This is a genomic window from Hyunsoonleella aestuarii, assembly GCF_006148925.1.
Classification (GTDB): domain Bacteria; phylum Bacteroidota; class Bacteroidia; order Flavobacteriales; family Flavobacteriaceae; genus Algibacter_D; species Algibacter_D aestuarii.
Genome location: NZ_VAWB01000003.1, coordinates 173,015 through 388,162 on the forward strand (window position 1 = coordinate 173,015; position 215,148 = coordinate 388,162).

The following is a 215,148-nucleotide window of genomic DNA, read 5'->3' on the forward strand; positions in this document are numbered from 1 at the left end:
TAATGTTGGGCAAGAAGTCAAAGAAAATGACGCACTTTTAATTCTTGAAGCCATGAAAATGGAGAACATTATTACATCGCCAAGGGATGGTATAATAAAATCTATAACAGCTAAAAAAGGAGATGCCGTTGAAAAAAATCAACTTCTAATTGAGTTTAACTAATATGAACAAAATATTGATAGCTAATCGAGGGGAAATTGCTCTGAGGGTTATGAAAACCGCTCAAAAAATGGGTATAAAAACGGTAGCTGTGTACTCAACAGCAGACAGAAATGCACCCCATGTTAAATTTGCAGATGAAGCAGTTTGTATTGGAGAACCTCCTTCCTCTGAATCTTATCTCAGAGGTGATAAAATTATTGAAGTAGCTAAAAACTTAAGTGTTGATGCCATTCATCCAGGATATGGTTTTCTGAGTGAGAATGCTGAATTTGCCGAATTGTGTGAAAATAATGATATTATTTTTATTGGTCCGCAATCAAAAGCTATTAAAATCATGGGTAGCAAATTAGCTGCTAAAGAAGCCGTTAAAGCATATAATATACCAATGGTGCCAGGAATTGACGAAGCCATTACAGATATTAATAAAGCAAAAGCTATTGCAATAAATATTGGCTTTCCAATTCTTATTAAAGCATCGGCTGGTGGTGGTGGAAAAGGAATGCGTGTAGTTGAAAAAGAAAGTGATTTAGAATCTCAAATGAATCGTGCTATTAGTGAAGCTGCTTCTGCTTTTGGAGATGGATCTGTATTTATCGAAAAATACGTTGGTTCTCCGCGCCATATAGAAATACAAGTTATGGCAGATAGCCATGGGAATGTATTGCACTTCTTCGAACGCGAATGCAGCATTCAGCGTCGTCATCAAAAAGTTGTTGAAGAAGCTCCTTCATGTATTTTAACACCCGAATTACGAGCCAAAATGGGAGAGGCTGCTATAAAAGTTGCTAAGTCTTGTGATTATCTTGGAGCCGGAACTGTTGAATTTTTAATGGATGCCGATCTTAATTTTTACTTCTTAGAAATGAATACAAGATTACAGGTGGAACATCCTGTTACTGAATTAATCTCTGGAGTAGATTTAGTTGAACTTCAAATTAAAGTAGCTCGTGGAGAAGCGCTTCAAATTAAACAAAACGATTTAAAAATTAAAGGACATGCTCTGGAATTACGAGTTTACGCCGAGGACCCCTTAAACGATTTCCTGCCTAGTGTTGGGCATTTAGATACTTACAAATTGCCAAAAGGAAATGGCGTTAGAGTTGATAATGGTTTTGAAGAAGGAATGGACATTCCAATTTATTATGATCCTATGCTGTCTAAACTAATCACCTATGGCCGGACAAGGGCAGAAGCTATTCAGTTAATGATTAATGCTATTGAAAATTATCATGTTGAAGGTGTTGAAACAACACTTCCATTTGGTAAATATGTTTGCGAGCACGATGCCTTTAGGTCTGGAAATTTTGATACACACTTTATAAAGAAATATTATTCACCAAAATCATTAATGAAAGAAACCGAAGATGAGGCTAGAATCGCAGCAATTATAGCCATCAAACAATATATTGAAGATCAAAAACTTTTACGGTTACCAATTTAGAAATAGCACTAAATCAATTTGACGTACATTTTTACAAAGTAAACTATGGATTCTAAAATAAATAAACTTAACGAGCTCAATACACTGGCCAACTTAGGAGGAGGGCAAGATCGCATTGATAGGCAACATGCCATTAAAAAATTAACCGCACGTGAACGTATTGAATATCTTATGGATGTTGGTTCTTTCGAGGAAATTGGGAAACTTGTTACACATCGTACAACCGATTTTGGTATGCAGAATCAAGTTTTTTTAGGTGATGGCGTAATAACTGGCTATGGTACTATTAACGATAGATTGGTCTATGTTTATGCCCAAGATTTTACTGTTTTTGGAGGTTCCTTATCTGAAACCCATGCCGAAAAAATTTGCAAAATAATGGATATGGCCGTCAAGGTAGGTGCTCCAATTGTAGGTCTAAATGATTCAGGAGGTGCTCGAATCCAAGAAGGTGTTCGTTCATTAGGCGGTTATGCAGATATCTTTTACAGAAATGTAAAGGCCTCTGGTGTTATCCCACAAATATCTGCTATTATGGGTCCTTGCGCTGGTGGTGCTGTTTATTCTCCAGCTATTACCGATTTTACTATTATGGTTGAAGATACTAGTTACATGTTTGTTACCGGACCAAATGTTGTTAAAACAGTTACAAACGAATCGGTTACCAGTGAAGAATTAGGAGGCGCAGAAACTCACGCTTCTAAATCTGGGGTTGCTCATAAAACTTCGGCAAATGATGTAGCATGTTTAGAAGATATTAAAAAGCTTTTGGATTATTTACCACAAAATAATAAAGAAAATACAAGATCTTTTGATTTTAATTTAAAAGATGAAATTAGAGAGCAGCTATCCAACATAATACCAGAAAACCCTAATAAACCGTATGACATGCATGATGTTATATCTGGAATAATTGATGTTGATTCTTTCTATGAAATCCATAAAGATTATGCAGAAAGTATTATTGTTGGGTTTGCTCGATTAGGTGGTAAAAGCATTGGTGTTATCGCTAATCAACCCATGGCTTTTGCGGGTGTTCTTGGAGTAGATAGCTCACGAAAAGCAGCGCGATTTACCCGGTTTTGCGATTGCTTCAATATTCCTTTATTGGTTCTTGTAGATGTTCCAGGCTTCCTACCTGGCACCGACCAAGAATGGAATGGAATTATAATACATGGCGCTAAATTATTATATGCATTAAGCGAAGCTACAGTACCAAGAATTACAGTTATCACTAGAAAGGCTTACGGAGGTGCTTATGATGTTATGAACTCGAAGCATATAGGAGCTGATTTCAATTATGCCTGGCCGGGGGCAGAAATTGCGGTTATGGGTGCTAAAGGCGCTAGCGAAATAATCTTTAAAAGAGAAATAGCAAATGCTGATAATTCTTCAGAAAAATTAGCTGAAAAAGAAAAAGAATACGCCGAAAAATTTGCAAATCCATACGAAGCTGCTAAGCGTGGTTTTATAGATGAAGTTATACTTCCCGAAAATACGAGAAGAAAACTGATAAAGGCGTTCGCTACACTTCAAAATAAACAAGTAGATACACCTAATCGCAAGCATGGAAATATTCCATTGTAAATATCATTGTAAATAGTTATATGAATTGGAGTAAACTAAAAAAAACCTTAGGACCAGGAATATTATTTGCGAGTACAGCTATTGGAGTTTCTCATTTGGTACAAAGTACTCGTGCTGGGGCTAATTATGGCTTTGCACTTTTAGGAATTATTATAATTACTAACATTCTAAAATTTCCATTCTTTGAATACGCCGTTCGATACGCTAATGCTACTGGAGAAACACTTATTGATGGATATAAAAAATTAGGCAAACCTGTTATTTGGATTTATTTTCTTGTAACCATAGCTTCTATGTTTTTTGTTACTGCGGCAGTTAGTATAGTAACTGCTGGATTTATGGATAATTTATTTGGGCTATCTTCAATTTATCCTTCGTTTAAGCTTTTTCCAGTGGTTATAGTTTTTATTGTTAGTACCGGAGCATTGCTTACTGGAAAGTTTAGTGTGTTAGATAGTTTGATAAAACTTATTGGAATTATTCTCTTTATTTCTACGTTAATTGTTTTCATTTTAACGCTTATCAATGGTCCAAGTGAACATGAATCTAGTTTTTCACCTTTAGATATTTTTGATGATGTTGGCATTCTATTTATAATTGCCTTAATGGGATGGATGCCTACAGCTTTGGATATGTCATGCTGGACTAGTCTCTGGGTTGTTGAAAAAATAAAATCCACTAATTACCATCCTACATTGAAAGAAAATTTATTTGATTTCAATCTTGGATATTGGATTGCTGCTTTTCTATCCATTTGTTTTGTTACTATGGGTGCCTTTTTGGTTTTTGGAACAGGAACAGTTCTTCCTAAAAGTAGTGCAGGATTTGCAAGTAGTGTAATAGAATTGTACACCTCCACAATAGGAAATTGGAGTTATTTAATAATCGCCATTGCGGCTTTTTCAATAATGCTAGGAACGAGCATTGGCGTTTTTGATGGTTACTCAAGAGTATTACAGCACTCTTCAAAAATCTTATTTTTTCCAGAAGAAAAAACAAACTCTAAAAGAATTTACATAATATCACTAATCATATTAGCTTTAGGGTCTTTTTCTATTACGGCTTTCTTTATGGGTGAATTTAAGAACCTCATAGATTTAGCTACAACTATTTCATTTCTAATAGCTCCTCTAGTGGCTATTGCAAATTTTAAGTTAGTTGGTAAGAAATACATAGGCGAAGTAGCTACACCAAAAGTACATATGAAACTTATTAGCTACTTAGGAATTTCTTTTTTAACTGGTTTTGCTTTGTTCTATATTTACATTAAATTTCTTAAATAAAAGCCACTATTCTTTAAATAAAGACTTATCAATTCCTGGCACAATCCTAAGTGCATTTTTATAATATACTTTTTTTAAAACCTCATCTGGTAAGTCTAGTCCATACATTGCCCAAAATGCATGATATTTTTTATGGTATGGAAAATATTCATCATCACTTTCAAGTACTCTAAAATAGGTTGGAAATTCCTCAGGCTTCCAACTGTCTTTACCAAAAAGAATACGATTCTGATATTTTATAAAGAATGCTTTGGCAAATCTAGGTTGCCTTCCTAATTCAGCTATTATAGCACCTATGCCTACATTCATATTTGGGATTTCATCTAGAAGCTTCCCTAGTTTTCCTAAGTTATTAGCATACCACCCCATGTGTGCGTTAATAAAAGTCGTGTTTGAGTGCTTTTTAAACATATTATGCTGCTCTGCTATTATTTGTTCCCATGGCGCTGGATTGTTTGGTCCGCGTTTTCTCCTTGGTCGTGTCTTAAGTTCTAACCAACGTTCGTTATCTCCATCAAATGGTTCCCAAAACGATTTTGGATCAGCAGCATGAATTAAAACTGGAACACCTAACTCTCCGCAAGTCTCCCAAATTGGTTCTAATCGTTTATCATCTATTGCCAATCGCCTACCATGTACATCTTTATTATACATACCAAGACTTTTATAAACTTTTAACCCTTTGGCACCATTTTTAACATCGGCTCTTAATTGTGCAACTGTTTTTTCAATCCAACCCTCTGCTCCTGCTCCATTGAAATCTACATTAGCAAAAACAACAAATCTATTAGGGTAATTGGTTTTAACATTTTTTACAGCCTGTTTTAAGTTATCTCCTGAACGTCCACTTAAATTTACCATCACTTTCATATTAAGTGTATCCATGGCAGCGACAACTGGCGCTAAATCTTGAGTTGCCATTCTATATTGATGACCGTGAACATCAATGAATGGAAATTTTGCTTTTTTTATGACCTCCCCAGGAACCACTAAAGTAGATTTTGGATTGTAATCTTCAAAACTCATTTCTTGAGATTGACTTTTTAAAACAAAATAAATTATAACTAACAAAGACAAAATAAATTTAGACGGCATGTTCTGTGATTTAAATATTAGCCATAAAAATAATCAACTATAGATATCAATTATTGGGTTTAAGAAGGGTTTAACATTATACCTAATAGATTTTCAACAATTCGCTAAATAAAAAAAGTGCTCAAAATTGAACACTTTTTAACTTACATAAAAATAACATCTTATTAGAATTCTAAATCTGACACTAAATCGAATTCATCATAAATAGCTTTATCTTTTAGGCCATCAAAAAAGCTTGTAGACCCATATTTAACATCATATTTGGATCTATCAATTTTTAGAGATGCTGTTGCTTTGCTTCCATAAATTGAGATACTAAAATCAATTGGATGTGTAATTCCTTTTATGCTGAGATCACCAGTAACATTATAACTGTTTTTGCCTGAAGACTCAACATTTGTAAATACTAAAGATGCAGTTGGATGATTAGCTACACCAAAGAAATCATCTGATTTTAAATGCCCCTCTAATTTCCCTTTATAATCGCCTTCTAAATCTGTAACGGTAATTGACGCCATGTCTATAACAAAATTTCCCCCTGTTAATTTATCTTCATCAAATAATAAATCACCTGATTTGATTGAAATAGTTCCCTCATGAGAACCTGTTACTTTGTAACCTTTCCAAACAACAGTACTTTTATCTGTTTTAATTTCTTTCTTCACCTCACGGATAGCAGTGAAAGAGAACGTAACCATTGCAACCAGCATTAAAATTGTAACATTTTTCATTTTACTCTTCATAATAATTGTTTTATTTATTAAAATTTATATTACAAATATCTTGAATAACAATTTAAGTGAAAATAAACTAGGTTATAAAAAAATGTTAAACTAGTTTAATATTTATGAGTTCAATGTTATTTGACTCTTAATTTTACTTAAAAATTCTTTGGTGATTCCAAGGTAAGAAGCAATCATATATTGTGGTATGCGTTGTTCAATTTCAGGATATTGATTTTTGAAAAATAAGTACCTTTCCCGAGCTGTTAAACTAAAGCTTCTAACAATTCGTTTTTGCGATGCTACTAATGCCCGCTCCACAATTTGCCTAAAAAAACGTTCAAGCTTGGGTATTTCCTCGTAAAGCTTCTCAATAATATCACGATGAAACATAATGAGTTCAGTATTTTCAACACATTGTACATTAAAGTCGGCTTCTGTTTGAGAAATAAAACTTCCCATGTCTGATGTCCACCAATCTTCAATTGCAAACATAATTATATGCTCCTGCCCTAAGTGATCCATATGAAACATTTTTGTGCACCCAGAAATGACGAAGCATTCATATTTACAAACATCACCTTGTTGAATAATGTATTGTCCCTTTAAATATTTTCTATAAGATATGTGTGACAGTAAACTTAATTCCTCTTCTGGAGTCAGAATAACGTACTTACCGATATAGTTTAACAGATTTTGAGCCTTTTTTTTATCTACCATTATAAATTGAGTAATCTTCTGTGATAATTTATTTGCCCCACATGATACGCTAAGTGAGATGCTAAATGAGACAAAAAATAAGCTGTGGTCATAGGTTCTTTAAAAACTAACAATGGATATGCTTTTATTAAGTCGCTTGATGTGAGCTTCTTTAATGTTTCTTCCACTACACCAATCGTTTCATCTATCTTAGTAAGAATTATGCTTCTAGGAATATTTTTCTGCGAAAATTCTAAATCTCTTTTTCTAATATATCCAGTATTTCCAAGAATAGCACCAATAAAATGGTTTAAATTACCAACTATATGCAATACTAAATTACCTGCTGAATTATTTATTCCTTTTGGAAGCAACCACAGACTTTCTTCACTTGTATATGTGTTAAGTTCATCTTTCAACTTATTTAAATCTCTTTCAAGTATTTTAATTAAAACTTCCGAATTCATGATTTAATGTGTGTCTATCAAATTTAACAATATTATTATTTCTTAATTAGATAAAGTATAACATTTTAATACTTTAATAAAATGTACTTTTGAAAAATGCAAAATCAGAATTCTTTCAAGCTAGAATTTATTGCCCTTATGGCATCATTAATGTCTATTGTTGCACTGTCCATTGATGCACTTCTTCCGGCGCTTCCTAATATTGGAGAATATGTATCGGTGGTGAACACTAGCGATAATCAATTGCTTATAACGATGATTTTTTTAGGCCTAGGATTTGGACAGCTTGTTTTTGGACCTCTTTCCGATAGTTTTGGTCGCAAACCAATTGTTTATATTGGATTTATAGTTTTTATAATTGCTAGCATAATTTGTGTTACTACAAAAAGTTTTGAAATTATGATTATTGGGCGTGTTTTACAGGGCATTGGATTATCTTCTCCTAGAAGCTTAACGTTGTCTATGATTAGAGACTCTTACAGTGGTGACTATATGGCTAAAATAGTATCCATTGTAGTCATGTTCTTTATTCTGGTTCCAGTTGTTGCACCAACTCTGGGTCAGTTTTTAATAAATTATTTCAGCTGGAAATCTATTTTTTATGTGAATTTGATTTTTGGTGTCCTAATAATGTTTTGGTTTTGGCTAAGACAACCTGAAACACTAGCCCCTAAAAACCGCATTAAATTTTCATCACATCTTTTTATAGATGGTACAAAAGAATTTTTTAAATATAAAGAAGCTGTTGCTTTTACTTTTGTTTCAGGTTTTATTACAGGATCATTTATGGTCTATTTAAGTACCTCTCAGCAAATTTTTCAGGAACAATATCAATTGGGGGAACTGTTTCCTTACATCTTTGCTAGTTTAGCTATTTCTGTTGGTTTAGCTACGTTCTTAAACAGCAAGTTTGTTGTTAAGTTTGGTATGTGGCGTATTGCATATAATGCATCTATAGCCTACACAATCATTTCCTTTCTATATGTATTTCTTTACTGGTCTGGAAACAACCCAAGTATTTATATTTTACTTAGCTTTTTTGGTTTGCAATTTTTTGCGGTTGGTTTTTTATTTGGAAATTTAAGAGCATTGGCTATGCAACCTCTAGGTCATATTGCTGGTATAGGCGCTGCTATAAACGGTTTTATTTCTACAGTTATGGCTGTTCCAATTGCCAACTACATAGGAGGCTTTATTAAAACCTCAGTATTACCCTTGTTTATAGGGTTTTCCATTTTTGGAATTTTATCGGTATTGGTTTTTTTAGTTTTAAAAACTAAAAGAAATGAAGTTATGATTCGTTAGATTCTGTCTCTTCAGGATCTAAATATTTTGGTATTCCGTTCTTTCCAATATCGTTGGTTGGATCGCCATCTCCATTTGAATCCTCATTAATGGTCAATACTCCATCTCCATCATCATCTGGATCAAAATAATTGGGAGCTCCATCGTTATCTGTATCATCCCCATCCAAAGTCTCTGCATCCGTATTTAGAGTGAATTCACCATCGCCATTTAAATCCTCCAAATAGGATGGGATGCCGTCGTTATCATGATCATTTTCAAAAGCTTGATACAACTCAAATTTAAATATTATTGGAGTATACACACCTATAATACCCTGTGCACTAGCAAAATAAGCCAACCCTGATGGCAAGAACATAATACCTAAACCATTATTAACAAAATCAACTGAGCCATCACCTAGTTCCATAAATGATTCAGAAGTATTAAACTGAGGAATCACCTTTCGCCATCCAGGGATTAACGACACTAAATCGAAATCAACAGGGGTAATTGCACTGTCAAAAACGCTTCCATCTAATAAAAAGCCTTCATAACTAAGGCGAACATTATCAGCAAAATTAGGAGATTCTGTGCCTCCTCCTTGATTCAAATTTAAAAGGTAATATTGATAGTCTGTCTCAGCAAAAACTAAAGAAATAGGATCACCAACGGCATCATTTAACATGGTGTGATTTGCTGGAGCATCAGTTTCTCCTTCAGCAAGTTCTGTAATAACAATATCTCCTAAATGTGGATTAAAATTACCAACAAAATCACCAGAATTATAATAATGAGTTGCTAAATACAGATTTAGAGAATCCATATCTTCTTGTTGTACTTCATCTCTATCTCTTAGTTCTATGACAGTAAAATTGTTATTGCCATCATCATTATTACAAGACCAAAAAATGAGTAGTACACATATTATAAACAAACAAACCTTTCCTATTCTCATTATTGTTATTTTTGGGGCGCAAGATACAATTTTAATATAGTTTTGCACAACAACATTAACGTAGTTTTTACAATAATTGTATGCGAATAGACAAGTATTTATGGTGTATAAGATATTTTAAAACAAGAACCCTTGCTACTACTGCATGTAAAAAAGGGCACGTTAGAGTTAATGGTGAAATTGTTAAGCCCAGTAGAGAGGTTTATCCTCAAGATAAAATTGAATTACGCAAAAATCAAATTCAATACAAATTGACTGTAAATGATATTCCAGAAAGTCGAGTTGGAGCTAAATTGGTGGATATTTACAGAATTGATACTACACCAAAAGAAGCTTTTGAAGCGCAAGAACTTCTAAAATACGCTAAGGATTATTATCGAAAAAAAGGTGTAGGTAGACCAACTAAAAAAGATAGAAGGGACATTGATGACTTTACAGATAAAAATGAGTAATTTTATACTTGAATTTAATAATAAGTTTACATGACAGTTAAAAATAGTGTGATTTTAAATCATAGCGAAATAACCAATAAAATAAGACGCATTGCTTTTCAAATATATGAGAACAACGTGAACGAAGATGAAATTATTTTAGCTGGCATTGATAGTAATGGTTATATACTAGCAAAGAAATTAAAAATAGCTTTGACAAAGATTTCTGATATCTCTCCTGTTCTTTGTAAAGTTAGTATTGACAAAAAGAATCCATTGGCAGAAATAAAAACATCAATTCCTTCCTCAGAATATGAAAACAAATCACTTGTTTTGGTTGATGATGTTTTAAATTCAGGGACAACGTTAATATATGGTGTTAAACATTTTTTGAATGTTCCTTTAAAACAGTTCAAAACAGCTGTACTTGTAAACAGAAATCATAAAAAATATCCCGTAAAAGCAGATTTTAAAGGCATCTCATTGTCAACATCCCTAAAAGAGCATATTAATGTATTTTTAGAAGGTAAAACTTTTGAAGCGGTTTTAGAATAATTCTAATACAATATCTTCTACAATCTCATCCTTTAATTTATGATCAATGGCAATTTTAATTTCAGCTTGGTTATAAAACGGTAGGCGTTCAAACAAATGCTTTCCAATAAATTCCGTCATATCTTTTTCGTTATCAATATGAGCGATTAGCGGTCGTGTCGCTTTTTTCTTCATGAGTTTTTTAACCAACGTCGAAATTGAAGCCTTTAAATAAATACTTTTTACGTTTTTTGCTTTTAAAATTCGATCCATATTACCACTATAACAGGGTGTACCACCTCCGACAGATAAAAGAAAATTTGAATCAAGATTTAGTAATTCATTAAGATATCTAGCTTCTTGCTTTCTAAAATAAATTTCTCCTTTTACTTTAAAAACTTCAGAAACAGATAATTGCTCCTTTTCTTCTATAAAATCATCTAAATCTACAAAATCATAATTCAATTTTCTAGCCAATTTTTTCCCTACACTGGTCTTACCAGAAGCCATATATCCAATTAAAACTAATATCATTTTGCGCTATAAATTGATTATTAAAAACATACGATAAAGTGCTGCAAAAAAACGAAAATTTCTTCAAAAAAAGTATTGTTTTATTAATTAAACATTTTATATTTGCACCCGCTAACGGGAATTTGTTAGTATTGAAATTATGACCTGGTAGCTCAGTTGGTAGAGCATCTCCCTTTTAAGGAGAGGGTCCTGGGTTCGAGCCCCAGCCCGGTCACTAGAATCTCTTCAAGATTATTCAAAAAGCCTGAAAACTCAATGTTTTTGGGCTTTTTCATTTTATTTACTTTCAATTGATATCAATTATTCGCATTAAATAGGTGCGTTATTCGGTGAGTAGTTTTGATTTTTTACAACTACTCACCGATTAAGGGTTAATTAGTTGATTTTTAATAATTTATAATTTGAATTTAACTGTAAAAATTGTAAATTATTAACATAAAAATCAAAATATGGACAATCGATTTTCAATTCTGTTCTATCCAAAAGGAAATAATAACCTAAACAAGAATGGAAAAGCTTCAATTTATCTCAGGATTACAGTTAATGGTAAAAGGTGTGAAATAAGTATAAACCGTAAAGTTGATCCCATGAAATGGAATTCTGTATCGGGAAAACTCAACGGAAATACCGAAGAAGCCTTTCAGCTTAATAAGTATATTAATTCAATTAAAGTCAAACTATACAATATTCAAGAAAAATTCATACTTGAGGATAAGCCCTATACGGCAATAATGATAAAAAACAAATTTCTTAATAAGGATGATGAAAGGAAAACTCTAATTCAAATTTTTAAGGAACACAATGACCAAATTGAAAAGCTAGTTGGTAAAAGTTATTCCTTTGGTTGCTACAAACGTTATGTAAGAACCTCAAATCATCTGAAAAACTATATCAAAAGCGAATATAAAACTGAAGATATTTTTGTGCGGGAGGTAGATTTAAAATTTATAAATGGCTTTGAATACTTTTTAAAAACAAAAGATATAGGTAATCAGAACACAATTACAAAATACTTAACCAATTTCAAGAAGATTATAAGAATTGCCTATGCCAATAACTGGATTGACAAAGATCCCTTTTTTCATTGGAAGGCTAAATGGAAGGCCGTGGAACGAGATTTTTTAAGTGAACTAGATATCAATAAACTTCATCATATTTTGGATGCTTTCTAAATATCCATGCCCCTCCTTCAACGTGTAAGGTTTCTAATTTTTTATTTTTAATTATGGATATTCCTTGATGTGACCCAACCAAAATTTGATTATCAAGCTCCTTAATAGTCCAAATTTGACCAACTTCTTCCTCAATGAGTTTGGGAATTGATCTTTGATTATAAAAATCTTTAACAAAAAGACCTTGATTGGTTCCTAAATACAATAAAGAATCTTTTAAAAAACTTGAATATACCGTTCCAAATTCACCTTCATTATCTATAAGGTAGCTTGTATAGCTATTTATTTGAGCATAACTTAACCCATTATTCATACTTAGCCATAAGTTATTATTTGCATCCACAAAAACCTTTCTAATAGAGTTATTAGAAATACCATTTCTTTTATCTATATGTAAAATAATTTTGCCTTCTGTGGAAACTATGTAAAGCCCCCCTCTTACTGTGCCAATAACAAGTTTATTCCCTTCAAATTCTTGTACATTATTTACTAAATGTTTTTCTAAAATATCATTTGCTTCCCAGTCATTCTTTCTTAACCTACCATTATCAATAGTCCAAGATCCTTTGTTTTTTGTTATAATTAAAAACTTATTAGGAGATTGAACAAATACATCAACAATATGTAATTGTTTAAAATTGGTCTCATCAATTAGCAATAATTGTTTATTCTTTATTTCAAATAAAGCTCCAGAGTCTTGAATCAAAGCCCGATTTTTAGATTCAAACAGCACCTTAAAGCCTCTAATAGCCCCCATGGATTCAATATCATTCGTCTCAGGGTTATAAATATGTATTTGCTGAAATGTTTGAAATAAAATCTTGTTATCAATTTCTTCTATTCTTGAAAAAACAGGGAGTAAAAAATCATCCTTTTCTGGTTGTTTAAAAAATAAACTTGTATACTCTAAAATACCTTTGCTATTTTCGGACCAATAGCCAAAACCGCCGTGTCCAGACGTATAGATGTGCCCATCATCTTTATACAAAATAGCTCGTAAATCAGACTCTAATCCAGAAGCATAATTTTTCCAACGTATTCCATCATATACCAACAACCCTTTTCGTGTAGCAAAATACATTTCTCCCTTACCTCCTTGCGAAATATCAAATATTTCTAAATCACTTATTGTTTCTGCCTCCGTGAAATTTTTAATAAATGGTATCCCTGAAGTATTTTGCAATTGAGCCAATAATGAATTATGAACAAATAGTAAGCCTAAACAAACTAATTCTACATATCTCATTTTGACTTTTAATCTATTTAAAACCATATAACAAAGTAAGGCCTCCTTGAAGTTTAAAGGATAATAAATTTAATCAAATATAATTATATCTATAAAACCATATATTATAAAACAGCATAACTTTTATATGGTGTTGCAAACTTGAGTATTTGCCTAAAAAACTTCATTAAATAAGTTTCATGTCTTTTAAAATGGTTTCTACTTTGGAATCTAAAGCTCCTTCAAGAGTTTTGAATTCTGAAACAGATTTTAAAGTATCATTTACACTTACATAGAATTTTATTTTAGGTTCAGTTCCACTTGGTCTTAATGCTACTTTACTACCATCTTCTGTGTAATAAATAAGCACATTAGATTTTGGAATATCCAGTGCACTTTCTTCTCCTGTAAGCATATTTTTTGAAGTTGATAATTGATAGTCTTCTATTTTAACAACTTTAGAACCGTTTACTATACTAAGTGGGTTTTCTCTGGCATCCACCATCATTTGTTTTATTTCTTCAGCACCTTCAATGCCTTTTTTGGTTAGTGATACTAACTTTTCTTTATAACAACCATGCTCTACATAGAGTTTAATAAGTTCTTGGTAAACAGAACTACCTTGGGATTTGGCTTGAGCAGCAATTTCTACAGCTAAAAGTGTTGAGGTAACGGAGTCTTTATCTCTTACAAAGTCGCCTACCATAAAACCAAAACTTTCTTCACCACCACCAATAAAGTCTAATTCCGGGTAGTCTTTAATAAGTTTAGCTATCCATTTAAAACCTGTTAAAACTATTTTACTATCCACACTATAAGCATTAGCCATTTTAGAAAGCATAGGTGTTGAAACTATGGTTGAGGCAATAAATTCTTTCCCTTGAATTTTTCCTTGTGCTTTCCATTGCTTTAAAAGAAAATCGGTCATCATAACCATGGTTTGATTTCCGTTTAAAAGCACTAATTCATTATTAAGGTCTCTAACGGCTACACCAAGTCTGTCACAATCCGGATCGGTACCAATAACAATATCAGCATCAACTTTATCAGCTAATTCTAAGGCCATTTTCAAGGCAGCTGGTTCTTCCGGGTTTGGAGATTCTACCGTAGGGAAATCACCATCTGGAGTTTCTTGTTCCTTTACTATGTGTACATTTTTATATCCGGCACGTTTTAACGTCTCAGGAACCGCAGTGATAGAAGTACCATGAAGCGACGTGAAAACAATATTAATAGTATCCTTTGCTTCTTGAGGTGTATTTAAACTACCATTTTTTACTGAAGCCTCAATAAAAACGTTATCAATATCAGCACTGATAAAATTGATTAAACCATCATTAGCTTCAAATTTAATGTCGGCATAGTCTAAATCATTAATAGTATTTATAACGGCTTCGTCATGTGGAGGCACCAATTGTCCACCATCTTGCCAATATACTTTATACCCGTTATATTCTGGTGGATTATGTGAGGCCGTTAACACGATACCGCAATGACAATTTAAATGTCTAACAGCAAATGATAATTCTGGTGTAGGGCGTAAATCTTCAAAAAGAAATACTTCAATACAGTTAGCCGAAAACACATCTGCTACAACTTTAGCTAATGTTTTACTGTTGTGTCTGCAATCATAGGCAATAACTGTTTTAAGTTTTTCGCCTGGGAAAGACGTTTTTAAATAATTACTTAAACCTTGAGTACTTTTACCTAAAGTATATTTATTTATTCTGTTGGTACCAACACCCATAACACCACGCATACCGCCTGTACCAAATTCTAAATCTTTGTAAAAGCTTTCTTGAATGTCTTTTGGATTGTTAGCAATACTATCTTTAATAAATTGCTGAGTGTCTTCATCAAAAGTTGGGGTTAACCATGTGTTTATACGGTCTAAAATTTTTTGATCCATTTGGAATATTTATTTTTTATATATTAATTACTATTTTATTTATGTAAATCAAGTACTGTTCTAAACCCTAAATGTTCCATAGAAGAATCCATACTAGTGGCCATACGAGCAGAAACCCTATAACTTGCACAATAGGAGTCACTGCATAAAAAAGAACCTCCTTTAATAACCTTTTCCATATTGTAGGGATTATTAGGATTATAATGTTCTGTTGCTCCCCCTGGGTTATCAGCTATAGTATTGCTATTAAAAAGCTTTTGGTAATAATTAAGATTGTACCAATCACTGGTCCATTCCCAAACATTTCCAGAAACGTCATATAATCCATACTTGTTTGGGCTATATGAACCTACAGGAGCTAATCTTTCATAGCCATCTAGCTTTAAGTTCTTTACGGGAAATTCACCTTCCCAAGTGTTTGCATTTTTATGAAGCATGTCCTTATTATTTCCCCAAAAGTAAATTGTATTATGTACACCGCCTCTAGCTGCATATTCCCATTCGGCCTCTGTAGGTAACCTTCTACCTGCCCATTGACAGTAAGCTTGGGTATCTTCAAATGAAACATGAACTACAGGGTAGTTATCTTTATTAGTTATAGTACTTCCTTTACCGCTAGGGTTTTTCCAATTTGCTCCTATTGTCCAATGCCACCACTGTGAAAAATCATAAAGGTTAGGAACAGTTGATTTTGTTTTTTTAAAGGTTAAAGAACCAGGTTGTAATATGGAGTCATGTGGTTTTGGTGTTCCCTCTGGAACTTGCAATTTCATATCTTCCCAATCTATGGCTCTTTCTGCTGTTGTAATATAACCGGTCTCTTCTACGAATTTTGCAAACTGTTTATTGGTAACCTCCATTACATCCATAAAAAACCCATCTACTTTAACTGTGTGCCTTGGTTTTTCATGATGCATTGTCATATTATCATTACTTGTTGCTCCCTGTTCAAATACTCCTCCAGGTATCCAAACCATACCATCTGGAGCTTTAGCATGTGAATTATCTTCATTTATTTTAGTCCTAGTATCTTTACAGCTTACTATGAAAAGAGTTAAAATACATATTAGGTTATACCTAGTAATCCATTTCATAATAGTTGAGTTTCAGTAAAGGTCTTTAATTTACTCCAAGTATCTAGTAATTCTGTTCCTCCCCAACCATGACCCGCATCAGGATAAAGTGTGTAATCATTATTTACATTTAGTGAATTTAATTTATCTCTTAAATTAGTTCCCTGACTAACTGGTATTAAAGGGTCTTGACCTCCATAAAAATGAATTGTTGGAGGTGAAGTTGTTTTAGCTTGATGAACAGGACTTACTTCCTCTAAAAAAGAGATTGTAGTATTTACACCATAAGAATCTAACAACTCTTGCAGTATAGGATTTGTATTATTCAAATACGCAGGATCCGTAAAATTTGTTGGTCCCACTATAGAAGCAACCATTTTTACATTATTATCAATATCGAAACTATAGCTCCATAGTAGTGACAAATGACCACCAGCACTAATCCCGAGAAACCCATATTCATTAGAAATCACATAGTCATCTTTCTTTGATTTTAAATCATCTACAATTGTTGTTATATCATTTATTTGCATTGGATAGGGTGGATTGTCCTCATCGGATAATCTATAATTAATATTTACAAGCGCTACCTCTGGAAAATCAACTTTATAAAGATTAATTAATGGCAACATGCTACTTTTGTCACCAGAATTCCAGCCACCTCCATGAACTAGTATTATCACTTTGGTGTCCTCATTTCTCCCTTCTGGAAGATAAATATCGTATGTTTGATTACTACTTTCACCATAAGATAAATTTAATAATTCCTTATAATCAAGCAACTCATTTTCGCTGATGCTATTTGTTAAATCACCTTCTTCAGTACAAGATGCAATAATTAATAATAATGTTAGTAATAAACTATGTTTTAAAATATTCATTTGCATTATTAAATAAATTTAAGGACTCACTTGGTTATATTCAAAGTACTATAATTAAGTATTGAAATGTTAAGAAAACCTTGAGTTTATAAGGTCTAAAATTTTTCTTTAAATTTTAACATACATAAATTTTTATATGCTTAATCTTTGTTGCAACTAAATGTTAATAAAAGAAAATTTAGCACCAATAATACTGATATTGTCCCTAGTATACTCATCATAATAGTTTTGCTATTTTTATTATCTCTTCAATGTGAAATGCCCCTTGTAAATCTTATTTTTACTTGGTCTATTAACCACAAACCAATATCCATCAGTGGGCATAATGGCTCCGTTAAATGTACCATCCCAACCTGTGGAGTTTTGGTCAAAAGCTTTTAATAGTTTACCGTACCTATCAAATATTTGGATTGAAATACTGGGCTCGGTTTCAGCAAAACGAATATTCCATAAGTCATGCACACCATCACCATTGGGGGTAAAAAATTTTGGGTAGTCCAATAGATATACTTCTTCCTCTAAAACGCCACAACCATTTGAATCCCTTATATAAATGATGTAGTCTCCCGAAGATAAATTGTCGAACCTATTGCTACTCTGATAGTTTTCATTATCCAATGAATACTCATATTGTCCTATCCCTTCCGCTTGAATAATTATTGAATTGTTGTTTCGGGTCCAATCTACAGTGTCTATTTGAATTGATTTAGGCATTCCCGATTCAATTACCCTAATATCTAATGATGATTCACAAAAAACAGAACTACCTGAATAGCTGTCAAAAACGGTAATTTTGTAACTCCCGGGTGTATCGATTGTAATTTCTGATTTTGTTTCACCAGTAGACCATAAATAAGCATCGTGAGTTGTGTTAAGGGATAATTTTATAGGCTGTGCATCACAAATAAAGTACTCTGTTTGCATTTCAATTTTTGGGTTATCAAAAATCTCTACTTGGGTGGTTAAATTATATGTATTGGCCATAGAAATTATGGTTGCATTAACGGTATAAACCCCGGAAAACTCATAGACATGTTCCGGGCTTTGTACATTAGAGGTAACGCCATCTCCAAAATCCCAATTAATTTCATCAATGGGTTCATCAGTATCTATTTTAAAGCTATTAACATTTCCGAGGCAAACATTATTGGCTTCTATTTTAGCAACAAAAAAGGATTGTATAAATGGTGGCAAGCCAAAAATAGTAATCCTTCTATTTAGGCTTAGACCTTGATTGTTATAATTGCATGCAAAACCTATCGTGTTTGGATATTCGATAACATCTAAATACGATGATACTGTGTTAGATATATACAGTTTTCTATCTATTGCAAGCTGTATTGCCGATAATATATCACTACCAGAATATATAATGGTACTAGAATCCAATATACTTTGCTTATCTGAATTGGATAAATCAAATTGATATAGCTTAGAGGATGAATTATTCAGATTTACATCTGAAACATAAAGTACTTTGCTATTTGGTGAAAACTCTATGCCGTAAGCACCTGTTTTCTGTTCTTTACCAAACACATTATCAATAGTAATTGGCTTAGTCAATATTCCTGTATTAGCGTCAAAATCAAATATTTCTACTACGCTATCAATATTCCATTTGGCCAAAGCCACTTTTTTACCATTGGGTGATGCCTTCATATAACCAATACTATTTCCTGCATCCCCATTATGTATACTGCCAACACTCGATATAACAGGACTAGTGGAGACACCAGATTCTGTTATCCTGTAAGACAGAAAATTAGCATTGTTCCATGCATGGGCAATTACCCAAAAGTCCAGACCATTTGCATGCTGTACTGCCGTAATTTTCTCTGTACTAGGTGTTGTCAATAAAACATTCTTGACATTAGTAATGGCTCCTTTTCCATTATCTAGATTCATATCTACTTCTGAATACCTAAGACCATCATTACCTGCAGTAGCAGCTACGGTAAATATGTAATATATTGAATTTGACTTAGGCTTGGGTACAATAATAGCCGATTGTGAACTCGAAGGATCTCCCAATAAACTTTGACCGTTAAGCATCACGTTATGATTTCTATTCCAAACCGTAATACCATCTGTATAAAATAAAAGTTCTCCTTTATTGTTTGAGATTGTGGCACATCCCTCATTAGTGTCAAGTCTACCATTTAACAATGCTTGAGGACCAGGTTCTGTAAAACTCACACCAGCTTTTTTACCAAAATACCAGTTAGCAGCTTCTTTTTGGCCATAGGCAATAGTAGCATACAACAATATGCAAATACAGATATTGAACCGAAACATTGACATTAAAAGTTTGAGAGTGTATTATATACCTTTTAATTAAAGAGAACCAATGATTAATCTTATAAGTTTTGCAATTGTTTGTAAGCAACTAATTTGCACAAAAAAGAGAGCCCATTAACCTATACTTAGTACAACTAAATATTAAATTTATAAGGTTAATGGGGCTATATCTCTAACAACTAAACTAAAACTACTTTACTATAAGACGCTTTGTTATTTTAAAATTATTCTCATCTAATATTGAAATTAAATGAACGCCTCTTGCTAAGTCTGACACATCAATTTCATCTTGATTATATACTACTTTTTCTAAAGCTCCAAGAACAGAATATACCCTAAGCTCTTTAATGCTATTTACACCATCAATCTTAACAAACTCTTGAGCAGGGTTTGGAAATAATTTAACAGAAACTCTATTAAATTCATCGATGCTTAATGATAAAGTACCTCCATTTTCATAGGCACCAGCATCATTTGTGCTTTCTCTTAAATACCCTCTTTGATCTATGGCTGGTATAGCAACTCCTGTAGCAGCAGTACAATAATCATCTGCTGTACTAGACTCTGCTATTGTAATAACCTGAGTTTTACCACCTTCATCAGATAAAGTGCCTGATAAACCTGCTTGGTTAGCTGTTCTGCCTTTTTGGTTATTTTTTGCTGCTTCATCGATGATGGCTAATGAACCTGCTGCTCCTTCTAGACCACCAAGAATACAGTTTACCATATTGGTTAAATTAGCATTGGCAAAATTTATAGCTTTTGTAGCTACATCGTCACCAAATGAAACTATAATAGAATTAAAAGCACTAAAATTAGTTGTAACTCCAGCTGGTCCTGTAAAACGGAATCCACTTTTAGTAAGATTAACGTGCGAGTTGTTATATACTGTAGCATGTACTAAATTCAAGTTAATATTCCCAAGTCCTGCTGTCGCTCCTACATATTGTGCTACTTTACACCAAACAGCTCCTCCACCGGCTCCACTACCTGCACTCGTGGCATTGTTATTGGATATGGTGCTATTTTCAATATTAACATCGATAGTATAATCATCTCCAAAATCTTTATTTCCGTTGATATAGATTGCGCCACCATTTCTACCTGTATTACTATCTACCAAAGACTGCTTTACATTTACAGTACAATTTATAGCCGCTCCATTATTAGGCGCTGCTATAATACCACCACCATCTAAAGTTGATGTATTATTCTTTACTGTACATTCAATAACATCTGCATTTGTACCTGCAAAACTTAAACCACCACCATTTTTTGCGGTGTAATTATCCTCAATTATTAAATTCTTTAATGTTATTAGACCTGTAACTTTGTCAACATTAATTCCACCACCATTATTGGCATCATTTCCATATCTAATTCCAAGGTTTTCTATAGTAATGGTAAGGGCACCTTCACCTACGCTTATAACTCTACTACCCGTTCCGTCTGAAGATGCAGAAGCTGCAGCTTGAATAATATCTGTTGTTGGGTCTGTTCCTCTAAGAGTAATACTTTTATCAAAAGAAATTGGCTCTGTATGTACTCCTGTAATTAATATAACATCTCCGTCATTTGATGCCGTTATAGCGTCTGTAATTGTTGCATAGGGATTCCCTGTATAAGGATCTCCTTGAATATTTACGGTTTGCGCTGTAAGTACTGCTGTAAATACAGCTAGTAATAAAAAAGTAATTGTTTGTTTCATCATATTTAGTTTTTAGTTAATTATTTTTTTTATGGGACTTCCATTTTTTTAAACTATCCATACCCAAATAGTCCTTTAATTGGTTATAAACTTTACTTCCCAATTTATTAAGCTTTTGCTTTTTAACTTCTGGTTGGTTAGCATATTCCTTTTTAATAGCCTCTCCTTCTTTGAAGCGTTCTAATTGAATTTTGTAAATAGCTTTAGATTCTTGTTTATCTAAGGATAAGACCTCGGTCATTTCATTAGCAATTTTCTTTGCCTTTTTTTCTGGTTTTACTTGTGCATTTACTCCAAGAGCAATAAAAAAAGTCATACATGCTAATAGCAATTTTAATTTCCTCATTATCAATATTTTTAATTTATAGATTATTGTTCCTGCAAGATATTTACAAGACAAAAAAAAGAGGTTTTAATGCTGTTCATAAAGGTTGAACATCTAACCATATAGGACGAAATGCTTATTGCCACGATATACTACCGGCTGTCTGTATATGTTTAGCCAGAGCTTTCTTTAATTTTTGTTTTATTTGAGGATTATCCAAGGGAATTGTCTCTTTTGGATCATGGACCAAATCAAATAGCTTATATTCTGAAAAAGGATTGTTTTGAAGTAATTTATACCTTCCATCTGAAATGGTATAATAAGCCCTACCTCCAAACTTATGACCTTCTCTTCGTACCCAAACCATATTTCTGGAATCTTCTGAGTTTGTTAGACCATGAAGTGGTACTATGCTTCTTGAAGGTAATTCTGAATTAATCTCTCCTTCTCCAGCAAACTTTAACAAGGTTGGATAAAAATCCATTAGCAGTAAAGGTGTATCAATAACCCTAGATATTGATTGGTTGGGTAGTTTAACAATACAAGGAATTCTAATACCTCCTTCTAACATATCGCCTTTCCCTCCAGAAAAAGGTTGGTTATTTGCTCCATAGTTTAAGGCTCCACCATTATCTGAAGTAAAAACCACAATAGTGTTTTTATCTAATTGAGTCCTTTTTAAATGCTCTAAAATCCTACCAATATTAAAATCCAGATGTTCAACAAAAGCAATCATTTTTTGTCTTTTAAGAGGTGTATTCTTTTCCCTTTTTTGAATACTATTTAACCACTCCATTGGGGGTTGCACGGGGTCATGAGGGGCATTGTATGTTAAAAAAAGAAAAAATGGTTTGTCGGATTTCTTTTGTTTTTGTAAATAATCTAAAGTCCAATTTGTAAACAAATCTGTGGCGTGCCCATTAGGGTTTATTTCTCTTGCATTTTCCCGCATCCAATTTACACCTGCTCTTTTGTGAGTGTAATAATCGTCCATCATATCCCCCACAAAGCCTTTAAAATAGTCAAACCCTCTGTTGTTGGGCAAATCGGGACTTTTATAACCTAAGTGCCATTTTCCTATAAGTGCCGTATTATAGTTTAATTTTTGTAAGGCTTCAGGGAGTGTAATTACATCGTCTTTTAAGTTTCCCCAGGTATTGTCAGGCATATCCCTAATTACTCCTGGAACACCAACCATATCTGGGTAATTTCCCGTAAGGATAGAGGCTCTACTGGGTGAACATACAGTACTGTTGGCATATGCTCTTGTAAACTTGACTCCATGTTGGGTCAGTTTATCTATTTGGGGTGTTTTAAGGTCCTTGGCTCCGTAGCAGCTTAGGTCTCCATAGCCTAAATCATCGGCCAGAATAAAAATAATATTTGGTTTTTCTTGCGAGTATAGATTCATGGATAAGAAAAAAAAACCGAGATAGAGAACGACCTTTAAACTTGCAATTAAATTTATTCTTCTCATATTATCCCGGTTTTTTAAAACTAATAAAACATTAAAGTTTGCTATTAATCAAATTTCAATATGTCAGATATAGGGAGCGTATAACTATAATTTTCAACTGCAACAGGTATATCATCTCCATAAAATTTTGATGTTTTAGAGAGTTTGGGTCTTGCAACCAACCAATAATAGCCTTTCTCTTTAGGTTCAAAACTATTTTCAGCAATATTGTCTAGAATTAAACGAGCCTCCTTTATATTGTCTGATGCGGAATAATATATCGCATAGATTTTAAAGGCATCCGATTTTTCCCATTTCATTTTTTTCTTTTTTAGGGAAACTTCAATAGGCGAATACTCTTGAAACTGCCATCCGGCCAATGTTTGAAAATACATGTCCTGATAAATTGTTTTGTAATTATCATCAAAAATTAGATTATTCAATTCATCTGGATCTGTCTTAATGTTATATAATTGATCTATAATGCCATGGGTGTAAACAAATTTATAATCGCCTTTTCGCATCATTCTAGACGGCACATTTCTAGCTCCTGGCAACAATTTGTAATCTCCTCCCCTAAATTCCGAATACACAACTCTGTCTTTTAACTCCTCTCCCTTAGTTAATACATCTAATAAAGAAACACCTTGCGCGGTTTCTGGAGTTTTACCATTAATTAATTCTGCCAATGTTGGCATTAAATCTATAAAACTAACAATGGAATTATTGATTGTATTCCCTTTAAATAATTTTGGATACGATACAATGAATGGCACATTTACAGCATCTTCATACATATTGTGTTTTCCTCTTAAACCATGTTCAAATAAATGCTCTCCATGATCTGTAGTGTAGATAATAATAGTGTTGTCATAAAGCCCTTTCTCCTTTAAGGCATTGACTACTCTTCCTACCATATCATCCATTTCTGTAATACAAGCATTGTAGGCAGCCATCACATTTTGAGCTTTTTCAAGGTTTTTAGGAATTCCTGAATGTACCCAATTTGGCACCCAAGGGTATTTACCTTTTTTATACCAGTCATCATAAGTTTCAGGTAATTGATATTCAGAGGGCGTATGCATATCCAAATACGTTTGGGTAGTTGTAAATGGGGCATGCGGTTTTTCAAAACCTACATGTAAGAAGAAGTTTTTGCCATCTTCTGCTCTTTTATTGATAAACTCCACAGATTTTCGTGCCACCACCATATCAAAGTTATCCTCATCATTCTTAACAAGAGTAGGCACATATTCCTCATTAAGATGCATAGAGCCTCCCTTATAGGTTTTCCCATACTTCTTAAATTGTCTGTAACGCATATAGGTATCTTCACCCACTTCATCTTCATAATGGCCGCCAGGGAAGTATGTATAATACCTTAGGCCAATTTCATCAAAGCCCATATCATTTCCTTCCTTATGGTCTTCGTCTACATCTTTTTGGAGTTCACCGTGCACATGCATTTTACCTGGTGAAGCCGACACATACCCTTGCTCTTTAAACACATCTGCTAAGGTAACAATGCCCTCATGATAACCAGTTTCCCTAAGGTACCCACTACCTAGATTTTTAACTTTCCCATTGGGCATAGTTACTGGAGCTTTATGATATATGGCACCATTGGCATAGGGATACATACCGGTAACCAATGATGCCCTTGCAGGTGCACAAACAGGAGCGGGTGTGTAAGCGTTATTAAACATTACCCCTGTTTTGGCTAGTTCATCAATATTTGGTGTAATTGACCTTTGGCTTCCGTATGCTCCGGTTTCTTCTAATTTATGCTGATCTGAAATTATAAAGACAACATTAGGTTTTTGACTATTACTTTGTGCATGAATGTTACATGCACAAAGCAGTAAGAACCCAAAAAATAATTTTCTCATAGGTGATTTATTAATCTATGTTTCCGTTTGCAGACGATTCAATTAACGGAATTGGCCAGGTATAATCTTCAGGCTGCCTTGCTCCAACCGTATTATTATAACTTGACCTACAGTATTCATCATAAACACCCATTCTGGTTAAATCAAAAAAGCGGTGGCCTTCTAATGATAATTCTTGAAATCTTTCATGCAAAATGGCATGCCTGAATTCTTCCATAGATAGCCCAGTCCCGTCAAAATTATCCATACTCACACGATTCCTCAATGTACTTAAATCAGCGTTGGCCATAGCTGGGTCTTGGTTAATCTCTGCCAAAGCTTCTGCACGCATCAAATAAACCTCTGCCAAGCGAATAATATGCCAATTTTGTTGGCTTGTATATTCTGTTGTAGCATTGGTATCGATATATTTTGATGTATATACTACGTTCAAGTTTCCATTTGCTGCCCCTGTTGCGGTTATGGTCCTGATATAACCCGTACTATTAGGATTCAAGACATATGTTTTGGTAGCGTCTTGAAAATTCTGAATAATGGAGTTTTGAAATCGAATATCGGTCTTGTCTATATTGTTATTTATAAAACCTCCTTGCATTTTATTGGTGCCACCCCAGCCACCTCCGCTAAGGCCAGCGTTTCTAGGACAAAATAAATTGGAAACTGCGGTACCTTGTTCCACAATTGAGGAACCTTGCACATCAAATAACAATTCTGGGTTATTTCCATTTGAAGCTGAAAAAATATTTTTCCAATCTTCTAAATTAGACACCAATTGATAACCGTTTTCGTTTAACGCCAAATCACATTGCTCTTTGGCCATTCGGTAATACGATTCTGGCGATTCTGAAATACCATTATAGCGTTCATTGCCTAATACCCCAGCCATAGCACTGCGCTTTGAAGAGGCTATTTGTAAATAGGTTTTAGCTAACATTGCATGTGCTGACGCCTTTGTTACCCTTCCAATATTATTGATATAACCATTTCTAGTTTCATTAAATCCCCAACAATTATCTGCCGCAAATTGAAAATCGTTAATAATTACCTCATAGATATCTTCAATAGGAGACACTGGTAACCCTTCTTCTCCTGGTTGTACTGGTGTCGTTCTAAGTGGTACTTCTCCAAAACACCTTACCAGGTTAAAGTAATTTAAACCTCTTAAAAATCTTGCCTCTCCAATTACTCTCCATTTTAGCTCTTCATCTATATTGCTTGTTTGAGCCACCCTAGCTATCACATTATTGGCATCTTTTATGCCAACATAAGCTTCTTTCCAAAAGTTAGGCAAATTTTGGTCTGTGTTAGCTATAGTACCTCTTCTAAAATTCCCATGTTTCCAACTAGAGGCTCCTTGATCCGAGGCCGCAAAAGCATTGGATAAAAATTGCTGTCTGTAATAACCAACACCACTTTTTAACTGGGCATAAACTGCTGTTACTGCAGCCAATGCATCCGTATCGTTTTGATAGAAAAAATCTGTTCCTATTTGCGTAAAAGGCTCTTCCTCTAATGCTTCATCACAACTAACAAAAATGAATGAAACAATTAGTAAATAACACAACTTAAATTTCATGTTTTTCAATTTAAATGCTTTCATAATCAATTTTTTAATAATTAAACTTTAATCCTAACGTATAGGTTCTCGTACCTGGATACCCTCCAAAGTCAACACCTCTTCTCTGAGGGTCTTTGTTATACGTTTGCACTTCTGGGTCATAACCTGGGTAATCTGTCCAAGTCACCAAATTTTGACCCGTAGCATATAACCTTAAACTTTTACTATTTTTAAAGTTAATGGTATAGCCAATATTTAGGTTTTTTAATCTTATGTATGACCCGTCAAAAACTTGCCTGTCTGAAACGATAGCTCTTTGCCCAGGGTCTGTAAGCGGTGCTGGGTTACCAACATTAGTCGTTTGTCCATCAGCTGGGTTATAGGTAACATTACCAGAAGCATCAACATTTAATGGTGCTTTCCATGAATCTTCAAAAGACGATAACAAGCCATTTCTACTGTTTTGGTTTCCGGTTAAGGCCCAAGAGTCTACCCAGAAAATATCACCTCCTTTTTGACCTGTGAATAATACACTCATATCCCAATTACCTAATCTGAAATTATTGGTAATCGCAGCAGTAAAATCAGGATTAGGATCACCGATTTGCACATAGTCCTCAAAATTAATCTCTTGTGTTGCCAATGGTTGACCACTACCATCAAGATCAACCGAATTATTAATGTACTTAATTTCTCCCGGAGCAGCACCATCAATACCACTAGCTATAGCTTCATCCCAGTCTTGATAAATTCCATTGGTTTGAGCTCCCCAAAAAATACCTAAAGGTTGCCCTTCCATAAACATAATTGGGTTTGCCTGACTAAATCCGACTGATGGCCCCAATTGAAATTCTAAATTAGAGTTTAGTTTCACTAATTTATTTCTATTCAATGAAAAATTACCTGATACATTCCATCCAAATTTATCAGTATCAAAAAGCGCTGCATTAATACCCAATTCAATACCCTTGTTTTCAACTTCTCCAAAATTGTCAACAATCGTTGCAAAACCATTTGATGCTGGCAATGTTACATTTTGAAGTAAATCATAAGTCAACTTATAATAGGTATCTATGGTTAAGCCAACCTTAGAATTAAAAAGTCCAATATCTAAACCGGCATTGAATTGGTCTGTAGTTTCCCAAGTTAAGTCATCATTAGCCAAGTTTGATTCATAAAAACCTGTTACCAACTGATTATTAAAGTTATATCTAATTGGTGTTAAAAGCGCTAGTGACTGATAAGGAGCTATAGGATTACTTCCCGTTTTACCATAAGATAGTCTTAGCTTTAGATTAGAAATTGAATTAGAATTCTTTAAAAAGTTTTCGTTAGAAATTGCCCAAGCTAACGCCACAGAAGGGAAAATAGCACTTTTATTATTTTCGGCAAATTTAGAAGACGCATCTATACGTGTATTTACATCTATATAATATTTACTCTTGTAATTATACCCAACTCTAGCAAGCCCAGACAATAAACCAAACTCTCTAAATTGTGCAATAGGTACTAATACATCTGTTGCCGACTCAAAAGTATAAAAGGTTGTTGCATCATTTCCAAAGCCAAATGCCTTGTTAAACATAGCGCGAATATTATTATTCTCATAAGTACCTACAAGAATAGCATCAACACGGTGACCTTTAAAATTGTTTCTATAACGTAAACTTGCTTCGGTATAAATTTTCTTGTTCTCTATAAAAGATTGTGTAGCCTCACCATTATTTCTTCTACCCCGTGTGGTATTCGTTGGATAATAACTATCTCTATTACTTTTTTGATAGTTAAAAGCGCCTTTAACAACTCCCGTTAGTTTTGGGGTTATTTTAGCGGATACTGAAACATTTTGAATAAAATTAACGGATTGCTTTCTATCAGTCACGAACTTAGCTAGTGTGTAAGGATTTGAAATAACATTTCCTTCATTTAAATCTGCATAAATATCATCATCTTGTCCAGGCTCCAAAATATCAAAAATGGGTTGAAACTGCAACGCTTGCGACACCACACTTCTTTGTTGGAAAATTTGACTGTTACCTACAGAAGCAGCATTACCTGTATTGTAAGCCATATTAGTTCTTGTAAAAATATCAATTTTATCATTGAAAGCTTTTCTTTTACCGTTCACATTAAAAGTCACTCTCTTATTACCTGTGTTAATAATAACACCTTCAATATCCTGAAAGCCTAAACTCACAGATAAATTTCTTTTTCTATCTCCGCCACGATATGATAGATTGTACGCATTTGAAAATGCCATTCGATATGTTAAATCTTGCCAATTATTGTTAACTCCTGTAGTAGTAGGATAAGGCAAATTAAAAGCTGCTAATTCTGGGTAATTATCTACGGTTAAAGGTTGAGAGCCATCAAAAGCACCACCTGCCCTCTGCGGGTCAGTAATATTTACATATAATTGGTTAATGACTCTTTGATTCATATAATCTTCAAACTGAGGGCCATCCATAACACCAATATTTTTTACAACGTCTGTAATAAAATTATCAACTGTTAGTGTTAATGCATCTTTGCCCCCATCTTTTCCGCCGCTTTTTGTGGTAATAATAATAACCCCATTGGCTCCTCTAGCTCCATAAACTGCTGTAGCCGCGGCATCTTTAAGCACTTCCATTTTTTCTATGTCATTTGGATTTAAAAAGCTAAGGGAGCTTTGTGATTGCCCCGAGCCTCCATTTCCTTCGGCATCTGTTAGTGGGTCAATTGGAATACCATCAATTACATATAAAGGTTGCGTTCCACCAAGCATAGAGTTTGTTCCTCTAACAGAAATGGCAATGCCTCCACCTGGTTCTGAACTTTCATTTACAACAACACCAGCTACTTGACCCTGTAGCATTTGTTCTATAGAGTTTGTTCTATTTTTCTCCAGTTGCTCTGTTGTAACCTGAGCAATTGAACCCGATAAATCTTTTTTAGTAACATCGAAGTAACCTACACTTACCACAACTTCATCAAGCTGTGAAATATCAGATTCTAAAAGAACTTGAACCGAAGGTGAAGAAACCTTTAATTCTGTAGTTTTATAACCTATATATGAAAATACAAGTACGGCTCCTTTCTCTGCATCAATTTGAAATTCCCCGTCAAAATCTGTGACGGCTCCCTTGGAGGTTCCTTTTACAAGAATAGCGGCACCAGGTAAAGGCTGTTTTGTTTCTTTGTCTAGTACTTTGCCTTTTATATTAATTTCCTGTGCCATGAGGCAGACAGGGAACAATAAAACAAATAAAATTAATTTTCTCATAAGTTAAATTTAGTTTGATTTTAGTTAATAATTAGTTTTTTTATTTCAATGGACTTATTTGTATCTTGAATACGTACTATATATGAACCAGCACTTAATCCAGAAACATCAATATTTTCATTTTGCTGGTAGGTAAACATTTTTAAGGCTCTGCCATGAATATCAAAAAATAAAATTCTAGCACCACTCTCTACCCCCTTTAAGTTAACCTCATTTATGGCAGGATTTGGATATATTGTTACATTGCTGATGCTTTCTGGAGACTCTGTTGATAGCGTTATAGCCCATTGTTCCATTAAAAAATTAGCGGCATGACCCCAAGAACCATCTGGTTCAATTAGCCATTTACCATCCATCCATTCATAAAGAAAATCATCTTCGTATTGCACGCCTTTTTCCCAGGTAAAACCATTTGGTGCTCCTTGTTGTCCAGAGCAATACAAATTCCATAAATAGAAATTCGGTATATTAAGCCCTAATGCCACCCCGATATACCTGCCATAACGGTTTTCTATGACCGATTGGGTGTTACTTCCATTATAAGGTGGATTTTCATTAATAGCAAACTCCCCTATTTGTACTGGAAAACTAAAAGGAAGATCTCTTGTTTCTGTTGTAAAATAGCGTGCTATTTCCAAGCCTTTCCACATAGCATGTCCGTGAGGATTAGCATTATTAGTCCAACCTCCATCGTAAGCAGACCAAGAGGTTAAATCTAATCTCGTTTTAGAGGCTACATCAGCTATAACACATGGAATATCACTTTCCATCATGGTTTTACGCGTACCGCTGTCATTCCACCATAGTTTATTAAACTCAATACCATGGTAAACTTTTACTGAATCATTAAAAACCTCATTTCTTGCTCGCTCCGTACCTCGTTGTCTAGCCCTAAACATACGAGCCATACCTTCAATATCCCATTCAACATCATCGGGTATAAGTGTTGGGTCTTGTTCCCACAGTACGCCTTGCCCTCGTAGCATCCAATCACCTTCCCAGTTTTGATATACAAAGGTTTTTCGCGTTGCTCCATAGGTCTCCAGCAGGTGTTTGGTTAAATCGTAAAATTGTTGTTCTTCATTTAAATAACTGCTATGGTCGAAGTCGGGGCCTTTTTTCCAATCGCCCTTATTTTTTGTAGTCGTCCAAAATGTATGTGTTTTTATATGCTTCCTTTTAAACAAGGAATCAATATATTGATGTTGGGCTACATCCTTTAATGTTGGAAAACTTGGCCATGTATGGTTAAAGGGGTAGGCACTAAACATCTTTCCGTTAATAGCTGTTAGTGTTGTTTTAATGGAAGTAGCTCCAAAATCTTTATAATAATCTAATCCTTCCAACAAATAAGGTCTATCGGTAAAATTATACCAACCAGCGATATGACTAGACCCAAAAATATTTTGAATTTGACTAACATCTACTCCAAGGTTTGGGTCATTTGCATCAATGGCAGACGTAATTTGTGCTTTAGTCGGTAACGTACTTGAATAATGTGCCCTTAACTCACCATTATTAGTAAAATTAAAATTAGGATTGCTTTGAAGCAGGTTATCAAAATCAACACCCTCTCCTAATCTAAAAAGACCGTCTGTACTTATATTTAGATTAAAACCAGCTGCTTCACTTATTACATTTAAATCGCCTTCATTGATTGACTGCACATATAAACTCCCCTTATCTGCTATTGTTAAAGAAGATGAATCTCCTGACGTTGTATTTTTTGTAAACAGACTTACATTATTGGCAATTACGACACCTTCGATTGTTAAGTCTGCTTTAGCCGTTGGTAAGCTCCATTGGTAAGTACTACCTGTAAGACCAAGGTTCTGCTTAATATTAATATAGGAATAATGTTTAATGGTTACATTAACCCTATTATTAGATTTAATAGCAAAACTATCATCTATAATTATATTGTATAGGTCTATAACCAAATTTCTTTCTCCAGAAGAACTTGAAATGTTTAAGGACTTGGGATTAAAAAAACCTGAGCCCGATACATATGTTGTTTCTTCATTTAGATTTAAGTATATACGACTGTTATAATCATATATCAGTCCATCTCCAGCACCCGAGGGCTGGTTTCTACCAGCAGAAAAAGTACCATTACATAAAATACTACCATTTATACGCAAGTCTTTTGCAAAATTGGGCGTGTTATGTCCCATTTGCAACACACCTCCCTGTTTTACTCTTAAATTGTTGCATAAATCCACAACCTGACCAGATGTCGTTCCTTGTACATCGATGTATATGGTATGATTCCCTTCAATACTAACATCATCTGTAGCTGTAGGCACAACCCCTGTACTCCATATTGAAGAGTCACTCCAATTACCATTGGATACGGTTGTTATAGCCTCGGAAAAATCTATATTTTGATCACTTATAAGTGATAATTGCCCATATGTAGTTGACAGCGTTAAGAAAAAGCTAAACACTAGAAGTATAAGCTTGTTATTAGTAATTTTTTTCATAGTTCTTTTTTTGCAATTTATTTTTGACTACAAGGCTTTTAAAACCTCCAAAGCCTTTTTTCTGAATACGTCTGACGGAGGGTATGCTTTATTTTCATTTTTATAGCCCTCTAAATAAGCATTCATTTTTTTGTAAAAATTCTGGTGTAAATAATACAGCGGTCTTTTTTCTCCTTGTTCATTTATAAGTGACATCTCTTTTGAACGTCCTGTATTTTTATCATATTCATTATTATACATCTGCCAGTGTAGTGCAAATGGGATATCCAGCTCCAGTGCAATTTGCATAATCTCTTTAGTCTCTTTGTCTTGCGTTTTTAGAGTTTCAGGCTTATTTTTATTAGCGTGATAGCCATACTCTCCCAAATAAACTCTTCTAGAAAATGGTAAATTCTTTTTAGGTTTTAGTTGCCCTTCCAGATAGTTGAAGATTCCTTTTAATGTATTCTTTTTCTCGTCATAGCTCTTGTTCTTAATCGCCTCATAGCTGGAATACGACACAAAATCTACATCAACCTTAGGAAGGATATCTTTTGAAATACAGGTTTTGCCCTGCATCCCTTTTAAAACCAAATTCACCTCCACGTAGTGATAGATTTCCACATTTTTGTGTTCGGTTTTTCTTTTGGCATCATCAATGGCTTTTTGCCTTATCTGAAACCACTTGGTCATATTATCTACATGATTCTTTGGAGGTGTCATGTTTCTGTTAAAACCTGAATGCAACAGCCAATCGCCTTCCCAATTACCAATCATAAAAGTTTTACCAGAATTGTTATATTCCTTTAAAAGGTATGTGGCAAACTCGAACATTTCGTCGTAAAGCGCTTGTTCTTCCTTTTTATTAATGCGGTTTTTCCATTTCACATCGGTAAGTGTGTGTACCCATGCAAATATGTATTTAAAGTCCATGTCAAAAACGCCCTTGAAATCCGGAATGGCCTTAAAAAGCTCTAAAGTTGTATTGGCGTCGACTTCTTTTAAGTTGTATGATTTTGTAGTATTTCGCCCCAAAGAAATTTTTAAAATATTAGACCCCATAGAACGGATGTGTTTGGCCTGTTCTACCAGCTTCGAATCATCGGTAAACTGGTATTTACCGCCTATACCTTGGGTACCCAATACAAAATTGTAATCCTCAAGCTCAAATATGGGGTCATAATCCACTTTTTGCCCAAACAATAATCCGTTTAACAAAAGCAAACAAAAAAGAAGGCATCTATTTAGGTTCATAAGACTTTATGGGTTTAAACTTTTAAACTTCAACGCATGTTTTCTAAAGACATCAAAACTGGGAAGCAAGTTGTTTTTATCTAAATAATCTTTAACAAAAGTCCTAGACTCTTTGTAAAAATTGTTGTGTGTATGCCAAATGGGTTGTTTTGTACCTTTATCATCAATCAGCCAATATCCTACTTGTTCTCCTGTCTCCTTTTTAATTTCATTGTTGTACATCTCCCAATACAAAATAAAAGGCGTACCCCATTCCAATGCCGTTTTTATGGTCCAGATAGAGCGTAAATTTTGCATTTCATCATTGTGATGAATGCTAGGGTTACCATATTCTCCAATCCATACGCGCTTTCCAGAAGGTAGCCCTTCTTTTGGTGACAACTGTGACTCCAAATAATCCAGTGATTTTTTAAGGTTTTCGTTTAACGCTGTTTCTTTTTTATATGGGTTAGTAGCATCATACGAAGAATACGATACGTAGTCTGGATTTACTACATTTACAATACTATTGGCAACCACTTTTGCCTCTGGTTCCATTAAAGCTTTTCTAACCAAATTAACCTCTATATAATGATACACCTCAACCTTACTGTGCTTTACATCCCTTTTAGCATCATCAATAGCTTTTTGTCTCGTTATTGCCCATTGCGTCATACCCTCTAAAGTTTTCAGATTCACGGGCTTCGTTCTATCATAATCTGACCTTAAATGCCAATCGCCTTCCCAGTTTCCTAAATAAAAAACTTTACCAGAACCACTATATGTTTTTAAAAGGTGTGATGTAAAATCATACACCTCTTTATACAAAGCCTCTTTGTGTTTCTCAGGGTATCCGTTTATGAATTTTATTTGAGCCGTATCGTCCTTCTTACCTACTGGTTCTGGCGTGTATTGAGAAAATCCATAAACCCAAATATGGTAATACTTAAAATCCATATCCAACACCTCTTTCATAGATGGCTCTAGAGTTGCCAATTTGGTAAGCGAGTTTATATTGTCGTTTTTTGGTAATCCATAATTTTCTGAACAATATCTAGGGTGCATAGAAAACTTAAGAAGATTAGAGCCCATGTTTTTAATCTCATTCGCCGTTTCTACCAACATAGTCTTCTCTGTAAACTTATATTTTGCCCCTACAGTTTGAGTTCCTATGGCAAAATTGTAAGATTCAATACTCTTTTCAGCTTTCTTAATTTGATTGGTTTCACTATTATTAAATGCACTTATTGAAAAGTAAATTAAACCTACTGCAACAAGCAATATGGGTAAGTAAAATGCTTTTGTTTTTTTCATTTGTATTCAGATAAATTATCGATACTGCAAAATCCAAAAAAAAGAAACAAAATAGGTAGAAAAGCAATTCAACTAGGTTTAAATAGTAGTCAAAACCTAATTTCACATCCTTTTGAAAAATAATTGCTCAGCTTACCCGAAAACAACACATGAATCTAAAAAACAACCATTTAAGCCATACTTTGTAGCTAACAACCATCATAAAATAAGGTTGAAAACTGTTTTTAAACTTAATTGAACAAAAACCTTTAACCTTTATTGGTTTTATATTTTTATATCTCTAAATGGTATACTATGAAATTTAAAACAATATTTACCTGTATTATTGCAATACAAATGGCTGCTTGCCAACAAAACGATGATGTTGAAGCAACGGTTCCTAATGATGCTACTACTACAGAAATAGAACAATTAGCACTCGTTAGTGACGATACTGATTTAGTAAACCTTCCAACAAGTGCTACTTATGTAAAGGAGCAAAGTTTAAAAGGCGAAAACACATCTCCTTATGGATATGTAGTTCGAAGACCTGAAGGGTTTGGTACTGACGGAAAACAATATCCCATTTTAGTTTTCCTCCATGGGTTTGGAAACCGAGGAAACAGTGCAAACAATCCTGATGATTTAAACAAGGTAGATCAAGGTGCAGCCATACGTGCTATAAAACTTGGTTTGTGGAGCCCTAAAGTAGCCCTTCCTGTTTTTGCTCCTCAAACGTCAGCGAATTGGGAGGGAGATGAATTGAAAAAATTTATTGAATATCTTATCGATACATATCCGAATGCAATCAATACAAATAGAATTTACCTTTCAGGTTTTAGTATGGGCGGCTATGGAACTTGGACATATCTCAATTCATTTAGTTACGATGCCAGCTTAATTGCTGCCGCGGTTTCTTTGGCGGGAACTGTGGATGTAAATGACACTAAAATTGAAGGGTTAAAGTTAATGCCTTTTTGGATGTTTCATGGACAACGGGATCCAACCTTACCCGTAAGCAGATCCACGAGCGTAGCGAATAAGTTTGAAGCACAGTATCCTGACCAAAATCATCAGAAGATTACTGTTTTTACCCAAGATGATTTTGATGGACAGTACCATCGTATAGACCATGGTGTTTATGATCAAACCTTTTGGGACAAAAACCAAACTGGGGAGGTGTTCGATGTAGACATTGTTAATTGGATGTTGCAATATAAACGCCCAGATTAATTATTCTATCGCTAATTCAATGGTAAGTAACATGGAAAATCTTAGAAGTAAAGATTAGTTGTTTTCCATAAACTCTTTTGGTGTTTTTCCGTAGTGTTTTTTAAACAGTGTGCTAAAATATTTTGGGTCTTGAAATCCAGATTCATAAGCAATGTCAGAAATTCTACTATGTGCTTTCTTTTTCATTAATTCCTCTGCATGCCCCAGTTTAATTTTTACAATTAAATCTGATGGAGACATATGTACTAATCCTTTTAATTTTCTAAATAGATTAGACCTACTGAGCCCCATGACCTCACACAAAGTATCAATAGAAAAATCTTTTTCTGTTAAATTCTCTTTGATCACATTTATAACATCAGACAAGAAACTCTCATCTGGTGTCATCTGTTTTTTTACTTCTTTATCGCCTAACAATCTATTCACATTTTCTCTAGATCTAATAAGATTATTGATCGTTGCGGTAAGAATAGATACATTAAATGGCTTCTCTACATAAGCATCTGCACCGGTTTCTAATCCTTGTATTTTATCGTCTATATCTGCAAGCGCAGTTAACATAACTACAGGGATATGACTTGTTTTAAAATTGGTTTTAAGCAAATTACACAGCTCTTTACCATCCATTTCTGGCATCATAACATCTGTGATAATTAAATCAGGGTTTTTTGAGAGCGCTAACAACAAGCCTTCTTTACCGTTAGAAGCTTCAATAACGTTGTAATTTTTTACTAACTCATTTTTAACGGCTCCTCGTAATTCTTCATTATCTTCTACTAAAAGAATGAGCTTATTCTTAGTGATCAGTTCGTCAACATTAGCTTTTGCTTCTTCTTGATTGCTTTCATCTACAATATGCTCGTCACTGTAGTGTTCTGTTCCACTAGGCAAAACAATAGTAAACTTAGAACCTATATTCTCTTTACTCTCCAACAGTATTTTACCACCATGTAATTCTACTATTTTTTTAGACAATAGTAACCCAATACCTGTACCCGGAATTCCTTTATTGGAAACGTTAGTTCCTCTAGTAAAACGTTTAAATATTAATTCTTGCTGCTTTTCTGGGATACCAACACCATTGTCTATAAACTCAATTTTAAAATTACTGTCATCTAAATATGCCTTCACCTTTATTTCTCCTCCCTCGTTACTATACTTAATGGCGTTTGAAATTAAATTGTAAAAAATTCGGTTCATTTTAGCTTTGTCAAACCATACAGGAATGTGTTTAACTTCTAAGGATATATCTAAAGACTTTTCTTGAAGAATAGGTGTAAAATCATTAATAATTTTGGCTAAACAATCTTTTAAATCTACTTTGCTAACGCTTAGTTTTAGTTGCTTTCTATCTATCTTTTGAAAATCTAACAGTTGGGTTACATACTCATTTAAGTTTTGTGAGTTTCTTTGAATAAGTTCTATTGACTTTTCTGTATTTTCCTGATTTGTGAGTTGTTTTACAAGTAGCTGAATAAGCGATACCGGAGTTCTAATATCATGCGCTACCTCAACAAAAAACTTAATCCTGTTTTCATCAAACCGCTTTTGAATATTGGCTCTAGAAATTCTAAAAATTAAATAGACAATTAAAAGAAAAAGTAGCATGTAAAAACCAAAAGCCCAAATGGATTTCCAGAAAGGTTTTTTGACAACAATTTCTAGGGTATAATCATTGTCTCCTTTTACTCCATCTGCATTAAAACCCTTTACATGTAATTGATAAGTTCCAGGATTCAAGTTTGAATAGTATATTTTTTCATTACCATAGCTTACATGATAATCTTTATCAAACCCTTTTAATTTAGACTGAAAAGCATTACTCTTAGAGCCGTGAAACTTGATGGTTTCATAATTAAAAGAGATGGTATTTTGATCATAATTTAACACCAGTTTTTTAGTATAATTGATATTTTTTGAAAGTGTTAAACTATCGGGTTCTTTACCGTTTATCTGAAAGTTTGAGATAAATATGTCTGAAAGAGGCCTGTCCTTAAACAAATCAATGGGGTTAAAAACAACTGCTCCTTTTGCACCACCAAAAGCTAATCTGCCATCTTTAAACTTGGCGGAAGCTCCAATACCAAATTCGTCAATTAACATTCCATCCTGCAGGCCATACTTTCTGAAGAATTTATTTTTAATGTCATACCTCCAAAGACCAGAAACTGATGCAAAATAGAGGTTTTGCATATTGTCTTTTTTAATAGAATAAACGGTTCCTATTCTTTTATTGGTGTTATCTGCTAAATTTTCTAATTGTTCTGTACTCAAGTTGTATTTGTACAAACCATTTTTGCTTCCAATCCAAATACAGTTGTTTACATAGTCTAAATTTAAATCATAGATTTCGTTAAAGGCGTTAAAAATGGATTCTTCAATTTTTCGTATACTCGCATTACGTGTATTAAGTTCAAAAAAACCTGTGTTAGTACCAACATAATTTATATTATCATATCCTTCTACCAAAGACCTTACCAATCCTACTGAATATGTATTTACAAACCTGCTGTTTTTAAAATGTGTTAACGGTGCATCACTACCTCCTATCCATAAATTATCATCATAAGCTCTTATTCTAAAAATAAATTTTGAAGGTTTTTTAGATTCCAACTTAAAATTAGAAACTTTACCATTGTCTTGATTTAAGACCAATAATCCTTCCCCATAGGTTCCTAACATCAAATTGTTTTGATATTCATTTACCGCTAAAACGGCTGTATTATACAATTTAGGATCTTTATTATAATTAGTCCAATTCTTATTCTCATCGTATTTACTCACACCGTTTTCTGTACCAAACCAGACAGCGCCAGAAGTCGATTCATAAATAGACCTTATGTTGTTGTTTTGAATGCTATTAGCCTTGTTTTGTACATGCTTAATATTGGTAAATACATTTTCTTTATCGTAAACAATGTTTATTCCGCCTTCCCTAACTCCCAACCAGTAGGCATTCGTATCATCAACATAGATTTCATATATACTATTTTGACTAATAGAATTTTGATTATCTTCATTATGGCTATAGGATTTAACAATCTCAAATTTGTCATCTAAAAGAAACAGTCCTAATCGATCTATAGCAATTAAAGCATTATTATTCTTATCAAAATCAATTTGACGAATGGCATATGTCTTATTAGAAATTTGACTAATGGGTATGTTCTTAATATCTTCTTTATTGATGATATACAAACCTCCTACTTCTGTACCTACCCAAATTCTTGTTTCAGAATCAAAAGCAAAATCTATAATGTCTTGGTCTGATAAATATTTTTGTTCTAAGGCAAGTTTTTTAGTGTCTTCTTTGTAACTAAAGACTAAAAGTCCTCTTGAAGAAGCGGCATACACCATATTATTATAGAACTCAACTTTCCTATTATTGATAAAGTTTTTGAATTGTACTTCTGTAGCCCGATGTGTTGATAAATCATAAACGATAAATCCTGCAGAAAGCCCTATGAGTATATTCGAATCGTTTAGATTTGTTAAAGATATAAACCTGTTCTTGGTCTCTGTATATAGTTCTTCAAAACGATCTTTCTCATAATGATATTTAATAAGAGAACCACCAGAGCTTATTGCATAAAGATTGCCCTTTACATTAAGGAGATCAGCAATTTCCTTCCCTTTTATTTTGTTGTTCTCATCTAGGTCGTAATTTTTAAACTCTACTCCAGAATATCTATTAAGACCTTGATCTGTCCCAATCCACATGTAGCCTAAGCTATCGCGCTCAAATGCATTGATTGTTCCGCTAATTAGACCATCTTTACTATCCAAATGGATTATTTGCTGACTATAAAGTGCCGTATTAAAGAACGCAAACAACAAACAAAAGAAAATCATTAGTTTTTTCATATACTAAAAATACTAATTTTTGAACTGTATAAAGCTCTATAATTTATAGCTGAGGGACTAAGATGAGCCTAACTAATTGTTCTTGTTTTTAAAAAAACAAAAATTAAATTTTAAAAGATTGTATTTTTGAAACAATTAGAGAACGAGTAGTTATCTAATTTCTATACCCTTACTATGATTTTTCTTTGGAATTTGGGTTCTCAACCACCAATCTCTATCGGTATTGTACTTATACTTCTTCTTTTGGTTTTCTAATTCTTCTCTTAATTCTTTCTCTACAGTATCGTAATTTGGATCATTAATTAAATTCTGCATTTCTCCTGGGTCGTTTTCTAAGTCATACAACTCATCAATATCATTTTCTAAAAAAGCATCTATCAACTTATATTTTTCTGAGCGGATAGCCAACATATCTGGTCCCGCATAGGGGTATTCATCATCAACATAATACTCAAACATAAATGATTTTCGCCACTGATCATTCTCTTTGTCTTCATCAAAAAGATTTAGCATAGACTCTCCTTGCATATATTCAGGAGCATTCACTCCTGCCAATTCTAGAATAGTTGGAGCCAAATCTATATTTAAAGCATTTTCATTAATTACCATACCTGCCTTAATTTTTTCTGGATATCTTATTAGCATAGGTATTTTCATAGAATTTTCATAAGCAATACGCTTATCCCAATAACCATGCTCCCCCATAAAATAACCATTATCACTACTGTAGATAATGACAGTATTCTCCAATTCATCCATCTCTTCAAGAGTTTGAATGACTTTACCAAGAGATTCATCTACAGCCAATAAAGTTTCTAATAGACTCTTAAACTTATATCCTTTAATTGGCCAAGGTTTTGGAGCTATGGTGTCTGAGCGAACATACTGCTTCCATTTAGAATCCCATGCTTTAATACGTTGCCATTCAGGTTTCCCTGCAAAGTTTTCTAGATGCGTACCATAAGGAGGTGTAGGCAGGCTGTCATTTTTAAAAATTTTATTATGTCTTGGTGCTGGAGAATGGTTTTCATGCACCGCTTTATGCCAAAGATTTAAACTAAAAGGTTTATTGGGATCTCTTTCTTTTTTTAGCCAATCAATTGCTTTGCCCGTTAAAATATCTGTCATATACCCTTTTTCCTGATACTCCTTACCATTATCATTTACCATAGGGTCAAAATATTCTCCTTGCCCAATAAAGCTGTACCAATAATCAAATCCAGGCCTGATATGTTTTTCTCCCTTAAAGTGTGCCATGTGAATTTTACCCACATGTGCTGTTTGGTAACCAGCACTTTGCAAATGTTGATTGTATGGTTGATAGGTTTCCCAATCTGGATCAACATGCTGATTATTTTGATTAACACCATGTATATGCGGATATGTTCCTGTTAAGAAACTCGCTCTAGATGGTGAACAAATGGATTGTGTAACATAATAGTTTTCAAAGATTGCTCCTTCATCTTGTAAACGCTGCATGTTTGGTGTTTTAAGAAATGGATATCTACCACTAGATTCTAATGCATCAAAAGGTTGATCATCTACCAAAATAAATAAAAAGTTAGGCTTTTTAGCTGTTTCTTGTTGAGCGCAAGAAAAGAGGGTACTTGCAACAACAAATAATAAAAGTATTGTTTTATAGTTGTTTAAAAATTTCATAATCTATTTTTTACCAGAATGCAATTAAAATGATGACACAAAAAACAATAAGTAAGTAAGACCAAAATCTATAGCTTTTATAAACTGCTTGTTGCTTTAAATTAATGGTTTCTCTTTTAAATTCTGCTAAAGAGAAGGTTAGGTTTTCAGTCTTCTCAAGTGGTGGTTTTTTAGTCGCTAAACTAACTACTACCATAACCAACATACTCCACACAAAATAATATGGCACTGTTAGTAAAAAGTGTATGTCACCAAAAATTGAATTTCCGTTGTTTACGGTAAAAATAATATTGGCTATTCCTAGTAAAATTCCTGCTATTAAACCAGAGAAAGCGCCAGTTGCATTGGTTCTTTTCCAAAAGATTCCTAAAATAAATGCAGCTACAATTGGCGGTGCCATAATTGATAACATTTCTTGATAGTACTTTAATAGCGTTCCAAATTGCTTTCCAATTTGTGGCGCCCACATTACAGCAATGATTAATACTGTAATAGAAGCCGTTTTTCCAACTCTTACTTTTTGTTTTGATGTACTTTCTGGCTTTATTTTATTATAAAAATCCATCGTAAAAAGTGTTGCAACTGAATTTAACAACCCACTTAACGAAGATGTTAATGCAGCTACCATAGCAGCCATCATAAACCCAATAAGCACATTGGGTAATAATTCCATAATTAGGTTTGGATAAACCATATCTGGCTTTGGTAATTCTGGGAATAATTTAATAGCCATTACTCCAGGAATAATGATTAGAAACAATGTTAGCATGGTTAAAAAACCAACCAATAAAACTCCTTTACGTCCTTCATCAATAGATTTTGCTGTAAGTACACGTTGCACCAATTGTTGATTGTTTCCCCAAAAGAATAGTCCTAAAATTGGAATCCCAACAATCATTCCCAGCCAAGGTACAGATGAATCATTATTTGGTCTTACAAGCTTCATTAAAACATCTCCTTCAGTCAGTAATTCTTTTACATATTCTGCACCGCCATTATAGGTTGCATAAAAAGTTAAAATCACGGAACCTACCAAAAGAAAAACACCTTGCATTAAGTCAACTCTAATAGCAGCAGATAGACCTCCTGGTATGGTGTAAGCAGCCACTACAATTGCAAATATGATTGACAAGGTTAATATTGAAGCCTCTGGAAACACCAATTTCATTACCATTGCAGCAGCATATAAAGAACCTGCTGCATCTAAGAAGATATTTACAATAATGGTGATTGCCGAAAAATAATACCTAGAAGCTACATTAAACCTTTTTTCAAGAAACTCAGGAATAGTAAATATTTTGGATTTAATGTAGAATGGTAAAATAAACCAAGCAAAAAATATCATAACCAAAACCGAAATCAGGTTGTAATTAAAAACGGCAATCCCTGTACTATAGGCATCACCAGCTTGTCCAATTAATGTTGAACTAGATATACTAGCGGCAAAAAGAGAAAAACCAATAACTGGCCAAGTCATCCCTCTACCAGCGAGAAAATACGATTTTTCATCCTTACTTTTACTGTATTTAACACCTAGGTAAACTATAAAAAGAAAATAAAGTATGATAATAACAATGTCTGCCCAAGAAAGACCATTTACCCAATTTGGGCCATTGGTAATAATATTATTTGCTAGCATATTTTATGAATTTTGTTCTTTACTAAGTGTAAAATCAATTAATTCATTTACATCACAAGTTGCCAAACCTATGTATTTATCTGCTCCTCCATAATACACATACAAAGTATCATCTACAATCATATTTCCAGTCGGAAAAACACAACCTTTATAATAGCCTTCAATTTCATAATCGAATTCTGGTTCCATAATATAGTCTTTAGTTCTACCAATTACTTTGGTTGGGTCTTCTAAGTCTAACATTACAGCACCAACTCTATAGTATCCTAAACCTCCATTTTCTACACCGTGATATAATACTAACCAACCTCTATCAGTCTTTAAAGGAGGTGTGCTTCCACCTACTTTTTCTTCCCATCCACCATCAATTCCACCTATAAGGATAGTACTAGGTTCTTTCCATACTAACATATCATCACTAAAGCGAATCCAAACTGCTGGCTTGCTTACACCATATTCTTCTCCAATCCATTCTTTTGGCCTGTGTAACATGGCATATTTTCCGTTGATTTTCTCTGGAAATAAAATGACATCTCTATCATCTAAGTTAGAATCTGTAATTCTTCCTAATTTTATCCATTCTTTAAAATCTTTAGTCATCGCTAAAGCAGAGTTTGCCATATTATTCTTTATAAAATGTGGTGCATGATCTCCATGATCTTCTGTTAAAACCTCATCATGAGCAAATTTCCAATATTGTCCAGGAGGAAAAGGCCTGTAGGCATAGGTTACATAATAATAATCATCAAACTTTACAATTCTAGCATCTTCAATACACCCCATATCTGGACCATCTTCACTTGGGCCTAAAACTGGTCTATCAGACACACGTTTAAAATTTTCTCCATCTTCACTTACTGCTAAACCAAATCTTATGACATGGTCTTCATCATCTCCTGCAGCTCTATAAAGCATATAGAATTTTCCATTATCATAATACACTCCAGGGTTACAAACTACAAGGTTCTCCCAATCGTTTTTTGGATTTGGAGTTAATATTGGATTTCCTGCAAATTTTTTAAGTTTCATCAGTTTAGAAATATTTATTAGTAAATTTTTATTTGCACAATATTAATTTGATATTAGAAAATAAAGGTTTTCAAATAGGTCAATAAGGATAAATAGATGGTCAAACTGATAACTAAAGGGGGATTCAACCTAAATCCTTGTAATATGGTACTAGGTATTGCAATATTCGCGTAGACACTCCAATGGGTTTTAATGACCAAAGGTCAGTTTAAAGATAACTTTGCCCAATAAACAAACCTAATAAAGCATCAAGCTAATTAAATTTGTTGCCTATAAGCCTATATTCTCAAATTGAATAGATATGAATAAATTCTTTCTCTTACTTTGCCTAATTCCCGTTTTTGGAAACTGCCAGAGTGATACTGGTCAATCACAAAAACCCAATATTGTTTTTATACTTTCTGACGACCATGCCACAAGTGCTATTTCAGCTTATAATGATAGATATAAAGGTATAGCACCTACCCCTAATATAGACAAGATAGCTGATGAAGGAGCCGTATTAATAAACGCATTTAGCACCAATGCCATTTGCGGCCCCAGTAGAGCATCTATTGTAACCGGAAAATACAATCATATAAATGGTTATTACAAAAACTATCAAGGTGGTTATTTTGATGGAACTCAATGGACCTACCCAAAAGCACTTCAAAATTCCGGCTACCAAACCGCCTTAGTTGGCAAATGGCATTTGGCTTCAGAACCACGAGGGTTTGATTATTACAAATATCATATTGACCATGGTGAACAAGGTGTGTACTGGAATCCAACCTACAGCGAAAATGGTATACCAGTAAACGAAAAAGGGTATGCAACAAATTTAACCACCGATTTTGCTCTAGAATGGCTAAAAAATAAAGAAAGTGATAAGCCATTTTGTTTACTACTTCAATATAAAGCACCCCATAGAGAATGGGCCCCGGACAAAAAATATGAAGAGTTATGGGAACATGAAGATTTACCGCTTCCGGACACTTTTTATGACGATTATAAAGGCAGGGAACTAACTGCAGGCGACACCCATATGACGATGGATTTCTTCAATAGAAGAGACATGAAATTAACACCTCCGGATTCACTTACCGAAAAAGAATTAAGAAAATGGCTGGATTTTGGGAATAATCCCAATGAAGTTGTTTTACCTAACGTTAGTTTAAAGGGAAAGGCTTTAAAGGAATGGAAATATCAAAAATACATTAAAGACTATCTAGCGACCATTAAATCAGTTGATGATAATATTGGTAAGGTTCTAAATTATTTAAAGGAGAACAATCTTGAGAAAAATACTATAGTTATTTACGCTTCGGACCAAGGGTTCTTTTTGGGGGAACATGGCTGGTTTGACAAACGATTCATGTATGAAGAATCGTTACGTATGCCTTTTATTATACGTTATCCTGAAAAGATTAAACCCAAAACTGTAATTGCTGATGTAATATCAAATATAGATTTGGCTCCTACTGTATTAGATATGGTTGGTGTAGACATCCCAAAAGAAGTACAAGGTAAAAGTTTTTTTAAACAATTAAGTGGTATCCCGAATACTGAATGGCGCCAATCTATGTACTATCACTACTACGAATACCCATTTTGGCACCATGTCCAGCCTCATTATGGTATAAGAACAGATAGATATAAACTCATTCATTTTTACTATGATGTGGATGTTTGGGAGTTCTATGATTTAGAGAATGACCCCAATGAATTAAACAATTTGATTGAAGACAAGTCCTATCAACTACTCATTTCAAATTTAAAGGACGAATTATATAGCTTAAAAAAGGAATATGGCAACAACCTTAGTTTAGATGAATTGCGAAAAATATCCGATACAAATTTTGGAGGTTTGGAGTCTCACAAAAAGAAATAAAAACTACTAATTTAAGACCCCTATAATGATAAGAAATATCTTTTTACTGATAGCTTTATTTAGTCTAGTATCATGCAAATCAGTTAATGGTCAAAACAAAGGAAATACGACCAATATTCTGCTTATAACGTTAGATGATATGAATTGGGATTCGGCAGGAATTTATGGCAATACAATTCCAGACCTAACACCTAACATAGATCGATTAGGAAACGAAGGTTTGGTTTTTGAAAATGGTTATGTGCAAGTCTCTAACTGTTCTCCTTCAAGAAGTGTTATTCAAACCAGTTTATACCCACATCAAAGTGGTATGAGAGGGTTTTACTATGTACAGCCAGAGCACAAAACCTTGCCCGAGATTTTAAAAGAACAAGGCTTCTACACCGGAGTAATTAACAAAGCTCCAGATTCAAGTTTAAGTCCGGATTTTGATTTATTTTGGAATACTACACTTGGATTTAAAGGTATAGAAAAGCGATCTGCGGAGGCGTATAGTAAACTAGTAACTAAGTTCTTTAGTAACGTAAAAAATTCTAATAAGCCATTTTATTGTGTGGTAAATGTAGCCGATCCACATAAACCTTTTTTTAATGATATGGCTTCCAGAAAGAAAGGGTTTGATAAGTTTAAGCCGTCTAAGATCTACACAAAAGACGATGTTGAAATACCGGGGTTTTTGCCTAAAAACCCAAGGATAAAGCAGGAAATGGTAAACTATTACAATTCTGTAAAAAGAGGGGATGATTGTGTTGGGGCTATATTAAAGACATTAGACAGCAGTAGTTTCTCAGGGAACACCATTGTTATTCTTTTATCGGATCACGGAATGCCATTACCGTATGCTAAATCTACAACTTATCAAAACGGCCTACGTGTTCCTTTTATAGTTCGCTGGCCCAATAGTATAAATCCTAATACTAGAAATACTAAAGATTTAGTTTCAGCAATAGATATAGCGCCAACTATTTTGGATATGTTAAATATAGATATTCCGTCACATTTTGAAGGAACGTCGTTCAATCCAAAAACAGTTAATAAATCAAATAAATATGTTTTCGGGCAATTTGATGAAAATGCAGGTGGTATTCCAAGACCCTCGCGAACTGTAATTACAAAAAAATACGGTTATGTTTTTAACCCATGGGCTACAGGAAAGTATGAGTTTAAGTCTGCTTCTGGGTCGCATACATCATACAAAGCCATGAAAAAACTGGCAGAAACGGATCCAGAAGTAAAAAAACGTTTTGACCATTGGGTATATAGGGAAATCGAAGAATTATATGATTATGAAAATGACCCGAATGCCCTTACCAATCTTATTCACGACCCAAAATACAAAGAGATTGTTGCAGAGCTTCGGACAGCTCTAGAAAAGCACATGAAAGCTACTGGAGATTATGTTTTAGCAGCGTATGGGAAAAAAGATAATACTCAATTTTTGAATAATTGGATGAAAAACCAAATTAAGGAGGCCAATCATAGAAATGAAACCATTAAATGGAAACGTCCTAGTAATCATAGTGGGCCCACAAAAGGAAACACAGAACTATTTCAAATAAAATAATAAACATCAACAAAAAAATGAATTTATATCCACTAAAATTTACACCAATTTCTAAATATAGACTTTGGGGCGGTAATAAACTAAATACTGTTTTAAACAAAGGATTTAAAGGCGATAACAACGGCGAATCTTGGGAAATATCTGATGTTAAAGGCGATGAAACCAAGGTAGCCAATGGCGAATTTTTTGGGAAAACTCTTAAAGAATTGTCAGAACAATTTAAAGGACAGTTATTAGGAAACAATGTCTATAAGACTTTTGGAACCGAGTTCCCCTTACTCATCAAGTTTATTGACGCTAAAACCCCATTATCTATCCAAGTACACCCGCACGACCATATAGCTAAAGAGTGTCACGATTCTTTTGGAAAGAATGAAATGTGGTATATCATGGATGCTGATGACAGCGCAGAGATTATTGTTGGTTTTAACAAACAGTTAGACAAGAACTCCTATTCCAAATATTTAGAAAACAATAAGGTTTTAGAAGTTTTAAACTCTGTAAAAACCAAAGCTGGCGATGCTTTTAATATCCCAACAGGTAGAGTACATGCTATTGGTTCTGGGGTACTGCTTGCAGAAATTCAACAAACGTCCGATATCACCTATCGTATTTACGATTATGATCGAGTAGACAAAACTACAGGAGAAAAAAGAGAACTACATAATGATTTAGCTTTAGATGTACTGGATTTTGAGGTGCAGGAGGCGTACACAACTGCCTATAAGACGGAAAGTAATGTTTCTAATAAGTTGATTCACACCCCCTATTTTAAAACCAACATCATTTATCTTACAAAAGAAATAAACAAAGATTATAGCAAAATAGATTCTTTCGTGATTTATATCTGTACAGAAGGTTGTTTAGAAATCACCGTTGATAATGCCAATTATTCTTTAGCCAAAGGAGAGAGTATTTTGATTCCGGCTATTATTAACCAATTAAAGCTAACACCTCAAAAAGAATCTAAAATTTTGGAGGTTTATTACTAGTCCCTTATGACAAACGAAGATTACATTATTGAAATATTGCTAAAAGCTGAAAAACTAGGGGTTCGGGAAGATGTTTTAAAAGAGGTTTCAAAAGTTTTAGAAGAGAACCCGACGCAAACACCATCTCAAGCATATGACCTTAGTTTTAAAAAAGTAAAATCACAAATAACCTGATTGTTTGAATGCAGCTTCTCATCTAATCAATAAAGATAATTTGAATAATCTATATATACTTCTAATGAGCAATGTTTAAGTTAAATAAATTTGGTGTTCAGAGTTACTGTTTTAGGAACTATAAGGATAATGCCGTTGTTGCAAAAAAGGTTAGGGAAATAGGATTGGATTCAATTGAAATATGCGAAGTCCATGCAGACTTTAATGATCTAGCAAATTGGAAAGAGGTAATAAAAATTTATGAATCCCATAATATTTCAATTGTATCAATTGGTGTTCAGACTTTTGTAGGCAATGACAAAGAAAGGTTATGGTTTGAGTGTGCAGCAACTGCAGGTGCAAAATACATAAGTGCCCATTTTGAAGTAGACTCTTTTCAAAAAGCAATTCCAAAAGTCAAAAATTGGTGCGATGAATTTGGCATAAAAGTGGGCTTACACTGTCATGGTGGATATAAATTTGCGGGCTCGAATGACGTTATTGATTATCTCTTAAAATTAGGAGGACCGCAGATTGGTTTGTGTCTTGATACTGGCTGGGCAATGCAAATTGGTCCAGAACATGGCAATCCATTAGATTGGGTAAAAAGATATGGGGACAAAATTTATGGGGTTCATTTTAAAGATTTTACTTTTGATAGCAATGCTCAGTGGCGTGATGTTGTAATTGGTAAAGGAAATTTACCTTTAAGGGAGTTTGTTCAAACATTAGACAAAATAAATTTTAATGGCGTGGCTGTAATTGAATACGAGGCTAACACGGATAATCCAGTTTCCTCCTTGCAAGAATGTGTAAAGAATATGAAAAATTGCTTAGTATAGTTGTCAAAAATTGGCATAAACCTAAAATCATCAAATTTATTAATAAAATATCATATTAATTTTACAATACGTGCAACAAAATGTATTCTACCCATACTTCCACAGAATTTCGCACAACAAATTTAAGACGTCAAAGTAAATATTGGGATAATGGGTGTAGAACACTCTATATTTAATTAGATAATCCATTATTATAATATACATTTTTAGAGTTTTTCATGGTAATACGACCATCATTAACTATATTTGATTTTGCATTCAAATAAATTCATTTAAGTTCATTATTTATTAAAAACACTTTTGGTGAGTTATTCGGTGAGTTTAGACACCAAAACTACCTTAACTTTTTGAATATCAATTGATTAAAATACAGGTTCGAGCCCCAGCCCGGTCACTAAAAAAGTTAAGCAATATAGCTTAACTTTTTTTATTTTAGCATACTTCAAAAAAAAAGCACACGTGGCGGAATTGGTAGACGCGCTGGCTTGAGGGGCCAGTATCCGTTTAGGATGTGGAAGTTCGAATCTTCTCGTGTGCACAGCTTGTAAATTTTCAAATAAAATAACGAAATCGCTAGATTTAATTGTCGTTAAAATAAAAATGCTTATTTTTGTTTAACGAAAATTAAAATTTAATGAACAATATTAAAGTAAGTTTTAGTATTAAAGATCTGGAGAACCTAACAGGAATAAAGGCTCACACGATTCGTATATGGGAAAAGCGCTATAATCTGTTGAGTCCTAACAGATCTGAAACAAACATAAGAAACTATAGTTTGAATAGTTTTCAGAAGCTTTTAAACATATCTTACTTAAATAACAATGGGATAAAAATCTCAAAAATCGCTAATCTTAAGGAAGAAGAGATTCCAGTAAAAGTAAGAGAGATTGCTTCTAGAGCTAAGGTTGAAGATCATGCTATTAACGCTTTTAAAATGGCCATGATTAATTTTGACCAAGTTTTATTTTACAATACCTACAACAACTTAATTGAGAACAAGACATTTAGTGAAATATTTTATACCGTATTTCTGCCTCTTCTTGAAGAAATTGGACTATTATGGCAAACAAATACCATTACTCCTGCTCATGAACATTTTTTAACCGTTCATATGAAACAAAAGATTCTTTTAAATATAGAAAGGCTTCAAAGTCTGGAACCAAAACCAATTACAAAAACGTTCATTTTATATTTACCAGAAAATGAAATTCATGACATTGGTTTACTTTTTATTAATTATCAATTAAGAAGTAAAGGCTACCATACCATATTTTTAGGTGAAAGTGTGCCAATGGATGGTCTTACAGATTTACTTGACTTTTTTGACGAAATAACTTTTGTATCCTATTTTACAGTATATCCTGAAGTCAATCAAATTTCTGAATATTTAGAAAATTTTAATGAAATATTATTATCTAGAGAAAATTCTCGGTTATTATTATTAGGAAGAAAATTGATTGATTTTGACACTTCATCGCTTCCTGAAAAGGTTACTATATACAGTTCTATAGAAAACTTAGTTAAAGAATTATAAATAATCATCTTTATTGTTTAACTTTTGTTTATATTTGTTAAACAATATGAAAAACACTGTCTCAATTATAGGTTCTGGTTTCTCTTCATTAGCCGCTTCATGCTACTTAGCGAAGGCAGGTTATGAAGTAACCATTTTTGAAAAAAACGCAACTATTGGAGGTCGTGCTCGGCAATTAATTAAAGATGGTTTCACTTTCGATATTGGTCCTACTTGGTATTGGATGCCAGATGTATTCGAACGCTTTTTCTCAGATTTTAATAAGAAACCCTCAGACTACTACATTTTAGAAAAGCTCAATCCAGCATATAGCGTATATTTTGGTAAAAACGATTACATTACCATAGAAGATACACTTGAGAAAATATATAATGCCTTTGAAGAAGAAGAAAAAGGAAGTTCGCAAAAGTTAAAGAAATTCATAAATATCGCTAAAAGCAACTACGATATTGCCATTAAAGACCTAGTTTATAATCCCGGAGTATCACCATTAGAACTTGTAACTCCAGCAACGATAAAGAAATTAAATCAGTTTTTTAGCACTATTAAGAAAGATGTTAGAAAGGAATTTAAGAATGAAAGATTGGTTAAAATTCTTGAATTTCCTGTGCTATTTTTAGGAGCAAAACCGAGTGACACACCATCTTTCTATAGCTTTATGAATTATGCCGATTTTGGTTTAGGCACATTTCATCCTAAAAAAGGTATGTATCAAGTTATTCTTGGTATTGAAAGTTTGGCTAAAGAATTAGGGGTAAACATTAAAACTAATGCTCCGATAGAAAATATAATAGTTGATAATGGTTCAGCAAAAGGAATAACCTCTAAGGGAAAAAATTATTATTCCGATATTGTAGTTAGTGGAGCAGACTACCATCATACAGAGACACTCTTAGAAAAGCCTCTAAGGCAATACTCAGAAAATTATTGGAATAAAAAAACATTTGCCCCTTCTTCATTATTATTTTATGTAGGGTTCGATAAAAAATTAAAAAATGTAAATCACCACACGCTATTTTTTGATGTGGACTTTGATGTGCATGCAGAAGCCATTTACGATAATCCAAAATGGCCTGAAAATCCATTATTTTATGCCAGTTTTCCTAGTATTACAGATAGTAATTCAGCTCCAGAAGGAAAGGAAGCAGGTATTTTTTTAATACCGCTTGCACCAGGTATTGAAGATACTCCGGAACTCAGAGAAACCTATTTCAACAAAATAATTAAACGTTTTGAAGTATTAACCTCTCAAAATGTCCAAAATCATGTTATATTTAAAGAATCATTCTGTTTAAATGATTTTATAAATGATTATAACTCTTATAAAGGTAATGCTTATGGTATGGCAAATACTTTATTGCAAACAGCCTTTTTAAGACCCAAATTAAAAAGTAAAAAAGTTAATAACCTTTATTTTACTGGTCAACTTACTGTCCCTGGACCTGGAGTACCACCTTCATTAATATCGGGAAAGTTAGTATCGGACTTGGTAATAAAACATCAAAGTTAATTTATGAAATCTTTATTCGACGACGTTTCAATTAGATGCAGTAAAATTGTTACAAATACTTATAGTACATCTTTTTCTTTGGCAACAAAGCTTTTGTATAAATCTATTAGAAGTCATATTTATAATATTTATGGCTTTGTAAGATTTGCTGATGAAATTGTAGATTCATTCCATGGCTATGACAAAGAATTCTTATTCAATAGATTTTCGGATGACCTAGAGCTAGCTCTCAAAAACAGAATTAGCTTGAACCCTATTTTAAATGCTTTCCAACATACTTTTCATAAGTTTAATATAGATAAAAGCCTTGTTGATGCGTTTATGACAAGTATGAGAATGGATTTACATAAGAAGGATTATTTAACTCAGGAAGATTTCAAAACATATATTTATGGCTCTGCAGATGTTGTTGGACTCATGTGTCTAAAAGTTTTTGTAAAAGGAGACATGAAAAAATATAATGAATTGAAGGAAACGGCGATGGCTCTAGGTTCTGCGTTCCAAAAGGTCAATTTCCTTAGAGATTTAAAAGCAGATTATGATGTTTTAGAAAGAAGTTACTTCCCTAGCATTGATCTGAAAAATCTTGATGAAAATTCGAAACAAGAAATTATTGACGACATTGAATCCGATTTTGCACTAGGATTAAGTGGCATTAAAAAACTACCAATTGAGGCTAAATTTGGGGTTTTTATGGCATATAGATACTACAGCCAACTTTTAAAAAAATTAAAAAAAACTCCAGCTTTAAAAATAAAGGAAACAAGAATTAGAGTTTCAAACCCAAAAAAAATTGAACTCTTAATGCGCAGTTATGTAAAATATCAATTAAAATTAATGTAATTTTATATCATGGATATATTGCTTTGGATACTTGTCTTTTTTTCAGCCTATTGTACGATGGAATTTATGGCATGGTTTACTCATAAATTTGTGATGCACGGTTTTTTATGGAGCTTACACAAGGATCATCATCACAAAAATCATGAAAGTTGGTTTGAGCGTAACGATGTATTTTTTATATTCTATGCTGTTGTTAGTATAACTTTTGTCTTGCTGTGGAAATACAATGATCTATGGGTAGGTCTTCCTATTGGTATTGGTATTTTTGCCTACGGATTATCTTATTTTATAGTGCATGATATTTTTATACACCAAAGATTTAAACTCTTTAGAAACGCTAATAATTGGTATGCAAAAGGTATTCGACGTGCACACAAAATCCATCATAAACATCTTGGAAAAAAAGATGGAGAATGCTTTGGAATGTTATTTGTGCCCTTTAAATACTTTAAGAGTAAGTAATGAGCTACTTATATCTTCTACTTAATTTAGGGTCTTTAAGTATTCCTTTTTTATTTAGTTTTCATCCCAAGCTTAAGTTTTATTCCCTCTGGAAATCACTCTTTATAGCTATTTTCATTACCATGCTTGTCTTTATTCCATGGGATGTTATTTTTACACTTAATGGCTATTGGGGTTTTAATGATACCTATTTTTTAGGCACAAAAATATTTGGACTTCCTCTGGAAGAGTGGTTGTTTTTTATTTGTATTCCGTATGCCTGCGTTTTTACCCATTATGCATTGCTCCACTACTTTCCTAACATAAAATTGAATACAAACATCACCAAAAGACTCAGCTATATTCTAATTTTAGTGTTCTTTTTTATCACAATTTTGAACTACGATAAATGGTATACTTTTATTAACTTTCTATTGGCTACAGTTCTAACAGCAATTGTTGTTTCCATAAATAAGGAATTGTTGAGTAAGTTCTATTTTACTTTTCTAGTCATGCTTATTCCTTTTTTTATTGTTAACGGTATTCTTACAGGAAGTTTTATAGAAAATGAAGTTGTTTGGTATAACAATAATGAAAATTTAAGTTTTCGATTATTCACAATTCCGATTGAAGACAGTATATATGCCTTTTCCCTTATTTTGATGAATCTATCTATTCTTGAATATTTAGAAAAGCAAAAAGCGTAACTACATGTTGTAATTACGCTTAAACCAAACAAATATTCCTCAAATTAATGCTTATCTGGTTACGGTTCCAAAAGGAAGAGACCCTAAGTTTTGTCCAAAATTATGAGTTGATGGTGCTGTTTCTTGACCAGCAGTTCCCACTAAAGGTTTTATAGCAAAAGGGGCTGGAGAATTATCTGGAACGGGTTCAACAGAAATCACAACCGTTCTTCCTCTTACATCTAAAGGAAATGTTTCACCACTTGGTGCATTTAAGAAAAAATCCTCGCCTGGAACTGGAGGGCCAGCTTGCAAAGTTTCACTAAAATCATTAAACCCATCTGCTGCGTTAAATGCTGTGAAAGTCCCAGTAGTTATAGGTCCAGCGTCGCCTACTACCCATCCTTCATATACCCATCCATCTGGTAAGGTTGGTAATACAAAATTAGGTATTGGAGGCATCCCAGGAGTACCAAACCAAACACCATAGTGGTCATTACCATTATTAGTTCCAGTCTCATCTGTAGGTGTTCTTAAAAAGAAAGCTCCTGAAGCTGAACTAAAATCTCCAACAATATTTGAATTGACACTTGCCTCATTTCCAGAAAAGTCTCCAACTAAAAGCTTAGTATCTGCTGGAGCAGGATCAGGATCATCAGTAGGTTCAATGGACAATACAAATCGACTTGCAGTACTAAGTTGTTGTGCATCAACAGTAAAAGTTTGCGGAAAAGAAACACTTGAAAACACTCCCGTTGATACTGGACTGCCATCGACTATAATCCATCCTTCATAAACAAAATCATCACCTAAAGGCTCTAATCCGCTTAAATCTAATGTTAAAGTTGATAATGCTGGGGCATTATCATCATCACTACAGGAAGTTGCTAAAACTCCTAAAGCCATTAAGGCCAAAAACATTTTTTTAATCATCATTTAATTTTTTATTATTAACAATTCAAAATTAGATGATGCATCCATCGTAAAATGTTAGCTAACTAACACTAGGCTGTTTTTTTATAAATTCTTATTTCTTTTCTACTAAACTCTATGATGTTATCTTCTTTAAGTTCATTTAGAAGAATGTTTAGTGTAGGTCGTGAAGTGCCTATAAGTGAAGCTATATCTTTTTGGGTATAAGGATGGTATATTACTTTATCCCCCGTTTTTTCACAATCATAACCATAATCGTTGCACAATTCGTGCAAAAACTCGAGCAATCTGGTTTTTGTGTCTTTAAAAAGCAATAACTGAAGTCGTCTTTCAAGCTTTTTAAATTTAAAACCAATAAACTTATACACCTTGAAACTAAAGGTTTGGTTATTACGCATTAAATCATGCATAGTATCGACACCAATTGGGCAAATAGATGTAGAATTATCTATTGATTGAGCAAACTCATCGCGTTTAGATTCACCTAAGATGGCTTTCTCACCAAATAATTCACCACGAGTTAAAATAGCCTTTACAACCTCTTCTCCATCTTCACTATAATACCCTATTTTAACTTTCCCTTTTTCTATAAGGTAAACCTTGTTAGCAGAATCTTCTTCAAAATAGATATAATCCTTTTTTTTATAAGCGTCAAAATCGTGATTCGATTTATAGGCTTTAAATTTATGAGGGCATAAAACCTTAAAAAGATTTACGTCGTCGAAAAACCAAATAGATTTCATAATAAGTAGTATAATTGTTATGAAAAACTGTCGGTATAAACATTTAAACCTTACCAATTAACAAAAAAACATCCGATAAAATCGGATGTTTTCTAAAAATATGTAGTCGGAATCTATTCTTCTTCGTCAGTAGCAACTTTCTCTTCATCTTCATCTTTAAGTAAATCTAGCATATTTTGTTGCTGTAACAAATTATACCATTGAATTACTTTTTTAATATCACTCGCATAAACGCGATCTTCGTCATAATCAGGTAAGATATCAAAAAAGTATTCTTCTAATTTATCTTTGCTATCCTTAGACTTTACACTTGTTTTCGCACCGCTTTCTTTCTTACTAATGTTTAAAAACACTTGTTTTAAAGGTATTTCTTCAGTTAGAGTATAAATAGCTATTTCACTTAATATACTTACGTTTTGACGAATGCTCACTGAAAGTCGTTTATTATCAATTAATGACTCAGCAACAAAACCACCTCGTGTTTGAGTGATTAGTTTATACAATCCTGGTTTACCTGAAATTGCTAGTATTTTGTCTAGGCTCATAAATTATTTTTAGAAAGAGGCAAATATATTTGTTTATGAATATTTTACAAATGTTATCGTTTCTTTTTTTGATTAGGGAAACGCATTTTATAGTCTACTCGAATTTTTCCTTTAGAAATATTGGCAAGTCTACCTTTAATGAGGCGTTTTTTTAATGAGGACAACTTATCTGTGAATAAAACACCTTCAATATGATCGTATTCATGCTGTATAACACGAGCAATTAATCCGTCGAATACTTTTGTATGCTTTTCAAATTGTTCATCTAAATATTCAATAGTAATTTTTGGTTGTCTAAAAACATCCTCTCTTACATCGGGAATACTTAAACAGCCTTCATTAAATGCCCAATCTTCACCTTCTTCATTAATAATTTTCGCATTTATAAAGGTTTGCTTAAAGTTTTTTAAAGTTTTTTGTTCTTCTTCAGATAATGATTCGTCATCAGCAAAAGGTTCCGTATCGACCAAAAATAAACGTATGGGTAAACCTATTTGTGGTGCTGCTAATCCAACTCCATAGGCATTATACATGGTCTCATACATGTTATCTAAAAGCGCATCTAAATTAGGATACTCATTAGTAATATCTTCTGCCTTTTTCTTTAACACTGGGTCACCATAGGCAACAATTGGTAATATCATACTATAAAACTATTATTACTTGCAAAAATACAATACTATAATATATTGTTAGTCTTTATTTAGAATATAAATAACTCTGAAGAATTAATGTAGCGCTTATCTCGTCAATAAGAGCTTTATTTTTTCTTTGATTTTTTTTCAAACCACTATCTATCATAGCTTGAAACGCCATTTTAGAGGTAAATCGTTCATCAACTCGTTTAACCGGAATATTGGGAAATTCCTTCTCTAATTTCAATAAAAATTTAATAATTAGTTCTTCACTTTCAGATGGCGTATTGTCCATTTGTTTTGGTTCTCCAACTAAAAAAAGTTCAACTGGTTCTTTAGTAGTATATTTTTTTAAATAAGTCAATAGGTCTTTAGTAAGCACAGTGGTTAATCCAGACGCTATAATTTGTAACTCATCAGTCACGGCTATTCCTGTTCTTTTACTACCATAATCTATTGCCAATATACGAGCCATTCTATTTATTTATATACCAAAAGTAATGTAATAAAAAAAGACCATCCATTTTTAGGACAGTCTTTTTAAATATTTAACCTCAAATATTTGTTGAATATGATTCTTATAATTATGCTTTTCTTGCTTTATTTATTTTAGGAAATACCAACTTAATATTTTCAACTTTTCTTTCACGGTTTAAAAAAGATCTAATATCGCTAGTTCTAGCAATTACTTCTTTTAATTCTAATGAATCAATAATAACAGCGTCATCGTTAATCTCAGTTTGAGAAACTATGGTCTTAACCTCTTCTTTAACAATAGGTGCTTCACTTTGCGCATTACCTAGAGTGAAAGAGAGTAATAAAACTATTAATATGTAAAATCTTGTTTTCATCAGATTTGGGTTTCTTTGATGATTCAAATATAGTTTCGTTATGAGGGGATAGAACAATAAATTAGTTGTATGTGTTTGAATTTTCGATTATTAGAGATTCCGTTTAATTCATCCGATAAACAGATAAGTAGTCTTCATTTATCGACGAAATACACTAAAAATGTTGTTCATCCATAAAAATTATTCGTTGAAAGAATATTTAGTGAAATAGCTTTGAAAAATTAATAGAAAATCAGAGTTATTTTTATCGATAATGAGATAGCCATATTTCTATTTTTTAAATGATAGCTAGTATATTTGCCCAAAATTAAATACCAATGACAGATTTACAACAAATTATAGAAAATGCTTGGGAAGACAGATCTCTATTAAATGAGACATCTACCCAAAAGGCTATTAGAGATGTTGTTAGCTTATTAGATAAAGGCGAACTGAGAGTAGCTGAACCTATTGAGGGCGGATGGCAAGTAAACGAATGGGTAAAAAAAGGTGTTGTACTTTACTTTCCAATCCAAAAAATGGAAACTATAGAATGTGGCCCATTAGAATTTCATGATAAAATACCATTAAAAACTGGATATGCCGCGAAAGGGATACGTGTTGTACCACACGCTGTAGCAAGGCATGGAGCTTATATTTCAGCAGGAACTATTTTAATGCCTAGTTATGTTAATATTGGTGCTTATGTAGATGAAGGTACCATGGTAGACACTTGGGCAACAGTTGGTAGTTGTGCTCAAATTGGTAAAAACGTACATTTATCTGGTGGTGTTGGTATTGGAGGTGTTTTAGAACCGTTGCAAGCCGCTCCTGTTATTATTGAGGATAATGCTTTTATTGGCTCAAGATGTATAGTAGTTGAAGGAGTTCGCGTTGAAACCGAAGCTGTTTTAGGTGCTGGTGTGGTTTTAACCATGAGTACAAAAATTATTGATGTAACTGGAGACGAACCAGTTGAATATAGAGGTATTGTGCCTGCAAGATCTGTTGTTATTCCTGGTAGTTATGCTAAAGAATTTGGTGCCGGAAGTTACAATGTGCCTTGTGCATTAATAATTGGAAAACGTAAAGAAAGTACCAATAAAAAAACCTCTTTAAATGATGCTTTAAGAGAGCACGATGTAGCGGTCTAGTTTACTTTATTTAAATAATAATCTAAATTCCAAATTTCCAATATCTATGTGTTGGAATTTGGAATTTTTTATTTGTACTTTGAAAACCATATGAAAATACTAGTTATCCAGCAAAAAATGATTGGCGATGTCCTTACAAGCAGTATATTGTTTAACGCATTACGCGAAAAATATGCTGATGCCCACCTAGATTATTTAATTAACGAACATACTTTTGCTGTAGTAGAGAACAATCCATTCATAGATAATTTTATTTTTTTTACTAAAAAGGAAGAAGACAGCATTAAAGCTCTTTTTAAATTAGCTAACTCTGTTAAAAATACTAATTATGATATTGTTATAGATGTTTATTCAAAATTCTCTAGTAATCTAATAAGCTGGTATTCGGGAGCAAAAATTAGAATTTCAAAGTACAAATGGTACACCTCATTAATTTACACCAACACAATCAAAGAAAGTAGTATTGCAAAAACCAATGCTGGACTTGCTATTGAAAACAGATTGCAAATGTTAGAGCCTATTTTAAAGGAAAACTCTAGAATTTTTAAACCAGCAATTCACTTAAAAAATGAGGAACTAATAAATGCAAAAGCATTTTTAGAAACACACAATATCAATTTAGAACATCCAATAATAATGATTAGTGTTTTAGGAAGCGGAGATAATAAAACATACCCACTCCCTTATATGGCCAAACTTATTGATGTAATTGTTGAAAAAACAAACGCCCAATTATTATTCAATTTTATACCAAAACAAGAGCCCGATGCTAAAGAGGTTTATAATTTATGTAAAGAGTCAACTAGAAAAAAAATATATTTTGATGCCTACGGTAAAAATTTAAGGGAGTTTTTATCAATAACACAACATTGTAATGCTCTAATTGGTAATGAAGGAGGCGCTGTTAATATGGCAAAAGCGTTAAGTATTCCAACGTTTACAATTTTCTCACCTTGGATTCAAAAGGATGCTTGGAATATGTTTGAAGATGGAGAAACAAATATTTCTATTCATTTAGAGGATGTAAAACCTGAACACTATTTAGGAAAGTCCTATAAGGAAATGAAGAAAATTAGTGAACAGTTGTACAACGAATTTAGTCCAGATCAGATAATACCTAAACTAAATAAGTTTTTAAAAAAATTTTAATTGTTTAATATTTTTCAATACCATAAGATGTTCTGGTAATTTTGTCCTTTTTGGTAACCGAGCGAATATTTTTATTTTTTTCAATCATTTCGGGTTGAACGTACCCTCTTGCATGATCTAAATGCAGACAAATTGCAGAATATCGTATTTGCTTAGCCTTAACACCCATATTAAATAAACGCTCACCTAACTCTCTATCTTCTCCTCCGTATTGCATACGTTCGTCATAGCCGTTAGTAGTTATTATGTCCTTTTTCCATCCAGAAGCATTATGTCCGTTCCATGTTGCGGTAGTTGGAGTAAATCTATTTAACAATTTGGTTTTAATTCCTTGAGAAGTAATTTTATTATTCTTGAAAGAGCTTTTTAAACCTTTTTGTTTAAGCCAATTTATATCAAAACAAATTTGATTTTCAATATCACTTTTTGTGATTATACTGCTAATATTCATTGGCAATTTGAAATAACCACCCGATAAGAAAAAGCCCTCTTCCCTAAAATTAATATGCGTTTGAAGAAAATCCTTTCTGGCAATGCAATCACCGTCTGAATAAACTAGATAATCTCCTTTACTAGCAACCGTAGCTTTATTTAAAATAATTGTTTTTTGAAAACCATTATCCTCATGCCAAATATGCTGAATTGGATATGAAACTTCTTTCTCTAAGCGCTGAATAAGTTGTTTTGTGTTGTCATCTGAACCATCATCCGCAATTACGACTTCAAATCTCTTATATGTTTGAATTTCATAACTCCAAAGTACTTTTTCTAACCACTCGGGGTTATTATAGGTGCTAATTATTACTGAGGTATCGACTGTGGTCATTGAAACAAAAATAACTATTTTTACTCAATAAAATCAGCGTTTTCTTGAATTCAAAAAACCTAAAAATATCTGTTCTGCTAATTACGCGAAATGAAGAAAAACATATCAAAGAAGTCATAGAAAATGTAGACTTTGGTGATGAAATAATTATAATTGACTCATTAAGCACCGATAAAACTACTAACATTATAAACACTTTTAAAAATGTTAAACTAATTTCTCGACCTTTTAAAAATTTCACAGATCAACGAAACTTCGCTATTAAGCAAGCCACAAATAATTGGATTCTCTTTATAGATGCCGACGAACGAATTCCTAAAAAGCTAAAAGATGAGATTTTAGAAACGGTAAAATTTAACAACAACATTAATGCCTATATGTTTAGGCGACGTTTTTTCTTCAACAAAAAATTAATTAAGTATAGTGGCCTACAATCTGACACTACTTATCGTTTGTTTAAAAAAGGATATGCCTTTTATGATGAAGACAAAATAGTTCATGAAAGATTGGTTGTAAAAGGAAAAAGCGCTATTCTGAAAAACCATATGAATCATTACTGTTTTACAACATATGAAAATTACAAACAAAAAATGATACTCTACGCAGGTTTAAAAGCACGTGAGTTATATAATAATGGTAAAAGAGCAAATTGGCTTCATTTTATAGTAAGGCCTGCCTATAAATTTTTAACCAACTACATTTTTAGGTTAGGATTTTTAGATGGAAAAGAAGGACTAGGTATTTGTTATTTAAGTGCCTATGGTGTATGGTATAGATATTCAGAACTCAAGCGATTAGGCACGCTTCCAAAACTTTAGCTTCTTTTTTAATCTGCGCTTACGATGATATTTCTCTTGAAATGCTAAGGTTTCTTTCCACATTAAATCAAAAACTTTATCATAACTCTCGCCTAAACATTTTGCATATTCATTACTCATAATTTCAACAATGGATTTATGAGTTGTTAATTTTGAGAAATTTTTAACCCTGGATTCAAAATCCAATTGTTTAAATTCCATTCTATTTAAATCAACCAAGTAAAATTTATAATCGTTTACTTCTTTTAATATCAAGGTGTTTCCAGGAGAATGATCTAAAAAATGAACCCCTTTTTCATGCAAATCAAAAGTAAACCTTGTAAAGGCTCTCAATATAGTTTCATAATCTGGATAATTGAGGTCAGTAGTTAATTCTCTATAAGTTAAATCACAATTAACCTGTTCACTTATATAAAAGCTTTTTTTGAATAATAAAGCAGTGGTAAATTCAAAGTAAGCAATAGGCTGTGGAGTACCAATGTCAAGCTGCTTGAGTTTGTTAGCATATTCAAAAGAACGTTCAGCTTTACTCTTTCTAAAAAAGCGATAGGCTATTTGGTTAAAAATATTAGGGACTCGAAATGACTTAACATTTAATGTTTTATTATTTAACTCGAAAAGCTTTAATGAATTTCTATCTTGATTGCCAAAAGGAGTTCCAATTTCATCAAAGTGTTCTATGAAATAATCCAACTGATCTTTATGACCATTATAGCTTTTATGAAACTCAGACTTCTTTATCATTTTTTTACGCTTGCTACAGTTGCATATTGCACATAACGCATATCTAATTGTGTAAATAGTGTTAATACATAAAATAAATAAGGCTTTAAGGATCTACTTTTATTTATACCTTCATGCTTATTTATAGAGTATCCAGATTCTTTAAACATGCGCCTAATACTTTTACTGGTAAAATAGCGTAGATGCGTCTTATCCATAACACCATGATCATCATATTTCCAATCTTTGCCAAAAATCAGTTTTCTAAAAGTACCATAAAAACGCATATTAGGGATAGAACTAATTATTACCCCTTTCGAAGATAATTTTGTTTTTATCCTCTTGAGGACATCATCTGGATAAGCTAAATGTTCCAATACATCATTAAAATAAATAACATCAAAATATTTATCTGGGAGTTCATCAATGAAATCTTCACACATTCCAACAAAAACTTTATCAAGTTTAGATTTAGCCTCAGTACCTTGCTCCTTCACATATTCTATGCCCCAAACTTCTGCATTATTTTTCTCTTTAATAATAAAAGCGAAAGCCCCATTTCCACACCCAACATCAAGTATTTTTTTTGCATTCGATGGAAGATAACCGAGCATTTCTGTTCTGACATTCTTATAGTAACCCTCTGGCTTGTTTTTATAATCCATGCTGCAAAACTAAAATAAATTAATTAGCATAGTCTTTTTAAGAGTGGTATTTTAAAAATAAAAAACATTATTTTGCAGCCTAATTAAGAAACATGTCGCCACTACCAAAATGTAGCCTTGTTACACCAACCTATAACTGGCCAGAAGCACTTGAGTTATTATTGATAAGTGTTAAAAATCAATCTGTTTTACCTAATGAAGTAATTATAGCAGATGATGGCTCTACTCAAGAAACCAAAAAACTTATTGAAAATTTTCAAAAAGATTTCCCCGTTCCTCTTTATCATATTTGGCATGAAGACAAAAAAAATAGGAAACCTGCAATAATGAATAAGGCTATTTCTAGTGCCAAATTTGACTATATCATTGAAATAGACGGTGACATTATAATGCACAAACACTTTATTTTGGATCACCTTTCTATGACCGAAAAAAATCAATTTTTATATGGTAGTAGGGTGAATATTGCGAAGTCACACTTACCCAATTTGTTCAGAAATAAACAGACCTCTTTCAATATATTTTCTAAAGGAATAAAAAAACGTGGACGAACCATACGTTTTCCCCTTTTAGCTAATTTAACCTCTCAAGAGGATACAAGATCCTCAAAATTAAGAGGTTGTAATATGTCTTTTTGGAAAGATGATTTCATTAAAATAAATGGCTTTAATGAAAATCTTGTTGGATGGGGTATTGATGATAGTGAAATGATTCAGCGGATGATTAATATTGGCGTGAAAGGTAGACGTTTAAAATTTAGAGGTTTAGTTTATCATATTTATCATAACGAACAAAATAAAAGTCATATTCATATTAATGAGTTGATTGAAAAACAAACAACAGAAGAAAACATTACATACATTGAAAAAGGTGTAGATCAATATCTTAATAATAATGATTGATGTATCAATAATTATGATAAACTATAATACAGCTTCATATACTATAGGCTGTATTGATTCTATTATAAAAAACACTTCCAGCACAACCACGAAAGAATTCATAATTGTAGATAATGCGTCTAAGTACGAAGATTACAGTCATCTAAAACAATATATTGATGAAAAGGCAGAAACCGAAAACACAAAATTAATCCGTAGTCGAATTAATACTGGTTTTGGTGGAGGAAATATGATTGGAGTCCAACATGCAAAAGCTAAGTATTTAGCCTTTATAAATAACGATATATTGTTTAAGAATGACTGTTTAACGATTCTTAAAAATTTTATGATTAACAATCCTAAAGCTGGTGTTTGCGGTCCACAAGCGTTTACCGAAAACCAAAAAATATTGCCAACCATAGATCATTTTGCCTCTTTAGGCCGAGAACTTTTTGGAAGAAAGTTTCTTGAACTCATTAATTCTAATAAATTCCCTAAACGTAAAAAACTATACATTGAGCCTCAACGAGGACAATTTGTAGCTGGAAGTTTTATGTTTTTTTCGGCTGAAGATTTTAACGCTATTGGAGGATTCGACACCAACATATTTTTATATTATGAAGAAACAGATGTCTGTAAACGGCTCTTAAAAATTAACAAATTGGCCTATTTAGTTCCTAAAGGTGAATTTATACATTTTCATGGAGCTAGCACTCCTAAATCAATTGGTTTAAAAGCTGAATTAAAAATTTCTCTCTTGTATGTTATTAGAAAACATTACGGCTATCTTTCGTACTTCATCTTGCTGAACTTTTTACGCATTAAATATTTCTTTAGCTCCTTGCTAAAGCCTAAAAACTGGTCTTTATTTTTTATTCTTCTAAAACAAGCTCCTCTTAGTTTGTCCTTAAAGCAAAACCAGAAAGTTTTGCAGAAGTAATTCTTGATTCTTTAGCCTGGAATTATATTAAAAAATCAATTAAATAAATAATCATTTCTATTTTAAAAGGTGTTCACTATATTGTAAATTTGCACAAGTTAAATAACCTCATTAATCAAAGTAATTATTAACTTTTTACACAAACAAATTACTCGTTTTTATTACAATTTGAGTTTTGAATTTTGTTTATGAATTACAAAGACGTATTACAATATCCTATATTTAAGGTAATAACAAAATCTGCAAAAGAATTGCAGTTAGATGCCTATGTAATTGGAGGGTTTGTGCGGGACCATATTTTAAATCGTGAATCTGCAAAAGACATTGATATTGTAGCTATAGGCAGTGGTATTGAATTAGCAAAACAAGTAGCAAACAATCTTGTAAGCAAGCCAAAAGTTCAGGTATTCAAAACATATGGAACTGCTATGCTAAAACATGGTGGTTTAGAGGTTGAATTCGTTGGTGCACGTAAAGAATCCTATTCTGAAGACAGTAGAAATCCGTCAATAAAAAATGGATCTCTTGAAGACGACCAAAATAGACGAGATTTTACCATTAATGCTTTGGCTTTAAATTTAAGTGAAGACAACTATGGTCAACTTTTGGATCCTTTCAATGGTATTAATGATTTAGAAAACAAAATAATTAAAACGCCTCTTGAACCTAATATTACCTTTAGTGATGATCCCTTAAGAATGATGCGGGCTATAAGGTTTGCAACTCAGTTAAAGTTCACAATTGAAGCTAAATCATTGGATGCCATCTCGAAAAACGCAGATAGGATAAAAATAATATCCAAAGAGCGTATAGTAACAGAATTGAACAAAATTCTTGAGAGTTCTAAACCATCTATTGGCTTTGTACTTTTAGAAAAAACGGGGTTGTTAGATGACATTTTACCTGAGCTTACTGCGTTAAAGGGTATAGATGAAATAGAAGGACAAAGACATAAAGATAATTTTTACCATACCCTAGAGGTTGTAGACAATATTGCTAAACAAACTGATAATTTATGGCTAAGATGGGCGGCTTTGTTGCACGATATTGGCAAAGCACCAACCAAAAAATTCAATAAAAAAGTTGGATGGACATTTCATGCGCATGAATTTGAAGGCTCTAAAATGGTCTATCAATTATTTAAAAGATTGAAAATGCCATTAAATGATAAAATGAAATTTGTTCAAAAAATGGTGTTTATGAGTTCGCGACCTATCGTACTGGCACAAGATATTGTAACCGATTCTGCTGTTCGTCGTTTAGTTTTTGATGCTGGAGATTACATAGACGACTTAATGACACTTTGCGAAGCCGATATAACGACAAAAAACCCTAAGAAATTCAGCAAATATCATAACAATTTTAAGATAGTTCGCCAAAAAATAGTTGAAGTAGAGGAGCGAGACCATATTAGAAATTTTCAACCACCAATTTCTGGTGAAGAAATAATGGCAACCTTTAATTTGAAGCCTTCGCGAGAAATTGGACTTATTAAAGAAAAAATAAAAGAAGCTATTCTTGAGGGATATATTACTAATGACTATGATGCTGCATACCAATTAATGCTGGAAGAAGGCAAACGCCTAGGACTTAAAGTAACCAACTAATATGATAAAATTAGTTAGAACAAATTCAGATAATATTGATTTTATTAATCTCGTTAAAAAACTTGACGCTTATTTAAAAATTATTGATGGCGAGGATCATGCGTTTTACAATCAGTATAATAATATTGATGTATTAAAGAATGTCGTGGTTGCTTATGATAAAAATATTCCTGTTGGTTGTGGTGCCTTTAAAGAGTATGATGAGTGCAAAGTTGAAATAAAGCGCATGTTTACGTTACCAAAGTCTAGAGGTCAAAAAGTTGCGAGTCAAATATTGAATGAATTAGAAATTTGGGCTAGTACATTGGGTTACAAAGCGGGTATATTAGAAACAGGAAAAAGACAAACGGTAGCTGTAAACTTTTACACAAGACAAGATTATGATATAATTCCAAATTTTGGTCCGTATAAAAACGTATCAAATAGTATTTGTTTCGAAAAAAAATTGCAATGAAAAAGGATAATAAGCGCGTTATTTATTGGTTATTCACTGGATGTCTACTCATATTCATTATGGTTGTTGTTGGTGGTATTACTAGGTTAACACATTCTGGACTATCAATTTCTAATTACAAACTTATTTCTGGAACCATTCCTCCAATGAATGAAACAGAATGGTTAGCTGCTTTTGAACTTTATAAGCAATATCCAGAGTATCAAAAATTAAATAATCATTTCTCATTACAAGATTTTAAAGACATCTATTTTTGGGAGTGGTTACATCGTGTTATTGGTCGTTTTATAGGCTTAGTGTTTTTAATTCCTTTCTTATACTTCCTTGTTAAAAAACAGCTAACGAAACCTACTATAAAGAAGTGTTTAATTTTACTTTTTTTAGGTTCAATTCAAGGGTTTTTAGGATGGTATATGGTTAAAAGTGGACTTGTCGATAATCCTGACGTTAGTCATTACAGACTGGCAGCACATTTAACCACAGCTTTTATAACTTTTGCCTATACATTTTGGGTAGCTTTAGATTTAATATTTCCAATCAAAAAACAAATTAGTAAGCAATTTAGAAACTTGATTAGGTTTGGACTTGCTGTTTTAATGCTTCAAATAATATATGGAGCATTTGTTGCTGGCTTAGACGCAGGTTTCATTCACAACCATTGGCCTATGATGAGTGAAGGTGAATTTATGCATGAAACCGTACTTATAGAACAAAATCCTATCTATAAAAACTTTTTTGAAGGTAAAAGTGGAGTTCAGTTTGTGCATAGAACTTTGGCTTATTTGGTCGCTATTTTAATTTTGATTATTTGGAAAAAGTCTAAAAATTTAAACTTAACAATCTTTCAGTTTAAAGGCATAAATACATTACTAATTATGGTAGGAATACAATTTGCACTTGGCGTCTTCACTATCTTATTACAAGTACCTGTTTGGCTAGGTGTAGCTCATCAAGTTGGTGCATTTTTCCTGTTAACAGCAATGACATTTACACTGCACCGCTTCAGTAAATAATTTAAAAAAAGCATACCTTTGCAACATATTTTTATCTAATGATATACAGATTTAGAGTTATACTTGACAATGACACCGAAGAAGATATTTTTCGTGATTTAGAAATTCGTGAAGATGATACTTTAGAAGATTTGCACAACATTATCACCCAATCTTTTGGGTTTGATGGAAGTGAAATGGCATCGTTTTATGTAAGTGACCATCAATGGAACCAAGGTGAAGAAATTTCATTATTTGATTTAAGTGAAGACGGTTCTGCTCGCTTAATGAACGAAACCGCCATTAACGATGTTGCACATGAGGTTTCGCCTAAATTAATTTATGTGTACGACTTTCTTAGCATGTGGACTTTCTATGTAGAATTAGCAGAAATTGTTGATGAGGCTGAAGGTTTTGATTATCCAAATCTTATGTTTGTTCAAGGGCAAGTTCCTGATACGGCTCCAGAAAAATTATTTGAAGCAGATGCAGATGATAATTTTGAGGAATTTGAAGATGATATTGATGTAGATGATTATAACAGTTTAGACTTTGACGAAAACTGGAATTAACTTATTTCAATTTATCAATACTTACATTTTCGTAATTACGGGTAAGAAACTCAAAAGTTCTTTTTAGTATTTCCCCCATATTTTTGCAGCGTTTAAACTTTACTTCTTTTGTGTAATCAAATATTGTTGCCTTTAATTGTGTAACGTTTTCATTAGTGGAAACACCTTCTTCCTCCATGGCGTCTAATAACCTATTGATACGCCTTTTAAAACTTTTTAAACGTCTTACCAAGATAGAACGTTCCTCGGTTTTATATTGGTCAATAGATAACTTCTGAATATTACTAGAAACCAGTTCAACCATTTTTATATTCTCTTTAAAAAACTGAGGTCTATAAATATTAAATTTCCCTTCATAACATTGCTGATCAAAATCTATAGCCCTAATTTTATAGACAACATGATCAAAATCATGGGTTGGTACAATAACATAGTTATAGCTTCGCATATCTCCAAGTAAACGTATCATGCAACGTTCATTAAACTTCACAAATTCTTTTGCTATTTGAGATTTTTCAGGTTTGCTACATTTATGCAACATTTCTTTTATAAATACATCACCAGGAATACCAGCAATATGCTCTTCAATAAGAGTGTTCTTGGAAACTAGGAAATTTAGATTGTACGGTGATAACATATGTTCAAGTTCCAATCCGTAAATACGAGATGCATCTGCAATTTTTATATAGAAATATGTGAAATTATCATTCAATATATTCCTTATCTTTATTCGAAAAGGTTTTGAATTTCCAAACGTGCAAAAATCAATAGCATCAACATTTAAAAATGGTAAAATATCTTCATTACCATCAGAATGTAAAATGGTGTATATCTTTTTTAAGCTTAAATCGATTTCCTCTCTTTCAAATTCATTATAATAAACACGGATCCACAAGGTATCTACATCATTATCATCATACACTATAATTGAACCTTGAAAGCGTAACAAGTCCTCATAGAAGATTGGGATTTTTATATCTCTATTATATCTTGACAAATAATTATGAAGCTTTTTAGTTACAGCGTAAGATGGCTTTCTTTTTGATATTTTTAAGTCTTTCATAAAATTACATTCGTTCAAATTTAAGTCTTTTTGTAACAAAACAGAAAGACTATCGTCATACTTTAAAACTAACCCATGCTGAAAATAATCGGCATTAACCATTATTCGTTTGGAACCAATTCTAACAATCAACAATCTCACCAAAAAATTTGGCTATTTAACGGCAGTTAAAGATTTATCGTTTACTATTAATAAAGGTAATGTATATGGCATTTTAGGCCCTAATGGAAGTGGAAAATCAACTACATTAGGTGTTGTTTTAAATGTAGTTAATAAAACAAATGGAAATTTCCACTGGTTTGATGGAAATACCTCGACACATGAAGCATTAAAAAAAGTAGGAGCCATAATTGAACGCCCTAACTTTTATCCTTATATGACAGCCAGTGAAAACTTGAAATTAGTGTGTAAGATAAAAGGTGTCGATTATTCTAAAATTGATGAAAAACTTGAAATTGTTGGTCTATTAGAGCGCAAAGATAGTAAATTTAAAACCTACTCGTTAGGTATGAAGCAACGATTAGCTATTGCCTCTGCCCTATTAAACGATCCAGAAATTTTAATACTTGATGAACCAACAAATGGATTAGATCCACAGGGCATACACCAAATAAGAGAGATTATTAAACAGATTGCAGCTAAAGGCACCACCATACTTTTAGCATCGCATTTGTTGGATGAAGTAGAAAAAGTATGCACTCATGTAGTAGTGCTTCGGAAAGGAAAAAAACTCTACTCTGGTCGCGTGGATGAAATGATTTCCAGTCATGGTTTTTTTGAATTGAAAACGAATAAAGAGCAGGAATTACTTTCATTCTTGGAACAAGATAAAAGTTTCGGAAACATTAAAGTCGAAGAAGGATTAATAACAGCTTTTCTAAATGAACCTATGAGTTCTGAAGACTTCAATAGAAAACTTTTTGACGAAGGTATTATTTTAACCCATTTAGTTCAACGAAAAGAGAGTTTAGAAGAGCAATTTTTACAACTTACCGATAACAACTAATCATACCAAAAACCGCAACATGTTACGACTTTTAAATTTAGAGTTACAAAAACTATTACTTAACCGAACCAGTAAAATTTTAATTTTTGTTTCGTTTATATTACCTTTTTTCGTGATTTTACTATCATCGTTAAAAATAAATGTATTTGGTTTTTTCACTTTAGAATTGGGGGAATTAGGTGTTTTCAATTTCCCTATTATTTGGCATTTAACAACCTTTTTCGCATCTCAATTTAAATTCTTCTTTGCCATAGTAGTAGTTAGTATGATAGGTAATGAATACAGTAATAAAACAATTAAACAGAATTTAATTGATGGTTTGAGTAAAAAGGAATTTATACTGTCTAAGTTTTACACTATTGTATTCTTTTCCTTAGTTTCCACAATATTAATTGGACTTATATCGATTTGCATAGGTTTATATTATTCGAGTTACAATGAGTTTGGAATTATTATTCAAGAAACTAATTTCTTATTAGCCTATTTTGTAAAACTAATCGGGTTTTTTAGTTTATGCTTGTTTTTCGGTATGCTGGTTAAACGATCAGCCTTTGCATTAGCGTTTCTTTTTATCTTATTTATACTGGAATGGATTGTCTTTGGCTTGATGGCATGGAAAATGGATACGGATTTATCCGAAAAAATTCAAAACTTTTTCCCACTAAAATCTATGTACAAACTCATCGACCAGCCCTTTCAACGAGTTGCCATGACAAAGTTTCCAGATAAGGGCGAATTGGTTTACGACTATGCCGTACATTGGCACGAAATTTTTATTGTTCTTGGATGGACTGCTCTATTTGTCTTTTTATCGTATAGATTATTAAAAAAGCGTGATTTGTAATATCTTTGCTAGCTTTTGCTATGAAAAGATGAAAAAAATTGCATTTTTAATAATTTTATTACTGTTTTGTACTGATTTATTCGCACAACTTGAAGCTTCTAATTGGTACTTTGGCTCCAATGCTGGAATTCGATTTAATGATAATGGTACAACTACAAACTTAACAGATGGCAGATTAAATACGGATGAGGGATGCACCACAATTTCTGATAGTGATGGTAATTTATTATTCTATACAGATGGTAAAACAGTCTGGAATAGATTGCACCAGCCAATGTCAAACGCCAGTGAGGCATTAGGAAACGAATTATTTGGAGATAGGTCTAGCACGCAGTCTGCAATAGTAGTTCCTAAGCCAGAAGACTCTAATATATACTACGTCTTTACTGTAGACACAGCTATAAGCAGGGATGATCCAGATAGAGGTTTTAGTTATTCCGTTGTTGACCTTAGATTAAATGGTGGACTTGGTGATGTGGTGCCTTGGGAAAAAAACATAAATCTTTTACAGGACAGTTCTGAAAAAATCAGTGCTGTTTTGAAAGATTGTATTTCTAAATCCATATGGGTAATCACTTTTGCTTCAGAGGATGGATCCCCAAATCAGTTATTTAATACTTTTCATGCTTATGAAGTTTCAACTACTGGCATAAATACAACTGCGGTTAAATCTACGTTTAATATAACTATAGATGACCAAAGAGGGTATTTGAAGCTATCCCCTGATGGGTCAAAACTTGCCTGTGCAAACTCAACCTCAGGGTTATATTTATATGACTTTAACACTGACACTGGCATCGTTAGTAATCAGAAAAGAATCAATATCAATCACAAACCAAACAGCAGAACTCTATCACCATATGGTGTAGAGTTTTCACAAAGTAGTAGCCTGTTATACGTGTCAGCTTATTTCCAAACTAATCGAGCTGAATTCAATAATCCTTTGAGTCAATATGGAGCACTACTTCAGTACAATTTAAATGCATCAAATATAAATAATTCGGAGATAATAATTGATGAGCGACAAATGTACAGGGGAGCCTTACAGCTAGCTCCTAATGGTAAAATATATAGGGCAATGAGTGAAACATATAATTTTGGTTTGCCATTTCTTTCAGTAATTAACAACCCAAATGAGATAGGACCAGCTTGTAATTACGAACACAATGCAGTATCCTTATCAAGGAATTCTAGGCAGGGGCTTCCTCCTTTTATAGCTTCTTTCTTTTCGGAAAATATAAATATTACCCAAAAAGAAACGAATGTGACCTACCTGCCACTATGCTTTGGTGAAACATATACGTTAGAAGGCGAAAATATACCGGATGCCTCTTATACTTGGTTCCTAGACGATGTAGAACTTGTAGATGATGATTTCGACTTAGAAGTGACATCTGAAGGAGAATACAAACTTATTATTCAAGAAAATACGGGAGATTGTGGAGGTATCTTTGAAGGATTTGCTACAGTTGAATTTTTCGACTCTCCAATTGCAACATCAATAAGTGATATACAATTATGTGATGATAATAACGATGGTTCTTACCAATTCCTTTTATCTAGTTTAAATGATGACATACTTCAAAATCAAAATCCATTAATATACAATGTGAAATATTTTAAATCACAAGAAGATGCCGATTTAAATCAAAATGAATTACTTAACTCATTTGAAGTTTTAAGAAACTCTCAAACGATTTATTCAAGGGTTGGGTTACTTGATAACACTACCTGTTTCGATACATCAGTTTCCTTTAATATTCAGCTTTTTGATACTCCAGTCGCCAATACTTTTGTTACACCCATTATTTGTGATGAGCGATCATTAATAGACCCTAATGTACAAAATGGAATTACAGAAATTAATTTAAGGCAATTTGACAATGAAATTCTTGGAAACCAGAATGCATTAGATTTCTCTATAACTTACCACAACTCTATCGATGATGCTGAAGCTAGAAATAAGATTAGTTTTGATTATACAAACACAACAGCTTTTAACGAGATTATTTACGCTAGAATTGAAAATAGATTCAATCCTAATTGCTATGCTATATCCCAACCAATTGATTTAGTAATTAGGCCTCTCCCACAGTTTTCAAACAGTCTACTATTGCAATGCGATGCAGACGATTTGATGGACGGTTTTACAATTTTTAACCTTACAGAAGCTGAGAGTGAACTTGTAAATAACCAAATGAATAGAACTGTAAAATTCTTTAGAACTTTCTCCGAAGCACAAAATAGTGATGATGAAATTTTGAATACTACCAGTTTCTCGAACACAAAGAACCCGGAGACGCTTTTTGCGCAGGTCATTGATGAAAATACTGGATGTTATGACGTGGCTGAACTTATTTTACAAGTTTCTACGACCAGTATTGGTGACTATGTCGCTCCTTCTGCCTGCGATGAACTAGGCTCTGAGGATGGACTCAATACTTTTGATTTAAATACGATAACAGCCTCTATCCAATCCATTAATAGCATCACCTTTCCTGTAGCGTACTTTGAAACATATGAGGATGCACTTTTGGAAAAAAATGAACTTAACAGTTCCTATAACAATACTACTCCTTATAATCAGACCATTTTTGCTAGAGTGGAAAATAATAATGCATGCTATGGTATATGTGAAGTGCTACTTACTGTTAACACGCTTCCAGAAATTGAAACTGAAGGTGAAACGTTTTATTGTCTAAATAAATTTCCGGAAACTATAACTTTAGACGCCGGTATACTGGCAGGAAACCCTGCAGACTACAATTATTCCTGGTCTAATGGAGAGTCTAGTTTTCAAACAGAAATAAATGAAGCAGGGATTTATACCGTTGAAGTAACCAATGCCAATAACTGCTCGAAAACAAGAACAATTGTCGTAAACTCATCTTTAGCGACCTTTAACTCACCTCCATACAGTGTTACCGATGGGGTTCCAAATAATTCTGTAATCGTTTTGGCTAATATTCAAGGTCCCTATGAATATGCACTATATGATGAAAACAATTTTTCAATTTACAGGGACTACCAAACGAGCAATGTTTTCGATAATATATTCCCTGGTATTTACACAATTAGAATAAAGGATGTCAACGATGAGTGTGGAACTATAATAAAATCTGTTTCGGTAATAGGATTTCCTAAATTCTTTACACCTAACAATGATGGTTTCCACGATACATGGCAGGTATATGGCGTCTCAGACATGTTTCAACAAGACTCCAAAATCATGATATTCGACCGATTAGGAAAACTTGTAAAACAATTGAACCCAAAAGGGAAAGGTTGGGATGGAACCTATAACGGTCAAATACTACCAACCGACGACTATTGGTTTTCTGTAGCATTACAAGATGGGCGTATTTTTAAAAGTCATTTTACCTTAAAAAGGTGAAATCCCGACATAAAAACCCAGCATAAGTGCATTTTATCTGATTTTCTTTGCGTTTTATCCGAAAAAAAGCTATTTTTCGCACTTAAATAAACCAAATCATTTAGTTGTTTTTACCCAAATAAAACAAAGTGAAAAAAAACCTACATGCTAGTTGCACTCTAGTTCTGCTATTTTTTGGAATTAACTTAATGATTTCCCAACAAATTACGGTAGATAATAGCATTCCCTTACAACAACTTATAGAAAATAATTTAGCTAACGGTTGTGTTGAAATTTCAAATGTCACGTCTTCGGTAAATGGTAATATTGATGGTATTACTAGTTATGGTGCTTTTCAACAAGGCGGATCTAATTTTCCATTAAATAATGGAATTGTTATATCTACCGGTAATGCTTCATCTGCTGGTAACTCCATTAACAACTCCGAGTTAAGTGATGGTACAAGTAATTGGGGAACCGATCCTGATATTGAGACTTTTATTGGACAAGGAAGTATGATTAATGCAACAGTAATCGAATTTGATTTTGTTTCGTTAACAGATATGGTTCAGTTTAACTATCTTATGGCCTCTGAAGAATATTTTGCCAACTTTCCCTGTAATGCTTATGATGGATTTGTTTTCTTAATAAGAGAAACAACATCTTCTGGACCTTATCAAAATATTGCTTTAGTACCTGGAAGTGCGAATCCACAAGTAACGGTCGGGAATATACATGATGCTATTCCAACGCAATGCCCAGCTTCTAACGATCAATATTTTGATGGCTATGGATTGGGAGATACTAATTACAATGGAAGAACCAATGTTTTAACTGCTGGCACTAGCGTAACTCCTAATGTTCAATATCATGTAAAATTAGTGGTTGCAGAATCTAACGATTCTTCTCAACCTTTAGCAGACACCTCGGTATTCATTGAAGCCAATACATTTACTGAATTAGAATTGGGTGATGATATTGATACATGTTCAGGTAGTGTTACTCTAGACGGTGAAATACAAAATCCATTAGCTTCTTATGCCTGGTTTAGAGATAACTCTGTAATCTCTGGAGAAAATAACCCTACGCTTACTACCACAACAAGTGGTCTTTATAGAGTTGAAATTAGTATTAGCGGAAACACCTGCGTTATTCAAGATGAAGTTAATGTAACTATTGACACTGAATTAGCTGCTGATCCTATATCAGCTTATCAACAATGTGATAATGATGGTAACGGCCAAGAATTTTTCGATCTTTCAACTAAAAATACGGATGTAGAAACTGCAATTCAAAATTTACCAGCGAACTATATTATTCGTTATTATCTTTCAGATAGTGATGCAAGAATGAACCCAAATAATAATATAACCACGTTAACATCAAACTCCAGGACTATCTATGTTCGTGTAGAAGATACTGTTAGTGGTTGCCTTATTTATGGAACTTTTGAATTAATTGTAAACCCTTTACCTGTTCCAATACAACCTACAAGTTTAGATGTATGTGATAACGATAGCTTACCAAATAGTAGTACAGCAATTGATTTAAACCAAAAAAACAACGAAATAACTGGTGGAGATCCAGATCTTTTTGTTACCTATCATTATACCCAACTAGAAGCCAACGCTGGAGCAAATCCAGTTCCACAGCCATACACCAATACAAATCCTACAGAAACATTATTTGTCAGGATTATAAATAATATAACAGGATGTGCTACATCTTCAGGAACCACGCTAACCCTAAATGTCACAAATGGCAATACTGGAATTGTTCGTGACACACAATTCATTGATGCTTGTGATATGGATCATGATGGCTCTGCAATGTTCGACTTGACTCAGGTGTTAAATGATATACTAAATGGTGAAACTGGTTTTTTACCACCAACATTTCATACCTCTATTTCAGATGCAGAAAATGGTAGCAATCCAATTCCTAATCCTCAAAATTATGTGAATTCGGATCCTGATGAACAAACTATTTATTTAAGATTAGAAGACAGTACTACGGGTTGTTATGCAGTAGTACCTATTGAAATTCATACCAATTTATTACTAACAGCAACGATTATTCCCATGACAGGTTTTGCATTTTGCGACCAAGATGGCGACGGCAATGTTGATGTTTATTTAAACACTATTGAAAACGTTATTGCAAATGGTTTACCAAACGTTACCATTACTTTTTACGATTCTGAATCTGATCGAGATGCGAACAATAACCCAATAAACCCAAGTAATCCCTACCCAATTTCTGAAACTGCTCCAGCCACCGTTTATTTAAGACTTGAAAACGGTTTATGCACAGAAGTTTCTGAAGTAATTTTAAGGGTTAACCCTGTTGTAACTTTCAATCAGGTTGATCCAATACCATATTGTGATAATAATGATGATGGATTTACAACAGTAGATTTTGATTCATTTGATGACACATTAACTGGAGGAACTCCAGATTTTAATGTTAGATACTACGATAATCCAGCTGACGCTGATACAGGTGTAAATTCATTACCACAATTTTATGACACAGGTTCTGGAACTTTTTATGCTAGAATTGAAAATAACATTACAGGTTGCTATACTGTAAATCCTTTTGACATTGAGGTCATTCCAGCACCAACAGTTTCTCAACCATTAGATATTATAATATGTAATAACGGCTCAAGCACTACTGCTAATATTAGACTAGAAGATAAAATATCTGAAATTGTTTCAAGTACCAGTGGTTTAATTATTGAGTTTTTTGAAGATTTAAGTCAAGCGGAAAATTTTGACTCATCAAGCCCAACTAATAATTTAAACCAACAAAGTTTTGATGCTGGAAATCAAACAATTTATGTACGCATTGAAGCTGCTGATTCTACGGCATGTTATAGCATAGTATCATTTAATGTTTTAGTAAACACCATTCCTATTATTCCTTCAATTGCACCTTACCAAGTTTGTGTTGATGTTGGTACATCAGATGCAGATTTTTATTTTCAAAATCAAGATGCAGAAATTTTGAATGGACAATCAGGAAAAGAAGTGTATTACTTTCAAGATGCTGCTTTTACTGTGCCTTTAGATAAAACAATACCCTATAATAGTTCTGGTTCAGAAACTATTTATGTTCGCGTTGAAAATGTAACAGATCCAGATTGTAATGCTACCTCGTCTTTCTTATTGGAAATAGGCACCAACCCTAATTACAATCAAAATTTTACAGATTTTCCTCCAGACTGCCAGAATGAAGCCTTAACTAGGACTTATGATATGGATGGAAAAAGACAAGAAATCACCTCTGGTAGTACAGATGTTTTGGATATTCAGTTTTATTTAGATGAAAGCGATGCCATAAACGCTAACAGTAATAGTTTACCAGATTCATACGACTCAGATGAACTTCAAGGACAATTTTATGTTAGAATTGAAAATACTTCGAATTCTTGTTTTGTTATTGAAGAGGTTCGCTTCATAACTTTCCCAAAACCATTGCTTTCATTAGCGTCAATAGATCCAGTTTGCGATACCGATTATGACGGTAACGTCTCATTCGACTTAACAACAGCGATGTTTCAAGTTGACAATGTAAGATTTGGTGGAATAACCTATAGATATTTTGAAGATGCTAGTTTAAACGCTGAAATCTCGTCTTCACAACTTACTAATTATGCAGTTACCGGTACATCAACTATTTATGTAGAAGTTGAAACTGATACTGGATGCACAGATTCTTCAGCGTTGGAATTACAAGTGAACTTGCCTCCTACACTTCTTAATATAGCTACTATGGAAGATTGCGAAAATATTAGCAGAGCTTATGACTTAAGCCAAGTAGATTCGTTTGTTGTACACACTAGTAGTAATGTTACCATAAGCTATCATAATTCGTTCCCAAATGCACAAAATAATACTGGCATTTATAACGGTAAAATATTTACTTATAACACTACAGGAAATTATACCATTTATGTAAGGGTTGAAGATGAGATAACTGGTTGTCCCGCGTTTACTTCTTTTCAATTAGAAATAAGCTCAAATCCTATCGCAAATACCCCACCAAATTTGATTGGTTGTGATGATGATTTTGATGGTATGCTCGAGTTTGATCTATCATTAAACGAAGCAAATATTCTTGGAGGTCAGAGTACTTCCAATTTTTCTGTTTATTATTATAACAATGATATTGCTAATGCCGAAAACGACACAAATCGTTTAGATAATTTACATGTAGCAGTTGATGGTGAAATAATTTATACACGTGTAGAAAACAATAATACTGGATGTTATAACGTAACACAATTCCGAACTGTTATAAACCCATTACCAATTATACCTTTAAATGATATTGAATCTGTTTGTATCAATGACTTGCCTAAAACCCTTAGTGCAGAAACAGGTGTTTTTGGTGACACTTACTTATGGTGGACTGGAGAAACCACTCCAGAAATTGATGTTGATTTGAGTGATTTAGGTCCAGACCGATGGGTTGAAGTTACTACAGCTACACCACAAAGTTGTCCTTTAAGAAAATATTTTGAACTAATTCAATCCGTCGAAGCTACTATTGAAGCAACGGCAACAGCAGATTTTACAGATCCAAATACTATAACCGTTATCGTTAGTGGTATTGGCGACTATCGCTTTGCTTTGGATGGTGGTGAACCACAAACTTCTAATGTATTCAACAATGTTAGTTTGGGACCTCATATTGTTACTATTATTGATTTAAACGGTTGCGAACCAGTTGAAACTGATGTTTTTGTAATTGATATTCCAAAATTTGTAACTCCTAATAACGATGGCGCTTTTGATACCTGGCATATAGTTGGTATTAACAGACTACCCGGTACCTTAGTTTATGTTTATAACAGACACGGAAAGTTAATTAAAATGCTCCCTCATACGTCTATCGGATGGGATGGTACATTTAACGGTCAAAACATGCCTTCCGATGATTATTGGTTTTCAGCCGACATTATTCATAATGGTAAATCGTTTAATATTCGCGGGCATTTTGCTCTTAAACGGTAAACTTCTATGGTACTGCTTTGCCTATAGACGATTATTAGTTCAGTTTAGTGCTTCAAGATACAAGAGAATTTCATGGACATTTTACGTTAAAACGTTAACTCATATTTCTGTTTACATATAACTACCTTATCTTTACGAGCCTTTGATGCTTAAATGAAAAATTTTTTTACTTTAATTGTTTTATTTTTTTTGGAAGCTAATTTAATTGGTCAAAACATAACCGTTGATAGCCAACTTTATACTCCTCAAGAACTCATTGAGAATATACTCATCGACAGTAATTGTATCACTGATGTTGTTGTTAATAATGTGGTTGGTGGTAATTTTGGAGGAACAGAATTAAGTTATGGATACTTCGATGCGAACGGATCATCTTTTCCTTTTCAAAGTGGATTAGTGCTAAGCACAGGCAGACTATCAAATGTTCCTGGACCTAATAACACGTTAAGCGATGACGATGCACCAGGTTGGCTTGGTGACTCTGATTTAGAAAACTTACTAAACGAAAACAATACTTTTAATGCTACGATAATAGAGTTCCAATTTAGAGCTATAGCTAATCGAGTTAGTTTTAGGTATTTATTTGCTTCAGAAGAATATCAAGAAAATAATGTCAACACCTGCAGGTTTTCAGATTTATTTGGATTTCTGATAAGAAATGTAAATGATGCACAATATGAAAATATAGCTTTAGTTCCAGACACTCAAACAGAAGTAAAAGTAACCACAGTTCATCCTGGTATTCCTGGGTCTGGTGGTTGCGAAGCAATTAATGAATCCTATTTTGGTAGTTTTAATACTTCTACAGCACCAATTAATTTTAATGGACAGACAGCTGTTCTTTCTGCGTCTAGCGACTTAATTCCAGGAGAAACTTATCAAGTAAAGCTTGTTATTGCTGATGAAGAAAATTTTCGATTCGATTCTGCTGTATTTCTCGAAGCTGGCAGTTTTCGATTAAATACAGACTTAGGAGCCAATCGGTTAATCCTTACAAACAATGCACTATGTGAAGGTGAAACTCTTGAATTGGATGCTAGTGAATCTGGAAACAATGCATATTCTTGGTATAAAGATGGTGTTTTAGTAGATTTTCAACCTAACACGTGCCTTAATTGTGGAACATATAACGTGACTGAATCTGGTACTTATAATGTAGAAGTAGAACTTGAAAATGGATGTCTCTCTTATGGTGCAATAACTATTGAATACCTACCTAAACCCATAGTTTTTAATACCGCTTTGACCGAATGTGATGATAATTTAGATGGACTTAGCTGTTATAATTTATTCGATGCCGAACCAGTAGTTACTAATGGAGATAATACATTATTAATTGAAAATTTCTTTCAATCAGTTACAGATGCCGAACAAAATATTGACGAAATAGATTCTCCCTTAACGTTTGAAAACACTAGTCCTATTCAAGTGGTTTATGCTAGAGTTGTGGATCAAGCTCGTTGTTTTTCAATTGCAGAAATTACACTGAACACGTCTAACAATGCAGTTATTATTCCACCTTTTGACACCTGTGATGACGCTGTAGTTGATGGTATTTTTGATTTTAATGAAACTGCACTACTTAACCATGTAACACCATTTGTTCCAGTAAACTCTATTATTGGTTTTTACAGATCTTTAAACGATGCATTGAAAAAATTAAATCGACTTGATAATGCGTTCGAAAACTTAATCCCAAATTCTGATACAATATATGTGCGTATAGACAATAACTTGGGATGCTATGGTATTAGTTCTCTTGAATTAAATGTGCTATTTACACCACTCTTACTTACAGATGAAACTACTTATTATTGTGAAGAAACTTTCCCTAGTACCATATCACTTAATGCTGGAATAATTAATGATAATCCTAACAACTATTCCTATGAATGGATTTTCAACAATCAAAGTATTCCAAATAGTGATACTTCCTCTATAAATATTAATGAAGCAGGAATTTACGAAGTAATAGCGACCTACGGTAATGGCTGTTCTTCAAGTAGAATGATTACAGTGGAAGCTTCTGGTAAAGCTTCAATAGATTATCAATTATCGAACAATAACACAGTAACCGTAAATGCTATAGGGTTGGGGAATTATGAATATGCCTTGGATAACCAAGACTTTTTAAATAATAATGTTTTTACAAATGTTAAACCTGGTTTTCACACCATTTTTGTTTCTGATATTAATGGTTGTGAAATTTCAGAAAAAAAGATTTCCATTTTAGGATTCCCAAGGTTTTTCACTCCAAATAATGATGGTATTCATGAAACATGGAAACCTTATGGTGTTAATGCTGAGTTTTTTAATGGCATCTCAATTAAAATATTTGATCGTTACGGTAAGCTTTTAAAACAATTAAGTGCTACCGACTCAGGTTGGAATGGAAATTTTAATGGAACGGCTTTACCAACAGATGATTATTGGTTTAAAGTTGTTCTTGCAGATGGTAATACTTATATGGGACATTTTTCATTAAAACGTTAACGTTTTATTCTAAAAAAGGGCATCTATTTTTCCTTAATTTTGCTGTATGAAATTCAAGATACAATCAGAATTTAATCCGACTGGAGACCAACCCCAAGCTATTGAACAACTTTCTGATGGTATCATCACCGAAGAAAAATACCAAACGCTTCTTGGTGTAACAGGGTCTGGTAAAACTTTTACCATAGCAAACGTCATTGAAGAAGTGCAGCGTCCAACTCTGGTTTTAGCACACAACAAGACCCTTGCTGCCCAGTTATATTCTGAATTTAAACAATTCTTTCCTGATAACGCAGTTGAATATTTTGTGTCCTATTATGATTATTACCAACCTGAAGCATACATCCCTGTTTCAGGCGTTTATATAGAAAAAGATTTATCTATTAACGAAGAAATTGAAAAGATGCGTTTAAGCACGACGTCTTCCCTCCTTTCTGGACGTCGAGACGTTTTAGTAGTAGCTTCAGTCTCGTGCTTATACGGTATTGGAAACCCTGTCGAATTTCAGAAAAATGTCATTTCATTAGAACGCGATCAAGTAATTTCTAGAACGCAACTATTACATCATTTGGTACAAAGTTTATATTCTAGAACCGAAGCCGAATTCAATCACGGGAACTTCAGAATAAAGGGTGATACCGTTGATATATTTCCAAGTTATGCCGATGATGCTTTTAGAATTCATTTTTTTGGTGATGAAATAGAAGATATTGAGTCTTTTAACATTCAAACCAACCAAGTCATTGAAAAATATGACCGATTGAATATTTACCCTGCCAATATGTTTGTAACATCTCCAGAAATTCTTCAAGGTGCCATAAAGGAAATTCAGGATGATTTAGTAAAACAGCATGACTACTTTAAAGAAATTGGGAAACATTTAGAAGCTAAGCGTTTAAAAGAACGTACTGAATTCGATTTAGAAATGATTCGAGAATTAGGCTACTGCTCTGGTATTGAAAACTATTCCAGATATTTGGATGGCAGATTACCAGGAACACGTCCATTCTGTCTGCTCGACTACTTCCCAGATGATTATTTGATGGTGGTCGATGAAAGTCACGTAACTATTTCTCAAGTGCATGCCATGTATGGCGGGGATAGAAGTCGAAAAGAAAATTTAGTAGAATATGGGTTTAGACTTCCTGCTGCTATGGATAATCGACCATTAAAATTTGAGGAATTTGAAGCGCTACAAAACCAAGTGATTTATGTAAGCGCCACGCCTGCAGATTATGAATTGCAGAAAACCGATGGCATTTATGTGGAACAGGTTATTAGACCAACTGGTCTCTTAGATCCTATTATCGAAGTGCGCCCCAGTTTAAATCAAATAGATGATTTAATTGAAGAAATCCAACTTCGTGTTGAAAAAGATGAGCGTACGTTGGTAACAACCCTAACCAAGCGAATGGCCGAGGAGTTGACTAAATATCTCGATAGAATTCAAATTAGATGCCGTTATATACATAGTGATGTAGACACTTTAGAGCGTGTTGAAATCATGCAAGATTTACGTAAAGGTTTATTTGATGTCTTAGTTGGCGTTAATTTACTTCGTGAAGGGTTAGATTTACCCGAAGTATCGCTGGTGGCGATTTTAGATGCTGACAAGGAAGGTTTTTTACGTTCAACACGCTCATTAACACAAACGGTTGGTAGAGCTGCCAGAAACTTAAATGGTAAAGCCATTATGTATGCTGATAAAATCACAAAGAGCATGCAAAAAACAATTGACGAAACTGAATACAGACGTGAAAAACAGATTACTTATAATACAGAAAATAATATTACTCCTAAAGCTTTAAACAAAAGTTTAGACAATGCCTTGGCAAAAAATTCGGTTAGCACTTATAGTTATGAACTTGAAGCAGCTAGAGCAGCAGAACCAGAAAGTGAATATTTGAGTAAACCAGAACTTGAAAAGAAAATTCGTGAAAAACGTAAATTAATGGAAGAAGCTGCGAAGGCATTAGATTTTATTATAGCTGCAAAATTGCGTGACGAAATAAAACAATACCGATATAAAATAGAAAAGCTAAAAGTATAAAACCTTTAGCCTTTCATAATTTAGGATTCAAACCAGTTCCTAAGTACTAATTATATTGTGTTTTAAAGATGTCTATTAACACATCTGGTGGTACAATTTTATTTGGAAAACTTTCCATTAAATACAAAACCTTGCTTATTGACTCATGACTTAATCCCATTCTTAGTCCAAAATTAAATAACTTTATGGCTCCAGATTTAGAACTTTCACTATCAATATTCATTAATAAAACCAGCCTATGAAATTGAACAATGCGCTCGCTATGAGACTTTAAATGTGTATAAGTAACTGGGTGCTCAATCAAGTAATCAAAATCTTCTCTTGTAATACCTAACTGCTTGGCAACACCTAATAGAAAATTATATTCTATGTTTTTTATATCCTTGTCGTACTTTGCAAATGCAATCATTTCCGAAAGTAGACTTAGCTTTTCTACCCTATTAATCATGTGAGGAAGGATTAAATAATTATACTATAAAGATACTTAAAACAGTCTTTTTATAATCGTAGATATAATGTATCTCATCGAAAACTACTTGGTCATTCGTCGTAATTTTTAATTAGTTTATCAATGAAGAGAGTAATTAATAATCAAAATTTCTTTAATTTTTAGAAAGAAATCAAACTAAGACACAACAGACAACAACCATTAAACATCTCATTAATAGACAGTTGAATAGTTTTATTTGTTAAAAAAAAATGAACTGAAACTTATATTATAAAAAGTATCTTTACAAAAATCGCTAAAACGCTAAAAACGTAACTAGTCAATTAAAAATTTATGACCAATAACGACATTCTTAAAAAATTAAGAGTAGCACTTAAACTTCGAGATAATGATATTGTAGATATCTTAAAATTAGTTGACTTTAGAATCTCAAAAAGTGAACTTGGAGCTTTTTTTAGAAGAGAAGACCATCCGAAATATATGGAATGTGGAGACCAAATATTAAGAAATTTTTTAAACGGCTTGGTGATTCATATGCGTGGTCCCATGCCAAAAAAAGAGGAACCCAATAAACAAAAAAAAGAGCAATAATGATATTGCTCTTTTTAAAAATCTCATGCACAATTTATTGAGTCATTATTATTTTAACCTAAAACTTGCTGTACTTTATCAGCAGCTTCTTGGAATTCAGTAGCACTCATTACATCTAATCCAGAATTATCAATCAATTGTTTAGCAATATCTGCATTTGTCCCTTGGAGTCTTACAATAATTGGAACATTAATATTACCCATATTTTTATAAGCATCAATAACCCCTTGTGCAACACGGTCACATCTAACTATACCACCAAAAATATTTATCAAAATCGCTTTCACTGCTGGATCTTTTAATATTATTTTAAATGCTGCTTCTACTCTTGCAGCATCAGCGGTTCCACCAACATCTAAAAAGTTTGCCGGTTCTCCTCCTGCCTGCTTAATTAAATCCATGGTTGCCATGGCTAATCCAGCACCATTTACCATACAACCAACATTACCATCTAAATCAACATAGTTTAAACCAAGTTCTCCTGCTTCAACCTCAATAGCACTTTCTTCACGTACATCACGCAAATCAACATAGTTTTTATGTCTATAAAGAGCATTATCATCAATAGTTACTTTGGCATCAACTGCCATAATTTTGTCGTCACTCGTCTTTAAAACAGGGTTGATTTCAAATAGAGAAGAATCAGATTTAACATACGCAGTATATAGCGCAGAAACAAACTTTGTCATTTCCTTAAATGCCAATCCAGATAATCCTAAATTGAAAGCTACACGTCGTGCTTGAAAAGGCATAAGTCCTACAGTTGGGTCAATTTCTTCAGTAAAAATTAAGTCAGGAGTCTCTTCAGCCACAGTTTCAATATCCATACCACCTTCAGTAGAATACATAATCATATTACGTCCTGTTGCCCTATTTAAAAGCACAGACATATAAAATTCGCTTGTTTCACTTTCACCCGGGTAATAAACATCTTCAGCAATTAAAACTTGATGTACCTTCTTCCCCTCTGCTGACGTTTGAGGTGTAATAAGATTCATTCCTATAATCTGTCCTGCCAACTCTTCAACTTCTTTTAGGTTTTTAGCCAATTTTACGCCTCCACCTTTTCCTCTACCACCAGCATGAACTTGAGCCTTAATAACGTGCCAGGTAGTTCCTGTTTCAGAAGTTAATTGCTTAGCTGCAGCAACAGCCTCATTAGCATTTTGAGCTACAATACCGCGCTGAATGCGCACACCAAAACTGCTTAAAATTTCTTTACCTTGATATTCGTGTAAATTCATAATTTGCTTAATAATTTAAGATGAGCAAATGTAAATAATAGCTGTTAATTACACTAATATTTAAATAAGAAAACAAGGAACCAAATCATTAATCACTAATTGTTAAATAATTAACAATTTGTTTAATTTGTTTAAATTTTCATTATTTATTTCTTATTAAACTTAAAAAAATATCTTTGTTTAAAATTAATGTGTTATGACGAGTAGTCAATTATTAAAAGTTGCTGAAGAGTTTGGTAGTCCAGTTTATGTATATGATGCAGAAAAAATTGCTACACAATATAACCGCTTAACAAATGCCTTTAAAGGGGTTAAACATTTAAAAATAAACTATGCTGTTAAGGCACTGTCGAATATATCGATATTAAAGTTTTTTAATACGTTAGGTTCTGGGATAGATACTGTTTCTATACAAGAAGTAAACCTCGGTATTGCTGCTGGTTTTAAACCAGAACAAATTATATTTACGCCTAATGGAGTTTCACTTTCTGAAATTGAACAAGCCGCACAGCTTGGTGTTCAAATTAATATTGACAATCTATCAATTCTAGAACAATTTGGTACTAATCATCCAGATATTCCTGTGTGTATTAGAATAAATCCTCATGTTATGGCGGGTGGAAACAGTAATATTTCTGTTGGACATATTGACTCTAAATTTGGTATTTCTATACACCAAATACCTCATTTATTGCGCATTGTTGAAAATACCAAAATGACTATTAACGGTATTCACATGCATACCGGTAGTGATATTTTAGATATAGATGTCTTTTTATATGCAAGTGAAATACTGTTTGAGACTGCCAAACAATTTAACAATTTGGAGTTTATTGATTTTGGATCTGGTTTTAAAGTGCCTTATAAAAAAGGAGATATTGAAACTAATATTGAAGAATTAGGACAAAAATTAACAACGAGATTCAATGATTTTTGCAAAAACTATGGTAAAGATTTAACGTTAGCCTTTGAACCTGGAAAGTTTCTGGTTAGCGAAGCAGGGACATTCCTAACTCATGTAAACGCTGTAAAACAAACCACGTCAACGGTTTTTGCACAGGTAGATTCTGGATTCAATCACCTAATTAGACCAATGCTTTATGGCTCGCACCACGACATTAACAATATTTCTAATCCAAAGGGTCGCGAAAGGTTTTACACTGTTGTAGGTTATATATGTGAAACAGACACTTTTGGAAACAACCGACGCATTAATGAAATAAACGAAGGTGATGTTCTTGCATTTAAAAATGCAGGAGCCTATTGTTTCTCAATGGCCAGTAACTATAACTCACGTTATCGTCCTGCCGAAGTATTATGGTATAATAAAAAAACACACCTTATAAGGAAAAGAGAAACTTTCGATGATATTATAAAAAATCAAATAGAAGTTAATTTCTCATCGAAAAAGGAAAAAGAATTGGTTAAATAAACTAAACTAAATCGAGAAAATGCTCTACATAATTGTAGAGCATTTTTATTTCAATTAAAAATTTCATTATATTTAGCTTCGAGTTTTAAAAAAAGACTTAATTCCCTAATTTAAAAACTGAATTAATAGCATAATTACAGTTGCCCCTATTTTGATTTAATTACAATTTCGTTAGAATAGTTCTAACACAATTTTATATTAATTAAAACCAACCAAAATTATGAGAAAATTAGTTTTTTTATTTCTATTAATGCCATTTTTAATCATTGCCCAAGACAATGATTCTTTTTTACTAACACTTTCTGAAATTACCGTTAAACCAGGGCATGATGCTCAATTCATTGCTGGTGTAAAAGCCTGGAAAGATTGTTATTTAAAAAATGAGGGGAATGACAAATGGAATATTTGGAAACGTGTTCAAGGAGAAGGTAGTGTATATACCATAACCGGTAGAATGGCTAATTGGGCAGAAATGGATGAACAAGGGGATGAAGCTGGTAAGGCATGTAGGATGTTAGCTGTTAACTTAATAATGCCACACGTAAAAAGTTCACATTATAATATTGCTCGTTTTATTCCAAATACAAGTCGTAGCGCCGCATTTTCTGCGGATACAGAAGTTGTATGGGTGGCCAACTTTAAAACTAAAAACTCTCGGGATTTTAGAGAATGTGTTAATGAAATATCCTCGGTAATGGAAACTACAGAAGGTGATAATCGTGGTTATTGGTATGCCGTTATGGGTGGTTCGCCCGAGGTTGCTGACTATTTTGTGAGTATTCCTTATAAAAACTTTGCAGAACTTGATGTTGAGCGAGATGGTGTTTGGAAAGTTTACGAGAACGAGCATGGTAAAGAAAAGACTGATGCTTTGAGAGATAAATTTAGAGCATCGGTATCTAAAGATTGGTCTTATATGTATACACTCAATAAAAAATTATCTAATTAACTTCACTAAATTTTAACCATTAATAGAGAAGCCTATAAACATGGCTTCTCTTTTTGAGTGAAATTTTATGTTCTCGACAAATAATTACACATATTGTCCTAATTAGAACATAATTTATGTTATTAACTAAATAAAACCAATCCTTATGAAAACATTTTTTAAAGTATTGCTGTTTGCAATATTTATTCAATTAACGGCATGTTCAGATAAAACTGCTCAGAAAAATATTGCTATGTATACCCAAGCTTGGGATGACATTATAAATAATGGGAATTTAGAAGCCATAAACGGTGATAATTTCGATACTAATATTACACTAATTTCTAGTCCAGAAAATATTGTTGGTATAGAAGATTTTAAGTCTTATTATTCAAACTTCACCACTGGATTTTCAGATAGAGAATTCACTATCGAAGACATTTTTGGTGATGGTAATAAATTAGTTAAACATTGGAACTTTAAAGGAACAAATACAGGAGAATTTTTTGGCATGCCTCCAACTGGCAAACAAATCAATGTAAGTGGTGTTACATTAGTTAAAATGAAAGATGGTAAAATTCTCCAAGAACAAGATTTTATGGATAATCTTGAGTTTATGGGGCAACTTGGAATTGATCCGTTTCTAAACCCTAATAATGTGAGCCTAATTAGAAAACTTTATGATGATTTTGCAACTGGTAATATAGAAGCAGTTGGCGCAGCCATGGATGATAAAATTGTATGGAATGAAGCCGAAAATTTCCCACTAGCAGACGGCAACCCTTATATTGGTTTTGATGCTATATTACAAGGCGTTTTTGCAAGAATAGGAAGCGAATGGGACTATTGGAAATTAAATGATGTGGCACTTCATGAAATGACAAATAATAAAATTCTAGCTACTGGCAGATACGAAGCCAAATATAAAAAGAATGGCGTTGAGATAGATTTACAAATGGCGCATTTATGGACACTTAAAGACGGTAAAATAATAGCATTTCAGCAATATGCCGATACTAAAGGAATAACAGATGCCATGGCAAAATAAGTGGTTAAAATCTTTAAAAGCTTAAAAAAATAGTTCATTAAAATTTAATCACATACATGGAAAACCTAACCAATCAACCCCATTTTAAACCTACCAGCCAAAAGTCTCGAATAAATTCGCTTGATGTTATTCGCGGAATAGCACTTCTGGGTATTCTTTTAATGAATATTAACGGTATGGGGCTCCCCTTTTCATACGATGACCCTACTGTTGCTGGTGGGTCAGACGGTCTTAATATAAAGGTTTGGTATATAAATGAACTTTTTTTTGAAGGTACAATGAGAGGACTTTTTACCTTGTTATTCGGTGCTGGCTTTATATTACTAACCACTAGACTGGAAAAATCAGGTGCAGGTATTAAAACTGCCGACATTTACTATCGAAGGATATTTTGGCTACTTATTTTTGGACTAATTAATGTTTGGATATTATTATGGCATGGCGATATTCTGTTTCCATATGCCATTTTTGGATTGCTACTTTTCCCATTTAGAAATACACCAATAAAAACCCTTATCATTTCTGGAATAATATTGATATGTCTTGGGTCTGTTTGGAACATTAGCGACTACAATAATGATTTAAAAATTAAAGAGTCTGGAGTCACTGCACTAGAACTAAAAAAATCTGGGACTACTTTATTAGAAATCCAAAAAAATGATATCACTGCTTGGGAAAATTTCCAAAAAAAGCAATCTCCTGAAAAGATAAAAGCTTTCACAGAAAAAATGAGAGAAGGATACTGGGATGTGTCTCTAGAAAAAGTTGAACTTAATCATTTCATGCAAACCTGGTTCCCTTACCGCTATTGGGTTTGGGATATATTAAGTTACATGCTTATAGGAATGGCATTTTTCAAGATTAAAATTTTTCATGGAACCCGTTCAACTAAATTGTATTTATGGTTTTTAATAATAGGATATGGTTTAGGTGTAACAATTAATTATCTAGAAGCCCAATTAATTCTTGAGAGCAACTTCGATAAACTAATTATGCATAAAGCTGCAATGACCTATCAAATTGGTCGCTTATTTACTACAATGGGGCACATTGGTTTATTTATGTTATTCATTAAATCTGGTATTTTAGGATTTCTTCAAAAGGCTCTAGCCGCCGTTGGAAGAATGGCATTAACCAATTACTTAATGCATAGTGTTATTACATCCATACTGTTTTATGGTTTTGGGTTTGCGTTATTTGGAACTTTACAACGTTATGAACTTTATTATATAGTAGGCAGTATTTGGGTTTTTCAATTAATTACCAGCCCTATCTGGCTAAAATACTTTCAATATGGACCTGTTGAATGGTTATGGCGTTCCCTTACCTATCAAAAGAAACAGCCGTTTAAAATTGATAAAAATGATTAAGTTATTTTCATAAAATGAATTTAAATAAGTCTTTTATTTTAGCAATAGTTTTAGCTCTCGCTGGATTAATTTGTTGGGAAATTTTTTGGCGATCTAAACCAGAGTTTTACAAGGCCGTATTAGAAGATGACAGGTATTTATGGGCAGAACACAGAGCTGAAGTTGAAAAAGCCACAAAAGAAGATATTATTCTTTTAGGGTCGTCAAGGACCGGATTTAACTTTAACACCCATGTTTGGAATAAAGTTCAAGGTATTAAACCAATAAATTTAGCTACCAACGGTAAACCTCCTGGACCTTTTTTAAATGATATTGTTTACAATACAACCTTCAACGGCACTCTAGTAATTGGAGTTTCACCTTTATTTTGGTTTGATGTTGCAGAAAATAATAGGTGGCAACCAGCAAACCAATGGATAAATCATTACCATAATCAGACTTATGCCCAAAAGCTAGGGTACTTTTTATCCAAACCTTTTGAGCGAAATTTAGTAATGTTGACTTCTTCTGAACTCGAGTTTTATAATGATTTAGATTTAAAATCACTTATTAATAGAGTAACTATTTCTGGTAGAATAGAAGATGACCGCATGCTTTATAATTTCAGCTATCATGATGAAGATCGAAATCTCATGATGTTACCCATTATGAAAACTGATCCAGAATTTGCTAAAAAAATCACATATGTTTTTGACGGATTCTTGCCTAGCATCCCTGGATTTGAAGCTATTAAAGATGAGATGCCAGGAATAATAGATTATTATAAAAATGTTATTGAACTTTTTAAAGCTCGAGGTGGCAAAATTATTTTTATACGTCATAAAGTTGAAGAACCTTGGAATAAAGTCACTAAAAGATTTTTACCGCGTGAGAAAGTTTGGGATGTTTTTGTTCGAGAGGTAAACTGTCCCGCTTATCATTTTGAAGATTATCAATTCATGTCTAAATATACCTTACCAGATTGGTCACATATGTATGTTGATGATGCAAAAACCTATACAAGAGATATGGTAAATAAACTAATTGAAGATGGCTATTTAAAAAAATTATAATTAAAACCAACCAAAAATGAAGTTAAAACAAACATTAACAGTTGCAATAATAATAACTCTCATTGCAACAATTTCTTGGGAAGCCTACTGGCGTTCTCAAGGTCTATATCCAACATTAAATGATGAAAAAGCACTTTGGGCTATGGCAAGAGCCAATGTAGAAAAAGCCGATAAAGATGACGTTGTTATTTTAGGATCATCTCGGGCATACTTCGATATCCAAGTGGAACAATGGGAAAAATCTACAGGTAAAACCCCCATACAATTATCGTCAACTGGGTCTTCGCCACTTCCCACATTTCATGATATAGTTAATAATACCAATTTTAATGGTACTGCTATAGTTGGCGTTACTCCCGGATTACTTTTCTCTACTACTTATCCAAAAGCATTTCCTTGGGAACGACCTCAATCTAAAGTAGATTTTTATCATGATAGAACTTATGCTCAGAGACTTAATTATTTATTATCCATTCCGCTGCAAAAAAACTTAGTTCTAATGTCGGCTGATGAAGAAGAATGGAATGATGATATTGATTTAAAAGCCTTGTTAAAGCGCGTTAATTGGGGAGCACGAGACACCATGCCACCGCCACCACCGTTTTATAATTTTGGAGATGTATCAATTCCTAGAAATATGAGTATGATGCCAAGAACGGTAACTGATACAGCCTTTGCAAAATCTATTATCGATGTTTGGCACTTCTTTGGGAAAGGAGCTCCTCCTCCAGACAAAGATGCAACTACAGAATTCTTTATGAAAGATGTAGAAAAGTTTAAAGCTAAAGGAGGGAATCTTATTCTTGTGCGACCACCTTCCAGCGGTGGTGTGAGAATGGGTGAAAAAATGGGACTTCCCAGAGAAAGGTTTTGGGATTCGTTAGTAAAAGTGGCTAATGTGAAGAGTTATCATTTTGAGGATTATGATCAATTTAAAGATCTAGTATGTCCAGAAGAATCACATTTATCATTAAATGATGCCAATTTTTTCACTGCTGAACTTATAAAAACTATGAAAGCAGACGGAGCTTTAGCAAACTAAACAAGTGAGAATATGAACTTAAAAAAATCATTAACCATTACAATAATAATCAGCATAATAGGGATTATTTTATGGGAATTCTTTTGGCGCAAACAAGGGAAATACGCTGATTTTGATGGCAACGAGGCGCTTTGGGCAACGCAAAGAGCTAAAGTAGAAAAAGCAAATCCTAAGGATGTTGTCCTTATTGGCTCATCTAGGGTTCTTTTTAATGTTCAATTAAATGAGTGGGAAAAAGAAACAAGTATTCGTCCTATTCAGTTGGCAATTCCGGGTTCAACCCCTCTACCTGTTTTTCATGATTTAGTTAATAACACAAATTTTAAAGGCACAATTTTAGTAGGTGTAACTCCTGGTTTATTTTTTTCAACAGTATCAAAAGAAAAGCGCCCATGGAGATGGTCACAATCAATGGTTGACTATTATCATGAACAAACTTATGCACAACGTATGAATCATCAATTATCAATACCTCTTCAAAAAAGCTTAGCGTTTATAAGTGAAAAAAAGGGGGTGGATGGTATAAATCTTAAAGAGTTAATAGGTCATATTAAAATTGGTAATCGTGTTAAGAATGATGAACCTCCATTTCCATCATTTTCAGATATAGATATTGATAGAAATGTAAAAATGAAAGCTAAAACTTCTAAAGACACATCATTTGCCAATATAATTAAACGTGTATGGAATAATAAAAGCACAGATACAACACCTCCAAAAAATATCGATAAAAAAGGAGTTTTGGAATTCTTTAAAAAAGATACCAAAACGTTTATTAATAGAGGTGGTAATTTAATTTTATTAAGAAGCCCTTCTACTGGGTATTTTAGAAATAAAGAAAACAATTTTTTTTCTAGACCTGAATACTGGGATGAATTATTAGAAGAAATCAATGTTAAGGGTTATCATTTTGAAGACTATGAAAAATTCAAAAATTTAGATTGCCCAGAGTGGTCACATTTATCAGCCACAGATGCGCAGTTTTTTACAACAGAACTTGTAAAAATACTAAAAACAGATGGAGCATTATCCATCTAATAATTACGAATTAAAAAAACATCAACCGACCAAAATCAATTAATCATGTTATTCAACTCATTAAGTTTCGTTTTATTTTTAATCATTGTACTAACATTATACTATTCCAAGCTTTTCAAATGGACTGGTAAAAAACGTATGCTTTTATTATCCAGTTACATATTTTATGGGATGTGGAATCCTCCACTAGTCATCCTGTTATGGATATCTACAATTGTTGATTGGACTGCTGGTAAAAGATTAGCCGTTGAAGACAACCAGAAAAAAAGAAAAATGTGGTTGCTATTAAGCATGTTCGTCAATCTTGGCTTTTTAGCTTTCTTTAAATACGGGGATTTTCTTCTTGAAAATTTTGTGGTTGTTATGAACAGTATTGGCATAGACTTTCAGGCAAAACCAATGGACATTATCCTACCAATGGGTATATCGTTTTATACATTTCAGACTATGTCTTATACCATAGATATGTATAAGCGTAAAATAGAACCTGCTAGAACATTCCTAGATTTTGCATTGTATGTAACCTTCTTTCCTCAATTGGTAGCTGGTCCAATTGTAAGAGCTAAAGATTTAATCACGCAGTTTTATGAAGAAAAGAAAGCTACCACGAATCAATTTATTTGGGGCCTTTTCCTTTTAACTATTGGCTTATTTCAAAAAGTCGTAATGGCAGACACACTGCTGGCAGGTACATCTGATGCCGTTTTTGGCTCCTCTAAATTATTACATGGTGTTGATGCATGGGTAGGCACCATTGCCTTTTCAGGACAAATATTTTTCGACTTTGCAGGTTATTCAACCTGTGCTATTGGTATTGCTCTAATGCTAGGTATTATATTACCTGATAACTTTAGATACCCTTATGCATCATTAGGATTTTCAGATTTATGGAAACGCTGGCATATATCTCTTTCATCATGGCTTAAGGATTACTTATATATTCCTTTGGGTGGCAACCGCCATGGTATTACCAGAATGTATGTAGCATTAATGCTTACTATGCTAATAGGAGGGTTATGGCACGGAGCTGCATGGACTTTTATGGTATGGGGTGGTTTACATGGCACCTATCTAATTCTTGAAAGACTACAACGTAAATATCTCCCCTTTAAAATTACCAAGTGGAATGGAATTTTTCTAGCATTTATAACTTTTAGTTGTGTTAACATTACTTGGGTGTTCTTTAGAGCACGGGAATTTGAAACCGCATGGAATATGATTAAATCTATGTTCTACATGCAAACGGATGGTGTGAAAATTCTTGATACGTTTACCATAATTAAAGTAACAACGGTTATCGCCATTATGTTTTTATGTCACTGGGTTATGCGCAACACCTCAATGAAAGATGTATCTTTAAAAACTTCTCCTTATGTATTAGGCGTTGTATGGGCTATTATGACATTTTTAATTATCATTGCTCAAGGTAGTGGTGAGCAGTTTATTTATTTTCAGTTTTAACAGTTATCTAGTTTAAATAATAGTTTAGTACAGTTTAAAATCAATATATGGTAAAAGTTAAATCGACCAGAATAGAATCTATAGATATTCTAAGAGGGTTAGTTATGGTTATAATGGCACTAGATCATACTAGAGATTATTTTCATTATGACGCCGCATTTAATGACCCAACTAATTTGGACACAACAACACCTTACTTATTCTTTACACGTTTTATTACACATTATTGCGCCCCGGTATTTGTGTTTTTAGCAGGTACATCAGCTTTTTTATATGGTAGTAATAAAACCAAACCTAAACTTTTCAAATTTTTATTTACTCGTGGTATATGGTTAATAATTTTAGAAATCTTTTTAAATAATCTTAATTGGACATTCGATTATACCTACAGTTTTATTGTTCTTCAAGTTATTTGGGCTATCGGAGTAAGTATGGTATGTCTATCTTTTCTTGTTTTTCTGCCAAAAAAAATAATTGCTGCTATAGGATTCATTTTAATTGCTGGGCACAATTTACTGGATGGTATTACAATGCAAGGTAATAGTATAAGCTCTATAGTATGGTATATGTTGCACCAGCCCAATGGGTTTCCAATAAATGATAATCACTATATATTTTTAGGTTATCCTGTGATACCTTGGATTGGTCTCATTGCTTTGGGGTATTGCTTAGGGTCATTATATACCAGAGGTTTTGATGAAACAATTAGAAAGCAATGGTTATTAAGTATAGGTATAGTTAGTGTTATATTGTTTTTTGTTATTCGAGGTATTAATGTTTATGGCGATTTAACCCCTTGGACTGTTCAAAATACCACAGCAAAGTCTATAATGTCCTTCTTTAAAGTAAGCAAATACCCACCTTCATTAGCTTACCTGCTAATTACCATTGGGCCTTCTTTATTATTTTTATATTTTGTTGAAAATATTAAGAATTCCATTTCAGATTTCTTCTTAGTATTTGGAAGGGTACCATTATTTTATTATTTCCTTCATATTCTAGTTATTCATATAGGAGCCATTCTAGGTGTTATTTTGTTAAATGATAACTGGCAAAAATTATTAAATATTTCACAAAATCCGATTGCTGGTCTAGCAAGGCAAGGTTATTCGCTTTTTACAGTTTATATAGTCTGGATAATAATTATAGTACTACTCTATTTTCCAAGCAAAAAGTACATGACATATAAAGCGAATAATAAAAATAAATGGTGGCTAAGCTACCTATAATAATATTCAAATGGTAAAAGTAAAATCTAGTCGCATAGAATCTATTGATATTCTAAGGGGTTTAGTCATGGTTCTCATGGCATTAGATCACACTCGAGATTTTTTTCATTTGGGGTCTTCCATATTTGGCCCCACAGACCTTCAAACAACAACCCCCTCTTTATTTTTCACCAGATTTATAACACACTACTGTGCTCCGGTTTTTGTTTTTTTAGCTGGAACATCTGCCTTTTTATACGGTAGTAAAAAAACGAAGCAAGAGTTATTTAAGTTTTTATTTTCTCGAGGTCTTTGGCTTATTTTACTTGAAATTGTTTTAAACAATTTATTGTGGCAATTTAATTTGGGGTATAACCTTATCGTACTTCAAGTTATATGGGCAATTGGCCTAAGTATGGTGTTGCTATCTTTAATTATATTCCTAAATGACAAATTAATATTAATCCTTGGAATCATTTTAGTAGGTTTTCATAATTTATTAGATAATATAACTATGGAAGGAAACAACCTTGAGTCGATTTTGTGGTATATACTTCATCAACGTGCAGGTATTACTTTTGATTCTAATTTCGCAATTAGATTTGCTTATCCCATTTTACCATGGCTGGGTCTTATGGTTTTAGGCTACTATTTTGGGAGACTCTACTTAAAAAGTTTTAATGCTGACCGAAGAAAAAAATGGCTAGCAGTCTTAGGGATTGGAGCACTAGTACTTTTCATTATCCTAAGAACAATTAACTTATATGGCAATCTAACGCCATGGGAATATCAAAAAAACAACATTTACACCTTTTTATCATTTATTAATGTTACAAAATATCCTCCGTCATTGGATTTTATTTTAATTACCATAGGTCCCTCCTTATTGTTTCTATACGCTATAGAGAACGTAAAGAATAAAATTACAGACTTCTTATTGGTCTTTGGTCGTGTTCCTCTATTTTATTACTTTTTACATGTGTTAGTACTGCATGTGTTGGCCGTTTTATCTGTATTACTATTATCTGATGGTTGGGAAGATCTTGAAAGCCTTTCACCATTTGCAATGGCCGAATATGGTTACCCCTTATATTTAGTATATGCAATATGGATTGTGGTAATAACATTACTCTATTTCCCAAGTAAAAAATACATGACATATAAAGCGAATAATAAAGATAAATGGTGGCTTAGCTATTTATAGAAACTTGACAGAATGATTAGAACTGATGGTTTAAAACGGCGTATAGGGACAGTAGGTTTATCTGCGAACATAATAAATATAATTATTGGTGCTGGTATATTTGCGCTTCCCGCGATTATAGCAGCCAAAATGGGAGCTGCAAGTATAATTGCCTACCTCTTTTGTGGTATCTTGATTGCTATGGTCATGCTCTGTTTTGCTGAAGCTGGAAGTAAAATCACAAATACAGGTGGCCCATACACTTATATTGAAACTGCATTTGGTGACTACGCTGGATTTCTTGGAGGTATATTTGTGATGATAAGTGCACTCTTTGCTGATGCTGCTGTTTCAAATGCCTTAATTAATATGTTAGCAACTGTGAATCCATTTTTTGAAAATGAATGGGTTCGATTATCTTTACTTTTCATTATATTTTTTGGATTTGCATATATAAATATTCTGGGCCTAAAACAAGGCATTGGATTAGTTAAATTTAATACATTAGCAAAACTTATTCCTCTATTAATACTTGTGATTTTAGGTTGGAAGGGAGTCTCAATTAATAATTTATCTATTGAATCCATGCCGAGTATAAAAACACTTGGCGAGACGTCTCTTATTTTATTTTTCGCTTTTCAAGGGGCCGAAACGGGGTTAATTGTTGGTGGCGAAGTAATCAATCCTAAGCGTACAGTTCCCAAAGCCATATTCATTAGTATTTTGGTTGTTGTATTATTATACATTCTTATCCAATCTGTTTCACAAGGTGTTTTAGGTAGTGAGTTGGTAAAATTCACAGCCACACCATTAGCAGAAACAGCTAGAGCAGCATTAGGACCAATTGGTTATACAATTCTATTCTTTGGAGCTATTATATCAATGTTTGGGTATTTAAGTGGTTCCATACTCAATAATCCTCGTGTAGTTTATGCTCTGGCAAGGGACAAAGTAATTCCTGTGAAATCTTTAGCAAAGATTCATAAATCGTTTGCAACACCTCACGTAGCTATTATCGTTTATGCTTTTATTGTTTTTATAATTGCGGCTAGTGGTAGTTTTGAAAAATTAGCCATTATTGCAAGTAGTGCCATGCTAATTGTGTATTTAGCGGTAGCACTATCAGTTATAAAACTGCGTAAAACTCATAAATCTCAACAAGGGGAATTTAAAATACCTGGAGGGTTGTTAGTGCCTATATTAGCAATAATCGTCATTATTTATTTTTTATATAATATTTCTAGCAAAGAAATGCTAGCAACTGCTATTGGTATTGGTTTACTATCCTTAATTTATTGGGGTCTCAAACTCATCAAAAAACAAGTCTAACTTTTTATTTTTATATTAGTGCTATTCTAACATAGCCCAAAATTAATGCCGCTTCATTTTCTATTCAAAAACTGCTTGTTTTATATTACTTTTCTAGGTTCTATTTCGATTTCCTTAGCTCAAGAATTTGGTTATCAGGAAGTACAACTTACAAATAATCCATCAGACAACCGATATGCCAGTTATAATAAAGAAGGTACAAAAATTTTATTTGAATCGAATAGAACAGGTAAGTGGCAATTGTATACCATGGATATAAATGGAGGTCATCAAAAACAGTTGCTTTCTAATTCATTTAATGATAGACGCCCTACTTGGCATCCCTATAAAAATATGATTTTATTTGAATCTGATAGACTCGGGATGACAGAAATCTACAAACTGAATTTAGACAACTACAAAGTCTCTAAAATCCCAATTCCTTTGGCTGGTAATAAATCGCGAGCACAATTTGCACCAAACGGCGTTGAAATTGTTTTCAATTTAGAAGATCCAAAAGGAGATTTCGACATTTATTCCATTCATCAAAAAGGTAAACGACCTAAAAAACTTATTGACGATAAGTACAAAAATTTATATCCGCAATTCTCGAGAAGAGGTAATTATTTTTTGTACTATTCAAATAAGAATAATGAAAAAGAAACGAATGTTATTTATACTTACAATATCATTACCGAAGAGCGATCTCGCCTAACGTACTTTAAAAATCATAGTAATTACGCTAAACTTTCCAATAATAAATTAAGAGTTGTTTATTCTGCTAGTGTTGATGGGGGAAAACCAGAAATTTACATAATGAAGCATGATGGCAAAGGTAAACGCCAAATAACCTTTAATGATGAAGTCGATATACTCCCTTCCTGGTCTCCGAAAGATATTAATTTATTGATCTCGAGGACCAATAATGGAAATTTACAAATTTTTAAAATACTTTTAAAAGAGCCAATAGAACCTTAAAATTTAGCTCAAATAGACATTAAGTTCGTTTTAATTTTGCATTAACCTAGTTATCAGCAGTTTAAATTCGTTATATTTATATCAACTAACCAAACTTCTTTACAGAAGTTTATAAAACCAACTAAAATGAAAAACAAGATTTTTGCCATTATTGGTGGAACAATTGCTCTATTTGGATTAGGGTATTTAATTTACGTTATTATGGGCTTTCATGCCCTAACAGGAGAAAATGTTTCTGAAGTTTTTACAAAATTGGACTTGCCAATTATTATTTTAATGGAAGTATTATATGCAACATTGATTGTAATATTATTTAGTAAATGGACCCAAATTAACACATTATCAACAGGTGCCCAAGCAGGTTTTATCATTGGCGCCTTTATTGGAGGTTGTCAAACATTAGAAACACTTGCTACAAGTGATTTAACAGACCTGACTGGTGTAATTATTGGTGCGCTTTCCTTTGGAGTTCGTTTCGGAGTTGCGGGAGCCGTAATTGGTTACTTTTTGGGAAGAGACTAAAAAAGTATTAATTAAATTGAAAACACCTTTTTTAAAAAAGGTGTTTTTTAAAAAAACTTAAACTAATGAAGCTTTCTTTATTTTTATTATTATTTATCTCTATCAACAGCTTTTCACAACGACCAAGTGCCAAAGAAAAAGGTAAATTTTTTCAACTAAAAGGTAACAAAGCACTTTATGGTGGTAAATTAGAAAGTCAGCACTTTATAATTAATAATTTAGACTTAAAAGAAGAACAATTTCATTATGGTATTGGTCGCGAACGCTTTCCAGCACTTCTCAATCCTGAGTTCGAAAATGTTGAATCAGCCGATAAGAAATGGAATGATGAAGATCGTTTTTTAATTGCTTATAAAGGAAATGATGTAAAAGCCTATTCCGTAAAAGTTTTGACAAGACATGAAATTGTTAATGATAGTTTAGATGATGAACCCATAATGGCTGCATACTGTATTCTGGCAGATTTAGGTGCTATATACAAACGTAAATATGATGGCACAACATTAACATTTGCTTTAAGTGGCTATACTTATTATGATAAAGATGTTTGGAATGGCTTAGATGGATTTATTCTTTGGGACAGAGATACCGAAAGTCTATGGTGGCCATTAATTGGAAAAGCCGTTTCTGGTCCCTTAAAAGGTGTAAAACTTCTTGAAATGGATAAGGCTTATTGGGAAGACACGACGTGGAAACAAATAAAAGCAAACTATCCTAATGCACTAGTTCTTATTTCCGGACAAGATTTTGATAGGCCCAAGACATGGAAAAATATTAAGAATGTCAACCATATTATAGAAAAATATTCAAAGTAAAATCTAATCCCTTAATTTCCCAGCGAAAACGCTAACATTTGAATTAAAGGGATTACCCGAAGCGCGCCTGAGTAAAACTATTTGTCCGGTGTGCCATAAGGCATCCGATATAGGGCCGTTGATAAGGTTCCAAAACGGAAACCGATTATTATCAAACTCGGATAAATCTTCGCTCTTTAACAAAATATCGGAAGCCTTTTTAAAGTTAACCAAGGTTGCTTTTCGTTTCTCCTGAAAACTAGCAAATTCTACTTCTTCTCTTTTACCAATATCTTTTAAAAGCGTTTTTATTATAAAATTGGAAAGTCCATATAAATGATCGAGGTTTTCATCCGTTGTCCTGCCCGTTTCACTAGGTTTATAGGCCAAATCTGTTTCTGTTAAACCTTCTGTTGCCCAATAATATCGAAATCCCAATCCATCAATCATTCTTGCAGTTACAGCCCCTGGTGTATAGGATTCAGGGGTATTCGAAATATCTGCATAAGGCAATTCATTGTCATCTTGAGCAAAAATTGTTGTCGAAAGTAGTAGAACAAACAGCAATATTAGTTTCTTCATTTTTAATTCTAGTTTTTTATCGTTTCTAAATTGGAAATTGGATTAACACCATACTTGTCAAATAGGTATATCAAAGAAGTCATAGTAGCAGCTCCTAATTCTAATTCTCTTTTATTTACAGCATCAAAGGTATCATTACTTGCATGGTGATGATCGAAATAGCGTTGTGAATCTGGTCGTAATCCAGCTAAAACCATAGCATCACTTTTTAAGGGTCCAATATCTGCCCCGCCATAACCTTTTTCAAAATAATGAATTAAGTATGGTTTAAATAAGGGCTTCCACTGCAAAACCTGATTAAAACTGGCATCGTCACAATCGAAACTAAACCCTCTTGGTGTAAATCCACCAGAATCACTTTCTAAGGCAAATACATGTTTTTCATTATTCTTTTTGCTCATTTCGGCGTACTTATTCCCGCCGCGCAGACCATTTTCTTCGTTCATAAAAAGAACGACACGAATACTTCGTTTTGGTTTTATACCTATTTCTTTTAATAAGCGTAATACTTCCATGGATTGCACTACTCCTGCCCCATCATCGTGAGAGCCATCCCCTAAATCCCAAGAATCCAAATGTCCACCAACGAGCATGTATTCATTTGGAAACTCCGATCCAGTAATTTGACCAATAACATTGTAAGACAAGACGTCTTTTAGCTGTTTACAGTTTTGTTTGAAGTAAAACATAATTGATTTATCTAACTTCAACATGGCACTTAACAACTCAGCGTCATTAGTACTTATTGCCGCAGATGGTATGCGCTGACTAACCGGTAAATCATCATAAGTCATCGCTCCTGTGTGTGGTAAATCGTCAAGTCTCAAATTCATGGATCTTACAATAACACCAACAGCACCATACTTTGCAGCTTCTACTGCCCCTTTATACCTTTGATTCACACAACCTCCATAAGCTTCAAACGTATGAATTAAATCGGGTTGCATAGGACGATTATAAAACACAATTTTTCCAGCAACTTTTTCAGCTCCAAGAATAGCCAATTCTTCAAAACTCTTTACTTCTAATACACTCGCCTTTAATCCTAATGATGGCGTAGCAACAGAACCTCCCAAGGCACAAATATTTACGATAGATGTTTTACCTGACCCAGATTCTATATATCCATATTCTTTGGCCCCTCTTATCCATTTTGGAACCATAACTGGTTGTAACCAAACTTTGTCTAGTCCTAGTTTTTCAAGCTCTTCTTTTGTCCAAGTTACAGCTTTTTCTGCACCATATGAACCCGATAATCGGCTTCCTATTTGATTCGATAAATAATTAAGCCAATTATAACTTTGTCCATTTGTTAAAGAGGTCTTGTAAATTTTTTTTAAGACTTCTTCATCACTTTGTGAGAGCGTATTAAGAGAAAGTGTAAAGCAATAACATAAAAAGAATAACCTGAATATTTTCATAAATTGAAGTAACAACATAATGGACTAAAAATACTATTTTAAATAAGCGAATGTCTAAAAGAAATCATAAAAAACTACTCGTTATTAAGTTGCTGCTTATACAACTCTAAATTAGCTTTTATATCATCCTCTAGTTCTGGCTCTTCAATATCGGTGTATTGCCTTAAAGTATCATACATAATCTTCGCAACTATGTAACGAGCAGTGGGTTTATCATCTGCCGGAATATTATACCATAGTGCATGTGGTTTAGAGGTTCTGTTTATGGCATCTTCATAACATTCTTGATATTTATTCCATAATTTACGCTCCTTTAAATCACCTGGAGAAAATTTCCAATTCTTTTCTTGTTTATCCAAACGCCTTAAAAGACGATTTTTTTGTTCTTCTTTTGAAAGGTTTAAAAAGAACTTAAAAATGATTGTGCCGTTATTGGCTATATGCTTTTCGAAGTTATTAATTTGCTCAAAACGTTTGTCCCAAAAGTTATCATTAACATCATCAATAGAATTAACAGTTGGTATGTTCTCTCCTAATATATATCCAGGATGAACGCGAGTTACTAAAACATTTTCATAATGTGTTCTATTGAAAACACCAAACTTGCCTCGCTCTGGAAGCACAATATAATGACGCCATAAATAATCATGTTTTAATTCAACCTCCGTGGGTACTTTAAAACTATGTACTTCGATACCTCGAACATTAAATTCCTTGAAAACTTCTCTAACAAGACTATCCTTACCTGCAGTATCCATACCCTGTAAACAAATAAGTACAGCATATTTACCATGAGCATACATTGTGTTTTGTAGCTTCCCTAACTTCTTACTAACAGAATTCAACTCATTTTCAATTTTATCCTTTGATGCTTCCAAATCATAAGTTGTTACCTGCTCTTTTAATGCTATTTTCGAGGTTATTTTAAATTCTTCAAGGCTAATTTTCTTCATTATATAGAACAATTTTATATTAAAGCATAAATATAGTGAATCCATATTTTCGATGAAATACATACGCTTTATCGAAGTTTTTAGTACATTAGTCGTCTATATTATAAACTTAACCTATTTATTATGGAAAAATCTTACTTTTTTATATTGTTATTTTTTGTATCTACCTTGTCTTTTTCGCAGGCAAAATGCGAAGATGCAGATTCTGACTTGTTATATGCATATTCTCATGTAAAGTCTGCCTACAATTCAAATAATATTTCTCATTTAAAGTACTATTCGAACAGATCTTTAGAAGCTTTTGAGCGTTCTAAAGAAAAACTCAAGACCTGCGGCTGTGAAAGTGCATACGATTTAGCATACGATGGTGCAAAGCTTTTAGCTCATGTTGAAAATGCAGGTACTTTTGAAGATGGTCGTTTTTATGTAAAACGCGCACGAGACATAGCTCAACAAAGTATTGTTGAATTGGATAAATTCACAGTTTTAACTAGTGAAGAGGAGTCATTGTTATCCTTAAAATCTGAAAAAGAAAAGCTTGAACAACTTCAAAAAGAACTTAAAGAAAAAGAGTCTGAAATTAAGGCAAAACTTGCGGCTCAAAAACAAAAAGAGGCAGAACACAATAAAGAACGTTTAATAAATGCCTATAAAGAAGCTATTGCTAGTAATATTGAAGCGTATAACAAAATTCTTGAACTTTGTAATTGCGATGCTGAGACTTTAACTGAAATTAAACCAAATGAGGCCAACCTTGAAAATAAAGGTGTTGAAGAGATTAAATTATATCTTTTAGAAAATATTAAAGGATTAACAAATACATATTTATCTCGAATGGATATTTTTGACGAAGATTAAATCTAATAGTTTTGAATAAAAAAAAGGACTAACCATTTTGGTTAGTCCTTTTTTTATTTAGATGCAAATAATTTTACATCTTGTTCGCTTACCTCATTGCCTCCGAGGATAATTAAACGCTCGATAACATTACGAAGTTCACGTATGTTTCCTGTCCAATCGTAATCCTGTAATAATTTGATAGCCTTTGCGGAAAACGATTTCTTAACTGTACCCTGTTCGTTAGCAATTTTATCTGCGAAGTAATCAACAAGCATTGGTATGTCATCTCGCCTATCATTTAAAGCTGGAACTTTCACCAAAATAACAGCTAGGCGATGATAGAGGTCTTCTCTAAATTTACCATCGGCTATTTCCTTTTTCAAATCTTTATTTGTTGCCGCAATAACGCGTACGTCTACCTTTATGTCTTTATCGCTACCAACGCGCTGTATGCGACTCTCTTGCAAAGCTCTTAGTACTTTTGCTTGAGCAGAAAGGCTCATGTCTCCAATTTCATCTAAAAATATTGTTCCTCCATTAGCAGCTTCAAACTTACCTGCTCTGTCCTTATTAGCACTTGTAAAAGCCCCCTTTACATGACCAAACAACTCACTTTCAATTAACTCACTAGGTATAGCGGCACAATTAACCTCAATCATAGGCCCTTTAACGCGATCGCTTTTCTCATGAAGCCAATGTGCGACTAGTTCTTTTCCCGTTCCGTTAGGACCAGTAATTAAAACTCGCGCATCAGTTGGAGCTACTTTATCAATAATATCTTTTATTTGAGAAATCGCTTCACTTTCCCCAATCATCTCATATTTTTTACTAACTTTTTTCTTCAGAATTTTGTTTTCTACAACCAATTCTTTTCGGTCTAGAGCATTTCTTACAGTATTAAGCAATCGATTTAAGTCTGGTGGTTTAGAAATATAATCGAAGGCTCCTAGACGCATCGTATTAACCGCAGTGTCTAAATCTCCATGACCAGATATCATAACGATGGGTATTTCTGGTTTTATTTTTTTAGTAGCTTCTAATACTTCAACGCCATCCATTTTTGGCATTTTAATATCGCAAAAAATTAAATCGAAATCTTCTTTCTTTATTTTTTCAATTCCTATTAACCCATCTTCAGCTTCATCCACTTGATAAGAATCATTTTCTTCTGAAAGTATTTTAACCAATACCCGCCTAATGGCTGCTTCATCTTCTATTACTAATATTTTCGACATAATTATAATTTAAATTTAAGTCCAGTTCTTAGATAAAATGCGTTTAAGTCGTCTAATTTAAAAATTTCATCTCTATTATCATTTCTCAGCACATTATTTAGCATAATGGTATTTCCAACATACATATAAGCTACTAAATGTTTAGTAAAGCAATATTCATACCCTAATCCACCAATAACTACAGATAATGAAATATGTTCTACTTTTTGTTCACTAATAATTATTGGTGATTGCAGATGAGCCAAGTAACCATCAAGCCCTATGAATGCTTGAACATTATTTCTTTTATTAAAAGTATATTTTATGTTAGCCTTAGGAATTCCGGCGTTGTAGCTCCATTTTTCATTAATTTCTCTATAATAAGAAATAAAAGGTAGAGGAAACGGCAAACCTGTAGTGGCATTATAAGTTAAACCTAGAATTAAACGATTGGGATGTTCAATGTCTTTTTCTTTGGTTCGATCTCGTATAAACAAAACACCTCCATTCATAAAGAAATCGGCGCCAGTTATACTTCGAGTTAATGTAGACGCTATTCTTGGATTCGCCTTCAGAGCAAATCGCCATTTTTCATTCCACTTAAACGTATACCCTAAATTTAAATCTATTACATGTATTTTATCTAGTTTAGAAGTATCAAAAGAATAATCGTCTTCTAGGTTTAATATAACTCTATTGTATTCTAATCCTGCAACTAAATAACACTTAGGCTTAAGTTCTATGGGATAATTAATAATTGCTCTTAACCGCGTATACTGGTCTTCGGATCTGCTTTTAGGAATAAATGAATACTCTAAGCGCGCTAAGTCGGTAAGTTGAGCATTCAAATGCAACGACATGAAAGTTATGCAAAAAACCCAACTTGTTTTGAGTCTTTTGCTATTACTCATGAACGAATGTTAATCTAATTCCCAATTTAATTTGATTTTTGAATAATATGAATATCCCTTTGAGGAAATGGGATGGTCACGTTGTTTTCCCTAAATAAACGTTCTATTTCAAATCTTATTTCACTTTTTGGAAATCTCGCATTAAAACTATCATTGAGAGTAAAAACAAGTCGGAAGTCCAAAGAACTATCTCCAAAATTTGTAAACAAAACTGTAGGAGGAGGGAGCTCTAAAACATCTTTGGAACTTTTAGCGGCTTGAAGTAGCAGTTCTTTAACTAACTGTACGTTGCTTCCATAGGCTACACCTACTTCAACACTCTCTCTTGTAGTTGCACCGTTTTGAGTCCAATTATAAAGACTATTAGTAAGGTATAAATGGTTTGGAATTACCAATACTTTATTATCTGCAGTCGTTGCTCTTGTAGTTCTTAATTTTATTTCTTCTACCCGTCCAACTTTACCTTCTAATTCAATGATATCTCCAACGTGAACAGATTGATCTACAAGAATAAAAATTCCTGATATAATATCTTGAAATAGGGTTTGAAGCGCTAAACCAATCCCAATCAATAAAGCGGCCGAAGCAGCAAAAACAGCCGTAACATTAACACCGATGGAATCGAAAACAATAAGTGTAACAATAATATAGATTACCCACCTCGCAAAGGTGAAGACGGTATTAAATTTAGCTTTATCTTGTTCGGGCATATTCCTGGTAACCAGTTTTTTAACCCATCTAAGGATGTAGGTTGTCGCCAACATAACAAGAGCAATAAGTAGAACATACTTCACTCTTAGAACAATATCATGAGCCTCATCTCCAGTGCCATAAGTGAAATCAATAAGTTTGTACTCTAGAAAATCCACGAAATTTTCCCAAAAAGAACTATCTTTTATGGTCTCTTCCACCTGTTTTACTTCTTTTTCTATTTTATCTGAAACTTTTTCTTGCATTTTAATACTTAATCCATTTAATCAATTCCTTATAACTCGGTTTTTTGCCATACATTAAAATTCCAACACGATAAATTTTAGCTGCAAACCAAACCGTTCCCATAAAAGTACCAATTAATAATAACAACGACACCAATTGCTGCCACAAGGGAACTCCAAAAGGAATTCGCATGAGCATCACCACTGGAGAGGTAAACGGAATGAATGAAAACACAGTAGACACAGTTCCATGTGGGTCTTCAATAACTGTAAAAATACCAATATAAACAGCTAATATTAAAGGCATTAAAACTGGTAAAAGAAATTGTTGTGTGTCTGTTTCATTATCTACAGCTGCTCCTATTGCAGCATACAGAGAACTGAACAACAAATAACCACTAACAAAGAATAAAACAAAAGCAACTATTAAATTAGCTAGAGGCATATTAAAAAAGGCAACCACAATATCCTGCACTTTCATTGTAATTCCTGGATTCTCCATAGTCTGCTGCATCATTTCTTGTTGCTGTGATTGTATTTGTCCCAACTCAATTCCAAAAATTGAGGATATAATAAGCATGAGCAAACCTCCTAAAATAATCCAAATAACAAACTGTGTGATTCCAGCTAAGGACGTCCCTATAATCTTACCCAACATTAATTGGACAGGTTTTACTGACGAAATAATAACCTCTATTATTCTACTGGTCTTTTCTTCAATAACACTGCGCATAATCATGTTACCATAGATAATAATAAACATAAATAATAAATAACCAGCAGCACCACCAAAAATAAGTTTTACAATGCTATCAATCTTCGAGGTTTCTTCACCATCAAAACTCTCCTGAATCATATCTACTCTTATTTTTGAAGAGTCAATTAAACTAACATCAACTCCTTTTTTTGCGAGATTAATATTCGTTAATTTATTTTCTACTAAATCTTCTAAATCTGAAATAACGGTTAATGAAGGTGAATCTTCTGAATAGAATTTAACACTTTGAGCTAAGGAGTTTAAATCTTCTAGTTTTGATATATGTAATAAACCATAAGATTCTGTTTCTATGGATATTAACTTAGCATCATCTAACGATTTATCAGTTAAAATATCGTACTTTATTTTTTCAGAATTTTTAAAAACATCTTCTACCAATAGTGATTCGTCCAACACAGTAATCTTTCTTACTTTATCACTATTAAGTTGCGATAAATAAGCCACAACAGCCACAAGAGCAATCATTATAATTGGACTTAAAATAGTCATCACTATAAAGGACTTATTCTTAACCTTGGTTAAATATTCCCGTTTAATAATTAGAGGTAAATGATTCATAAACTAATGATTCTTTACTGTTTGAATAAAAATATCGTTAACACTTGGAATTAACTCTACAAAATGTGAAACTTCTCCTTTGGAGATTAAATAATTCAATAAATCATTTGGCATATCGTTATCATTCAACTTAATATTTAATTTTAATTCGTCTTCTAGTGTTTTAAAACTAGCATTAGAAATACTAAACTTTTGAGATAACTCTTCCCTAAGTATATTATTATGTTCTGTTTTTATACCGACCTCAAAAGTATTGGCTTTATACTTGCGCTTTACATCTATAAGTTTACCATCCAAAATCTTATTAGATTTATGAATCAGTGCAATATCATCACATAATTCCTCAACAGATTCCATTCTATGTGTTGAAAAGATAACTGTAGCACCATCGTTTCTTAGGCGCAAAATTTCATCTTTAATGACGTTAGCATTAATTGGATCAAAGCCCGAAAAAGGCTCATCAAAAATTAACAATTTAGGTTGATGTAATACAGTAACAACAAATTGAATCTTTTGAGCCATCCCTTTTGATAACTCTTGTATTTTCTTATTCCACCAATCCCCAATTTCCAAACGTTCAAACCAGTCTTTTAAACGTGCTTTTGCCTCAGATTTACTTAATCCTTTTAGTTGAGCTAAATACAAAGCTTGCTCCCCTACTTTCATGGATTTATATAAACCACGCTCTTCAGGCAAATATCCTATATCCTTTATATGTTTATCTTGAAGCAACTCCCCATCCAAATGAACGGATCCAGAATCTGGCATCGTAATTTGATTTACAATTCTTATCAATGTAGTTTTTCCTGCTCCATTTGGACCTAGTAAACCAAATATACTCCCTTTTGGCACTGAAATTGATACTTGGTTAAGTGCTTTAAACTTACCAAAACTTTTAGAAACTTGGTTGACTTCTAGGAGATTATTCATACATATATTTTAATGAATCTAGTTGTGGTAAATATATTAAATGTTATAAACTTAAAGACATGAAATCTTACTTAAGCGTAAAAAACAAAACCCACCCTTAAAAAAATTAAGGATGGGAAAAAAATTGCTATGAAAAAGAAAAATTACCACTAAAATAAATTAATGGTAGTTCAAATATAGTTTTTTTTTCAATACTAATAGCAAAACTATTAAAGAACTTGTTCTAAAAAATAATCCGCACTTTGGCGGATTATCGTATTTTTAAGATGTTTAACTAGGAAAACATATCCTTAACTTTCTCGAAAAATGACTTATCAGAACTTTCTGGTTTAGGCGAGAAATGTTCATCGTCTAACATCGTCTCAAAAAAATCTTTTTGTTGCTTATTTAAAGTTTTGGGAGTCCAAACGTTAACATGGACTAATAAATCACCTTTACCGTAACCATTTATACTTGGAATACCTTTACCTCGTAAACGCAATATTTTACCCGATTGTACACCAGCTTCAACTTTTATACGCACCTTACCAGTTACAGTATCTATCTCTTTAGATGTTCCTAAAACTGCTTCTGGATAACTTACATACAAATCATAATGCAAGTTATCACCTTCGCGTTGTAACTTGTCATGTTCCAATTCTTCTATGGCAACTAATAAATCGCCTGCAATACCATTACCTGGAGCATCATTTCCTTTGCTAGAGACCTTAAGTTGCATGCCATCAACAACACCTGCTGGTATTTTAATAGATACTGTTTCTTCTGCAACCTTAAGCCCTTGAGCATCTGCATCAGTCGGTTTTTTATCGATTGTTTGTCCAGCGCCACCACAAGTATTACATGGAGCAGACGTCTGCATTCTTCCTAAAATGGTATTTGCTATTCTAGTTACCTGACCACTACCATTACATGTTGTACAGGTTTTGTAAGTAGTTCCTGGAGCTTGTACTTTTCGCTTTACCTTTATCTTCTTCTCAACACCATTAGCAATTTCCTCTAAAGTAAGCTTAACGCGAATACGTAAATTACTTCCTTTGGTACGATGTGGACCGCCACCTCCGCCAAAACCAGAAAATCCACCACCACCAAAAGCACCACCAAAAATGTCTCCAAACTGACTAAATATGTCATCCATATTCATGCCACCACCACCAAATCCACCGCCATTTTCAAACGCCTGATGACCAAATTGATCATAACGTGCTTTCTTATCGGTGTCACTTAAAACCTCATAAGCTTCCGCCGCTTCTTTAAATTTAGCTTCTGCTTCTTTATCGTCCGGATTTTTATCTGGATGAAATTCGATAGCCTTCTTTCGATAAGCCTTTTTAATTTCGGAATCACTAGCACCTTTGCTAACTCCTAATATTTCGTAATAATCTCTTTTTGCCATGCGTGTAGTTTATTGTCCAATAACAACTTTTGGAAAACGAATTATTTTTTCTCCAAGTTTATATCCTTTCTCAACAACATCAATAATTTTTCCTTTTAAGTCGTTACTTGGTGAAGGAATTTGAGTAATTGCCTCATGGGTGTCAGCATCAAAAACATCTCCTTTTTCAACTGTCATAACTTTTAGCCCTTTTTGATCTAGTGTATTCACTAATTTTTGATATATCAGTAAAACACCTTTACGTAATTCTTCAGCCTCTTTATCTTCTTCAATATGCGCTAGCGCACGTTCAAAATCGTCAAGAATCGGCAATAAAGTTTTCATAACATCTTCACTTGCTGTTGAAAACAATTCGATTCGCTCTCTGGCTGTTCGTCTTTTATAATTTTCAAATTCGGCAAAAAGTCGTAAAAACTTATCTTTTTCTTCCTTTACTTCAGCCTGAAGCTTTTCTTCTAAAGATTGCTCCTCTACAATAGGTTCTTCAACCTCAACCGTATCGGATTGCGCATTAATATCTTGCTCTTCTTGTATCTCTTTTTTATCTTTTTTACTCATGGTAAACTTAAATTTATGCAATGCTTTATTTAAGTTGGCAAAAGTACTGCCAATATTGTAAAAATGTCATAATGTCATTAAAATATTTTGAAGAAATTTAAAAGGAGGAATTATTTGATAATGCTGCGCCTTAAGCTTACCTAAAAACTAACTTTGAAACTCTCCCATTTCCTGCTGCGTATGCCACAGAATCGTTTAAAAATCGAACGGTATAAAAGCCTTCATCGCTTAAATGTTTCCATGAGTTTCCTGCATCTCTAGAATAATCAATTCCATTAAAGCCTACAGCTACTAATTCTTTGCATTGACCATTCGGTACATATTGCACACAACTTCTATAACCGGGATTCTGATTATTAGCAACTATTTCCCAAGTTTTACCCCCATCACTTGTTCTTATTTTATTGGCTACATTAATTTCGGGCTTTGTATAATCACCACCAATAGCATAACCGTTAAGTTCATCATAAAAATCAATTGAGAATATACCACTTGTTTCTACACCTTGTATTATAGGCGTATTATATACACTCCAAGTCTTACCTTTATCTGGAGAGTATAGAACTCTACTAGCCTTCCCTCCTGTTGCTACCCAAGTATGATCTCCAACTATAGAGATATTAGTATCACTAGCGGCGAATGCAGCTTCACCCTCAATGGCTTTTGGTAAATCTTCGCACAATAATTTAGTCCAAGTCCCACCCCCATCTCTAGTGATAATTATACTCATACAATCCTCAGTTGGGTCACCAATAGCAATACCTTCTTGGTCATTCCAAAAATCCATGGAATCGTAGAAAGCTTTGGGGTGGGTTTCATGATATACTAACATTCCTCCTTGAAATAATTTAGCTGGAGACTCTATTGAAAGAGCATAAGTATAGTCTCCTTGAAAGGCTAACGCTCTAAAATTATTTTGCTTTAACGAGTCCTCGATAAATTCAAAATACCTCCCCTCATCGAAATCATTTTTATAACTCAAAACCATCTGATAAATTTTCCCTGAGGATGACGCTACTACCACCCTTCCTTCATTTACTTCTAAAGCTCTCACATTTAACAATGAATCTTCCAAAAAATGCGTGATTTCCACTTTTGATATATCCCGAGGAACAAATAAAGCTTCTTTTTTACACGAAATGAGCACAGTAATAACAACCCAAAAAAACAACAATTTTCTCATACCATCTTAAATTTCCTTAAAAATAAAAAAGCTTCGTAAACAATCACGAAGCTTTTCTTTAAAACTATAAATACAATCACATTTCTTAATCAAATTGTCGATATGGCGTTTTAATATTAAGACATCGGCTTCTAAAGTCCCACATAAACAACATGAATATATCCTTGTTTGTCGACAAGAATAAAGTTTTAGGTATGAATGAAATCACTATCAAAATCTTCACTGGTTGAGCTACAAGAGTATAATGTAAATAGTGACATTAAAGTTATTAATGTAGGTTTCATTTTGAAAGCAATTTGTCTTTAGGCATACAATAATTCAAATGGTTTAAAAGCTATAAGATTTATAATAACTACAAAACATTATACTACCTTTGCATCCTTATTTATTCAACATGCGATTACATAGAAATTTATGCTTTGCCGTTATAGACGGATTAACCCTAATATTCAATGAAGGACAATATGCCGATAAGGTTATTCAGCAACTCTTAAAAAGAGATAAACGTTGGGGTTCTAGAGACCGTGGTTTTGTGGCAGAAACAACTTATGATATTGTACGTTGGAAACGACTATATGCAGAAATCGCAGAAGTAAAAGAACCATTTGATCGCGATAACCTCTGGCGCATGTTTGCGGTTTGGGCTACCTTAAAAGGCATTAAACTACCCGATTGGAAATACTTTGAAAATACACCAACCAGAAAAATAAAAGGACGTTTTGACGAACTTTCGAAAGTTAGAAAATTAAGAGAATCTATTCCAGACTGGATGGATAAAGTTGGATTGGAAGAATTGGGCGAATCCAAGTGGTCTAAGGAAATTGCCATGCAAAACGAGCAAGCGGATGTTATTCTTAGAGTTAACACCTTAAAAACGACCAAGGAAAAACTTCAAAATATACTTTCTGATGAAAATAATATTGAGACTGAATTCATAAAGGGCTATCCTTCCGCATTAAAACTTCTAGAACGTGCAAACGTATTTGTAACTGACTCTTTTAAAAATGGTTTATTTGAAGTTCAGGATGCATCGTCTCAGTTGGTAGCAGAATTTCTAGATGTAAAACCTAGTATGAAAGTTGTTGACACCTGTGCTGGTGCTGGCGGTAAAACATTGCACATTGCCTCTTTAATGAAAAATAAAGGTCAAATTACTGCAATGGACATCTACGAAAGTAAGCTTAAAAAATTAAAAGTTCGAGCTCGTAGAAATGGCGTGCATAATGTGGATTTAAAAGTTATTGATTCTACTAAACCCATAAAAAAACTATACAACAAAGCTGATCGTGTTTTAATTGATGCGCCTTGCTCTGGTTTAGGGGTTTTACGTCGTAATCCTGATGCAAAATGGAAATTAGAACCAGAATTTATGGATCGTATTCGGGTTACACAACAAGAAGTATTGCAACAGTATTCTCGTATGGTAAAACCAGATGGAAAACTCGTTTATGCGACGTGCTCTGTACTTCCCTCTGAAAATGAAAATCAAGTGAAAACATTCTTAAACTCAGAATCAGGAAAAGATTTTATATTTGTTAAAGACAAAAAAGTGCTTGCTCACGAATCTGGTTTCGATGGGTTTTATATGGCGCTTTTGGAACGTAAAAAATAATACTACATGAAACACCTTTACTTATTACTTTTTATTATTTGTTCACAAACATTCTCGCAAGAACCCACCAATTATTATTCATCTGCGACTGGAAAAACAGGTTACGATTTAAAAACTGAATTAAAGAAAATTATAGATAACAAAGATGATAATTTAAGTACCGAATTTTTGTCTTTAGATCTTGGGTATGGTGAGCTATATACAACCTATGAAACATCAGACATAGATTCCTATTTTGAAAATAACGGAACTGTATTAGATATGTATTCGGAAAAACCCTTAGGAATGGATTCTTATGAATATACATACGCCATTGAAACCCCTAATGATGATAGAGATATGGGTTCTGGTGGTAATTCAGAAGGACAATTTTATAATAGAGAACACATTATTCCCCAGTCTGTATTCAACCAAGACTCACCAATGAGAAATGACGCACATTTTGTTGTTCCTTCCGATAAGTTTGTTAATTCTCAAAGAGGAAGCTTCCCTTTTGGGGTTGTAGACATACCAAATTGGACCTCTACCAATCTATCTAAAAGAGGTAACAATTTAAATTCAGGTTATTCTGCAGGTTATACTGGAACCGTTTTTGAACCTATAGATGAATTTAAAGGAGATATTGCGAGAATGCATTTTTATTTTGCCGTTAGGTATGAAGATGACATCGCCAGCTTTAATTCCTACGACATGTTCAATGGTTCGGAAAATCAAGTTTTTTCAACAACATTCTTTAACATTTTATACCAATGGCATATTAACGACCCTGTTTCGACAAGGGAACAGGACAGAAATAACGCCATTTTTAATAGACAGAACAATCGCAATCCTTTTATTGATAATCCAAATTATGTTCAATCTATTTGGAGCAGTCTACTCTCTAATAAAAATATTGAGATTACATCCACCAAAATATACCCAAACCCCGTAAAAGATAATTTTGTTTATTTCTCAACAACACAAAACCTTGAGGTTATCATTTACAACGTTATTGGAAAACAAATGCTTGTAAAAAATATTAGTAAGGATAATAACACTATTGATATTTCAAATCTAGCAAAAGGCATTTATGTTGTTAAACTAAACTCTAATCGAGGTATTACTGCAAAAAAGTTAATTAAGGAATAACTTGAAATGGTAAGTCAACTCATCCATACTTGTAATCTATGGAAAAGTTAAAAGCCTATATTGAAGCTTTAATTGAGGATTCCATTACCACTATTAAATCTATCAATGGTGGTGATATTTCTTCTGCTTACCGGATTGACACCTCTAAAAACAGCTATTTTTTAAAACAAAATACTTCTCCCATTGCGTTAGCCATGTTTCAAACTGAGGCTTATGGTTTAAATACAATTGCCAAAACTAATACCATAAAGACACCTTCTGTTTTAGCTTGTGAAAGTTTCGAAGATTCAGCGTTTTTGTTAATGGAGTATATTGAATGGAAATCACCATCATCCGAAGATTTCAAAAATCTGGGCAGACAGTTGGCCCAATTACATAAGCATACCTCTGAAAGTTTCGGGTTAGAACAAAATAATTTTATTGGTCGTTTATCTCAAAGTAATACAAAGCATACCTCTTGGGTTAATTTTTATACCAACGAACGTTTATTACCGCAGCTAGAATTAGCTAAGCAAAAAGGATTACTTCAGAGTTCAGAATGCCCTAACCTAGAACTTATAAAACCCAAACTGAAGCCAATTTTTGATGATATCAAACCTAGTTTGCTTCATGGTGATTTATGGAGTGGCAATTATCTAATTTCTAAAAACGGTGAACCTTATTTGATTGACCCAGCTGTTTATTATGGACATCATGAAATTGATATCGCGATGACCAAAATTTTTGGTGGATTTGGGGACCCTTTTTACACAAGCTATTCAGCTGCTATCTCTCCTGACAAGCACACCGAAGGAAGAATAGAAATTTACCAATTGTATTATTTATTGGCACACTTAAATATGTTTGGTAAATCTTATTATGAATCAGTAAGTTCCATTTTGACTAAATACTTTTAGGTTATCTCCAATATGTTAAAATCCAAGACACTAGAAATTGCAACTTAATTCAAATTTAACGTATAAAATGCTTATCGCTTGTGTTTAATAATTAATATAACTCTTACGAAATCGAATTATTTAGCGACCTAAAAATATTAAAATCATCCTTAGCTCTTATATAAAAGAGATTTTAATAATACTTAAGGATTTCATAAGAATTTTTTAACAATTAGTATTATTTTTGCTGGAAATTGCATAAAAACATGGTTCAAAAAGGTAAAGAGGCTCAGCGATTAGCAGTATCGAATAATAATGATAATTGGAAAAAATGGGGGCCCTATCTAGCTGAAAGACAATGGGGAACGGTAAGGGAAGATTATAGTGAACATGGTGATACATGGGAGTTTATAGATCACGAAAAAGCCCGAAGTAATGCCTATCGCTGGGGCGAAGAAGGTATTGGCGGATTTACCGATTCTAGAGAAATCTTATGTTTAGCACCTGCATTTTGGAACGGTAAGGATACCATTTTAAAAGAGCGATTGTTTGGACTAACTAACAACCAAGGAAATCACGGTGAAGATGTTAAAGAACTTTATTTCCATCAAGTGTCGTCACCAACCCATTCATATAGTAAATACCTATATAAGTATCCACATAACGCATTTCCATATGGAGAATTGGTTAGAAAAAACCAAATTGGAAGAGATCAATTTGAATACGAGTTATTAGATACGGATGCATTTAAAAACAACGCTTATTTTGATTGTTATATAGAATATGCCAAAGCAGATATTGATGATATTTTAATGAAAGTTACCATTGTGAACCGAGGTAACGATGCAGCCGATATTCATGTACTTCCTCATCTTTGGTTTCGAAATTTCTGGAAACACAACAAACGTCATACGCGACCTAAAATAAAATCGACTTCTAACTCCTCTTCACTAACCAAGAGTAAAAGAAATGGAAACTATTATTTCTATAATGACGGGGGTGTACAACTTTTCTGTGAAAATGAAACTAACAATAAACGCATTTACAATTTTAAGAATGATGTCCCCTATGTAAAGGATGGTATTAATGACCATGTAGTTAATGGAAAACCTACTGTAAATCCATCAGAAAATGGTTCAAAAATGGCTATTTGGCATAAGTTTAAGCTTAAAGCTGGTGAACAAAAGTCTATAAGAGTGCGTCTTCGCAAAACCAAAACAGAACATCCATGGGATGATTTTGATAGTATTTTTCATGATAGAATTACAGAATGTGAAGAATTTTATAATGAAACTATAAATTCCAAAATTCCAGAAACGCATCAAGCCATAGCAAAAAGTGCATTTTCTGGCTTACTTTGGACCAAGCAATTTTATTACAACGACGTTTTTAAATGGCTATTTGGAGGTCCTGGTGAAAGCAAACCAAATAGGCAAGATATGCGAAACTATAATTGGCAGCACCTTACCAATAGAGATATAATTTCAATGCCCGATAAATGGGAATACCCATGGTATGCAGCGTGGGATTTGGCATTTCACATGGCTTCCTTTGTTGAGATAGACCCTGCCTTTGCAAAAGAACAATTGCTTTTAGTATTGAAAGAAAATTACATGCATCCTAACGGACAAATTCCAGCATACGAATGGAACTTTAGTGATGTAAATCCACCCGTGCATTCTTATGCCGTTTGGAATGTATACGACAAAGACAAAACTTATAAAGGAAAAGGTGATACCGAGTTCTTAGAAAAAGCATTTCAAAAGTTACTCATGAACTTCACTTGGTGGGTAAACCAAAAGGATAAAAATGGTATTGACTTATTTGAGGGTGGCTTTTTAGGATTAGATAACATTGGGGTATTCGACCGTAACCACATGCCCCCAGGCATCAAGAGAATGCAACAAGCTGATGCTACGAGTTGGATGGCCATGTTTACACTCAATATGCTACGCATGTCCTTAGAGCTCTCTAAAACTAATAAAATATATGAAGAAGTATCCGCTAAATTTTTTAGACATTTTCTAAATATTGCTTGGGCGATGCACCATATTGGTAAAAAAGATATTTCACTTTGGGATGACCAAGATAACTTCTATTACGATGTGGTGGAAATGGCAAATGGTGCAACAGATAGACTTAAAGTACGATCTTTAGTAGGAGTAATACCAATGTTTGCTGTGGAGATAATACATAAAGATTTATTTGAAGATCTAAAAGATTTTAAATATCGAGCAAATAAAATTATAGAGACCCGTCCAGACTTAGCTTCACTAATTACCAATATAGATAAAACAAATGAAGAAGGAAATTACTTGTTCGCTATCATGCGAGGATTTAGGTTGGAACATCTTCTTAAACGTTTATTGGATGAAGAAGAATTCTTATCAGACTTTGGTATTCGATCGTTATCAAAATACCATGAAAAGCATCCATTTGTATTTAGACACCATGGGCATCATCAAATTCAATACGAATCTGGTGAGAGTCGTTCTAATATGTTTGGAGGCAATTCTAACTGGCGCGGCCCTATTTGGATACCTTTAAATTATATGATTATTCAATCATTAAGAAAATATTACACCTACTACGGTCCAGCATATCAATATGAATTCCCGACAGGTTCTGGAAATAAACTTAACCTTAAAGAAATTGCTAACGAGCTCACGAAGCGACTGGTAAAACTTTTTGAAGCTAATGAGGAAGGTAAATTTCAATACCATGCCGACAACGCAGATAAGCATTTCTCGAAAGATAAGCATTTTAAAAACTTGCACCTCTTTTATGAGTTTTTCGATGGCGATAATGGTAAAGGTTTAGGTGCTTCACACCAAACAGGATGGACTGCCCTAATAGCCAATTTAATAATGGATATGGATGCCGATAAACCCTAAATTTTAAATAATTTAAACACAAAAAGCTGATAATCCACTATCAGCATTTTTATCATTATCAAACCGGTTGAAGTGGAAAACGGATTATCAGAATTAAGAAAAGATATCAATAGCGGTAAAATTGAAGAAATAATAAAATCCTATGAAAATGTTTTTGGCGACTATTTGTACGTCATAGGAAAAAAACAAGCAGGTAACACCTTATAAAATTAATTCAGAGCGCAAGTCTGCTAACGAAAATTATAGTGGGTTTTCTATTCGATTTGTATTCGCTAAATTTGGTAACTAAAACATATAACTAACCATACAAAAATACGTTAGGTACAAGTAAATATTAACTACAAAATTATGGGTAATCCAACTAATAATAAATACAAACCTATTGGCATTTTTCTAACGATAACATTTGCTTTAAGTGCAATTTATTATTTTCTAATAATACATTCTGGTACTCTAAGTAGTGGATGGGGACAATTTACAATGGGACTAATGTGGTGCCCTGGGATTTCTGCTTTGATTACCATGAAAATATTAAAGAGAAACATCTCTGATCTTGGATGGCAATGGGGCAAAACAAAGTATCAATTATGGAGTTATCTAATTCCTCTTTTATATGCTCTCATTGCTTATATAGTTATATGGGTATTTGATTGGGGAGGCTTTTATGATAAAGACTTTGTTGTTAGGCTCACTAATTCCTTTGGTTTTGGAGAATTGGGGAGTGGATTTATAATAGCATTCTATTTTATTCTATTCGGGATTTTCGGTACAATTCGCAGCGCGGCGAGTGCATTAGGTGAAGAAATTGGATGGCGTGGTTTTTTTGTTCCCGAACTTTATAAGACCCAAGGATTTACTAAAACTTCATTAATATCAGGTTTTATTTGGGGGGTTTGGCATTTACCAATTTTACTCTTTGCAGATTATAATAGTGGAACACCATCATGGTATGCAATGTCTTGTTTTATGGTATTAATTATTAGTATGAGTTTTATTTATACTTGGTTTCGAATCAAATCGGGAAGTTTATGGACTGCCGTAATACTTCATGCAAGTCATAATTTATTTATACAAAGAATTTTTACGCCTTTAACATCAGATACAGGTAGTACAGCATATTATATAGACGAATTTGGAATTGTATTGCCAATAGTAGGAATTGGTTTTGCCATATATTATTGGAGTAAACGAAAAGAATTAAAACCAGTTCCTAATAACTTATAAAAAGCATTTAAACGCTTTTATACTCGCTGATTAAACTTTTTAATAAAAATATTTATTTAATGAAAAGAACATTTGCTACATTCTTCATTATATCTTCAATTTTGATATCAACCTATTCTTGTAAAAGGAATGAAAAAACGGAGAATTTAAATAGTAAGAAAATCGAAAAAACAACTGTTACTAATAAAAGTATTAATAAAATGATTGATAAGCAATGGAAGCTCAAATGGGCTGATGAATTTGAAAAAGAAATTATAGACTCAAATAATTGGACATTACAAATTGTTAAGGCTGGAAGGTTTAATGATGAATGGCAGCGCTATACAAACAGTAATAAAAATGCTTATATCGAAAATAATTGCTTAGTTATAAAAGCAATTCATGAGAGTGATAAACACGGTTTAAACCAATACTCCTCTGCAAGGCTTCATACAGCTAATAAGCAAACTTGGAAATATGGAAAAATAGCTGCACGCATAAAACTTCCACAAGGCAAAGGCATATGGCCAGCTTTTTGGATGCTTGGAGCAAATATAGACGAAAATGGAGGTGATACACCTTGGCCTCTGTGTGGAGAAATTGATATTTTAGAATTATATGGCACTAAAGACGATGGTCTTATTGAATCTAATGCTCATTACGCCGATTCTTCAGGTTCACATGCGATGATGGGAGCTACTCCTTTTAAATTAGATAATGGCAAATTTGCTGATGAGTTTCATGTATTTGAATTAGAGTGGAATGAAAATCAACTTGCTTGGTTTGTAGATGGCAAACAATTTGCTGAGATGGATATTTCTTCAGATGAATTTATAGCATTTCGTAAAGACTTTTTTATTCTTTTGAATTTAGCTGTAGGAGGAACTTTTGCAGGTAGACCAAATGACACCACTAATTTCCCTCAACATATGTATGTTGATTGGGTAAGAGTTTACGAAAAAATAATAAACTAAGTCATATACAAATACGTTGTAAGTAATACGAATCAACTATTATATCAACATAGAATCATTAATTATCAAACAATTATTTCTACTTTTTAAAATAATTATACTATTACTTAATTTTTATTCCCAAAATGAAGACCTCTTATAGACAAACGAATAAGAGAAAAATTAATAACGCACTCGTAATCAACCACTATATAACATCTTAATGGTTTTTCAATTCGGTTTGTATTGGCCGATTGAAGCGTTGGATATGGAAATAACAAAATAACAAAAGCACAACAGTTTAAAACAGCAATTAAGGCGGATTCGACAGCGCTGTAATCTAGTTGATATTGCTAACGCCCGTTCTTATTACTAAATTTCGGTTTCTTAACCATAACTGCAGTTATACTTATAGTTGTGCTCAATATATCTCCCTAGAATATTCTTTTTTACTATTGTTGACTGTAATAATTTCTAACTTACACCACTAAATAATAAAAAGAAAACTATTGAGTAGCGATTTTTATAAAACATCCATTTTACCTTTTGCAGGAATAATTATCAAATTATGTCGAGCTTATACTAACTCGCAAGAAGATTTCGATGATTATTATCAAGAAGTATGTTTACAAATATGGAGAAGTAAAGACAACTTTCGAGAAGAATCACAATGGAGTACATGGGTGTATCGAATTTCATTAAATGTATGCTTAACCTTACTAAAGAAAAACAAAAAGAAAGATCAGTACTTTGTTTCAGACTCATTGCCTATTGAAGAAACCGAAGAAAACTATGCTTTTTCAAACGAGGCTCTAAACTTATTATACGATGCTATTAGAAAACTGTCAGAAATAGACAGAGCAATCATTATGTTGTATTTAGAAGAAAAATCGCAAAAGGAAATTGCTGAAATTATAGGGACAAACCCTAATAATATTGGTGTGCGAGTTAAAAGAATTAAAATTAGATTAAAAAAAATATTAGATGGAAAAATCAATTGAAAATATATGGAAAGAGGGTTTTCTAAAAAGTGACGCATTAGTAGCTCCAAAAATAAACAACCTATACAACCAAAAATCAATTCATGTCATTGATAAATTTAAGAGTATGTTTAAAATAAATTTGATTGCAATTATTGCGTTCTCATTTATCTTTTTAATTATCTCATTCTTTGCAGGAATACCAATAACAGGTGTCATTTTTTTTGTTACCCTTGCAGTACTCGTTTTTATTAATAAGAAGTTATTAAATAATTTAGCGAAAATAGATTTAGGTGCAAGTAGTTATCAATACTTAAAGGCATTTAACCAATGGAAAAATAAACAGATAGCTATCAATATAAAAATATCTAGATTTTTATATCCAATTATTTTTCTATCTATGATTTTGGGATTTTGGTTTAAAGATGCAGAGGGTATGCCTTTGGGAGAAAGATTAGTAAATGAAGTTCTAAAAGGTTTTCCTGATATCTATTTAATATACGGAATCCCAGTTGTAGGAATCGTTATCGCATTATTAATTTTAGTTTTACTCGCTTTTTTTGGAGATCGAATTTATAAATGGGATTTAAACATTGTTTATGGAAGAGTATTCAAAAAACTAGAAGAATTAATGACTGATATAGAAAATTTAAGGAGCTAAACACTTCTCAATAGGCCGTGACTATTCCACTTTTTAAAATTCTTCAAAAAAAATAAGTTTTAAATGTAATATTTTTAGTAATCAGCCACTAACCAAGAAAACACTAAAAATTATGACACTAAAAAATGCAATTACCTTTTTTGAAAGTTTAGTAACTAAGACGAGTAGAAATTCTGAGATAAAGGTTTACCAAGAATTTATTCAAATTATAACGAGTTTAGAAATGAAAGATTTGTCAAAAAATGAAATTCAATCTATAGAAACGGAATTGGATAAATTAAATTTAAAATCAACCTTAGTGAATAGAAAAAAATATTTTACGAAAGCTATTAGTGATTTTAAAAAATATTTAAAAGACACATTTTCCTTAACTCCAAAAGGATATTACACAACTTTTTATGGTGGGTTAGGATTAATATTTGGTTTGCTATTTGGGGTTGCAATTTTATCTAACCTAGAACGCTCGTTGGGTATTTCTCTAGGTTTAATTGGTGGAATGGTTGTTGGTTCAATTATGGGCCGTAGCAAAGATGCCCAAGCTAAAACTGCTGGTAAGATGCTTTAATTAATATACGAATAATCAACCTAAATATAATACTAAGCACATACCGTATATAAAAAATAGCAGTTAAGAGCTAAATTCTAAGTTTGGTTCATTTCTGCTATCTTTGTTTTTAAACAAAAACATAGCACATATAATGCTGCTACTTTTCATATACAAGACCGTTAAGCTTCATTATGACCAACTAATAAACATTCATAACTATTTCCTCAATTAATGAATCCGCAAAAGTGTAAGAATTGCCAAAATAAATTTGAGGGTGAATATTGTCATAATTGTGGGCAACGCAAAATTGGTAATCAACGTTTACAAATGCGGGAGGTAATCACCGATTTTTTTGACAATACTTTCAATTTACACAAAGGGTTTTTATTTACATTTTGGAAATTAATCATCACACCAGGAAGTGTTGCTCATGCCTATATAAATGGAAAGCGTAAATTTTTTACAAATCCTACGCGTTATATGGTAATTGCTTTGGCATTTCAAACCTTTATAGATTATTGGTTTGAAACTACAAAGGTAATTGAAAATGAAACATATTACACGTTCTCATTTTTGTCAAACAGCCTGAATACAAGCATGGAGATTTGGAATATTAAACTTGCTGTAGAATATATATTACTCTCAAATCTGTTTATGATTATTCTAATACCAGCACTATTATTTCTTTTTTTTAAAAAATTAAAATTCAACTATACCGAATTGCTCGCTGTTAACTTTTATTTTATACCTACCATTTTATTTATAACTATGCCGCTCCTTTTTGTGACCAAGGTGGTTTTCGGAATATTTGTTCCAAAAGAATTGATCATTTTTATATTTACTTCCTATATGTTTTGGTCAAATTTTTCATTTTTCAAAGCGGTGTCACTTAGAGAACGCATATTAAAGATTATAACAGTAATTTTTGTTTTTATGTTTATTAGAATTCTAATTCTACCATTGGTCATGAGCTTGATTTTTCCTTTATACTATTAACTGTTTTTTTAATTAAAAGTGAAAATGCAACAACGAAAAACATAAACTCGAAAACTCTAAAAATATTAATCATACTCACTTTACTTTTTTCCTGCACCGCAGAAAACGAAACCTCTGATTTCAATAAATTTACTGGAAGATGGACTCTTAATATAGTAGAAATTAAGACTGATTCAATTTCTAATTGGAAACCTAGACAAGACCATTACAAAAACCGAAAAGGATTTATTATATACGATGGTAAAGGTGGCATGGGTGTTCATCATGTAACTGAAAATTATGAGAAATATAAATTCGAAGGAAGCGGCGGACTTGATAGTTTAACAGTAAATGATTTAAGACATTTGGCGAATAACTTTGTTTATTTTGTTAAATATAAAGTTAATGACACGCTCAACATAACAGAACATTATATAGAGTCGGTAAATTTTCAAAGAATGTGGGGAACAATAGCTAAAAGAAAATACCTATTCTCTGGAGATACATTAGTTCTTAATCCTCTTACAAATAGATATCCAAAGATTCGTCTAAAATGGATAAAACTAAATGATATAGAATAAAATAAGACAAAGGACGATTAATAGAATCAAGTGTTAAAAATCTTGTTAATAAACACCTCCTCTTTGGAAAAAAAAGAGATTATCAATCATGAAAAAAGTGTATTTTTGCACTTTCTTTAAACACTCACAAATCAAGACATAATGATTCATTTCTTTGGAAACGTAAATAGCAAAGTTTTTGCTGTTCAAACAACAAAAGAATTATCAAGTGAAACCATCTCAAAATTAACATGGTTATTTGGCAACCAGCCTAAAATAGAACAAGCATCTTTGGATGCTTTTTTTGTTGGTCCTCGCACAGCGATGATAACGCCTTGGAGTACTAATGCTGTTGAAATTACTCAAAACATGGGGATTGAAGACATTGTTCGTATTGAGGAGTTTGAAGCGGTATCTGAAGATTTTGTGGCGTTTGACCCGATGATATCGGAGAAATTTAAGGGCTTAAACCAAAAGAGTTTTACTATTGATATTGAACCAGAATCTATTCTGGATATTAAAGATATTGCGGCCTACAATGTACAGGAAGGATTATCGTTGAGTGATGAGGAAGTGGCGTATTTGGAAGGTGTTTCTAAGAAAATTGGTCGTCCTTTGACGGATTCTGAAGTATTTGGGTTCTCACAAGTAAATTCTGAGCATTGTCGACATAAAATTTTTAACGGCACATTTGTGATTGATGGTGAGGAAAAACCAACCTCACTATTCAAATTAATTAAAGAAACATCGAAGCAAAACCCTAACGACATTGTTTCAGCATATAAAGATAATGTGGCCTTTATTAAAGGTCCAAAAGTGGAACAGTTTGCACCAAAACGTGCCGATGTTCCAGATTTTTATACCACTGAAGATTTTGAATCTGTAATTTCCCTTAAAGCAGAGACCCATAACTTCCCAACAACGGTTGAGCCTTTTAATGGTGCTGCAACGGGTTCAGGTGGCGAAATTCGTGATAGACTTGCAGGTGGAAAAGGATCGCTTCCTTTAGCAGGAACTGCCGTATATATGACATCGTATTCGCGTTTAGATGACAATCGTCCTTGGGAAAATGGTGTTGAAGAACGGGATTGGTTATACCAAACCCCAATGGATATTTTAATAAAAGCTTCTAACGGTGCTTCAGACTTTGGGAATAAATTTGGGCAACCGCTTATCTGTGGTTCGGTATTGACTTTTGAACATGAAGAAGATGCTCGTAAACTTGGTTTCGACAAAGTGATTATGCAAGCGGGTGGTATTGGTTATGGTAAAGAAGATCAAGCACTAAAAGATACGCCTAAAACCGGCGATAAAATTGTGATTCTTGGTGGTGAAAATTACCGCATAGGCATGGGAGGTGCTGCGGTATCTAGCGCTGATACTGGCGAATTTGCTTCAGGAATTGAATTAAACGCTGTACAACGTTCTAATCCTGAAATGCAAAAACGGGCCGCGAATGCGATTCGGGGTATGGTTGAAAGCGAAGAAAATTATATTGTTTCTATTCATGACCATGGTGCTGGTGGACATTTAAACTGTCTTTCTGAACTAGTTGAAGATACTGGCGGAAAAATAGATCTGGATGCATTACCAGTTGGAGACCCAACCCTATCTGACAAAGAAATTATTGGTAACGAATCTCAAGAACGTATGGGATTAGTTATTGGTGAAGACCATATTGAAACTTTACATAAAATTGCAGATCGAGAGCGCTCACCAATGTACACCGTTGGTGATGTAACTGGTGATGACAGATTCACTTTCCAATCTAAAACCAAAGGGAATAAACCCATCGATTTAGCTATGGAAGATATGTTTGGAAGCTCTCCAAAAACGGTAATGACAGATAAAACTGTTGCACGTAACTATAGCAATGTTATTTATAATTCGGATGAATTTTACAGCTATTTAGATCAAGTTTTACAATTAGAAGCAGTAGCTTGTAAAGATTGGCTAGTGAACAAGGTAGACCGCTGTGTTGGTGGAAAAGTAGCGAAGCAACAATGTGCTGGTCCATTACAGTTGCCATTGAACAATGTAGGTGTGATGGCATTGGATTATAAAGGAACAGAAGGTATTGCAACTTCTATTGGGCACTCCCCTATTTCTGGATTAATTAATCCTGTGGCGGGAAGTAGAAATTCTATTACTGAAGCTTTAACTAATATTATTTGGGCGCCTTTAAAAGATGGTTTACAATCGGTGTCACTATCTGCAAACTGGATGTGGCCTTGTAAAAATGAAGGTGAAGATGCACGTTTATATGAAGCTGTTCAAGCTATTTCCGAATTTGCTATAGATTTAGGTATTAATGTACCAACGGGGAAAGATTCTCTATCCATGAAGCAGAAATATCCGAATGAAGATGTAATTTCTCCTGGAACGGTTATTATTTCTGCAGCTGCGAATTGTAATGCTATTTCTAAAGTGGTGGAACCAGTTTTTAAAGCTAATGGTGGTGACATTTACTATATCAATTTATCTCAAGATGATTTTAAATTAGGTGGAAGTTCGTTTGCACAAGTTTTAAATAAAATAGGAAACGATGCTCCTAATATTAAAGATGCGGGGTATGTTAAAAACGTATTCAATACCATTCAAGATTTAATAAAAAATGAACAAATCGTTGCGGGACATGATGTAGCTTCTGGTGGTTTAATCACCACACTTTTAGAATTGTGCTTTGCCGATAATAATGTTGGTGCAGAATTAGACTTGTCGGATTTAAATGAAAAAGATTCATTGAAAATGTTATTTGCGGAAAATGCTGGAATTGTAATTCAAGCGAAAGACGCTTCAATTGAAAACGCTTTGAGTACCGCAAATATCAATTTTGTTATTATTGGAAAAGTTACAGAAAGTGATACGCTAAGTGTGATTAATCAAGCCGAAGTATTCACTATGACTATTTCTAGATTAAGAGATGTTTGGTATAAAACATCGTACTTATTAGACCAAAAACAAACCGCAAACGGTTTAGCTGAAGATAGATTTAACAATTATAAAAATCAGCCTTTACAATATACTTTCCCAGAACATTTTACTGGTAAATTACCTAAAACAGGAAGCAATAGACCTAAAGCTGCTATTCTACGTGAAAAAGGAAGTAACTCTGAACGTGAAATGGCAAACGCCATGTATTTAGCAGGTTTCGATGTAAAGGATGTGCACATGACTGACTTGATTTCTGGTCGTGAAACTTTAGAAGATATTCAGTTTTTAGGAGCCGTTGGAGGTTTCTCAAACTCCGATGTTTTGGGCTCTGCTAAAGGTTGGGCGGGTGCGATAAAATATAATGAAAAGGCAAGACAAGTTATTAAAAATTTCTTTGCTAGAAGAGAGACACTTTCGGTAGGTATCTGTAACGGATGTCAACTTTGGATGGAATTAGATCTCATCAATCCCGACCATGACATTCATGGGAAAATGCACCACAACGATTCAAATAAGCATGAAAGCTCATTTACTTCTGTAAAAATTCAAGAGAATAATTCAGTCATGCTTTCAACTTTGGCGGGTTCAACTTTGGGAGTTTGGATTTCACATGGTGAAGGGAAATTCAGTTTACCATATACTGAAGACCAATATAATATTGTTGCTAAATACAGTTACGAAGGCTATCCTCATAACCCGAATGGTTCAGACTTTAACACCGCCATGATGTCCGACAAAACCGGAAGACATTTAGTAACTATGCCACATATTGAACGTTCTACATTTCAATGGAATTGGGCGAACTATCCCGATGGGCGCAAAGATGAAGTATCCCCTTGGTTAGAGGCTTTTGTGAATGCACGTAAATGGATTGAAAATCATTAATTAAGATTAATCAAATATAAAAACCTCCTGAATAAAGAACACATTCAGGAGGTTTACCAAAGATAGAAAAATAGAAGAAACTATAAAGTTGCTTTTATTGCTGCCTGTGCAGAAACTAATCTTGCAATAGGCACGCGATAAGGTGAACAACTTACATAGTCCATACCAGTATTATAACAGAACTCGACAGAACTAGGTTCTCCACCATGTTCTCCACAAATACCAACTTTTAGGTTTGGTTTTGTGCTTCGTCCGCGTTCGGTTCCCATTTTAACTAATTGTCCTACGCCTTCTTGATCCAATACTTCAAAAGGATCTACTTTTAAAATACCTTTTTCAATATAAATAGGTAGGAACTTACCTGCATCATCTCGAGAATAACCGAAAGTCATTTGTGTTAAATCGTTGGTTCCAAAGGAGAAGAAATCAGCTTTTTCAGCAATTTTATCTGCCATAAGAGCCGCTCTTGGAATTTCTATCATCGTTCCTACAAGGTATTCTACGCTATCATTTCGTTCTTTAAAAATGGTATTGGCCGTAGATCGAATAATTTGTTCCTGAGCTTCAAATTCTTTTACAGTACCAATTAAAGGCACCATAATTTCTGGTTTACAGATAATACCTCTTTCCTTCAAGTTTAGTGCGGCTTCAATAATAGCACGGGTTTGCATTTCGGTAATTTCTGGATAGGTATTTCCTAATCTACAACCTCTATGGCCTAACATTGGATTGAATTCTTCTAATTCTGCCACTTTATTTTTAACCGCTTGTAGAGAAATGTGCATCTCTTCTGCCAAATCTTTTTGAGTTGCCAATTGGTGTGGCACAAACTCATGTAAAGGTGGGTCTAACAAACGAATGGTAACTGCTAACCCTTCCATAGCTTCAAAAATACCTTCAAAATCCGATCTTTGCATAGGCAATAAATCTTCAAGCGCTTGTTTTCTGCCTTTCACGGTATCTGCTAAAATCATTTCGCGCATCGCTTTAATTCTATCCAACTCAAAGAACATGTGTTCTGTCCTAGTAAGTCCGATACCCTGAGCTCCAAAATTACGAGCGACTTTAGCATCTTTTGGACTATCGGCGTTTGTTCGTACTTTCATTTTTGCATACTTATCCGATAATTCCATAATTTCAGCAAACTCGCCACTTAATTCGGGTTCAATAGTTGCAACTTTACCTTCAATAATATTTCCAGTAGAGCCGTTTAAAGAAATCCAATCTCCTTCATGATATTCATGACCATCAACCGTTAGTGTTCTTTTCTTATAGTTTATTTTTAAAGCTCCAGCTCCAGAAATACAACATTTACCCATGCCACGAGCTACTACAGCTGCATGCGAGGTCATACCTCCTCTTGCCGTTAGGATGCCTTTAGCAATATTCATACCTTCTAAATCTTCAGGAGAGGTCTCTATTCTTACCAAAATGCTATTCTTGTATTTATTAGCTTCATCGGCAAAAAATACAATTTTTCCTGTTGCAGCTCCAGGAGACGCTGGTAATCCTTGAGCAATAATATTAGCTCTTTTAAGCGCAATAGGATCGAAAACAGGGTGTAATAATTCATCTAACTTATTTGGCTCTACTAATAAGAGAGCTTCTTTTTCATTAATCATGCCTTCCTTGAGCAAATCCATGGCAATTTTTACCATAGCGGCACCTGTTCGCTTACCATTTCTAGTTTGTAAAATCCACATTTTCCCATCTTGGATTGTAAACTCCATATCCTGCATATCTCGATAATGCTTTTCTAAAATGTCTTGGTAACCATTTAACTCATTAAACATAGTTGGCATCAACTCTTCTAGAGAAGGATAATTTTCGCGTCTATCGTCTTCTTCAATCTTAGCTAATTCTGCCCATCTTTTAGATCCTAACTTTGTTATCTGTTGTGGCGTTCTTACACCAGCAACAACGTCCTCACCCTGTGCATTAATTAAATACTCGCCATTAAATACATTTTCGCCAGTTCCCGCATCACGGGTAAAACATACACCAGTTCCGGAGTTATCACCCATATTACCATAAACCATGGCTTGAACATTAACAGCTGTTCCCCAATCTGCTGGATAACCATTCATGGTTCTGTAGTAAACCGCCCGGTCTCCATTCCAACTATTGAATACTGCTATAATAGCACCCCAAAGCTGATCCCAAGGATCTGTTGGAAAATCAAATCCAGTTCGCTTTTTTACTGCACCTTTAAAATCGAAAACCAAATCTTGTAAATCTTGAAGTGAAAAATCGGTATCTAATTCAATACCTCTTTTCTCTTTGAGGTTTTCCATAATTTCTTCAAAAGGATCGATATCTTCCTTTGAAGCTGGTTTCATTCCAAGAACAACACCACCATACATTTGAATGAAACGGCGGTAGGAATCCCAAGCAAATTTATCGTTGTTAGTTTTTTTAGCCAGACCTTGTACTACCTCGTCATTCATACCTAAGTTTAAAACCGTATCCATCATTCCTGGCATGGAAACTCTAGCTCCGGAGCGCACAGATATCAATAACGGATTTTCTTTATCACCAAAAGTGGTTCCCATTAGGGTTTCGATATTTGCTATAGATTGTTCTACTTCTTCCTTAATCATTGCCACAACAGCTTCTTGACCCAGAAGGTTATATTCTGTACATACATCTGTAGTAATGGTAAACCCAGGAGGCACCGGAATTCCAATGGCACTCATTTCCGCTAAATTTGCACCCTTGCCTCCAAGGAGGTTTTTCATCGTGCTATTCCCGTCGGCGGTTTTATCGCCAAATTTGTAAACTCTTTGTTTTACATTTTCTAGTATTTCCATAATATAAATTTTTGATAAAAATGTGTTTTAAAAACTTAAGTAAAAGTAGTTTCTAAAACCCATTTTAATTATGACAAATGTCATGAAACCTCAAATAAACACTAAGAAAACTAAGTATTTTAAAAACAAAAAGCATCCCCGTTATGGGGATGCTAATGTTCACTAATTCAACAAAAGGATTTTATGCAAACCCAAAATTATCATTCATTTTAAGGTACGCTTTGGTAACTGTTTTTTTCATTAATAAGGATACCACAAATGCTACAACAAACAAGATGGCAAATACACCTAATGTGGCATCTAAAGATCCTGTAGCATTTTTTACAACATCATAGATAGTAGGTCCCACAACTCCAGCCAAGGCCCATGCTGTTAAAACCATTCCATGTATAGCACCTAATTGCTTGGTTCCAAATAAATCGCCTAAAAATGCAGGTAACGTAGCAAAACCTCCACCGTACATGGTAATTACGGTAAACAATACAACAAGGAACATGATTTCCATTCCTATTTTTGGTAAGAAGAAAAATGCCAGAATCTGAAATGCAAAGAACATAATATAAGTATTTGCACGCCCCAAGAAATCGGATAAGCTTGACCAAAGTATTCTTCCCAACCCATTAAAAACTCCTATTAAACCAACAACTGCAGCAGCTTCCATAGGGGTATAACTTAATTTCTCCTGCATCATTGGGCTTGCCGCAGAAATAATAGCAATACCACAGGCGATGTTGATAAACATCATAATCCAGATATAATAAAAACGAGACGTTTTTAAAGCTTGATTCGCTGTAATATTTGCCATATCTTTTTTGATAGTTTTACCTTGACCTGGTTTAAAACCATCTGGTAAATAGCCTTCCGGTGGTTTTTCAATATATCTTGCAGAAGATAATATCAATATCATATAAATCAAGCCAAGAATGTAAAATGCATTTGAAACACCAACAGCATCAAAAAGTGATTGCATTACAGGTCCAAAAACTAAAGCTGCAAAACCGAAGCCCATAATAGCCATTCCTGTAGCTAACCCTCTTCTGTCTGGAAACCACTTCACTAGTGTACTAACTGGTGTGATATAGCCTAATCCTAAACCAATACCACCAATAATACCATAGCATAAATAGAATAGCCATAACGCTTCCAATTGTACCGCTAATCCAGAACCTAAAATACCAATACCATAAAATATGCCTGCCGTTGTTCCACTAACTTTTGGACCAACACGTTCTACCCATCTTCCTAAAAATGCAGCCGAAAGCCCTAATAATAAAATCGCAATTTTAAATGCCCATTTTATAACACTACCATCAACATCAAATATATCTTTAACAGGGTTCGTCATTACTGAATAGGCATATACCGATCCTATTGATATATGGATCCCTACCGCTGAAGCAGCAATTAACCAACGGTTTTTTAGTTTTTGTGTTTTCATAATACTAATTGTTAGAGTTTTACTTTCTTCTTGCTCATTAATTTATCCTAACGTCTTTAAAATACTGCTTTAATATCTCTACTGCAGCATCAATCTCTTTTGGGGTATTTTCTCTAGCATCCTTTAACGGATAATCCCAACCCAAAGCATCCCACTTATGGACGCCTAACTTATGGTAGGGCTGAATTTCAATCTTTTCAATGGTTTTGTAGTCTTTAAAATACGTACCCATTTTATGCAACAATTCTGGCTTATTGGTTATTTCTGGAATCAACACATAGCGTAACCACATTTTTTTTCCTGATGCTTCTCTGTATTTTGCAAAATTAAAAGTGGTTTCCTTATTTTTCTGACCCGTAATATATTCATAGCCTTCCTCGGTCATATGCTTAATATCTAGCATTACTAAATCTGTATATTCATCTAACAATTCTTCTGTATAATGATTAAGAAGCCTGCCGTTTGTATCAATATTGGTATGAATCTCTTCTTCCTTTAATCTTTTGAAAAATGGCACCAATTCTTTGGATTGTAGTAAAGGTTCTCCGCCTGAAACTGTAACACCACCTTTTTTTCCAAAATAAGGTTTCTCCTTAATGGCCATCTGTACCAATTCCTCAATCCGGTATTCCTTACCGCCATGAGTATCTATAGTATCTGGGTTATGGCAATACAGGCATTTTAATTTGCAGCCTTGTAAAAATATCACCATCCTTACTCCAGGTCCGTCATGTGTGCCAAATGATTCAACAGAATGCACTCTTAATATGTTATCTTTATGTTCGATGTCTTTATGTTTTAAAATTAGCATCTGAAAAAGAAGTTGTTATAGTTCATTTCTCAGATGCCTAAAAATTATAAATAGAGTTTAGTTTATATTGACCCATGGAATGATCTTGTAATTACTTCCATTTGTTGTTCTCTAGTTAATCTTACAAAGTTTACTGCGTATCCAGAAACCCTAATGGTTAATTGTGGATATTCTTCTGGATGCGCCATAGCATCAAGTAATGTTTCTTTATCCAAAACATTCACATTAACGTGTTGTGCGTTTTTAGAAAAATAACCATCTAAAATACACGATAAATTTTCAATTCTTTCTTCAGAATCTGTTCCTAATGATTTTGGAACAATCGAGAATGTATTTGAAATACCATCTTGAGAATCCTTATAATCTATTTTTGCAACAGAGTTTAAAGATGCAATAGCACCATGCGAGTCTCTCCCATGCATTGGGTTTGCCCCAGGTGCAAATGGAATACCTTTTGCTCTTCCATCAGGTGTAGCTCCAGTTTTCTTCCCGTATACCACATTTGATGTAATGGTTAATACAGACATGGTTGGTTCTGCATTTTTATAAACTGGCAGCTTTTTTAATTCATCATTAAAATCAGCAACAGCTTTTGCAGCTAGCATATCTACTCTGTCGTCGTCATTACCATAGCATGGGAAGTCGCCTTCAATTTTAAAATCGACCGTTAAACCTTCCTCATTTCTAATTGGTTTTACTTTTGCATATTTAATAGCTGAAAGTGAATCTGCAACAATTGATAATCCTGCAATACCATAAGCAATATTAATTTCTGGATCAGTATCAATTAAAGCCATTTGTGCTTTTTCGTAATAGTACTTATCATGCATGTAGTGAATAATGTTCATTGAATCATTATAAACTCGTGCAACTTCTTTCATAGCTATTTTGAAGTTAGCCATTACCCTTTCAAAATCTAAATACTCACAGTCACAAGGTTCAATATCTTCAACCATTTGGGTACCTGTAATCTCACAACGTCCTCCGTTTATAGCTAATAATAAGGTTTTTGCTAAATTGGTACGTGCGCCGAAGAATTGAATGGACTTTCCTAAAGCTTGGTAAGACACACAACATGCAATACCATAGTCATCGGAGCCGCGATTAATTCGCATCATTTCATCGTTTTCAAACTGAATTGAAGAACTATCTATTGCAACTTTAGCACAAAATTCCTTGAAGTTTTGAGGTAAATCTTTAGACCAAAGAATTGTCATATTAGGCTCAGGTGAAGGTCCTAAGTTGTAAAGTGTATTTAAGAAACGGAAAGACGTTTTAGTCACCTTTGTTCTTCCGTCATCAAACATACCACCAATTGCTTCGGTTACCCAAGTTGGATCTCCTGCAAAAATCTCGTCGTAAGCACTCATTCTTAAATGTCTTACCATTCGTAATTTCATCACGAATTGATCAATATATTCTTGTGCTTCTTCTTCAGTAATTAAACCTTCTTGTAAATCGTTTTCAATATATATATCAAGAAATGTAGAGACATTTCCTAGCGACATTGCTGCACCGTCTTGCTCTTTTACAGCAGCTAAATATGCCATATACGTCCATTGTACGGCCTCTCTAGCAGTTTCTGCAGGACGACTTAGGTCTAAATCATATTTAGCACCTAAAACAACCATTTCTTTTAACGCCTTAATTTGATCTGAAACTTCCTCGCGTAGACGAATCACAGCATCTGTCATTGGTCCAGTGATGTTTGTTAAATCTTTTTTCTTTGATTCAATCAAAGCATCAATGCCATAAAGTGCCACACGACGGTAATCTCCAATTACTCTACCTCTAGCATAGTTATCAGGTAATCCAGTTAAAAACCCCAACGAACGAAATTTCTTTATCTCTGCATTATAAGCTGCAAATACACCATCGTTATGAGTTTTTACATATTTAGAAAACAATTCTGTTAGGTTATCATTTGGCTTAACACCTTGTTCTGCTAGGGCTTTTTGAACTACTTTAAAACCACCAAAAGGTTTCATTGTTCGCTTTAATAACTCATCGGTTTGCAATCCAACTATTATCTCATTATCTCTGTCTATATATCCAGCATTAAATGCACTAACTGTTGAAATGGTTTCAGTATCTAAAGAACGAACACCATTATTTTGTCGTTCTTCTTTAGTGGCTTCCATACATATATCCCATAGGTGCTGAGTTCTCAGACTAGGGCCCACTAAAAATTCATCTGTACCATGATAAGGTGTAACATTTTTGAAAACAAAATCTCTCACGTTAGTTTCGTCATTCCAAATCCCCGGTTCAAATTCTTTTACTTCCATCTATTTATGTTTTTAATTTTTGTAAAATAATGTCTATAATTGACCATTCAAAAGTAGAAACAGAGTATCTCAAAAAAGATGACAAATGTCATCAAACCTAATAATTACAGGGAATAAGAAAGATATTTTTAACGAAAACGTTTGCGTTAAAAGGTACAAGAAAAGAATTCAGCAATCTTTTATTTAAAACTATGAATAGTTCATTACGAATTGAATCTTTTAATGAATAAAGAATATAATATTTCATGATTTTCTTCAATTTTAATAAAAATCTCAAGAAAGATGAAAATTGTTTTTTATGAATTAACAAACCATTTAACCTATCAATCACTTCATTTATACATTATTTGAAAATCCTTTTTAATTTCATACTTTGCAATACTAGATTTTACAGGACTATTTATGGCAGAAGTAACAAGATTATTCGATTTCCCATATTATCAATTGGAAAATGGACCTTTAGACAGTTCATTAGTTACTAAATATGATGGAACTTGGGTTAAAACAAGTACTAAGGAATATTTAGATAAAGCAAATGCTTTAAGCAGAGCACTTCTTAAACTGGGCGTAAAGAAAGATGATAAAATTGCCGTTATCTCTTCGAACAACAGAACAGAATGGCATATTGTAGATATTGGGATATTACAAACAGGAGCGCAAAGTATTCCTATTTACCCTACCATTTGTGCCGAAGATTATGAATATATTCTTAATCATAGTGAATCTATCTATTGCTTTGTATCTGATGAAGTAGTTCTAGAAAAAATAAATAAAATAAAGAGCAAAACAAAACTAAAAGAAGTCTACTCTTTTGATTCCATTAAAGGCTGCGAAAATTATGCAGCTCTTTTTAAACTTGGTAATGACACCTCGAATCAAAAGGAATTAGATGCTCGAAAAGATGCTGTAAAACCTTCAGATTTAGCTACAATAATTTACACCTCAGGAACAACCGGAAAACCTAAGGGAGTTATGCTTTCCCATTGGAATATTGCATCAAACGTATTTGCTGTTGAAAAAAGATTTCCTTTAGAGGTTGGTGACAAAACATTAAGTTTCCTTCCAATATGTCACATATTCGAGAGGGTATACCTCTATGTTTGTCAATACTGCTGTATTTCAATTTATTTTGCTGAGAGTATAGATAAAATTGGAGATAATTTAAAGGAAGTGAAACCAAATGTTATCACACTAGTTCCGCGATTGGTTGAAAAAGTCTATGATAAAATAATGGCTAAGGCTGAAGAACTTACTGGTATAAAAAAGGGGCTCTTTTATTGGGCTGTAAAGCTTGGTGAAACATATGAACCCTATGGTAAAAATGGTTGGTGGTACGAATTTAAGTTATCAATTGCTCGTAAATTAATATTTAGTAAGTGGCAAGAAGCGATGGGTGGTAACATTGTTTTTATGGCATCTGGAAGTGCCGCATTAACACCACGTTTAGGACATATTTTTGGAGCTGCTGGCTTACCCATTATGGAATGTTACGGACTCACTGAAACTTCTCCTGGAGTTACTGTAAGTGATAGACGGAATAATACATGGAAAATTGGCTATGTAGGTAAACCATTGGACGGTGTTGAAGTAAAAATAGCTGATGATGGGGAGATACTCTGTAAAGGACCAAATATCATGATGGGTTATTACAAAGATCCAGAAAAAACTGCGGAAGTTATGACAGGTGATTATTTTCATACTGGAGATAAGGGAGAAATTGACTCTGATGGTTTTTTAAAAATTACAGGTCGCAAAAAGGAAATGTTTAAAACCTCTGGTGGAAAGTATGTGGTACCCACCCTTCTCGAAAACGAACTAAAACAATCGCGTTTTGTAGAGCAAGCTATGGTCATTGGCGAGGGTGAAAAAATGCCCGCAGCCTTAATACAACCAAATTTTGAATATTTAAAAGAATGGATTGATAGAAAAAATCATCCTATTGGAATTTCTGAATTAGAAATATCTTCTTCTGAGATTGTATATTCAAGAATTCAAAAAGAAATAAATAAATGCAACAGTAAATTTGGCAAGTGGGAACAGATAAAGGTTTTCAAACTAACACCTGATTTATGGACCATTGATGCTGGACATCTCACCCCTACTTTGAAAATGAGGAGAAGCATTATTAAAGAAAAATATTCCGATTTAATCGAACTAATTTACAGACCTTAGCTTATTGACTCCATTGTTTTTTATGTAATTTATACTACAATATTTTAAGATATCATTAATTAATAGTGTTATTTATTATATATTTCATATTTTTTTAATATTTTTAACTCACTAACTAATAATTTAAAAAAAATGAAAACAAAAAATTTTCTAGTAGCTGGAATTGTTGGAGGCATAGTCGATTTCTTTTTAGGTTGGCTGTTCTATGGTATTCTCTTTAAGGATTTTTTCCCTCAGCCCGAGGAAAGTTCAAACACCATGATTATGATATTTTTGGGATGCATAACCTTTGGTCTTTTCATTGCCTATGTTTATACGAAGTGGGCTCAAATTACAACGGCTGCAACAGGTGCTAAAGCTGGTGCCATTATTGGTCTTTTCATGGGACTATACTTTAACTTCTTTAATATGGCAATGAATTCTGACGCAACAGGACAAATGTTTGCTATGGACGTTGGGATTTCGATTGTTATGACGGCTATAATTGGTGCTATTATAGGTACGATAAATGGAAAAATGAGTGACTAATACATATAATTAAAACTAAAAACCACCTCGTAATAAGGTGGTTTTTTTATTCCCTCTAGATTTAATTAATAAATCAAAAAATACTATGCATGCATAGTATTTTTTTTTATATTTGACCCACCAACCTAATTATATGAAAGATAAAACGATTGAATACGTATTAAGAACAACATGGCTTGCTGTTCAAAAAATGTATAATGAAGAAGCCAGTAAGTTTGATAGTACCATGGCAACAGGTTTTACATTATTAAGCATAGATCCTGAAAAAGGAACGGCATCGACCGCTCTTGGTCCTAAAATGGGTATGGAAGCTACTAGTCTTTCTCGAATCTTAAAAACTATGGACGAACGTGGAGTTATTGAAAGAAAACCCAACCCTAATGATGGTCGAGGCGTTATTATTCATTTAACAGAATTTGGTCGAGAGAAAAGAGCTCTCTCCCGTGATAAAGTATTAAACTTTAATGAGGCTATACGCAACAAAATTTCGAAAGAAAAAATCGATCATTTTTATGAAGTTGCAGAGCTCATTAATGATATGATAGCTAATAAAAAAATTTACAATCAAAATCAATAATAACTCAAAATGAGTAAAAGAAGAATTAAGAAAATAGCAATTATAGGTTCAGGTATTATGGGAAGTGGTATAGCTTGTCACTTTGCAAATATTGGTGCTGAGGTTTTATTGCTAGATATTATTCCAAGAGAGCTTAATGATAAGGAAAAAGCAAAAGGCTTAAGTTTAGAAGACAAAGTTGTAAGAAACCGTTTGGTAAATGATGCATTATCTGCATCTCTCAAGTCAAAGCCCTCTCCTATTTATCATCAAAAATTTGCAAGTAGGATAACAACAGGTAACCTTGAGGATGATATTGTTAAAGTTTCGGAAGCAGATTGGATTATGGAAGTGGTTGTTGAAAGACTTGATATTAAAAAACAAGTTTTTGAAAAATTAGAAAAATACAGAAAACCTGGTACTTTAATTACGAGTAATACCTCGGGTATTCCAATTAAATTTATGAGTGAAGGTAGAAGTGATGATTTTCAAAAGCATTTCTGTGGAACCCATTTTTTTAACCCTGCGCGTTACCTAAAACTATTTGAAATCATCCCAGGACCTAAAACAGAACAATCTGTTCTGGATTTTTTAAATAATTATGGTGAACAATTCCTTGGAAAAACATCAGTAATAGCTAAGGACACGCCAGCCTTTATTGGAAATAGAATTGGAATCTTTAGTATCATGAGTCTATTTCATGTAGTAAAAGACATGAATTTAACAATTGAAGACGTAGATAAATTAACAGGTCCTGTAATAGGTAGACCTAAGTCGGCTACCTTTAGAACGGTTGATGTTGTTGGCTTAGATACACTTGTTCATGTTGCTAATGGTATTGCAGATAATTGCAAAAATGATGAACGCTTAGAACTATTTCAATTACCAGATTTCATAGCCGCAATGGTTGAAAACAAGTGGTTAGGAAGCAAAACAGGACAAGGTTTTTATAAAAAACATATTTCAGACGATGTTAAAAAGGAAATTTTATCTCTAGACCTCAATACGCTCGAATATAGATCTTCTAAAAAAGCAAAATTTCAAACATTAGAATTAACCAAATCGGTAGACAAAGTTATTGATAGGTTTAAAATACTCATTACAGGAAAAGATAAGGCAGGTGATTTTTATCGTAAAACATTTGCTGCATTATTTGCTTACGTTTCAAATAGAATTCCTGAGATATCGGATGATCTTTATAAGATCGATGATGCAATGAAAGCAGGTTTTGGTTGGGAACACGGACCATTTCAAATTTGGGATGCTATTGGTGTTGAAAAAGGTTTAGAATTAATTAAATCCGAAGGCTTACAAGTTGCCGATTGGGTTAATAATATGGTAAGTTCTGGTAACTTATCATTTTATACTATTCAAAATGGAACGACCTATTATTATGACATTCCTTCCAAAACTCAAACCAAAGTTCCTGGACAAGATGCGTTTATCATTTTAGATAACATTAGAAAATCAAATGAAGTATTTAAAAATTCCGGCGTAGTAATAGAAGACTTAGGTGATGGTATATTGAATTGTGAATTCCAATCTAAGATGAACACTATTGGTGGCGACGTTCTTACTGGACTTAATAAAGCCGTCGACATAGCAGAAAAAGACTTTGAGGGATTAGTTATTGGAAACCAAGGCGCCAATTTCTCAGTTGGCGCCAATATTGGTATGATCTTTATGATGGCAGTGGAACAAGAATATGAAGAATTAAATGCTGCTATTAGATACTTTCAAGATACTATGATGCGCATGCGTTATTCCTCTATTCCTACAGTTTCAACGCCACATGGCATGGCTTTAGGTGGTGCCTGTGAACTATCTATGCATGCCGATAAAGTAGTCGCAGCAGCAGAAACATATATGGGGCTTGTTGAGTTTGGTGTTGGAGTTATTCCTGGAGGTGCTGGCTCAAAAGAAATGGCACTACGTGCTTCAGATACTTTCCGCAAGGGTGACGTAGAATTAAACGTTTTACAGGAGTACTTCCTTACCATAGGTATGGCGAAGGTCTCAACCTCGGCATATGAAGCTTTCGATCTTGGAGTCCTTCAAAAAGGAAAAGATATTGTCGTCGTTAATAAAGACAGGCAAATTGCGACAGCTAAAGCTCATGCTAAACTTATGGCCGATGCAGGTTACACACAACCTGTTAAGCGTAAAGATGTAAAAGTCTTAGGAAAACAAGCGCTGGCTATGTTCTTGGTTGGTACGGACGCTATGGAAGACAGTAATTACATTAGTGCGCATGATCATAAAATAGCTAACAAACTAGCATACGTCATGGCAGGTGGTGATTTATCCGAACCTACTCTGGTAAGTGAACAATATTTACTAGATCTAGAGCGAGAAGCCTTTTTAAGTTTATGTACAGAGCGAAAAACCTTGGAACGTATTCAGCACATGCTAACCAAAGGAAAACCTTTAAGAAACTAGATACTCAGACTTTTAGATTTTTATAAATCTAACTAATCTTAAAATCTAATTATCTAAAAATCTAAAATAAATGAAACAAGCATATATAGTAAAAGCATATAGAACTGCAGTAGGAAAAGCTCCCAAAGGTGTTTTTCGGTTTAAAAGAACGGACGAATTAGCAGCAGAGACCATTCAATATATGGTTAATGAATTACCAGAACTTGATAAAAAACGTATTGATGATGTTATAGTAGGTAATGCTATGCCAGAAGGTTCACAAGGACTTAATATGGCTCGTCTAATTTCTTTAATGGGATTAGATATCGTAGATGTACCAGGAGTTACAGTTAACCGATTTTGCTCTTCTGGAATCGAAACCATTGGTATTGCAACGGCAAAAATTCAGGCGGGTATGGCAGATTGCATTATTGCTGGTGGTGCCGAAAGCATGAGTGCAGTGCCTATGACGGGTTTTAAAACCGATTTGAACTATGACATTGTTAAAAATGGTAATGAAGATTATTATTGGGGCATGGGAAACACTGCAGAAGCAGTTGCTAACCAATTTAAAGTCTCTAGAGAAGATCAAGACGAGTTCGCTTATAGTTCACATATGAAAGCTTTAAAGGCTCAAGCCGAAAATCGTTTTCAAGATCAGATTGTGCCTATTGAAGTAGAACAAACTTATGTTGACGACAGCGGGAAAAAGCAAACAAAAAAATATACTGTAACAAAAGATGAAGGCCCTCGTGCCGGAACTAATCTATCAGCACTTGCAAAACTGCGACCTGTATTTGCTCAAGGCGGAAGTGTAACAGCAGGAAACTCATCACAAATGAGTGATGGTGCAGCGTTCGTTATGGTTATGAGTGAGGATATGGTAAAAGAACTCAATCTAGAACCTATTGCTAGATTAGTAAATTATGCAGCTGCTGGTGTGGAACCTAGAATTATGGGAATTGGCCCTGTTAAAGCCATTCCAAAGGCATTACAGCAAGCAGGCCTTAAACAAGATGATTTAGAACTCATTGAATTAAATGAAGCATTTGCTTCTCAGTCATTGGCTGTTATTAGAGAACTCAACCTAAACCCAGATATTATAAACGTTAACGGAGGGGCAATTGCACTTGGACATCCTTTGGGTTGTACAGGAGCAAAACTATCTGTGCAATTATTTGATGAAATGAGAAAAAGAAATATGACAGGGAAATATGGTGCTGTTACCATGTGCGTTGGTACTGGTCAAGGAGCGTGTGGTATTTTTGAATTTTTAAATTAAAAAAATGGAAAAAGAAATTTTAAGAGGTGGTCAATTTCTAGTGAAAGAAACTAGTTGTGAAAACATTTTTACACCAGAAGATTTTAATGAGGATCAGCTTATGATGAAAGAAGCTGTTACCGAATTTGTCGATAGAGAAATTTGGGCAAAAAAAGCACAGTTTGAACAAAAAGACTATGCGCTCACCGAGTCTTGTATGCGACAAGCGGGAGAACTAGGTTTCCTTAGTATTTCTGTTCCAGAAGCATACGGAGGTATGGGAATGGGTTTTGTAGACACTTGCTTGGTATGTGATTATATTTCGGGTGCTACTGGTTCATTTAGTACAGCTTTTGGAGCACATACAGGTATTGGCACCATGCCAATTACACTTTATGGTAATGAAGAGCAAAAACAAAAATACGTGCCAAAATTAGCCTCAGGAGAATGGTTCGGATCCTACTGCCTTACTGAACCAAGTGCTGGGAGTGATGCCAATTCTGGAAAAACAAAAGCTGTTCTTTCTCAAGATGGCAAAACTTATAAAATTACGGGGCAAAAAATGTGGATTTCAAACGCAGGTTTTTGTAGTGTAATGATTGTTTTTGCTCGTATTGAAGATGATAAAAACATCACCGGTTTTATTGTTGAATACGACCCAGAAAACCCTAATGGAATTACCATGGGAGAAGAAGAACATAAACTAGGGATTCGGGCTTCTTCTACACGACAGGTTTTCTTTAATGATACTGTAGTTCCTGTTGAAAATATGCTTTCTACAAGAGGCAATGGTTTTAAAATTGCTATGAATGCCTTAAATGTCGGTCGAATAAAATTAGCCGCTGCATGTTTAGATGCACAAAGACGAACTATTACAGAATCGGTAAAATATGCCAATGAACGCATCCAATTTAAAACACCTATATCAAGTTTTGGAGCTATAAGACAAAAAATTGCAGAAATGGCTACCAATTGTTGGGTAGGAGAAGCTGCGACTTATAGAGCTTCTAAAGATATTGAAGATAGAATTACACTTCGACAAAATAATGGAAAAGATACACACCAAGAAGCAGAACTTAAAGGTGTAGAAGAGTATGCCATTGAGTGTTCCATCCTTAAAGTTGCTGTTTCAGAATTTGTTCAGAAATGTACAGATGAAGGTATTCAAATATTTGGTGGTATGGGGTTTTCAGAGGAAACACCAATTGAATCCGCCTGGAGAGATGCACGTATTTCAAGAATTTATGAAGGTACGAACGAAATCAATAGAATGCTTTCTATTGGCATGTTAATCAAAAAAGCTATGAAAGGGCATGTCAATGTTCTGGAACCTGCCATGGCTGTAAAGGAAGAACTTATGGGCATTCCTTCATTTGATGTTCCAGATTATTCAGAGCTTTTTTCAGAAGAAAAAAACATAATAAAAAACTTGAAGAAATTATTTTTGATGGTTGCTGGGGCAACTTTGCAAAAATACGGTGAAAAGATAGAGAAACAACAGCAATTAATGCTTGCTGCTTCAGATATTTTAATTCAAATCTATTTAGCCGAATCAGCCATTCTTCGAGCTGAAAAAATGGCTAATAAAGAAGGAGAAGATAATGTAAAAGAGCAAATTGCCATGGCTAAATTAAATCTATTCCATGCCATAGATGTTATTGAAACAGCTGGTAAGCATTCCATTATTTCTTTTTCTACCGGGGACGAACAACGCATGATGCTTATGGGTCTAAAGCGTTATATTAAATATGTAAACATGCCAAATATTATTGAACTAAGACATATAATTGCTGAAAAAGTGATTAATGAAAATAAGTATTGTTTTTGAATTTAAAATACTAACCATTTTATGTGACTAATTCAAATGTAAAAGGCGTCTTAAATTAATTTTTGAGGCGTTTTTTTATTAATTTAGTTGGAAAATATATGTTATGAAAAAACTTCTATGTTTTACCCTCCTGTTATATTTAAATTTCACACATAGTCAAAATCCGAACGATATTTATAATATTATCGAAGCTGTTTCGGCAGAACGCATTCAAAATAATATTCAAACCTTAGTAAATTTTGGGACTAGAAATACCTTCAGTGATACTATTTCAGAAACGCGAGGCATAGGAGCAGCAAGGCGCTGGATTAAAAAGAAGTTTGAAACAATTTCAAATAAGTGCGATGAATGTCTTGAGGTATTTTACCAAAAAGATTTTGTAACTAAAGAAGGCAATAAACGTGTGCCTCATGATGCTTGGATAGTTAATGTTGTAGCCATTCAAAGAGGCACAAAATATCCAAACCGTTATGTTATAATGAGCGGTGATATTGATTCAAGAGCTAGTAACACTATGAATTTTACAATCGATGCTCCTGGCGCAAACGACAACGCCTCTGGCATGGCTGGAACCATTGAGGCCGCTAGAGTCCTTTCAAAATATAAATTTGAGAGTAGTATTGTTTATGTTGGACTATCAGGAGAGGAACAAGGTCTATTTGGTGGTGCAGGATTGGCAAAATATGCAAAGGATAACAATTGGGATATCATTGGTATTCTCAATAATGATATGATTGGAAACATTAAAGGTGTAGATGGCGTGATTGACAATAGATCATTTAGAATTTTCTCAGAACCTGTCCCTCCTACTGAAACCGAGAGACAGCGAAAACTGCGTCGTTTTTATGGAGGTGAAGTTGATGGTATTTCAAGACAATTAGCACGCTACGTTCATAAAAACACGAAGATATACATGCCTGAAATGAATCCCATGATGGTGTATCGTTTAGATAGATTTGGTCGTGGTGGTCATCATCGTCCGTTTAATGATCTTGGTTATCCTGGTATTCGTATTATGGAAACTCATGAAAACTACACACAACAACATCAGGATATCCGAGAGGAAAACGGTATAAAATATGGAGATGTTATTGAACATGTTAATTTTGGGTATGCTAAAAAGTTAACATCGGTGAACGCAATTAATTTAGCAAGTTTAGCTTGGGCACCGCCAGCCCCCAAAGAGGTTGCTATCGGTGGTGTTGTTGAGCCCTCAGTTAAATTTAAATGGAATAAGGTTGAAGGTGCAAAAGGTTATAAAATATACTGGCGAGATACTACATCTCCTACTTGGGATTATTGTCGATATGTTGTAGATGTTTCAGAATTTACCTTAGATGGAATTGTTATTGATAATTATTTCTTTGGAATTGCAGCTATTGGCGATAATGGATTTGAAAGTCCGGTAGTGTTTCCAAATAAATTAATGCGTTAAATTTTTAATATGAATCATCTTAGACAAATCTTTTCCGGATTATTGTTTTTTGCTTCTTTGTTTACCAATTCGCAAGAACTTTTACAAGAAAAGACAATTTTCACTAGACAAGATACCCTTAGAGGTAGTATCACCGCAGAACGCGAATGGTGGGATTTAACTTATTATCATTTAGATATTAAAGTGGATCCTGATAAAAAATTCATTTCTGGTAAAAACACCATTCAGTATAAAGTCTTGAAAGAATACTCGGTGATGCAAATCGACTTACAATCTCCTATGAAGATTATTAAAGTTATACAGAATGAAGAAGAGTTAAAAATTAAAGACGAAGGAAATGCATATTTCATTACATTAAACCAACCACAAAAGATTAATGAGCTAAACAGTCTTGACGTTTATTATGAAGGGTATCCTAAAGAGGCTGTGCGAGCACCGTGGGATGGAGGTATTTCTTGGAAGAAAGATAATAACGGAAATCATTTTATTGCATCTTCTTGTCAAGGCTTAGGAGCAAGTGTTTGGTGGCCTTGTAAAGACCATATGTATGATGAGGTCGACAGTATGCAAATAAGTGTCAATGTTCCTGATAAGTTAATCAATGTTTCCAATGGAAGATTACGATTGGTAGAGCGCATTGGAGATACCAAAACCTATCATTGGATAGTAAAAAATCCAATAAATAATTATGGTGTAAACATAAATATTGGAGATTATGTTAACTTTTCTGAAGTTTATGACGGCCTTGGCGGAAACCTAGATATGGATTATTATGTTTTAAGAGATAATCTTGGAAAAGCCAAAGAACATTTTAAGGATGCTCCAAAAATGATAGAAGCATTCGAATATTGGTTTGGCCAATATCCTTTTTATGCAGACAGTTTTAAACTTGTTGAAGTGCCTTATCTTGGTATGGAGCACCAAAGTTCTGTGACTTATGGCAATCAATATAAAAAAGGGTATTTAGGAAACGATTTATCTGGAACTGGATGGGGACTAAAATTCGACTTTATCATTATTCACGAAGGTGGTCATGAGTGGTTTGCTAATAATATTACGAATAAAGATATAGCAGACATGTGGATTCATGAAGGGTTTACCGCCTATTCTGAAAATTTGTTTCTAGATTATTACTATGGAAAGGAAGCTTCTTCTGAATATGTTATAGGCACTCGAAAGAACATTATGAATGATAAACCATTAATTGGACATTATAATGTTAACAAAGAAGGTTCTGGAGACATGTATTATAAAGGAGCCAACATGCTTCATACATTAAGGCAGCTTATTGAAGATGATGAAAAATGGCGAAAAATATTGATTGGACTTAATACTACTTTTTATCATCAAACAGTAACAACTAAACAAGTTGAAGATTATATAAGTAAGCAAACAGGCTATGATTTAACTGAGTTTTTTAATCAATATTTAAGAACCATTAAAATCCCCACTCTGGAATACCAAAAATATGGTAAAAAGCTAAAGTATAGATGGACAAATATTATAGAAAAATTCGACATGCCTATTCAGGTTTCTATTAACGGAAATTCACAATGGCTATTTCCTAAGTCTGAATGGAAAGAATTAATGCTCGACGAACAGGTTGGTACTTTTGAAATTGATAAAGACTTTTATGTGTATTCAAAAGAGATATAATTTTGAAAGACCTACCTGAAATTCATTTTGAACGTGATACCGATTGGTATAATTGGTTAATAAATAACCATAATAAAGAAAAAGGGGTTTATTTGATATTTTACAAGTTGGAACTAAATATCCCTACAATGCGTTGGGAAGAAGCCGTTAAAGTTGCCATCTGCTTCGGTTGGATAGATTCAACTGTAAAAAGCCTAGGTAATGGAAAACGGCGCCAATATTTTTGTCCTCGAAACCCAAAAAGTACTTGGAGCGCTTTAAATAAAAAGTATGTTAAGGAATTAACCAAAGAAGGCTTGATTCATGAATCTGGTTATAAAATTATTGCTCTAGCAAAAGCAATAGGAACATGGACTGCCATGGATAATGTTGAAAATGGCATAATTCCAGCAGATTTACAAAATGCTTTTGATAACAATCATGTAGCTTTTCAAAACTATCAAAACTTTTCTAAAGGATACCGAAAAAGTTATTTATCATGGTTATATAGTGCTAAGCGAGATGAAACTCGGCTGAATCGTATTACTGAAATCATTAGACTTTGTAAAGCAAATATTAAGAGCAGAGACAATTGGTGATTTTAAATACCACTAATAAAACTGCCATAAGGGTCTTTAAACTGTATACCCTCAGTAAAACGCTGTTTGCTTAATTGCTTAAACTCTACTAAAGCCCATAATACAAATTCTTTTACAAAGTAACTATCTTGCTGACTTAAATTTGGCTGATATTCACCAAGCAAATCATCTAGAGGAGAAATACTGTTAAGTAAACTTTTATATTCTTTATCTCTTAGGTCGTCTAATAATTCAAATCCATCAGACTGATTGAAAAACCATGAAATAATATCATCATAGGGGCTTTCTTCTTCTTGCTTTTTAAGCTTCTCTACTTTCGGAAAAAACTCAACAAATAAACTCTTAACTGCTTCTCCAATCAAATTATATGCCACTACAGCAGCTCCTTCCTGTTCACCCTCATAGACTAATTCAACCTTACCGGTTACCGAAGGAATAACACCAACAAAATCACTTAAACGAACCATGGTAATTTTATCTCCGGTTATAAGTGCTCTCCGCTCCGCGGTACTGAGCAAGTTCTCTAAAGCTGTGATACTTAATCGAGCACTAACACCGCTTTTAGTATCAATAAAATCATTATCACGTGCTTCAAAAACAATTTGTTCAAGTAAGTCTCTGGCTAAATCGGGAACCAAAACTGATTTCTTTTGAGATTCAACCAACTTTGCTTCCTGTTCAGTTATCGCCCTTGCTGTTTCGATATCTGTCGGATAGTGTGTTAGAATTTGTGAACCTATTCTATCTTTTAAAGGTGTAACAATACTGCCTCTATTTGTATAATCCTCAGGATTTGCAGTAAATAAGAATTGGATATCTAATGGTAACCTCAGTTTAAATCCCCTAATTTGAATATCGCCTTCCTGCAAAATATTGAACAGTGCCACCTGTATTCTAGCCTGCAAATCGGGTAGCTCATTAATTACAAAAATACAGCGATTGGCTCGAGGAATCATACCATAATGAATCACCCGGTCATCGGCATAACTTAATTTCAAATTAGCCGCTTTTATAGGATCTACATCACCAATTATGTCTGCAACGGTAACGTCTGGTGTGGCAAGTTTTTCAGCAAAACGTTCACTTCTATGTAACCAAGATATTGGAGTAGCATCTTTCTTTTCATTTATTAATTCGGTTGCATACCGAGATATTGGATTAAAAGGGTCATCATTAATTTCTGACCCTTTTATGATTGGAATATATTCATCAAGTAAGTTAAGCATTAGTCGAGCAAGTCGCGTTTTTGCCTGTCCACGAAGACCCAACAAATTTATATTGTGTCGAGAAAGAATGGCGCGCTCTAGTTCTGGAATAACTGTATTTTCGTAACCATGAACACCTTCGAAAGTATCCTCCTTTTTTCTAAGTTTTTCAACTAAGTTATCACGTAATTCATCTTTTATTGATTTACTTTTGTATTTAGCTTCTTTTAAATCACCTAAGGTTTTAAGTTTTTTAATATTCATAGTTATCCTCTTATTCTTTTTTTTCTATTTGTTTCGTAATCTTCAAAAATCATTTCACCTAGCCCTTTTATTCCAGTGTAAAATGCTTTTCCTTGATTTGCATAGGTAAATTCTCGAACGAATTGCATAAGATAATTGTCCTTTGCAATCATAAAAGTCGTTATAGGAATATGCAGTTTCCGTGCTTGCTGCGCCATCATATAACACTTATTCACAATGTGAGAATCTAAACCCATGCTATTTTTATAATATTCACCATCTGGTAAACGCAAACAACTTGGTTTACCATCTGTTATCATAAATATTTGCTTGTTGGTATTCCGCTTACGTCTCAACAAATCCATTGCCAATTCCAATCCTGCTACGGTATTGGTATGAAATGGCCCTACTTTTAAATATGGTAAATCTTTAATTTCTATTTGCCAAGCATCGTTACCAAAAACTAAAATATCCAAGGTATCCTTAGGGTAACGCGTTGTTATTAATTCGGCCAATGCCATGGCGACTTTTTTAGCTGGTGTAATACGGTCTTCCCCATACAGTATCATACTATGACTTATATCAATCATTAGAACGGTACTCATTTGAGTTTTATGCAATGTTTCCTCAACAACTAAATCGTCTTCAGACATTATAAAATCTCCAATTCCATGATTTATTTGAGCATTCTTGAGACTCTCCGTCATAGACACCTTATCCAAGGCATCTCCAAACTGATATCCTCTATAATCACCAGTATGCTCATCACCTATTCCAGGGCTTTTACTCTTGTGATTACCTTGCCCACTTCGTTTTATTTTTCCAAAAATATGGTCTAAAGCTTGTTGCCGAATAGCACGTTCTGTCTTGGCAGTAATTTCTAATGAGCCATTACCATCGGTATCTATCTCCTCTCTTAAATACCCCTTATTTTTAAGGTCTTCAATAAAATCTTCAATAGTGTAATCTGAAGTAGTTAGTTTGTATTCTTTATCTAACTCTCGAAGCCAATCGATAGCCTCATCAAAATCTCCTGAAGTATGCGTTATTAATTCCTTGAAAATTTCGAATAGTTTGTCGAAAGGAGATTGTTCTTGAGTTCTGTAAGATTGAAATACGAAGCCCTTTCTGAAAATTTTATCATTTAACATAGCACTTTAAAAATACTACATTTTTAATGAAAAAGTAAAATATTAGAATTAGATTTATCTATAGCGTAAGAAGAATATCAAATAGGTATTACTCCACCCTTTTAAGTCCATTCAAATTCTCAATTTTGATAAACTTACCAACTGTAGAAATGAAACCTTCTTTTTTAAACTGAGACAATACTCTAATAGCAGACTCTGTTGCTGTCCCAACTATATTGGCATAATCTTCTCTAGATAATAAAACACTAAGGGTTCCATCAGGATTTACACCAAAGCTTTCATGAATATAAATTAAAGTTTCAGCTAAACGTTGTTTCACAGACTTTTGAGCCATATTAACAATAATATCATCTGCCTCCCTTAAATCATTAGCCATGTCCTTTAAAAGATCAAAAGAAAATTTAGGGTTCTTCTGCAAATCTGCAATAATTTCTGCTCTTGGGATAAAACAAACTTCCATATCATTTAGAGCAGTAGCTTGTAAATTTGAACTTTCGTTTGTTACTAAAGAACGTTGACCAATCAACTGACCTTTTACAACCATTTTAACAATTTGGTCTTTTCCATTTTCACTGAGCTTAGAAAGCTTGCAAATACCATCTTTCACACAATAAACACCATTTATAGAATCTCCTTCTTCAAAAATAACCTCTCCTTTTTTTATAATCTTAGAAGTTTTACATCCAGAAATTCTTATTAACTCTTCCTTCGTCAATGACTTTAGTGAGTTAAACTGCTTGATGATGCACTGTTCACATTTTCCCATTCCAATTAATTTGATTGTAGCGTAAAAATAACGAAAACATGACAAATATCATATTAAAAAAAACACTAACTTTCAACCTTTGCATAAGGTATAAAAGAGCAAATATTATAGAAACAAAGACATGTTTCCACTGTGGGTTAGATTCATCATCTTCCAAAATTATATATGATGACAAATCGTTTTGTTGTAACGGTTGCAAAACTGTGTATGAGATTTTCTCCGAAAACAATTTAACTTGCTATTACGATTTACAGCAAGCTCCAGGGGCAACTCCAAAAGAAATAGAAGGTAAATATAACTTTTTAGACAACTCTAAGATTGTTGAAAACCTGCTTGAATTTAATGATGGCAGAACACAAATTGTCACCTTATACATACCACATATTCATTGCAGTTCTTGTATTTGGATTTTGGAAAACCTAAATAAATTACATCCTTCTATAATTTCATCAATCGTGAATTTTGGAAAGAAAACAGTTCGGGTCAATTATCATACGGAACATTTTTCTTTAAAAGATTTAGTTAAACTTTTAAGTAGTATTGGCTATGAGCCTTTTATAAGCTTAGATGATTATAGCGTTGGAAAAAAGAATGTAGACCGCTCTCTTATTTATAAGCTAGGTGTTGCTGGTTTTGCTTTTGGAAACATAATGTTTTTGTCATTTCCTGAGTATTTTCAGGTGAGTGGATTTTGGATTGAAAAATACGCACCCGTTTTTAGATGGTTGATGTTTGCGTTTTCGTTACCTGTTTTTTTTTACTCTGCACAAGATTATTTCATTTCAGCATATAAAGGGTTACGCTCTAAAATTTTAAATATAGATGTACCCATAGCTTTGGGTGCCGCAGTATTATTTATTAGAAGCACAGCCGAAATAGTTCTGGATATAGGCACCGGATTTTTTGATAGTTTATCAGGTCTTATTTTCTTTTTATTACTTGGAAAGTTTTTTCAGCAGAAAACCTATAGCTTTTTGTCTTTTGAACGCGACTACAAATCCTACTTCCCTATTGGAATTACCAAAATTGATTCTGATAATTCTGAATCATCTATTCAAGTTTATGATATTAAAAAAGGTGATAGACTTTTAATTAGAAATGAAGAATTGATTCCTGTGGATTGTATTTTGATAAAAGGAAAAGCCCGCATTGATTATAGTTTTGTTACTGGAGAATCTGAGGCTGTATCAAAACAATCTGGAGATAAATTATTCGCTGGAGGAAAACAACTAAATGGCAGTATTGAAGTTGATGTTTTAAAAACTGTCGAACAAAGTTACTTGACGCAATTATGGAGTAATGATGTGTTTAGCAAAAATAAAGAAGATGGTTTTACAACTTTAACTAATGCCATTAGTAAGCGATTTACTTATGCTGTTTTAAGCATTGCCTTAATTGCGACAACATATTGGATGTTTGTAGATTCCTCAAAAGCCTTGAATGTATTTACAGCAGTCTTAATAATTGCATGTCCTTGCGCCATTGCTTTGGCTGCACCTTTTACGTTTGGCAACATGCTACGCATTTTTGGTAAGCTAAAATTTTACGCTAAAAATGCTTCAGTTGTTGAGCAATTAGCTGGAATTGACACCATTATTTTTGATAAAACAGGAACTATTACAGCTAATAAAGAAACATCTATTACCTATGATGGGGTTGAACTTTCGGGGGATGAAGAATCACTTTTAAAAAGTACGCTCCGAAATTCTAATCATCCATTAAGTAGGTCGTTATACTCCCTTTTAAATGAAAATGATATTGTGACTTTAGATGCTTACGAAGAGCATATCGGTAAAGGTATTGAAGCCAAACACGATCAAGATTCTATAAAAATTGGTTCTGCGCCTTTTGTCGGTTATACTTCTGAAACTGCTACTTTAAATACCGCAGTCCATATAAGTACCAATAATACCTACAAAGGGAGGTTCACATTTTACAACAAGTATAGAAAAGGGCTTTCTAAATTATTTAATAAACTGAAAAAGGATTATGATTTAGTTATTCTTTCTGGGGATAATTCTGGTGAGCAAGAGAATTTAACGAAGCTACTGCCCGCTAAAACAAAATTATTTTTTAATCAGAAACCTGAAGATAAGCTAGAGTATATAAAACACCATCAAAATTCTGGTGCTAAAGTGCTGATGATTGGAGATGGTTTAAATGATGCAGGTGCTTTGGCACAGAGCAATGTTGGGATTGCGGTTTCGGAGAATGTGAATGTGTTTTCGCCGGCTTGTGATGCGATTATGGATGCTGCAAAATTTAATCAACTATATCATTTCATTAAGGCTTCAAAATCGGCTATAAAAATTATAAAGTGGAGCTTTTTACTATCACTAATTTATAACAGCGTTGGGCTTTATTTTGCAGTTACAGGGCAATTAGCCCCAGTGATTGCTGCAATTTTAATGCCTTTAAGCTCAATTAGTATTGTGGTATTTACCACAATTTGCACCAATGTTTTAGGGCGACAATTAAAATGAAGTTATTACCGAATTTAGCGGGAAGTGCGCTAATAATAGCAACGGATAGGTTACAGCCTGACGAAGGAAGTGTGAGGACTTCTAGTGAATAGCCCGACCTGACAGGGAAACGCCAAAGAAAATTGTATTAACATGACAAATGTCATCTTTTATAATGAACTATGAAATTACTTTTGAAACATAACTTCAATTAGGTATGAGTGTTATATATATTTTACTAGCTATAAGTATTATAGTGGCTATTGTTTTTTTTATAGCCTTTATTGTTGCGGTGAAGCGTGGGCAGTTTGACGACAGCTACACACCTTCGGTGCGCATGTTATTTGAAGACGAATTAATTAAAGACAAATCCAATAAAACGATACTAACCAAAGAAGAATAACAATTATAATTATGGAAATGCAACAATTTCATTACGATAATAAAATCGTTACCAAATTTCTCTACGCAACAATAATTTTTGGTGTTGTTGGAATGCTTGTAGGCCTTATTTTGGCCTTTATGTTTTTATTCCCGAACCTTACGGATGGGATTTCGTGGCTTAGTTTTGGTCGATTGAGGCCTTTACATACAAACGCAGTTATTTTTGCTTTTGTAGGAAACGCCATGTTTGCTGGTATTTACTATTCCTTGCAACGTTTATTAAAAACACGTATGGCAAGCGACCTATTAAGTAATATTAACTTTTGGGGTTGGCAATTAATTATTGTTGCTGCGGCGATTTCACTGCCATTAGGTTACACCACATCTAAAGAATACGCTGAATTAGAATGGCCGATAGATATTGCAATCGCCCTAATTTGGGTAGTTTTTGGTGTGAATATGATTTGGACGATTTTAAAGCGTCGTCAACGTCATTTATATGTGGCAGTATGGTTTTACCTAGCTACTTTTATTACGGTTGCAGTGCTTCATATTTTTAATAGTTTAGAATTACCTGTGAGTGGACTGAAGAGTTACTCTGTTTATGCTGGTGTTCAAGATGCCTTGGTACAATGGTGGTACGGACATAATGCCGTGGCTTTCTTCTTAACCACACCGTTTTTAGGCTTAATGTACTATTTTGTGCCTAAAGCAGCCAACAGACCTGTGTATTCTTATAGACTATCTATTGTTCACTTCTGGTCGTTAATCTTTATATACATTTGGGCAGGACCTCATCACTTATTGTACACTGCCTTACCAGAATGGGCGCAAAATTTAGGTGTAGCTTTCTCAGTAATGCTATTAATGCCTTCTTGGGGTGGTATGATAAACGGACTTTTAACGTTACGTGGAGCATGGGATAAAGTACGTACTGATCCAGTTTTAAAATTTATGGTCGTGGCTATTACGGGATATGGTATGGCAACTTTTGAAGGACCTACTCTATCACTTAAAAACGTAAATGCGATTGCTCACTTTACCGATTGGATTATTGCACACGTGCATGTTGGTGCGCTCGCATGGAATGGATTTATGGCATTTGGTATTATTTATTACTTAATTCCGAGACTATTTAAAACAAAACTTTACTCTTTAGGCTTAGCTAATTTACACTTCTGGTTAGGCACTTTAGGTATCATAATATATGCTTTACCTATGTATGTTGCTGGATTTACACAGGCTAGTATGTGGAAGCAATTTAACCCTGATGGTACTTTGGTTTATGGCAACTTCTTAGAAACAGTTACAGAGATTATCCCAATGTATTGGATGCGTGCTATTGGTGGTACACTTTATATTGTTGGTATGCTAATTTTGGTGTATAACGTCATTGCTACCGTAAGGAATGGTAGTAGCGTACAAGATGAACTAGCTGAAGCTCCAGCTCTTGAGCGGGTAACAAAAAAACGTACATCTAGCGAAGGATGGCATACTTGGTTAGAAAGAAGACCTATTCAACTAACTTTATTAGCAACAGTTGCTATTTTAATTGGTGGTATCATTCAGATTGTACCAACCATTATGGTAAAGTCTAACATCCCAACTATTGCAAGTGTGCACCCATATACACCATTAGAACTAGAGGGTCGAGACATTTACATTCGTGAAGGTTGTGTGGGTTGTCACTCACAAATGATTCGTCCTTTTAGAAGCGAAGTAGAACGCTATGGAGAATACTCCAAAGCAGGAGAGTTTGTTTACGATCACCCGTTCTTGTGGGGAAGTAAACGTACAGGACCAGATTTACATCGTATAGGTGGTAAGTACTCTGATAATTGGCACTTTAACCATATGTACGATCCTCAAAGCACATCTTCTGGATCAATTATGCCACGTTATCCATGGCTAATTACAGGCAGCAGTAGTGAATTAGATAAGTCTCAAACTGAAGCCAAAATGGAAGTTATGGTAACCCTGGGGGTTCCATACACAGAAGAGGATATCGTGAATGCTCAACAGAGTATGTTAGAACAGGGAGCACAAATTGAGCAAAACTTATACAGCGATCCAGATTTTGCCAAGAATTATGAAGCTGATAAAGAATATGCCTCGGATAATGGTGAAGACTTCATAGAAATGAAAAATCGTGAAATTGTAGCACTTATTGCCTACTTGCAACGATTAGGAACAGATATTAACGTAGAATCGGCTCAAAACTAAACATCATGCTAAAATTTGTAAAAAATCATATGGAGAGTATCACTGGGATTGAAATATACCCAATCATCTCCTTACTTATATTTTTCATCTTTTTTGTAGTCTTATTTTGGTGGGTAGCAACTGCTAAGAAAGACTATATAAAAAGTGTGAGTAACCTTCCATTAGACAACCAAAACGACGATATATTATGAGAAATTTAGTTCCATCTTGGATTCGTGTTCCAGTAGCATTCTTTATTATTTTTGGAGCCGTAGAATTCTATATTGATTCTGGAGAAAAACCTGCGTTTATAGAATATCCTCCAGTAATGCTCTTCTTACTTTTAGTACTTTTAATTCTCATAGCAATTGAAGCCATTATTGGTGCTTTAGAAAATGTGATGCTTCATAAACTTGATAAAGAAGCAAAAGCGCGCTTTTTAGCTGAAAAAGAAAACTCGTTTAAGTTTACTTGGTTAAAAGAAACTTATATTAAACTTCTCGGACAGAAACCTCTTGAAGAAGAAGGGGAAATTATTTTGGACCATAATTATGATGGCATCAAAGAGCTAGATAATAACCTTCCTCCTTGGTGGTTATATGGGTTTTATGCAACTATAATTTTTGCAGCTATATACCTAGTAAGATATCACATTTTTGATGGAGACAGTCAATATGATGAATTGGAAACTGAATTGGCTGATGCGAGATTAGCCATAGAACAGTATAAGAAAACTGCAAAGAATTTAGTAGATATCAATACAGTAACATTACTAACAGATGCATCCGACTTAGCCTCTGGCAAGACGATTTTTGAAACAAATTGTGTAGCTTGTCATATGGCAGATGGTGGTGGTGGTATTGGACCAAACTTAACAGATGAGCATTGGATATTAGGAGGCGGTATTAAGAATATTTTCAAAACAGTATCTGAAGGTGGACGCTCTGGAAAAGGAATGATTCCTTGGAAAACACAACTTAAACCACTAGAAATGGCTCAAGTATCTAGTTATGTTCTAAGTTTTCAAGGCACTACACCTGCAAATCCTAAAGATGCAGAAGGTGATATTTGGGTAGATGAAAATACAGCAATAGAAGAGGCTAGTACAAAAGAAACTTCTGAGACTGTAACGAATTCTATTATTTCAGAATAAAAGTATTTAGCTAACTTAAACTATGCTAATTCTAGATAACCAGTCATGTTGCAAAACTTGACTGGTTTCTAAATCAAAAAAACTGTGGAAACCCCAAAAGACGAAATATTTAGAGATTCTATTGGCACTATTACCGAAGATGGTAAGCGCGCATGGGTATTTCCGAAAAAACCTAGTGGTAGATTTTATGAATATAGAAAATATGTGAGCTACTTATTGTTAGCTTTCTTGTTTTTATCTCCATTCTTAAAAATAAACGGCAACCAATTCTTAATGTTCAATGTATTGGAACGTCGTTTTAATATTTTCGGATTTCCATTTTGGCCTCAGGACTTTCATTTATTTGTAATTTCCATGTTGATTGGGGTCGTATTTATCACACTCTTTACAGTGGCATTTGGTCGCATATTTTGTGGATGGATATGTCCGCAAACTATTTTTATGGAAATGGTTTTTAGGCGCATCGAATACTGGATTGAAGGTGATAGAAACAAACAGCGCAAACTAGATAGACAAAAGTGGGATGCTGAAAAAATTAGAAAAAGAGGTATAAAGTTTATAGTATTTGCATTTATCTCATTTTTAATAGCCAATGTGTTTTTAGCTTATTTAATAGGTAGTGATAAACTTATAGAACATATAACAGAAGGACCTTTAGAGAATGTGAGCACCTTAATTTCTCTATTAATTTTTACGGGGGTCTTTTATTTTGTGTTTGCATGGTTTAGAGAGCAAGTATGTATTATTGCATGTCCCTATGGAAGATTACAAGGTGTTTTATTAGATACTAAATCTATTGTTGTGGCTTACGACCACAAACGTGGAGAAGGCGAAAGTGGCAGAAAGAAATTTAGAAAAAATGAAGATCGAGAAGCTTTAGGCCATGGCGATTGTATAGATTGTATGCAATGTGTGCATGTTTGCCCAACGGGAATTGATATTAGAAACGGTACACAACTCGAGTGTGTAAACTGTACAGCTTGTATAGATGAATGCGACCATATAATGGAAAGCATTAATTTACCAAAAGGTTTGATTCGTTATGCTAGTGAGGAAGAAATTGAGAATAACACAAAATTCAAGCTCACACCAAGAATAAAAGGTTACATAGCTGTTCTATCTATATTGATTGGTTTGTTAATTGGCATGTTGTTTTTACGAAACGATGTTGAAGCCAATGTTTTAAGATTACCTGGACAGTTGTATGAACATAAAGAGAATAATATAATTAGTAATGTGTTTACTTATAAATTGGTAAATAAAACTAGTAATGATATTAATCAGGTGACATTTAAACTGATGTCTCACAAAGGCACTTTAAGACTAGTTTCCACAAGCGAAGATTTCATAGTACCACGCCAGGGAATAGCTGAAGGAACTTTGTTTATTGAGATTAATAATTCAGCATTATCTGGAGATAGAAATAAAATTAAAATAGGTGTATTTAAAGATGATAAACTTATTGAAACTACCACGGCCAATTTTTTAGGTCCACGTAGTTTTAAATAACTAGTAACATTATGAATTAATACCAAAACATAAAGATTATGAAAATTAATTGGGGTACCGGAATTGTATTAGCATTTATTGGCTTTATTGCCTTTATAATGTACTTTATTGTGAGCATGAATATTAATGACAAGTATAACCATGACTTGGTTAGTGAGGATTATTATGCTGATGAATTGCAATATCAAAATGAAATTAACAAGCTTAAAAATTCTGAAACTTTAGAGAATAATATTGGCTATCAAAAAACTACAGATGGCTTATTAATAAAATTTCCAAAAGAACTAGACTACACCAAAATCAAAGGAAAAATGTTCCTATATAGACCATCTAACAAACAACTAGACTTTGAAACTGCTATTTCATTGTCTAATCCATATTTGCTCATACCTGACAAACGTTTGGTAGATGGTCGTTGGAACATTATTATTGATTGGCAATATAATGGAAAATCATATTTATTTAAAGAATCTATAAATTATTAGCATGCTATTATCTGCCTTCATATTAGGTTTACTGGGGAGTTTTCATTGCATAGGCATGTGCGGTCCCATTGCCTTTATGTTGCCTGTGGACAGAAGTAATTCCCTTAAAAAAGTATCACAAATAACTATTTACCATTTTGGCAGGCTATTAGCATATAGCATTATTGGACTTGTATTTGGCCTAATTGGTAAAAGTCTTTACATATTTGGATTTCAACAACAACTCTCCATAGTAATTGGAATACTAATGATATTAGTGGTACTCATTCCTCAAAAGACATTTAATAAATATAATTTTTCTAAACCTGTTTATAAAGCCATTTCAAAAGTAAAATCGGCCTTAGGATCGGCACTAAAAAAGAAAACGATGGACACGTTTTTAACAATTGGTTTCTTGAATGGTTTTTTACCCTGCGGTCTAGTTTACATGGCATTGATTGCCGCAATGGCTGGTGGTAATGCTGCTAATGGCAGTTTATATATGACCATTTTTGGTTTAGGGACTATTCCTCTTATGACTACAGCCATATATTTAAGCCATTTTCTAAAAGGTTCTGCTAGACGATACATCCAAAAAATTATTCCGGTATTTGTTGTTTTTATTGGCGTACTTTTTATCATACGTGGTTTAGGCCTAGGTATTCCTTACCTCTCTCCTGCTCCGGTCTACGATATGGTTTCCAATGGTGTTAATTGCCATTAAAAGAATTAAAACTGCCTTATTATTTGTTGGTTTTTGACTTTGAAAATTAATTTATATAATTAATTATCTACTGTTTAAGTAAACTAAAACTGTTCCATAAGAAATATTTATGAGTGTTATTTACAAAATCAATAGTTTTATTTACTGATGTAATAGTATTACTATTATATTTGCAATCAAATTTATTATTTATGGATTCATTACTTTCAAATTTAAAAATTGCTGTCCCAGAGAAAATCTATGTAAAAGATCCTGAGTCTTCAGATTTAGGCAAAAGAATTATAGAACACAGCATTGTCATAATAGATGAAATAGGATTTGATAGCTTTACATTTAAAAAGTTAGGAAGTTTAATTGGTTCTAACGAAAGTTCAGTATATCGCTATTTTGAAAGCAAGCATAAACTATTACTTTATTTATCCTCATGGTATTGGGCTTGGATTGAATATCAGTTAGTGTTTGAAACGCATTCACTTAATCCTTCAAATAAACTGGAAAAGGCAATTGAAATTGTAACCAGAACAATTAAAAAAGATTCTAAATATTCACATATTAATGAAGTAGTTCTAAATAGAATTATGATTAATGAAAACTCAAAATCATTCTTAACAAAGGAAGTAGATAAAGAAAATAAGGAAGGGTATTTTATTGTTTATAAACGTATTGTTCACAGAATAAGAGATATGATTATTGATGTTAACTCAAAATATAAATTCCCCTCTAGTTTAGCTAGTACTATATTAGAAGGAGGTTTACATCAACATTTTTTAAAGGATCATTTCTCATCAATAACAGACTGCAAACCTGGTGTAACACCAACACATTTTTACACAAACTTGGTTCTTAATACCCTGAAATCATAATTATGAAAAATAAACAAATGACCCCTTGGCAACGTTTAGTAGGTTTACTTCAACTAGAGAAAAGAGATATTCTTCAGATTTTCTATTATGCGATATTTGCTGGAATTGTAGCTTTATCACTGCCACTCGGCATTCAAGCTATTATTAATTTAATACAAGGTGCTCAAATATCAACATCTTGGATTATTTTGGTAATCATTGTTACTGTAGGTGTGGCTTTTTCTGGTGCATTACAATTGATGCAGTTACGAATAATTGAAACCATTCAGCAAAGAATCTTCACTCGATCTTCTTTCGAATTGGCTTATCGTTTCCCAAAAATAAAAATGGTGGAACTAAGAAACTATTATCCACCAGAATTGGCTAATCGTTTCTTTGATACTTTAACCATTCAAAAAAGTTTATCCAAAATATTAATCGATGTTCCAACAGCAGTCCTGCAAATTTTATTTGCTTTAATTCTGCTATCATTTTATCATCCTTTCTTTATCATTTTTGGATTGTTATTGCTTATTCTCGTGTTTGTGGTATTTAAATTCACAGCTATAAGAGGTTTGGAAACAAGTTTAAAAGAGTCTAAAAATAAGTATAAAGTTGCCCATTGGATACAAGAAATTGCACGATCAGTTATTAGTTTTAAGTTGTCTGGCAGCACCAATTTAGGTGTTAATAAGAATGACGAACTGGTTAGTGACTACTTAAAAGCAAGAGAAAGTCATTTTCAGGTTTTAATGTTACAATTTATTCAAATGATAAGCTTCAAGGTTATTGTAACAGCCAGTTTACTGCTAATTGGTGGAGCCTTGGTACTTAATCAGGAAATGAATATTGGTCAGTTTGTAGCTGCGGAAATCATCATAATTTTAGTTATAGCCTCTGTTGAAAAATTAATTCTTGGACTAGAATCGTTTTATGACACATTAACCTCTTTGGAAAAAATAGGTCAGATTGTTGACAAAGATCTCGAAAGTCAAGAAGGTGAAGCATTACAATTTAGCAAAGGCATCAACATTGAATTGGAAGATGTTGGTTACGAAGTAGAGAATAGAGATAAGCATATTTTAAAAGGTATATCTCTAAAAATCAATTCAAAAAGTCGTATTCTCATAAAAGGAGAAAGCGGGTCTGGTAAATCTACACTGCTCCGATTAATCTCCGGAGTTATTCAGGCAACATCTGGTCATGTGTACGTAAATGATATGTCCATAAGCAGTCTTCATTTAAACTTTTACAGATCACAATTAGGATTATCCTTATCTGATGAAACCCCTTTTGAAGGTTCTATAAGAGAAAATTTAACTTTTAGTAATACGTCTATTACAGATGATAAAATACATGAAATATTGGAGATTGTTGGATTAAAGTCATTCATTAAGGAGCAACCTGAAGGCTTAAGCACAATCTTGTACCCAGATGGTAGGCAAATGTCATATACCTTATCTAAAAAGATTGTTTTAGCAAGAGCTATATTAAAAGCACCAAAAGTCCTAATTCTTGAAGACGCATTAGACAGGTTCAATGAGGAAGAAACTATGTCCATTGTGGACTACCTTTCTCACAATGACAGACCTTGGGGGCTTATTGTAGTAAGTAGCAGTGATATTTGGTTAAATAAATGTAGTGAAATTATAACCTTGGAAAGAGGAAGAATTCAATCTAAAAAGAATTAAGCTATGCTAAATATATCTCATAACCAATTGAATAAAAAAATAGATTTATCAAGGTATAAATCTGGTAAAGACATTATGACGAAGGAATACTACAAATACTTTAATAGGTTTTTACTAGCAGCCGCAGTCATGCTTTTTATTGTGTTGTTTTTACCTTGGACACAAAATATTACTGGAGATGGTATCGTAACAACGTTAAAACCAAACCAACGTCCGCAGCACATACAATCACAGATACCTGGTCGTATTGAGCAATGGTATGTTCAAGAAGGTGATTTTGTAGAAGCTGGAGATACTATCTTACGAATATCGGAAGTTAAAAGTGACTACTTTGATGACAAATTAGTCGAGCGCACCAACGAGCAAATTCAAGCAAAGTCCTCGTCTGTTAATGCCTATGCCGGTAAAGTCGACGCATTAAACAGGCAAATTTCGGCATTAAAGAACGAACAAAAATTAAAACTGGAGCAAACCAAGAATAAATTGATGCAGTCTCAATTAAAAGTAAAGAGCGACAGTATTGATTTGGAGGCTTCAAAAACCAATTTAAAAATTGCTGAAACACAATTTAATCGTATTAAAACATTACAGGAAGAAGGCTTAAAAGCAGTTAAAGATGTTGAAGAAAAACGATTAAAACTTCAGGAAACTCAGGCTAAATTTATTTCTCAAGAAAATAAATATTTGGCCAGTCAGAACGAGGTGATAAATGCTAGATTAGAATTATCTAGAACCAATGCATCCTATTCAGATAAGATATCTAAAGCGCAAAGTGACATGTTCACTGCTCAATCAAGTGGGTTCGATACCAAAGCTCAGGTAACTAAACTTGAAAATGCTTATACGAATTACAAGAAAAGAAATAGTTTATTATATGTAACTGCTCCACAAAGTGGTTATATTAATAGAGCACTTACCGGCGGTATCGGTGTAACTTTTAAAGAGGGCGAAGAACTAGTAGGCATCATGCCATCTAAATACGACTTAGCTGTAGAAACTTTTGTGAGACCTATAGATTTGCCTTTACTACATATTGATGAAAAAGTACGTGTACAATTCGATGGGTGGCCAGCAATAGTTTTTAGTGGGTGGCCAAATGTATCATACGGAACTTATGGAGCAAAAGTAGTTGCTATTGAAAGGTTTATTAGTGATAATGGTAAATACAGAGTGTTATTAGCACCAGACGAGACAGACCATGTGTGGCCAGAAGCCATACGTGTAGGTTCGGGGGCAAAAACTATTGCACTATTGGAGGATGTACCTATTTGGTTCGAGCTATGGCGACAAATAAACAGCTTCCCTCCTAACTATTATCAACCCTTAGATAGTAAAACGGCATTAAAAAAAGATAAACAATGAGAATTACTTTCTTATATATATTGCTATTCTTAAGCGGATTACTGTCAGCTCAAGATTCAACTTCAGTTATGTCACTTTCTGAATATTTGGGCTATGTTAAATCTTTCCACCCCATTGTAAAGCAAGCTAACCTTGTTATAAACGAAAGCGAAGCTAAGCTATTGAAAGCGCGCGGCGCCTTCGACCCTAAATTGGAAGTAGATTACGATAGGAAAAAATTCAAGAATTCAGATTATTTCGACAAGCTCAATGCAACATTTAAAATACCAACTTGGTATGGTGTTGAATTAAAGGGGAATTTTGAAGAAAATACTGGTGATTTTTTAAATCCAGAGGCTAATATACCAATAGAAGGTTTATATAGTGCTGGCGTATCTGTATCTCTAGCGCGTGGTTTTCTGGCCAATGAACGCATGGCCATGCTTAAACAAGCAAAACTATATGTAAAACAGGCAAAAGCAGATAGGCAATTATATGTAAACAACATTCTATATGATGCTACAGTTACTTATTTCAATTGGCTAAGAACCTATAATGAAAAACGTGTTTATGAAGATTTTTTAACAAATGCACAAATGCGTTTTGATGGTATAAAAAAGAGCTATGAAGTTGGAGATAAACCGGCTATAGATACTTTAGAAGCCAGAATAGCTCTGAATAACCGTAAACTAAACCTTGAAAAATCCCGAATTAAATATGTTAAATCATCGTTAGAACTTTCTAATTTTTTATGGCTAAATGATAATACACCTATCGAGATTAAGGATGTAGTTATTCCAGATGTCGATACTTTAGAGAACATAGATTTAACCTTGAATACTTCAGGATTAGATATTGCAAGTTTTGATCTACAAAATCATCCAAAACTGCAATCTTTAGATTATAAATTTGAAAGTTTAACGGTTGAAAAACGCTTAAAATTGAATAACCTTTTACCTCGTGTCGACTTACAATACAATTTCTTATCACAAACTCCTGAAATTGCAAGATCGTTTAGTACATCAGCTTATAAAAGTGGTTTAAATATAAGTTTTCCTTTGTTCTTAAGGAAAGAACGTGGCGATTTGAAGTTAGCAAAATTAAAACTTCAGGATACTCGATTTGAAATTCAATCGACAAGAGTTACTTTAAAGAATAAAATAGACGCCATAACTCAAGAATTAGATTCTTATGTCTTACAGAATGATTATACCAAAACCATTGTAGAAGATTACACGACAATGTTAAGTGCTGAAGAACGAAAATTCTTCTTAGGAGAAAGCTCTTTGTTTTTAGTTAACTCGCGAGAATCTAAATTAATTGATGCCAAGTTAAAAGCTATAGATATTGAGAATAGCTTTTTTAAAACAAAGGCACGTTTGTTTAATGTACTAGCAATTCCAGATTTTAATATAAACTAACAAGAGGCCCTTAATGAGCCTCTTGCATTGAATATTGGGTGCTATAACCAATTCACAAATGTTAGCTAAATCTTAAAGGTCATTACTGGTAATGTCGCGTGATTTGCAATATCCTCACTAATACTTCCTTCGAAGAAATGAGCTAACCCCTTTCGTCCATGTGTAGGAATAGCAATTAAATCTGCACCAACTTTATTAGAAAAGTTTAAAATTCCCTCTTCAACAGTATAATCACTAATATAGTGAATACTTTCTACTTTATCTAAATTACCTTCTGCTTTGTTTAAAAAATTCACAACACCTTGTTCTATTTCTAATGAACTTTTGAATCGGTCGTTTGGTAAATTAACATGTACTAAATACATTTTTGCATTCATGTTCTCAATCATTTTTTTTGCTTTTAAATAGGGCTCAATAGAATCGATCGAAAAATCACATGCATAGACAACCACTTCAAAATCTATTTCTGGCAAATCCTTTTTAACAACTAAAACTGGGATTTCTGAATGCCTTACAACACGCTCTGTATTAGAGCCAACGAAAAACTCCTTCATTCCGCTTGAACCATGAGATCCCATTACGATAATATCGGCATTATTCTTTTTTGCAACATCGTTAACCTCACTAAAAACCTTAAAATGCTTAACAATAGGAATAACTGTTATGCCCTTTAAATAGTCCTTTTTCAAAAAATCTGTAAACCTTTGTTCCGCAAGCTTAAAGAAAAATATTGCCTTTTGATTTTGAAGATCTTCTGATGAAGTAAGCATGACATCAGACATTTCAAGCATATGTAATGCTAATAGGTCTGCGTTGTTCTTTTTAGCCAATTTAGCAGCTGCTTTTAAGGCATATTCTGAATGTTCAGAAAAGTCTATGGGTACAATTATTTTTTTCATGATCAAATATTTTAAGGTTAAACAGTCATAGAGAACAACTTAGTGTCTGGTTGTTTTCTTTGCAATAATAAATCGAATGCCATACAAACATTTCTAACAAATGAACGGCCTTTTTTTGTCACCTCAACATAAGTACTTCCTATGTTGATTAATTCATCAGCTTCCATTTCTTTCAGCTTAATGAGTAGCTCTGGTAATTCCTCGAAATACATATTGTCTTGCTGCCAAGATGTTTTAAATTGGCACATTATATTCAATATATGCTTTCTAATAATTAAATCTTTTTCATTTAAAATATGACCACGAAAAACGGGTAAAATATTCTCTTTCAATAAATGATGATAGTCTTCAATTGCTTTAACGTTTTGCGAAAAACCATACCAACTATCGCTAATCGATGATACGCCTAAACCAATCATAGCTTGTGTTTTTGATGCTGTATATCCCATAAAGTTTCTATGCAACTTCCCCTCTGTCATAGATTGGTATAAACTATCGGTTGGCAATGCAAAGTGATCCATACCTATTTCATGATAACCAATTTCGGTTAGCAATTGCTTCCCTAACTCGTATTGTGTTCGCTTTATAGTTGCATCAGGCAAATCAGAATCTTTAAATCCACGCTGACCATTACCTTTAATCCACGGAACGTGTGCGTAACTATAAAAGGCTAACCTATCTGGTAGTAAGGCCTTTGTTTTTATAATGGTTTCTTTTACATGTTTAATACTTTGAAATGGTAATCCAAAAATAATATCATGACCAACTGAAGTGTATCCTATTTCTCTTGCCATGTCTGTAGCTCTTTTTACATTCTCAAAAGGCTGTACTCTTCTAATGGCTTTTTGTACTGTTTCATTATAATCTTGAACGCCATAGCTAACGCGTCTAAAACCAACATCGTACAATGCCTGTAAATGTTCTTTAGTGGTATTATTCGGATGTCCTTCAAAACTAAACTCATAGTTTTCCGCAAGGTTAGAACATCTCAAAATCCCGTTAATTAATCGCTTTAGATTTTCTGGGCTGAAAAATGTTGGAGTTCCTCCTCCTAAATGGATTTCTTTGATTAGAGGCTTAGAATCTAAAATTTCTAAATATAAGCCCCACTCTTTTAAAACCGCATCAATATAGGGCGATTCAACACTGTGCTGTTTCGTTATACGTTTGTTACATCCACAAAACGTGCACATACTTTCGCAAAATGGCAAATGAATATATAAACTTATACCTTCATCTAAATTGCTTTCAATAAAAGATTGTTTTAAAGACGTTCTCCATTTTTTTAGCGAAAACGTATTGCTGTCCCAATAAGGAACGGTTGGATAGCTGGTATAGCGAGGACCCGCTACATTGTATTTATTTACTAATGAACTTAACATACCTAACAATTAATACACCAAAACTACAATATGGTTTTACCAAAAAATATGACATATGTCATATTGAATATTTGCAATTCTTTGAATTATCCACTAACTTTCCATGAATTAAAAATCCACTAGAAATGAAAAAAATTAGCTTCTTATTAATTGTCTTCGCATTAAGTTTAAGTTCATGTAAAAATGAAAAAAAAGCAGAAAAACCTATTGAAAGTGAACCTGTGGTAGAGGAAGTAAAAGTTGAGACCCCAAAAAGCATTACAGCAACTTTAAGTGCAAAAAGTGACAGTAATGTTTCCGGTGAAGTTATGTTTAAAGAAGTTAATGGTACAGTTGAAATGAGTGCTGTTATGAGTGGTTTAACTCCTGGTGTTCATGCGATTCATTTGCATCAAACAGCTGACTGTTCTTCAAATGATGGGAAATCCACTGGAGGCCATTGGAATCCAACTAACCAACCACATGGGAAATGGGGTGCAGAAGAAGGTTATCATAAAGGGGATATCGGTAATTTTACAGCAGATGAAAATGGTAACGGTATGGTTAAATTTTCTACGAACGAATGGTGTATTGGTTGCGACGATGACACCAAAAATATCGTTGGTAAAGCTGTTATTGTGCATGCTGGTGAAGACGATTTAACGTCTCAACCATCGGGAGCTGCCGGAGCTCGAGTAAGTTGTGCAGGAGTTATAGAATAAAAAAACTTATTTATTAAAACCATTAATACGTATTTGATTTGTTCTTAATATGATTGATTGAGCGTTTAATTGGTTTATAATGACTTATATAAATAATCATATTATGAAAAAACAACCAAAAACTTCAAGACGGAGTTTTTTAAAAGGCGCTTCCTTAATAACAGCTGGATTTGTTGCCTCTCCTTTATTAAGTTCGGCACAAACAAACCTTCCTAAAAAAGAAGATAACAGTATTTATTTAATTGGACCTCAAGAAGGTTACTCACCTCATATTGGAGCTCTGCTGTCTACAATGACCATGATGCGTAAATGGGTCATTAATACAGTAAACGATTTAACTGTTGAACAATTAGATTTTCAAATAGACGAAAAATCTAATGCTGTTGGAGCTATGCTACTGCACCTTGCAGCTACAGAACGCTATTACCAATTAAACACATTTGATAACCTAGATTGGGGAACTTGGGATAACGCCATAAAAGAAAAATGGGATGTTGCGAGCGGTTTAGGAGAAAAGGGGCGTGAAGAAATTAAAGGTCATGACGTTAGTTACTACTTAGCGAAACTTGAAGAAGTGCGTAAGGTTACTGAAAAAGAGTTCGCTAAACGAGATGATGACTGGCTAATGAAAGCTGAACCCTTCTTTGAGGGAAAACAAACCAATAATTATTGTAAGTGGTTTCATGTTTGCGAACATGAATCTAATCATCGAGGACAGATGAAATTTATTCTCAAAAGACTGCCTTCATAAAATAAAATAACCACCATTAAAAAAGCCTATCAGAAAGTTGATAGGCTTTTTTTAAAGAAAAAGTTTAAGTTAGTTTTTCTTCTTTTTCGCTTCTAATTTATTTACAGTATCATACATAATCGGAGTTGCTATAAACAACGATGAATACGTACCTACAATAACACCTACAATTAATGCGAACATAAATCCTCTAATTGAATCACCTCCAAAAATAAATATGGCTAATAAAACTACTAATGTCGTTAACGAGGTATTCAATGTTCTACTTAAAGTACTGCTTAATGATGAGTTAACCACAAGGTTAAATTCCCAACTAGTGTGCTCATTAAAGAATTCACGAATTCTATCGAACACAACCACCGTATCATTTAATGAGTAACCAATTACTGTAAGTATCGCAGCAATAAAAGCCTGATCTATTTCCATGTTAAAAGGCATAAATCTATAAGTCAACGAGAATATCCCTAATACGATTAATACATCATGAAAAACTGCAGCAACAGCACCAAGAGAGAATTGCCATCTCTTAAAACGAATTAAGATATATAAGAATACAACAATTAAAGATCCTAAGATTGCCCAGAAAGATGCTTGCTTAATATCATCTGCAATAGTTGGACTCACCTTGTAATACTTCATTAATCCAATAGTTTTAGTATCGGCATCACTTATAAAATCATCATAAGAAACTCCATCTAAATGTGGTACTAAAGCATCGTATAATGACTTCCTAATTTCTTCATCTACTTCAGCTCCAGTTTCATTCACCTTGTACTTCGTAGTTATTTTTAGCTGATTGGCATCTCCAAAGGTTTTAGCATCGGCACTTCCAAACGCGTCAGATAACGTTGCAGAAATTTCAGAAGGACTAACATCTTGTGCAAAACGTACTTGATAGGTTCTACCTCCGACAAAATCAACACCTTGATCTAATCCATTAGTGAATAAAGAGCCTAATCCAATAGAAATGATAATACCAGAAATAATATACGCTACTTTACGCTTTTCCAAGAATTTAATGTTTATGTTTCTAAACAAGTTCTTAGTTATAGCAGTTGAAAAATCTAATTTCCCGCCTTTATTAACATACCAGTCTACTAAAAGACGTGTAATGAAAATCGCCGTGAATAAAGAGGTGCCAATACCAATTAATAAGGTTGTTGCAAAACCTTTAATAGGACCTGTACCGAATATAAATAGAATTAAGGCTGTTAAACCTGTAGTTATGTTGGCATCCAAAATAGATGATAAGGCATTACTAAATCCATCTCTGACAGATTCTTTTTGTCCTTTCCCTTTAGTAATCTCTTCGCGAATACGCTCAAAAATAAGTACGTTCGCATCAACCGACATACCAATAGTTAATACAATACCCGCAATACCTGGTAATGTTAATACAGCTCCTAAGCCAGATAAAATACCGAAGATTAAAAGTATGTTTAATAACATAGCTAGATCGGCAAATATGCCTCCTTTACCATAGTAGAAAATCATCCAGATTAGTACTAAAGCTAATGCGATTAAGAACGATGTTGTACCACTATCAATAGCTTCTTGACCCAAAGATGGCCCAACAACCTCACTCTGAATAATATCTGCCGAAGCAGGTAATTTACCAGCTCTTAATACATTCGCTAGATCGATAGCTTCGTTTAAAGTAAAATCTCCTGAAATAGAAGAGCTACCTCCAGCAATTGGACCAGTTGTTACACCTGGTGCAGAATAGACAACATCATCTAGAACAATCGCAATTTGACTTCCTTGAGTATAAGCTTTACCTGTCATTTCTTCCCAAATCTTCGCTCCTTTTGCGTTCATCTGCATAGATACTTCAGACTTTCCTGTAGGTCCAAATTGGTTTCTAGCATCGGTTACCACGGCACCACTTAATTGTGGGGTGTTTTCTCTGTTTCCAACTAAAGCATATAGGTCTACTAGTTCACTATCTTTCTCAGGCTTTCCAAAAACAAACTTAGCATAACGTTGCTCAACTGGTAATAACGATCTAACTTCTGGTTTATTTAAGTATTCAAGAATTGTTTCTTTGTCTTTTAACTCAAACTTGGCAATAATTGGCCCGCCTTGGTATCCTGGACCTCTTATTAAATCTAATAATGGGTTAACTGCTGCAACCGCCGTAGAATCTGTTTCTGCTTCTCCTAAAAGATCATCAATAGCTGCATCTTGAGCATCCTCTTCGTCTTGACTTTCAACCTCAGCAGTTTCTGTTTGTACATCAACTATATCTTTTAAAGTTTCATTTGCTTGCGATAAAAAGCCGAAAAATTGCTCGCCTTTATAAGCATCCCAAAACTCTAATTGTGCCGTACTCTGTAATAATCCTGTGGCACGTTCTACATCTTTAACACCCGGTAATTCCACCAAAATACGCCCTGAAGTTCCTAAACGTTGAATATTTGGAGATGTTACACCAAACTCATCAATACGCTTACGCAACACTTCGAAAGCAGAAACAATGGACTCGTCAATTTTAGTTTCAATAATACCTTTAACTTCATCATCAGTCATAGTACCATCAATCTCACCATCCAATGCTTTGGTATAAAAAATATCTGGTGATGCCAGCTTCGTATCTCCTTTAATGGCATCAAACGCCACGAAAAAATCTTCTAAATAAGTGTTCTGACTATTCTTTTGAAGTTCGGAAGCATCATCCAATGCTTTGTTGAACACAGGGTCTTTACTGTTATTTGCCAAACCTTTTAAGATATCTTTTACAGATACCTGAAGAATAACATTAATACCACCTTTTAAATCTAAACCAAGATTCATGGCTTTTTGTTTCACTTCATTATAAGTGAATTTAGCAATACCAATATTAAACACCGTATCGGTAGCTTTGGCTTGCAAAAAGTTTGCCTCTTCTTGACTACGTTTTGCACGATAATCATCTTCGGTTTCAGGAATTGCATTTATGGCAACCTGTTCAGCTTCCGCTTCAATTTGATTGGCTTTGAATGTGAATGATAACTGATAAATACTTACCAAACCAAACAAAAGCGCAAATAATTTTACTAATCCTTTATTTTGCATTTTTCTGTTTTTTTAAGTCAAATTTTTCATCGAAAGCATGCGCTTTCTGGAATTTGACAATTTATTAAGTTTAATTGTAATTGATTGAGCTAAGCATAATGATATACATAGCTATTATGAATATAATTGGAAAATATATTGAAAGTCTTCCCTAACAGGCAGGTCCTGCTCTAACTTCGGGAATGTATTGTAGTGTGCTTTTTATTGCAGTTGCAATAGAAGTGTATATTTTAAGCTTAAGTGAAGCTTTAAGATTTTCTTTTTCTGAATCTGTTTTAGCGGGGGTAGTAAATATTTTTGGCTTCGAAAAACGATCTGCTTTAGAGGTAAATTTGGATACTGCAATACCGTTTAAATCGGAATCTACATCAGTACTTTTTTGAATTTCATAAACATCTAAATTATAAGCTACTTCCTCCTTTTCGAAAGGAAATGACGAAGACTCTTCTTCCTCACCATCGCTAGAAGCAACATTTAATTCAGCTTTTATTCTTTTAGAAAGCAGTCCTTTTATAGTTAGAACTTCGGTGTCACTATAGTATGAAATTTTAATCTTTCCATCACTGTCTTCATTAACTACCACATTTTGAACACCCACCTCAAGCAATTGCTCTTTTACAATTGCTATAGTCGTTTTAATATCATCAGAAGTTAATTCAGCCTGAGAAAACTCAAATACAATTTCTTGATTGGGTAAGACAGTTCGCCCCTTATTTATAGTAAACAAAAGGGTTAACAGAATAATAAAAGCACCAAAGCACCATTTTTTCATGCGCCAAATATAAAAAAATAAAGACTGTATCGCTACAGTCTTTACATAAATATCAATTATAATCTATTGTCTACTATAATTCTAGTAGACCATTCGTCTTTTTAACACCTTCGGCACTCGATTGCATATGAGCTTTCTCCGCATCACTTAATGGTACATCAACGATTTTTTCAATACCGTTTCTACCAAGAATAACAGGAACACCAATACATATATCATCTAGTCCATACTCGCCTTCTAAAAGAGTAGAACATGGGAACATTTTCTTTTGATCGCAAGCAATAGCTTGTACCAAACCACTCACAGCAGCTCCTGGCGCGTACCATGCAGAGGTTCCTAATAGTTTAGTTAAAGTTGCACCTCCTACTTTAGTATCTTCTTTTACTTGGTTTAATCTGTCTTCACTCAAAAACTCAGAAACTTTTATACTATTTCTTGTCGCTTGAGACGTTAATGGCACCATACCTGTATCACTATGTCCACCAATCACCATACCGTCTACATCACTAATAGGGGCACCTAATGCTTCTGCTAATCTGTATTTAAAACGAGCAGAATCTAAAGCACCGCCCATTCCTATTATTCTGTTTTTTGGAAGGTTAGTTGATTTATGAGCTAAATACGTCATCGTATCCATTGGGTTACTTACCACAATAAGAATAGTATTTGGAGAATGCTCGATTAAACTTGATGAAACCGCTTTTACAATACCAGCATTAATACCAATTAACTCCTCACGAGTCATACCTGGTTTACGAGGAATACCAGAAGTAATTACACAAATATCACTATTTGCAGTTTTACTATAATCGTTTGTAATACCAGTAATTTTAGTATCAAATGCGTTTAAAGATGCACATTGCATCAAATCCATAGCTTTACCTTCTGCATAGCCTTCCTTTATATCTAATAAAACGACTTCTGAAGCAAAATTTTTAATTGCAATATACTCTGCGCAACTTGCTCCTACGGCTCCTGCTCCAACTACTGTAACTTTCATAAGTTAATTTTTTAATTATTTGAGATGAGTTAAATTTTCTGTCCAAAATTCATCATTTTTAAACATTTAAAATATGAATTTTGTTTGTTTTAAACATTATGAATTTTGAGTCACAAAAGTATGAATTAAAATGCTCTAAATGAAAAAAGCACAAGATTTTATCTTGTGCTTTTAAGTTATTTTTTGATTGGTTATTATCTAAAACTAAATGCTATTCCAGCTGAAAAAATATTGTACTCCTGCAATGTATAACTTCCATACATTTTAAAGAATCCTAGACTTAATCTAGCTCCTAATGTAGCTCCAAAGCCACTAGCATCGAAATCTAAATCAATAGGGTCTGTTATAGTATCTACAACTGTCCCACCATTATACTCTAGATTATAAGTACCTAACATTTTTAGTGTTGAACTACCTCCAGAGTAACCAAAACCGCCATAAACATTAATTATTGGAAAGTTTAATGATGCAATTGCTTGAGCTGTAAATGAATTTAAATCGAACTCAGCTCTTTGATTTTGCCCTGTAAACGTATTTTGATCAATTGCATAATCTACATTCATTGTCGTATAAGCTGCCAGTAAAGAAACGTGTAAAGGCAACTTCTCTAATGGTCCAAATAGGCTTGTAATTTCTTTTTTAAGACCTATCCCGAACAAACTCCCTTTAACATCATCATCACCTACTTTAGGAACTGCTCGTAACATGACATCAAACTTGTAAGGAAGTCCTACGCTAACTTGAATTGCCGGCGTAGGAACAGAGCCTAAAGGAAGATCATCTTGAATACCTTCAGGCATCTCGAAGGTCGCAGCAACAGGTTGACCTTGAACAGTTGTGGTAACCACCAAATTAGCACCATCACCAGAACCCATAACTGTTGGCGAGGTTACTGCACCAGATGGTAAGTTTATAGATTCCAAACCAGAAAGTGTAAAAATTTCGTCTTTTGAAGGAACAAAAGAAGCATTTAGACCAATTGCTATATCGAAGCCTAATTTCTTATGAGCTTTGGCTGTATGATACCATCCACTATTCATCCCGTATATTAATCCCGTCATTGCTGGATTAATATATGCTTCTGTTAATTTGTTAGCATCTTCTCTTGCTGCTAATAATATACTTTCTAATTCTTGTGATTTTGAAACTTGAATTCCAAAAATTAATAACATTAGTAGGGTTAACTTTTTCATTTATCTATTTAATTTGGTTAAAACAAAAATAGTAGTTTTTTCACACAAAACAACATTTTATCGTTAAAATTGAACATTTAATCGTATTTTAATTTATATTAGCTTAAAAAAGAAATGAAAAAGCTTACTCTGTTTTTTGTAATTCTGCTTACTTTCTTCTACAGCTGCTCGAAGGATGACACTTCAAATTCTGAAAATACAGTAAATGTATTTGACAATAGGCAAGCCACTGGAAGTAGTGCAAACGATATTCTATCAGATGCCATTTTTAAAAGCATTATTGTTGAACTTGTTTTTGTAGAAGGTTTAGAACCAACACAAACAGCTATAGATAACTTTGTTTCATTCTTACAGGCAAGAACTTTTAAGCCTCAAGGTATCACAGTTGAAAAACGCTCTATTTCATCAATGGGAAAGGCTGTTTATTCTATCGAAGAGATTGCAGATGTTGAACGAGAAGAGCGTATTAACTATAATACAGACGATGAAATAGCTATATGGGCCTATTTTACAGATGGAAAATCAGAAAATGATACTGACACAGAAGCAGTTTTGGGTACAGCGTATTGGAACACCTCATTTGTGATTTATCAAGAAACTGTTGAAAACCTAAGTAATAGTCCACAAGAGCCTAATAGAAGTCTTCTCGAAACAACAGTTATTACCCATGAGTTTGGTCATATTCTCGGGCTTACAAATTTAGGAACACCTATGCAAACCAATCATGAAGACCCTGAAAATGAAAAACATTGCGATGTTGAAAGTTGTTTAATGTTTTGGACTTCCGAGACTGGTTCGGCAATAAATAATATGGGCAGTATGAATTCTGCTCCGCAATTGGATAGTCAATGCATCACCGACTTACAAGCTAATGGTGGCAGGTAAAATAATAAAGCTGCTTAAATTAAATTTAAGCAGCTTTATTTTATATTTAACCTTATTTTATGCGTCTATATTAGCATAAACGGCATTCTTTTCAATAAACTCTCTACGAGGTGGTACTTCATCTCCCATAAGCATTGAGAAAATTCTATCGGCCTCCGTACCATTGTCAATTTGCACTAAACGCATGGTTCTAAACTCAGGGTTCATAGTTGTATCCCATAGTTGTTCTGCATTCATTTCTCCAAGACCTTTATAACGTTGAATTTTAGATCCATCTCCAAAATCAGAAATAATTTCGTCACGTTCTTTGTCTGACCAAGCGTATTGTTTTTTAGCACCTTTTTTAACTAAATATAAAGGCGGTGTGGCAATATAAACATGTCCTTCTTCTATTAACTCCTTCATATACCTAAAGAAGAAGGTTAATATTAAAGTTGCAATGTGGCTACCATCAATATCGGCATCACACATAATCACAATTTTATGATAACGCAACTTTGAAAGGTTTAATGCCTTGCTATCTTCTTCGGTCCCAATAGTTACGCCTAAAGCGGTAAAAATATTTTTAATCTCTTCATTTTCAAAAACTTTGTGAACCATCGCTTTTTCAACATTCAAGATTTTTCCACGAAGTGGAAGGATTGCTTGAAATGCTCTATCCCGACCTTGTTTAGCTGTTCCGCCTGCTGAATCTCCCTCAACAAGAAACACCTCACATTTAGCAGGATCTTGCTCCGAACAATCACTAAGCTTACCTGGTAATCCCCCAATACTCATAACTGTTTTACGCTGCACCATTTCACGCGCTTTCTGAGCGGCATGACGTGCTTGAGCCGCAAGTATCACCTTTTGCACAATGATTTTTGCATCATCTGGGTGTTCCTCTAAATAATCGGTAAGCATTTCTGATACGGCTTGACTTACTGAAGCAGACACCTCACGATTTCCAAGTTTTGTTTTGGTTTGACCTTCAAATTGAGGCTCTTGAACTTTAACAGAAATGATGGCCGTTAAACCTTCTCTAAAGTCATCGCCTGCTATATCAAACTTCAACTTATCGGTTAGCCCAGAAGAATCTGCGTATTTTTTAAGGGTATGCGTTAAACCACGGCGGAATCCTGATAAATGCGTTCCTCCTTCATGTGTATTAATATTATTTACATAAGAATGTAAATTTTCAGCATACGACGTGTTATAAATCATCGCTACCTCAACAGGAACACCATTCTTTTCGCCTTCAAAAGAAATAACATCCTTCATTAAAGGTTCACGGGTAGCATCTAAGTATTTGATAAATTCTTTAAGACCTTCTTCAGAATGAAATGTTTCTCCTTCAAAAGTTCCATCTTCTTTTTTATTTCTTTTATCAATTATATGAATAGTAATGCCTTTGTTCAAATAAGCTAACTCGCGAAGTCTACTCGCTAAGGTATCATAACTATATTCAAGAGTCTGCGTGAAAATGGTTGGATCTGGTTTAAAAGTAACTGTTGTTCCTCTTTTATCTGTTTCACCAACTTGTTTTACAGGATATAAGGTTTTACCTCGTTCGTATTCTTGCTCATATATTTTGCCTTCTCTAAAAACTGTCGCCTTTAAATGGGCAGACAAGGCGTTTACACAACTAACACCAACACCATGCAATCCACCAGATACTTTATAAGAATCTTTATCGAATTTACCACCTGCACCAATCTTAGTCATAACAACCTCTAAAGCAGAAACTCCTTCTTTCTTATGTAAGTCTACTGGAATACCACGACCATCATCTTCGGTGGTAATAGAATTATCCTCATTTATAGTTACCGTAATGTTATTACAATGTCCAGCTAAAGCTTCATCAATAGAGTTATCGACAACTTCATAAACTAAATGATGTAATCCACGTGCACCAACATCTCCAATATACATAGATGGACGCATACGCACGTGCTCCATACCCTCCAATGCCTGAATACTATCAGCCGAATAATTGTGCTTATTAAATTCTTCTTTAGGTTCGCTCATATTTAATTTATATATAATTAAAAGTTTAGTTTTATATCATAAAAAAATGACGCCTAAGCATCATCAACAACTCTAACAAATATACGAAATATTAAAACCGCTTAAAAGCATTTTAACGTGTTTATTCAATAATTATCAACAATTGTTAATTATTTAAAAGTCGCTTAAATCGCTTAAAAAGTGTCTTAAAATTGATTTTGATGATTTTTTAACTTTTACAAAATTCTTTAAAAACGATAATCCTTTAGACACGATATTATTGTGTTGTCCTTATTAAAAATTGAAATAAATTTAGGAATTCAACCATTAACAAAAGATTCTAATAAAATAAATTATTTCAAAAGCTATTTGAATGCAGAAAAAAGTGTTTTTTTCTCATTTTCAAACAATTACATCTTCAAATTGAAACATATATCTCCCATATTTAAATATATTTTTTATAACTTGAAAAACTAATCAAATTCACATATTATGAAAAAACTATTATTATTTGCATTTGTGCTTGTTTTTGCAGGTACTGCGTTTGGCCAGGTTGCCTATTTACAATATCGCAATGTGCCCGCTGAGCACCAAACTAAATTCGAAGAAAGAGAAACCAAACATTGGTCGAAAGTTGCAAAAGCTGCTATTGAAAAAGGCCAAATGACTGGATGGACCTTGTGGCGTAAAGTTGGAGTTACTAAATCTGATGCTCCAAATTATGTATTTGTCAACTCTCATGAAAGTTTAAAACAACTCGATGCCAATATGTGGGGAGGAAATATGGATGCTTTAGGGGATGTAAAACCAGAGGATGTTGAGACCAATTCTTTTACAACAGTTACATTTGATTATTATATACAAATGGAAGATTTTGTTTCTGGAGATTACAAGTATGCAATTGTTAACTATGCAAACCCAACAAATTTGGGAAAGTTTATTCAGGAAAATAAAACACTATGGAAACCTTTCCACGAAAGCAATATTAAAAATGGAGGTAGCATGACAGCTTGGGGTATGGCTTCAGTTATTTATCCAAGTGGTAATCAAGCTCGTTTTAGCGTAATGACATGGGACGGATTTAATAAACTTTCTGACGCCTTGAATTACTTAAGTTATCAGGCTCCATCCGAGGATTCTAATTCTGGAGATAATCCTTTTGCCAAAATTATGTCTGAATCTGAAATGGGAGAAATTCTTCCCGATGGGTTCAATTATAGTATAATATATGAACGTGTCATGACGATAGAATAAATAATGATAACAAAAATAGAATTGATATGAGTCATGTGTGTAATAGTTTATACTCTTTAGAATTTAGGATAGAAAATCAGTAAATTCTAATACGAATAATTAAAATTAATAAACTCTTGAATCCTTAAATTATAATTCACAAACAAAAAGAAAGGCCAATATGATTAAAATATTGGCCTTTCAAATCAAAACACCATTACCTTGAAAAAAAAACATCATTATTTTAAATGTGTTTTAATTTAATGGTTTCCAGGTTCTGGGACTGTTTTCTTAGGAATAGTTTTTATTTAAAAAAATTAAAAACTAAACAATTCCCTCATATTCTTAAGCAACTTTTAACTAAGCGCAAGTTTTTTTAAAAATATTATAATTATGCCAAGTAAGTTTAAACAAATTGTGTGCAGTACATTTTTTCTACATATATTTGACCTCAGCAAAATATAATGAGAAATAATAACAACAATAATAATTTCAATAATCCTAATACTTAGGATAGGAAGGTTATTGTTTATAAATATATGAAGCCTTCCTAATACGGAAGGCTTTTTTTAATCTAAATATTTAGAAAGATGAGTAAAATTATGACAGTCGACATCTTGTCGAGCATTAAAGGAGCAAAGCCATCAGAAGCTGTAAATAAGTTATTTGAAGTGATTAAAAATGCAAACTCAAATAGCGAGAACTCTTTTAATAACATTCATAATAATAGTTTATCGCTGGAAGATTTAAGAGAAGATGTGGTTATAGAAAGTTCGGCAAAAGAGAAAGAAATTATTATTGAAAACTTTCCAGAAGAGAAAAACGGTTATCTAGTAGTCTCTAAAGTTATTGAAGCATAGATTATGGAATCTCAAATACATAAAGTTCATCAGCAGTTGGTGAATAAAGAAATTACATGTACAGAATTAGTACAACAACGTTTAGATTTACTTAAAACCAATACCCATAACACTGTAAACTCATTACTTGATACCTTAGCTCTAGAGCTAGCTAAAAAAGTAGATGATAAAATTTCCAAAGGTACATCCATCGGCTTGTTAGAAGGTATACCCTTTGGTATTAAAGACGTTTACATGGTACAAGGAACTTATACCACTGCAAGTTCAGATTTACTTAAAAACTACAAATCGGCCTATACTGCTACTGCCATTCAAAAATTATTAGACGCTGGTGCCATTCCTTTAGTGAAGGAAAACTGTGATAGTTTTGGACATGGCTCCTCTAGCGAGAACACTATTTTCGGTGCGGTTAAAAACGCTATCAATCCAGAATTAGTTGGTGGTGGTTCTAGTGGTGGTTCTGCCGTTAATGTCGCTAAAGATTTTACCGTTTTTTCCATTGGGGGTGATACGGGTGGATCTGTGCGTCAACCAGCAGGTTACAATAATGTTTATGGATTAAAACCTACTTACGGACGTATTTCGCGCTATGGACTAATGGCTTACGCCTCTTCTACAGATTGCGTTGGACCAATAGCAAAATCGATTGAAGATATCCGCATTGTTCTTAATATAATGAGTGGTAAAGACGTAAAAGATCAAACCACATATGCTTCCACTGAAATCACTCATGATGCTATTTTATGTTCAGATACTATAAAAACCGTTGGTTACTTCAAGAATTTTATAGAAAGTGATGCTATTGACAGTCAAATAAAATCAGACTTTTTGGAAAGCATCGAAAAAATAAAAGCCAAAGGCATTGAAGTAAAAGCTTTGGATTTCTTTGAATCGAATACGTTAGTTTCAACCTACTATACCTTAGCGATGGCAGAAACAGCCTCTAACCTATCGCGGTTAGATGGTACCAATTATGGTAATCGTATTGAATCTGAAAATTTAAAAGAAACCTATGCTGTAACACGTTCTGAAAATTTTTCAGAAGAAACCAAACGTAGAATTGTTGGTGGAAACCAGGTATTATCACAAGGTTTTTCCGATGAAATCTATTTAAAAGGTCTTGCTTTAAGAGATAGTATTTCCGAAAACTTTGAAAAAGATTTTAACGAGGTCGATATCATACTCTCTCCAGTTACACCAAATACACCGCCTAAAATTGGAGATAGCTTAAAAGACCCTTTGGCAATGTATTTATCCGATGCTTATACTGTTGGTTTTAGCCTAGGGCAACTACCAACACTAACAGTGCCTCAAGGCACCGCAACAGGACTACAAATAACCGCTGCAAAAAACAACGACGAGCTCGTTTTAAAGTTTGCTAACTTCTTAAAAGACATACTGTAATGGAGCTAGATCAATTAAACGACTTATTAAAAAAGTACGAGTTAGAGTTAGTTATCGGACTAGAAACTCATGTTCGATTAAATACAAAAACTAAGTTATTCTGTTCATGTCCGAATCAAGAGATTGAAACGCCAAATCATAATATTTGCTCGGTTTGTACAGGGCAAATGGGGGTTTTACCAGCTATTAATAAAGAAGCAATTAATAAGGCCATCTATTTTGGTAAAGCTGTGAAATCGACTTTTGAAAACGATGTTATTTCTTGGGATCGTAAACATTATGAGTATCCGGATAACCCAAAAAACATACAGATAACACAGTTTCATAATCCTATTATTCCAGACGGACAAGTATCTTGTTTTCGTAATGATGGATCTCAGTTTACGGTTAACCTAACACAGGTTCATATTGAAGAAGATGCCGCTAAATTGATGCATGAAAAAAAAGTTTCTTTAGTAGATTTTAATAAAGCAGGTGTACCCCTAATTGAAATTGTGACTGAGCCTTGTATTCGCCATATTGAAGATGCTTCAATATATGCACAATACATACAGCGTATTGTGCAAAATTTAAAAATATCTGAAGCTAACCTTGAGAAAGGGGAATTTAAATCGGATGTTTCTGTATCGCTAAGACGAAAGCGTGACTATAATTTAAACCCACGGACCGAAATAAAAAACTTGAATTCGTTTAAGTTTATGGTAGAAGCTTTAAAAGAAGAAGTTGAAAAACAACTTAGCTACTATCTAGAGCATAAAGAATTTAGACCAGACCAAACCACTGTACTTTGGGATGCAGATTTGAAGCAAACTAAAATTATGCGTAAAAAGGAATATGAAGCCGATTACCGTTTTATATCTGAACCCGATTTACCTTTCGTAAACATTAAAAGTGTGGTTGAAAGTATTGATGTAGATACAAACACTTTGCCTTTCGCAGTGGAGCGTATTTTAATTAATGGAGGTGTTTTACCGCAAGACGCTAAGTTTTTCACTGCAGATTCGTTACGATCGGAAACCTTTGTAGCCATTAATAATGTAATAAAAGACCCTTCATTTGTAGCAAAAACATTAGTAAATAATATTGGCGCAGACGATTATAACGATATTCATGATATTGATCATTTAATTGAAATTTTTCAACTTTTTAAAGCTGAAAAAATCACTTCGGTATTAGTACAAAACGCCATAACAGCGTATTTAAAAGACAGAAGCTTCAACTATAATAAATATTTTGAAGATCATACCATTTCAGATTCTCAAATAAAAGAGGCGATTGAAAAAGTAATTTCAGAAAATGAAGTTATTGCTAACCACATAAAGTCTGGAAATCAAGGTAAGGCCGGTATTTTGGTTGGTAAAGTTATTGGCATTATAGGCAAAGGAGCTTCAGGAAAAGTGATTCGCGAGCGTATTCTTAATGAATTAGCTTCAGATGCGGTCTCGTCTAAAAAAGTGCCTCAAACCGATGTAAAAAGTGAGATAAAGGAAGATGCAACTATTGTAAAACAAGACGAAGAGGTACTGCCAAAGATTCCAATGGTTATAAAGGATAGTTACCGCACCCATAAGGCGTCACAATTATCGGAAGATTCTATTTCTAAAAAAGTAACCTTAGCGGGTTGGGTTTCTAGTGTGCGCGACCATGGTGAGCTTATGTTTATTGATTTACGGGATTCTAGCCACGAAATATTTCAGGTACGTTTAAGCAGAGAGTCGTTTGAAAATTTAGATGAACTGGTAAAATTAAAACCAGAATCTGTTATAACCGTAACTGGTGTTGTGGTTCAACGAAAAGCCGATGACTATAATCCATCCTTAAGAACCGGAACTATAGAATTAGAGACATCTGAATTATATATTCTTAATCTTTCAAAAACATTACCTTTTGAAATAAAACGGGCTACCAAGACAAACGAAACAGTTCGTTTTCAACATAAATACCTCGACCATAGAAACGATTCTGTACGTCGTGCTATTATAAATCGTCATAAAGTCATTAAGCTAATGCGTGATATTTTAGACGAGCAAGAATTTTTGGAGGTAGAAACACCAATTCTTACTGCTGGAACCGATGAAGGCGCACGCGAATTTATTGTACCTACAAGAAAAAAAGCAGGATCGTTTTATACGCTTCCTCAAGCACCACAGCAGTTTAAGCAAATATTGATGGTTAGTGGTTACGAAAAGTATTTCCAAATTGCACGTTGCTTTAGAGATGAAGATTCACGTGGCGATAGACAACCAGAATTTACACAGTTGGATATTGAAATGGCCTATGCTAGCATGGAACAAATTATCGATTTAAACACCAAATTGTTTAATGATATTGTTACCAAAATTTATGGCAAAAAGTGGATACTACATCCATTTGAAGTTATAACCTATAAAGAGGCGATGGACAAATATGGTTGTGACCGACCAGATTTACGTTTTGGTTTACAACTTCAAGACATTACGGAGATAGTAAAAGAAACCTCTTTTCAGGTATTTAGCAAACCCATTGATGAAGGCGGTATAGTAAAATGCATCAAAGTTTCTGCCAAAGAACAAGGAAAAAAACGATTATCTAAAGGGCAAATTGAAAGACTTACCGGTATTGCCCAAGAGCATGGGTTGGGTGGTTTAGCATACATTATTGTAAATGAACATGATTTACAATCGCCAATTATTAAATTTTTAGGGGAAGACATTGCTGCAGGAATTATAGAAACCACAAAGGCACAAGTGGGAGATATTGTATTTTTCTCTGCTGCAGACTATGAGACTGCCAATAAAGCCTTGGATGCTGTGAGACAAGAACTTGGGATCATGCTTAGACTTATAAATCCTAAAGAATTAAGACCTGCTTGGGTGGTCGATTTCCCTATGTTTGAAAAAACAGAGGAAGGGCGCTGGACTTTTACGCATAATCCATTCTCTATGCCTGCCGTTTACGATATTGATAAACACATGACTGGCAGAGACGATGAGATAGGAAGTATTATAGCACAGCAATACGATTTAATTCTTAATGGTTATGAAATTGGCGGTGGTTCTATTCGAGCGCATAAAGCCGAAATTCTTGAAGCTACCTACAAAAACATGGGCTACAATAAGAAAGAGATGATAAAAAGTGTAGGTACTATGTATGAAGCATTTCAGTATGGTGCGCCACCGCATGGGGGTATTGCTTGGGGTGTAGACCGGTTGATGATGATACTTGAGAAAAAAGCTTCTATTAGAGAGGTTATGGCATTTCCAAAAACAGGTACTAGTGAAGACTTGTTATTTGGCGCTCCTTCGCCTTTATCTGATAAAAAAGTTGAAGAAATGAATGTTAAGGTTACTAGGAAGTAATTAAACATTTATACTATCAAAAACATAATCCTAATTCAAGATTATTAATGGAAAAAACATCTAAAAAAGTAGGTCTAAAAACTCTTGCTATTCCGAAAGGCAGATAAAATGAAGATGTTCCAGCCATTATTAAAACAATTAATTTAAAATAAGGCTGCTTTTCTTCCATCTAGGATTTTTAAAATTAAAATACCAATATATGGATTATAATATTACTCTCCTTGAAGGGGTTCAAAAAGCATAATTAACAATAAGATATTTAGGTAAAGCTATCTATAAAGTTCTACCGTATAATCATTGTCTTTGTGAAACAAAGAGCGTCGAAAAGTATATTGAAGAGTGTTTTCAGAAACGAAAGCACAACAACGTATATAATTCATTGCTTGGTCAATACAGACTTGCGAAAATTCCGCTGGAATTTTCTATCTGTGATTTGTTTGTTAACTTAGTTGCTCAACTACGCAACTAACAATACACAAGATCAATAGGCAGCCTAAAAAAAGAGTGATTAATAATTAATGTTTAAATATCTAATAAAAGGAATTTATACTCAATGAAATATAAAAAATACTTCAAAGACTCTATAAATATTTCTGAAATAGGCCTTGGAGCATGGCAATTAGGGCAAAACTCTGGATGGAAAAGCATGACAGAAACTGAAGCCATTAAACTTGTTCATAAATCCTTAGATTTTGGAATCAACTTCTTTGATACGGCCCCAAATTATGGACATGGAACTAGTGAGGAAAGATTAGGCAAGGCGCTTAAAGGTGTTGACCGAAGTAAAATTGTAATTAATACAAAATTTGGGCACACACATACTGGTACGTTAAACTTTGGATCTAATTACATAAGGGAATCTTTAGAAGGAAGTTTAAAAAGACTTCAAGTAGAGTATCTTGACTCACTGATTATTCACAACCCACCTTCTAAATATTTTGATGGAAATAAAAATGACCATTATGAAATTCTTGATAAATTAATTGAAGAAGGAAAAATAAAGGCGTACGGTGCTTCCTTAGATACTTATGACGACATGAAGTTATTAATGAATACAACAAACTCAAAAGTAATGGAGGTGTTTTTTAATATCTTTCATCAGGATACTTTGCTCGGATTTGAACAAGCACAAGATGAAGAATTTGGTATTATTGTGAAAATTCCACTTGATTCTGGCTGGTTAACTGGCAAATATAATACAGAAAGTAGGTTTCATGATATTCGAAGTAGATGGTCTAAAGAAGATATTGAAACAAGAGCTAAACTTGTAAACAAAGTTAAGTCTATTATTGGAACAGAAGAGAACCTTGCCCAAAAAGCAATAGCTTTTTGTTTAGCTTATGATGCGGTTTCCACAGTTATTCCAGGTAATGTAAATATCGAACAGCTAACGAGCAATGTCCAAAGTACAGATATTTCTATTTCAAGGAGTCTTATAGAACAACTTGAAAAGTTATATCAATATGAAATTAAAAAACTGAACCTACCTTGGTAATAGATAAATTTAAAAATGAACGTTGCCTAACAGTGGCTATAACCCATTGTGGCAGAGAGCTAAATCAAATTTTAATTTATAAATCAAACGGCTGTATTTCAGCGGAATAATCCTACGGATGATTCCACAACAAAATCATAGCCTAGACCATTCTTAATTAAACGAACCATTACAAAAGATGATTGAAAGACTTGAAAATAATGATATAGAAGTGTCTAAAAGAATACGTACCGTTTTTCAATCATCGTATAAGGTTGAAGCAAAATTATTAAATGCAACTGATTTTCCTCCCTTAAAAAGACCTCTTAAGAGCTATGTGAATAGTAATACAGAATTTTTCGGATACTTAAAAGATGGAGAGCTTGCAGGAGTAATTGAAATCTATCATAACAATAGCTTTACAGATATTAATAGTTTAGTTGTTAGTCCAACTTTTTTTAGACAAGGAATTGCCAGAAAGCTAATGGAATTCGTATTTAATACATTTGATTCGAATCTTTTTGTTGTTGAAACCGGACTGGAGAATGGGCCTGCCACTGAATTGTATAAAAAGTTTGATTTCAAAGAAGTTAAACAATGGAATACTGAGCAGGGAATTAGAAAAATAAAATTTGAGCGTAGAATAAATAACTAAGTACAACAAAGTTTAAAATTAATTGCTTGGTTCAGATCTACTCGGAATTTACTTTTAGGTTAGAAAACATGTTAACCTTTAGAGGAGCTACTTTTAAACAAATCGATTTTATGTTATCTGAAGTAGCAGTTTCCAGAAAGGTTGTAACAGGACAAAACCCTTTTTCAACTACAAAATCTGCTGAAGCTGTTATAGAAACTTTAGGACTTACACCAGTGAAAAGGAAGTTGTATAGTGATGAAAAAAGTGTGTGTTTAATTAATTATATTGATTTCTGAAAATTTAGTGTTTAAATCCCGTACTTTCATTTACTAAACCTGTTAGAGTAATACTTAAAAACCAACGATGATTAAAAATACGTCATTTATAATAATACTATTTATCTCAATCTCTAATGGTTTAAGTCAAGAAATTAAAAAAATAAAAGACAGTTATTTAAATCAACTTACAGAAATAAATGATGGTCCTTATGTTTTTATAGAAAAAAATAATTTGGTTGAAAAAAAGATTGTTAAAGGTAAAGTTTTATCAAAAAACTTAAATGCTAACTCGTATGATACAATATATACGCCCAACAAGGTTTTCTTTAAAAATATAAAGAAAATTGCCGCACTAAGTGATATTCATGGACAATACGAACTAGCCATTGAATTATTAAAAAGTAATAAAATAATAGACAAAAAATTAAATTGGAATTATGGTAAAGGGCATTTGGTAATTGTCGGCGACATTTTCGACAGAGGTGATAAGGTAAATGAAATGCTTTGGTTAGTTTATAAACTTGAACAACAAGCAAAAAATAAAGGAGGTAAGGTTCATTTTTTATTAGGTAACCACGAGTATATGGTATTACATAAAGATTTAAGATATATAAATAATAAATACAACATAACAGGTCAATTATTAAATTTAGATTATAATGAATTATATAACAATAAAACAATAATTGGCAGATGGTTGCGCTCAAAGCCAACTATTATTAAAATAAATGATAATATTTTTGTCCACGGTGGTGTATCAAAGGAATTTATATCTCATACTGATTTCAATCTTGAAAAGATTAATAACGTAATGAGAAATTCCATTGAAATTAATAAGCAAGATTTAAAGTCTACTGACTTTTATAAAATCTATTATGGTGGAAAAAGTTTAATATGGTATCGTGGGTATTTTAATGATAATTTAAAAGATGAAGATATTACTGACATATTAAATCATATAAGTTCAAAACACATAGTAGTTGGACATTGTTCAAATGAAGAAGTCGTTAGCTTATTTGGTAATAAAATTTTCGGTGTAGATTCAAGTATTAAAAAAGGAAAATATGGAGAAATTTTATTCATTGAAAACAATAAATATTTTCGAGGGACTATGAACGGAAAGAAAAAACAATTTGATAAAATTACAACTACCAACAACATATATAAAAAATAGCGGTTGAATTGATTACATTTACTCACTCATAAAGTTATAAAAATGGCTAAAAAAAAATTAAGTTTTCTTGACAGAAATCTTACGTTGTGGATATTTATAACAATGGCTATTGGAGTTGGACTTGGGTATTTTATCCCTACGTTTCCTAACATCATAAATTCATTTAGTAGTGGAACAACGAATATTCCCATTGCAATCGGCTTAATATTAATGATGTATCCTCCTTTAGCAAAAGTCAACTATTCTCTCTTACCAAAAGTTTTCAGAAACACAAAAATCCTGTCTATTTCACTTATTCTAAATTGGATAATTGGTCCCGTTTTAATGTTTGTTCTAGCAATTACATTTTTACGTGATTATCCCGAATATATGGTCGGATTAATTTTGATTGGCTTGGCTCGTTGTATTGCAATGGTTTTGGTATGGAACGACCTTGCAGAAGGAAGTAACGAATATGGTGCTGGTTTAGTCGCTTTAAATAGTATTTTTCAAGTGTTTGCATACAGTTTTTATGCTTGGATTTTTATAACTGTTCTTCCACCCTATTTTGGATTTGAAGGTGCTATTGTAGATATTTCAATCGAGACAATTGCTGAAAGTGTAGCTATTTATTTAGGTATTCCATTTGTAATGGGAATATTGAGCAGACTTATTTTAGTAAAAATAAAAGGAGAGGAATGGTATACAAAGACATTCATTCCTGCAATTTCGCCAATAACCTTAATTGCTCTGTTATTTACAATCGTGGTAATGTTCTCGCTTAAAGGAGAATTGATTGTGGAAATTCCAATGGATGTTCTAATTATTGCAGTTCCTTTACTTATCTATTTTGCGTTAATGTTTATTATTGGGTTTTTCTTTACCAAAGCAACGGGAGCAGAATACGACAAGACAGCTTCAGTTGCTTTTACAGCAGCAGGAAATAATTTTGAATTAGCTATTGCAGTTGCAATTGCAGTTTTCGGACTAAATTCAGGCCAAGCATTTGCTGGAGTAATTGGCCCATTGGTTGAAGTGCCTGCATTGATTTTATTGGTTCGTGTTTCTTTTTGGTTAAGAAAAAAGTATTATAAAAAATCCAACGCCTAAAGCCAGTGGGTAAAAACGTTTATAATTAATCGCTAGTTCAGACTTACCTGGGAAAATCCTAAGGATATTCTATTCGGTTTGTATTTGTTAAATTAGGTGCTGAAACCTTAAATGAAATCAAACACAAAACCGTTGTTAGTAATTAAAAAATATAATCTATAAAATAATATATTATGAAAGTAAATGGATATGCCGCCACTGAGCAAAAAGCAAAACTAATGCCTTACTCGTATGACTTAGGAGAAATTGGTTCTGAAGAAGTTGATATTAAAGTTTCCTATTGTGGCATATGCCATTCTGATTTAAGCATGATAAATAATGATTGGGGAATGACTCAATATCCTATTGTACCTGGTCATGAAATAATTGGTGAAGTAATAGCTATCGGTAATACTGTTAAAAATCTAAGTGTTGGCGACAAAGTGGGATTGGGTTGGATGTCAGCATCATGCATGAGTTGTGACCAGTGTATGGATGGTGAACACCACCTTTGCTCAAAGAGTGAGGCCACTATTGTAGGCAGAAATGGTGGATTTGCGGACAAGGTTCGCGGACATTGGTCGTGGGCCATTCCGCTTCCAGAAGGTATTGATATGAGTAAAGCAGGACCTTTGTTATGTGGAGGAATTACTGTTTTTAATCCTATAATATTGGCTGGTGTTAAACCAACTGATACAGTTGGAGTCATTGGAATTGGAGGATTAGGACATATGGCCGTTAAATTTTTAAAACACTGGGGTTGTAAAGTAATTGCTTTTAGCTCAAATCCATCGAAAAAGAGGTCCATTTTAAATATGGGTGCAAGTCAGGTGATAGATTCAACATCTATTGAAGAATTAGAAAGTATAAATGGAAAACTAAATTTTATATTAAATACCACTAATGTTTCTTTAGATTGGAATTCTTATTTGACCGCATTAGCGCCTAAAGGAAAATTTCACACCGTAGGAGCTGTATTGGAACCGATGGAAATTCCTGCATTCAGTTTGATTATGGGAGAAAAATCTGTTGGAGGAAGTCCGATAGGTAGTCCTGCACTAACTAAAACAATGCTTGACTTTTGTGTAAGACACAATATTTATCCAGATGTTGAGGAATTTCCAATGGAAAAGGTAAATGAAGCAATTGAACACCTAGAAAATGGTAAAGCTCGATTTAGGATAGTATTGAAAAATAAATAACTACTCACATCAATGGCTATATGTAATTACTTGTTCTCCTCCGCCTTGGAAATTCCTGCTGATTTTTTATTAGTTTGTATTTCCTAGGTTTAGTAATTAAACCCGCTACCAAATTATACACAATCGCATTAGCATTAATTACGAAAGACTGTAACATTCTTTTCTTGTTATAGTCTTATATAAAATTTAATCAATTAAAAAATGAAAAAATCACTTTTAGCATTACTGATATTACTAATTTTTTTTTCCTGTAAAAATGAGATAACGGAAAAAGGTAGAATATTAATCATAGTATCAAATACAAAAGATATGGGCGACCCTGAAAAACACGTTGCGGGAAATAACCTCTGGGAAGTAGCTCCTCCATATCATATTTTTGTTTCTCATGGATATAAAGTTGATTTTGTTTCACCAACTGGCGGGAAAGTCCCTTTCACAATGGATCCGATTGGAATTAGCAGTTATACTATAAAGTATGAAAATTTTAACGGTAATGTTGAAAACTCACTTACGCCAAACTTAGTAAATTATAAAAACTATAATGCCGTTTTTATTGGTGGAGGATATGGACCATTATTTGATATAGCCAATAACGAAAATTTATTATCAATAATAGCCAAAATTTATGAAAATGGTGGAATAGTAGGAGGGTGTGGACATGGACCTGGTGCTTTTGCAAATGTCAAACTTAATAATGGTGATTACATGGTTAAAGGGAAGAAAGTGACTGGTTTTCCAAATTCAACTGAGATTACTAAAAACTGGGCTAAAGAAGGAACTTTATTGCCTGTAATGGTGGAAAATCAATTGAGAGCAAATGGCGGAATATTTCAATCCAAAAGTGATTTGAATGATAAAAACGATATAGTAATAGACAAGAGAATCGTGTCTACCATGTTTCTACCATCTTCAGCAATAGTTGCAAAAGAAATAATTAAACAAATAGAAAGCTAATGCCCACAACGGTTATAATTAATTGCTGAACGCGGGTAATATGTATCTCGGAAATCCTAGCAAATTTCCTTACTACTGTCCTTTTTTCTATCTTAGTCACCTACACAACTAACCATACACAAACCGTTATGGTACATTTAATAAAATGAAACAATTCACAAAATTCATTGAAAGGACCATATCTGGAAAAATGGTTTTAGGACTTTTTATCTTGACAAATATTTTTTATGTCCTTATGCTGACCGTTACGATTCCCCGAACAATGAGTCACTCGAATGGATTAAAACTGCTGGATATGATGCCAACAGGATATGACATGAATTATGTAAGAGAATTATTCGATTCACTCGGGGAAATTGGACGAGGGACTTACCTAACGAAACAAATACCCTTGGATATGGTTTATCCACTTCTTTTCGGTCTTTCTTACTGTTTGCTTTTAGCATATTTTCTCAAGAAACTGAAAAAATTTAGATCACCATACTCTTATCTATGCCTATTACCTTTAATTGCTGGAATCGCAGATTATTTGGAAAATTTCGGCATAATTATAATGTTGAAAAGTTATCCCAAATTGACTCAAGAAATGGTTAATGTAACTCGTTTTTTTTCATTAACAAAGAGTAGCTCGACTATCATATTTTTTGTAACCCTGATAGTTATTTTGATATTAGTCGGAATTAAAGTCATTAACAGAAAAAAAACGCACTTCAACAATGTATAATGGTAATTTTGGCAGATTCGACTACGTCCGAATCAACTAGGAATTGCTAAATTCTCTGCTAAACAGAAGATTAACACCAATAGCCTCTATCTGGTGATTATACTAGACTGTTGGCTACAATTTGAGAAACAGTATTAGATAAAACAAATAGTATAATTCCTAAAAGCATTTCAATTTTAGAAACAAATCCGGAATAAAATATTGATTACTGACAAATGTCATTTCATATTGTTACTCTAAGACTTAGCTTATATCATTAAATCTAAGCTAGTTTATTAACTAACCTAAAAATCATGAAAACAATTGTGAAGTACTTCGTGTTTGTTTTAGCAATGCAACCTATGTTTTTATTGTACTGCCAAAACAATACTAATGAAATAATCAAAGCCTATGAGCTAAGAATGGACGGCCATACCGAGGAGGCAATAAATGTTTTGTCCAAAATTATAAGATCCGATTCAACAAATGCTTTAGCTTATTTCGAGTTAGCCAGATCATTGGAAAATGATAAGAAAATAGACCATATCATTAAAGCATTAGACTATGATTCGAAGAATCTAAAGTACAGATTCTATCTAGCCAATTTACACATGCTAGAGGCCTATAAAGCCATGAAAACTAACAATAAAGAATTGATAACTAAAAACCTAAATCTATGTACAGAAACATTAAAGAATATTTTAGCTATAAAGCCTGATTGCAGAGAATCTTTATTATTCCTAATAGATATTTATGGTTCATTACCAGAGGAAATAGGCGGAAATATGGATATAGCAAAAACATACCTTAAAACTCTAAAGAGTGTGGATTTGCTTTATGCCGCTCAAGGTGAACTCATCTTAAAATCCAAAGAACCAGATTTTGACATTGTTAAGCATTGGAAAACCTACATTGATACCAATGGCGAAAGCAACGAAGCTCTTGTAAAGTTGGGTAAAGCCTATTTAATGACTAACAAAAAGGTTAAGGCTAAAGAATGCTTTAATAAGGTAATTAACAGAGATCCTCAGCAAGTTATCTTGTATCTTGATGTTGCTCGCGCACATTTATATGGGGCCATGAGAGGCGGAGATAAGCAAGACAAGGAATTAAATAAATTTAAAGAAAACGTTCTTCTCTATTTAAATACCGCAGTCAAAAAACCCCAGTTAATAGAAGCCTGGTGTTATGGCTGGCTTGGCATGGTTGAAGGCAGATTGGGGAATAATAAACTAGGAGATGAATATATTGACAAAGCTGAAAAATTGATTCCTAATTATCCAAGATTTACAGCAATACCAGCAATTGATCTAGCACCAAATGTGGTTGCTTATCAATACAAATCCTATTTTTCAGCATTTTAGGATTTGTATTCTCTGGTATAAATTTTTTAAAGAAACAAAATGGAAAAACTAAGGTTGTTCTTTTTATCATTGCTATTGATATTCTTCTCTGGATGCACAATACTTTTATTTGAGAATCCTATTCCAAATAAAGGTGAAATTGTTCAAGTATTACCTGAATTCCTTAATGGCCAATTTCTAAAAAAAGAAGAACAGATCTATTATGATATTGAAAGATTAAATGACAAACACTGTATTATTTACGGTACCAATTGGATACATAAGGATTCCATTTATGCTCTTGTAGAAAGTTTAAAAAATGATTCTACTTATGTAGAATTTAAAGAAAGTACGTTAATAATAAAGGATAAAGATACCACTCAAAAAATAATATTGAGGTTGGATAAAGACATCTATTATACTGCAAAAGAACCGGCATATGAAATAAACCTGGAGAAAGGATACTTCATTCATGACTTTGAGAAAAAACTTGAAAAGAGGATTGTATTAAAATCTTACAAAAACAAGTACTTTCTAAATATTATTGACCAAGAAAAAAAATGGTTTGCAGTATGGCTTAAAATGAAAAATGATAGTTTAACTATATGGAACAGTCAAATTGCGGATACTTCGTTCGTTGAAAATCTAGATTATTATAATGGACTAACAAGAATTAATAAAATCGAAGACAAGACTTATGCAGCGAACCCTTCGAACGAAGAACTTTTTAAGCTGTTAAAAGAACCTTCCTTATTCCATGAACAAATATGGGTAAGAGCTGGTGATAGCAACAAACAGAATTGGATAGGGAAAATAATTGGAATTACCATTCTGCTCCTTTCTGCAGTATTAATTGCATTGAGAAAACGAAATAACAATATAAATTTAGATTATAAGAAGTTTTTCTAAGGACATTCATTATTGCATTGTCTATTAGTGCACTTTTAGGAATAGTTGTTTTTTTTGTTGGAGACTTTGGAGAAACAGAAATGAAAGTACTTGGGACAACTTTGGCTATGGGAGGTTACAGTAAAACAGGGCTATGTAGTTCTGCAATTCACAATCGCAATGAGTTCAGGTCATTCTCTATAATAGGAACAATCGTGATACCAACTTTAAATAAGATTACGGATAAAAAGAAATAAACTGTTTCCAACAACAATCACCTTATTTTATTCAAACTAAATAAGGTTCAGAATAATTAGGAATCTGTAGAGAAAAATTACTCCAATATTTACAAGTAAAATCTTTCTAAAGTCAACAGAATGTAAAAGTCTTAAACTAGTTCATTTTTTTTCATGCGTTCCTATCGGAATTTTGAAGCATGAAAAAAATAGTAATCATAGCGTTAGTTTCCATTCTGTCTATTCAGTTTATAAAAGCTCAAAATAGTAATAATAATCACAAAAATTCGATTGATTTAGACCTAATAATCAAAACAAATGATGTTAATATTGGTGGAACTTTGACCATTCCAATTAATCTAGCCATACCTTCTTTGGTAATAATGACTTCGGGAAGCGGCCCACAAGATAGAGATGAAACCTTAGAAGACTTTAAGATTTTTAAAATTTTAGCAGATCATCTGGCTTCAAAAGGCGTTGCATCTTTCCGTTATGATGATAGAGGAGTAAATAAAAGCACCGGGGATTTCGTAAATAGCACAATCGAAGATCATTCAAAAGACTTGGAAAGTATAATGCATTATTTTAAAGTTTCACAAAATTATACTTTTAAAAGTTTCATAATGTTTGGGCATAGTCAAGGGGGTATACTTGCTGCGAAAGTTGCTGTAGGTAATGAATCTGTTGAAAAAGTAATTTTAATGGGTGCTCCGGCAGTACCACTTGTAGAAGTGGTTCTTTATCAAGTCCGACAGGAATATAATCAAGCTAATATTTCAAAAGCATTGATCGAAGCTCATGTTTCAGCACACAACAAACTGATGAAATCAATTGAAGATGATAAGCATTTTGATGAAGCTTATCAATTATTCAAACTAACAACAGAATCCATATTGCATGAATTGAATTTAGAAAGCAAGACGGATTCTAAAAAAATTAAGCGACAAGCCATTGCACAAACTGATGAATTTAAAATAATTTATGCATTACCTTCACTCACATCTTTTCTTTACTATGACCCTTCTGCAGACTATGAAAGATTAGAAGTTCCTGTTTTGGGCTTATTTGGGGGTATGGATTTTCAAGTAACCATTGACCAAAATAAAGATCGTATGGAGAATGCACTACTTGAATCAGGAACAAAATATGATTTTTTGACTTTTGAAAATGCGAATCATTTTTTTCAAAAAGCAACATCAGGTACGAGAGATAAAAACATAACACGTGAAAAAAAGTTTGTAGCTAATTTTTTGAATGAAATTTCCGATTGGATTTTAGCGTTTAAATAGTTCGAAATAAAAGTACTCTATACAACACCTGCTATAGTTCATTGCTTCTGACTTTCCTTTCGGAAAGTCCTCGCAAATTTGCTATCTTCGGTTAACGGCGCATAATGATCGCAAATATTTACGTAACGAAAACATTGTCAAACTCGTTGTGTGGCATATAAAAAATCAGAATGATAAACAATAAAGTTAAAGGATTAGGAGAAATAATATTACGAGTCAAAGATATGGAATTGATGAAAAAATTCTACAATCAAACTATTGGACTTGAATTAATAAATGAATCTGAAAATTATACTTTTTTCAAAATCGCAGTTGGTTATGGAGGGCATTTTCAGACTCTTGCGTTATTCGCTAAATCAAACCTAAATGCATTTAATGAAAAGTTTAAAGATATTAAAACAATTAACAGTACTTTACATCATTTTGCTCTTGAAATTGACAAGAAAGACTATGAGAATTTATTAAATTTCTTTAAAAATAATCATATCGAATATGTAACGGAAATTTTTGAGTGGATCAAATGGAAGTCTATCTTTATCAAAGACCCTGAATCAAATATTGTTGAATTTGTTTGTTATGATTCTGAAATTTAAACCCATCTAACTGAAAATGAAAACAGGAATAATAACTGGATGTAGTAGAGGAATTGGACTTGCAACAGTTGATCTACTAACAGACAATGATAACATAAAAGTTATTGGAACTTCTACTTCTGGAAATTGTTCAATCTCAAAATCAAATTTTGATTGTTTTCAATTAAATCTTTCCGAAAGTGAATCTATAAATGAATTCGTTAATATCATTGGAAACATAAAGATTGATTTCCTTCTTAATAATGCTGGGGTTTTAATAGAAAACTGGAATGAATCTTTAATAAACCTCGACTATTTGAGACAGACGTTTAATGTGAATTTATTCGGAACAATTGAGTTATCTGAAAAGTTGATTCCTAAATTTAATAAAAATGGGCAAATAGTCAATGTTACTTCTGATTGGGGTTCGTTCAGCGAAAAGAATTTTGATGAATTTCAACCACATTATAAAATGTCAAAATCTGCCTTAAATATGTACACAAAACTACTGGCAAAAAGACTTGAAAATCGAAATATAATTGTCTCGTCTTTTGACCCTGGATGGACTCAAACTGATATGGGAGGAAATGATGCTACAAGAAAACCAACAGAAGTTGCTAATGATATAAAAAAATTACTAAATAGAGTTCCTGAAAGTGGAAACTTTTGGCATCAAGGAAAAATAAGAGAATGGTAAAATAAGCTGGATAACATTATGTATTAGTAATAGTGGTTTAATAACTAAAACTAAAGTATTTAAATATAAAAAAAGTTAGTGTTTAATTGAAAAGTTAGTGTGCAAAAATACGCTACTATTTTTATACCAGACCGCAGCCAATTAAAAGCATCAATAAAATGGGTTTTTAAGTACCAATTATAATTTTGACCATCGCGATTACAATATATTTTTTATGCAAATGGATTTTAACAAAAATGAATTTTGGAAATGATAAAAACATTAAATATTTAGCGATAATTCCAACTATTATGTTAACCCCAATTGTATATGTTGGATTAATTTATTTTTGGATTTTTTCGATTTCTTATTATCCAATTAATCATTTTGACAAACAAACGTGGGAATCAAATCCCGAAGAGAGATATAAAATATCCGAAAACATAATTGAAAGTAAAATATTAATCGGAAAGACTAAACACGAAATAGTTTTACTGCTCGGAAATGATTATTACTCTTACTCTAAAAATCATATCGCTTATGGGCTTGGATTTGTTCCAGGATTATTCAACATTGACCCTGCCGTTTTAGATGTTTACTTTGAAAATGAAAAAGTGATTAAAGTGGGTCAACACGAAACATAAAAAACTGGCTACAAAATCGTCTATAGTTTATTGTTATTTCTAGGCGAATTACGAGAATCCTTGCAGATTTTCTATCTGGTTTGTAATTGCTAAATTAGTTGCATGAGACATTCAACTAAACTTATACAAAACCGATGATGTGTAATTCGGTTAACGCCTAAAAAAATTAATTTACAACCTCCCCCTTTCGGCGCTTTTAAGCCTTTATTGATTATCCCCCTTAAAAACTCTAAATATCTTTAGCTAAACACAATTTGGTGTGCCCAATATTGGAATTACAATTTTATGCAACTTGCAGTTACAACAATTGTAAAACCAGGTTCGCACTGAGTGCAGCCCTGTCGTTGTACATTCATTAAAATTGATAATATATTTATTTTTAATAATTAAAAAACTTAAATTAGTACATTAAAAGAGTAACAATAATGAAAAAACTATTTACACTTGTTTTTATTGCAAATCTTACTTTTACAATACAGGCACAGGATATTACTAACACCTTAGGCGCAGGTGGTAATTTTGAGATTAACAAAAATGATGGAACAAACTTTTTAAGAGTTAATCAGTTTGGCAATCTTAACCTAGGTGGCGGACCTGGTTCTAGTTATTTAAACGGGGGGAGAGACCTGAACTTAGTTAAAGAAGGTGGCTCAGCCGGCATCACATTAACAGCAATTTCCAATGGTGCAAATTCTAGAGCAAGGATAGACTTTGCAAAAGCCAATGGAACGATAGGAGCTTTATCTACTCTTGTAGATAATGATGAAGTTTCTTATCTAAGCTTTTATGGACATGATGGAGCTGGGTACCATTTTGGTGCATCTTTGGAAGTGTCTGTTGACGGAAATGTAACGCCTGGAATTATTCCTATGCAATTTGATTTTATTAATAAGGATAGTGAATCAAGCCTTACAATTAAAGCAGATGGAAAAGTAGGTATTGGTTCTGAAACACCCGCAAGCACCTTAGAAGTTAATGGAAGTATATCTAAGGCTGTTACAATTAATGTTGGAGATACATATACCGCTGGTGCTGATGATTACACCATAATTCCTCAGAATACTGTTGGAGATATTACTTTAACATTACCTGCCCCTAGCAGTTGCAGAGGAAGGATATATGTTGTTAAACATGATGGAAATGCAGATAACAATATAAATATAGGTTCCTCTACGACAATTGATGGTAATACAACAATTACATTAGACACTGCTTGGGAGTCTGTTACATTTCAATCCACGGGAGCAACATGGATAATTATAGGTGGAATTGGTTACACAGGATCATAAAAATAAGACTAAACTGAGTTACTTTATTAATCTTATAGATAATAGTAAATCATGAAAAAAATACAACTTTTTTTATTTCTTTTTTCTTCGATTGTTTATGGGCAAGAATTAACTGTGGATAGTTCTAGTAACATTACGGTTGAAAATGGAGCTTCCATAAATATTGGAGGTCTTGAATTAAGTCCTATTGCTGACTATCCAATTAGTGGTAAAACGATAACTTATACCAACATACCCGTTGTTACAGGAAATACTAGTATAAACAGAGTGTACAATGTTACGCCTACCGAATTAAGTAATTATATAGGCGATATTAAACTTTATTATGAAGATGATGATGAACTAAATTCAATACCAGAGGCTAATTTAGTTCTAGAGGTTTTTGAAGGAAATGATTGGGAAAATTATCAGCCAAGTGATTTCGATACTTTTGAGGATTGGATAGAAGTTTCTTTTAGTTCTAACCTAAGTTTTTCATCAATAACTGCTTCTTCCGTAGGTTCTACACTTATTATTAAAGATTTTGAAAAAGAATTTGGAGCAATTGTAATTTACCCGAACCCAACAACTTCAGTGCTGAAAATTGATAGCAATAAAAATCTATCGTTTGAATTATATAGTCTTTTTGGTCAACAAATTTTAAAAACTAAAAATTCAACCATTGAAATGTCGTATTTACCAAAAACTGTTTATTTGTTAAAAGTTACTGATGAGGATTCTCACTTTTCAAAATCATATAAAATTGTAAAAGAATAATCCAAAATAATAATTTAATTCTAAAAAATTATTACTAATATTTTCACATATTCTGAAATTGACATTTTATTTGAATTTTCTAGCTAAGAAACGAAATACCAAAAACGCACATAGCCAATTTCTGGCTTACCAACTACTTGGAAATTCCTTCGGAATTTCCTTTGGTTCGTTCCATTTTTTTTAAATTAGTTGCTTAACCACGCAACGAATTTATACACAAACATGTTGCGGTTCATTATACAATCACTAAACAATGAGTTATTTTAATAAACAGTATGTTGTCGGTTTTATTTTAACTGCAACAATTGTTGTATTGAGTCAGCATGTCTATTCACAAGAACAAGAGCAATCCAATAGATCTATAGAAGAAATGGTTGCAATGATCGATAGGACTGTTAATCCAGCATATGTTTATGACTACGAGCAAACAAAGTATGTCCCACCTAAAGGACTAACACTATTAATTATGGGTCAAACCACTGAAGCAATTTCAGCATATTTAGATCAATTTCCAGACCAAAAAAAGCCAAGCGGTTGGGCTTCTTATTGGGGTGTTTCTGAATTTAAAGGTTTTATTGAGCCCTATAAGTATAGTGCTGGTAACACACAACATCATCAAATGATTGTTGATAAATTTCCAAATACTATAATACAAAGCGCCATGTGGATGTTAGGAAAATGGGATATAGCAAAAAATGCGGGAAGTGGTGTATACGACAATGTTATTAAACAATTTAGTACTTGGGCTAAAAGTGCTAATAGACCAATATATTTAAGAATAGGTTACGAGTTTGATGGTCCTCACAACGAACTAGAACCCGATGAATTTGTAAAAGCCTATAAGCATATTGTTGATTTAATAAGTGTTGAAGGCGCTGATAATGTCGCATTCGTTTGGCATTCATACGCATCGAAACCTTATAAAAACTATCCATTGTCAGCATGGTATCCTGGTGATGATTATGTAGATTGGGTCGCTATATCTGTTTTCGGACATGCATACAATGGTAAGGACTTTGGATCCGATTGCGACAATGTCTTAAATTTTGCTAAACAGCATAAAAAACCTGTGATGATTGCCGAATCTAGCCCGATAAATGGTATTCCCAAAGAAAATACGGAAGTATGGGATAACTGGTTTGCAAATTACTTTTCGTTTATTTACAACAAGAATATAAAGGCAATTAGCTTTATAAACGAGAACTGGCCAAATATGGGAATTGAAGGTATTTCAGAATGGAAAGACAGTCGCCTCTATAACAATGTGAAAGTATCTGAAGCTTGGTTTAAAGAGATAAACAATGATCATTATTTAAAGCAATCTTCTAAACTATTTGGTGAATTGAGCTTTAAACCTTTACAAAACGCTAAAGAGTTTATTAATAAAGCAGCAAAATTAGAAGATAAAAATGTGGTAATAAAGAAAATGAATTTGCCATTCTATGTTTATCGAGATGGTGAAAATATTCATTTCTTTCCTAGTGCTTATATGGGAAACCACGAAGGTATTTCTGTGGACTTAAAAAGTAAAAAAGATGTTTATTCTGGTACATCTTCGCTAAAACTCTCTTATAACGATTATCACCAATGGTATGGTCTAGGTTTAGTTACGCCACCAGATGATTGGGGAGATATTGAAGGTGGTTATGATCTTTCGGGTGCTACCCAATTTAGTTTTTGGGCAAAGTCAAATGAAAATAAATTATCGACTAAAATTGGTTTTGGACTCATAAAAAAAGACAAGCCATTTCCAGATAGTGTAATAGAGCATAAAGAAATTAATCTTACAACGAAATGGAAAAAATATACCATTAAATTAAAGAATAAAGATATGACTTGTATTAGGTCAGGATTAGTTATTTTTTCACAAGCTAATGGTAAACCACATCATATATATATTGATGATGTAGTTTTTGAATAGGTTAAAACAATTTGAGATAAATATGCCAGAATTATAAACATGATATAAATAAGAAACCCATTCATGATTGATCAATTCAACTACTTAATTACATTTATATCTGTTCTTGTTGGACTAGGTATGACCAACTTATTGCACAGCCTTCACGTTATGCTAAAAGCCCGAAAACGTATTTCATGGAATTGGATACCATTGGCGTGGGCATTTATGGCATTCGAAAGTTTAATAATTATGTGGTTTAACCTTAAAATAGAATTGACTAGCTTTTATTCTGAGTCTGCTCTTGGACTATTATTGTTTTTAATACCAACAGTATGTCATTTGTTATTTGTAATGGCTGTGATTCCTGATAAAGTTCCCAAGGAAAAGTTCGATTTAAAATCATGGTATTTCGAGCAGTCAAACTATATGTTTTCTCTTCTTGTCATAATGATGATTTTTCTGTTCATCAACAGAGTTGTTGCCAACAAAGTTTCAATTTATGATTTTACCATCAATCTCATCTTTATCGGTTTCGCTTTCTTACTTTCAAGAAATAAGAGTTTTACATTACATGGAATAGTGGTAATTCTAGTATTTATTTTACTGCAAATTGGGATTATTCTACCCATGTTTAAAGGATAAGAAAACTACGTAATACTACAAAATGACTGCGCTTCAAGGAAAAACAATTATCAATCCAATAATAAAGGATGAAGTCACCTATGTTCATACCTCGAAATCAACCAATGGTGAAAAAAGCGTTCTAGATATCCATCTAGAACCTAAAGGAGGACTTAATTTGCATTACCACAAGACATATGATGAAACTTTTGAGGTTCAGTCTGGAGAGCTCATAGTGCAAATTGGAAAACGAAAAACGAAACTAATTCCAGGTGATAGAGCAACCATTAAAAGAAACGAAATTCATCGTTTTTATTCTGATTCTGAAAAGCCCACAAAATTCCGTGCAACCATAATTCCTGGTCATCAAGGATTTGAAAACTCGCTTGCTATAGTATATGGATTAGCTTCTGACGGATTGGTGAATAAAAAAGGAATTCCAAAAAGTTTTTGTCACTTAGCTATCATTGCAACTATGTCTGGAACGAATTTACCAGGGTTATTTTCTTATATAGAATGGATTTTTAAAATCATTGCTAAATCAAAAAAATCTAAGAAAATAAAAGAAGAGTTAATCAAGACATATTGCCTATAACTCCTCATAACAACTTTATAGCTTATTGGGGTTGTCTGAACAATTTAAACAAACAAGTAAACAGTAATTATGAGAAATTTGATTTTAATGTCACTTAATTTATTCATTTTGAATTCTTGTATCTCAAAAAGTAATAAGGAAAGTATAAATGCTGATAATAAAACGCAAAATATTATTATTTCAAGAGTTAATTACCAAAACCAATTATACGGATTTTGGCTAGGTCAATGCATCGCTAACTGGACTGGTTTAGTCACAGAAATGGATAAAATTGGTAATCTAGGGGAAATAAAAACAGGTGATTTTTACACTAGAGACGATTGGGGAAAACCTGACCAACCAAGTATTTGGGGAGAAGGACTTCCCAGCGACTTATCGTCTACTATAGACTTTGTATTTAAGAGCAGGGATGAAATTTGGGGAGCAGATGATGATACAGACATAGAATTTATGTATCAACACCTTTTATATATTAATAAAGTTAATATACTTACTCCAAAACAAATACAAAATGGTTGGCTAAAGCACATAAAGTCCGAAGAGGAAAACTATCTATGGGTATCTAATCAAAAAGCATTCGATTTAATGAAGGCTGGTATTCTTCCACCAGAAACAGGAAACCCAAAACTCAATGAACATTATGATATGATTGATGCCCAATTAACCACTGAAATATTTGGTCTATTTGCACCTACAAGACCAGATATAGCATTAAAAATAGCTGAATTACCAATACAAACGACTGCTAGACAAGAAGCAGAGGATATTTCAAAATTTTATGTATCAATGTATTCCCTTGTATATGCTACAGATTCTAATAGCAGTATGAAAGAAAAAATACTTTGGATGTCAAATAAATCAAGAGAAATACTCCCAAATGATTCCTATCCAGCAAAAATGTATGATTATACTCGCCACTTATATGAGTCTGGTATACCTTGGGAACAAACTAGAGATTCTCTTTACTACAGATATCAAGTTAACCAAAAAGATGGATACAACTTAACATCAAGAAAATTATATTGTAATGGCTGTTTTGCAGCAGGAATAAATTTTGCCGCAAGTTTAGTTAGTTTATTTTATGGAGAGGGCGATTTAAAAGAAACTATAAAAATTGGAACGCTTGCAGGCTGGGATTCAGATAATCCTACCGCAACTTGGGGAGGCCTGATTGGATTTATTATTGGAAAAGATGGAATAGAAAACACTTTTGGTCGGACATTTTCAAATCGATTTAATATTCACAGAACAAGACAAAACTTCCCAGAAAATGGTATAATTACATTTGAAGAGATGTCAAAAAAAGGCCTTATGATAACTGACAGAGTTGTGTTAGAAGAAATAGGAGGAAAAATTGATGAAGAGAATAATACTTGGATAATCCCTTCAGAACAATAATAAAAAATAAAAAACTACCAACAATGCATTTAAGTAATTGCAATTGCTCGCCTACTTACTAAAGTCCTCCCAGATTTTCTGTTCGATTTGTATTGGCTAAATTAGTATCTTAAACACGTAACGAAATAATATACAAACATGTTTTTTGTAATTCTTATAGCTGTAACATATAAACTTATATATCGTCTATTAAGCATCAATTTCTTATAACAAAATTTATGACAATATTAGTAGCAGGTGCCAGTGGAGCAACAGGAAGACAGTTAATTCAACAACTTTTAATTCAAGGGCATAATGTTAAGGCTGTTGCAAGGTCTCCTGAAAAATTGCCAGAATCATGGAAAAGTAATGAACATATAGAAATTATTTCTGCAAGTCTTTTAGATTTAAGTGATAAAGAAATGATGGAATTGACTCTTGGTTGTCAAGCAATAGCCTCTTGTTTAGGACATAACTTGAATTTGAAAGGTATTTATGGACAACCCAGAAAGCTGGTTACAGATGCCACTCGTAGACTATGTAATGCTATTGAAACAAATAAGCCCGATAGTCCTATAAAATTTGTATTAATGAACACGACAGGTAATCGTAACGTTGATTTAAATGAGCCTATTTCCTTTGCCCAAAAATGCGTTATCGGACTTTTAAGACTTCTATTACCTCCTCATGTTGATAATGAAAAAGCAGCAGATTATTTACGCACACATATTGGGAAAAATAACCAATTTATTGAATGGGCTGCGGTAAGACCAGACAGTTTAATTGATGAAGATAAAATAACCAATTATGAAATACATCCATCTCCTATTAGAAGTGCAATTTTTAACGCTGGAAAAACTAGTCGTATTAATGTTGGTCATTTCATGGCAAGTCTAATTGGTGATAATGATTTATGGAATAAATGGAAAGGGCAAATGCCTGTAATATATAATAAGTCATCTCTAAACTAAAAATTTCGAATTCTAGATTACATATGAAAAAATAGATGAATAATTAAGTTACTTACAACAGTTAAATTAATTGTTGCGGAATTTCTCAATCGGAATTCATGCGAATTAATTATCTTTCATGAACCCCTGAAAGTATTAAGCAATTTTACCTATAAAATAATCATATACAAACACCTTAACCTTTATTAGATACATGAAATTACTAAAACGAATTTTAAAATTTGTCTTTGCTCTTATTGGAGTACTTGTATTAATTGGAATTATTATATTTTGGGTTGATTCATTAGAAACCAGCTACTTACGAATCAATAAGAATGACCTAACATCCAATAATTCTTTTATAATTGCCAATGTTAATATTGTTCCAATGAATCAAGACACTGTTTTAGTAGATAAAATGGTGCATATAAAAGAAGGCATAATTGAAAAGATTGCCGACAATATTGAGGTCAAGGGAATTGAAATTATTGATGCTAAAAACAAATACTTAACACCAGGCCTTATCGATATGCACGTTCATGTGTGGGATAGATATGAACTCGGACTATACCTATCTAATGGTGTAACAGCTGTTAGAAATCTATGGGGTATGCCTATGCATTTGAGAATTAAAGAAGACGTTATTGAAGACAATATTTTTTCACCAGTATTTTTTACTACTGGGCCAAAGTTAACCGGTCAAGAATTCATAGGTGACGATAATTTGAATCTAACTAATCCTAACGAGGCTAAAGAAAAGGTAATTTCATACAAAAAAAGAGGTTACGACTTAATCAAAACATATTACGGATTGGATAAAGAAATTTTTGATGCTGTGATTGAACAAGCTAAAATTTCTGAAATCGATATTGTTGCTCATCCCTCTCAAAAAGTGCCATTTTCATATCATTTAAATCCACAGATTAAATCCATTGAACATGCCGAAGAAATTGTACAACAACCTTTACAATTTGATTTGGATACCACTAAATTGCAACCTATTATTGATTCAATTTCACAATCTAAACACACAAGTTATAGTCCCACGATTACAGTATTTAATAATATCTACCAAATGATGATTAATGATTCAATATTAGATTCAGAATCATTGGAGTTTATTAATCCACTCATCAAAAAAGTAGATAGTAAAAATCAATTTGAACGATGGTTTAATACTAAAAGGGCTAACCCAGCAGCATTAGATCGGATAAAAAATCAACACAATTTTCACATTTCCATCGTAAAAAAGCTACATAATTCGGGGGTAAATATAATCTGCGGTACAGATGCTGGTATAGGCGTAACCGTTCCAGGGTTTTCAATCCACAGAGAAATGTCGTTTTATAAACAGGCAGGTCTTTCTAATTACGAAGTATTGAAAACAGCTACAGTTAATGCTTCTAAAACCCACTCCATAATGAAACAACTTGGAACCATTGAAGCAGGTAAGATTGCCAATTTATTATTAGTCGATGAAAACCCTTTTATTGAGTTGGCGACATTAGAGAATCCAACCTACGTTTTTGTGAAGGGGCGGAAATTAAATAGAGAAACTTTAAAATCTTATAATGAAAAGGCCAAGAATCGGAAAAATCTATTAGCTTCTGCTCTGAGGTATTTAGAAAACCTCATATTTGAAAAATAAACTACTGCTAAATTGCCCCAACCATATATAGCTTCGTTATTAATTGCATAATTAATTGCTATGGCATGGGTTTATTTGGAAAATAACAATTGAATTTTCTCATGTTCACTTTTGTTTGCTAAATTAGTTGCTTACACAAGCAACTAATCATAAATAAACACCTGGTAAAAATTAAGCACTGATAAAACAATAAACCAATCAATGATGAAAATATTTCAAAAAATACTATTTATAATCTTGCCATATTTGTTAAATGGACAAACTGATTATTACTATCCTCTAAAAAACTCCGAATGGGAAACCAAATCTCCAAATGATTTCAATATTGAAAGTAAGGAGTTCTACAGGGCAATTGAGATTGCTAAAGAAAGCGCCAATAGAGATACAAAAGATTTGCGACAAGCGATACTTAAAGGATTTGAGTCAGAGCCATATCACCAAATTATTGGTCCAACCAAAAAGAGAGGAGAATCTGCAGGAGTAATACTTAAAAATGGATACATAATTTCAAAATGGGGAGATTTGGAACGAGTTGATATGACTTTTAGTGTAACTAAAAGTTATTTATCAACAGTTGCTGGAATTGCATTTGATAAAGGTTTAATTAACGCTGTAAGTGAGCCAGTTAAAGATTACGTATGGAATGGAAAATTTAACGGAAAACATAACTCAAAAATCACGTGGGAACATTTACTGAATCAATCTTCTGATTGGAGTGGAGAACTATGGGGAGGATTAGATTGGGCGGACAGACCTCCTAGACAAGGTGGTCTAGATGAATGGAAGTTCAGAACCTTAAATGAGCCTGGAACTAAATTCGAGTACAACGACGTCCGGGTTAATTTACTTGCCTATTCTCTATTAGAGATTTTTAGAGAACCCTTGCCCAAGATTTTAAAGAATCATATAATGGATCCAATTGGTGCTTCAACGACATGGAGATGGTACGGATATGAAAATTCTTGGATTAACATTGATGGTGTTAAAGTTCAATCTGTGAGTGGTGGTGGACATTCTGGTGGAGGATTATTTATAAATACGCTTGACCAAGCACGTTTTGGATTGTTAATTTTGAGCAATGGATATTGGGATAATAAACCAATCGTCTCAGATAAATGGATAAAAAAAGCGATTTCACCGTCCCAACCAAATGAGAATTATGGTTATATGTGGTGGTTAAATCAAAACAAATCAAACCCTCATTTGTCAAGTATTTCTTCAAACGCATTCTACGCCTCTGGATTTGGAGGAAATTATATTATAATAGAACCAGATTATGATTTAGTTATTGTATTAAGATGGTTTGATAATAACAAAACCAATGAGTTTGTTAAAATGATAATTGAAACAATGAAAAATTAACTAATGTCAGCCATGTGTAAAAGTAATTGTTTGGCAATAACCTTACTCAGCTATCCCTTTGAATTATCCTTTTATTCATACTATTTTTATTAAGTTAGCTACTTCCACAAGCAACTATAATTGTTCAAGTAACTTGGAAGACACTAAAAATGAACAAACCTGCTAACAAAAACCACATGGTGAGAATTAATACAAAAAATTCAATTATTCTATTTGCAATGTTGATTTCTGGATGTGCAAAAGATAATGTAAACCAAAATCAAGAATCTCAATTAACCTTAACCGACATTGATGGAAATGTTTACAATACAGCTACAATTGGAAATCAAACTTGGATGGTTGAAAATTTAAAGACTACATCTTTCAATGATGGCAAGCCAATTACAGAACATTTAAATGGAATGGATTGGGCTGATTTACCCAATCAAATACCACAATACCAATGGGCGGATACTAGTGACTTAAATAATGTGCTGGATGAAGAATTACCATTTGACTTTTATGGAGCAATGTATAATCATTGGGCAATAGAAAGTGGAAAATTAGCACCAGAAGGATGGCGAATACCTTCACAAGATGATTTTGAACAGTTAGAAAATTACTTATCAGAAAATGGGTTTGAAAACGAAGAGGCTACTGCATTGAAATCATCTTCTGGATGGCTTCCTAGTTCTGGAAATGGAACAAATGCTATCGGTTTTAATGGGTTGCCGAATGGCTACATTAATGCTTTTGGTGGACCAACGCTAGGCCAAGGAATATGTACTTGGGCTACAACCAATATAAATACAAGCCTGACTATAGGCTCTAAAACTAGAGTTCTGGTACAACTTTTTGATACAAAAAATGTACTTTACAGTAACAATTCTATTCGAATAGGATCAGGTATTCGATGCATTAAAGAATAGCATCGTAATTGTTCAAACAAAATTAAATGAATAAAATAATGGAGCTTTTAAAATTGAAAAATTAGTTCTCCACCAGCCAACATTATTCCTATCCCAGAATGTTATATGCAGTTATAATATAAAATTTAACAGACAAACCTATAAAATGAAGAACCAAACCTTAATTCAGCCAACGCGAAAGATTAATTATTTTATAGTCCTTGGGTTTTTGTCTTTTGTTTGGAGTTGTGCGCTAAAATTATCACCTCATGAATACCATATAAATGTTTATCAAACTTCGCAAGATGGAGATAATCTCAAATTGACCAATGTGGGGGAAAGAATCACCCCTTCCAAAAGAGTAAACAAAATTAATTTGCAACTATTGCCAGATGAGGAATTTCAAGATTACATTGGCTTTGGTGCATCATTTACCGAATCTTCAGCTTGGAATCTCGCCACGATTCCAGAAAGTCGGCGAAAGGAAGTGTTGATCAAATTATTTAGTCCAACAGAAGGTGCTGGTTTTAGTCTTACTCGTACACACATAAATAGCAGTGATTATTCAAACGGTCATTATACCTACGTTGATGAAGGAGATGAGAGCCTTTCCTCCTTTAGCATACGCGAAGACTTGAAAGGATTTACCGGAAATGAGAATGATCAAGTTCGCGGTGTTGAACTTATAGAACCGGGGTATGATATTATTCCAATGATTTTAGAAGCCTCAAAAGTTCCAGGAGCCGAATTCAAGATTATTGCTTCACCTTGGAGCCCACCATCTTGGATGAAGTCCGGTGAGACCAGCTCAATGACTAATGGCTCATTAATGCCTAAATATTATGGGCTTTGGGCAACCTATCTTTCTAAGTATGTGAGTGCTTACAAAGAACAGGGTATTGATCTATGGGGCATTACTCCTCAAAATGAACCACTGCATTCCAATGATGCAAGATGGGACAGCAATGGGTTTACCCCTGAGCAAGGGCGTGATTTTCTTAGGGATCACCTCGGTCCACAACTTGTAAAAGATGGACATTTAAATATTAATGAATTAGATGTTGGATTAAGAATACTGATCTACGATCACAATAAATCGACTATGAACAACTATGTTTCTCCAACCTATGAAGATCCGGAAGCTGCAAAATATGCCTGGGGAACAGCATTTCACTGGTATGCAAATTCAGAACTTGATGATAATAATTGGTTTGCCGAGGATTTGAGAACACATAGGAAACAATGGCCGAACAAAGGAATGATCCACACTGAATCAAGCATTGATATTGATGCTTATGATCCTATAGGTCAATATTGGAGAGAGAGTACTGATTATGCCGGAACCTTTATTCCATTCGATACATATGCCTACGATATAATCAAAGATTTAAATTCTGGAACCCAAGGATACATCGAGTGGTGCATGATTCTTAGCAATCAGGGCCAACCTAATCCATATGATAATTTCAATAGTGCACCTGTCCTGATCAATCCAAAAACAGACGAAGTGATTTACACTCCCTTATATTACCTGTTGAGCCACTTTAGTAAATTTATTCGTCCTGGTTCAAAACGAATAGGTTTAGAAGGAGAACAAGTCGAAGGTATCGTTAAAACGGCCGCTAAAAACAAAGATGGTTCAATTGTTTTAGTAGTTTTCAATAAAAATCTAGAACAATATGAGATTTCACTATCATTAAATGATTCAACTTATTCAATAAATATCGGCCCCAGATCTTTACAAACAATCCTTCTTAAAAAACATCATGGCAATGAAAAATGAAAATGGATATAATAATACCAAGAAGTAATATATTTGGAATACTTTAATTAGGAAAATCGTTAACAAAAATTAGAAAAATGAATAGAAGAAAAACATATTTTTACATTGCCCTGATTTTAACTTTAACTGTAGTTATACTTTTGATTACTGGTTCTTCTTTACTTACAAGGGCTTTGGTTAACAGTAAATCTATCCCTTTTGGAACGTTCATAACTTGGACTGGCATGATTTCATTACCCCTAACTATATATTGGGGCATAAAAGATTTGAGAAAGCCATCGGGTAAACTGAATAGAATTCTCTCTGTATTCCTTAAAATCATAATAATTTCAGGAATTCTTTGGGTTCCAATATCCTACTTATTGGCTGGTAATCTTTCATTCTCTTTTTCCGAAAAAGAAACATTTCAGGGTGGACAGGTAGCAATGAGATGGTTTTGGTGGTTTAGCTATGGCATTGGAGTTGGAGCACTTCTAACATCAATACTATATTGGATTTCATTACTTTTTAAGAAAATTAAATAGTTACCAGCACTAATTCTAAGTAATTGCTTCTTCGTAAATATTACTATATTCCCTTTCTTTTTTTTAAGACTTGGTTGCCTTTAATGTGAAAATCAGTGGGTATAATTTTTCCTTTGTAACATACATACCAGATTCGGTTTTAATTAAATCTGGTAACACATCATAAGGGCTTTCATCAAATTCTTTAAGATATTCAATATGTAAACCTGCCTCGGTTAAAGCTGAAACTATTTCTCCTAGTCCATGATTCCATCCGTATTCCTTACTTATCATTTTTGACCCTTCTTCC

General features: G+C 33.3%; 179 protein-coding genes, 2 tRNA genes and 1 pseudogene (1 of these 182 running past the window's edge). 119 read left to right on the forward strand and 63 right to left on the reverse strand.

Translation table 11 applies throughout. The features are described from left to right. The 4 genes in view from FEF17_RS13110 to FEF17_RS13125 are tightly spaced (at most 45 nt apart) and all read left to right on the forward strand, a layout consistent with a single transcriptional unit that may run on beyond the window. A protein-coding gene (locus FEF17_RS13110; protein WP_139002868.1) for an acyl-CoA carboxylase biotin carboxyl carrier protein subunit crosses the window boundary here: on the forward strand, positions 1 to 163 show its 3' end. It extends 323 nt beyond the left edge of the window; the window shows 163 of its 486 coding nt (coding positions 324-486); its start codon lies off the left edge, out of view; its stop codon occupies positions 161 to 163. A gap of 1 nt (position 164) precedes the next feature. Beyond that, on the forward strand, positions 165 to 1,604 hold the full coding sequence (accC, locus tag FEF17_RS13115; RefSeq protein ID WP_139002869.1) for an acetyl-CoA carboxylase biotin carboxylase subunit: 1,440 nt from the start codon (positions 165 to 167) through the stop codon (positions 1,602 to 1,604). A 45-nt stretch (positions 1,605 to 1,649) separates the two neighbouring features. Beyond that, on the forward strand, positions 1,650 to 3,191 hold the full coding sequence (locus FEF17_RS13120) for an acyl-CoA carboxylase subunit beta (protein ID WP_139002870.1): 1,542 nt from the start codon (positions 1,650 to 1,652) through the stop codon (positions 3,189 to 3,191). 20 nt (positions 3,192 to 3,211) lie between these two features. Beyond that, on the forward strand, positions 3,212 to 4,474 hold the full coding sequence (locus FEF17_RS13125) for an NRAMP family divalent metal transporter (RefSeq protein ID WP_139002871.1): 1,263 nt from the start codon (positions 3,212 to 3,214) through the stop codon (positions 4,472 to 4,474). A 6-nt stretch (positions 4,475 to 4,480) separates the two neighbouring features. Here the strand turns inward: FEF17_RS13125 and FEF17_RS13130 are convergent, their stop codons facing one another. The 4 genes from FEF17_RS13130 to FEF17_RS13145 form a co-directional block, all read right to left on the reverse strand. Continuing rightward, positions 4,481 to 5,569 carry an amidohydrolase family protein gene (locus FEF17_RS13130; protein ID WP_139002872.1) on the reverse strand — a complete coding sequence of 363 codons (1,089 nt, stop codon included), beginning with the start codon at positions 5,567 to 5,569 and terminating at the stop codon, positions 4,481 to 4,483. Positions 5,570 to 5,733: 164 nt separating this feature from the next. Next, the gene (locus tag FEF17_RS13135; protein WP_139002873.1) at positions 5,734 to 6,312 is read right to left on the reverse strand and encodes a YceI family protein; all 579 of its coding nucleotides are present in this window, start codon (positions 6,310 to 6,312) and stop codon (positions 5,734 to 5,736) included. Positions 6,313 to 6,414: 102 nt separating this feature from the next. Beyond that, entirely contained in the window at positions 6,415 to 7,011 is a 597-nt protein-coding gene (locus FEF17_RS13140; RefSeq protein ID WP_139002874.1) for a Crp/Fnr family transcriptional regulator, read from the reverse strand. Then, positions 7,011 to 7,457 carry a DinB family protein gene (locus FEF17_RS13145; RefSeq protein WP_139002875.1) on the reverse strand — a complete coding sequence of 149 codons (447 nt, stop codon included), beginning with the start codon at positions 7,455 to 7,457 and terminating at the stop codon, positions 7,011 to 7,013. The genes FEF17_RS13140 and FEF17_RS13145 overlap by 1 nt, the downstream gene beginning before the upstream one ends. 96 nt (positions 7,458 to 7,553) lie before the next feature. Between FEF17_RS13145 and FEF17_RS13150 the strand changes: the two genes are divergently transcribed. Continuing rightward, a complete protein-coding gene (locus FEF17_RS13150; RefSeq protein WP_139002876.1) occupies positions 7,554 to 8,762 on the forward strand; it encodes a multidrug effflux MFS transporter in 1,209 nt (402 codons plus the stop codon). Here FEF17_RS13150 and FEF17_RS13155 read toward each other — a convergent pair. Beyond that, a complete protein-coding gene (locus FEF17_RS13155; protein WP_139002877.1) occupies positions 8,749 to 9,699 on the reverse strand; it encodes an FKBP-type peptidyl-prolyl cis-trans isomerase in 951 nt (316 codons plus the stop codon). The genes FEF17_RS13150 and FEF17_RS13155 overlap by 14 nt on opposite strands. An 80-nt stretch (positions 9,700 to 9,779) precedes the next feature. Here FEF17_RS13155 and FEF17_RS13160 point away from each other — a divergent pair, with 80 nt between their 5' ends. Beyond that, a complete protein-coding gene (locus FEF17_RS13160; RefSeq protein WP_139002878.1) occupies positions 9,780 to 10,151 on the forward strand; it encodes an RNA-binding S4 domain-containing protein in 372 nt (123 codons plus the stop codon). A 30-nt stretch (positions 10,152 to 10,181) separates the two neighbouring features. Beyond that, on the forward strand, positions 10,182 to 10,685 hold the full coding sequence (locus tag FEF17_RS13165) for a phosphoribosyltransferase family protein (RefSeq protein ID WP_139002879.1): 504 nt from the start codon (positions 10,182 to 10,184) through the stop codon (positions 10,683 to 10,685). On the opposite strand, the gene FEF17_RS13170 is transcribed toward FEF17_RS13165, so the two are convergent. Beyond that, entirely contained in the window at positions 10,677 to 11,198 is a 522-nt protein-coding gene (locus tag FEF17_RS13170) for a shikimate kinase (RefSeq protein WP_139002880.1), read from the reverse strand. The genes FEF17_RS13165 and FEF17_RS13170 overlap by 9 nt on opposite strands. Positions 11,199 to 11,339: 141 nt before the next feature. Between FEF17_RS13170 and FEF17_RS13175 the strand changes: the two genes are divergently transcribed. Beyond that, positions 11,340 to 11,412 (forward strand) — tRNA-Lys (locus tag FEF17_RS13175). Positions 11,413 to 11,647: 235 nt separating this feature from the next. After that, positions 11,648 to 12,370 (forward strand): phage integrase SAM-like domain and Arm DNA-binding domain-containing protein, encoded by a 723-nt coding sequence (locus tag FEF17_RS13180; protein ID WP_139002881.1) that lies wholly within the window; start codon positions 11,648 to 11,650, stop codon positions 12,368 to 12,370. Here the strand turns inward: FEF17_RS13180 and FEF17_RS13185 are convergent. The 14 genes from FEF17_RS13185 to FEF17_RS13250 form a co-directional block, all read right to left on the reverse strand. After that, on the reverse strand, positions 12,336 to 13,616 hold the full coding sequence (locus tag FEF17_RS13185) for a ligand-binding sensor domain-containing protein (RefSeq protein ID WP_139002882.1): 1,281 nt from the start codon (positions 13,614 to 13,616) through the stop codon (positions 12,336 to 12,338). The genes FEF17_RS13180 and FEF17_RS13185 overlap by 35 nt on opposite strands. 166 nt (positions 13,617 to 13,782) lie before the next feature. After that, complete coding sequence (locus FEF17_RS13190; RefSeq protein ID WP_139002883.1) at positions 13,783 to 15,504, reverse strand: phospho-sugar mutase; 1,722 nt, start codon at positions 15,502 to 15,504, stop codon at positions 13,783 to 13,785. 35 nt (positions 15,505 to 15,539) lie between these two features. After that, positions 15,540 to 16,598 carry a formylglycine-generating enzyme family protein gene (locus FEF17_RS13195; RefSeq protein WP_139002884.1) on the reverse strand — a complete coding sequence of 353 codons (1,059 nt, stop codon included), beginning with the start codon at positions 16,596 to 16,598 and terminating at the stop codon, positions 15,540 to 15,542. Further along, entirely contained in the window at positions 16,595 to 17,458 is an 864-nt protein-coding gene (locus FEF17_RS13200; RefSeq protein ID WP_139002885.1) for an alpha/beta hydrolase, read from the reverse strand. The genes FEF17_RS13195 and FEF17_RS13200 overlap by 4 nt, the downstream gene beginning before the upstream one ends. Before the next feature lie 240 nt (positions 17,459 to 17,698). Continuing rightward, entirely contained in the window at positions 17,699 to 19,753 is a 2,055-nt protein-coding gene (locus FEF17_RS13205) for a T9SS type B sorting domain-containing protein (RefSeq protein WP_170181012.1), read from the reverse strand. A 193-nt stretch (positions 19,754 to 19,946) separates the two neighbouring features. After that, positions 19,947 to 21,467: a T9SS type A sorting domain-containing protein gene (locus tag FEF17_RS13210; protein ID WP_139002887.1), complete on the reverse strand. Its 1,521-nt coding sequence runs from the start codon at positions 21,465 to 21,467 to the stop codon at positions 19,947 to 19,949. Between the two features lie 13 nt (positions 21,468 to 21,480). Then, positions 21,481 to 21,810, reverse strand: coding sequence for a hypothetical protein (locus FEF17_RS13215; RefSeq protein WP_139002888.1), 330 nt, complete (start codon positions 21,808 to 21,810; stop codon positions 21,481 to 21,483). 115 nt (positions 21,811 to 21,925) lie between these two features. Next, complete coding sequence (locus tag FEF17_RS13220; protein WP_139002889.1) at positions 21,926 to 23,266, reverse strand: sulfatase family protein; 1,341 nt, start codon at positions 23,264 to 23,266, stop codon at positions 21,926 to 21,928. 44 nt (positions 23,267 to 23,310) lie between these two features. Further along, complete coding sequence (locus FEF17_RS13225) at positions 23,311 to 25,134, reverse strand: sulfatase family protein (protein ID WP_139002890.1); 1,824 nt, start codon at positions 25,132 to 25,134, stop codon at positions 23,311 to 23,313. 10 nt (positions 25,135 to 25,144) lie between these two features. After that, a complete protein-coding gene (locus FEF17_RS13230; protein ID WP_139002891.1) occupies positions 25,145 to 26,734 on the reverse strand; it encodes a RagB/SusD family nutrient uptake outer membrane protein in 1,590 nt (529 codons plus the stop codon). 10 nt (positions 26,735 to 26,744) lie between these two features. After that, positions 26,745 to 29,957: a SusC/RagA family TonB-linked outer membrane protein gene (locus FEF17_RS13235; protein ID WP_139002892.1), complete on the reverse strand. Its 3,213-nt coding sequence runs from the start codon at positions 29,955 to 29,957 to the stop codon at positions 26,745 to 26,747. A 20-nt stretch (positions 29,958 to 29,977) separates the two neighbouring features. Continuing rightward, positions 29,978 to 32,440, reverse strand: coding sequence for a T9SS type A sorting domain-containing protein (locus FEF17_RS13240; RefSeq protein ID WP_139002893.1), 2,463 nt, complete (start codon positions 32,438 to 32,440; stop codon positions 29,978 to 29,980). A 27-nt stretch (positions 32,441 to 32,467) separates the two neighbouring features. Further along, positions 32,468 to 33,673 carry a hypothetical protein gene (locus FEF17_RS13245; RefSeq protein WP_139002894.1) on the reverse strand — a complete coding sequence of 402 codons (1,206 nt, stop codon included), beginning with the start codon at positions 33,671 to 33,673 and terminating at the stop codon, positions 32,468 to 32,470. A gap of 6 nt (positions 33,674 to 33,679) precedes the next feature. Next, positions 33,680 to 34,966 (reverse strand): hypothetical protein, encoded by a 1,287-nt coding sequence (locus FEF17_RS13250; RefSeq protein WP_139002895.1) that lies wholly within the window; start codon positions 34,964 to 34,966, stop codon positions 33,680 to 33,682. Between the two features lie 294 nt (positions 34,967 to 35,260). On the opposite strand from FEF17_RS13250, the gene FEF17_RS13255 reads away from it, so the two are divergent. Beyond that, on the forward strand, positions 35,261 to 36,178 hold the full coding sequence (locus FEF17_RS13255; RefSeq protein WP_139002896.1) for a carboxylesterase family protein: 918 nt from the start codon (positions 35,261 to 35,263) through the stop codon (positions 36,176 to 36,178). Positions 36,179 to 36,232: 54 nt separating this feature from the next. Here FEF17_RS13255 and FEF17_RS13260 read toward each other — a convergent pair whose 3' ends face one another. The 4 genes from FEF17_RS13260 to FEF17_RS13275 all read right to left on the reverse strand — a co-directional run bounded on the left by FEF17_RS13260 (position 36,233) and on the right by FEF17_RS13275 (position 44,369). Beyond that, positions 36,233 to 40,042, reverse strand: coding sequence for a hybrid sensor histidine kinase/response regulator transcription factor (locus tag FEF17_RS13260; RefSeq protein ID WP_139002897.1), 3,810 nt, complete (start codon positions 40,040 to 40,042; stop codon positions 36,233 to 36,235). A 150-nt stretch (positions 40,043 to 40,192) separates the two neighbouring features. Then, positions 40,193 to 41,701: a sulfatase family protein gene (locus FEF17_RS13265; protein WP_139002898.1), complete on the reverse strand. Its 1,509-nt coding sequence runs from the start codon at positions 41,699 to 41,701 to the stop codon at positions 40,193 to 40,195. Positions 41,702 to 41,711: 10 nt separating this feature from the next. Then, positions 41,712 to 43,340, reverse strand: coding sequence for a sodium:solute symporter (locus tag FEF17_RS13270; protein ID WP_139002899.1), 1,629 nt, complete (start codon positions 43,338 to 43,340; stop codon positions 41,712 to 41,714). Between the two features lie 3 nt (positions 43,341 to 43,343). After that, positions 43,344 to 44,369 (reverse strand): glycoside hydrolase family 130 protein, encoded by a 1,026-nt coding sequence (locus tag FEF17_RS13275; RefSeq protein ID WP_139002900.1) that lies wholly within the window; start codon positions 44,367 to 44,369, stop codon positions 43,344 to 43,346. A gap of 301 nt (positions 44,370 to 44,670) precedes the next feature. Between FEF17_RS13275 and FEF17_RS13280 the strand changes: the two genes are divergently transcribed. From FEF17_RS13280 to FEF17_RS13325, 11 genes are all read left to right on the forward strand, one after another. Next, positions 44,671 to 46,239 (forward strand): sulfatase family protein, encoded by a 1,569-nt coding sequence (locus FEF17_RS13280; protein WP_139002901.1) that lies wholly within the window; start codon positions 44,671 to 44,673, stop codon positions 46,237 to 46,239. 25 nt (positions 46,240 to 46,264) lie between these two features. Continuing rightward, positions 46,265 to 47,803, forward strand: coding sequence for a sulfatase family protein (locus FEF17_RS13285; protein ID WP_139002902.1), 1,539 nt, complete (start codon positions 46,265 to 46,267; stop codon positions 47,801 to 47,803). 17 nt (positions 47,804 to 47,820) lie between these two features. Continuing rightward, positions 47,821 to 48,795: a type I phosphomannose isomerase catalytic subunit gene (locus FEF17_RS13290; RefSeq protein ID WP_139002903.1), complete on the forward strand. Its 975-nt coding sequence runs from the start codon at positions 47,821 to 47,823 to the stop codon at positions 48,793 to 48,795. A 6-nt stretch (positions 48,796 to 48,801) separates the two neighbouring features. Beyond that, positions 48,802 to 48,969, forward strand: coding sequence for a hypothetical protein (locus FEF17_RS14335; protein ID WP_170181013.1), 168 nt, complete (start codon positions 48,802 to 48,804; stop codon positions 48,967 to 48,969). Positions 48,970 to 49,040: 71 nt separating this feature from the next. After that, a complete protein-coding gene (locus tag FEF17_RS13295; protein ID WP_139002904.1) occupies positions 49,041 to 49,790 on the forward strand; it encodes a sugar phosphate isomerase/epimerase family protein in 750 nt (249 codons plus the stop codon). Positions 49,791 to 50,243: 453 nt separating this feature from the next. Continuing rightward, positions 50,244 to 50,328, forward strand: a tRNA-Leu gene (locus tag FEF17_RS13300). Positions 50,329 to 50,424: 96 nt separating this feature from the next. Continuing rightward, positions 50,425 to 51,324, forward strand: a complete 900-nt coding sequence (locus tag FEF17_RS13305) for a MerR family transcriptional regulator (RefSeq protein ID WP_139002905.1) — start codon at positions 50,425 to 50,427, stop codon at positions 51,322 to 51,324. A gap of 46 nt (positions 51,325 to 51,370) precedes the next feature. Then, positions 51,371 to 52,834 carry a phytoene desaturase family protein gene (locus FEF17_RS13310; RefSeq protein ID WP_139002906.1) on the forward strand — a complete coding sequence of 488 codons (1,464 nt, stop codon included), beginning with the start codon at positions 51,371 to 51,373 and terminating at the stop codon, positions 52,832 to 52,834. Positions 52,835 to 52,837: 3 nt separating this feature from the next. Further along, positions 52,838 to 53,677 carry a phytoene/squalene synthase family protein gene (locus FEF17_RS13315; protein ID WP_139002907.1) on the forward strand — a complete coding sequence of 280 codons (840 nt, stop codon included), beginning with the start codon at positions 52,838 to 52,840 and terminating at the stop codon, positions 53,675 to 53,677. Between the two features lie 9 nt (positions 53,678 to 53,686). Beyond that, positions 53,687 to 54,139, forward strand: coding sequence for a sterol desaturase family protein (locus FEF17_RS13320; protein ID WP_139002908.1), 453 nt, complete (start codon positions 53,687 to 53,689; stop codon positions 54,137 to 54,139). Next, on the forward strand, positions 54,139 to 54,825 hold the full coding sequence (locus tag FEF17_RS13325) for a lycopene cyclase domain-containing protein (protein ID WP_139002909.1): 687 nt from the start codon (positions 54,139 to 54,141) through the stop codon (positions 54,823 to 54,825). The genes FEF17_RS13320 and FEF17_RS13325 overlap by 1 nt, the downstream gene beginning before the upstream one ends. 51 nt (positions 54,826 to 54,876) lie before the next feature. Here the strand turns inward: FEF17_RS13325 and FEF17_RS13330 are convergent, their stop codons facing one another. The 6 genes from FEF17_RS13330 to FEF17_RS13355 all read right to left on the reverse strand — a co-directional run bounded on the left by FEF17_RS13330 (position 54,877) and on the right by FEF17_RS13355 (position 58,511). Further along, a complete protein-coding gene (locus tag FEF17_RS13330; protein ID WP_139003044.1) occupies positions 54,877 to 55,737 on the reverse strand; it encodes an anti-sigma factor in 861 nt (286 codons plus the stop codon). A gap of 71 nt (positions 55,738 to 55,808) precedes the next feature. Next, positions 55,809 to 56,480, reverse strand: a complete 672-nt coding sequence (locus tag FEF17_RS13335; RefSeq protein ID WP_139002910.1) for a Crp/Fnr family transcriptional regulator — start codon at positions 56,478 to 56,480, stop codon at positions 55,809 to 55,811. A 113-nt stretch (positions 56,481 to 56,593) separates the two neighbouring features. Then, positions 56,594 to 57,025, reverse strand: coding sequence for a DUF5606 family protein (locus FEF17_RS13340; RefSeq protein ID WP_139002911.1), 432 nt, complete (start codon positions 57,023 to 57,025; stop codon positions 56,594 to 56,596). 53 nt (positions 57,026 to 57,078) lie between these two features. Continuing rightward, the gene (def, locus tag FEF17_RS13345) at positions 57,079 to 57,669 is read right to left on the reverse strand and encodes a peptide deformylase (RefSeq protein WP_139002912.1); all 591 of its coding nucleotides are present in this window, start codon (positions 57,667 to 57,669) and stop codon (positions 57,079 to 57,081) included. Positions 57,670 to 57,724: 55 nt separating this feature from the next. After that, positions 57,725 to 58,135, reverse strand: coding sequence for a Holliday junction resolvase RuvX (ruvX, locus tag FEF17_RS13350; RefSeq protein ID WP_139002913.1), 411 nt, complete (start codon positions 58,133 to 58,135; stop codon positions 57,725 to 57,727). 109 nt (positions 58,136 to 58,244) lie between these two features. Then, complete coding sequence (locus FEF17_RS13355; RefSeq protein ID WP_139002914.1) at positions 58,245 to 58,511, reverse strand: hypothetical protein; 267 nt, start codon at positions 58,509 to 58,511, stop codon at positions 58,245 to 58,247. 317 nt (positions 58,512 to 58,828) lie between these two features. On the opposite strand from FEF17_RS13355, the gene FEF17_RS13360 reads away from it, so the two are divergent. Next, positions 58,829 to 59,644 carry a 2,3,4,5-tetrahydropyridine-2,6-dicarboxylate N-succinyltransferase gene (locus FEF17_RS13360; protein WP_139002915.1) on the forward strand — a complete coding sequence of 272 codons (816 nt, stop codon included), beginning with the start codon at positions 58,829 to 58,831 and terminating at the stop codon, positions 59,642 to 59,644. A 90-nt stretch (positions 59,645 to 59,734) separates the two neighbouring features. Then, positions 59,735 to 60,793, forward strand: a complete 1,059-nt coding sequence (locus FEF17_RS13365; protein WP_139002916.1) for a glycosyltransferase family 9 protein — start codon at positions 59,735 to 59,737, stop codon at positions 60,791 to 60,793. Between the two features lie 4 nt (positions 60,794 to 60,797). On the opposite strand, the gene FEF17_RS13370 is transcribed toward FEF17_RS13365, so the two are convergent. After that, positions 60,798 to 61,619: a glycosyltransferase family 2 protein gene (locus FEF17_RS13370; protein ID WP_139002917.1), complete on the reverse strand. Its 822-nt coding sequence runs from the start codon at positions 61,617 to 61,619 to the stop codon at positions 60,798 to 60,800. A gap of 44 nt (positions 61,620 to 61,663) precedes the next feature. Between FEF17_RS13370 and FEF17_RS13375 the strand changes: the two genes are divergently transcribed. Next, complete coding sequence (locus tag FEF17_RS13375) at positions 61,664 to 62,437, forward strand: glycosyltransferase family 2 protein (protein WP_246046854.1); 774 nt, start codon at positions 61,664 to 61,666, stop codon at positions 62,435 to 62,437. Here the strand turns inward: FEF17_RS13375 and FEF17_RS13380 are convergent. Next, positions 62,414 to 63,181 (reverse strand): lipopolysaccharide kinase InaA family protein, encoded by a 768-nt coding sequence (locus tag FEF17_RS13380; protein ID WP_139002919.1) that lies wholly within the window; start codon positions 63,179 to 63,181, stop codon positions 62,414 to 62,416. The two genes, FEF17_RS13375 and FEF17_RS13380, sit on opposite strands and share 24 nt — an antisense overlap. Beyond that, complete coding sequence (locus tag FEF17_RS13385) at positions 63,178 to 63,825, reverse strand: class I SAM-dependent methyltransferase (protein ID WP_139002920.1); 648 nt, start codon at positions 63,823 to 63,825, stop codon at positions 63,178 to 63,180. Before FEF17_RS13385 ends, FEF17_RS13380 begins: the two co-directional genes overlap by 4 nt. A gap of 92 nt (positions 63,826 to 63,917) precedes the next feature. On the opposite strand from FEF17_RS13385, the gene FEF17_RS13390 reads away from it, so the two are divergent. The 6 genes from FEF17_RS13390 (at position 63,918) to FEF17_RS13415 (ending at position 69,271) form a co-directional block, all read left to right on the forward strand. Next, on the forward strand, positions 63,918 to 64,727 hold the full coding sequence (locus FEF17_RS13390) for a glycosyltransferase family 2 protein (RefSeq protein ID WP_139002921.1): 810 nt from the start codon (positions 63,918 to 63,920) through the stop codon (positions 64,725 to 64,727). A 13-nt stretch (positions 64,728 to 64,740) separates the two neighbouring features. Further along, entirely contained in the window at positions 64,741 to 65,646 is a 906-nt protein-coding gene (locus FEF17_RS13395) for a glycosyltransferase family 2 protein (RefSeq protein ID WP_246046855.1), read from the forward strand. 188 nt (positions 65,647 to 65,834) lie between these two features. After that, the gene (locus FEF17_RS13400) at positions 65,835 to 67,253 is read left to right on the forward strand and encodes a CCA tRNA nucleotidyltransferase (RefSeq protein ID WP_139002923.1); all 1,419 of its coding nucleotides are present in this window, start codon (positions 65,835 to 65,837) and stop codon (positions 67,251 to 67,253) included. 1 nt (position 67,254) lies between these two features. Then, a complete protein-coding gene (locus FEF17_RS13405) occupies positions 67,255 to 67,707 on the forward strand; it encodes a GNAT family N-acetyltransferase (protein ID WP_139002924.1) in 453 nt (150 codons plus the stop codon). Continuing rightward, a complete protein-coding gene (locus FEF17_RS13410; RefSeq protein ID WP_139002925.1) occupies positions 67,704 to 68,720 on the forward strand; it encodes a COX15/CtaA family protein in 1,017 nt (338 codons plus the stop codon). The genes FEF17_RS13405 and FEF17_RS13410 overlap by 4 nt, the downstream gene beginning before the upstream one ends. A gap of 38 nt (positions 68,721 to 68,758) precedes the next feature. After that, positions 68,759 to 69,271 (forward strand): IS1096 element passenger TnpR family protein, encoded by a 513-nt coding sequence (locus tag FEF17_RS13415; protein ID WP_139002926.1) that lies wholly within the window; start codon positions 68,759 to 68,761, stop codon positions 69,269 to 69,271. 1 nt (position 69,272) lies between these two features. Here FEF17_RS13415 and FEF17_RS13420 read toward each other — a convergent pair whose 3' ends face one another. Then, a complete protein-coding gene (locus FEF17_RS13420) occupies positions 69,273 to 70,334 on the reverse strand; it encodes a hypothetical protein (RefSeq protein WP_139003045.1) in 1,062 nt (353 codons plus the stop codon). Between the two features lie 109 nt (positions 70,335 to 70,443). Here FEF17_RS13420 and FEF17_RS13425 point away from each other — a divergent pair, with 109 nt between their 5' ends. From FEF17_RS13425 to uvrB, 6 genes are all read left to right on the forward strand, one after another. Continuing rightward, positions 70,444 to 71,340: an ABC transporter ATP-binding protein gene (locus tag FEF17_RS13425; protein ID WP_139002927.1), complete on the forward strand. Its 897-nt coding sequence runs from the start codon at positions 70,444 to 70,446 to the stop codon at positions 71,338 to 71,340. 19 nt (positions 71,341 to 71,359) lie between these two features. Next, positions 71,360 to 72,184 carry an ABC transporter permease gene (locus FEF17_RS13430; RefSeq protein ID WP_139002928.1) on the forward strand — a complete coding sequence of 275 codons (825 nt, stop codon included), beginning with the start codon at positions 71,360 to 71,362 and terminating at the stop codon, positions 72,182 to 72,184. A 28-nt stretch (positions 72,185 to 72,212) separates the two neighbouring features. Further along, positions 72,213 to 75,578, forward strand: a complete 3,366-nt coding sequence (locus FEF17_RS13435; RefSeq protein ID WP_139002929.1) for a T9SS type B sorting domain-containing protein — start codon at positions 72,213 to 72,215, stop codon at positions 75,576 to 75,578. A gap of 128 nt (positions 75,579 to 75,706) precedes the next feature. Next, positions 75,707 to 80,578, forward strand: a complete 4,872-nt coding sequence (locus FEF17_RS13440; protein WP_139002930.1) for a T9SS type B sorting domain-containing protein — start codon at positions 75,707 to 75,709, stop codon at positions 80,576 to 80,578. A gap of 189 nt (positions 80,579 to 80,767) precedes the next feature. Further along, positions 80,768 to 83,071, forward strand: coding sequence for a T9SS type B sorting domain-containing protein (locus FEF17_RS13445; protein WP_246046856.1), 2,304 nt, complete (start codon positions 80,768 to 80,770; stop codon positions 83,069 to 83,071). A gap of 46 nt (positions 83,072 to 83,117) precedes the next feature. Continuing rightward, entirely contained in the window at positions 83,118 to 85,121 is a 2,004-nt protein-coding gene (uvrB, locus tag FEF17_RS13450; protein ID WP_139002932.1) for an excinuclease ABC subunit UvrB, read from the forward strand. A 46-nt stretch (positions 85,122 to 85,167) separates the two neighbouring features. On the opposite strand, the gene FEF17_RS13455 is transcribed toward uvrB, so the two are convergent. Further along, complete coding sequence (locus tag FEF17_RS13455) at positions 85,168 to 85,569, reverse strand: TerB family tellurite resistance protein (protein ID WP_139002933.1); 402 nt, start codon at positions 85,567 to 85,569, stop codon at positions 85,168 to 85,170. Between the two features lie 333 nt (positions 85,570 to 85,902). On the opposite strand from FEF17_RS13455, the gene FEF17_RS13460 reads away from it, so the two are divergent. Beyond that, positions 85,903 to 86,160 carry a DUF1456 family protein gene (locus tag FEF17_RS13460; RefSeq protein WP_139002934.1) on the forward strand — a complete coding sequence of 86 codons (258 nt, stop codon included), beginning with the start codon at positions 85,903 to 85,905 and terminating at the stop codon, positions 86,158 to 86,160. Positions 86,161 to 86,213: 53 nt separating this feature from the next. Here FEF17_RS13460 and sucC read toward each other — a convergent pair whose 3' ends face one another. Then, positions 86,214 to 87,404, reverse strand: a complete 1,191-nt coding sequence (sucC, locus tag FEF17_RS13465) for an ADP-forming succinate--CoA ligase subunit beta (protein WP_139002935.1) — start codon at positions 87,402 to 87,404, stop codon at positions 86,214 to 86,216. Between the two features lie 196 nt (positions 87,405 to 87,600). Here sucC and lysA point away from each other — a divergent pair, with 196 nt between their 5' ends. The 14 genes from lysA (at position 87,601) to FEF17_RS13535 (ending at position 102,789) form a co-directional block, all read left to right on the forward strand. After that, positions 87,601 to 88,836 (forward strand): diaminopimelate decarboxylase, encoded by a 1,236-nt coding sequence (gene lysA, locus FEF17_RS13470; protein ID WP_139002936.1) that lies wholly within the window; start codon positions 87,601 to 87,603, stop codon positions 88,834 to 88,836. 220 nt (positions 88,837 to 89,056) lie between these two features. Continuing rightward, positions 89,057 to 89,785, forward strand: a complete 729-nt coding sequence (locus tag FEF17_RS13475) for a hypothetical protein (RefSeq protein ID WP_139002937.1) — start codon at positions 89,057 to 89,059, stop codon at positions 89,783 to 89,785. Positions 89,786 to 89,930: 145 nt separating this feature from the next. Then, on the forward strand, positions 89,931 to 90,812 hold the full coding sequence (locus FEF17_RS13480) for an ester cyclase (RefSeq protein ID WP_139002938.1): 882 nt from the start codon (positions 89,931 to 89,933) through the stop codon (positions 90,810 to 90,812). Between the two features lie 56 nt (positions 90,813 to 90,868). Beyond that, the gene (locus tag FEF17_RS13485; protein ID WP_139002939.1) at positions 90,869 to 92,182 is read left to right on the forward strand and encodes a DUF418 domain-containing protein; all 1,314 of its coding nucleotides are present in this window, start codon (positions 90,869 to 90,871) and stop codon (positions 92,180 to 92,182) included. A 14-nt stretch (positions 92,183 to 92,196) separates the two neighbouring features. Next, a complete protein-coding gene (locus FEF17_RS13490; protein WP_139002940.1) occupies positions 92,197 to 93,234 on the forward strand; it encodes a hypothetical protein in 1,038 nt (345 codons plus the stop codon). Positions 93,235 to 93,250: 16 nt separating this feature from the next. After that, positions 93,251 to 94,276, forward strand: coding sequence for a hypothetical protein (locus tag FEF17_RS13495; RefSeq protein WP_139002941.1), 1,026 nt, complete (start codon positions 93,251 to 93,253; stop codon positions 94,274 to 94,276). A gap of 12 nt (positions 94,277 to 94,288) precedes the next feature. Further along, positions 94,289 to 95,314 carry a hypothetical protein gene (locus tag FEF17_RS13500; protein ID WP_139002942.1) on the forward strand — a complete coding sequence of 342 codons (1,026 nt, stop codon included), beginning with the start codon at positions 94,289 to 94,291 and terminating at the stop codon, positions 95,312 to 95,314. A 9-nt stretch (positions 95,315 to 95,323) separates the two neighbouring features. Then, positions 95,324 to 96,775, forward strand: a complete 1,452-nt coding sequence (locus tag FEF17_RS13505) for an MBOAT family O-acyltransferase (RefSeq protein WP_344737322.1) — start codon at positions 95,324 to 95,326, stop codon at positions 96,773 to 96,775. A gap of 47 nt (positions 96,776 to 96,822) precedes the next feature. Continuing rightward, complete coding sequence (locus tag FEF17_RS13510; RefSeq protein WP_139002944.1) at positions 96,823 to 98,004, forward strand: acetyltransferase domain-containing protein; 1,182 nt, start codon at positions 96,823 to 96,825, stop codon at positions 98,002 to 98,004. Between the two features lie 10 nt (positions 98,005 to 98,014). After that, a complete protein-coding gene (locus tag FEF17_RS13515; RefSeq protein WP_139002945.1) occupies positions 98,015 to 99,187 on the forward strand; it encodes an acetyltransferase domain-containing protein in 1,173 nt (390 codons plus the stop codon). Between the two features lie 12 nt (positions 99,188 to 99,199). Further along, complete coding sequence (locus tag FEF17_RS13520; protein WP_139002946.1) at positions 99,200 to 100,495, forward strand: APC family permease; 1,296 nt, start codon at positions 99,200 to 99,202, stop codon at positions 100,493 to 100,495. Positions 100,496 to 100,540: 45 nt separating this feature from the next. Next, positions 100,541 to 101,452, forward strand: coding sequence for a PD40 domain-containing protein (locus FEF17_RS13525; RefSeq protein ID WP_139002947.1), 912 nt, complete (start codon positions 100,541 to 100,543; stop codon positions 101,450 to 101,452). 126 nt (positions 101,453 to 101,578) lie between these two features. Continuing rightward, on the forward strand, positions 101,579 to 101,974 hold the full coding sequence (locus FEF17_RS13530; RefSeq protein WP_139002948.1) for a hypothetical protein: 396 nt from the start codon (positions 101,579 to 101,581) through the stop codon (positions 101,972 to 101,974). A 65-nt stretch (positions 101,975 to 102,039) separates the two neighbouring features. Beyond that, the gene (locus FEF17_RS13535; RefSeq protein ID WP_139002949.1) at positions 102,040 to 102,789 is read left to right on the forward strand and encodes a DUF3179 domain-containing (seleno)protein; all 750 of its coding nucleotides are present in this window, start codon (positions 102,040 to 102,042) and stop codon (positions 102,787 to 102,789) included. A 3-nt stretch (positions 102,790 to 102,792) separates the two neighbouring features. Here the strand turns inward: FEF17_RS13535 and FEF17_RS13540 are convergent, their stop codons facing one another. The 3 genes from FEF17_RS13540 to FEF17_RS13550 all read right to left on the reverse strand — a co-directional run bounded on the left by FEF17_RS13540 (position 102,793) and on the right by FEF17_RS13550 (position 105,724). After that, on the reverse strand, positions 102,793 to 103,350 hold the full coding sequence (locus tag FEF17_RS13540; RefSeq protein WP_139002950.1) for a hypothetical protein: 558 nt from the start codon (positions 103,348 to 103,350) through the stop codon (positions 102,793 to 102,795). An 8-nt stretch (positions 103,351 to 103,358) separates the two neighbouring features. Beyond that, complete coding sequence (locus tag FEF17_RS13545; protein ID WP_139002951.1) at positions 103,359 to 104,771, reverse strand: M20/M25/M40 family metallo-hydrolase; 1,413 nt, start codon at positions 104,769 to 104,771, stop codon at positions 103,359 to 103,361. A gap of 74 nt (positions 104,772 to 104,845) precedes the next feature. Continuing rightward, complete coding sequence (locus tag FEF17_RS13550) at positions 104,846 to 105,724, reverse strand: PPK2 family polyphosphate kinase (protein WP_139002952.1); 879 nt, start codon at positions 105,722 to 105,724, stop codon at positions 104,846 to 104,848. Positions 105,725 to 105,847: 123 nt separating this feature from the next. On the opposite strand from FEF17_RS13550, the gene FEF17_RS13555 reads away from it, so the two are divergent. After that, positions 105,848 to 106,582 (forward strand): hypothetical protein, encoded by a 735-nt coding sequence (locus FEF17_RS13555; protein ID WP_139002953.1) that lies wholly within the window; start codon positions 105,848 to 105,850, stop codon positions 106,580 to 106,582. A gap of 53 nt (positions 106,583 to 106,635) precedes the next feature. Here the strand turns inward: FEF17_RS13555 and FEF17_RS13560 are convergent, their stop codons facing one another. The 8 genes from FEF17_RS13560 to FEF17_RS13595 form a co-directional block, all read right to left on the reverse strand. Then, positions 106,636 to 107,799, reverse strand: coding sequence for a sigma-54-dependent transcriptional regulator (locus FEF17_RS13560; protein ID WP_139002954.1), 1,164 nt, complete (start codon positions 107,797 to 107,799; stop codon positions 106,636 to 106,638). 2 nt (positions 107,800 to 107,801) lie between these two features. Beyond that, positions 107,802 to 108,689 (reverse strand): DUF6268 family outer membrane beta-barrel protein, encoded by an 888-nt coding sequence (locus tag FEF17_RS13565; protein WP_246046857.1) that lies wholly within the window; start codon positions 108,687 to 108,689, stop codon positions 107,802 to 107,804. Positions 108,690 to 108,715: 26 nt separating this feature from the next. Next, positions 108,716 to 109,645, reverse strand: a complete 930-nt coding sequence (locus FEF17_RS13570; protein ID WP_139002955.1) for a mechanosensitive ion channel family protein — start codon at positions 109,643 to 109,645, stop codon at positions 108,716 to 108,718. A gap of 1 nt (position 109,646) precedes the next feature. Continuing rightward, positions 109,647 to 110,960, reverse strand: a complete 1,314-nt coding sequence (locus tag FEF17_RS13575; protein WP_139002956.1) for an ABC transporter permease — start codon at positions 110,958 to 110,960, stop codon at positions 109,647 to 109,649. A gap of 3 nt (positions 110,961 to 110,963) precedes the next feature. Next, positions 110,964 to 111,890, reverse strand: a complete 927-nt coding sequence (locus tag FEF17_RS13580) for an ABC transporter ATP-binding protein (RefSeq protein WP_139002957.1) — start codon at positions 111,888 to 111,890, stop codon at positions 110,964 to 110,966. 274 nt (positions 111,891 to 112,164) lie between these two features. Beyond that, positions 112,165 to 113,283 (reverse strand): molecular chaperone DnaJ, encoded by a 1,119-nt coding sequence (gene dnaJ / locus FEF17_RS13585; RefSeq protein WP_139002958.1) that lies wholly within the window; start codon positions 113,281 to 113,283, stop codon positions 112,165 to 112,167. A 9-nt stretch (positions 113,284 to 113,292) separates the two neighbouring features. Further along, positions 113,293 to 113,841, reverse strand: coding sequence for a nucleotide exchange factor GrpE (locus FEF17_RS13590; protein WP_139002959.1), 549 nt, complete (start codon positions 113,839 to 113,841; stop codon positions 113,293 to 113,295). A gap of 136 nt (positions 113,842 to 113,977) precedes the next feature. Continuing rightward, positions 113,978 to 115,024: a WD40/YVTN/BNR-like repeat-containing protein gene (locus tag FEF17_RS13595; RefSeq protein ID WP_139002960.1), complete on the reverse strand. Its 1,047-nt coding sequence runs from the start codon at positions 115,022 to 115,024 to the stop codon at positions 113,978 to 113,980. Between the two features lie 394 nt (positions 115,025 to 115,418). Between FEF17_RS13595 and FEF17_RS13600 the strand changes: the two genes are divergently transcribed. The 13 genes from FEF17_RS13600 (at position 115,419) to purL (ending at position 131,231) form a co-directional block, all read left to right on the forward strand. Next, positions 115,419 to 116,636 carry an RsmB/NOP family class I SAM-dependent RNA methyltransferase gene (locus FEF17_RS13600; RefSeq protein ID WP_139002961.1) on the forward strand — a complete coding sequence of 406 codons (1,218 nt, stop codon included), beginning with the start codon at positions 115,419 to 115,421 and terminating at the stop codon, positions 116,634 to 116,636. 6 nt (positions 116,637 to 116,642) lie between these two features. Continuing rightward, positions 116,643 to 117,764, forward strand: coding sequence for an endonuclease (locus FEF17_RS13605; protein ID WP_139002962.1), 1,122 nt, complete (start codon positions 116,643 to 116,645; stop codon positions 117,762 to 117,764). A gap of 38 nt (positions 117,765 to 117,802) precedes the next feature. After that, positions 117,803 to 118,660, forward strand: a complete 858-nt coding sequence (locus FEF17_RS13610; protein ID WP_139002963.1) for a fructosamine kinase family protein — start codon at positions 117,803 to 117,805, stop codon at positions 118,658 to 118,660. 245 nt (positions 118,661 to 118,905) lie between these two features. Then, positions 118,906 to 121,533, forward strand: coding sequence for an MGH1-like glycoside hydrolase domain-containing protein (locus tag FEF17_RS13615; protein WP_139002964.1), 2,628 nt, complete (start codon positions 118,906 to 118,908; stop codon positions 121,531 to 121,533). 72 nt (positions 121,534 to 121,605) lie between these two features. Next, the gene (locus tag FEF17_RS14485) at positions 121,606 to 121,740 is read left to right on the forward strand and encodes a hypothetical protein (protein ID WP_262709995.1); all 135 of its coding nucleotides are present in this window, start codon (positions 121,606 to 121,608) and stop codon (positions 121,738 to 121,740) included. 141 nt (positions 121,741 to 121,881) lie between these two features. Next, entirely contained in the window at positions 121,882 to 122,757 is an 876-nt protein-coding gene (locus FEF17_RS13625) for a CPBP family intramembrane glutamic endopeptidase (RefSeq protein ID WP_139002965.1), read from the forward strand. Between the two features lie 59 nt (positions 122,758 to 122,816). After that, positions 122,817 to 123,710, forward strand: coding sequence for a glycoside hydrolase family 16 protein (locus tag FEF17_RS13630; protein WP_139002966.1), 894 nt, complete (start codon positions 122,817 to 122,819; stop codon positions 123,708 to 123,710). Positions 123,711 to 124,198: 488 nt separating this feature from the next. Next, positions 124,199 to 124,690: an RNA polymerase sigma factor gene (locus FEF17_RS13635; RefSeq protein ID WP_139002967.1), complete on the forward strand. Its 492-nt coding sequence runs from the start codon at positions 124,199 to 124,201 to the stop codon at positions 124,688 to 124,690. Then, a complete protein-coding gene (locus FEF17_RS13640; protein ID WP_139002968.1) occupies positions 124,674 to 125,330 on the forward strand; it encodes a hypothetical protein in 657 nt (218 codons plus the stop codon). The genes FEF17_RS13635 and FEF17_RS13640 overlap by 17 nt, the downstream gene beginning before the upstream one ends. Positions 125,331 to 125,442: 112 nt before the next feature. Next, the gene (locus FEF17_RS13645; protein ID WP_139002969.1) at positions 125,443 to 125,895 is read left to right on the forward strand and encodes a hypothetical protein; all 453 of its coding nucleotides are present in this window, start codon (positions 125,443 to 125,445) and stop codon (positions 125,893 to 125,895) included. A 213-nt stretch (positions 125,896 to 126,108) separates the two neighbouring features. Next, on the forward strand, positions 126,109 to 126,873 hold the full coding sequence (locus FEF17_RS13650) for a DUF3667 domain-containing protein (protein ID WP_139002970.1): 765 nt from the start codon (positions 126,109 to 126,111) through the stop codon (positions 126,871 to 126,873). 71 nt (positions 126,874 to 126,944) lie between these two features. After that, positions 126,945 to 127,433 carry a lipocalin-like domain-containing protein gene (locus tag FEF17_RS14455; RefSeq protein WP_262709998.1) on the forward strand — a complete coding sequence of 163 codons (489 nt, stop codon included), beginning with the start codon at positions 126,945 to 126,947 and terminating at the stop codon, positions 127,431 to 127,433. 141 nt (positions 127,434 to 127,574) lie between these two features. Beyond that, positions 127,575 to 131,231, forward strand: coding sequence for a phosphoribosylformylglycinamidine synthase (gene purL, locus FEF17_RS13660; protein ID WP_139002972.1), 3,657 nt, complete (start codon positions 127,575 to 127,577; stop codon positions 131,229 to 131,231). A gap of 80 nt (positions 131,232 to 131,311) precedes the next feature. Here purL and ppdK read toward each other — a convergent pair whose 3' ends face one another. From ppdK to pflB, 4 genes are all read right to left on the reverse strand, one after another. Next, positions 131,312 to 134,041, reverse strand: a complete 2,730-nt coding sequence (ppdK, locus tag FEF17_RS13665) for a pyruvate, phosphate dikinase (RefSeq protein WP_139002973.1) — start codon at positions 134,039 to 134,041, stop codon at positions 131,312 to 131,314. A gap of 181 nt (positions 134,042 to 134,222) precedes the next feature. Beyond that, complete coding sequence (locus FEF17_RS13670; RefSeq protein ID WP_139002974.1) at positions 134,223 to 135,479, reverse strand: L-lactate MFS transporter; 1,257 nt, start codon at positions 135,477 to 135,479, stop codon at positions 134,223 to 134,225. Positions 135,480 to 135,516: 37 nt separating this feature from the next. Continuing rightward, complete coding sequence (gene pflA / locus FEF17_RS13675) at positions 135,517 to 136,290, reverse strand: pyruvate formate-lyase-activating protein (protein ID WP_139002975.1); 774 nt, start codon at positions 136,288 to 136,290, stop codon at positions 135,517 to 135,519. Between the two features lie 62 nt (positions 136,291 to 136,352). Next, positions 136,353 to 138,578 carry a formate C-acetyltransferase gene (gene pflB, locus FEF17_RS13680; protein WP_139002976.1) on the reverse strand — a complete coding sequence of 742 codons (2,226 nt, stop codon included), beginning with the start codon at positions 138,576 to 138,578 and terminating at the stop codon, positions 136,353 to 136,355. A 402-nt stretch (positions 138,579 to 138,980) separates the two neighbouring features. Between pflB and FEF17_RS13685 the strand changes: the two genes are divergently transcribed. The 9 genes from FEF17_RS13685 to FEF17_RS13725 all read left to right on the forward strand — a co-directional run bounded on the left by FEF17_RS13685 (position 138,981) and on the right by FEF17_RS13725 (position 151,010). Next, a complete protein-coding gene (locus tag FEF17_RS13685) occupies positions 138,981 to 140,750 on the forward strand; it encodes an AMP-dependent synthetase/ligase (protein WP_139002977.1) in 1,770 nt (589 codons plus the stop codon). A gap of 132 nt (positions 140,751 to 140,882) precedes the next feature. Then, the gene (locus tag FEF17_RS13690; protein WP_139002978.1) at positions 140,883 to 141,278 is read left to right on the forward strand and encodes a DUF1761 family protein; all 396 of its coding nucleotides are present in this window, start codon (positions 140,883 to 140,885) and stop codon (positions 141,276 to 141,278) included. Positions 141,279 to 141,411: 133 nt separating this feature from the next. Beyond that, positions 141,412 to 141,855: a MarR family winged helix-turn-helix transcriptional regulator gene (locus FEF17_RS13695; protein ID WP_139002979.1), complete on the forward strand. Its 444-nt coding sequence runs from the start codon at positions 141,412 to 141,414 to the stop codon at positions 141,853 to 141,855. Positions 141,856 to 141,864: 9 nt separating this feature from the next. Then, positions 141,865 to 144,273: a 3-hydroxyacyl-CoA dehydrogenase/enoyl-CoA hydratase family protein gene (locus tag FEF17_RS13700; RefSeq protein WP_139002980.1), complete on the forward strand. Its 2,409-nt coding sequence runs from the start codon at positions 141,865 to 141,867 to the stop codon at positions 144,271 to 144,273. 70 nt (positions 144,274 to 144,343) lie between these two features. Next, positions 144,344 to 145,534, forward strand: coding sequence for an acetyl-CoA C-acyltransferase (locus tag FEF17_RS13705; protein WP_139002981.1), 1,191 nt, complete (start codon positions 144,344 to 144,346; stop codon positions 145,532 to 145,534). Positions 145,535 to 145,538: 4 nt separating this feature from the next. After that, positions 145,539 to 147,341 carry an acyl-CoA dehydrogenase FadE gene (locus FEF17_RS13710; RefSeq protein WP_139002982.1) on the forward strand — a complete coding sequence of 601 codons (1,803 nt, stop codon included), beginning with the start codon at positions 145,539 to 145,541 and terminating at the stop codon, positions 147,339 to 147,341. A gap of 103 nt (positions 147,342 to 147,444) precedes the next feature. Next, the gene (locus FEF17_RS13715; RefSeq protein WP_139002983.1) at positions 147,445 to 148,776 is read left to right on the forward strand and encodes a M28 family peptidase; all 1,332 of its coding nucleotides are present in this window, start codon (positions 147,445 to 147,447) and stop codon (positions 148,774 to 148,776) included. A 9-nt stretch (positions 148,777 to 148,785) separates the two neighbouring features. Next, complete coding sequence (locus tag FEF17_RS13720; RefSeq protein WP_139002984.1) at positions 148,786 to 150,432, forward strand: M1 family metallopeptidase; 1,647 nt, start codon at positions 148,786 to 148,788, stop codon at positions 150,430 to 150,432. 2 nt (positions 150,433 to 150,434) lie between these two features. Next, positions 150,435 to 151,010 carry a YdeI/OmpD-associated family protein gene (locus FEF17_RS13725; RefSeq protein WP_139002985.1) on the forward strand — a complete coding sequence of 192 codons (576 nt, stop codon included), beginning with the start codon at positions 150,435 to 150,437 and terminating at the stop codon, positions 151,008 to 151,010. Between the two features lie 2 nt (positions 151,011 to 151,012). On the opposite strand, the gene FEF17_RS13730 is transcribed toward FEF17_RS13725, so the two are convergent. The 3 genes from FEF17_RS13730 to FEF17_RS13740 all read right to left on the reverse strand — a co-directional run bounded on the left by FEF17_RS13730 (position 151,013) and on the right by FEF17_RS13740 (position 154,375). Further along, positions 151,013 to 152,479: a MoxR family ATPase gene (locus FEF17_RS13730; protein WP_139002986.1), complete on the reverse strand. Its 1,467-nt coding sequence runs from the start codon at positions 152,477 to 152,479 to the stop codon at positions 151,013 to 151,015. 2 nt (positions 152,480 to 152,481) lie between these two features. Next, complete coding sequence (locus FEF17_RS13735; RefSeq protein WP_139002987.1) at positions 152,482 to 153,609, reverse strand: vWA domain-containing protein; 1,128 nt, start codon at positions 153,607 to 153,609, stop codon at positions 152,482 to 152,484. An 88-nt stretch (positions 153,610 to 153,697) separates the two neighbouring features. Continuing rightward, entirely contained in the window at positions 153,698 to 154,375 is a 678-nt protein-coding gene (locus FEF17_RS13740; protein ID WP_139002988.1) for a Crp/Fnr family transcriptional regulator, read from the reverse strand. A 107-nt stretch (positions 154,376 to 154,482) separates the two neighbouring features. Here FEF17_RS13740 and FEF17_RS13745 point away from each other — a divergent pair, with 107 nt between their 5' ends. The 12 genes from FEF17_RS13745 (at position 154,483) to FEF17_RS13800 (ending at position 168,568) form a co-directional block, all read left to right on the forward strand. Continuing rightward, on the forward strand, positions 154,483 to 156,858 hold the full coding sequence (locus FEF17_RS13745; RefSeq protein WP_139003047.1) for a heavy metal translocating P-type ATPase: 2,376 nt from the start codon (positions 154,483 to 154,485) through the stop codon (positions 156,856 to 156,858). A 196-nt stretch (positions 156,859 to 157,054) separates the two neighbouring features. Then, positions 157,055 to 157,240, forward strand: a complete 186-nt coding sequence (ccoS, locus tag FEF17_RS13750; protein ID WP_139002989.1) for a cbb3-type cytochrome oxidase assembly protein CcoS — start codon at positions 157,055 to 157,057, stop codon at positions 157,238 to 157,240. 11 nt (positions 157,241 to 157,251) lie between these two features. After that, positions 157,252 to 159,444 carry a cytochrome-c oxidase, cbb3-type subunit I gene (ccoN, locus tag FEF17_RS13755; RefSeq protein ID WP_139002990.1) on the forward strand — a complete coding sequence of 731 codons (2,193 nt, stop codon included), beginning with the start codon at positions 157,252 to 157,254 and terminating at the stop codon, positions 159,442 to 159,444. 5 nt (positions 159,445 to 159,449) lie between these two features. After that, complete coding sequence (locus FEF17_RS13760) at positions 159,450 to 159,635, forward strand: CcoQ/FixQ family Cbb3-type cytochrome c oxidase assembly chaperone (RefSeq protein ID WP_139002991.1); 186 nt, start codon at positions 159,450 to 159,452, stop codon at positions 159,633 to 159,635. After that, entirely contained in the window at positions 159,632 to 160,576 is a 945-nt protein-coding gene (locus tag FEF17_RS13765; RefSeq protein ID WP_139002992.1) for a cbb3-type cytochrome c oxidase N-terminal domain-containing protein, read from the forward strand. Before FEF17_RS13760 ends, FEF17_RS13765 begins: the two co-directional genes overlap by 4 nt. Before the next feature lie 84 nt (positions 160,577 to 160,660). Then, entirely contained in the window at positions 160,661 to 162,085 is a 1,425-nt protein-coding gene (gene ccoG, locus FEF17_RS13770; RefSeq protein ID WP_139002993.1) for a cytochrome c oxidase accessory protein CcoG, read from the forward strand. A 38-nt stretch (positions 162,086 to 162,123) separates the two neighbouring features. After that, positions 162,124 to 162,570 carry a FixH family protein gene (locus tag FEF17_RS13775; protein WP_139002994.1) on the forward strand — a complete coding sequence of 149 codons (447 nt, stop codon included), beginning with the start codon at positions 162,124 to 162,126 and terminating at the stop codon, positions 162,568 to 162,570. A gap of 1 nt (position 162,571) precedes the next feature. Then, the gene (locus FEF17_RS13780; protein WP_139002995.1) at positions 162,572 to 163,273 is read left to right on the forward strand and encodes a sulfite exporter TauE/SafE family protein; all 702 of its coding nucleotides are present in this window, start codon (positions 162,572 to 162,574) and stop codon (positions 163,271 to 163,273) included. 191 nt (positions 163,274 to 163,464) lie between these two features. Continuing rightward, positions 163,465 to 164,136, forward strand: coding sequence for a TetR/AcrR family transcriptional regulator (locus tag FEF17_RS13785; RefSeq protein WP_139002996.1), 672 nt, complete (start codon positions 163,465 to 163,467; stop codon positions 164,134 to 164,136). Positions 164,137 to 164,138: 2 nt separating this feature from the next. Continuing rightward, positions 164,139 to 165,806 (forward strand): peptidase domain-containing ABC transporter, encoded by a 1,668-nt coding sequence (locus FEF17_RS13790; protein WP_139002997.1) that lies wholly within the window; start codon positions 164,139 to 164,141, stop codon positions 165,804 to 165,806. A 3-nt stretch (positions 165,807 to 165,809) separates the two neighbouring features. Continuing rightward, positions 165,810 to 167,168: an HlyD family secretion protein gene (locus FEF17_RS13795; RefSeq protein ID WP_139002998.1), complete on the forward strand. Its 1,359-nt coding sequence runs from the start codon at positions 165,810 to 165,812 to the stop codon at positions 167,166 to 167,168. Beyond that, positions 167,165 to 168,568, forward strand: a complete 1,404-nt coding sequence (locus FEF17_RS13800; RefSeq protein ID WP_139002999.1) for a TolC family protein — start codon at positions 167,165 to 167,167, stop codon at positions 168,566 to 168,568. The genes FEF17_RS13795 and FEF17_RS13800 overlap by 4 nt, the downstream gene beginning before the upstream one ends. A 65-nt stretch (positions 168,569 to 168,633) precedes the next feature. On the opposite strand, the gene FEF17_RS13805 is transcribed toward FEF17_RS13800, so the two are convergent. Together FEF17_RS13805 and hemN are read right to left on the reverse strand one after the other, a co-directional pair. Next, entirely contained in the window at positions 168,634 to 169,467 is an 834-nt protein-coding gene (locus FEF17_RS13805) for a universal stress protein (protein WP_139003000.1), read from the reverse strand. A 17-nt stretch (positions 169,468 to 169,484) separates the two neighbouring features. Next, positions 169,485 to 170,849 carry an oxygen-independent coproporphyrinogen III oxidase gene (gene hemN / locus FEF17_RS13810; RefSeq protein WP_139003001.1) on the reverse strand — a complete coding sequence of 455 codons (1,365 nt, stop codon included), beginning with the start codon at positions 170,847 to 170,849 and terminating at the stop codon, positions 169,485 to 169,487. Between the two features lie 125 nt (positions 170,850 to 170,974). Between hemN and FEF17_RS13815 the strand changes: the two genes are divergently transcribed. Together FEF17_RS13815 and FEF17_RS13820 are read left to right on the forward strand one after the other, a co-directional pair. Continuing rightward, a complete protein-coding gene (locus FEF17_RS13815) occupies positions 170,975 to 171,550 on the forward strand; it encodes a superoxide dismutase family protein (RefSeq protein WP_139003002.1) in 576 nt (191 codons plus the stop codon). Between the two features lie 103 nt (positions 171,551 to 171,653). Continuing rightward, positions 171,654 to 172,301: a DinB family protein gene (locus FEF17_RS13820; protein WP_139003003.1), complete on the forward strand. Its 648-nt coding sequence runs from the start codon at positions 171,654 to 171,656 to the stop codon at positions 172,299 to 172,301. A gap of 69 nt (positions 172,302 to 172,370) precedes the next feature. Here the strand turns inward: FEF17_RS13820 and secDF are convergent, their stop codons facing one another. The 4 genes from secDF to FEF17_RS13840 form a co-directional block, all read right to left on the reverse strand. Beyond that, entirely contained in the window at positions 172,371 to 175,355 is a 2,985-nt protein-coding gene (secDF, locus tag FEF17_RS13825) for a protein translocase subunit SecDF (protein WP_139003004.1), read from the reverse strand. Between the two features lie 151 nt (positions 175,356 to 175,506). Continuing rightward, positions 175,507 to 176,127 carry a hypothetical protein gene (locus tag FEF17_RS13830; protein ID WP_139003005.1) on the reverse strand — a complete coding sequence of 207 codons (621 nt, stop codon included), beginning with the start codon at positions 176,125 to 176,127 and terminating at the stop codon, positions 175,507 to 175,509. Positions 176,128 to 176,200: 73 nt separating this feature from the next. Further along, positions 176,201 to 177,127: a malate dehydrogenase gene (gene mdh, locus FEF17_RS13835; protein WP_139003006.1), complete on the reverse strand. Its 927-nt coding sequence runs from the start codon at positions 177,125 to 177,127 to the stop codon at positions 176,201 to 176,203. Between the two features lie 194 nt (positions 177,128 to 177,321). Further along, positions 177,322 to 178,320 (reverse strand): DUF6588 family protein, encoded by a 999-nt coding sequence (locus tag FEF17_RS13840; protein WP_139003007.1) that lies wholly within the window; start codon positions 178,318 to 178,320, stop codon positions 177,322 to 177,324. A 114-nt stretch (positions 178,321 to 178,434) separates the two neighbouring features. Here FEF17_RS13840 and FEF17_RS13845 point away from each other — a divergent pair, with 114 nt between their 5' ends. Continuing rightward, positions 178,435 to 179,205, forward strand: coding sequence for a zinc metalloprotease (locus FEF17_RS13845; RefSeq protein ID WP_139003008.1), 771 nt, complete (start codon positions 178,435 to 178,437; stop codon positions 179,203 to 179,205). A gap of 57 nt (positions 179,206 to 179,262) precedes the next feature. On the opposite strand, the gene gyrB is transcribed toward FEF17_RS13845, so the two are convergent. Further along, positions 179,263 to 181,212, reverse strand: a complete 1,950-nt coding sequence (gene gyrB / locus FEF17_RS13850; protein ID WP_139003009.1) for a DNA topoisomerase (ATP-hydrolyzing) subunit B — start codon at positions 181,210 to 181,212, stop codon at positions 179,263 to 179,265. Positions 181,213 to 181,683: 471 nt separating this feature from the next. Here gyrB and FEF17_RS13855 point away from each other — a divergent pair, with 471 nt between their 5' ends. From FEF17_RS13855 to gatB/aspS, 4 genes are all read left to right on the forward strand, one after another. After that, on the forward strand, positions 181,684 to 182,445 hold the full coding sequence (locus FEF17_RS13855; protein ID WP_139003010.1) for a hypothetical protein: 762 nt from the start codon (positions 181,684 to 181,686) through the stop codon (positions 182,443 to 182,445). A gap of 569 nt (positions 182,446 to 183,014) precedes the next feature. Then, the gene (locus FEF17_RS13860; RefSeq protein ID WP_211342486.1) at positions 183,015 to 183,284 is read left to right on the forward strand and encodes an Asp-tRNA(Asn)/Glu-tRNA(Gln) amidotransferase subunit GatC; all 270 of its coding nucleotides are present in this window, start codon (positions 183,015 to 183,017) and stop codon (positions 183,282 to 183,284) included. A gap of 3 nt (positions 183,285 to 183,287) precedes the next feature. Continuing rightward, positions 183,288 to 184,688 (forward strand): amidase family protein, encoded by a 1,401-nt coding sequence (locus FEF17_RS13865; protein WP_139003011.1) that lies wholly within the window; start codon positions 183,288 to 183,290, stop codon positions 184,686 to 184,688. After that, positions 184,688 to 188,026, forward strand: a complete 3,339-nt coding sequence (gene gatB/aspS / locus FEF17_RS13870; protein ID WP_139003012.1) for a bifunctional amidotransferase subunit GatB/aspartate--tRNA ligase AspS — start codon at positions 184,688 to 184,690, stop codon at positions 188,024 to 188,026. Before FEF17_RS13865 ends, gatB/aspS begins: the two co-directional genes overlap by 1 nt. Before the next feature lie 16 nt (positions 188,027 to 188,042). Here the strand turns inward: gatB/aspS and FEF17_RS14340 are convergent, their stop codons facing one another. After that, on the reverse strand, positions 188,043 to 188,195 hold the full coding sequence (locus tag FEF17_RS14340; RefSeq protein ID WP_170181014.1) for a hypothetical protein: 153 nt from the start codon (positions 188,193 to 188,195) through the stop codon (positions 188,043 to 188,045). A gap of 384 nt (positions 188,196 to 188,579) precedes the next feature. Here FEF17_RS14340 and FEF17_RS13875 point away from each other — a divergent pair, with 384 nt between their 5' ends. The 26 genes from FEF17_RS13875 (at position 188,580) to FEF17_RS14005 (ending at position 214,859) form a co-directional block, all read left to right on the forward strand. Next, entirely contained in the window at positions 188,580 to 189,521 is a 942-nt protein-coding gene (locus tag FEF17_RS13875) for an aldo/keto reductase (RefSeq protein ID WP_139003013.1), read from the forward strand. Positions 189,522 to 189,699: 178 nt separating this feature from the next. Then, positions 189,700 to 190,155, forward strand: a complete 456-nt coding sequence (locus FEF17_RS13880; protein WP_139003014.1) for a GNAT family N-acetyltransferase — start codon at positions 189,700 to 189,702, stop codon at positions 190,153 to 190,155. Between the two features lie 26 nt (positions 190,156 to 190,181). Beyond that, positions 190,182 to 190,433: a type 1 glutamine amidotransferase family protein gene (locus FEF17_RS13885; RefSeq protein WP_139003015.1), complete on the forward strand. Its 252-nt coding sequence runs from the start codon at positions 190,182 to 190,184 to the stop codon at positions 190,431 to 190,433. 67 nt (positions 190,434 to 190,500) lie between these two features. Then, complete coding sequence (locus tag FEF17_RS13890; RefSeq protein WP_139003016.1) at positions 190,501 to 191,589, forward strand: metallophosphoesterase; 1,089 nt, start codon at positions 190,501 to 190,503, stop codon at positions 191,587 to 191,589. Positions 191,590 to 191,631: 42 nt separating this feature from the next. Next, a complete protein-coding gene (gene arsB, locus FEF17_RS13895; protein ID WP_139003017.1) occupies positions 191,632 to 192,678 on the forward strand; it encodes an ACR3 family arsenite efflux transporter in 1,047 nt (348 codons plus the stop codon). Positions 192,679 to 192,851: 173 nt separating this feature from the next. After that, complete coding sequence (ahr, locus tag FEF17_RS13900; protein WP_139003018.1) at positions 192,852 to 193,859, forward strand: NADPH-dependent aldehyde reductase Ahr; 1,008 nt, start codon at positions 192,852 to 192,854, stop codon at positions 193,857 to 193,859. Between the two features lie 309 nt (positions 193,860 to 194,168). After that, positions 194,169 to 194,813, forward strand: coding sequence for a type 1 glutamine amidotransferase domain-containing protein (locus FEF17_RS13905; RefSeq protein ID WP_246046858.1), 645 nt, complete (start codon positions 194,169 to 194,171; stop codon positions 194,811 to 194,813). Between the two features lie 1,017 nt (positions 194,814 to 195,830). After that, positions 195,831 to 196,880 (forward strand): tetratricopeptide repeat protein, encoded by a 1,050-nt coding sequence (locus tag FEF17_RS13915; protein WP_139003021.1) that lies wholly within the window; start codon positions 195,831 to 195,833, stop codon positions 196,878 to 196,880. A 39-nt stretch (positions 196,881 to 196,919) separates the two neighbouring features. After that, entirely contained in the window at positions 196,920 to 197,768 is an 849-nt protein-coding gene (locus FEF17_RS13920) for a hypothetical protein (protein ID WP_139003022.1), read from the forward strand. Between the two features lie 17 nt (positions 197,769 to 197,785). Next, entirely contained in the window at positions 197,786 to 198,004 is a 219-nt protein-coding gene (locus FEF17_RS13925; protein WP_139003023.1) for a hypothetical protein, read from the forward strand. Positions 198,005 to 198,183: 179 nt separating this feature from the next. Continuing rightward, complete coding sequence (locus FEF17_RS13930; protein ID WP_139003024.1) at positions 198,184 to 199,272, forward strand: alpha/beta hydrolase family protein; 1,089 nt, start codon at positions 198,184 to 198,186, stop codon at positions 199,270 to 199,272. A gap of 170 nt (positions 199,273 to 199,442) precedes the next feature. Beyond that, complete coding sequence (locus tag FEF17_RS13935; RefSeq protein ID WP_139003025.1) at positions 199,443 to 199,865, forward strand: VOC family protein; 423 nt, start codon at positions 199,443 to 199,445, stop codon at positions 199,863 to 199,865. 16 nt (positions 199,866 to 199,881) lie between these two features. Then, positions 199,882 to 200,541, forward strand: coding sequence for an SDR family NAD(P)-dependent oxidoreductase (locus FEF17_RS13940; protein WP_139003026.1), 660 nt, complete (start codon positions 199,882 to 199,884; stop codon positions 200,539 to 200,541). 236 nt (positions 200,542 to 200,777) lie between these two features. Continuing rightward, positions 200,778 to 201,164 carry a hypothetical protein gene (locus FEF17_RS13945; protein ID WP_246046859.1) on the forward strand — a complete coding sequence of 129 codons (387 nt, stop codon included), beginning with the start codon at positions 200,778 to 200,780 and terminating at the stop codon, positions 201,162 to 201,164. A 425-nt stretch (positions 201,165 to 201,589) separates the two neighbouring features. After that, a complete protein-coding gene (locus FEF17_RS13950; RefSeq protein WP_139003028.1) occupies positions 201,590 to 202,453 on the forward strand; it encodes a hypothetical protein in 864 nt (287 codons plus the stop codon). Positions 202,454 to 202,504: 51 nt separating this feature from the next. Further along, positions 202,505 to 203,209 carry a T9SS type A sorting domain-containing protein gene (locus FEF17_RS13955; RefSeq protein ID WP_139003029.1) on the forward strand — a complete coding sequence of 235 codons (705 nt, stop codon included), beginning with the start codon at positions 202,505 to 202,507 and terminating at the stop codon, positions 203,207 to 203,209. A 253-nt stretch (positions 203,210 to 203,462) separates the two neighbouring features. Beyond that, positions 203,463 to 205,130, forward strand: a complete 1,668-nt coding sequence (locus FEF17_RS13960; protein ID WP_139003030.1) for a glycoside hydrolase family 26 protein — start codon at positions 203,463 to 203,465, stop codon at positions 205,128 to 205,130. Positions 205,131 to 205,193: 63 nt separating this feature from the next. After that, the gene (locus tag FEF17_RS13965; RefSeq protein WP_139003031.1) at positions 205,194 to 205,754 is read left to right on the forward strand and encodes a hypothetical protein; all 561 of its coding nucleotides are present in this window, start codon (positions 205,194 to 205,196) and stop codon (positions 205,752 to 205,754) included. Between the two features lie 22 nt (positions 205,755 to 205,776). Beyond that, entirely contained in the window at positions 205,777 to 206,328 is a 552-nt protein-coding gene (locus FEF17_RS13970; RefSeq protein ID WP_139003032.1) for a cupin domain-containing protein, read from the forward strand. An 87-nt stretch (positions 206,329 to 206,415) separates the two neighbouring features. Beyond that, complete coding sequence (locus tag FEF17_RS13975) at positions 206,416 to 207,726, forward strand: ADP-ribosylglycohydrolase family protein (protein WP_246046860.1); 1,311 nt, start codon at positions 206,416 to 206,418, stop codon at positions 207,724 to 207,726. Between the two features lie 218 nt (positions 207,727 to 207,944). Further along, positions 207,945 to 208,676: an NAD(P)-dependent oxidoreductase gene (locus tag FEF17_RS13980; RefSeq protein ID WP_139003034.1), complete on the forward strand. Its 732-nt coding sequence runs from the start codon at positions 207,945 to 207,947 to the stop codon at positions 208,674 to 208,676. Positions 208,677 to 208,869: 193 nt separating this feature from the next. Next, complete coding sequence (locus tag FEF17_RS13985; RefSeq protein ID WP_139003035.1) at positions 208,870 to 210,303, forward strand: amidohydrolase family protein; 1,434 nt, start codon at positions 208,870 to 208,872, stop codon at positions 210,301 to 210,303. 201 nt (positions 210,304 to 210,504) lie between these two features. Continuing rightward, positions 210,505 to 211,665, forward strand: coding sequence for a serine hydrolase domain-containing protein (locus FEF17_RS13990; RefSeq protein WP_344737317.1), 1,161 nt, complete (start codon positions 210,505 to 210,507; stop codon positions 211,663 to 211,665). 149 nt (positions 211,666 to 211,814) lie between these two features. After that, a complete protein-coding gene (locus FEF17_RS13995; protein WP_139003036.1) occupies positions 211,815 to 212,573 on the forward strand; it encodes a fibrobacter succinogenes major paralogous domain-containing protein in 759 nt (252 codons plus the stop codon). A gap of 145 nt (positions 212,574 to 212,718) precedes the next feature. Further along, positions 212,719 to 214,335 (forward strand): glycoside hydrolase family 30 protein, encoded by a 1,617-nt coding sequence (locus FEF17_RS14000; RefSeq protein WP_139003037.1) that lies wholly within the window; start codon positions 212,719 to 212,721, stop codon positions 214,333 to 214,335. Positions 214,336 to 214,412: 77 nt separating this feature from the next. After that, entirely contained in the window at positions 214,413 to 214,859 is a 447-nt protein-coding gene (locus tag FEF17_RS14005; protein WP_139003038.1) for a hypothetical protein, read from the forward strand. 63 nt (positions 214,860 to 214,922) lie between these two features. On the opposite strand, the pseudogene FEF17_RS14010 reads toward FEF17_RS14005, so the two are convergent. Beyond that, positions 214,923 to 215,148: pseudogene (locus FEF17_RS14010) on the reverse strand (SAM-dependent methyltransferase); the annotation flags it as partial.

Excerpts from the sequence above, each read along its gene's own strand:
- FEF17_RS13520 (WP_139002946.1), top strand. The coding sequence starts at position 99,200 with ATGATTAGAACTGATGGTTTAAAACGGCGTATAGGGACAGTAGGTTTA.
- FEF17_RS13815 (WP_139003002.1), top strand. The coding sequence starts at position 170,975 with ATGAAAAAAATTAGCTTCTTATTAATTGTCTTCGCATTAAGTTTAAGT.
- FEF17_RS13315 (WP_139002907.1), top strand. The coding sequence starts at position 52,838 with ATGAAATCTTTATTCGACGACGTTTCAATTAGATGCAGTAAAATTGTT.
- FEF17_RS13490 (WP_139002940.1), top strand. The coding sequence starts at position 92,197 with ATGAATTTAAATAAGTCTTTTATTTTAGCAATAGTTTTAGCTCTCGCT.
- FEF17_RS13865 (WP_139003011.1), top strand. The coding sequence starts at position 183,288 with ATGGAATCTCAAATACATAAAGTTCATCAGCAGTTGGTGAATAAAGAA.
- FEF17_RS13480 (WP_139002938.1), top strand. The coding sequence starts at position 89,931 with ATGAAAACATTTTTTAAAGTATTGCTGTTTGCAATATTTATTCAATTA.
- FEF17_RS13685 (WP_139002977.1), top strand. The coding sequence starts at position 138,981 with ATGGCAGAAGTAACAAGATTATTCGATTTCCCATATTATCAATTGGAA.
- FEF17_RS13700 (WP_139002980.1), top strand. The coding sequence starts at position 141,865 with ATGAGTAAAAGAAGAATTAAGAAAATAGCAATTATAGGTTCAGGTATT.
- FEF17_RS13415 (WP_139002926.1), top strand. The coding sequence starts at position 68,759 with ATGATATACAGATTTAGAGTTATACTTGACAATGACACCGAAGAAGAT.
- FEF17_RS13625 (WP_139002965.1), top strand. The coding sequence starts at position 121,882 with ATGGGTAATCCAACTAATAATAAATACAAACCTATTGGCATTTTTCTA.
- FEF17_RS13990 (WP_344737317.1), top strand. The coding sequence starts at position 210,505 with ATGATGAAAATATTTCAAAAAATACTATTTATAATCTTGCCATATTTG.
- FEF17_RS13250 (WP_139002895.1), bottom strand. The coding sequence starts at position 34,966 with ATGAAAAAAACAAAAGCATTTTACTTACCCATATTGCTTGTTGCAGTA.
- FEF17_RS13180 (WP_139002881.1), top strand. The coding sequence starts at position 11,648 with ATGGACAATCGATTTTCAATTCTGTTCTATCCAAAAGGAAATAATAAC.
- FEF17_RS13785 (WP_139002996.1), top strand. The coding sequence starts at position 163,465 with ATGGATTCATTACTTTCAAATTTAAAAATTGCTGTCCCAGAGAAAATC.
- purL (WP_139002972.1), top strand. The coding sequence starts at position 127,575 with ATGATTCATTTCTTTGGAAACGTAAATAGCAAAGTTTTTGCTGTTCAA.
- FEF17_RS13735 (WP_139002987.1), bottom strand. The coding sequence starts at position 153,609 with ATGTTAAATGATAAAATTTTCAGAAAGGGCTTCGTATTTCAATCTTAC.
- FEF17_RS13980 (WP_139003034.1), top strand. The coding sequence starts at position 207,945 with ATGACAATATTAGTAGCAGGTGCCAGTGGAGCAACAGGAAGACAGTTA.
- FEF17_RS13410 (WP_139002925.1), top strand. The coding sequence starts at position 67,704 with ATGAAAAAGGATAATAAGCGCGTTATTTATTGGTTATTCACTGGATGT.
- FEF17_RS13360 (WP_139002915.1), top strand. The coding sequence starts at position 58,829 with ATGACAGATTTACAACAAATTATAGAAAATGCTTGGGAAGACAGATCT.
- dnaJ (WP_139002958.1), bottom strand. The coding sequence starts at position 113,283 with ATGGCAAAAAGAGATTATTACGAAATATTAGGAGTTAGCAAAGGTGCT.
- FEF17_RS13705 (WP_139002981.1), top strand. The coding sequence starts at position 144,344 with ATGAAACAAGCATATATAGTAAAAGCATATAGAACTGCAGTAGGAAAA.
- FEF17_RS13270 (WP_139002899.1), bottom strand. The coding sequence starts at position 43,340 with ATGCTAGCAAATAATATTATTACCAATGGCCCAAATTGGGTAAATGGT.
- FEF17_RS13905 (WP_246046858.1), top strand. The coding sequence starts at position 194,169 with ATGGGCGACCCTGAAAAACACGTTGCGGGAAATAACCTCTGGGAAGTA.
- FEF17_RS13795 (WP_139002998.1), top strand. The coding sequence starts at position 165,810 with ATGCTAAATATATCTCATAACCAATTGAATAAAAAAATAGATTTATCA.
- FEF17_RS13955 (WP_139003029.1), top strand. The coding sequence starts at position 202,505 with ATGAAAAAAATACAACTTTTTTTATTTCTTTTTTCTTCGATTGTTTAT.
- FEF17_RS13130 (WP_139002872.1), bottom strand. The coding sequence starts at position 5,569 with ATGCCGTCTAAATTTATTTTGTCTTTGTTAGTTATAATTTATTTTGTT.
- FEF17_RS13765 (WP_139002992.1), top strand. The coding sequence starts at position 159,632 with ATGAGAAATTTAGTTCCATCTTGGATTCGTGTTCCAGTAGCATTCTTT.
- FEF17_RS13280 (WP_139002901.1), top strand. The coding sequence starts at position 44,671 with ATGAATAAATTCTTTCTCTTACTTTGCCTAATTCCCGTTTTTGGAAAC.
- FEF17_RS13365 (WP_139002916.1), top strand. The coding sequence starts at position 59,735 with ATGAAAATACTAGTTATCCAGCAAAAAATGATTGGCGATGTCCTTACA.
- FEF17_RS13540 (WP_139002950.1), bottom strand. The coding sequence starts at position 103,350 with ATGAAGAAACTAATATTGCTGTTTGTTCTACTACTTTCGACAACAATT.
- FEF17_RS13475 (WP_139002937.1), top strand. The coding sequence starts at position 89,057 with ATGAGAAAATTAGTTTTTTTATTTCTATTAATGCCATTTTTAATCATT.
- FEF17_RS13830 (WP_139003005.1), bottom strand. The coding sequence starts at position 176,127 with ATGAAAAAATGGTGCTTTGGTGCTTTTATTATTCTGTTAACCCTTTTG.
- FEF17_RS13640 (WP_139002968.1), top strand. The coding sequence starts at position 124,674 with ATGGAAAAATCAATTGAAAATATATGGAAAGAGGGTTTTCTAAAAAGT.
- FEF17_RS13170 (WP_139002880.1), bottom strand. The coding sequence starts at position 11,198 with ATGATATTAGTTTTAATTGGATATATGGCTTCTGGTAAGACCAGTGTA.
- ccoS (WP_139002989.1), top strand. The coding sequence starts at position 157,055 with ATGAGTGTTATATATATTTTACTAGCTATAAGTATTATAGTGGCTATT.
- FEF17_RS13370 (WP_139002917.1), bottom strand. The coding sequence starts at position 61,619 with ATGACCACAGTCGATACCTCAGTAATAATTAGCACCTATAATAACCCC.
- FEF17_RS13600 (WP_139002961.1), top strand. The coding sequence starts at position 115,419 with ATGCGATTACATAGAAATTTATGCTTTGCCGTTATAGACGGATTAACC.
- FEF17_RS13530 (WP_139002948.1), top strand. The coding sequence starts at position 101,579 with ATGAAAAACAAGATTTTTGCCATTATTGGTGGAACAATTGCTCTATTT.
- ppdK (WP_139002973.1), bottom strand. The coding sequence starts at position 134,041 with ATGGAAATACTAGAAAATGTAAAACAAAGAGTTTACAAATTTGGCGAT.
- FEF17_RS13970 (WP_139003032.1), top strand. The coding sequence starts at position 205,777 with ATGACTGCGCTTCAAGGAAAAACAATTATCAATCCAATAATAAAGGAT.
- FEF17_RS13710 (WP_139002982.1), top strand. The coding sequence starts at position 145,539 with ATGGAAAAAGAAATTTTAAGAGGTGGTCAATTTCTAGTGAAAGAAACT.
- FEF17_RS13920 (WP_139003022.1), top strand. The coding sequence starts at position 196,920 with ATGGAAAAACTAAGGTTGTTCTTTTTATCATTGCTATTGATATTCTTC.
- FEF17_RS13890 (WP_139003016.1), top strand. The coding sequence starts at position 190,501 with ATGATTAAAAATACGTCATTTATAATAATACTATTTATCTCAATCTCT.
- FEF17_RS13355 (WP_139002914.1), bottom strand. The coding sequence starts at position 58,511 with ATGAAAACAAGATTTTACATATTAATAGTTTTATTACTCTCTTTCACT.
- def (WP_139002912.1), bottom strand. The coding sequence starts at position 57,669 with ATGATATTACCAATTGTTGCCTATGGTGACCCAGTGTTAAAGAAAAAG.
- FEF17_RS13760 (WP_139002991.1), top strand. The coding sequence starts at position 159,450 with ATGCTAAAATTTGTAAAAAATCATATGGAGAGTATCACTGGGATTGAA.
- ccoN (WP_139002990.1), top strand. The coding sequence starts at position 157,252 with ATGGAAATGCAACAATTTCATTACGATAATAAAATCGTTACCAAATTT.
- FEF17_RS13150 (WP_139002876.1), top strand. The coding sequence starts at position 7,554 with ATGCAAAATCAGAATTCTTTCAAGCTAGAATTTATTGCCCTTATGGCA.
- FEF17_RS13320 (WP_139002908.1), top strand. The coding sequence starts at position 53,687 with ATGGATATATTGCTTTGGATACTTGTCTTTTTTTCAGCCTATTGTACG.
- FEF17_RS14000 (WP_139003037.1), top strand. The coding sequence starts at position 212,719 with ATGAAGAACCAAACCTTAATTCAGCCAACGCGAAAGATTAATTATTTT.
- FEF17_RS13935 (WP_139003025.1), top strand. The coding sequence starts at position 199,443 with ATGATAAACAATAAAGTTAAAGGATTAGGAGAAATAATATTACGAGTC.
- FEF17_RS13800 (WP_139002999.1), top strand. The coding sequence starts at position 167,165 with ATGAGAATTACTTTCTTATATATATTGCTATTCTTAAGCGGATTACTG.
- secDF (WP_139003004.1), bottom strand. The coding sequence starts at position 175,355 with ATGCAAAATAAAGGATTAGTAAAATTATTTGCGCTTTTGTTTGGTTTG.
- FEF17_RS14005 (WP_139003038.1), top strand. The coding sequence starts at position 214,413 with ATGAATAGAAGAAAAACATATTTTTACATTGCCCTGATTTTAACTTTA.
- lysA (WP_139002936.1), top strand. The coding sequence starts at position 87,601 with ATGACGAGTAGTCAATTATTAAAAGTTGCTGAAGAGTTTGGTAGTCCA.
- FEF17_RS13485 (WP_139002939.1), top strand. The coding sequence starts at position 90,869 with ATGGAAAACCTAACCAATCAACCCCATTTTAAACCTACCAGCCAAAAG.
- FEF17_RS13160 (WP_139002878.1), top strand. The coding sequence starts at position 9,780 with ATGCGAATAGACAAGTATTTATGGTGTATAAGATATTTTAAAACAAGA.
- mdh (WP_139003006.1), bottom strand. The coding sequence starts at position 177,127 with ATGAAAGTTACAGTAGTTGGAGCAGGAGCCGTAGGAGCAAGTTGCGCA.
- FEF17_RS13225 (WP_139002890.1), bottom strand. The coding sequence starts at position 25,134 with ATGAGAAAATTATTTTTTGGGTTCTTACTGCTTTGTGCATGTAACATT.
- FEF17_RS13545 (WP_139002951.1), bottom strand. The coding sequence starts at position 104,771 with ATGAAAATATTCAGGTTATTCTTTTTATGTTATTGCTTTACACTTTCT.
- FEF17_RS13205 (WP_170181012.1), bottom strand. The coding sequence starts at position 19,753 with ATGTTTCGGTTCAATATCTGTATTTGCATATTGTTGTATGCTACTATT.
- FEF17_RS13135 (WP_139002873.1), bottom strand. The coding sequence starts at position 6,312 with ATGAAGAGTAAAATGAAAAATGTTACAATTTTAATGCTGGTTGCAATG.
- FEF17_RS13190 (WP_139002883.1), bottom strand. The coding sequence starts at position 15,504 with ATGGATCAAAAAATTTTAGACCGTATAAACACATGGTTAACCCCAACT.
- FEF17_RS13820 (WP_139003003.1), top strand. The coding sequence starts at position 171,654 with ATGAAAAAACAACCAAAAACTTCAAGACGGAGTTTTTTAAAAGGCGCT.
- FEF17_RS13335 (WP_139002910.1), bottom strand. The coding sequence starts at position 56,480 with ATGAAATCTATTTGGTTTTTCGACGACGTAAATCTTTTTAAGGTTTTA.
- FEF17_RS13305 (WP_139002905.1), top strand. The coding sequence starts at position 50,425 with ATGAACAATATTAAAGTAAGTTTTAGTATTAAAGATCTGGAGAACCTA.
- FEF17_RS13790 (WP_139002997.1), top strand. The coding sequence starts at position 164,139 with ATGAAAAATAAACAAATGACCCCTTGGCAACGTTTAGTAGGTTTACTT.
- FEF17_RS13330 (WP_139003044.1), bottom strand. The coding sequence starts at position 55,737 with ATGATTAAAAAAATGTTTTTGGCCTTAATGGCTTTAGGAGTTTTAGCA.
- FEF17_RS13965 (WP_139003031.1), top strand. The coding sequence starts at position 205,194 with ATGATTGATCAATTCAACTACTTAATTACATTTATATCTGTTCTTGTT.
- FEF17_RS13185 (WP_139002882.1), bottom strand. The coding sequence starts at position 13,616 with ATGAGATATGTAGAATTAGTTTGTTTAGGCTTACTATTTGTTCATAAT.
- arsB (WP_139003017.1), top strand. The coding sequence starts at position 191,632 with ATGGCTAAAAAAAAATTAAGTTTTCTTGACAGAAATCTTACGTTGTGG.
- FEF17_RS13210 (WP_139002887.1), bottom strand. The coding sequence starts at position 21,467 with ATGATGAAACAAACAATTACTTTTTTATTACTAGCTGTATTTACAGCA.
- FEF17_RS13510 (WP_139002944.1), top strand. The coding sequence starts at position 96,823 with ATGGTAAAAGTTAAATCGACCAGAATAGAATCTATAGATATTCTAAGA.
- FEF17_RS13960 (WP_139003030.1), top strand. The coding sequence starts at position 203,463 with ATGAGTTATTTTAATAAACAGTATGTTGTCGGTTTTATTTTAACTGCA.
- FEF17_RS13575 (WP_139002956.1), bottom strand. The coding sequence starts at position 110,960 with ATGAATCATTTACCTCTAATTATTAAACGGGAATATTTAACCAAGGTT.
- FEF17_RS13500 (WP_139002942.1), top strand. The coding sequence starts at position 94,289 with ATGAACTTAAAAAAATCATTAACCATTACAATAATAATCAGCATAATA.
- uvrB (WP_139002932.1), top strand. The coding sequence starts at position 83,118 with ATGAAATTCAAGATACAATCAGAATTTAATCCGACTGGAGACCAACCC.
- FEF17_RS13550 (WP_139002952.1), bottom strand. The coding sequence starts at position 105,724 with ATGAAGAAAATTAGCCTTGAAGAATTTAAAATAACCTCGAAAATAGCA.
- FEF17_RS13650 (WP_139002970.1), top strand. The coding sequence starts at position 126,109 with ATGAATCCGCAAAAGTGTAAGAATTGCCAAAATAAATTTGAGGGTGAA.
- FEF17_RS13195 (WP_139002884.1), bottom strand. The coding sequence starts at position 16,598 with ATGAAATGGATTACTAGGTATAACCTAATATGTATTTTAACTCTTTTC.
- FEF17_RS13220 (WP_139002889.1), bottom strand. The coding sequence starts at position 23,266 with ATGAGAAGAATAAATTTAATTGCAAGTTTAAAGGTCGTTCTCTATCTC.
- FEF17_RS13945 (WP_246046859.1), top strand. The coding sequence starts at position 200,778 with ATGAATTTTGGAAATGATAAAAACATTAAATATTTAGCGATAATTCCA.
- FEF17_RS13950 (WP_139003028.1), top strand. The coding sequence starts at position 201,590 with ATGAAAAAACTATTTACACTTGTTTTTATTGCAAATCTTACTTTTACA.
- FEF17_RS13380 (WP_139002919.1), bottom strand. The coding sequence starts at position 63,181 with ATGATAAAGAAGTCTGAGTTTCATAAAAGCTATAATGGTCATAAAGAT.
- FEF17_RS13420 (WP_139003045.1), bottom strand. The coding sequence starts at position 70,334 with ATGAAAGACTTAAAAATATCAAAAAGAAAGCCATCTTACGCTGTAACT.
- FEF17_RS13630 (WP_139002966.1), top strand. The coding sequence starts at position 122,817 with ATGAAAAGAACATTTGCTACATTCTTCATTATATCTTCAATTTTGATA.
- FEF17_RS13855 (WP_139003010.1), top strand. The coding sequence starts at position 181,684 with ATGAAAAAACTATTATTATTTGCATTTGTGCTTGTTTTTGCAGGTACT.
- FEF17_RS13155 (WP_139002877.1), bottom strand. The coding sequence starts at position 9,699 with ATGAGAATAGGAAAGGTTTGTTTGTTTATAATATGTGTACTACTCATT.
- ruvX (WP_139002913.1), bottom strand. The coding sequence starts at position 58,135 with ATGGCTCGTATATTGGCAATAGATTATGGTAGTAAAAGAACAGGAATA.
- FEF17_RS13555 (WP_139002953.1), top strand. The coding sequence starts at position 105,848 with ATGGAAAAATCTTACTTTTTTATATTGTTATTTTTTGTATCTACCTTG.
- FEF17_RS13120 (WP_139002870.1), top strand. The coding sequence starts at position 1,650 with ATGGATTCTAAAATAAATAAACTTAACGAGCTCAATACACTGGCCAAC.
- pflB (WP_139002976.1), bottom strand. The coding sequence starts at position 138,578 with ATGGAAGTAAAAGAATTTGAACCGGGGATTTGGAATGACGAAACTAAC.
- FEF17_RS13605 (WP_139002962.1), top strand. The coding sequence starts at position 116,643 with ATGAAACACCTTTACTTATTACTTTTTATTATTTGTTCACAAACATTC.
- FEF17_RS13860 (WP_211342486.1), top strand. The coding sequence starts at position 183,015 with ATGAGTAAAATTATGACAGTCGACATCTTGTCGAGCATTAAAGGAGCA.
- FEF17_RS13230 (WP_139002891.1), bottom strand. The coding sequence starts at position 26,734 with ATGAAAGCATTTAAATTGAAAAACATGAAATTTAAGTTGTGTTATTTA.
- FEF17_RS13235 (WP_139002892.1), bottom strand. The coding sequence starts at position 29,957 with ATGAGAAAATTAATTTTATTTGTTTTATTGTTCCCTGTCTGCCTCATG.
- FEF17_RS13995 (WP_139003036.1), top strand. The coding sequence starts at position 211,815 with ATGAACAAACCTGCTAACAAAAACCACATGGTGAGAATTAATACAAAA.
- FEF17_RS13275 (WP_139002900.1), bottom strand. The coding sequence starts at position 44,369 with ATGAAACTTAAAAAATTTGCAGGAAATCCAATATTAACTCCAAATCCA.
- FEF17_RS13580 (WP_139002957.1), bottom strand. The coding sequence starts at position 111,890 with ATGAATAATCTCCTAGAAGTCAACCAAGTTTCTAAAAGTTTTGGTAAG.
- FEF17_RS13590 (WP_139002959.1), bottom strand. The coding sequence starts at position 113,841 with ATGAGTAAAAAAGATAAAAAAGAGATACAAGAAGAGCAAGATATTAAT.
- FEF17_RS13715 (WP_139002983.1), top strand. The coding sequence starts at position 147,445 with ATGAAAAAACTTCTATGTTTTACCCTCCTGTTATATTTAAATTTCACA.
- FEF17_RS14340 (WP_170181014.1), bottom strand. The coding sequence starts at position 188,195 with ATGGAAGAAAAGCAGCCTTATTTTAAATTAATTGTTTTAATAATGGCT.
- FEF17_RS13975 (WP_246046860.1), top strand. The coding sequence starts at position 206,416 with ATGTCACTTAATTTATTCATTTTGAATTCTTGTATCTCAAAAAGTAAT.
- FEF17_RS13930 (WP_139003024.1), top strand. The coding sequence starts at position 198,184 with ATGAAAAAAATAGTAATCATAGCGTTAGTTTCCATTCTGTCTATTCAG.
- FEF17_RS13940 (WP_139003026.1), top strand. The coding sequence starts at position 199,882 with ATGAAAACAGGAATAATAACTGGATGTAGTAGAGGAATTGGACTTGCA.
- FEF17_RS13265 (WP_139002898.1), bottom strand. The coding sequence starts at position 41,701 with ATGAAATTTTTAAACAACTATAAAACAATACTTTTATTATTTGTTGTT.
- FEF17_RS13285 (WP_139002902.1), top strand. The coding sequence starts at position 46,265 with ATGATAAGAAATATCTTTTTACTGATAGCTTTATTTAGTCTAGTATCA.
- sucC (WP_139002935.1), bottom strand. The coding sequence starts at position 87,404 with ATGAATTTACACGAATATCAAGGTAAAGAAATTTTAAGCAGTTTTGGT.
- FEF17_RS13525 (WP_139002947.1), top strand. The coding sequence starts at position 100,541 with ATGCCGCTTCATTTTCTATTCAAAAACTGCTTGTTTTATATTACTTTT.
- FEF17_RS13325 (WP_139002909.1), top strand. The coding sequence starts at position 54,139 with ATGAGCTACTTATATCTTCTACTTAATTTAGGGTCTTTAAGTATTCCT.
- FEF17_RS13240 (WP_139002893.1), bottom strand. The coding sequence starts at position 32,440 with ATGAAAAAAATTACTAATAACAAGCTTATACTTCTAGTGTTTAGCTTT.
- FEF17_RS13125 (WP_139002871.1), top strand. The coding sequence starts at position 3,212 with ATGAATTGGAGTAAACTAAAAAAAACCTTAGGACCAGGAATATTATTT.
- FEF17_RS13730 (WP_139002986.1), bottom strand. The coding sequence starts at position 152,479 with ATGAATATTAAAAAACTTAAAACCTTAGGTGATTTAAAAGAAGCTAAA.
- FEF17_RS13390 (WP_139002921.1), top strand. The coding sequence starts at position 63,918 with ATGTCGCCACTACCAAAATGTAGCCTTGTTACACCAACCTATAACTGG.
- FEF17_RS13720 (WP_139002984.1), top strand. The coding sequence starts at position 148,786 with ATGAATCATCTTAGACAAATCTTTTCCGGATTATTGTTTTTTGCTTCT.
- FEF17_RS13165 (WP_139002879.1), top strand. The coding sequence starts at position 10,182 with ATGACAGTTAAAAATAGTGTGATTTTAAATCATAGCGAAATAACCAAT.
- FEF17_RS13805 (WP_139003000.1), bottom strand. The coding sequence starts at position 169,467 with ATGAAAAAAATAATTGTACCCATAGACTTTTCTGAACATTCAGAATAT.
- FEF17_RS13200 (WP_139002885.1), bottom strand. The coding sequence starts at position 17,458 with ATGAATATTTTAAAACATAGTTTATTACTAACATTATTATTAATTATT.
- gatB/aspS (WP_139003012.1), top strand. The coding sequence starts at position 184,688 with ATGGAGCTAGATCAATTAAACGACTTATTAAAAAAGTACGAGTTAGAG.
- FEF17_RS13780 (WP_139002995.1), top strand. The coding sequence starts at position 162,572 with ATGCTATTATCTGCCTTCATATTAGGTTTACTGGGGAGTTTTCATTGC.
- FEF17_RS13395 (WP_246046855.1), top strand. The coding sequence starts at position 64,741 with ATGATAAACTATAATACAGCTTCATATACTATAGGCTGTATTGATTCT.
- FEF17_RS13845 (WP_139003008.1), top strand. The coding sequence starts at position 178,435 with ATGAAAAAGCTTACTCTGTTTTTTGTAATTCTGCTTACTTTCTTCTAC.
- FEF17_RS13385 (WP_139002920.1), bottom strand. The coding sequence starts at position 63,825 with ATGGATTATAAAAACAAGCCAGAGGGTTACTATAAGAATGTCAGAACA.
- ahr (WP_139003018.1), top strand. The coding sequence starts at position 192,852 with ATGAAAGTAAATGGATATGCCGCCACTGAGCAAAAAGCAAAACTAATG.
- FEF17_RS13690 (WP_139002978.1), top strand. The coding sequence starts at position 140,883 with ATGAAAACAAAAAATTTTCTAGTAGCTGGAATTGTTGGAGGCATAGTC.
- FEF17_RS13740 (WP_139002988.1), bottom strand. The coding sequence starts at position 154,375 with ATGGGAAAATGTGAACAGTGCATCATCAAGCAGTTTAACTCACTAAAG.
- FEF17_RS13515 (WP_139002945.1), top strand. The coding sequence starts at position 98,015 with ATGGTAAAAGTAAAATCTAGTCGCATAGAATCTATTGATATTCTAAGG.
- FEF17_RS13565 (WP_246046857.1), bottom strand. The coding sequence starts at position 108,689 with ATGAGTAATAGCAAAAGACTCAAAACAAGTTGGGTTTTTTGCATAACT.
- FEF17_RS14335 (WP_170181013.1), top strand. The coding sequence starts at position 48,802 with ATGACAAACGAAGATTACATTATTGAAATATTGCTAAAAGCTGAAAAA.
- FEF17_RS13875 (WP_139003013.1), top strand. The coding sequence starts at position 188,580 with ATGAAATATAAAAAATACTTCAAAGACTCTATAAATATTTCTGAAATA.
- FEF17_RS13215 (WP_139002888.1), bottom strand. The coding sequence starts at position 21,810 with ATGAGGAAATTAAAATTGCTATTAGCATGTATGACTTTTTTTATTGCT.
- hemN (WP_139003001.1), bottom strand. The coding sequence starts at position 170,849 with ATGTTAAGTTCATTAGTAAATAAATACAATGTAGCGGGTCCTCGCTAT.
- FEF17_RS13290 (WP_139002903.1), top strand. The coding sequence starts at position 47,821 with ATGAATTTATATCCACTAAAATTTACACCAATTTCTAAATATAGACTT.
- FEF17_RS13840 (WP_139003007.1), bottom strand. The coding sequence starts at position 178,320 with ATGAAAAAGTTAACCCTACTAATGTTATTAATTTTTGGAATTCAAGTT.
- FEF17_RS13915 (WP_139003021.1), top strand. The coding sequence starts at position 195,831 with ATGAAAACAATTGTGAAGTACTTCGTGTTTGTTTTAGCAATGCAACCT.
- FEF17_RS13560 (WP_139002954.1), bottom strand. The coding sequence starts at position 107,799 with ATGTCGAAAATATTAGTAATAGAAGATGAAGCAGCCATTAGGCGGGTA.
- pflA (WP_139002975.1), bottom strand. The coding sequence starts at position 136,290 with ATGCTAATTTTAAAACATAAAGACATCGAACATAAAGATAACATATTA.
- FEF17_RS13460 (WP_139002934.1), top strand. The coding sequence starts at position 85,903 with ATGACCAATAACGACATTCTTAAAAAATTAAGAGTAGCACTTAAACTT.
- FEF17_RS13430 (WP_139002928.1), top strand. The coding sequence starts at position 71,360 with ATGTTACGACTTTTAAATTTAGAGTTACAAAAACTATTACTTAACCGA.
- FEF17_RS13615 (WP_139002964.1), top strand. The coding sequence starts at position 118,906 with ATGGTTCAAAAAGGTAAAGAGGCTCAGCGATTAGCAGTATCGAATAAT.
- FEF17_RS13255 (WP_139002896.1), top strand. The coding sequence starts at position 35,261 with ATGAAATTTAAAACAATATTTACCTGTATTATTGCAATACAAATGGCT.
- FEF17_RS13985 (WP_139003035.1), top strand. The coding sequence starts at position 208,870 with ATGAAATTACTAAAACGAATTTTAAAATTTGTCTTTGCTCTTATTGGA.
- FEF17_RS13535 (WP_139002949.1), top strand. The coding sequence starts at position 102,040 with ATGAAGCTTTCTTTATTTTTATTATTATTTATCTCTATCAACAGCTTT.
- FEF17_RS13670 (WP_139002974.1), bottom strand. The coding sequence starts at position 135,479 with ATGAAAACACAAAAACTAAAAAACCGTTGGTTAATTGCTGCTTCAGCG.
- FEF17_RS13310 (WP_139002906.1), top strand. The coding sequence starts at position 51,371 with ATGAAAAACACTGTCTCAATTATAGGTTCTGGTTTCTCTTCATTAGCC.
- FEF17_RS13145 (WP_139002875.1), bottom strand. The coding sequence starts at position 7,457 with ATGAATTCGGAAGTTTTAATTAAAATACTTGAAAGAGATTTAAATAAG.
- FEF17_RS13595 (WP_139002960.1), bottom strand. The coding sequence starts at position 115,024 with ATGAGAAAATTGTTGTTTTTTTGGGTTGTTATTACTGTGCTCATTTCG.
- FEF17_RS13340 (WP_139002911.1), bottom strand. The coding sequence starts at position 57,025 with ATGAGCCTAGACAAAATACTAGCAATTTCAGGTAAACCAGGATTGTAT.
- FEF17_RS13880 (WP_139003014.1), top strand. The coding sequence starts at position 189,700 with ATGATTGAAAGACTTGAAAATAATGATATAGAAGTGTCTAAAAGAATA.
- FEF17_RS13495 (WP_139002941.1), top strand. The coding sequence starts at position 93,251 with ATGAAGTTAAAACAAACATTAACAGTTGCAATAATAATAACTCTCATT.
- FEF17_RS13260 (WP_139002897.1), bottom strand. The coding sequence starts at position 40,042 with ATGAAAAAACTAATGATTTTCTTTTGTTTGTTGTTTGCGTTCTTTAAT.
- FEF17_RS13405 (WP_139002924.1), top strand. The coding sequence starts at position 67,255 with ATGATAAAATTAGTTAGAACAAATTCAGATAATATTGATTTTATTAAT.
- FEF17_RS13570 (WP_139002955.1), bottom strand. The coding sequence starts at position 109,645 with ATGCAAGAAAAAGTTTCAGATAAAATAGAAAAAGAAGTAAAACAGGTG.
- FEF17_RS13695 (WP_139002979.1), top strand. The coding sequence starts at position 141,412 with ATGAAAGATAAAACGATTGAATACGTATTAAGAACAACATGGCTTGCT.
- FEF17_RS13455 (WP_139002933.1), bottom strand. The coding sequence starts at position 85,569 with ATGATTAATAGGGTAGAAAAGCTAAGTCTACTTTCGGAAATGATTGCA.
- FEF17_RS13140 (WP_139002874.1), bottom strand. The coding sequence starts at position 7,011 with ATGGTAGATAAAAAAAAGGCTCAAAATCTGTTAAACTATATCGGTAAG.
- FEF17_RS13645 (WP_139002969.1), top strand. The coding sequence starts at position 125,443 with ATGACACTAAAAAATGCAATTACCTTTTTTGAAAGTTTAGTAACTAAG.
- FEF17_RS13295 (WP_139002904.1), top strand. The coding sequence starts at position 49,041 with ATGTTTAAGTTAAATAAATTTGGTGTTCAGAGTTACTGTTTTAGGAAC.
- gyrB (WP_139003009.1), bottom strand. The coding sequence starts at position 181,212 with ATGAGCGAACCTAAAGAAGAATTTAATAAGCACAATTATTCGGCTGAT.
- FEF17_RS13435 (WP_139002929.1), top strand. The coding sequence starts at position 72,213 with ATGAAAAAAATTGCATTTTTAATAATTTTATTACTGTTTTGTACTGAT.
- FEF17_RS13400 (WP_139002923.1), top strand. The coding sequence starts at position 65,835 with ATGAATTACAAAGACGTATTACAATATCCTATATTTAAGGTAATAACA.
- FEF17_RS13775 (WP_139002994.1), top strand. The coding sequence starts at position 162,124 with ATGAAAATTAATTGGGGTACCGGAATTGTATTAGCATTTATTGGCTTT.
- FEF17_RS13610 (WP_139002963.1), top strand. The coding sequence starts at position 117,803 with ATGGAAAAGTTAAAAGCCTATATTGAAGCTTTAATTGAGGATTCCATT.
- FEF17_RS13245 (WP_139002894.1), bottom strand. The coding sequence starts at position 33,673 with ATGAACCTAAATAGATGCCTTCTTTTTTGTTTGCTTTTGTTAAACGGA.
- accC (WP_139002869.1), top strand. The coding sequence starts at position 165 with ATGAACAAAATATTGATAGCTAATCGAGGGGAAATTGCTCTGAGGGTT.